The 230,686-nt window shown below is 57.2% G+C and carries 196 protein-coding genes, 4 tRNA genes and 1 other annotated feature (1 of these 201 running past the window's edge); of the genes, 84 read left to right on the top strand and 116 right to left on the bottom strand.

What is annotated here, in order from left to right; genetic code table 11:
• Nucleotides 1–51: 51 nt before the first annotated feature.
• The 3 genes from ivbL (at nt 52) to ilvN (ending at nt 2,271) form a co-directional block, all read left to right on the top strand.
• The gene (gene ivbL, locus SERAS12_RS26150; protein ID WP_208295193.1) at nt 52–168 is read left to right on the top strand and encodes an ilvB operon leader peptide IvbL; all 117 of its coding nucleotides are present in this window, start codon (nt 52–54) and stop codon (nt 166–168) included.
• Between the two features lie 111 nt (nt 169–279).
• On the top strand, nt 280–1,974 hold the full coding sequence (gene ilvB / locus SERAS12_RS03410) for an acetolactate synthase large subunit (protein ID WP_013811477.1): 1,695 nt from the start codon (nt 280–282) through the stop codon (nt 1,972–1,974).
• Nucleotides 1,975–1,977: 3 nt separating this feature from the next.
• Nucleotides 1,978–2,271: an acetolactate synthase small subunit gene (ilvN, locus tag SERAS12_RS03405; protein WP_013811476.1), complete on the top strand. Its 294-nt coding sequence runs from the start codon at nt 1,978–1,980 to the stop codon at nt 2,269–2,271.
• A gap of 146 nt (nt 2,272–2,417) precedes the next feature.
• On the opposite strand, the gene SERAS12_RS03400 is transcribed toward ilvN, so the two are convergent.
• Nucleotides 2,418–3,185, bottom strand: coding sequence for a DedA family protein (locus SERAS12_RS03400; protein WP_013811475.1), 768 nt, complete (start codon nt 3,183–3,185; stop codon nt 2,418–2,420).
• 183 nt (nt 3,186–3,368) lie between these two features.
• Here SERAS12_RS03400 and SERAS12_RS03395 point away from each other — a divergent pair, with 183 nt between their 5' ends.
• From SERAS12_RS03395 to rluA, 3 genes are all read left to right on the top strand, one after another.
• Nucleotides 3,369–5,732: a DNA polymerase II gene (locus SERAS12_RS03395; protein ID WP_013811474.1), complete on the top strand. Its 2,364-nt coding sequence runs from the start codon at nt 3,369–3,371 to the stop codon at nt 5,730–5,732.
• A 269-nt stretch (nt 5,733–6,001) separates the two neighbouring features.
• The gene (gene rapA / locus SERAS12_RS03390) at nt 6,002–8,908 is read left to right on the top strand and encodes an RNA polymerase-associated protein RapA (RefSeq protein ID WP_013811473.1); all 2,907 of its coding nucleotides are present in this window, start codon (nt 6,002–6,004) and stop codon (nt 8,906–8,908) included.
• A 54-nt stretch (nt 8,909–8,962) separates the two neighbouring features.
• Nucleotides 8,963–9,613, top strand: coding sequence for a bifunctional tRNA pseudouridine(32) synthase/23S rRNA pseudouridine(746) synthase RluA (gene rluA, locus SERAS12_RS03385; protein ID WP_013811472.1), 651 nt, complete (start codon nt 8,963–8,965; stop codon nt 9,611–9,613).
• 56 nt (nt 9,614–9,669) lie between these two features.
• Here rluA and djlA read toward each other — a convergent pair whose 3' ends face one another.
• Nucleotides 9,670–10,476 (bottom strand): co-chaperone DjlA, encoded by an 807-nt coding sequence (gene djlA / locus SERAS12_RS03380; RefSeq protein ID WP_004950081.1) that lies wholly within the window; start codon nt 10,474–10,476, stop codon nt 9,670–9,672.
• A 228-nt stretch (nt 10,477–10,704) separates the two neighbouring features.
• Between djlA and lptD the strand changes: the two genes are divergently transcribed.
• The 6 genes from lptD to apaH all read left to right on the top strand — a co-directional run bounded on the left by lptD (nt 10,705) and on the right by apaH (nt 17,466).
• Nucleotides 10,705–13,068: an LPS assembly protein LptD gene (lptD, locus tag SERAS12_RS03375; RefSeq protein WP_013811471.1), complete on the top strand. Its 2,364-nt coding sequence runs from the start codon at nt 10,705–10,707 to the stop codon at nt 13,066–13,068.
• Between the two features lie 65 nt (nt 13,069–13,133).
• Entirely contained in the window at nt 13,134–14,432 is a 1,299-nt protein-coding gene (gene surA / locus SERAS12_RS03370; RefSeq protein WP_013811470.1) for a peptidylprolyl isomerase SurA, read from the top strand.
• Complete coding sequence (gene pdxA / locus SERAS12_RS03365; RefSeq protein ID WP_013811469.1) at nt 14,419–15,411, top strand: 4-hydroxythreonine-4-phosphate dehydrogenase PdxA; 993 nt, start codon at nt 14,419–14,421, stop codon at nt 15,409–15,411. The genes surA and pdxA overlap by 14 nt, the downstream gene beginning before the upstream one ends.
• On the top strand, nt 15,404–16,222 hold the full coding sequence (rsmA, locus tag SERAS12_RS03360; RefSeq protein WP_013811468.1) for a 16S rRNA (adenine(1518)-N(6)/adenine(1519)-N(6))-dimethyltransferase RsmA: 819 nt from the start codon (nt 15,404–15,406) through the stop codon (nt 16,220–16,222). Before pdxA ends, rsmA begins: the two co-directional genes overlap by 8 nt.
• 12 nt (nt 16,223–16,234) lie before the next feature.
• Nucleotides 16,235–16,612: a Co2+/Mg2+ efflux protein ApaG gene (gene apaG, locus SERAS12_RS03355; protein WP_004950071.1), complete on the top strand. Its 378-nt coding sequence runs from the start codon at nt 16,235–16,237 to the stop codon at nt 16,610–16,612.
• A gap of 2 nt (nt 16,613–16,614) precedes the next feature.
• Nucleotides 16,615–17,466 (top strand): bis(5'-nucleosyl)-tetraphosphatase (symmetrical) ApaH, encoded by an 852-nt coding sequence (apaH, locus tag SERAS12_RS03350; RefSeq protein WP_013811467.1) that lies wholly within the window; start codon nt 16,615–16,617, stop codon nt 17,464–17,466.
• Nucleotides 17,467–17,512: 46 nt separating this feature from the next.
• On the opposite strand, the gene SERAS12_RS03345 is transcribed toward apaH, so the two are convergent.
• The 4 genes from SERAS12_RS03345 to SERAS12_RS03330 all read right to left on the bottom strand — a co-directional run bounded on the left by SERAS12_RS03345 (nt 17,513) and on the right by SERAS12_RS03330 (nt 21,469).
• Nucleotides 17,513–19,402: a PhoX family phosphatase gene (locus tag SERAS12_RS03345; protein ID WP_013811466.1), complete on the bottom strand. Its 1,890-nt coding sequence runs from the start codon at nt 19,400–19,402 to the stop codon at nt 17,513–17,515.
• 179 nt (nt 19,403–19,581) lie between these two features.
• Complete coding sequence (gene folA, locus SERAS12_RS03340; protein WP_013811465.1) at nt 19,582–20,064, bottom strand: type 3 dihydrofolate reductase; 483 nt, start codon at nt 20,062–20,064, stop codon at nt 19,582–19,584.
• 143 nt (nt 20,065–20,207) lie between these two features.
• Nucleotides 20,208–20,672 (bottom strand): threonine/serine exporter, encoded by a 465-nt coding sequence (locus tag SERAS12_RS03335; protein WP_013811464.1) that lies wholly within the window; start codon nt 20,670–20,672, stop codon nt 20,208–20,210.
• Complete coding sequence (locus SERAS12_RS03330; protein ID WP_013811463.1) at nt 20,669–21,469, bottom strand: threonine/serine exporter ThrE family protein; 801 nt, start codon at nt 21,467–21,469, stop codon at nt 20,669–20,671. The genes SERAS12_RS03335 and SERAS12_RS03330 overlap by 4 nt, the downstream gene beginning before the upstream one ends.
• Before the next feature lie 130 nt (nt 21,470–21,599).
• On the opposite strand from SERAS12_RS03330, the gene SERAS12_RS03325 reads away from it, so the two are divergent.
• On the top strand, nt 21,600–22,214 hold the full coding sequence (locus tag SERAS12_RS03325; protein WP_013811462.1) for a LysE family translocator: 615 nt from the start codon (nt 21,600–21,602) through the stop codon (nt 22,212–22,214).
• 37 nt (nt 22,215–22,251) lie between these two features.
• Here the strand turns inward: SERAS12_RS03325 and kefC are convergent, their stop codons facing one another.
• The 8 genes from kefC to pvcA all read right to left on the bottom strand — a co-directional run bounded on the left by kefC (nt 22,252) and on the right by pvcA (nt 33,985).
• The gene (gene kefC, locus SERAS12_RS03320; protein WP_013811461.1) at nt 22,252–24,105 is read right to left on the bottom strand and encodes a glutathione-regulated potassium-efflux system protein KefC; all 1,854 of its coding nucleotides are present in this window, start codon (nt 24,103–24,105) and stop codon (nt 22,252–22,254) included.
• Nucleotides 24,098–24,655, bottom strand: a complete 558-nt coding sequence (gene kefF, locus SERAS12_RS03315) for a glutathione-regulated potassium-efflux system oxidoreductase KefF (RefSeq protein WP_013811460.1) — start codon at nt 24,653–24,655, stop codon at nt 24,098–24,100. Before kefF ends, kefC begins: the two co-directional genes overlap by 8 nt.
• Nucleotides 24,656–24,836: 181 nt before the next feature.
• Entirely contained in the window at nt 24,837–28,061 is a 3,225-nt protein-coding gene (gene carB / locus SERAS12_RS03310) for a carbamoyl-phosphate synthase large subunit (protein ID WP_013811459.1), read from the bottom strand.
• 16 nt (nt 28,062–28,077) lie between these two features.
• Nucleotides 28,078–29,226: a glutamine-hydrolyzing carbamoyl-phosphate synthase small subunit gene (gene carA, locus SERAS12_RS03305; RefSeq protein WP_013811458.1), complete on the bottom strand. Its 1,149-nt coding sequence runs from the start codon at nt 29,224–29,226 to the stop codon at nt 28,078–28,080.
• Nucleotides 29,227–29,696: 470 nt separating this feature from the next.
• Complete coding sequence (dapB, locus tag SERAS12_RS03300; RefSeq protein WP_013811457.1) at nt 29,697–30,518, bottom strand: 4-hydroxy-tetrahydrodipicolinate reductase; 822 nt, start codon at nt 30,516–30,518, stop codon at nt 29,697–29,699.
• A gap of 263 nt (nt 30,519–30,781) precedes the next feature.
• Nucleotides 30,782–32,041 carry a glycosyltransferase gene (locus tag SERAS12_RS03295; protein WP_013811456.1) on the bottom strand — a complete coding sequence of 420 codons (1,260 nt, stop codon included), beginning with the start codon at nt 32,039–32,041 and terminating at the stop codon, nt 30,782–30,784.
• A 24-nt stretch (nt 32,042–32,065) separates the two neighbouring features.
• Nucleotides 32,066–32,929 carry a TauD/TfdA family dioxygenase gene (locus SERAS12_RS03290; protein WP_013811455.1) on the bottom strand — a complete coding sequence of 288 codons (864 nt, stop codon included), beginning with the start codon at nt 32,927–32,929 and terminating at the stop codon, nt 32,066–32,068.
• Between the two features lie 90 nt (nt 32,930–33,019).
• A complete protein-coding gene (gene pvcA, locus SERAS12_RS03285; protein ID WP_013811454.1) occupies nt 33,020–33,985 on the bottom strand; it encodes an L-tyrosine isonitrile synthase in 966 nt (321 codons plus the stop codon).
• Between the two features lie 190 nt (nt 33,986–34,175).
• Between pvcA and SERAS12_RS03280 the strand changes: the two genes are divergently transcribed.
• On the top strand, nt 34,176–35,099 hold the full coding sequence (locus tag SERAS12_RS03280; protein ID WP_013811453.1) for a LysR family transcriptional regulator: 924 nt from the start codon (nt 34,176–34,178) through the stop codon (nt 35,097–35,099).
• A 300-nt stretch (nt 35,100–35,399) separates the two neighbouring features.
• On the opposite strand, the gene ispH is transcribed toward SERAS12_RS03280, so the two are convergent.
• From ispH to ribF, 5 genes are read right to left on the bottom strand one after another with little or no spacing between them, the layout of a single operon-like run.
• Nucleotides 35,400–36,353, bottom strand: a complete 954-nt coding sequence (ispH, locus tag SERAS12_RS03275; protein ID WP_013811452.1) for a 4-hydroxy-3-methylbut-2-enyl diphosphate reductase — start codon at nt 36,351–36,353, stop codon at nt 35,400–35,402.
• Entirely contained in the window at nt 36,334–36,804 is a 471-nt protein-coding gene (fkpB, locus tag SERAS12_RS03270) for an FKBP-type peptidyl-prolyl cis-trans isomerase (RefSeq protein WP_013811451.1), read from the bottom strand. Before fkpB ends, ispH begins: the two co-directional genes overlap by 20 nt.
• A gap of 1 nt (nt 36,805) precedes the next feature.
• Nucleotides 36,806–37,315: a signal peptidase II gene (gene lspA / locus SERAS12_RS03265; protein ID WP_004950035.1), complete on the bottom strand. Its 510-nt coding sequence runs from the start codon at nt 37,313–37,315 to the stop codon at nt 36,806–36,808.
• A 13-nt stretch (nt 37,316–37,328) separates the two neighbouring features.
• A complete protein-coding gene (gene ileS, locus SERAS12_RS03260; RefSeq protein ID WP_013811450.1) occupies nt 37,329–40,145 on the bottom strand; it encodes an isoleucine--tRNA ligase in 2,817 nt (938 codons plus the stop codon).
• A 32-nt stretch (nt 40,146–40,177) separates the two neighbouring features.
• Nucleotides 40,178–41,116 carry a bifunctional riboflavin kinase/FAD synthetase gene (gene ribF, locus SERAS12_RS03255; protein ID WP_013811449.1) on the bottom strand — a complete coding sequence of 313 codons (939 nt, stop codon included), beginning with the start codon at nt 41,114–41,116 and terminating at the stop codon, nt 40,178–40,180.
• A gap of 390 nt (nt 41,117–41,506) precedes the next feature.
• Between ribF and rpsT the strand changes: the two genes are divergently transcribed.
• Nucleotides 41,507–41,770 (top strand): 30S ribosomal protein S20, encoded by a 264-nt coding sequence (gene rpsT / locus SERAS12_RS03250; RefSeq protein ID WP_006317535.1) that lies wholly within the window; start codon nt 41,507–41,509, stop codon nt 41,768–41,770.
• A gap of 72 nt (nt 41,771–41,842) precedes the next feature.
• On the opposite strand, the gene nhaR is transcribed toward rpsT, so the two are convergent.
• The 4 genes from nhaR to dnaK form a co-directional block, all read right to left on the bottom strand.
• On the bottom strand, nt 41,843–42,742 hold the full coding sequence (gene nhaR, locus SERAS12_RS03245; protein ID WP_004950031.1) for a transcriptional activator NhaR: 900 nt from the start codon (nt 42,740–42,742) through the stop codon (nt 41,843–41,845).
• A 194-nt stretch (nt 42,743–42,936) separates the two neighbouring features.
• A complete protein-coding gene (gene nhaA, locus SERAS12_RS03240) occupies nt 42,937–44,103 on the bottom strand; it encodes a Na+/H+ antiporter NhaA (RefSeq protein ID WP_013811448.1) in 1,167 nt (388 codons plus the stop codon).
• A 242-nt stretch (nt 44,104–44,345) separates the two neighbouring features.
• Nucleotides 44,346–45,476 carry a molecular chaperone DnaJ gene (gene dnaJ / locus SERAS12_RS03235; protein WP_013811447.1) on the bottom strand — a complete coding sequence of 377 codons (1,131 nt, stop codon included), beginning with the start codon at nt 45,474–45,476 and terminating at the stop codon, nt 44,346–44,348.
• Nucleotides 45,477–45,582: 106 nt separating this feature from the next.
• Complete coding sequence (gene dnaK / locus SERAS12_RS03230) at nt 45,583–47,496, bottom strand: molecular chaperone DnaK (RefSeq protein ID WP_013811446.1); 1,914 nt, start codon at nt 47,494–47,496, stop codon at nt 45,583–45,585.
• A 324-nt stretch (nt 47,497–47,820) separates the two neighbouring features.
• On the opposite strand from dnaK, the gene satP reads away from it, so the two are divergent.
• Complete coding sequence (gene satP / locus SERAS12_RS03225) at nt 47,821–48,420, top strand: acetate uptake transporter (protein ID WP_013811445.1); 600 nt, start codon at nt 47,821–47,823, stop codon at nt 48,418–48,420.
• Nucleotides 48,421–48,466: 46 nt separating this feature from the next.
• Here the strand turns inward: satP and SERAS12_RS03220 are convergent, their stop codons facing one another.
• The 3 genes from SERAS12_RS03220 to tal all read right to left on the bottom strand — a co-directional run bounded on the left by SERAS12_RS03220 (nt 48,467) and on the right by tal (nt 51,578).
• The gene (locus SERAS12_RS03220; protein ID WP_013811444.1) at nt 48,467–49,774 is read right to left on the bottom strand and encodes an MFS transporter; all 1,308 of its coding nucleotides are present in this window, start codon (nt 49,772–49,774) and stop codon (nt 48,467–48,469) included.
• Nucleotides 49,775–49,898: 124 nt separating this feature from the next.
• Nucleotides 49,899–50,486 carry a molybdopterin adenylyltransferase gene (gene mog / locus SERAS12_RS03215; RefSeq protein WP_013811443.1) on the bottom strand — a complete coding sequence of 196 codons (588 nt, stop codon included), beginning with the start codon at nt 50,484–50,486 and terminating at the stop codon, nt 49,899–49,901.
• 138 nt (nt 50,487–50,624) lie between these two features.
• The gene (gene tal, locus SERAS12_RS03210) at nt 50,625–51,578 is read right to left on the bottom strand and encodes a transaldolase (protein WP_013811442.1); all 954 of its coding nucleotides are present in this window, start codon (nt 51,576–51,578) and stop codon (nt 50,625–50,627) included.
• A 367-nt stretch (nt 51,579–51,945) separates the two neighbouring features.
• On the opposite strand from tal, the gene SERAS12_RS03205 reads away from it, so the two are divergent.
• Complete coding sequence (locus tag SERAS12_RS03205; protein WP_013811441.1) at nt 51,946–53,370, top strand: sodium:alanine symporter family protein; 1,425 nt, start codon at nt 51,946–51,948, stop codon at nt 53,368–53,370.
• Between the two features lie 279 nt (nt 53,371–53,649).
• Complete coding sequence (yaaA, locus tag SERAS12_RS03200; RefSeq protein WP_013811440.1) at nt 53,650–54,423, top strand: peroxide stress protein YaaA; 774 nt, start codon at nt 53,650–53,652, stop codon at nt 54,421–54,423.
• 57 nt (nt 54,424–54,480) lie between these two features.
• Here yaaA and thrC read toward each other — a convergent pair whose 3' ends face one another.
• From thrC to SERAS12_RS03180, 5 genes are all read right to left on the bottom strand, one after another.
• The gene (thrC, locus tag SERAS12_RS03195) at nt 54,481–55,770 is read right to left on the bottom strand and encodes a threonine synthase (protein ID WP_013811439.1); all 1,290 of its coding nucleotides are present in this window, start codon (nt 55,768–55,770) and stop codon (nt 54,481–54,483) included.
• 3 nt (nt 55,771–55,773) lie between these two features.
• Nucleotides 55,774–56,703, bottom strand: coding sequence for a homoserine kinase (thrB, locus tag SERAS12_RS03190; RefSeq protein WP_004949998.1), 930 nt, complete (start codon nt 56,701–56,703; stop codon nt 55,774–55,776).
• 1 nt (nt 56,704) lies between these two features.
• The gene (gene thrA, locus SERAS12_RS03185) at nt 56,705–59,164 is read right to left on the bottom strand and encodes a bifunctional aspartate kinase/homoserine dehydrogenase I (protein ID WP_013811438.1); all 2,460 of its coding nucleotides are present in this window, start codon (nt 59,162–59,164) and stop codon (nt 56,705–56,707) included.
• A 25-nt stretch (nt 59,165–59,189) separates the two neighbouring features.
• Nucleotides 59,190–59,308 (bottom strand) — a sequence feature (Thr leader region).
• Complete coding sequence (gene thrL / locus SERAS12_RS25285) at nt 59,247–59,315, bottom strand: thr operon leader peptide (RefSeq protein ID WP_100220745.1); 69 nt, start codon at nt 59,313–59,315, stop codon at nt 59,247–59,249. Its footprint overlaps the feature before it by 62 nt.
• A gap of 212 nt (nt 59,316–59,527) precedes the next feature.
• Nucleotides 59,528–60,214 (bottom strand): tRNA/rRNA methyltransferase, encoded by a 687-nt coding sequence (locus SERAS12_RS03180; RefSeq protein ID WP_013811437.1) that lies wholly within the window; start codon nt 60,212–60,214, stop codon nt 59,528–59,530.
• A 631-nt stretch (nt 60,215–60,845) separates the two neighbouring features.
• On the opposite strand from SERAS12_RS03180, the gene arcA reads away from it, so the two are divergent.
• The gene (gene arcA / locus SERAS12_RS03175) at nt 60,846–61,562 is read left to right on the top strand and encodes a two-component system response regulator ArcA (RefSeq protein WP_004949989.1); all 717 of its coding nucleotides are present in this window, start codon (nt 60,846–60,848) and stop codon (nt 61,560–61,562) included.
• Nucleotides 61,563–61,608: 46 nt separating this feature from the next.
• On the opposite strand, the gene creA is transcribed toward arcA, so the two are convergent.
• Complete coding sequence (gene creA / locus SERAS12_RS03170; protein WP_013811436.1) at nt 61,609–62,088, bottom strand: protein CreA; 480 nt, start codon at nt 62,086–62,088, stop codon at nt 61,609–61,611.
• A 343-nt stretch (nt 62,089–62,431) separates the two neighbouring features.
• Here creA and robA point away from each other — a divergent pair, with 343 nt between their 5' ends.
• Nucleotides 62,432–63,301, top strand: coding sequence for an MDR efflux pump AcrAB transcriptional activator RobA (robA, locus tag SERAS12_RS03165; protein WP_013811435.1), 870 nt, complete (start codon nt 62,432–62,434; stop codon nt 63,299–63,301).
• Here robA and gpmB read toward each other — a convergent pair.
• A complete protein-coding gene (gene gpmB, locus SERAS12_RS03160; protein WP_013811434.1) occupies nt 63,298–63,945 on the bottom strand; it encodes a 2,3-diphosphoglycerate-dependent phosphoglycerate mutase GpmB in 648 nt (215 codons plus the stop codon). The genes robA and gpmB overlap by 4 nt on opposite strands.
• A gap of 111 nt (nt 63,946–64,056) precedes the next feature.
• On the opposite strand from gpmB, the gene yjjX reads away from it, so the two are divergent.
• Entirely contained in the window at nt 64,057–64,596 is a 540-nt protein-coding gene (yjjX, locus tag SERAS12_RS03155; RefSeq protein WP_013811433.1) for an inosine/xanthosine triphosphatase, read from the top strand.
• An 18-nt stretch (nt 64,597–64,614) separates the two neighbouring features.
• Here yjjX and trpR read toward each other — a convergent pair whose 3' ends face one another.
• Both trpR and sltY read right to left on the bottom strand, forming a co-directional pair.
• A complete protein-coding gene (gene trpR, locus SERAS12_RS03150; RefSeq protein WP_004949979.1) occupies nt 64,615–64,944 on the bottom strand; it encodes a trp operon repressor in 330 nt (109 codons plus the stop codon).
• Nucleotides 64,945–64,999: 55 nt separating this feature from the next.
• Nucleotides 65,000–66,928 (bottom strand): murein transglycosylase, encoded by a 1,929-nt coding sequence (gene sltY / locus SERAS12_RS03145; RefSeq protein ID WP_013811432.1) that lies wholly within the window; start codon nt 66,926–66,928, stop codon nt 65,000–65,002.
• 572 nt (nt 66,929–67,500) lie between these two features.
• Between sltY and SERAS12_RS03140 the strand changes: the two genes are divergently transcribed.
• The 4 genes from SERAS12_RS03140 to ettA all read left to right on the top strand — a co-directional run bounded on the left by SERAS12_RS03140 (nt 67,501) and on the right by ettA (nt 71,701).
• Nucleotides 67,501–68,115, top strand: a complete 615-nt coding sequence (locus tag SERAS12_RS03140; protein WP_013811431.1) for a YfiR family protein — start codon at nt 67,501–67,503, stop codon at nt 68,113–68,115.
• A complete protein-coding gene (locus tag SERAS12_RS03135; RefSeq protein WP_013811430.1) occupies nt 68,112–69,359 on the top strand; it encodes a diguanylate cyclase domain-containing protein in 1,248 nt (415 codons plus the stop codon). Before SERAS12_RS03140 ends, SERAS12_RS03135 begins: the two co-directional genes overlap by 4 nt.
• 36 nt (nt 69,360–69,395) lie before the next feature.
• On the top strand, nt 69,396–69,893 hold the full coding sequence (locus SERAS12_RS03130) for an OmpA family protein (protein WP_004949970.1): 498 nt from the start codon (nt 69,396–69,398) through the stop codon (nt 69,891–69,893).
• 140 nt (nt 69,894–70,033) lie between these two features.
• The gene (gene ettA, locus SERAS12_RS03125) at nt 70,034–71,701 is read left to right on the top strand and encodes an energy-dependent translational throttle protein EttA (protein WP_013811429.1); all 1,668 of its coding nucleotides are present in this window, start codon (nt 70,034–70,036) and stop codon (nt 71,699–71,701) included.
• Between the two features lie 50 nt (nt 71,702–71,751).
• Here the strand turns inward: ettA and SERAS12_RS03120 are convergent, their stop codons facing one another.
• On the bottom strand, nt 71,752–72,663 hold the full coding sequence (locus SERAS12_RS03120; protein ID WP_013811428.1) for a LysR family transcriptional regulator: 912 nt from the start codon (nt 72,661–72,663) through the stop codon (nt 71,752–71,754).
• Between the two features lie 98 nt (nt 72,664–72,761).
• Between SERAS12_RS03120 and SERAS12_RS03115 the strand changes: the two genes are divergently transcribed.
• A complete protein-coding gene (locus tag SERAS12_RS03115) occupies nt 72,762–73,763 on the top strand; it encodes a zinc-binding alcohol dehydrogenase family protein (protein ID WP_013811427.1) in 1,002 nt (333 codons plus the stop codon).
• A gap of 33 nt (nt 73,764–73,796) precedes the next feature.
• Here SERAS12_RS03115 and nadR read toward each other — a convergent pair whose 3' ends face one another.
• From nadR to serB, 3 genes are read right to left on the bottom strand one after another with little or no spacing between them, the layout of a single operon-like run.
• The gene (nadR, locus tag SERAS12_RS03110) at nt 73,797–75,056 is read right to left on the bottom strand and encodes a multifunctional transcriptional regulator/nicotinamide-nucleotide adenylyltransferase/ribosylnicotinamide kinase NadR (RefSeq protein ID WP_004949943.1); all 1,260 of its coding nucleotides are present in this window, start codon (nt 75,054–75,056) and stop codon (nt 73,797–73,799) included.
• 56 nt (nt 75,057–75,112) lie between these two features.
• A complete protein-coding gene (gene radA, locus SERAS12_RS03105; protein WP_004949941.1) occupies nt 75,113–76,498 on the bottom strand; it encodes a DNA repair protein RadA in 1,386 nt (461 codons plus the stop codon).
• A 23-nt stretch (nt 76,499–76,521) separates the two neighbouring features.
• The gene (serB, locus tag SERAS12_RS03100) at nt 76,522–77,499 is read right to left on the bottom strand and encodes a phosphoserine phosphatase (protein ID WP_013811426.1); all 978 of its coding nucleotides are present in this window, start codon (nt 77,497–77,499) and stop codon (nt 76,522–76,524) included.
• A gap of 104 nt (nt 77,500–77,603) precedes the next feature.
• Here serB and SERAS12_RS03095 point away from each other — a divergent pair, with 104 nt between their 5' ends.
• Complete coding sequence (locus tag SERAS12_RS03095) at nt 77,604–78,290, top strand: YtjB family periplasmic protein (protein ID WP_006320030.1); 687 nt, start codon at nt 77,604–77,606, stop codon at nt 78,288–78,290.
• 149 nt (nt 78,291–78,439) lie between these two features.
• Here SERAS12_RS03095 and deoD read toward each other — a convergent pair whose 3' ends face one another.
• The 15 genes from deoD to SERAS12_RS03025 form a co-directional block, all read right to left on the bottom strand.
• Nucleotides 78,440–79,171 carry a purine-nucleoside phosphorylase gene (gene deoD, locus SERAS12_RS03090; protein WP_006320026.1) on the bottom strand — a complete coding sequence of 244 codons (732 nt, stop codon included), beginning with the start codon at nt 79,169–79,171 and terminating at the stop codon, nt 78,440–78,442.
• Between the two features lie 99 nt (nt 79,172–79,270).
• Nucleotides 79,271–80,494 (bottom strand): phosphopentomutase, encoded by a 1,224-nt coding sequence (gene deoB, locus SERAS12_RS03085; RefSeq protein ID WP_013811425.1) that lies wholly within the window; start codon nt 80,492–80,494, stop codon nt 79,271–79,273.
• Nucleotides 80,495–80,654: 160 nt separating this feature from the next.
• Nucleotides 80,655–81,977 (bottom strand): thymidine phosphorylase, encoded by a 1,323-nt coding sequence (gene deoA / locus SERAS12_RS03080; RefSeq protein WP_013811424.1) that lies wholly within the window; start codon nt 81,975–81,977, stop codon nt 80,655–80,657.
• Nucleotides 81,978–82,046: 69 nt separating this feature from the next.
• Complete coding sequence (deoC, locus tag SERAS12_RS03075) at nt 82,047–82,826, bottom strand: deoxyribose-phosphate aldolase (protein ID WP_013811423.1); 780 nt, start codon at nt 82,824–82,826, stop codon at nt 82,047–82,049.
• Between the two features lie 373 nt (nt 82,827–83,199).
• Nucleotides 83,200–84,477 carry a NupC/NupG family nucleoside CNT transporter gene (locus SERAS12_RS03070; protein WP_006320018.1) on the bottom strand — a complete coding sequence of 426 codons (1,278 nt, stop codon included), beginning with the start codon at nt 84,475–84,477 and terminating at the stop codon, nt 83,200–83,202.
• A gap of 198 nt (nt 84,478–84,675) precedes the next feature.
• On the bottom strand, nt 84,676–85,452 hold the full coding sequence (locus SERAS12_RS03065; RefSeq protein WP_013811422.1) for a metal-dependent hydrolase: 777 nt from the start codon (nt 85,450–85,452) through the stop codon (nt 84,676–84,678).
• On the bottom strand, nt 85,449–86,570 hold the full coding sequence (locus SERAS12_RS03060; RefSeq protein WP_013811421.1) for a patatin family protein: 1,122 nt from the start codon (nt 86,568–86,570) through the stop codon (nt 85,449–85,451). Before SERAS12_RS03060 ends, SERAS12_RS03065 begins: the two co-directional genes overlap by 4 nt.
• Nucleotides 86,571–86,580: 10 nt before the next feature.
• Nucleotides 86,581–86,766 carry a hypothetical protein gene (locus tag SERAS12_RS03055; protein WP_013811420.1) on the bottom strand — a complete coding sequence of 62 codons (186 nt, stop codon included), beginning with the start codon at nt 86,764–86,766 and terminating at the stop codon, nt 86,581–86,583.
• A gap of 55 nt (nt 86,767–86,821) precedes the next feature.
• A complete protein-coding gene (locus SERAS12_RS25280; RefSeq protein ID WP_004949916.1) occupies nt 86,822–86,983 on the bottom strand; it encodes a DUF1328 domain-containing protein in 162 nt (53 codons plus the stop codon).
• Between the two features lie 113 nt (nt 86,984–87,096).
• Nucleotides 87,097–87,711 carry a molecular chaperone OsmY gene (gene osmY / locus SERAS12_RS03050; RefSeq protein ID WP_004949915.1) on the bottom strand — a complete coding sequence of 205 codons (615 nt, stop codon included), beginning with the start codon at nt 87,709–87,711 and terminating at the stop codon, nt 87,097–87,099.
• A gap of 532 nt (nt 87,712–88,243) precedes the next feature.
• Entirely contained in the window at nt 88,244–89,833 is a 1,590-nt protein-coding gene (gene prfC / locus SERAS12_RS03045; protein ID WP_013811419.1) for a peptide chain release factor 3, read from the bottom strand.
• A 165-nt stretch (nt 89,834–89,998) separates the two neighbouring features.
• Complete coding sequence (locus SERAS12_RS03040; protein WP_013811418.1) at nt 89,999–91,261, bottom strand: type II toxin-antitoxin system HipA family toxin; 1,263 nt, start codon at nt 91,259–91,261, stop codon at nt 89,999–90,001.
• 3 nt (nt 91,262–91,264) lie between these two features.
• A complete protein-coding gene (locus tag SERAS12_RS03035; protein ID WP_006323491.1) occupies nt 91,265–91,570 on the bottom strand; it encodes a helix-turn-helix domain-containing protein in 306 nt (101 codons plus the stop codon).
• A gap of 161 nt (nt 91,571–91,731) precedes the next feature.
• A complete protein-coding gene (gene rimI / locus SERAS12_RS03030; RefSeq protein ID WP_013811417.1) occupies nt 91,732–92,175 on the bottom strand; it encodes a ribosomal protein S18-alanine N-acetyltransferase in 444 nt (147 codons plus the stop codon).
• Nucleotides 92,120–92,557 (bottom strand): DNA polymerase III subunit psi, encoded by a 438-nt coding sequence (locus SERAS12_RS03025; protein ID WP_006323488.1) that lies wholly within the window; start codon nt 92,555–92,557, stop codon nt 92,120–92,122. Before SERAS12_RS03025 ends, rimI begins: the two co-directional genes overlap by 56 nt.
• Nucleotides 92,558–92,713: 156 nt before the next feature.
• On the opposite strand from SERAS12_RS03025, the gene rsmC reads away from it, so the two are divergent.
• Nucleotides 92,714–93,757 carry a 16S rRNA (guanine(1207)-N(2))-methyltransferase RsmC gene (gene rsmC / locus SERAS12_RS03020; RefSeq protein ID WP_013811416.1) on the top strand — a complete coding sequence of 348 codons (1,044 nt, stop codon included), beginning with the start codon at nt 92,714–92,716 and terminating at the stop codon, nt 93,755–93,757.
• Nucleotides 93,758–93,813: 56 nt separating this feature from the next.
• On the opposite strand, the gene SERAS12_RS03015 is transcribed toward rsmC, so the two are convergent.
• On the bottom strand, nt 93,814–94,806 hold the full coding sequence (locus SERAS12_RS03015; RefSeq protein ID WP_013811415.1) for an aldo/keto reductase: 993 nt from the start codon (nt 94,804–94,806) through the stop codon (nt 93,814–93,816).
• 131 nt (nt 94,807–94,937) lie between these two features.
• Between SERAS12_RS03015 and SERAS12_RS03010 the strand changes: the two genes are divergently transcribed.
• The 4 genes from SERAS12_RS03010 to SERAS12_RS02995 all read left to right on the top strand — a co-directional run bounded on the left by SERAS12_RS03010 (nt 94,938) and on the right by SERAS12_RS02995 (nt 96,292).
• On the top strand, nt 94,938–95,882 hold the full coding sequence (locus SERAS12_RS03010) for a LysR family transcriptional regulator (RefSeq protein WP_013811414.1): 945 nt from the start codon (nt 94,938–94,940) through the stop codon (nt 95,880–95,882).
• A 72-nt stretch (nt 95,883–95,954) separates the two neighbouring features.
• Nucleotides 95,955–96,041, top strand: a tRNA-Leu gene (locus tag SERAS12_RS03005).
• A 34-nt stretch (nt 96,042–96,075) separates the two neighbouring features.
• A tRNA-Leu gene (locus tag SERAS12_RS03000) sits at nt 96,076–96,162 on the top strand.
• Between the two features lie 43 nt (nt 96,163–96,205).
• Nucleotides 96,206–96,292, top strand: a tRNA-Leu gene (locus SERAS12_RS02995).
• Nucleotides 96,293–96,375: 83 nt separating this feature from the next.
• On the opposite strand, the gene SERAS12_RS02990 is transcribed toward SERAS12_RS02995, so the two are convergent.
• Nucleotides 96,376–96,660 carry a DUF1435 domain-containing protein gene (locus SERAS12_RS02990; RefSeq protein WP_013811413.1) on the bottom strand — a complete coding sequence of 95 codons (285 nt, stop codon included), beginning with the start codon at nt 96,658–96,660 and terminating at the stop codon, nt 96,376–96,378.
• 262 nt (nt 96,661–96,922) lie between these two features.
• Here SERAS12_RS02990 and SERAS12_RS02985 point away from each other — a divergent pair, with 262 nt between their 5' ends.
• Nucleotides 96,923–97,999, top strand: a complete 1,077-nt coding sequence (locus tag SERAS12_RS02985) for a diguanylate cyclase (RefSeq protein ID WP_013811412.1) — start codon at nt 96,923–96,925, stop codon at nt 97,997–97,999.
• Nucleotides 98,000–98,049: 50 nt separating this feature from the next.
• On the opposite strand, the gene SERAS12_RS02980 is transcribed toward SERAS12_RS02985, so the two are convergent.
• Entirely contained in the window at nt 98,050–98,661 is a 612-nt protein-coding gene (locus SERAS12_RS02980; RefSeq protein WP_013811411.1) for a TetR/AcrR family transcriptional regulator, read from the bottom strand.
• A 134-nt stretch (nt 98,662–98,795) separates the two neighbouring features.
• Between SERAS12_RS02980 and SERAS12_RS02975 the strand changes: the two genes are divergently transcribed.
• Nucleotides 98,796–99,986 carry an MFS transporter gene (locus SERAS12_RS02975; RefSeq protein ID WP_013811410.1) on the top strand — a complete coding sequence of 397 codons (1,191 nt, stop codon included), beginning with the start codon at nt 98,796–98,798 and terminating at the stop codon, nt 99,984–99,986.
• A 20-nt stretch (nt 99,987–100,006) separates the two neighbouring features.
• Here the strand turns inward: SERAS12_RS02975 and SERAS12_RS02970 are convergent, their stop codons facing one another.
• Nucleotides 100,007–100,924 carry a LysR family transcriptional regulator gene (locus SERAS12_RS02970; protein WP_013811409.1) on the bottom strand — a complete coding sequence of 306 codons (918 nt, stop codon included), beginning with the start codon at nt 100,922–100,924 and terminating at the stop codon, nt 100,007–100,009.
• Between the two features lie 124 nt (nt 100,925–101,048).
• Between SERAS12_RS02970 and SERAS12_RS02965 the strand changes: the two genes are divergently transcribed.
• Complete coding sequence (locus tag SERAS12_RS02965; protein ID WP_013811408.1) at nt 101,049–102,242, top strand: MFS transporter; 1,194 nt, start codon at nt 101,049–101,051, stop codon at nt 102,240–102,242.
• A gap of 45 nt (nt 102,243–102,287) precedes the next feature.
• Here the strand turns inward: SERAS12_RS02965 and fucP are convergent, their stop codons facing one another.
• Genes fucP through SERAS12_RS02930 form a run of 7 tightly spaced genes read right to left on the bottom strand, consistent with a single transcriptional unit; the run spans nt 102,288 to nt 108,492 of the window.
• Nucleotides 102,288–103,517: an L-fucose:H+ symporter permease gene (gene fucP, locus SERAS12_RS02960; RefSeq protein ID WP_013811407.1), complete on the bottom strand. Its 1,230-nt coding sequence runs from the start codon at nt 103,515–103,517 to the stop codon at nt 102,288–102,290.
• A 32-nt stretch (nt 103,518–103,549) separates the two neighbouring features.
• Nucleotides 103,550–103,909, bottom strand: a complete 360-nt coding sequence (locus SERAS12_RS02955) for an L-rhamnose mutarotase (RefSeq protein ID WP_013811406.1) — start codon at nt 103,907–103,909, stop codon at nt 103,550–103,552.
• Nucleotides 103,906–104,682 carry an SDR family oxidoreductase gene (locus SERAS12_RS02950; RefSeq protein ID WP_013811405.1) on the bottom strand — a complete coding sequence of 259 codons (777 nt, stop codon included), beginning with the start codon at nt 104,680–104,682 and terminating at the stop codon, nt 103,906–103,908. Before SERAS12_RS02950 ends, SERAS12_RS02955 begins: the two co-directional genes overlap by 4 nt.
• A 23-nt stretch (nt 104,683–104,705) precedes the next feature.
• Nucleotides 104,706–105,545, bottom strand: a complete 840-nt coding sequence (locus tag SERAS12_RS02945; protein WP_013811404.1) for an amidohydrolase — start codon at nt 105,543–105,545, stop codon at nt 104,706–104,708.
• A gap of 14 nt (nt 105,546–105,559) precedes the next feature.
• Nucleotides 105,560–106,837: an L-fuconate dehydratase gene (locus SERAS12_RS02940; protein ID WP_013811403.1), complete on the bottom strand. Its 1,278-nt coding sequence runs from the start codon at nt 106,835–106,837 to the stop codon at nt 105,560–105,562.
• Nucleotides 106,838–106,851: 14 nt separating this feature from the next.
• Nucleotides 106,852–107,697, bottom strand: a complete 846-nt coding sequence (locus SERAS12_RS02935; protein ID WP_013811402.1) for a fumarylacetoacetate hydrolase family protein — start codon at nt 107,695–107,697, stop codon at nt 106,852–106,854.
• Nucleotides 107,698–107,751: 54 nt separating this feature from the next.
• Nucleotides 107,752–108,492: an SDR family oxidoreductase gene (locus SERAS12_RS02930; protein WP_013811401.1), complete on the bottom strand. Its 741-nt coding sequence runs from the start codon at nt 108,490–108,492 to the stop codon at nt 107,752–107,754.
• Nucleotides 108,493–108,726: 234 nt separating this feature from the next.
• Here SERAS12_RS02930 and SERAS12_RS02925 point away from each other — a divergent pair, with 234 nt between their 5' ends.
• Nucleotides 108,727–109,485 (top strand): FadR/GntR family transcriptional regulator, encoded by a 759-nt coding sequence (locus tag SERAS12_RS02925; RefSeq protein WP_004949875.1) that lies wholly within the window; start codon nt 108,727–108,729, stop codon nt 109,483–109,485.
• A gap of 230 nt (nt 109,486–109,715) precedes the next feature.
• On the top strand, nt 109,716–110,858 hold the full coding sequence (gene ampH, locus SERAS12_RS02920) for a D-alanyl-D-alanine-carboxypeptidase/endopeptidase AmpH (protein WP_013811400.1): 1,143 nt from the start codon (nt 109,716–109,718) through the stop codon (nt 110,856–110,858).
• Between the two features lie 46 nt (nt 110,859–110,904).
• Here ampH and hpaC read toward each other — a convergent pair whose 3' ends face one another.
• The 11 genes from hpaC to SERAS12_RS02865 all read right to left on the bottom strand — a co-directional run bounded on the left by hpaC (nt 110,905) and on the right by SERAS12_RS02865 (nt 121,598).
• The gene (gene hpaC / locus SERAS12_RS02915; protein WP_013811399.1) at nt 110,905–111,417 is read right to left on the bottom strand and encodes a 4-hydroxyphenylacetate 3-monooxygenase, reductase component; all 513 of its coding nucleotides are present in this window, start codon (nt 111,415–111,417) and stop codon (nt 110,905–110,907) included.
• A gap of 17 nt (nt 111,418–111,434) precedes the next feature.
• Nucleotides 111,435–112,997 (bottom strand): 4-hydroxyphenylacetate 3-monooxygenase, oxygenase component, encoded by a 1,563-nt coding sequence (gene hpaB, locus SERAS12_RS02910; RefSeq protein WP_004949871.1) that lies wholly within the window; start codon nt 112,995–112,997, stop codon nt 111,435–111,437.
• 179 nt (nt 112,998–113,176) lie between these two features.
• Complete coding sequence (hpaA, locus tag SERAS12_RS02905; RefSeq protein ID WP_013811398.1) at nt 113,177–114,073, bottom strand: 4-hydroxyphenylacetate catabolism regulatory protein HpaA; 897 nt, start codon at nt 114,071–114,073, stop codon at nt 113,177–113,179.
• Between the two features lie 48 nt (nt 114,074–114,121).
• Nucleotides 114,122–115,492 (bottom strand): 4-hydroxyphenylacetate permease, encoded by a 1,371-nt coding sequence (gene hpaX, locus SERAS12_RS02900; protein WP_013811397.1) that lies wholly within the window; start codon nt 115,490–115,492, stop codon nt 114,122–114,124.
• Between the two features lie 87 nt (nt 115,493–115,579).
• The gene (hpaI, locus tag SERAS12_RS02895) at nt 115,580–116,380 is read right to left on the bottom strand and encodes a 4-hydroxy-2-oxoheptanedioate aldolase (RefSeq protein ID WP_013811396.1); all 801 of its coding nucleotides are present in this window, start codon (nt 116,378–116,380) and stop codon (nt 115,580–115,582) included.
• A gap of 9 nt (nt 116,381–116,389) precedes the next feature.
• Nucleotides 116,390–117,193: a 2-oxo-hept-4-ene-1,7-dioate hydratase gene (gene hpaH / locus SERAS12_RS02890; protein ID WP_013811395.1), complete on the bottom strand. Its 804-nt coding sequence runs from the start codon at nt 117,191–117,193 to the stop codon at nt 116,390–116,392.
• Between the two features lie 10 nt (nt 117,194–117,203).
• Entirely contained in the window at nt 117,204–117,590 is a 387-nt protein-coding gene (locus SERAS12_RS02885; RefSeq protein ID WP_013811394.1) for a 5-carboxymethyl-2-hydroxymuconate Delta-isomerase, read from the bottom strand.
• Nucleotides 117,591–117,642: 52 nt separating this feature from the next.
• Nucleotides 117,643–118,716: a 3,4-dihydroxyphenylacetate 2,3-dioxygenase gene (gene hpaD / locus SERAS12_RS02880; RefSeq protein WP_013811393.1), complete on the bottom strand. Its 1,074-nt coding sequence runs from the start codon at nt 118,714–118,716 to the stop codon at nt 117,643–117,645.
• 37 nt (nt 118,717–118,753) lie between these two features.
• Nucleotides 118,754–120,208 (bottom strand): 5-carboxymethyl-2-hydroxymuconate semialdehyde dehydrogenase, encoded by a 1,455-nt coding sequence (gene hpaE / locus SERAS12_RS02875; protein WP_013811392.1) that lies wholly within the window; start codon nt 120,206–120,208, stop codon nt 118,754–118,756.
• The gene (locus tag SERAS12_RS02870) at nt 120,205–120,969 is read right to left on the bottom strand and encodes a fumarylacetoacetate hydrolase family protein (RefSeq protein ID WP_013811391.1); all 765 of its coding nucleotides are present in this window, start codon (nt 120,967–120,969) and stop codon (nt 120,205–120,207) included. Before SERAS12_RS02870 ends, hpaE begins: the two co-directional genes overlap by 4 nt.
• Nucleotides 120,966–121,598, bottom strand: coding sequence for a fumarylacetoacetate hydrolase family protein (locus tag SERAS12_RS02865; protein WP_013811390.1), 633 nt, complete (start codon nt 121,596–121,598; stop codon nt 120,966–120,968). The genes SERAS12_RS02870 and SERAS12_RS02865 overlap by 4 nt, the downstream gene beginning before the upstream one ends.
• Before the next feature lie 357 nt (nt 121,599–121,955).
• Here SERAS12_RS02865 and hpaR point away from each other — a divergent pair, with 357 nt between their 5' ends.
• Nucleotides 121,956–122,408, top strand: a complete 453-nt coding sequence (hpaR, locus tag SERAS12_RS02860) for a homoprotocatechuate degradation operon regulator HpaR (RefSeq protein WP_013811389.1) — start codon at nt 121,956–121,958, stop codon at nt 122,406–122,408.
• A gap of 294 nt (nt 122,409–122,702) precedes the next feature.
• On the opposite strand, the gene SERAS12_RS02855 is transcribed toward hpaR, so the two are convergent.
• Genes SERAS12_RS02855 through SERAS12_RS02835 form a run of 5 tightly spaced genes read right to left on the bottom strand, consistent with a single transcriptional unit; the run spans nt 122,703 to nt 127,133 of the window.
• Nucleotides 122,703–123,491, bottom strand: coding sequence for an SDR family oxidoreductase (locus SERAS12_RS02855; RefSeq protein WP_013811388.1), 789 nt, complete (start codon nt 123,489–123,491; stop codon nt 122,703–122,705).
• 3 nt (nt 123,492–123,494) lie between these two features.
• Nucleotides 123,495–124,292: a MoaF C-terminal domain-containing protein gene (locus SERAS12_RS02850; protein ID WP_013811387.1), complete on the bottom strand. Its 798-nt coding sequence runs from the start codon at nt 124,290–124,292 to the stop codon at nt 123,495–123,497.
• Between the two features lie 10 nt (nt 124,293–124,302).
• The gene (locus SERAS12_RS02845) at nt 124,303–125,085 is read right to left on the bottom strand and encodes an SDR family NAD(P)-dependent oxidoreductase (RefSeq protein WP_013811386.1); all 783 of its coding nucleotides are present in this window, start codon (nt 125,083–125,085) and stop codon (nt 124,303–124,305) included.
• Nucleotides 125,078–125,665 (bottom strand): DUF3156 family protein, encoded by a 588-nt coding sequence (locus SERAS12_RS02840; protein WP_013811385.1) that lies wholly within the window; start codon nt 125,663–125,665, stop codon nt 125,078–125,080. Before SERAS12_RS02840 ends, SERAS12_RS02845 begins: the two co-directional genes overlap by 8 nt.
• Nucleotides 125,640–127,133: an APC family permease gene (locus SERAS12_RS02835; protein WP_013811384.1), complete on the bottom strand. Its 1,494-nt coding sequence runs from the start codon at nt 127,131–127,133 to the stop codon at nt 125,640–125,642. The genes SERAS12_RS02840 and SERAS12_RS02835 overlap by 26 nt, the downstream gene beginning before the upstream one ends.
• A 563-nt stretch (nt 127,134–127,696) precedes the next feature.
• Here SERAS12_RS02835 and SERAS12_RS02830 point away from each other — a divergent pair.
• From SERAS12_RS02830 to SERAS12_RS02815, 4 genes are all read left to right on the top strand, one after another.
• A complete protein-coding gene (locus SERAS12_RS02830; protein ID WP_013811383.1) occupies nt 127,697–128,344 on the top strand; it encodes a LuxR C-terminal-related transcriptional regulator in 648 nt (215 codons plus the stop codon).
• Nucleotides 128,345–128,485: 141 nt separating this feature from the next.
• On the top strand, nt 128,486–129,655 hold the full coding sequence (locus tag SERAS12_RS02825) for an MFS transporter (RefSeq protein WP_013811382.1): 1,170 nt from the start codon (nt 128,486–128,488) through the stop codon (nt 129,653–129,655).
• A 14-nt stretch (nt 129,656–129,669) separates the two neighbouring features.
• Nucleotides 129,670–130,782, top strand: coding sequence for a class II histone deacetylase (locus SERAS12_RS02820; RefSeq protein ID WP_013811381.1), 1,113 nt, complete (start codon nt 129,670–129,672; stop codon nt 130,780–130,782).
• An 89-nt stretch (nt 130,783–130,871) separates the two neighbouring features.
• Nucleotides 130,872–131,678 carry an alpha/beta hydrolase gene (locus tag SERAS12_RS02815; protein WP_013811380.1) on the top strand — a complete coding sequence of 269 codons (807 nt, stop codon included), beginning with the start codon at nt 130,872–130,874 and terminating at the stop codon, nt 131,676–131,678.
• Between the two features lie 41 nt (nt 131,679–131,719).
• On the opposite strand, the gene SERAS12_RS02810 is transcribed toward SERAS12_RS02815, so the two are convergent.
• The 3 genes from SERAS12_RS02810 to SERAS12_RS02800 all read right to left on the bottom strand — a co-directional run bounded on the left by SERAS12_RS02810 (nt 131,720) and on the right by SERAS12_RS02800 (nt 134,267).
• Nucleotides 131,720–132,085: a cupin domain-containing protein gene (locus SERAS12_RS02810; protein WP_004949842.1), complete on the bottom strand. Its 366-nt coding sequence runs from the start codon at nt 132,083–132,085 to the stop codon at nt 131,720–131,722.
• Nucleotides 132,086–132,106: 21 nt separating this feature from the next.
• Nucleotides 132,107–133,408 (bottom strand): FAD-binding oxidoreductase, encoded by a 1,302-nt coding sequence (locus SERAS12_RS02805; RefSeq protein WP_013811379.1) that lies wholly within the window; start codon nt 133,406–133,408, stop codon nt 132,107–132,109.
• A gap of 100 nt (nt 133,409–133,508) precedes the next feature.
• Nucleotides 133,509–134,267 carry a response regulator transcription factor gene (locus tag SERAS12_RS02800; RefSeq protein ID WP_013811378.1) on the bottom strand — a complete coding sequence of 253 codons (759 nt, stop codon included), beginning with the start codon at nt 134,265–134,267 and terminating at the stop codon, nt 133,509–133,511.
• 276 nt (nt 134,268–134,543) lie between these two features.
• On the opposite strand from SERAS12_RS02800, the gene SERAS12_RS02795 reads away from it, so the two are divergent.
• On the top strand, nt 134,544–135,671 hold the full coding sequence (locus SERAS12_RS02795; RefSeq protein ID WP_013811377.1) for an iron-containing alcohol dehydrogenase: 1,128 nt from the start codon (nt 134,544–134,546) through the stop codon (nt 135,669–135,671).
• 258 nt (nt 135,672–135,929) lie between these two features.
• Here SERAS12_RS02795 and SERAS12_RS02790 read toward each other — a convergent pair whose 3' ends face one another.
• Nucleotides 135,930–136,859, bottom strand: coding sequence for a LysR family transcriptional regulator (locus tag SERAS12_RS02790; protein WP_013811375.1), 930 nt, complete (start codon nt 136,857–136,859; stop codon nt 135,930–135,932).
• A 237-nt stretch (nt 136,860–137,096) separates the two neighbouring features.
• Between SERAS12_RS02790 and SERAS12_RS02785 the strand changes: the two genes are divergently transcribed.
• A complete protein-coding gene (locus SERAS12_RS02785; RefSeq protein ID WP_013811374.1) occupies nt 137,097–138,437 on the top strand; it encodes an aspartate aminotransferase family protein in 1,341 nt (446 codons plus the stop codon).
• A 76-nt stretch (nt 138,438–138,513) separates the two neighbouring features.
• On the opposite strand, the gene SERAS12_RS02780 is transcribed toward SERAS12_RS02785, so the two are convergent.
• The 7 genes from SERAS12_RS02780 to SERAS12_RS02750 form a co-directional block, all read right to left on the bottom strand.
• Nucleotides 138,514–139,764, bottom strand: a complete 1,251-nt coding sequence (locus SERAS12_RS02780) for a phospholipase D-like domain-containing protein (RefSeq protein WP_013811373.1) — start codon at nt 139,762–139,764, stop codon at nt 138,514–138,516.
• Nucleotides 139,757–140,407 carry a MotA/TolQ/ExbB proton channel family protein gene (locus tag SERAS12_RS02775; protein ID WP_013811372.1) on the bottom strand — a complete coding sequence of 217 codons (651 nt, stop codon included), beginning with the start codon at nt 140,405–140,407 and terminating at the stop codon, nt 139,757–139,759. The genes SERAS12_RS02780 and SERAS12_RS02775 overlap by 8 nt, the downstream gene beginning before the upstream one ends.
• A gap of 19 nt (nt 140,408–140,426) precedes the next feature.
• A complete protein-coding gene (locus SERAS12_RS02770) occupies nt 140,427–142,670 on the bottom strand; it encodes a TonB-dependent receptor (RefSeq protein WP_013811371.1) in 2,244 nt (747 codons plus the stop codon).
• A gap of 40 nt (nt 142,671–142,710) precedes the next feature.
• Complete coding sequence (locus tag SERAS12_RS02765) at nt 142,711–143,451, bottom strand: energy transducer TonB (protein WP_013811370.1); 741 nt, start codon at nt 143,449–143,451, stop codon at nt 142,711–142,713.
• A gap of 1 nt (nt 143,452) precedes the next feature.
• Nucleotides 143,453–143,860: a biopolymer transporter ExbD gene (locus tag SERAS12_RS02760; RefSeq protein WP_004949818.1), complete on the bottom strand. Its 408-nt coding sequence runs from the start codon at nt 143,858–143,860 to the stop codon at nt 143,453–143,455.
• Nucleotides 143,861–144,219: 359 nt separating this feature from the next.
• Nucleotides 144,220–145,140, bottom strand: a complete 921-nt coding sequence (locus tag SERAS12_RS02755) for a L,D-transpeptidase family protein (protein WP_013811369.1) — start codon at nt 145,138–145,140, stop codon at nt 144,220–144,222.
• Nucleotides 145,141–145,314: 174 nt separating this feature from the next.
• Complete coding sequence (locus SERAS12_RS02750) at nt 145,315–146,193, bottom strand: helix-turn-helix domain-containing protein (RefSeq protein WP_013811368.1); 879 nt, start codon at nt 146,191–146,193, stop codon at nt 145,315–145,317.
• 114 nt (nt 146,194–146,307) lie between these two features.
• On the opposite strand from SERAS12_RS02750, the gene SERAS12_RS02745 reads away from it, so the two are divergent.
• The 11 genes from SERAS12_RS02745 to SERAS12_RS02695 all read left to right on the top strand — a co-directional run bounded on the left by SERAS12_RS02745 (nt 146,308) and on the right by SERAS12_RS02695 (nt 167,708).
• Entirely contained in the window at nt 146,308–147,126 is an 819-nt protein-coding gene (locus SERAS12_RS02745; RefSeq protein WP_013811367.1) for a helix-turn-helix domain-containing protein, read from the top strand.
• Between the two features lie 745 nt (nt 147,127–147,871).
• Nucleotides 147,872–156,067, top strand: coding sequence for a non-ribosomal peptide synthetase (locus tag SERAS12_RS02740; protein WP_311196262.1), 8,196 nt, complete (start codon nt 147,872–147,874; stop codon nt 156,065–156,067).
• Nucleotides 156,068–156,078: 11 nt separating this feature from the next.
• Complete coding sequence (locus SERAS12_RS02735) at nt 156,079–157,800, top strand: thioester reductase domain-containing protein (RefSeq protein WP_013811365.1); 1,722 nt, start codon at nt 156,079–156,081, stop codon at nt 157,798–157,800.
• Nucleotides 157,797–159,551, top strand: coding sequence for a fatty acyl-AMP ligase (locus SERAS12_RS02730; protein ID WP_013811364.1), 1,755 nt, complete (start codon nt 157,797–157,799; stop codon nt 159,549–159,551). Before SERAS12_RS02735 ends, SERAS12_RS02730 begins: the two co-directional genes overlap by 4 nt.
• Nucleotides 159,548–161,290, top strand: coding sequence for an acyl-CoA dehydrogenase family protein (locus SERAS12_RS02725; RefSeq protein ID WP_013811363.1), 1,743 nt, complete (start codon nt 159,548–159,550; stop codon nt 161,288–161,290). The genes SERAS12_RS02730 and SERAS12_RS02725 overlap by 4 nt, the downstream gene beginning before the upstream one ends.
• The gene (locus SERAS12_RS02720; protein WP_013811362.1) at nt 161,280–162,980 is read left to right on the top strand and encodes an acyl-CoA dehydrogenase; all 1,701 of its coding nucleotides are present in this window, start codon (nt 161,280–161,282) and stop codon (nt 162,978–162,980) included. Before SERAS12_RS02725 ends, SERAS12_RS02720 begins: the two co-directional genes overlap by 11 nt.
• Before the next feature lie 4 nt (nt 162,981–162,984).
• A complete protein-coding gene (locus tag SERAS12_RS02715) occupies nt 162,985–163,536 on the top strand; it encodes an NADPH-dependent FMN reductase (protein WP_013811361.1) in 552 nt (183 codons plus the stop codon).
• 46 nt (nt 163,537–163,582) lie between these two features.
• Nucleotides 163,583–163,840, top strand: a complete 258-nt coding sequence (locus SERAS12_RS02710; protein ID WP_013811360.1) for an acyl carrier protein — start codon at nt 163,583–163,585, stop codon at nt 163,838–163,840.
• Nucleotides 163,841–163,854: 14 nt separating this feature from the next.
• Nucleotides 163,855–165,078, top strand: a complete 1,224-nt coding sequence (locus tag SERAS12_RS02705; RefSeq protein WP_013811359.1) for a cytochrome P450 — start codon at nt 163,855–163,857, stop codon at nt 165,076–165,078.
• A 44-nt stretch (nt 165,079–165,122) separates the two neighbouring features.
• A complete protein-coding gene (locus SERAS12_RS02700; protein WP_239440976.1) occupies nt 165,123–166,346 on the top strand; it encodes a Bcr/CflA family efflux MFS transporter in 1,224 nt (407 codons plus the stop codon).
• Between the two features lie 285 nt (nt 166,347–166,631).
• Complete coding sequence (locus tag SERAS12_RS02695) at nt 166,632–167,708, top strand: YncE family protein (RefSeq protein WP_013811357.1); 1,077 nt, start codon at nt 166,632–166,634, stop codon at nt 167,706–167,708.
• 92 nt (nt 167,709–167,800) lie between these two features.
• Here SERAS12_RS02695 and SERAS12_RS02690 read toward each other — a convergent pair whose 3' ends face one another.
• From SERAS12_RS02690 to SERAS12_RS02680, 3 genes are all read right to left on the bottom strand, one after another.
• A complete protein-coding gene (locus SERAS12_RS02690; protein WP_013811356.1) occupies nt 167,801–168,100 on the bottom strand; it encodes a helix-turn-helix domain-containing protein in 300 nt (99 codons plus the stop codon).
• A 3-nt stretch (nt 168,101–168,103) separates the two neighbouring features.
• Complete coding sequence (locus SERAS12_RS02685) at nt 168,104–168,454, bottom strand: type II toxin-antitoxin system RelE/ParE family toxin (RefSeq protein WP_013811355.1); 351 nt, start codon at nt 168,452–168,454, stop codon at nt 168,104–168,106.
• Nucleotides 168,455–168,619: 165 nt separating this feature from the next.
• Nucleotides 168,620–168,934: a hypothetical protein gene (locus SERAS12_RS02680; RefSeq protein ID WP_013811354.1), complete on the bottom strand. Its 315-nt coding sequence runs from the start codon at nt 168,932–168,934 to the stop codon at nt 168,620–168,622.
• A 255-nt stretch (nt 168,935–169,189) separates the two neighbouring features.
• Here SERAS12_RS02680 and SERAS12_RS02675 point away from each other — a divergent pair, with 255 nt between their 5' ends.
• From SERAS12_RS02675 to SERAS12_RS02665, 3 genes are read left to right on the top strand one after another with little or no spacing between them, the layout of a single operon-like run.
• Nucleotides 169,190–170,569: a glutamine synthetase family protein gene (locus tag SERAS12_RS02675; protein ID WP_013811353.1), complete on the top strand. Its 1,380-nt coding sequence runs from the start codon at nt 169,190–169,192 to the stop codon at nt 170,567–170,569.
• Nucleotides 170,570–170,626: 57 nt separating this feature from the next.
• Nucleotides 170,627–171,166 (top strand): GNAT family N-acetyltransferase, encoded by a 540-nt coding sequence (locus SERAS12_RS02670; RefSeq protein WP_013811352.1) that lies wholly within the window; start codon nt 170,627–170,629, stop codon nt 171,164–171,166.
• Nucleotides 171,167–171,180: 14 nt separating this feature from the next.
• Nucleotides 171,181–171,882, top strand: coding sequence for a trehalose-6-phosphate synthase (locus SERAS12_RS02665; protein WP_006323392.1), 702 nt, complete (start codon nt 171,181–171,183; stop codon nt 171,880–171,882).
• Nucleotide 171,883: 1 nt separating this feature from the next.
• Here SERAS12_RS02665 and sfnG read toward each other — a convergent pair whose 3' ends face one another.
• Nucleotides 171,884–172,975, bottom strand: coding sequence for a dimethylsulfone monooxygenase SfnG (sfnG, locus tag SERAS12_RS02660; protein ID WP_004949798.1), 1,092 nt, complete (start codon nt 172,973–172,975; stop codon nt 171,884–171,886).
• Between the two features lie 312 nt (nt 172,976–173,287).
• On the opposite strand from sfnG, the gene SERAS12_RS02655 reads away from it, so the two are divergent.
• The 4 genes from SERAS12_RS02655 to yjiA all read left to right on the top strand — a co-directional run bounded on the left by SERAS12_RS02655 (nt 173,288) and on the right by yjiA (nt 178,325).
• On the top strand, nt 173,288–174,487 hold the full coding sequence (locus tag SERAS12_RS02655) for a serine hydrolase (protein WP_013811351.1): 1,200 nt from the start codon (nt 173,288–173,290) through the stop codon (nt 174,485–174,487).
• 278 nt (nt 174,488–174,765) lie between these two features.
• Nucleotides 174,766–176,946 (top strand): carbon starvation CstA family protein, encoded by a 2,181-nt coding sequence (locus tag SERAS12_RS02650; protein ID WP_013811350.1) that lies wholly within the window; start codon nt 174,766–174,768, stop codon nt 176,944–176,946.
• Nucleotides 176,947–177,136: 190 nt separating this feature from the next.
• On the top strand, nt 177,137–177,340 hold the full coding sequence (locus tag SERAS12_RS02645; protein WP_004953088.1) for a YbdD/YjiX family protein: 204 nt from the start codon (nt 177,137–177,139) through the stop codon (nt 177,338–177,340).
• A 22-nt stretch (nt 177,341–177,362) separates the two neighbouring features.
• Complete coding sequence (gene yjiA, locus SERAS12_RS02640) at nt 177,363–178,325, top strand: GTPase (RefSeq protein ID WP_013811349.1); 963 nt, start codon at nt 177,363–177,365, stop codon at nt 178,323–178,325.
• 264 nt (nt 178,326–178,589) lie between these two features.
• Here yjiA and SERAS12_RS02635 read toward each other — a convergent pair whose 3' ends face one another.
• Entirely contained in the window at nt 178,590–179,612 is a 1,023-nt protein-coding gene (locus tag SERAS12_RS02635) for a LacI family DNA-binding transcriptional regulator (protein ID WP_143760024.1), read from the bottom strand.
• A 288-nt stretch (nt 179,613–179,900) separates the two neighbouring features.
• Here SERAS12_RS02635 and ascF point away from each other — a divergent pair, with 288 nt between their 5' ends.
• Nucleotides 179,901–181,346 carry a PTS cellobiose/arbutin/salicin transporter subunit IIBC gene (gene ascF / locus SERAS12_RS02630; RefSeq protein ID WP_013811347.1) on the top strand — a complete coding sequence of 482 codons (1,446 nt, stop codon included), beginning with the start codon at nt 179,901–179,903 and terminating at the stop codon, nt 181,344–181,346.
• Nucleotides 181,347–181,362: 16 nt separating this feature from the next.
• Nucleotides 181,363–182,793, top strand: a complete 1,431-nt coding sequence (locus tag SERAS12_RS02625) for a 6-phospho-beta-glucosidase (protein ID WP_013811346.1) — start codon at nt 181,363–181,365, stop codon at nt 182,791–182,793.
• Nucleotides 182,794–182,834: 41 nt separating this feature from the next.
• Here SERAS12_RS02625 and SERAS12_RS25275 read toward each other — a convergent pair whose 3' ends face one another.
• On the bottom strand, nt 182,835–183,293 hold the full coding sequence (locus SERAS12_RS25275) for a very short patch repair endonuclease (RefSeq protein ID WP_013811345.1): 459 nt from the start codon (nt 183,291–183,293) through the stop codon (nt 182,835–182,837).
• Between SERAS12_RS25275 and SERAS12_RS02615 the strand changes: the two genes are divergently transcribed.
• A complete protein-coding gene (locus SERAS12_RS02615; RefSeq protein WP_239440975.1) occupies nt 183,276–184,937 on the top strand; it encodes a DNA cytosine methyltransferase in 1,662 nt (553 codons plus the stop codon). The two genes, SERAS12_RS25275 and SERAS12_RS02615, sit on opposite strands and share 18 nt — an antisense overlap.
• Nucleotides 184,938–185,065: 128 nt before the next feature.
• Here the strand turns inward: SERAS12_RS02615 and SERAS12_RS02610 are convergent, their stop codons facing one another.
• The 7 genes from SERAS12_RS02610 to SERAS12_RS02585 form a co-directional block, all read right to left on the bottom strand.
• Nucleotides 185,066–185,815, bottom strand: a complete 750-nt coding sequence (locus tag SERAS12_RS02610; protein WP_013811343.1) for a hypothetical protein — start codon at nt 185,813–185,815, stop codon at nt 185,066–185,068.
• Nucleotides 185,815–186,720 carry a hypothetical protein gene (locus tag SERAS12_RS02605; protein ID WP_013811342.1) on the bottom strand — a complete coding sequence of 302 codons (906 nt, stop codon included), beginning with the start codon at nt 186,718–186,720 and terminating at the stop codon, nt 185,815–185,817. Before SERAS12_RS02605 ends, SERAS12_RS02610 begins: the two co-directional genes overlap by 1 nt.
• The gene (locus SERAS12_RS02600) at nt 186,717–188,561 is read right to left on the bottom strand and encodes a hypothetical protein (RefSeq protein WP_013811341.1); all 1,845 of its coding nucleotides are present in this window, start codon (nt 188,559–188,561) and stop codon (nt 186,717–186,719) included. The genes SERAS12_RS02605 and SERAS12_RS02600 overlap by 4 nt, the downstream gene beginning before the upstream one ends.
• On the bottom strand, nt 188,561–189,559 hold the full coding sequence (locus SERAS12_RS25270; RefSeq protein ID WP_013811340.1) for a PD-(D/E)XK motif protein: 999 nt from the start codon (nt 189,557–189,559) through the stop codon (nt 188,561–188,563). Before SERAS12_RS25270 ends, SERAS12_RS02600 begins: the two co-directional genes overlap by 1 nt.
• Before the next feature lie 5 nt (nt 189,560–189,564).
• Entirely contained in the window at nt 189,565–192,201 is a 2,637-nt protein-coding gene (locus tag SERAS12_RS02595; RefSeq protein WP_013811339.1) for a Z1 domain-containing protein, read from the bottom strand.
• Between the two features lie 684 nt (nt 192,202–192,885).
• Nucleotides 192,886–194,184 carry a type II toxin-antitoxin system HipA family toxin gene (locus tag SERAS12_RS02590; protein WP_013811338.1) on the bottom strand — a complete coding sequence of 433 codons (1,299 nt, stop codon included), beginning with the start codon at nt 194,182–194,184 and terminating at the stop codon, nt 192,886–192,888.
• 2 nt (nt 194,185–194,186) lie between these two features.
• Complete coding sequence (locus SERAS12_RS02585) at nt 194,187–194,435, bottom strand: helix-turn-helix domain-containing protein (protein ID WP_004953056.1); 249 nt, start codon at nt 194,433–194,435, stop codon at nt 194,187–194,189.
• Between the two features lie 408 nt (nt 194,436–194,843).
• On the opposite strand from SERAS12_RS02585, the gene SERAS12_RS02580 reads away from it, so the two are divergent.
• Nucleotides 194,844–195,302: a hypothetical protein gene (locus SERAS12_RS02580; RefSeq protein ID WP_013811337.1), complete on the top strand. Its 459-nt coding sequence runs from the start codon at nt 194,844–194,846 to the stop codon at nt 195,300–195,302.
• A gap of 429 nt (nt 195,303–195,731) precedes the next feature.
• Here SERAS12_RS02580 and SERAS12_RS02575 read toward each other — a convergent pair whose 3' ends face one another.
• Complete coding sequence (locus tag SERAS12_RS02575; protein WP_013811336.1) at nt 195,732–196,367, bottom strand: carbonic anhydrase; 636 nt, start codon at nt 196,365–196,367, stop codon at nt 195,732–195,734.
• Between the two features lie 339 nt (nt 196,368–196,706).
• Between SERAS12_RS02575 and SERAS12_RS02570 the strand changes: the two genes are divergently transcribed.
• Entirely contained in the window at nt 196,707–197,408 is a 702-nt protein-coding gene (locus tag SERAS12_RS02570; RefSeq protein ID WP_013811335.1) for a hypothetical protein, read from the top strand.
• Nucleotides 197,409–197,440: 32 nt separating this feature from the next.
• Here SERAS12_RS02570 and SERAS12_RS02565 read toward each other — a convergent pair whose 3' ends face one another.
• The 4 genes from SERAS12_RS02565 to lptF form a co-directional block, all read right to left on the bottom strand.
• Entirely contained in the window at nt 197,441–197,656 is a 216-nt protein-coding gene (locus tag SERAS12_RS02565) for a hypothetical protein (protein ID WP_013811334.1), read from the bottom strand.
• A 158-nt stretch (nt 197,657–197,814) separates the two neighbouring features.
• A tRNA-Leu gene (locus tag SERAS12_RS02560) sits at nt 197,815–197,899 on the bottom strand.
• Between the two features lie 250 nt (nt 197,900–198,149).
• Nucleotides 198,150–199,220: an LPS export ABC transporter permease LptG gene (gene lptG, locus SERAS12_RS02555; RefSeq protein WP_013811333.1), complete on the bottom strand. Its 1,071-nt coding sequence runs from the start codon at nt 199,218–199,220 to the stop codon at nt 198,150–198,152.
• Nucleotides 199,220–200,314, bottom strand: coding sequence for an LPS export ABC transporter permease LptF (gene lptF / locus SERAS12_RS02550; RefSeq protein WP_013811332.1), 1,095 nt, complete (start codon nt 200,312–200,314; stop codon nt 199,220–199,222). Before lptF ends, lptG begins: the two co-directional genes overlap by 1 nt.
• Before the next feature lie 281 nt (nt 200,315–200,595).
• On the opposite strand from lptF, the gene pepA reads away from it, so the two are divergent.
• From pepA to SERAS12_RS02530, 4 genes are all read left to right on the top strand, one after another.
• Nucleotides 200,596–202,107, top strand: a complete 1,512-nt coding sequence (pepA, locus tag SERAS12_RS02545) for a leucyl aminopeptidase (RefSeq protein ID WP_013811331.1) — start codon at nt 200,596–200,598, stop codon at nt 202,105–202,107.
• Between the two features lie 85 nt (nt 202,108–202,192).
• Nucleotides 202,193–202,642 carry a DNA polymerase III subunit chi gene (locus SERAS12_RS02540; RefSeq protein WP_012005017.1) on the top strand — a complete coding sequence of 150 codons (450 nt, stop codon included), beginning with the start codon at nt 202,193–202,195 and terminating at the stop codon, nt 202,640–202,642.
• Between the two features lie 13 nt (nt 202,643–202,655).
• Complete coding sequence (locus SERAS12_RS02535) at nt 202,656–205,532, top strand: valine--tRNA ligase (RefSeq protein WP_013811330.1); 2,877 nt, start codon at nt 202,656–202,658, stop codon at nt 205,530–205,532.
• A 209-nt stretch (nt 205,533–205,741) separates the two neighbouring features.
• A complete protein-coding gene (locus SERAS12_RS02530; RefSeq protein WP_041415863.1) occupies nt 205,742–206,245 on the top strand; it encodes a GNAT family N-acetyltransferase in 504 nt (167 codons plus the stop codon).
• A gap of 110 nt (nt 206,246–206,355) precedes the next feature.
• Here SERAS12_RS02530 and SERAS12_RS02525 read toward each other — a convergent pair whose 3' ends face one another.
• The gene (locus SERAS12_RS02525; protein ID WP_013811328.1) at nt 206,356–207,381 is read right to left on the bottom strand and encodes an acyltransferase; all 1,026 of its coding nucleotides are present in this window, start codon (nt 207,379–207,381) and stop codon (nt 206,356–206,358) included.
• 403 nt (nt 207,382–207,784) lie between these two features.
• On the opposite strand from SERAS12_RS02525, the gene SERAS12_RS02520 reads away from it, so the two are divergent.
• The gene (locus SERAS12_RS02520) at nt 207,785–209,389 is read left to right on the top strand and encodes a GMC family oxidoreductase (protein ID WP_013811327.1); all 1,605 of its coding nucleotides are present in this window, start codon (nt 207,785–207,787) and stop codon (nt 209,387–209,389) included.
• A gap of 18 nt (nt 209,390–209,407) precedes the next feature.
• Here the strand turns inward: SERAS12_RS02520 and miaE are convergent, their stop codons facing one another.
• Nucleotides 209,408–210,172: a tRNA isopentenyl-2-thiomethyl-A-37 hydroxylase MiaE gene (gene miaE / locus SERAS12_RS02515; RefSeq protein WP_013811326.1), complete on the bottom strand. Its 765-nt coding sequence runs from the start codon at nt 210,170–210,172 to the stop codon at nt 209,408–209,410.
• A 49-nt stretch (nt 210,173–210,221) separates the two neighbouring features.
• Nucleotides 210,222–210,650 (bottom strand): ribonuclease E inhibitor RraB, encoded by a 429-nt coding sequence (rraB, locus tag SERAS12_RS02510; protein ID WP_006323358.1) that lies wholly within the window; start codon nt 210,648–210,650, stop codon nt 210,222–210,224.
• Between the two features lie 163 nt (nt 210,651–210,813).
• Here rraB and argF point away from each other — a divergent pair, with 163 nt between their 5' ends.
• From argF to SERAS12_RS02465, 9 genes are all read left to right on the top strand, one after another.
• Entirely contained in the window at nt 210,814–211,833 is a 1,020-nt protein-coding gene (gene argF / locus SERAS12_RS02505; RefSeq protein WP_013811325.1) for an ornithine carbamoyltransferase, read from the top strand.
• 213 nt (nt 211,834–212,046) lie between these two features.
• Nucleotides 212,047–213,615, top strand: coding sequence for an ABC transporter substrate-binding protein (locus tag SERAS12_RS02500; RefSeq protein ID WP_013811324.1), 1,569 nt, complete (start codon nt 212,047–212,049; stop codon nt 213,613–213,615).
• A gap of 288 nt (nt 213,616–213,903) precedes the next feature.
• Nucleotides 213,904–214,839 (top strand): aspartate carbamoyltransferase, encoded by a 936-nt coding sequence (pyrB, locus tag SERAS12_RS02495; RefSeq protein WP_013811323.1) that lies wholly within the window; start codon nt 213,904–213,906, stop codon nt 214,837–214,839.
• A gap of 12 nt (nt 214,840–214,851) precedes the next feature.
• Nucleotides 214,852–215,316 carry an aspartate carbamoyltransferase regulatory subunit gene (gene pyrI, locus SERAS12_RS02490; RefSeq protein WP_013811322.1) on the top strand — a complete coding sequence of 155 codons (465 nt, stop codon included), beginning with the start codon at nt 214,852–214,854 and terminating at the stop codon, nt 215,314–215,316.
• A gap of 278 nt (nt 215,317–215,594) precedes the next feature.
• Nucleotides 215,595–215,981, top strand: a complete 387-nt coding sequence (ridA, locus tag SERAS12_RS02485) for a 2-iminobutanoate/2-iminopropanoate deaminase (RefSeq protein WP_013811321.1) — start codon at nt 215,595–215,597, stop codon at nt 215,979–215,981.
• Nucleotides 215,982–216,256: 275 nt separating this feature from the next.
• Nucleotides 216,257–217,693 (top strand): circularly permuted type 2 ATP-grasp protein, encoded by a 1,437-nt coding sequence (locus tag SERAS12_RS02480; RefSeq protein WP_006323352.1) that lies wholly within the window; start codon nt 216,257–216,259, stop codon nt 217,691–217,693.
• Nucleotides 217,687–218,616 (top strand): alpha-E domain-containing protein, encoded by a 930-nt coding sequence (locus SERAS12_RS02475; RefSeq protein WP_006323351.1) that lies wholly within the window; start codon nt 217,687–217,689, stop codon nt 218,614–218,616. The genes SERAS12_RS02480 and SERAS12_RS02475 overlap by 7 nt, the downstream gene beginning before the upstream one ends.
• Nucleotides 218,613–219,419, top strand: coding sequence for a transglutaminase family protein (locus SERAS12_RS02470; protein WP_013811320.1), 807 nt, complete (start codon nt 218,613–218,615; stop codon nt 219,417–219,419). Before SERAS12_RS02475 ends, SERAS12_RS02470 begins: the two co-directional genes overlap by 4 nt.
• Before the next feature lie 96 nt (nt 219,420–219,515).
• The gene (locus SERAS12_RS02465; protein WP_013811319.1) at nt 219,516–220,244 is read left to right on the top strand and encodes a proteasome-type protease; all 729 of its coding nucleotides are present in this window, start codon (nt 219,516–219,518) and stop codon (nt 220,242–220,244) included.
• Between the two features lie 36 nt (nt 220,245–220,280).
• Here SERAS12_RS02465 and SERAS12_RS02460 read toward each other — a convergent pair whose 3' ends face one another.
• Both SERAS12_RS02460 and mgtA read right to left on the bottom strand, forming a co-directional pair.
• Nucleotides 220,281–222,674: a beta-N-acetylhexosaminidase gene (locus SERAS12_RS02460; RefSeq protein WP_013811318.1), complete on the bottom strand. Its 2,394-nt coding sequence runs from the start codon at nt 222,672–222,674 to the stop codon at nt 220,281–220,283.
• Between the two features lie 146 nt (nt 222,675–222,820).
• The gene (mgtA, locus tag SERAS12_RS02455; protein WP_013811317.1) at nt 222,821–225,529 is read right to left on the bottom strand and encodes a magnesium-translocating P-type ATPase; all 2,709 of its coding nucleotides are present in this window, start codon (nt 225,527–225,529) and stop codon (nt 222,821–222,823) included.
• A 415-nt stretch (nt 225,530–225,944) separates the two neighbouring features.
• Here mgtA and treR point away from each other — a divergent pair, with 415 nt between their 5' ends.
• Nucleotides 225,945–226,892 (top strand): trehalose operon repressor TreR, encoded by a 948-nt coding sequence (treR, locus tag SERAS12_RS02450; RefSeq protein ID WP_013811316.1) that lies wholly within the window; start codon nt 225,945–225,947, stop codon nt 226,890–226,892.
• A 42-nt stretch (nt 226,893–226,934) separates the two neighbouring features.
• Here the strand turns inward: treR and SERAS12_RS02445 are convergent, their stop codons facing one another.
• Nucleotides 226,935–227,348: an Exc2 family lipoprotein gene (locus SERAS12_RS02445; RefSeq protein ID WP_013811315.1), complete on the bottom strand. Its 414-nt coding sequence runs from the start codon at nt 227,346–227,348 to the stop codon at nt 226,935–226,937.
• A gap of 522 nt (nt 227,349–227,870) precedes the next feature.
• Here SERAS12_RS02445 and treB point away from each other — a divergent pair.
• Nucleotides 227,871–229,286, top strand: a complete 1,416-nt coding sequence (gene treB / locus SERAS12_RS02440) for a PTS trehalose transporter subunit IIBC (protein ID WP_013811314.1) — start codon at nt 227,871–227,873, stop codon at nt 229,284–229,286.
• A gap of 178 nt (nt 229,287–229,464) precedes the next feature.
• A protein-coding gene (gene treC / locus SERAS12_RS02435; protein ID WP_013811313.1) for an alpha,alpha-phosphotrehalase crosses the window boundary here: on the top strand, nt 229,465–230,686 show its 5' portion. 443 nt of this gene lie beyond the right edge of the window; 1,222 of the gene's 1,665 nt are visible here — the first part of the coding sequence; it begins with the start codon at nt 229,465–229,467; its stop codon lies off the right edge, out of view.

Genomic DNA, 230,686 nt, shown 5'->3' with positions numbered 1-230,686 from the left:
TTGTGCGAATTTTTCGCCTGTGGTTTTATAAAAACCTGACTTTTATTATTGATGATAAGGTTCCCTGTGATCGCATCCTCGCTGACTTCGACCCTACTAGTTACCGCGCTACCAGCCGCGGTGATGGTCGTCGTGCGTGTGGTGGTGGTCGTCGGCAATGCGCCGTAGGGTCCGAATCAACGCATCGATTCCCAAACCCCGCCGGCGCAAACCGGGCGGGGTTTCTTGTTTTAGCCCCCTGCCCAGAAAAGCGAACCGGCCCTGAGAAAGGATAGGAACATGGCAATTTCGGGCACGCCACATCAAGGCCAACGCTTCACCGGCGCAGAACTGATCGTTCATTTGCTGGAGCGCCAGGGCATCACCACCGTAGCCGGCATTCCCGGCGGCGCGGCACTGCCGCTGTATGACGCGCTGAGCCAAAGCACCCGCATTCACCACGTGCTGGCTCGCCACGAACAGGGCGCGGGCTTTATGGCGCAGGGCATGGCGCGCGCCAACGGCAAGGCAGCGGTCTGCATCGCCTCCAGCGGGCCGGGGGCGACCAACCTGGTCACCGCCATCGCCGACGCCAAACTCGATTCCATCCCGCTGGTGTGCATCACCGGCCAGGTGCCCTCTTCAATGATTGGCACCGACGCCTTCCAGGAAGTGGATACCTATGGCATCTCGATTCCCATCACCAAACACAACCACCTGGTGCGCGACATCCGCGAACTGCCGCAGGTGATCTGCGACGCATTCCGCATCGCCGAATCCGGTCGCCCCGGCCCGGTATGGATTGACGTGCCGAAAGACGTACAAACGGCGGTGATCAGTCTGGATGAATTGCCGCCCGTCGCGGTGCCTGACGCAGCGCCGGCCTTCGAGGCCGCAGCAGTCGCTCAAGCTGCCGCAATGATCAACCAGGCCAAGCGCCCGGTGCTGTATCTGGGTGGCGGCATTATCTGCGCCAACGCCTACCAACAAGCGATTGAGCTGGCCGAACGCGCCAACCTGCCGACCACCATGACGCTGATGGCGCTGGGCGCCATGCCGGTGCAGCATCCGCTGTCACTGGGCATGCTGGGGATGCATGCAGCCCGCAGCACCAACTTTATTCTGCAGGAAGCCGATCTGCTGATCGTATTGGGCGCACGCTTTGACGATCGGGCGATTGGCAAAACCGAACAGTTCTGCCCTAACGCCAGCATCATCCACGTGGATATCGACCGCGCCGAACTGGGCAAGGTGAAGCAAGCGAATATTGCCATTCATGCCGACGTCGGCCAGGTGCTGCAACAACTGTTGCCGCAGGTTGAAGCGCAGCCGCGCAGCGAGTGGCTGGACACCGTCAACGGCCTGAAACGCGAGTTCCCGTTCAGCATGCCGAACGCCGAAGATCCGCTGAGCCACTATGGGCTGGTGCTGGCCGCCGCGCGCTGCGTGGATGAAAGCGCCATCATCACCACCGACGTGGGCCAGCATCAGATGTGGGTGGCGCAAGCCTATCCACTCAGCCGGCCGCGCCAGTGGCTGACCTCCGGCGGCCTGGGCACCATGGGCTTCGGCCTGCCGGCGGCTATCGGCGCAGCGCTGGCCGAACCGCAGCGCAAGGTGCTGTGCTTCTCCGGCGACGGCAGCCTGATGATGAACATTCAGGAAATGGCTACCGCCGTCGAGCACGATTTGGACGTGAAGATTATCCTGATGAACAATCAGGCGCTGGGGCTGGTGCATCAGCAGCAAACCCTGTTCTACCAGCAGCGCATCTTTGCCGCCGCCTACCCGCAACGCACCGACTTTATCAAGATTGCCGCCGGTTTCGGGCTGGACACCTGCGATCTGAACGCCGCAGAAGATCCGCAGGCCGCGCTGGCCGAGGCGATCCAACGCCCTGGCCCGTGCCTGATCCACGCGCTGATCGATATCAATGAAAAAGTCTTCCCGATGGTGCCGCCGGGCGCCGCCAACATCGACATGATTGGAGAATAAGCCATGTCAGAACAACACAATAATCCACAGGTGATCCTTGAACTGGCGGTCCGCAACCATCCCGGCGTGATGTCGCACGTGTGCGGTCTGTTTGCGCGCCGCGCCTTCAACGTGGAAGGCATTCTGTGCATGCCGCTGAAAGACGGCAAGCAGAGCCGCATCTGGCTATTGGTGGCGGACGATCAACGGCTGGTGCAAATGATCAGCCAGGTAGAAAAACTCGAGGACGTGCTGCAGGTGAAACGCCACAGCGAAGATGTGCGGGTGTTTGAACAGTTGGAAACGTTCTTCCAATAATGATATCCCCGTCGTATTTCAAGCGGCAGCGTTGTTGGCTGCGTCCCTAAACCCCAGTCACTTACCTAAGTAAGCTCCGGGAGTTTAGGTTCTTGCCGCCTAGCTGTCGCATGAAATCCATAGGGGATAAAATTTGCTGTCCGGCATCAGCCGGCCAGCACCTTCCACAGCAGATGCCGATACACCGGCATCAACGGCTGTTGGTATAGGGAGTAAAAGGTACCGAACGCCAGCACCCAACTCAGCACGCAGGCCATCCGCAACCGCACCGGCGACAGCCAGGTGCTCAGCCGATCGGCACTGCGCTTGCCTTCACGCCACCAACGCCAGCTCAACCAGGCGGCCAGCCAAATCAGCACCACCACCGCAAACAGCAACCATTTGAATAACGCACTGTTGGCGCTGGCAGGAATGTCTATCGCCACACCGGCCAAAATACCCGGGAAGAAATAGACCGGCGGCCAGGTGATGCAGCCGATAATGTTAGGCAGGGCGAATTTGTACGGCGGCAGATCGAGCATCCCGGCCACCATCGGCACCAGCGGGCGCGTCGGGCCGACAAAACGACCAATCAGAATGGTCGCCATACTGTGTTGATGCAGCGCGTGCTCGGTCTTGTCCAGCATCGCCTTGTTCTTTTTTAGAAATGACCAGCGGTGCAGTGGCCCCTTGAAAGCACGGCCGATAAAGTACGAGATCCAATCCCCCAGCAGGCAACCGAGGATCCCCGCCCCCCAGGCGTAATAGAAATCCACCTGGCCGCTGCCAATCAGCGCGCCGATGCTGGCCATCATTACCGTTCCCGGCAACAGCAACCCCACCAGTGCCAGCGATTCCAGGAACGCGACAAACATGACGACCATCAGAGTGAAAGCCAATGACTGGGTGATCAAATGCTGCAAATAGGCTTCCATAAACCTCTACTCGTTATCAAAAGCGCGTGGGCGTGGGATTGTCCGGTGCGGCCGGAGGTGAGTCAACCGATGAATTGTATGCGTTTTTAGCGGAACCGCCCGGCAATGGACAAATACTGTATAAAAACCCATACTGTAACTTATGCCTATCCCTTTTCAGTTTAGCTTCTCAGGAACCGCGTGATGTCACTCCAACAGGGTTTTCTGCTCACCCGCCACTGGCGCGATACGCCCGCAGGTACCGAGGTGGAGTTCTGGCTGGCGACCGACCACGGGCCGCAGCAACTTCGCCTGCCTCCGCAAACCTCCGTGGCCTTTATCCCCGCCGAACAGCGCCAGCGCGCTGAGCTGTTGCTGCGTGAAGAGCGGCAACTGGAGCTGAAAACCCTGCCGCTGACCGATTTCCATCACCGCCCGGTGCTGGGGCTGTATTGCCGTCAGCACCGTCAATTGATCAAACTGGAAAAGCTGCTGAAAGACGGCGGCATCACTGTCTACGAAGCCGATATCCGCCCGCCGGAACGCTACCTGATGGAGCGTTTTATCACTGCGCCGGTGTGGTTCAGCGGCCGACCCAACGGCAGCGGCCCCCTGCTCGACGGCCAGATGAAACCGGCGCCGGATTATCGCCCGACGCTGAAAATGGTCTCGCTGGACATTGAAACCACCGCCCACGGCGAGCTGTATTCAATCGCGCTGGAAGGTTGCGGCCAACGCCAGGTGTACATGCTGGGGCCGGTCAACGACGGCAATGAACCGCTGGATTTCGAGCTGGAATACTGCACCAGCCGTCCACAGATGTTGGAACGGCTGAATCAATGGCTGGAACGGCACGATCCGGACGCCATCATCGGCTGGAACCTGGTGCAGTTCGATTTGCGCGTACTGCAAAAACACGCCGAGCGCTATCAAATCCCTCTGCGGCTGGGCCGTGGCGGCAACCTGCTGGAGTGGCGCGAGCACGGCTTCAAGCAAAATCACTTTTTCGCCTCTGCCGCCGGGCGGCTGATTATCGACGGTATAGAAGCGTTGAAATCCGCCACCTGGAACTTCCCTTCCTTCAGCCTGGAATACGTAGCGCAGGCGCTGCTGGGAGAAGGCAAATCCATCGATAACCCCTACCAGCGGATGGCGGAAATCGATCGGCGCTTCGCCGAAGACAAACCGGCGCTGGCACGCTACAACCTGAAGGACTGCGAGTTGGTCACGCGGATTTTCGCCAAAGCCGAGCTGCTGACCTTCTTGCTGGAGCGTGCGACCGTCACCGGGCTGGCGGCGGACCGCAGCGGCGGCTCGGTGGCCGCGTTCAGTAACCTGTATATACCGCGCATGCACCGGCAGGGCTTTGTGGCGCCCAACCTCGGCGAGCAGCCGGAGGAACACAGCCCCGGCGGCTTTGTCATGGATTCCCAACCCGGCCTGTATGATTCGGTGCTGGTGCTGGATTACAAAAGCCTGTATCCGTCGATCATCCGCACCTTCCTGATCGATCCGGTCGGGCTGGTGGAAGGCATGCAGCACCCGGGCGATGCCGATTCGGTGCCCGGTTTTCGCCACGCGCGTTTCTCGCGCGGCAAACACTGCCTGCCGGCGATCGTCGAACAGATCTGGCAAGGACGCGAAGCGGCAAAGCGCCAACAGAACAAGCCGTTATCCCAGGCTTTAAAAATCATCATGAACGCGCTGTACGGCGTGTTGGGATCGAGCGGCTGCCGCTTTTTCGATCCCCGCCTGGCATCGTCGATCACCCTGCGCGGCCATGAGATCATGCGCCAGACGCGCGAACTGATCGAGGCACAGGGCTATCAGGTGATCTACGGCGACACCGATTCCACCTTCGTCTGGCTCAGGCAACCGCACAGCGAACAGCAGGCGGCGCAGATTGGCAGAGCGCTGGTGCAACAGGTTAACCACTGGTGGCAGCAGCACCTTCAGCAGCAATTCGGGCTGGAGAATGCGCTGGAACTGGAGTTTGAAACCCATTACTCGCGCTTCCTGATGCCCACCATCCGCGGCGCCGAGCAGGGCAGCAAAAAGCGCTATGCCGGGCTGATCGTCAAAGCCGACGGCAGCGAAGAAATGGTCTACAAAGGGCTGGAAACGGTGCGTACCGACTGGACACCCCTGGCGCAACAGTTCCAGCAGTTGCTGTACCAGCGCATATTCAAACAGCAGCCGTATCAGGATTTTGTGCGTGAATACGTCAGCAAAACGCTTAACGGCGACTTTGACGATCGGCTGGTCTACCGCAAGCGCCTGCGCAGGAAACTGGAAGAGTATCAGCGCAACGTGCCGCCGCACGTCCGCGCAGCACGTATCGCCGACGACTATAATCGTCAACAGGGGCGACCGCTGCAATACCAGAGCGGCGGCTGGATCAGTTACGTCATGACCGTGGCCGGGCCGGAGCCTTTGGAGACCCAGCAGTCGGCGATTGATTACCAGCATTATCTGGACCGCCAATTGCAACCGGTGGCAGACGCTATACTCCCTTTTCTGCATGACGATTTTACCACGCTGGTCACCGGGCAGATGGGGCTATTCTGACATTGCACCCGCCATGCAGGCTTTGGCGAAGGGTTAAGAAAAATCATCGGGTTTTGCAGGTGACGAACGCGCCGCCTTCCATTACCATAGCGCCCTTCCCAAATTCTGAACCACGCTGCGCCCATGCCGTCTCGCGACGCCCGCATGGCGTGAACAGCTATTGCCCGTCAAATTAAAATAAACCGGGATTAGCAAACGTTTGATACAGGTGCCGCGGCCCTTCCCGCCCGGTAACAAGACTTACTTAAAAAGAATCGAGCCAACAACATATGCCTTTTACACTTGGTCAACGCTGGATCAGCGATACGGAAAGCGAATTAGGTCTGGGAACCGTCGTGGCGCTGGATGTGCGCATGGTTACCCTGCTTTTCCCCGCCACCGGTGAAAACCGCCTCTATGCCAGAAGTGACTCGCCAATCACCCGCGTGATGTTCAATCCGGGCGACACCATCAGTAACCACGAAGGGTGGGAGCTGCAGGTAGAAGAGGTCAAAGAGGATAACGGCCTGCTGACCTATATCGGCACCCGCCTGGACACCCAGGAAAGCGGCGTGGCGATGCGCGAAGTGCTGTTGGACAGCAAACTGACCTTCAGCAAGCCGCAGGACCGTCTGTTTGCCGGCCAGATCGACCGTATGGATCGCTTCGCCCTGCGTTTTCGCGCGCGTAAATACCAGAGCGAGCAGTATCGCCTGCCGTTCGCCGGCCTGCGCGGCATGCGGGCCAGCCTGATCCCCCACCAGTTGCACATCGCTTATGAAGTCGGGCAGCGCCATGCGCCGCGCGTACTGCTGGCGGATGAGGTCGGTCTGGGGAAAACCATCGAAGCCGGGATGATCATCCATCAGCAACTGCTGGCGGGCCGCGCCGAGCGCGTACTGATCGTGGTGCCGGAAACGCTTCAACACCAGTGGCTGGTCGAAATGATGCGCCGCTTCAACCTCTATTTCTCGCTGTTCGACGACAGCCGTTATTCGGAAGCCAAACTCGACAGCAGCAATCCGTTTGAAACCGAACAGTTGGTGATCTGCTCGCTGGACTTCGTGCGCCGCAACAAGCAGCGCCTGGAAGAGCTGGCGGACGCCCAGTGGGATCTGCTGGTGGTCGATGAAGCCCACCACCTGGCCTGGAGCGAAGACGCGCCGAGCCGCGAATACCAGGTCATCGAACAGCTGGCGGAACACATCCCCGGCGTACTGCTGCTGACCGCAACCCCGGAGCAGCTTGGCCAGCAAAGCCACTTCGCCCGTCTGCGCCTGTTGGATCCGAGCCGTTTCCACGATTACCAAGAATTCGTCAGCGAACAGCAAAAATACCGCCCGGTCGCCGATGCCGTCACCCTGTTGCTGAGCGGCGAGCGTCTGGCCGATGACAAGCTGAACATGCTGGGCGAACTGATCGACGAGCAGGACATCGAACCGCTGCTGAAGGCCGCCAATAGCGACGCCGAGGGTGCAGAACAGGCGCGCCAGGAACTGGTCACCATGCTGATGGACCGCCACGGCACCAGCCGCGTGCTGTTCCGCAACACCCGCAACGGCGTTAAAGGCTTCCCGCACCGCAATCTGCACCAGATCAAGCTGCAACTGCCGACCCAGTACCAGACTGCAATCAAAGTGTCCGGCATCATGGGGGCGAAGAAAACGGTTGAAGCACGCGCGCGCGACATGCTGTACCCGGAGCAAATCTACCAGGAGTTCGAAGGCGAGAACGCCACCTGGTGGAACTTTGATCCGCGCGTAGAGTGGCTGCTGGACTACCTGGTCGCCAACCGCGATAAGAAAGTGCTGGTGATCTGCGCCAAGGCCGACACCGCGCTGCAACTGGAACAGGTGCTGCGTGAGCGTGAAGCGATCCGCGCCGCGGTGTTCCACGAAGGGCTGTCGATTATCGAGCGTGACCGCGCCGCCGCCTACTTCGCCTCAGAAGAAGACGGTGCCCAGGTGTTGCTGTGCTCGGAGATCGGTTCCGAAGGCCGTAACTTCCAGTTCGCCAGCCACCTGGTCATGTTCGACCTGCCGTTCAACCCGGATCTGCTGGAGCAGCGTATCGGCCGTCTGGACCGTATCGGCCAGATGCATGAAATTGAAATCATGGTGCCGTACCTGGAAAACACCGCTCAGGCGGTGCTGGTGCGTTGGTTCCATGAAGGGCTGGATGCCTTTGAGCACACCTGCCCGACCGGCCGCACCATTTATGACAGCGGCTACGAGCAGTTGCTTGGCTTCCTGGCTGCGCCGACCGAACATGAAGGGCTGGACGAATTCATTCACGCTTGCCGCCAACAGCACGACCACCTCAAGGCGCAACTGGAGCAGGGCCGCGATCGCCTGCTGGAAATGCACTCCAACGGCGGCGAGAAAGCTCAGGCACTGGCGGAGGCCATCGCCAATCAGGACAACGACGTCAATCTGGTGGGCTTTGCGCTTAACCTGTTCGACATCGTCGGCATCAACCAGGACGATCGCAGCGACAACCTGATTGTGCTGACGCCTTCCGATCACATGCTGGTACCGGACTTCCCTGGCCTGCCGCAAGACGGCTGCACCGTCACCTTCGATCGCGAGCAGGCTCTGTCGCGTGAAGACGCGCAGTTCGTCAGTTGGGAACACCCGATCATCCGTAACGGCCTGGACCTGATCCTGTCCGGCGATACCGGCAGCTGTGCGGTGTCTCTGTTGAAAAACAAGGCGCTGCCGGTCGGCACCTTGCTGGTCGAACTGGTGTACGTGGTGGAGGCGCAGGCGCCGAAACACCTGCAACTGACCCGCTTCCTGCCACCGACACCAATCCGCATGCTGATGGACCGCAAAGGCACCAACCTGGCGGCGCAGGTCGAATTCGAAAGCTTCAACCGCCAATTGAACGCAGTCAACCGCCATACCTCCAGCAAGCTGGTCAACGCCGTACAGCAGGACGTACACGCCATGCTGCAACAGGCGGAAAGCCTGGTTGAAGACCAGGCGCGCGCGCTGATTGAACAGGCGAAACAGGAAGCGGACGACAAGCTGAGCACCGAACTGGCGCGTCTGGAAGCGCTGAAGGCGGTTAACCCGAACATCCGTGATGACGAAGTGGAAGCGCTGGAGTTCAACCGTAAACAGGTGCTGGTCAACCTGAATGAAGCGGGATGGCGTCTGGACGCTATCCGTCTGGTGGTGGTCACTCACCAGTAACCTGCGTTACGGGGAACTCCGGTTCCCCGTACGGTCACTTTCAGCGGAGCCAAGATGGAACCCTACAATCCCCCTCAGGACCCGATGCATATTCTGTATCAGGATGAGCACATTATCGTGGTCAACAAGGCTAGCGGCCTGCTGTCGGTGCCCGGCCGCGCGCCGGAAAACAAAGACAGCCTGATGACGCGCATTCAGGCGGACTTTCCGGCAGCCGAATCGGTGCATCGCCTGGATATGGCAACCAGCGGGGTGATTGTGGTGGCGCTGAACAAGGCCTCAGAGCGTGAGCTCAAACGTCAGTTCCGCGATCGCGAGCCGAAGAAATGCTATATCGCCCGCGTATGGGGCCATCTGGAGCACGATGAAGGGGTGGTGGATTTACCGCTGATTTGCGACTGGCCGAACCGGCCGCTGCAGAAGGTGTGTTTCGAAACCGGCAAAGCGGCACAAACCGAGTATCTGGTGTTGTCGCGCGATGCCGATGGCAGTACGCGGGTAAAACTGACGCCGATCACCGGCCGCTCTCATCAGTTGCGTGTGCATATGCTGGCGCTGGGCCACCCGATCCTCGGCGATGGGTTCTATGCGCACCCCGAAGCCAGGGCAATGGCACCGCGATTGCAACTGCATGCGCAGGAACTGCGCATCACCCATCCGGCATTCCAGACGCCGATGCATTTCCGCGCCGAGCCGGATTTCTGAATCGCATTTAAAACGGGCCCAGCATGCTGGGCCCCTACGCAGTATGACGGGTATCGTTATTTGAAGCCTTTCTCGCGCTTGATCAGGTCATACGCCGCCTGAATCTCCTGCGCTTTCTGCTTGGCCATTTCCATCATTTCCGGCGGCAAACCTTTCGCCACCAGTTTATCCGGATGGTGTTCGCTCATCAGCTTGCGGTAGGCGCGCTTGATGGTGGTGGCATCGTCACTGCTGCTGACGCCCAGCACTTTGCAGGCATCCTCCAGCGTTGGTCCGCGTTGCGCTTGCTGATAGCCGCCCTGCTGGCCGCCGCCAAACTGACGCCCGCCTTCCATCATGCTGAGGAATTGATCGAACTGCGCGCGTGAAATGCCCAGTTCTTCAGCGATCACATACAGCACCTGACGTTCGTTCGGATGCAGCGAGCCGTCGGCAAACGCCGCCTGGATTTGAATTTCCAGAAACATCCGAATCAGGTCAAAACGCCCGAAACAGATGCTGCGGAACTGCTGCAGCGTCTCTCTCAGCGGGAACTGGCTCTGTTTGCCTTCGCGAAACGCCTGCTGCGCCGCCGTACGGGCTTCGCCGTGCAGTTGCAGACGATCCATAAACAGGCTGGCGATCTGAATATCCGCCTCGGTAACGCGCCCTTTTGATTTGGTCAGGTGACCCATCACCTGAAAAGTGGTGCGGAAAAACAGCGTTTGCCGCGTTTGCTGATCGGCGAAAAAGCCCCGGCTGCGCTTGTTGCTGCGCGCAGTGTCGATCATATGACCGACAATCAGCCCCAAAACTACACCCCAGAATCCCGCGCCAGACCAAATGGCAACGATGACCCCGAGCAGTTTTCCCCAATACTGCATATACTCCTCAATTATCATGCCGAAAGCCGCCGGCTCCCTTGTGTCTTAGATAAGGGTTAAGGCGATTTTTCCCAGGATTTGGATTATCATACCTGTCATTTATCTTTGCGCCTAACGACGACGCAAGTAAACGGCAGGATTTAACACTAGCGCAACGCAGATGAGTGATATAGTCTCTGACCGTTTGCCGGACATGACGCCTCTGATGACGGAACACCAAAACCGCGTATGAAAAAAAGTTTCCCAACACTGCTGGCCACAATGATTTGGACGGCACTCTACAGTCAGCACGCGCTGGCTGATCTGGCCGAGCAATGTATGCTTGGCGTCCCTGTTTATGACAAACCGCTGGTCAGCGGCGACCCGAACAGCCTGCCTGTCACTATCCATGCGGATGACTCTAAAGCAGACTATCCGAAAAGCGCCCTGTTCACCGGCAACGTGAATATTGAACAAGGCAACAGCACCCTGACCGCCAAGCAAGTGGAACTGAACCAGACGCAAAATCCGGGGCAGACCGAACCGGTGCGCACCGTGACTGCGACCGGTGACGTGCACTACAGCGACAATCAGATCAAGCTGAAAGGCCCGAAAGCCTGGTCAAACCTGAACAACAAAGATACCGACGTCTATGAAGGCGACTACCAAATGGTAGGCCGTCAGGGGCGTGGCGACGCCGACAAAATGAAGATGCGCGGCGCCAACCGTTACACCATTCTGGAAAACGGCACCTTTACCTCTTGTTTGCCTGGCGACAACAGCTGGAGCGTCGTCGGTTCAGAAGTGATCCACGACCGCGAAGAGCAGGTGGCCGAAGTCTGGAACGCCCGCTTCAAAATCGGTGGCGTACCGGTGTTTTACAGCCCGTACCTGCAATTGCCGGTCGGCGATAAACGCCGCTCCGGTTTCCTGATCCCGAATGCAAAATACGGCAGCAACAATGGCTTTGAGTTCATGTTGCCGTATTACTGGAACATCGCGCCAAACTTCGACGCCACCATCACACCGCACTACATGTCCAAACGTGGCCTGCAGTGGCAGAACGAATTCCGCTATCTGGTGCAGCCCGGCCTGGGCCTGATGGAGTTCGACTGGTTGCCGGACGACAAGGAATACAGCAAGGACAACCCTGACGACAGTACCCGCTGGTTGTTCTACTGGAATCACAACGGCGTGATGGATCAGGTGTGGCGTTTTAACGTTGACTACACCAAAGTCAGCGACTCCAAATACTTTACCGATCTGGACTCGAAATACGGCTCTACCACCGACGGTTACGCAACGCAGAAATTCAGCGTCGGCTATGCCATCGACAACTGGGATGCCACCTTAAGCTCCAAGCAGTTCCAGATCTATGACGGCACCGACCGCAGCCAATCGGATTCGTACAAAGTTCAGCCGCAACTGGACCTGAACTACTATAAAAACGATCTTGGCCCGTTCGATTTGCGTATTTACGGCCAGGCGGCCAAGTTCACCAGCGTTAACCCCTACAGCCCGGATGCGACCCGTTTGCACCTGGAGCCGACGCTCAATCTACCGTTGACCAACGGTTGGGCCAGCCTGAACACTGAAGCCAAACTGCTGGCCACCCATTATCAGCAGGATATTCCTGACGGCTTTGCCAACAACTACAAGAGCCGCACCGGCAATGACGCGCCAGACCTGCAAGACTCGGTCAACCGTGTGCTACCGCAGTTCAAGGTCGACGGCAAGCTGGTGTTCGAGCGCCCGATGATCTGGAACGAAGGCGCTACCCAGACCCTCGAACCACGCTTCCAGTACCTGTACGTGCCTTATCGCGACCAAAGCAACATCTATACCTACGACACCACGCTGCTGCAGACCGACTACTCCGGCCTGTTCCGCGACCGCACTTACAGCGGCCTGGATCGCATCGCCTCGCAGAACCGTGTATCCACCGGTTTAACCACGCGAATTTATGATGACGCGCTGGTTGAACGTTTTAACGCTTCCGTGGGTCAAATCTACTACTTCAGCCGTTCACGTACCGGCGACCAGACGACGAACTACGACAACAACGATAATACCGGCAGCCTGGCTTGGGCTGGCGATACCTATTGGAAGATTGACGATCGTTGGGGACTGCGTGGCGGGCTGCAGTATGATACGCGCCTGAACAGCATCTCATTGGGCAACGGCGTGCTGGAGTACCGCCAGGACGCTGAACGCGTTCTGCAGTTGAACTACCGCTACGCAACGCCGGAATATATCCAGACGGCGCTGAACACCAGGCAGGTTCCAGCCTATCAGGACGGGATCTCTCAGGTGGGCGTAACCGGCAGTTGGCCGATTGTCGATCGCTGGTCAATCGTGGGCGCTTATTACTACGACACCCGCGCGCAACAGTCCGCCGATCAGTTGCTCGGGCTGAAGTACAACACCTGCTGCTGGGCGGTGACCCTGGGCTATGAGCGCAAGATCACCGACTGGAACAACAGCAACCAAAGCAGCGTTTATGACAACAAAGTTTCATTCAATATCGAACTGCGTGGCCTGAGCAGCGATCACAGCCTGGGCTCCGCGGAAATGCTGCGTTCCGGCATTCTGCCTTACCAGCGTGCGTTTTGATACTTTGTAACACTTTGAAAACGACAACTTTCACCCGCATTTGCGGATTACAGAATGGGAAATGTATGAAGAACTGGAGAACGCTTATTCTCGGATTGGTGGTTTGCGCCAATACCGCGTTCGCAGCACCCCAAGAAGTGGATAAAGTCGCCGCCGTCGTGGATAACGGCGTAGTGCTTGAGAGCGACGTTAGCAGCCTGTTGCAGTCGGTGAAGCTCAACGCGCAACAGGCAGGCCAGCAATTGCCGGATGACGCTACGCTGCGTCACCAGATCCTCGAACGTCTGATTATGGATAACATCCAGCTGCAGATGGCCAAGAAAATGGGGATCGCCGTTTCCGATGCCGATCTGGACAAAGCCATCGGCAATATCGCCGCACAGAACAAAATGAGCATCGATCAGATGCGCAGCCGCCTGGCGTACGAAGGGCTGAACTACAACACCTATCGTTCCCAGATCCGCAAGGAAATGCTGATTTCTGAAGTGCGCAACAACGAAGTGCGCCGTCGCGTCACGATCCTGCCTCAGGAAGTCGACGCACTGGCAAAACAGGTTGGTGCCCAGAACGGCAGCGATACCGAGATGAACATCAGCCATATCCTGATCCCGTTGCCGGAAAACCCGTCGCAGCAGCAGGTTGACGAAGCGGAAACCCTGGCCAAAAAGCTGATGGGTGAAATCAACGGCGGCGCCGATTTCGGTAAACTTGCGATCTCCTATTCTGCCGATTCCCAGGCGCTAAAAGGCGGCAACATGGGCTGGGGCAAACTGCAGGAAATCCCTACCCTGTTTGCCGAAAGACTGGCCAGCGCCAAAAAAGGCGACGTGGTCGGCCCGATCCGCTCCGGTGTCGGTTTCCACATTCTGAAAGTGAATGATATCCGCGGTGCCAACCAGTCCGTGTCCGTCACCGAGGTTCATGCACGCCACATTCTGCTGAAACCTTCTGTGGTGCTGACCGACGATCAGGCTCGCGCCAAGCTTCAGGCAGTAGCCGAAGCCATCAAGAGCGGTAACGCCAAGTTTGCTGACGAAGCCAAACAGCTGTCTCAGGATCCGGGTTCTGCGTTGCAGGGCGGCGATCTGGGCTGGGCTTCTCCGGACATTTACGATCCGGCCTTCCGCGATGCGTTGATGAAGCTGAGCAAAGGCGAAGTCAGCAAACCGGTGCACTCCTCCTTCGGCTGGCACCTGATTCAGTTGCTGGATACCCGCCAGGTGGACAAAACCGACGCTGCGCAGAAAGATCGCGCTTACCGCATGCTGTTCAACCGCAAGTTTGCTGAAGAAGCGCAGACCTGGATGCAGGAACAACGTGCTCAGGCTTACGTGAAGATCCTTGACGGTAATGCACAACAATAATCGCATAGTCATCACCCCCGGCGAGCCTGCCGGGGTTGGGCCGGATTTAGTGGCAGCGCTGGCGCAACAGGATTGGCCTGTTGAACTGGTGGTGTGCGCGGATCCGGCCTTGTTGCTTGAGCGCGCCCGGCAGTTGAATCTGCCGTTGCAGCTTCGCGACTATCAGGCGGGCCAACCCGCCCAACCGCAGCGTGCAGGTACGCTAACGGTGCTGCCGGTAGCCACCGCCCATCCGGTTGTCGCGGGCGAGCTGAACGTGGGCAACAGCGCCTATGTGGTGGAAACCCTGGCACGCGCCTGCGACGGCTGCCTGAACGGCGAGTTCGCCGCGCTGATTACCGGCCCGGTGAACAAAGGCGTGATCAACGACGCCGGCGTGCCGTTCATTGGCCATACCGAATTCTTTGCCGATCGCAGCGGTTGCGATCGCGTGGTGATGATGCTGGCAACCGAAGAACTGCGCGTAGCGCTGGCGACCACTCACCTGCCGTTATTGGCGGTGCCGGGCGCCATCACTCGTCAAAGCCTGTTCGAAGTCATCCGCATACTCGACCACGATCTGAAAACCAAATTTGGCATCGCCCAGCCGCAGATTTATGTCTGCGGGCTTAACCCGCACGCCGGGGAAGGCGGCCACATGGGGCGCGAAGAGATTGATACCATCATCCCGGCGCTCGATGCGTTGCGCGATGAGGGCATCGTTCTTATCGGCCCACTGCCGGCGGACACCCTGTTCCAGCCCAAGTATCTGCAACACGCCGATGCGGTGCTGGCGATGTATCACGATCAGGGTCTGCCGGTGCTAAAATACCAAGGGTTCGGCCGGGCGGTAAATATCACCCTCGGTTTGCCTTTTATTCGTACCTCGGTCGACCACGGTACCGCTCTGGAACTGGCCGGCACCGGCACCGCCGATGCGGGCAGTTTCAAAACGGCCTTGAATCTCGCCATTAAAATGATAATTAATTGTAATGAATAATAAAGTCCACCAAGGGCACTTTGCCCGCAAACGCTTTGGACAAAACTTTTTAACCGATCAGTTTGTCATCGATAGCATTGTCTCCGCCATTCACCCACAGCCGGGCGAAGCGGTGGTCGAGATCGGCCCCGGCCTGGGCGCACTGACCGAGCCGGTCGGCGCACGCATGGACCGCATGACGGTGATTGAGCTGGACCGCGATCTGGCGGCCCGCCTGGCAAACCACCCGCAGCTGAAAGACAAGCTGACCATTCACCAGCAAGATGCCATGACGGTGAATTTCGCCGAGATGGCCGAGCAGGCCGGCCAATCGCTGCGCGTGTTTGGCAACCTGCCGTATAACATTTCGACGCCGCTGATGTTCCACCTTTTCAGCTATACTCAGGCCATTCGCGACATGCACTTTATGTTGCAAAAAGAGGTAGTCAACCGCCTGGTTGCAGGCCCGAACAGCAAAGCCTACGGGCGTTTGACCGTGATGGCGCAGTACTACTGCAACGTGATTCCGGTGCTGGAAGTGCCACCTACCTCGTTCACGCCGGCGCCTAAAGTGGATTCCGCCGTGGTACGTCTGGTGCCGCACCAGGTGAACCCAAACCCGGTGGGTGATGTGCGTATGCTTAGCCGCATTACCACTCAGGCATTCAACCAACGCCGGAAAACCGTTCGCAACAGCCTGGGCGATCTGTTCACCCCAGAGCAGTTGACGGAATTAGGTATCGATCCGACGTTAAGAGCAGAGAATATTTCTGTGGCGCAATACTGTAAGCTGGCTAACTGGCTTTCAGCCAACCCCACGCCGCAGCAATAAGGAGTAGTGGTCATGATTGATTCGCCCCGTGTATGTATTCAGGTACAAAGTATCTACGTGGAATCACAGTCGATACCTGAAGAAGAACGTTACGTCTTCGCTTATACCATCACCATCCGCAACCTGGGGCGTTTCAACGTGCAGCTGCTGGGCCGCTATTGGCTAATCACCAACGCCAATGGCCGCCAAACCGAAGTTCAGGGCGAAGGCGTGGTCGGCGAACAGCCGCTCATTCAGCCCGGCGGTGAATTCCAATATACCAGCGGCGCGGTTCTTGAAACGCCGTTGGGTACCATGGAAGGCCATTACGAAATGGTTGATCATCAGGGTCAGCCATTCCGCACTGCCATTCCCGTGTTCCGCTTAGCTATCCCAACACTGATTCACTAACTATGTCGACATATCTTATCGGCGACGTTCATGGCTGTTTTGATGAACTTCAATCGCTATTGGCCCAGGTGGCTTTCGATCCTCAAAGCGACCGACTGTGGCTGACCGGCGATCTTGTCGCCCGCGGTCCCGGCTCGCTGGACGTGTTGCGCTACGTGCGTTCACTTGGCCCTGCGGTGCGTATGGTGTTGGGCAACCACGATCTGCATCTGCTGGCCGTCTATGCCGGTATTAGCCGCAACAAACCCAAAGACCGCATTACCCCGCTGCTGGAAGCCCCGGATGCCGATGAGCTGATCAACTGGCTGCGCCGCCAGCCGGTGCTGCAGGTGGATGAAGAACTCAAACTGGTGATGGCGCATGCCGGCATCACGCCGCAGTGGGATATTGAAACCGCCCAACTGTGCGCCCGCGAAGTCGAAGCGGTACTGAGCAGCGACAGCTATCCGTTGTTCCTGGATGCCATGTACGGCGATATGCCGAACAACTGGACTCCGGAACTGAGTGGGTTGGCGCGCCTGCGTTTCAGCACCAATGCCCTGACGCGCATGCGCTACTGTTTCCCGAATGGCCAGCTCGACATGATCTGCAAAGATGCGCCGGGCACCGCCCCTGCGCCGCTGAAACCCTGGTTTGAATTGCCGCGTTTAGTGGATCCTGAATACACCATTATCTTTGGTCATTGGGCATCGCTGGAAGGTAAGGGCACGCCAGAAGGCATTGTGGGCCTCGATACCGGCTGTTGCTGGGGAGGCGATCTGACCATGTTACGCTGGGAAGACCAACAGTACTTCACTCAACCTTCAAACCGCCGCGATATACTCGACAACGCGAATACCCTGGCAGCGTCATAATAAAACCGGGGCTGTTCGACGCCGCCCCGGCCTTTTCCGTTTAAGCTTAAGCGCCAATCACCCCGCCATCTTCACGCGTAATCATCAAGACTGACGAACGCGGGCGCGGGCTGTTGTTCGGGAAATGAGAGTCGCCGTCTTCACCCGGATGCTGCACGTTGACGAACATCGTCTTGTAATCCGGCGTGAAGGTGATGCCGGTCAGCTCGCACGACTTCGGCCCAACCATAAAGCGGCGGATTTCACCGCTCAGCGGGTCCCCCACCAGCATTTGGTTATTCCCCTGCCCGGCATAATCGCCCTTGTTGCTGTACTTGCCGTCGGTGAGGATCCACAGGCGCCCAGTCTTATCAAAACCCAACCCGTCCGGGCTGTTAAAGGTATTATCTGCGGTGATGTTCGGCGTACCGCGATTGACCCCTTCCGGGTGCGCGATCGGATTGCCGCACAGCGCATAAATATCCCAGGTAAAAGAGGCTGCGGTGGCGTCGCCGCCCTCATCCCAGCGAATAATCTGGCCGTAAACATTGTTCGGCCGCGGGTTGGCGGCGTTCAGCGGCATCCCTTCTTCACCGCGCTTGCTGTTATTGGTCAGCGTGCAATAAGCGCGCCCGTCATGCGGGTTCACGGCGATCCATTCAGGGCGATCCATTTTGGTTGCCCCCACCTGCGCCGCTGCCTTGCGCGCAAAGATCAACACCTCCGCCTCATCACGGAAGCCGTTTTCCGGCGTCAGGCCGTTTTTACCGAATTCCAGCGCAATCCAGCGCCCCGTCCCCTTCAGCGGCGTACCGCCGGCGTCACCGTCAAACTGCGCCACATACAACGTGCCTTCATCCAGCAAGCTGCGGTTATTGGCCGGATTGGCGATATCAACCTGACCTTTCGAGACGTACTTATAGATATGCTCGCCACGCTCGTCGTCACCCATGTAGACCACCAGACGCCCATCTTTAGCAACGGTCACCGCGGCATTTTCATGCTTGAAGCGGCCCAGCGCAGTGTGTTTGATTGGCGTTGACGTAGGGTTCATCGGGTCGATTTCAACGATCCAGCCGTGGCGGTTGAATTCATTCGGGTTCTTCGCCACGTCAAAGCGCTCATCATAGTCCGGCCAGTTGCGCTCAGGTTCGCTGACCTTCAACGTATAGCGCTTCTGTTCTGCCGTAGTTTGATAGTCGGCCTGATGGGTGCCGAAATAGGTATCGAAATTCTCTTCGCAGGTCAGGTAGGTGCCCCAGGGCGTTTTGCCGTTAGCGCAGTTCCCGAAAGTACCCAGTACTTTGCGCCCGGTGGGATCGGCTGCGGTTTGCAGCAGCGGATGGCCGGCGGCCGGGCCGCTGAACTGCATTTCGGTGTTGGCGGTGATACGGCGGTTATAGCGCGAAGGGCGCTCCACCTCCCAGCGTTGGCTATCGCCGGCGCGCCTCACCGCCACGATGGAAACACCATGCGCCGCCTGGGATTTACGTACGTCCTCCAGGCTGGTGGCCTTGCTGCCGCCGTGGGCGAACAGGTACTGCTCATTCACGTATTCGTTGTTGATGGCCATCACGCCGTGATTGTCATCAATCGGGAAGAAGCTCATGCCGTCATTGTTGTCGCCAAACTGCTTTTCCTGATCGGCGGCGCTGTTGTTGCCCTGGGCGTCAAATGCGGCGGCGCCCTCCACCAGCGGCTCCCCCCAGGAGATCAACACCTCGGCGCGATACCCCGGCGCAATCACCACTTCGTCGGCGGTGGAGGCTGCAATGCCTTTAAAGCCCAACAGCTTGTTCGGCGGTAAATCCTCGGCCAGCGCCTCGGCGGAAACCGTCCAGATGCCGCCGCCAAGAAATCCCGCCAGGCCAACAGCGCCTGCGCTGCCGAGCAGCAGTTTACGACGGGTGGGATCGGTCAGGCGGTCGGCGTCCAGTTGCTCAATTTTGCTCGTCATGTGTCTGCTTCCTTTTTAGATGGCGCCACGATCAAGATTCACCAGAGTTGCCGGGCGCTCGAAGTTGAGCTTCATACTAATCAGTAAGTGTGACGAAAATGTTACAACTAAACGGCGCAAAAACGACAAAGGGCACAATCTCTTGCGCCCTTTGGGAGGTGGTAGCTAACGCCCGAAAATCAACGGCGTTCTAAAATCTCAAAGCAGTAGCTGTGGGAGTTCAGTTCGTCAGCATCATGGAATTCGCTGAACGAGGTTTCCCATTCGTCCGGCTCGTAGTCCGGGAAATGGGTGTCGCCACCGACTTCGGCGTCGATATGCGTCAGATACATGCGGTCAGCACGCGCCAGGAACTGGGTGTAGATATGCCCACCGCCCATGACCATGACTTCTTCCACATCACCGGCCGCAGCCAGCGCGTCGTCCAAAGACGTAGCCCAGGTCACCCCGGCTTCACTGCCGGGACGGCTGCTTAAAACGATGTTATGGCGGCCCGGCAGCGGGCGACCAATGGACTCGAACGTTTTACGGCCCATAATGACCGGTTTATTCAGCGTGTTACGTTTAAACCACGCTAAGTCTGCCGGTAAATGCCACGGCATGGCGTTTTCCATACCAATAACGCGATCCGCCGCCAAGGCAGCGATCAGGCTGATAATCATTGTTAAACCCTGTGTAGGCAGCAAAATTGCTCACACTATACGTAAAGGCCTATCTGTCGTCGATAGGCTAATCAAGCAAGATGAATATATAAGATAGCTCTTATCAGTATATCTAATAACCAGCGTTTTACGGCTGCCGGGTTTCATACCCCTGGACGTTTTCGATACAGCCACAACCCCGGCAATGACAACCCTATCGATAGCGCGCCAACGATGAAACTGGCCTTGAGAAAGTTGGTGACCATGGTTTCCATCAAGGCTTCGCTATAGCCCAGATGCGAAATCTCCACCACCGTGATCATCGCGGTATAGGCGGAAATACCGGGGAACATCGGGATCACCGCCGCTACGGTAAAGACCTTCGGGTGTGCCAACAGCCAGCGCGACCAATAGATGCCGATGATGCCGATCAAAATCGCCGCCAGCAGCGACGCCCACTCGATATTCATGCCGACGTGTATCATCAACATGCGCGAACCCCGGCCCACCGCGCCGAGCAGGGCGCAGTAGCGCAGCGCACGCAGCGGCACGTTGAACACCATGGCGAAGCCCAGCGCCGGCACCGCCGCCAGCAGCATTTCCAGCAACAAGGCCCACAACAGACTCATGACCACCCCCGCAAATCCCACAGCGACATCGCCATCACCACCCCGATACAGGTAGCCAAGGTCAGCAGACTGGCCATAGCCCAGCGCGCCAATCCGGTATTCACATGGCCTTTAAACATGTCCGCCACCGCGTTGATCAGCGGGAATCCCGGCACCAGCAGCAGCACGCTGGCGGCCATCGCCACGCTGGAGGTGTCGCTGAACGCGGCTAACCGCAGCAACAGGCCGGAAACCGAGGTAGCGACAAACGCCGTCAGGCAAAAGTTGATCAGCGGATTCATATGGCGGGCGGTGAGCATCTGGCGTACCAGCATCGCCACGCCGCTGGCGATAAAGGTGACCACAAAGGCATCCCCGCCGCCGCCGTTGAGCATGCTGAAACAACCGCACGACAGCCCCACCATCACCACCACCAGCCAGCGAGGGTAGCGCAGCGGGCGAATTTTCTCGAAACGCCGGGCAACATCGCGCGCATCCGCCAGCCGATGTTCCGCCAGAATGACGATATGCTGTACCTCGGTCACCACCTGCATATTGATGCCCCGATCGATGTTCTTGCGCGTGGTGGTCAGGCATTCGCCATGGCTGATGGTCGTCAGCACCACCGCGTTGGCCGAAATGGAGCTTTCCACGCTGTCCATACCCAGCGCTATGCCCAGCCGGGTCGATAATTGTTCCACCACCATGCTTTCAGCGCCGTGCTGCAACAGCAGCAAGGCGCATTGAATGCACAGGCGAGTGATTTCACGCTGTTGCCGGTGCGGCTCCGGCATTTCGATCGTTGTGGTTTGATTCATAATGTCCCGTGGTACGCCCTGAATAAAAGTTCATCATATTGCCTAACAGGGTCCCAATGGGTTGATGCTAATCAGGAGAAGCAGCGTTATTATCAGCGCAATTACGCCTTTTGTGCAGAGACTCAAAACCATGCTTGAAACTTCGCTGTTCGTCGCCGGTATTGTCGCCCTGGGCATGCTGTCGCCCGGCCCAGACTTTTTCCTGGTGATCAAGAATGCCGCTCGCTATCCGCGCCCCGCCGCCATGATGACCGCCCTCGGGGTGATCTGTGGCGTCGCGACCCACATGTCTTACTGCGTTGCCGGGTTGGCGGTGGTGATCACCACTACGCCGTGGCTGTTCAACGTGCTGAAATACGCCGGTGCGGTCTACCTGATCTGGGTGGGCATTCAGGCGCTGCTGTCGCGCGGGGGCAGCAAGATGAACGTCGGTAACCTGCCGCAGCAGCAGGTGAGCCTGAAAAGCGCTTTTGTGCAGGGTTATCTGTGCAATCTGCTCAACCCCAAAGCCACGCTGTTCTTCCTGGCGGTCTTCACGCAGGTGCTGCAGATCGACTCCGGGCTGGGCGAAAAACTGTGGTATGCGGGGATTATCCTGGGCCTGTCCGCCGTCTGGTGGCCAGTATTGGTGTTCTTGTTCCAGAGCGGACCGGTGCGTCGCGGGTTGGAAAAAACGCAGAAGGTGGTCGACAAGCTGCTGGGCGGCATGCTGATCGCGCTGGGTATCAAGGTTGCACTGAGCTGATGCGAAAAGGGCGCAGTGCCGAACTGCGCCCCCGGCGTTAGCCCTTGGCTTCCACCACGTCGTCTTCCGGTGCCTTGCCGTCAATGCTGCCACGCCAGCCGGTTTGCTGCACCCGCGCCAACCGATTCTGATCCTGCTCGATGGCCGCGCTGAGCATTTCCTTAGCCCGCTGCAGGCTGGCGATACGGAACTCGGTATCCTGGTAATTCTCCAGCGTGTTTTCCAGCATCTTCAGGTTGTAGCGCCGGAAGGTATCCGCTTTTTCCCGTGCCTCGTAGGCGTCCAGCCCCAGCAGCTCCAGCGCCTCGCGGCCAATGCGCAGCGAACTTTCGAAGGTTTCGCGTTCCGGGCTTTCCACCCCTAGCTGCCGCAGTTGATACCAGTGATCGACATCGCGCGCGCGTGCCACGATTTTCAGGTGCGGGAAGTGTCGCTTGGCCAGTTCGGTCAGTTGCAGGTTGGCTTCCACGTCGTCGATGGCGTTAATCAGCACCTTGGCATGTGCCGCGCCCGCAGCTTCCAACAGATCGGCACGAGTCGCGTCGCCGTAAAACACTTTGGTACCGAATTTTCTCAGCGTTTCAATATGGTCCGGATCGTGATCCAACACCACGGTGTGGACGCCGTTAGCCAACAGCAAACGGCCGGCGATCTGGCCAAAACGGCCGAAGCCGGCAATGATCACGCTGGCGTTTTCTTCATCAATCACATCCGCCGGACGTTCGTCCTTCGGCGCATTTTTCTCCAGCCTCGCGGCCACCACCAGTAACAGCGGCGTCGCCGCCATCGACAGAGCGACCGCCAGCGTCAGCGATTTAGCCCAGTCTGGCGGCAACACGCCGGCCAACTGGGCGGCGCCGAAGATCACAAAGGCAAACTCACTGCCCTGCCCCAACAAAATAGCGAACATGCCGCGCTGGCGTTTTGGCACGCCCAGCCACGGCCCAATCAGCCACAGCAACGCCGCCTTGATCAACATAAAACCCAATAACAGCGAGGCGATCAGCAACGGATGGTGGAACAGAGTACCGAAGTCGATGGACATGCCGACACCGATAAAGAACAGCCCGAGCAACAGGCCCTTGAACGGTTGAATGTCGCTTTCCAGTGCATGACGATATTCAGAACTCGCCAGCAGCACCCCGGCAAGGAAAGCGCCCATCGCCATCGACAGCCCGGCCATTTCCAGCAGGATGCCAAAACCGAACACCAGGAACAGCGCCACGGCGCTGAACACTTCACGCATGCCCGAACGAGCGACAAAGTGCAGCAGCGGGCGGGTGACATAGCGGCCGAGCAGCACCACGATCGCCAGCGCGCCCACCACCTTCGCCGCCGACAGCGCGAACGCGCCCAGTGTGGTGGTCGCGCCGCTGCTGGCCAACAGAGGGATCATCGCCACCAGCGGGATCGCCGCGATATCCTGGAACAACAGCGCCGCAAACGAGCTGCGGCCAATCGGCGATGGCGTCAGGTTACGCTCGCTCATCGCCTGCATCGCGATGGCGGTAGAAGACAGCGCCAGCGTCAGGCCAATCAGCAGCGCCACCTTCCAGTCCAGCCCGAGGAAATAACAAAAGGCGCTGAGCGCCAGCCCGCAGCCCGTCATCTGGATGCTGCCGCCGCCAAACACCGAGGCACGCAGCGTCCATAGCCGTTTAGGATCCAGCTCCAGCCCAATGATAAACAGCATCAGTACCACGCCAATCTCGGCGAAGGTCAGAATAGACTCGGCGTCGGAGACCAGCTTCAGCCCCCAGGGGCCGATAATGCAGCCGGCGATCAGGTAGCCGAGCACCGAACCCAAGCCGAGACGCACGGCAATCGGCACGAACAGCGCGGCCGATCCGAGATAGATCAGCCCCTCAATCATCATGTTGTGATTATCCATGGCCGACTCCCTGATCCGCAGGCTCACTGTGTTCCATCAGATACTCTACCAAACGCTGGCGGTAGGCCTCGCCGGCGGCAATCAGCGCCGGCTCGTTGCAGGTAAAGGTATTATGCACGGCAAAGTAGGGTTGCCAGTTCATCCCGCAATAGATCGCGGTCGCTTGCAGCGGCTGCCCCAGCGCGGCGAAATTTGGGTAATCGCCCAGCTCGAAATGATGCTCGTCCCCGCCGCTGGTGACCGCCCACAGGCAGTCCTTGCCCACCAGCGCATCGCCGTCATGGCCGTAGGCCCAGCCGTGCTCCAGCACCTTGTCGATCCACAGTTTCAGCAGCGGCGGCAGGCTGTACCACTGCATGGGATGCTGGAACACCACCATATCGGCGCGCTCCAGCGCACGCTGCTCGGCGTTGATATCGATGTTGAAGTCAGGATACAGCTCATAGAGCGCGCGCACTTCCACGTCAGGAATGTCTTTTACCGCCTGCAGCAGACGGTGATTGGCATGCGAATGCCGGGGATAAGGATGGGCGTAAATAATCAGAATCATGGGGGTCGTCGTTCCTTCGTTCCGTGCCAATACATCAAGCATATACCAATCATACAGCGTGACAGTTTGCTGAATGATTGATAGCGGAAATTTCTAATTCAAGGCAACAAATTTGCTGAACAAGATAAAAAAATAAGGGCGCTGCATATGCAGCGCCCTCTGGCATTACGGCATCACTGGATTACTTGGTGATGCGAGCATGCAGCTCCTGCACGGAGGTCACTTGCTCGGTCGGATCCGCTTTCAGCGCCATCGCGGTGGCAAAGCCGCCGTTCAGGGTGGTGTCGTAATGCACCTTGTACTGCAACGCGCTGCGGCGAATCAGCTTGGAGTCCTCAATCGCCTGGCGACCGGCCGTGGTGTTCACGATGTAGGTATACTCGCCATTCTTGATACGGTCCTGAATGTGCGGACGGCCTTCATGCACCTTGTTGACCAGACGCGGGTTAATGCCCGCTTCGCCCAGCACGACCGCAGTACCGTGGGTCGCATCCAGCTCGAAGCCCTGTTTCAGCAGGCTTGCCGCCAGATCCACCACGCGGGCTTTATCGCCTTCACGCACCGACAGCAGCGCACGGCCTTGTTTCTTCATGCCTGATTGGCTGCCGAGCATCGCCTTGGAGAACGCTTCCGCGAAGGTGCGACCCACGCCCATCACTTCCCCGGTAGAACGCATTTCCGGCCCCAGAATCGGGTCGACGCCAGGGAACTTGTTGAACGGCAGCACCACTTCTTTCACTGAGTAGTAAGGCGGGATAACTTCTTCCGTTACGCCCTGCTCGGCCAGCGTCTTGCCCGCCATGACCCGTGCGGCTACCTTGGCCAGCGGCACGCCGGTGGCTTTGGAAACGAACGGCACGGTACGTGCGGCACGCGGGTTGACTTCAATCAGGTAGACTTCGTTGTTCTTCACCGCGAACTGTACGTTCATCAGACCGCGCACCTGCAGTTCGAACGCCAGTTTCTCAACCTGTTGACGCATCACGTCCTGAATGTCTTTGCTCAGGGTGTAAGCAGGCAGTGAACAAGCGGAGTCCCCAGAGTGCACGCCAGCCTGTTCGATGTGTTCCATGATGCCGCCAATCAGCACGCGCTCACCGTCGCAAATGGCATCGACGTCCACTTCTACCGCATCATCCAGGAAGCGGTCCAGCAGCACTGGCGCGTCGTTGGATACGCTGACGGCGTTCTGGAAGTAACGGCGCAGGTCGATTTCGTCGTAGACGATTTCCATCGCACGGCCGCCCAGCACATAGGAAGGACGCACCACCAGCGGGTAACCGATACCGGCCGCTTTCTCTACCGCCTGTTCAATGGTGGAAACGGTGGCGTTGGCCGGCTGTTTCAGGCCCAGACGCTGCACCGCCTGCTGGAAACGCTCGCGGTCTTCGGCACGGTCAATCGCATCCGGGCTGGTACCGATAATCGGTACGCCTGCGGCTTCCAGCTCACGCGCCAGCTTCAGTGGGGTCTGGCCGCCGTACTGCACGATCACACCTTTCGGCTTCTCGATGCGTACGATTTCCAGCACGTCTTCCAGCGTCACCGGCTCGAAATACAGGCGGTCAGAGGTGTCGTAGTCGGTGGAGACGGTTTCCGGGTTACAGTTGACCATAATGGTTTCGTAACCGTCTTCGCGCAGCGCCAGCGAGGCGTGCACACAGCAGTAGTCGAACTCGATGCCCTGGCCGATACGGTTCGGACCGCCGCCCAGCACCATCACTTTCGGACGGTCGTTGGTCGGGTTGGACTCGCACTCTTCTTCATAAGTGGAGTACATGTAGGCGGTGTCGGTGGCGAATTCCGCCGCACAGGTATCCACACGCTTGTAAACCGGGTGCAGGCCATAACCGTGACGCAGCTTGCGGATTTCGCTCTCGGCTACGCCGGCCAGCGTGGCCAGGCGCGCATCGGCGAAACCTTTACGCTTCAGGGTACGCAGGAACTCGTGGGTCAGGCCGTTGATGCCGGATTCGGCAACCTGCTCTTCCAGACGTACCAGCTCTTCAATCTGCACCAGGAACCAGCGGTCAACGTTGGTCAGGTTAAACACGCCGTCTACCGACATGCCGGCACGGAACGCGTCCGCGATGTACCAGATACGGTCGCAGCCGGCATCTTTCAGTTCGCGACGGATTTTGGTCAGCGCTTCCGGATCGTCCAGGCTCACTTTCGGGTCGAAACCGGTGACACCCACTTCCAGACCGCGCAGCGCTTTCTGCAGCGATTCTTGCTGGGTGCGGCCAATCGCCATCACTTCGCCGACGGATTTCATTTGGGTGGTCAGGCGGTCGTTAGCGCCGGCAAATTTCTCGAAGTTAAAGCGAGGAATTTTGGTGACTACGTAGTCGATGGACGGCTCAAAGGACGCCGGAGTACGGCCGCCGGTGATGTCGTTCATCAGTTCGTCGAGGGTGTAACCCACCGCCAGCTTGGCGGCGATTTTGGCAATCGGGAAGCCGGTGGCTTTTGACGCCAGCGCCGAAGAACGGGACACGCGCGGGTTCATTTCGATAACGATCAGGCGACCGTTTTTCGGGTTAACCGAGAACTGCACGTTGGAACCGCCGGTTTCCACGCCGATTTCACGCAGCACCGCCATCGAGGCGTTACGCATGATTTGGTATTCTTTGTCGGTCAGCGTTTGCGCCGGTGCCACGGTGATGGAGTCACCGGTATGGATGCCCATGGCGTCGAAGTTTTCGATAGAGCAGACGATGATGCAGTTATCGTTCTTATCGCGCACCACCTCCATCTCGTACTCTTTCCAGCCGATCAGCGATTCGTCGATCAACAGCTCTTTGGTTGGCGACAGATCCAGGCCGCGCTCGCAGATCTCTTCGAACTCTTCGCGGTTGTAAGCGATGCCGCCACCGGTGCCGCCCATGGTAAAGGAAGGGCGGATGATGCACGGGAAGCCAACATCAGCGGCAACCGCCAGCGCTTCTTCCATATTATGTGCGATGCCGGAACGCGCAGTATCCAGGCCGATTTTCTTCATCGCCACGTCGAAACGGCGGCGGTCTTCGGCTTTATCGATAGCGTCGGCCGTGGCGCCAATCATGGTCACGCCGAACTCGGCCAGCACGCCCTGACGCTCCAGCTCCAGCGCACAGTTCAGCGCGGTCTGGCCCCCCATGGTCGGCAATACCGCATCCGGGCGCTCTTTTTCGATGATTTTACGCACCACTTCCCAGTGGATCGGTTCGATGTAGGTCGCATCGGCCATTTCCGGGTCGGTCATGATGGTGGCCGGGTTGGAGTTCACCAGAATGACCCGGTAACCCTCTTCGCGCAGCGCTTTACACGCCTGAGCACCCGAATAGTCGAACTCACACGCCTGGCCGATAACAATCGGGCCAGCGCCGAGGATCAGGATGCTTTTTATGTCTGTACGTTTTGGCATTTTTTACTGCTCCTGATTATTTGGCGTTAGAACGGTAAGTCTCGATCAGTTCGATAAAGTGGTCGAACAGCGGCGCGGCGTCGTGCGGGCCCGGGCTGGCTTCCGGGTGGCCCTGGAAGCTGAACGCCGCTTTGTCGGTGCGGTGAATGCCCTGCACCGTGTGGTCAAACAGCGATTTGTGCGTTACGCGCAGTTCGGCCGGCAGGTTATTTTCGTCAACCGCAAAACCGTGGTTCTGTGCAGTGATCATCACGCAGTCGTTATCCAGATCTTTCACCGGGTGGTTACCGCCGTGGTGGCCCAGCTTCATCTTCACGGTTTTCGCGCCGCTGGCCAGTGCCAGCAACTGGTGGCCGAGGCAGATGCCGAACACCGGAATGTCGGTTTCCAGGAACTGTTTGATGGCCGTGATGGCGTAATCGCAAGGCTCCGGGTCGCCCGGGCCGTTGGACAGGAAAATGCCGTCCGGATTCATCTTCAATACTTCATCTGCCGGGGTCTGCGCCGGCACCACCGTCAGGCGGCAACCGCGATCCACCAACATGCGCAGGATGTTGCGCTTGGCGCCGTAGTCGTAAGCCACCACGTGGAACGGCAGCTCGGAGGCCGGCTTGGCTTCCGGCAGCTCACCTTCAAGCGTCCAGCTACCCTGCTGCCAGCTGTAGGCTTCTTTGGTGGTCACTTCTTTCGCCAGATCCATGCCTTTCAAACCCGGGAAACCCTGCGCCTTGGCCAGCGCCAGCGCGGCGTCCGGTGAGTCGGCGGCGATGATGCAGCCGTTCTGTGCGCCTTTCTCGCGCAACAGGCGGGTCAGCTTGCGGGTATCGATATCGGCAATCGCCACGATGTTATGACGCTTCAGGTATTCAGACAGGCCTTCTTCGCTGCGGTAGTTGCTGGCAATCAAAGGGAGATCACGAATGACAAGGCCTTGGGCGTGTACCGCGGAGGATTCTTCGTCGGAAGCATTGGTGCCGACATTGCCGATATGAGGATAAGTAAGAGTAACGATCTGGCGAGAGTAGGAAGGATCAGTGAGGATTTCTTGATAGCCGGTCATCGACGTATTGAAGACCACTTCCCCCACTGCCGTACCCTCTGCCCCGATGGCCCGACCGTGGAATTGGGTTCCGTCTTCCAGAACCAATAGCGCTGACTTAATCAAAACACCCTCCGAGGAATAATCAATCACAATATCTGCATATTAATTCAGATATCGCGATCTAAATCAATGCAAAAACCGCCCTCAAGGCCAATTTTTGGCAAATTGGGCGCATTTTAATGATGAGTGCTCCGCTTGTCTACCCAAAGCGCCATTTTTTCTCTTATTTTCGCACTTCTCAACGTTTAATAGGGTCAGCAGCCATAAAAACACAGCTAAACTCGGGTGGGTAAACGGTTGCGAGGAAGAATGACAAAAAATCACCTTTCCAACGGTCTGTTATCGGTTAAAAAGTATCTATCAGGGAGATTACTCGCCATAAAACACAAGTAAACTATAAAAAATAATGATTAACCAACAAAAAACAGACAAACTCTTCATTTTTAATGTTAAAAAAAAGGACAATGAAATTATTGTCCTTTAATCATAGCCTTATGATCAATACAACCACATCACGATGGTATTCAAATCGATTATAACCGGTCCAATCCGAGCACGTCGCGCATATCAAACAAACCTTTATCGTGGCTATTCAACCAAGACGCCGCCCGAACCGCACCGGTGGCAAAAGTCATGCGACTGGAGGCTTTATGGGTGATTTCTACCCGTTCACCGATGTCGGCAAACATGGCGGTATGCTCCCCGACGATATCGCCGGCACGGATGGTGGCGAAGCCTATGCTCTTGGGATCGCGTTCGCCGGTATAACCTTCGCGCGCATAGACGGCGCACTCTTTCAGGTCACGCCCCAGCGCGCCGGCAATCGCCTCGCCCATCGCCAACGCCGTGCCCGAAGGGGCATCCACTTTATGGCGGTGGTGCGCTTCAACAATCTCAATGTCGGTGTAGTCGCCCATCACCTGCGCGGCTTTTTCCAACAGTTTCAGCACCAGGTTGACGCCCACGCTGAAGTTGGCGGCGAACACGATGCCAATCTGCTGGGCAGCCGCGCGGATGGCCTCTTTGCCTGCATCGTCAAAACCGGTGGTGCCGATCACCATCGCCTTGTGATGTTCGACGCAGAAAGCCAGATACGCCAGCGTGCTTTCCGGGCGGGTGAAGTCGATCAGAATATCAAAGTCATCGACGACCTTTTCCAGGCTATCGCTGACGGTAACGCCCAGCCTGCCCACGCCTGCCAGTTCGCCGGCATCGGTGCCGATCAGACTTGAACCCGGGCGCGACACTGCAGCCCCCAACACCACGCCCTGCACCTGATGTACCGCCTGGATCAATTGGCGCCCCATGCGGCCGCCGGAACCCGCAATCGCAATGCGGATTTGTGAATCAGTCATGCTTGCTCTCTTCTTGATTAGACGCCTACTCCATAGGCTATAGGTTTAGGGTAACTGCCCCATCTGATCACCGCCAGAAGATTCATTTCATAATTAGAAAATTATGATATCCCCCGCTTTTCATCAGTAATGTTGTCAATGGGTTAACAACTGGTCAAATAAAAACCGTTTTTTAATTGTACATAATCATGCAAATTTGATGAGAGAAACCTGCATAAAAAAAGGCGCCGCAAAGGGCGCCCAGAAGAACTCGATGACGACTTTCAGCCGGTTAAGGCTGCCACCTCTTCGGCAATCGCCGCCAATGCATCATGACGGGCATAGTCGGCCTGTACCAGCGCCGCGCGCTGCCGATAAACCGGCTGTGACAGGACCTGCTGCACGGCCTGTCGCAGTTGCGCCTCATCCGGCTCGCTGGTATGCAGGTTAATCCCGCAGCCCGCAGCCACCACCCGAGAAGCCGCCTCGAGCTTATCCTCACCGGTACCGGCGACAATCAAGGGCACACCGTGATCCAGCGCGTAGTTGATCGAGCCATAACCGCCATTGGTGATCAACAGCGCCGCCTGCGGCAGCCAGTGCTCGAAAGAGATAAACTCCCGTACTCTGGCGTTGTCCGGCAGTTGCGCCAACACCCCATCAACCGGGCGGCCGCCGGTGGTCGCCAGCACCCGCACCGGTAACCCGGCCAGCGCTTTTAGCGTCGGAACCATCAACTGGTGCAGATCGACATTCGCCAACGTACCCTGCGTCACGATAACCAACGGGCGAGGATCCGTTTCATCCCACTCGCCCCCGCCTTGTTGCGCCGCCACCGCACTGCGCAACGGGCCGATAAATCGCACGCCTGCCGGCAGATCGTCACGCGAATACTCCAGCGCCGGGGTAGCCAGTTGCAAAAAGCGATCGCAGCCGCCTATCAACGCATCCGTGAACGGCCGTTGCAGCGGCCCGCCGCCGGATTGCACCATCGCGGTGTTGAAGCTCTGCTGTACCTCATCGATCAAGGCACGAGTGGCTTCGTCCACCAACTGTTCACGTTGCAGTTCGTGCGGCAACAGCGCCGGGGGAATGCGCGGCCCGTAAAAGATGGAATCTTCGGACGAGAACGACAACGGCGTCACGCCAATACCGATCACCGGCAGGCGCTCGGTGACCTGCAACAGCGGCAATACTCCGTAGAAGCAGTTTTCCACCATCAACAGATCGGTCACCTCGGCGGCTATCGCCGCCCTCAGTTGCCGGTCCAGCAACGGGATCGGCGCGGCGAAGAAATCTTTCAGCGCCAGCGCCATCTGCGCATTGCCCGGTGGTAGCGCGGCGCGTTCGGGAAAATGCTGCTCCAGGTAGCGATAATCGAAATCCACCTGCGCATCGAAAGGCACAAACTGTGCGCCCACCGCTTCGGCGCGTTCGCGGAACAGCGCACCGGTCATCACTCGCACCCGGTGGCCCTGCGCAATCAGGTAACGGGCAATCCCCAGCATCGGGTAAACGTGCCCTGGGGTGGCGACGGCCGCCATCAGTATCCTTGCCATAATGTCCTGTTAAGCCTCTGCGTTGGCCGGCTTCAGCGCCAGGTTGGCGCACACCGGGTTGCTCTGAATATGCACGCGCTGCAGATGACGGGCGGAGCGGGCGGTGAAACCTTCACGGCCGTGCAGCAGCGAGAAGTTATCCGCGACCACCACATCGCCCTGCTGCCACTGGTGGGCGTAATAATGGCGGGGATCGTAAAGATGCTGTTGCAGAGTCTGATGGAAAGCCTCCTGCTCTTCTTGCGGAACGCCATGATATTCAAGCGCATGCTGGTTAAGGAACTTCTTGCCCTCCGTCGGCGGTTCGTTGTAACGCATGATTAACCCGCTGCCGCTCGGATGCGTCACCACCAGCGGCGAACATACCTCGCCGCCATAGTGAACCACTTGCTTGATCCGATAAGAAATGGACACCTTCAGCCACTGGGCCAACAGCGACTCATCGGCATTGGCCAGCAGCCGCGCAGTATCGACAAAGGTGGTGCGCCCGCCCTCATCCTGCGACGGCGCCGCCACGCAGTGGAATAACTGAAACTCCGGAATGGTCGGTTTGTACATGCCATCCCAGTGCAACGGGACGTAGCTGCTGTCGAAAATGTGATCTTTGGCGTCCGGGTGCTCCTTCACGTCCAGCACCGCGCCGAACGGCCACATCATGATCTCTCCCCAACCGCCGGCGTAGCGGGTCAACACCTGAGGATCGGTAAAGCCGGAATCGAAACCGCGCAGCACCAGCAGATGGTGCCTTTGCGCCAGCGCCCGCAGCGCCGCTACCGGCAGCTCGCCGATCTGTTGCCCGGGATGTTGCGGGGTCAGCACTGCACCAAACGGGGTATTCAGTTCAATGCGGCAATTCAGTTGTTGATTGTCCATCGGTGATTCTCCTTGAAGCGAATTTGCTGCTCACACGGCAACCGTGCCGTTAAAACACGCCCGCCAACGCTGCGGGCGTAACGTGGCGTGTTACGCCACCTGAGGCTGTTCGATCAGGTAATAACTTGGCGTGCCGCGGATCGCCACCAGCTCACCCGCCAGCTGCTGCGCGTCTTTGCGCTTCATCAGCACGAACTGGCCGTTGACGTTTGCCGCCACACCGTGCCACGGCGTCAGCCAGTCGTCTTTGGTCGGCATCATATGGATGCCCATTTTCAGGCTGTCGGCGGGTTGCGGGTGGATCGACAGGCGTATCGCCGCCGGGAAATGTTGGGCCAGCAGGTTACCCCAGGCCCAACTGCGCTGTATTACGCCACAGGCGCGCTGTTTGGCGTCTTTCTGCAATGCGGCATTGGAGCCGCTGTAACCCGGCAACTGACTGTCTTCATAAAGAAAACGGGTAATGGCGCGATACAGTTGCAATCCCTGCTCGTCCTGCATCAATTGCTGCTTGATGGCCTCCTCCGGTTCGGCGTAGCCGTCGACCAGCAGTTGACGCAGCAGGTCATAGTCGTCGGTATGTTCCGCCAGCCCTTCGACGTCACCCAGGTTGAACACGCTCAGGTGCGTCGCCCCCACCTCGTGCAACAGATTTTCAATTTCGCGCTGATAATGGTTGATGGCATCGTCGCTGACGCGGATCAAATCACCGAACACATGGCCATCAGAGCAGATCACGATATGCGCCCCCGGCGGGTAATAAAGCTGGATGCGCTGACACAGAGAATTAAGGAATATCAACGATAGTCGTTCCGCCATATCGGGCGTCGCGCCGATCACTTTATTGGTATTGGGTGATTTTGTCGGGAAGGCCGGCAGCACAAATTCGATGCGCTGATTGTTTGCAATGAATGCCCGGATACGCGGCAATTGCACCTGAGAAACGACCTGCTCCTCCTCAGTATTTGAGGTTTCAAGGCCGGGAAAGCGACGCCGATATTGTAATAACTCATGGAGGATTTTTAATGACACGGTTTCAATATGGGCAATATCCACAATTAACTCCTGTTCAGATGTGGCATAAGAATTTTATTCGCAAACGCAATAAGACTTATCAAAAAGAGGAATGACGCGCAGGCAATAAGTCTCACCGTGCGTTTATCTGCTTCAGGCAATATAGAAGAGATAATGCTATATTATTAGCCCTTATAATTTACAATCTTGGTTAAGTTGAACTTAACAAACTATGAGTAATATTCTAAAACGCATGGCTATTTTTTCTAAAGTTGTCGATTGCGGCGCATTCAGCATGGCAGCCAAAGAATTAGGCATTACCACCTCAGCCGTCAGCCAGCATATCCGCCAGCTGGAAAACGAACTGGGCATTCAATTACTTCTGCGCTCTACTCGCTCACTGAGCCTGACAGAAGCCGGACAATGTTTTTATGAGGATTGCGTGTTGATGATCCATGCCGCAGAACGGGGTCAACAGCGTATTGCCGCGCTGCGCGGCGAACTGGCCGGAGAACTGCGCGTCGCCACCTCCACGGAATTCGCCACCCATTATCTGGTACCGGCGTTGCAAAGCTTTCTGGATGACCACCCGCGCATCACGCTGCGGCTGGAAATCCATGACGAGAAAATCGACCTGATAGGCCAACGGATAGATCTGGCGATCCGCGGCGGCGTGCTGGCCGACTCCAGCTACGTCTCCACCCGCCTGGCGCGCTTTCGCGAAGTGTTGTGCGCTTCTCCGGCCTACCTTGACGAGCACGGCGTGCCGGAGTCTCCACAGGCCTTAACCCGCCATCAATGGGTCACCTTCACCCCTTTGGGAAACCCGCAGTTTGTTCGGCTGAACCACGCGAGTGGCGATGAGCACCGGTTGCGCATGACCGGGCGTTTATTTACCAATAACGGCATGGCGATGAAAGAATTGGCGCTGGCCGGCAAGGGGATTATCCGTAATTTCTTTGTCAATGTTGAACGTGAATTACGCAGCGGTGATTTAGTGGAAGTGTTGCCTGAATGGCGATTACCGGAGATTAATTGCTATGCGATTATGCCCCGCCGTGACAGCCAGCCATTAAAAGTTCGCCGTTTGCTGGAACATATGAAAATCCATTTAAAAGAAAAAGAACAACATTCCGTAGACCAGTTACGCACTTAATTAAATAAGAAGTGTCTGTAACACCAATTATTTTAGTTTTTTAACTTTCCAGCCGATTGCTGACCAGCACCAGAGCGTTATTTTTTAGATTGCAGCCTAATGATATTATCCTTAATGACTTTATTTCCGCTAATATAATCATTCTTGCAGAGTTAATTCAAATAGTCAGAACGAATTTGGCTTTAAGTAACAGAAAATTTGAATCAGCTCTTCTCAATTTTGCTATTTCTCCCGCAGCGTATCCCCAAAATGCAAAACGGGGAGCCATAGCTCCCCGCGGTAACACTTTTGCCAAAAAGCTTATTCTACCTGTCTGATATCAACACGCAGCTCTTTCGGCACTTCAAATACGATATTCTCTTCACGGCCGCTGACTTCATGCACATCCACACCGCCCATCGCTCTCAGGCGGCTGATGACATCCTGGACCAGCACGTCCGGCGCCGAAGCGCCGGCAGTCACGCCGATGTTGCGGGCGTTTTTCAGCCAGGCTTCCTGAATATCCGCCGCAGAATCGATCAGGTACGCCGGCTTGCCAACGCGCTGAGCCAGTTCGGCCAGACGGTTGGAGTTGGAAGAGTTTTTCGACCCGACCACAAGCACCACGTCCGCGTCACCGGCCAGATTGCGCACCGCTTCCTGACGGTTGGTGGTGGCGTAGCAGATGTCGTCTTTGCGCGGCCCGATAATGCTCGGGAAACGCTGGCGCAGGGCGTCGATCACTTCTGAGGTGTCATCCACCGACAGCGTGGTCTGCGTCATAAAGCACAGGTTGCTTTCGTCCTTCACCTGCAGTTTCCACACGTCTTCCGGCGACTCCACCAGATACATGCCGCCCTTCGGGTTGCTGTACTGGCCCATGGTGCCTTCCACTTCCGGATGGCCGGCATGGCCAATCAGGATCGCTTCGGTACCCCGGCGGCTGGCTCGCGCCACCTCCATATGCACCTTGGTCACCAACGGGCAGGTCGCGTCAAACAGCATGGTCAGATCACGGGCTTTGGCTTCTGCCCGTACTGCCTGCGAAACCCCGTGCGCCGAGAAGATCAGAATCGACCCGTCCGGCACTTCGGCAATCTCTTCGATGAACACGGCCCCGCGCTCACGCAGGCTGTCCACCACGTAGCGGTTATGCACCACTTCGTGACGCACGTAGATAGGCGCGCCGTAAATTTCCAGCGCGCGCTCAACGATACTGATCGCACGATCAACCCCGGCGCAAAAACCGCGTGGGTTAGCCAGCAATATTTGCATGCGTCTCCTCCTGCTGCGGGTCAATCTCCAGCACTTCGATATCGAAGCTCACCGGATGGCCCGCCAACGGATGGTTGAAATCAACGGTAATCGACTCTTCCGCTACTTCACGCACCACACCCGGCATTTCGCTGCCGTCGATGGCGGTAAACAGCATGATGGTGCCCACGTCCGGCACCCCGGTTTCCGCGAAATCACGGCGTGAGAAGAACTGGACCAGATCCGGATTCTCTGCGCCGAACGCCGCTTCCGGCTGCAGGGTAAAGGCGCATTTATCGCCCGCACGCAGGCCGAGCAGTTGCTCTTCCAGCGGTGCCGACAGGCTGCCGTCACCCAGGCGGAACAACGCCGGTTTGCCGTTACCGCGGGTCGACTCTGCGGTTGAGCCGTCTTCCAGTTTCAGCGTGAAATGAACCAATACGGCGCTGTCACCGTTAACCTGAGCCGTCATATTACTCACCTTTACTCTTTGCGCCTTTGCTCGCCGGCGACAGGAAGCCTTCCAGCACAATCATCGCCGCCCCCACGCAGATAAAGCTATCCGCCAGGTTGAAGGTCGGGTAGTGCCAGTTGCCCACATAAAAATCGATAAAATCGACCACGAAGCCGTGCCAAAGACGATCAAACAGGTTGCCTAGCGCACCGCCGATGATAAAAGCATAGGCGATGTTGTTCAGCTTCTGCTGCGCCTGGCTGCGGTACATCATCACCAGCAGCACCGCCACGATGGCGACAGCGATACCGGCGAAGAACCAGCGTTGCCAACCGCCGTGATCGGCGAGGAAGCTGAACGCGGCACCGTAATTGCGCGCATAGAACAGATTGAACGACGGGATCAACGGCTGGGACTGGCCCAGCACGAAGTTACCGAGGATCCACTGCTTGCTGGCAAAATCCAGCACCAGCACCACTACCATCACCCATAGCCAACGCAGGCCGGTCGAACAGATTGGTTTACTCATCAGGCACTTGTTCTCAGGCGTAGTTACGCTTTTCGCCGTCGCCGGCTACGTTGATCACACAGCGGCCACAGATGTCTGCGTGGTCCGCCACCAGGCCGATGTCAGTGGTGTAATGCCAGCAGCGCGGGCACTTCTCGCCTTCTGCAGTACTGAAGGCAATCTTCAGACCTTTCACCAGTTCTGACGCCTGCGCATCCGCCGGCGCATCGGCCAGAGGCGCAACGCGCGCCGCCGAGGTGAGCAGCACGAAGCGCAGTTCGTCTTGCAGGCTAGTGAGGCGCTCAGCCAGGTCGCTGTCGGCATACAGCGTGACCGCCGCTTCCAGAGAACCGCCAAGGCGTTTATCGGCACGCGCTTGTTCCAGCACCTTGTTCACTTCGCCACGCACTTTCAGCAGTTCAGCCCAGAAGGCATCGTTCATGCTTTCGCCTTCGGCCAGACCGAACAGGCCGTCGTACCACTCTTCAGTGAACACGTACTGCGCGCGCTTGCCCGGCAGGAAGCCCCAGATTTCATCGGCAGTGAACGACATGATCGGCGCCATCCAGCGTACCAGCGCTTCCGCGATGTGGAACAGCGCGGTCTGGCAACTGCGGCGGGCGACGCTGTCGCTCTTCGCGGTGTACTGACGATCCTTGATGATATCCAGATAGAAGGAGCCCATCTCGACCGAACAGAACTGCATCAGACGCTGCACCACTTCATGGAAATCGTAGTTGGCGTAAGCCTGCTCGATATCCTGCTGCGCCGCCAGCGCACGGCCGACCGCCCAGCGGTCCAGCACCACCATCTCTTCCGGTGCCACGCAGTCGGTGCTCGGCTCGAACCCGTTCAGGTTGGCCAGCAGGAAGCGCGCGGTATTGCGGATACGGCGGTAAGAATCGGCGGAGCGTTTCAGGATTTCATCGGAAACCGCAATCTCGCCGGTGTAGTCGGTAGACGCCACCCACAAACGCAGAATGTCGCCACCCAGCTTGTTCATCACGTCCTGCGGACTGACGGTGTTGCCGATCGACTTGGACATCTTGCGGCCCTGACCGTCAACGGTGAAACCGTGAGTCAGCACTTCTTTATAAGGCGCTTTGCCCTTCATGGCGGTAGAAATCATCAGTGATGACATGAACCAGCCGCGATGCTGATCGGAACCTTCCAGATACATGTCGGCGCCGTGGCCGTTGAACTCGGGGCGCACGTCCACGACCGAAGAGTGGGTCGAACCTGAGTCGAACCACACGTCCAGGGTATCGGGCACTTTCATGTAGTCGGCAGCGTCAGCACCGAGGATATCGGCCGCGTCCAAATCCCACCAGGCCTGAATGCCGTCCTGCTCAACGCGTTTCGCCACTTCTTCTATCAGTTCTACGCTGCGCGGGTGCAACTGCTCAGTGTCTTTGTGCACAAACAGCGACATCGGCACGCCCCAGGTACGCTGACGCGAAATGCACCAGTCCGGGCGGTTGGCGACCATGGTTTCGATACGTGCCTGGCCCCATTCAGGGATCCACTGCACGCCTTTGATCTCTTCCAGCGACTGCTGACGCAGGCCTTTCTGATCCATGCTGATGAACCATTGCGGGGTAGCGCGGAAGATGATCGGCGTTTTATGGCGCCAGCAGCATGGATAGCTGTGAACCAGTTTTTCCACGTGCAGCAGTGCGCCTTTCTCACGCAACAGCTCAACGATCAGATCGTTGGCCTTGAACACGAACTTGCCGTCCAGCAGCGGGTAGGTGCCGGTCAGGTAGCAGCCGTTCGGCCCCACCGGGTTGGCCACTTCCAGGCCGTATTTCTGGCCGATCACGAAGTCGTCCGGGCCGTGGCCAGGCGCGGTATGCACCGCACCGGTACCGGCGTCCAGCGTGACGTGATCGCCGAGGATTGCCGGCACGTCGAAGCCCATGAACGGGTGTTCGAAGCGCAACAGCTCCAGATCGGCGCCCTTACAGCTGCCCAGCACGGTCCACGCGCTGATGCCGGCGCGTTTCATCACGCTCTCGACCAGTTCGGCCGCCAGGATCAGGCACTGGCCTTCAACCTGTACCAGCTGATAAGCAAATTCTGGGTGCAGCGAGATAGCGCGGTTAGCCGGCAGCGTCCACGGCGTCGTGGTCCAGATCACCAGAGAAACCGGGCCGTTAAAGTGGGTCACGCCAAATTTGGCCGCTACGGCAGCTGCGTCAACCGCGTGGAAAGCCACATCGATTGACGGCGAGGTTTTGTCGTAATACTCAACTTCCGCTTCCGCCAGCGAAGAGCCGCAGTCGGTACACCAGTGCACCGGCTTCGCGCCTTTCAGCAGGTGACCGTTGCTGATGATTTTGCCCAGCGCGCGGATGATGTTGGCTTCGGTTTTGAAGTCCATGGTCAGGTACGGGTGATCCCAGTCGCCCAGTACACCCAGACGGATGAAGTCTTTCTTCTGACCTTCAACCTGCTCAGCGGCGTACTCGCGGCATTTCTGACGGAATTCCGCCGGCGTAAGTTTCTCGCCCGGCTTACCGTACAGCTGCTCTACTTTCAGTTCGATCGGCAGACCATGACAGTCCCAACCCGGAATATAAGGCGAGTCGAAACCGGACATCCCTTTAGACTTGATAATAATGTCTTTGAGAATCTTGTTAACCGAGTGACCAATGTGAATGCTGCCGTTCGCATACGGAGGGCCGTCATGCAAAATGAAGGATTTTTTGCCCTTTTTGGCAGTACGAATCATCCCGTACAGATCCTGTTCATACCAACGTTGCAGCATGCCAGGTTCACGCTTGGCGAGATCGCCGCGCATCGGGAACCCTGTTTCCGGCAAGTTCAGGGTATTCTTGTAGTCACTCATTAGATTCTCGGTTCCGTTTTCGGCTATAGAGATTAAACCGGTGTCTGTAGCCCGAAGAACTTCCGGGCCGTCACCACATCATTGGCGATTTGCTGCTTCAGCGCATCGAGCGAAGCAAAACGCTGTTCATTGCGCAATTTCGCGCGGAGCACCACGTCAATATGGCGCCCGTAAAGATCCATTGTGACATCCAGCAGGTGGACTTCCAGCTGCTGTCGCACACCGGCAACGGTCGGGCGCGTGCCGATATTGGCCACGCCAGGGAGCGGTTCAGAGCCCAGACCATAAACATCCACTGCATAAACCCCTTTCACCGGCGCAACCAGGCGCTTCAGCGGCAGGTTGGCGGTTGGGAAGCCAATGGTGCGGCCCAGTTCATCGCCGTGCACCACCCGGCCAGAAATGCTGTACGGATGGCCCAACAGCGTTTCCGCCTGCGCCAGGTCATCATCGCGCAGCGCATTGCGAATGGCCGTGCTGCTGATACGCTGATCGCCTTCGCGGAAGGTCGGCGTACTGATCACCTCAAAGCCGTATTCTTCCCCGGCTTTTTGCAATAACGGAAAATCGCCCTGGCGGGCTGCGCCAAAGCGAAAATCATCCCCGACCATCAGGAATTTCACGCCAAGCTTTTCCACCAGCAGTTCGGCGACGAACGCCTGGGCGGTGTTGGCGGCGAAACGCGGATCAAACTTGACGCACAGCAGGTAATCTACCCCCGCCTGTGCCAGGTATTTTGCCTTATCACGCAAACGCGTGAGCCGGGCCGGTGCCTTGTCCGCTGCAAACATTTCCAGCGGCTGCGGCTCAAAGATCATGACCATCACGGGCAGACCCAGACGCTGCCCTTCTTGCTTCAGCTGCTCCAGCAACGCCTGGTGACCGCGGTGTACGCCGTCAAAGTTGCCGATGGTGAGCACGCAACCATGGTGACGTGCCCGGATATTGTGAACGCCGCGAATTAGCTGCATAGCTGGCTCAAAACAGTGGAAATCGCCGGATTATACCTTGTACAGCGGTTAAGGTTAACCCGCGATTGGTGCCTTTATGTAATAGACATACCATACCGGAGATAATCTGCAGGTGAAACGCCCAGACCGCAGTTTATCCGGTGCTATAAACGCGATTACCGACTACAGCCAATGGCTTGCGACCACGGCGGCAAATCATTGGCGAATTTTCTCGCGAAAGACTGTATTCCCATGACCGAAGCTGGTAAAATCCTGCGCCATCACAACGTAGCAAGTGCCGCCCGTACAAACGGCGCTTATTTGCACAAATTCATTGACAAACGCAGGCCAAAAGGGCATATTCCTCGGCCTTCGAATTGTCCTCAATAGAATATATTTGGGAGTTGGACCTTGGCTAATATCAAATCAGCTAAGAAACGCGCCGTACAGTCTGAGAAACGCCGCAAGCATAACGCTAGTGGTCGTTCAATGATGCGTACCTACATCAAGAAAGTAGAAGCGGCAATCGTAGCTGGCGACAAAGAAGTAGCACAAAACGCATTCAACGTAATGCAACCAATCGTGGACCGCAAGGCTGCTAAAGGTCTGATCCACAAAAATAAAGCAGCACGTCATAAGTCAAACTTGTCGGCGCGCATCAACGCAATGCAATAAGCATCGTGTTGTCTGCTTGATAAAAAAAACCGGCTCAGGCCGGTTTTTTTACGTCTGCAATACCCGTTCTATCTAGTAAGCAAACAGCGCCGAGAAATCCTTGTTGCACACCCTTTGTACCGCCGGATGCTGGATCATTCGCTCGGCAAAGATGATGTAGTACTCTTCCTGTACGCTATCAATACGCCCAATCTCCACCACGTCATCATCGTTATAAGTGTCCTGCGCATACAGAGTCGGCGCAACGAAGATCGCGTTGTGGTACATGCCAAATGTCTTCATCAGCGCAGCATCATCAAACTCGCCCAGAATTTCCACCTGAATGCCCTGGGTGTTAAACCAGTTGAGCAGTTTACGCCCCAGCATCGAACGGCGGCCGGGTATCAGCAGCTTGCGCTGCTCCAGACAGGCAGGGAACGGCAGGTCCGGCGCCGGCTGGCGGCAGAAGAAGCTAATGCCGCACTCGCCCAGTTTGAGCGAAAACAACCCTTCCTGCTGGCTGGAATCCACCGGGCAGTCTGACAGGATCATATCCAGTTTGTGCTGGCTGAGCTGTTCCAACAGCATCTCATGCGTTGATTCAAAGCAACGCAGGTGGATTTGCTCGTTGTCCACCACTACCGCCGTTTCCAGAACCTGACTCACCAGACGTTTTGAAAGCGCATCGGCTACCCCCACGTCGAACAGCAGATTCGATTCTTTGCGATAGTTGACGATATCCAGCATTTCCTGGCTGAGCATAAACATCTTGTCAGCATAACGGAAAACCAGCTGCCCCAGCTCTGAAGGCACCAGCCCACGCCCCTGACGCTTGAACAGCTTGCCGTCCAAACGTTCTTCCAGCGCCTTGATCTGGCCGGTAATGGTCTGTGGCGTCAGAAACAACGCTTCGGCGGCACCGACCACCGAACCTTCTTTGCAGACCTGCCAGAAGTAGTAAAGGTGATTAAAGTTGATATGCGACATCCTCACGAGGTGCTCTCCTTAACGTTTCGCATCGGCAAAAGGCCTGCCGTGATGAGCGATTAATGTCCTTGTAATGTTTCAGACAACCTGTTGCTGCATTCGTCCTAAACAGAATGGTCGAAGCTGAACATATTTTATACCGAACAGCTCCGACCAGCTATTGTAGTGTGTCCCCATCAACAAGGGATCCCCTAAAGGAGTTATCTGACTCGAGGTAATGACAGACGCAACAGCCCGTATCCCACTACCGCCGCGGTGGTGGAACCCATCAGGATACCCAGCCGCGAGTAGGTGCTTAATGCAACATCCGCATCGCCAAAAGCCAGCGAAGCGATGAAGATCGACATGGTGAAACCAATACCACAGAGCACAGAAACAGCAAACACCTGTTTGAAACCAATTCCTTCAGGCAGACGGGCAATGCCCAACTTCACTGCGAGCAGGCTAAAAGTGAAGATACCCAATGGCTTACCGATAAACAGCCCCGCGGTAATCCCCATCGGCAACAGCGAGACCAGCCCGCTCAGTGACACGCCCTGCAATGAAACGCCGGCGTTGGCAAAGGCAAACAGCGGCAGTATCAGGAACGCCACCCAGGGGTGCAGCCCATGCTCCAGCGTCTCTGACGGCGATGGCCCCTTTTTCACATGCAGCGGTATCATAAAGCCGACGATCACCCCAGCCAGCGTCGCATGCACCCCGGACTTCAGGATCGCCACCCACAACACCAGGCCGACAAGCATATAGAGCGAGGTTTTCCCCACGCCGCGCCAGTTCATCAACGCCAGCACGGCAATGGAAGCCGCAGCCACGCCCAGCGCCGCCATCGACACTTCATGGGTATAGAACAACGCGATAATCACGATCACGCCCAGATCGTCGATAATTGCCAGCGCCAACAGGAACACCTTCAGGCTGGTGGGAACGCGGTTCCCCAACAGCGCCATAACCCCAAGGGCGAACGCAATGTCGGTTGCCGCCGGGATTGCCCAGCCCTGACGGGTGACCTCATCCGCACCGTTGAACATCAAATAAATCAACGCCGGCGCCAGCATACCGCCCAACGCGGCGATCGCCGGAAATACCGCCTTGTCGCGCCCGGCCAATGAGCCTTCCATCAACTCACGCTTAACTTCCAGCCCGACCACCAGGAAAAAGATCGCCATCAGGCCGTCGTTAATCCACAACAGCAAGGGTTTGCCAATCTCCAGCGAGGAGATTTTCACCATGACCGGTAAATCGAGAAAAGCGTGATAAATCCCCTGAGCTGGGGTATTGGCCATGATCAACGCGATAATCGCGGCCACAATCAGGATAATGCCGCCCGCGGCTTCCTGACGTAAAAACTGACGAATAATGTTGGTCACAATACGTCTCTCCACAGCATTGCGAGGCTTAGGAAAACCGCCCCGCAGACAAAGTAATGGAATGAGTATAGACGCCGTTTTAACTCGATAAAACACGTTTATAAATGCTATAAACATCGTAAAAACCGAGCAATAAAAGAGGTAAGTCACATTTTAATGAAGGGTGTTGAGATCCCGAAAGCAATAAAAAACCCCGGATTCGACGCCGGGGTTTTATGCATTACGCTAACGTAAACAGCAGGTTAACGCGTCAGGTCGTCAAAGAACTTTTTCACGCCGTCGAAGAAGGTCTTCGAGCGCGGGCTGTTTTTGTCGCCGGATGGCCCGCCAAGGCTCTCTTCCAGCTCTTTCAACAACTGCTTCTGCTTGTCGTTCAGGTTAACCGGGGTCTCCACCACCACGCGGCACAGCAGGTCGCCCTGACTGCCGCCACGCACAGATTTGACGCCCTTGCCGCGCATGCGGAACAGTTTGCCCGTCTGGGTTTCCGCAGGCACTTTCAGCTTCACGCGGCCATCCAGCGTCGGCACTTCAATCTCGCCGCCCAATGCTGCCATCGCGAAGTTAATCGGCACTTCACAGTACAGGTTATTGCCTTCACGCTCGAAGATCGGGTGCGCCTTTACCTGAACCTGAACGTACAAATCGCCCGCTGGCGCGCCCTGTTCACCCGCTTCGCCCTCACCCGCCAGGCGGATGCGGTCACCGGTATCTACACCGGCCGGGATTTTCACCGACAGCGTTTTGGCTTTCTCTACCCGGCCGTGGCCGTGGCAGCTGTTGCAAGGATCTTTGATGATCTGACCGCGGCCATGACAGTGCGGACAGGCCTGCTGCACGGTAAAGAAGCCCTGGCGCATTTGCACCTGGCCCTGACCATGACAGGTCGGACAGGTCACCGGCGAGCTGCCGGGCTTCGCGCCGCTGCCGTGACAAACGCCACACTCTTCCAGCGTCGGGATACGGATCTCTTTGGTAACGCCACGAACCGCTTCCTCGAGGGAGAGCTCCATGTTGTAGCGCAGATCGGAACCGCGGCTGGCGCGCTGACGGCGGCCACCACCGAAGATGTCGCCGAATACGTCGCCAAAGATATCGCTGAAGTCGGCGCCGCCGCCACCAAACCCGCCACCGCCACCCATGCCGCCCTGTTCAAAGGCTGCATGGCCGTACTGATCGTAGGCCGCGCGTTTTTGAGCGTCGGTCAGAACCTCGTAGGCTTCCTTGACCTCTTTAAATTGGGCTTCGGCGTCTTTCTCCTGGTTGCGGTCAGGATGGTATTTCATCGCCAGGCGCTTATACGCCTTTTTTATCTCACGCTCTTCCGCCGTCTTGGAGACGCCGAGAATCTCGTAATAGTCTTTCTTCGCCATTATTTCTCTTACCCTTAACATGCGTGCACGGGCGTAGAGTTGCCTCGACGCCCGTGCTGGTTTCCAGTAGCGGCCTGACGGCCGTTACGTGCCCGCTTAAGGGCGATTATTTCTTGTCTTTAACTTCTTCGAACTCAGCGTCAACCACGTCGTCGTCTTTCTGCGCCGCGTTGTCAGCACCGGCATCAGCACCTTGCTGAGCCTGCTGCGCCTGAGCCATTTCCAGCAGCTTGCCGGAAACCTGCACCAGCGCCTGGGTCTTGGCTTCGATCTCGGCTTTGTCTTCGCCTTTAACCGCCACTTCCAGATCTTTCAGCGCCGCTTCGATAGCCGTTTTGTCTTCCGCCGGCAGTTTGTCGCCCGCTTCTTCCAACTGCTTGCGGGTGCCGTGGATCAGGTGATCGGCCTGGTTACGGGTCTGCACCAGCTCTTCGAACTTACGGTCAGCTTCGGCGTTCAGCTCGGCATCACGCACCATTTTCTGGATTTCTTCTTCGTTCAGACCAGAAGAAGCCTTGATGGTGATTTTCTGCTCACGACCGGTATTCTTGTCTTTGGCAGACACGTGCAAAATACCGTCGGCGTCGATGTCGAAGGTGACTTCGATCTGCGCCATACCACGTGGAGCAGCCTGGATGCCGTCCAGGTTGAACTGGCCCAGCGACTTGTTATCGTTAGCGCGTTTACGCTCACCCTGCAGTACATGGATGGTTACCGCAGACTGGTTGTCTTCAGCGGTAGAGAACACCTGGCTGTGCTTGGTCGGGATGGTGGTGTTTTTGGTGATCAGCGGAGTCATCACGCTGCCCATGGTTTCGATACCCAGCGACAGCGGGGTAACGTCCAGCAGCAGAACGTCCTTCACATCACCGGCCAACACGCCGCCCTGTACCGCAGCACCTACCGCAACGGCTTCGTCCGGGTTAACGTCTTTACGCGGTTCTTTACCGAAGAAATCAGCCACTTTCTTCTGAACCATTGGCATACGGGTCTGACCGCCCACCAGGATCACATCCTGAATGTCGGAGACCGACAGGCCTGCGTCAGTCAGCGCAACTTTCAGCGGCTCGATAGAACGCGCAACCAGATCTTCGACCAGCGACTCGAGTTTGGCGCGGGTCACTTTGATGTTCATGTGTTTCGGGCCGCTCGCGTCTGCCGTGATGTACGGCAGGTTGACGTCGGTCTGCTGAGCGGAAGACAGCTCAATCTTCGCTTTCTCTGCGGCTTCTTTCAGACGCTGCATTGCCAGCGGATCTTTACGAAGATCCATACCCTGATCTTTCTTGAACTCTTCAACCAGGTAGTTGATCAGGCGGCTGTCGAAGTCTTCGCCACCCAGGTGGGTGTCACCGTTGGTTGCCAGAACTTCGAAGGTTTTTTCGCCGTCAACGTCGTCGATTTCGATAATGGAAATATCGAAAGTACCGCCGCCCAGGTCATAAACCGCGATGGTGCGGTTGCCGACTTCTTTGTCCAGGCCGTAAGCCAGGGCTGCAGCAGTCGGTTCGTTGATGATGCGTTTTACTTCCAGACCTGCGATACGGCCGGCGTCTTTGGTCGCCTGACGCTGTGCGTCGTTGAAGTAGGCAGGTACGGTGATAACCGCTTCAGTTACCGGTTCGCCCAGGTAATCTTCCGCCGTTTTCTTCATTTTCTTCAGCACTTCAGCAGAAATCTGCGGAGGCGCGATTTTCTGGCCTTTCACTTCGATCCAAGCGTCGCCGTTATCCGCGGCCACGATTTGGTACGGCATGATGTCTTTATCACGCTGTGCTTCTTCGTCCTGGAAACGACGGCCAATCAGGCGCTTGATCGCAAACAGGGTATTTTGTGGGTTAGTCACAGCCTGACGCTTAGCCGGCTGACCAACCAGAATCTCACCGTCTTGGGTATAGGCGATAATAGAAGGAGTTGTGCGGTCGCCCTCGGCGTTTTCCAGCACGCGCGCCTTACCACCATCCATAATTGCTACGCAGGAGTTGGTAGTCCCCAGGTCGATACCAATAATTTTGCCCATCTAAACGTCTCCACTAATAAATTCATAATCGGTCAGGTTGCTAACCTATATGCGGGCGATTTTTTGCTTTTCAACTGCCCGCTATCTCAGTCTTTCCCGCGGTCAGCAACTGCGGTTGCAAATAAGATGGGGCCATCCCACTCAGCATCAAGGGGCAAGGTGAAAAAAATTTCTTTTTTATCGTCACTCAGATCATTGTTTCCTGCTCAGGGGATCATTATGATGCCGCGCGCTCTGATGGAAGTTACGGGTTTTTCGGCCATTCAGACCATTTATGAATTTACTTAGCTGTTTCCGTTAATTTTCTGTTATCGCAGAGGACATATGCACACCAACAAGTTGGCAAATCCCGGCCCTCTCGGCCTGATGGGCTTCGGGATGACCACCGTCTTGCTGAACCTGCACAACGCGGGCTTTTTCCCACTGACTTCCGTCATCATCAGCATGGGGATTTTCTTCGGTGGCCTGGCCCAGATTATGGCCGGCCTGCTGGAATACAAGAAGGGCAACACCTTCGGCATGACCGCCTTTATCTCTTACGGCAGCTTCTGGCTGAGCCTGGTCGGCATTCTGCTGCTGCCACGCCTGGGCCTGGCCGAACCGACCGACGCAACCGTGCTGGGCATCTATCTGGCGCTGTGGGGCGTTTTCACCCTGTTCATGTTCTTCGGCACGCTGTGCGCCAATCGTGCGTTGCAATTCATCTTTGCCAGCCTGACGCTGCTGTTCGCCCTGCTGGCGATTGGCAACATCACCGGCAACCACGAGCTGCTGACCTTTGCCGGTTATGAAGGGGTGATCTGCGGCGCCAGCGCCATTTACCTGGCCATGGCGGAAGTGCTCAACGAGCAGTTTGGCCGTACGGTGCTGCCGATTGGCGAAGTGACTGCCAAACGTGCGGAGCCTGTGCCGGCGACGGCGTAATTGTCTTTGGCCTGAAACAAAAAACCCTGCGTCGCAGGGTTTTTTTTTAGCTGTAGGAACCGGCGCGTTGCACCTTGGTTTCGCTGTTTAAATCGCGGTGCAGGTAGATGCCCAGCAGCAGCCCGATACCGGACAACGCCAGTACGTAGTAAGCGGGGGCTAACGGGGTTAACTTCATGATCAGCGTGACAAATATTGGGGTTAAACCGCCAAAAATGGCGTATGCAACATTGTATGAGAACGAAATCCCGGTAAATCGCACTTCCGCCGGAAAGGCCCGCACCATCACGTAAGGCACCGCGCCCACTACCCCCACGCTGAAGCCTACCAGCGCATAACAAGCGAACAGCATTTCCGGGTGTATCCCCACCGTCTGATAGAACAGCCAGCTGCAACCGGCCAGCAATAGACTGCCGACGATAAAGGTTTTGCTGGCGCCAAAGCGATCCGCCGACAGCCCGGCGGCAATGCAGCCGGCAATCAGCATAATGGTGGCAATGCTGTTGGCCTGCAGCGACAGCGCCGGGGCGATGCCAAACTGTTTTTGCAGGTAGGTTGGCGTCATCAGAATGACCACCACGATACCCGCGGACAGCAACCAGGTGAGCAGCATAGAGACCGCCACTTCCTTGCGATGATTAAGCACCACGGATTTTAGCGGCAGCTCCTTGGCCAGCGCTTTGCGTGCCTGCATCTCGATGAAGATGGGCGTTTCCTGCAGCCAGCGGCGCAAATACATCGCCACCAGCCCGAAGATGCCACCGAGCAGGAACGGGATGCGCCAGCCGCCGTCGAGAATAGTCTGTTGGCTCAGGGTGGTGTTGATCACCGTCGCGACCAGCGACCCCAGCAGGATGCCGACGGTCAGGCCGGCGGTCAGCGTGCCACAGGCGAAGCCGATACGGCGGCGCGGCACATGCTCGGCGACAAATACCCAGGCGCCCGGCACTTCACCGCCAATCGCCGCCCCTTGCAACACGCGCATCAGCAACAGTAACAGCGGTGCGGCAATGCCGATATTGGCGTAAGTGGGCAACAGGCCCATCGCCAGGGTCGGTAACGCCATCAGCAGAATGCTCAGGCTGAACATTTTTTTGCGACCAACCCGATCGCCGAAATGCGCCATCACGATGCCGCCCAGCGGCCGGGCCAGATAACCGGCGGCGAAGATACCGAAGGTCTGCACCTGTCGCAGCCATTCCGGCATGTCCGCCGGGAAAAACAGCTCGCCCATCACCGCGGCAAAAAAGACGAAAATGATGAAGTCATAAAACTCCAGCGCACCGCCGAGGGCAGCCAACGTCAGAGTTTTGTAGTCTTGCCGGTTTAACCGGCGATTATTATCGTGAGGCATAGGGTACCGTCGGAAAAGGCTGTAGAAATAAAAGCCGCAGGCTTTCTGTAAACGAATTCTTACTATAGCGGCAAATTATTTTCACACCAGACGCACTGAAGCTAATCTCACAGATCGCTGAAATTTAGAGGTTTATCTCGCGGCGCGCGTTCTTCGGGCGAAATGCTGCTACCACCGCCGCCTGCGTTTCCACATAAGGCCCTTCGAGCAATTGGATGCAATAAGGCACGCTGGCGAAAATGCCGTGCACCACCGTATTGCCCTGCTCATCCTTCACCCCTTCCAGCGTTTCCTTGATCGACTTCGGCTGCCCCGGCAGGTTGATGATCAACGCCTGTTTGCGGATCGCCCCGACCTGGCGTGAAAGAATTGCCGTTGGCACATAGTGTAGGCTGATTTGCCGCATTTGCTCGCCGAAGCCGGGCATCACGCGATCGGCTATCGCCAGGGTGGCATCAGGCGTCACATCGCGCCGGGCCGGGCCAGTACCGCCGGTGGTCAACACCAGATGGCAACCCATCTCGTCCACCAGCTCGCACAGAGTCTGTTCAATAAGCGTCTGCTCATCGGGGATCAAACGGGTTTCCACTTTAAAGGGTGAGACGAGTGCGGCGGTCAGCCACTCTTCCAATGCCGGAATGCCTTTATCCTGGTAAACACCGCCGGAAGCGCGGTCGGAAACAGAAACCAAACCAATACGTAATATGTCCATGCGTAACCTCTACAGCCTGATGGGTTCACTTCCCATCCTGTTATTAATCCTGAGAGTATAAAGTGTCTGCCCTCCGCCGGGCGCGGCGAGCATAAAAAAAGGCGGCCTAAGCCACCTTTTTCGCGCTGATTGCGGTAATTACAGCAGATCGGCGATCATTTTTTCCAGCTTGCCCTGGTCTACGGCAAACTTGCGGATACCGTCGGTCAGTTTCTCAACCGCCATTGGATCCTGGTTGTGCTGCCAGTAGAACTCAGGCTCGGTCAGCGCTGCAGGGCGCGCTTTTACTTCGCCGGTGTAAGCCAGTTTACGTTCCAGTGCGCCTTCGCTCTCTGCCAGTTCTTTCAGCAGAGCAGGGGCGATGGTCAGACGGTCACAGCCGGCCAGCTCGATGATTTCGCCCACGTTACGGAAGCTGGCGCCCATCACTACGGTTTTGTAACCGTGCTCTTTGTAATACTGGTAGATCTCGGTAACGGAAACCACGCCCGGATCTTCGTTTGGCGCGAACTCTTTCTTGTCGCCATTGGCTTTGTACCAGTCGAGGATACGGCCAACGAACGGAGAAATCAGGAACACGCCGGCTTCAGCGCAGGCACGCGCCTGAGCGAAGGAGAACAGCAGGGTCAGGTTACAGTTGATGCCTTCTTTTTCCAGCTGCTCCGCTGCGCGGATGCCCTGCCAGGTAGAAGCCAGTTTGATCAGGATGCGATCGTTGCTGATGCCGGCATCGTTGTACAGTTTGATCAGGCGCTTGGCCTTGGCAACGCTGGCTACGGTGTCGTAGGACAGACGTGCGTCCACTTCCGTGGAGATGCGGCCCGGAACCAGTTTAAGGATTTCCAGACCAATGTTGACGGCCAGCTTGTCGGCGGCATCGGCGATCTGCTGTTCGCGATCGCTGCTCTGCTCGCGCGCCCAGGCAATGGCTTCGTCAATCAGTTTACGGTATTCAGGAATTTGAGCTGCATTGAGGATCAGCGAAGGATTGGTGGTGGCGTCTTGCGGTTGATACAGCTTCATTGCCGCGATATCGCCCGTGTCCGCAACCACAGTAGTGAGCTGGCGCAGGGAAGTTAATTTATCGGTCATGTTGGCATTATCTCATCGTTTGTGCATGAACTTTTGGCATCGTTCAACCATGCCCTGCCCTGATAATAACATGCGCAAGGCCCGGTGCAAGGCTGGAAAATCACGGCCAGACGGCGTTGATTTTTTCCTTGGGCGAGCAACCGTTTACGCAGATATCTTTCGTCATTCCCGAGCTAATGAAAAGGCAATAACGTGCTATCGATGAAATGAATTATGTTAAATTCGCGCCAAATGAGGCGATGGATCCAGAGCCTTGAGACAAATCTCAATTCATCTGAACCCGGCTGAATTCAGCTAAGCTATTGTAAAAACTGACTCAATGTATTTTCACCCGCGGTGTGCGGTAAATCTCATCAAGGAGGGATCCGTGACGGACCTGATAGATTTTATAAACACTGTTTTGTGGGATGCGGTACTGATTTATTTGCTGCTGGGTACGGGCATTTATTTCACCCTGCGCACCCGCTTTATTCAGGTCCGCCATTTCAGCCACATGTTCTCGGTGCTGAAGCACAGCAACAAAAGCGACAGCGCAGGCATCTCCTCTTTTCAGGCGCTGTGTACCACCCTGGCGGCACGCGCCGGTACCGGTAACCTGACCGGCGTGGCGATAGCCCTCACTGCCGGCGGCCCGGGGGCTATCTTCTGGATGTGGGTTGTGGCGTTTATCGGCATGTCCACCTCGTTCGTTGAAAGCAGTCTCGCCCAGCTCTACAAAACCAAAGACGATCAGGGCAATTACCGCGGCGGCCCGGCCTACTATATGGAAAAGGGCCTGGGCATGCGCTGGATGGGCGTGCTGTTCTCCCTTTTCCTGATCATCGCCTTCGGCTTGGTGTTTAATGCCGTCCAGGCCAACACCATCGCCCAGGCTTCCGCTGTGGCTTTCAACGTGAAGCCGCTGCACGTGGGGATCGGCCTGGTGTTGCTGAGCGGCATCGTGATCTTCGGTGGCATCCGTTCCGTCGCGCGCGTGGCCGAACGGGTGGTGCCGCTGATGGCCGGCGCCTATCTGTTGCTGGCTTTCTGGGTGATTGGCCACAATAGTGAGCAGATGTCGACGATCCTAACGCTGGTGCTCAAGAGTGCCTTCGGGCTGCAGGAAGCGGCGGCCGGTGCCGTCGGCTATGGCATTTCGCAGGCGATGGCCCAAGGCGTTCAGCGCGGTCTGTTCTCCAATGAGGCCGGCATGGGCTCCGCGCCCAATGCGGCGGCCTCCGCGTCACCTTACCCCCCGCATCCCGCCTCGCAGGGCTACGTGCAGATGTTTGGGGTCTTCATCGATACTGTCGTTATCTGCAGCGCCACCGCCGCGATCATTCTCTCGTCCGGGGTGCTGGATCAGCCGGCAGCCAGCGTCAGCGGCATCGATATCACCCAACGGGCGCTGTCCGCCGCCGTCGGCAGTTGGGGAGCTCCGTTTGTCGCCGTTGCCATTTTCTTTTTCGCTTTCACCTCGATCATTGCCAACTATGCCTACGCCGAGAGCAATCTGGTGTTCCTTGAACACAACCACCCGGCCAGGTTGACGATTTTCCGCTGCGCGGCGCTGGGCATGGTGATGTTTGGCGCACTGGCCGAGCTGCCGGTGGTGTGGAAAATGGCCGACACCTCGATGGCGCTGATGGCGATCACCAACCTGACGGCGATCCTGCTGCTGTCGCGCGTGGCGCTGAGGCTGGCCAACGACTACCACCGCCAGCGCAAGCTCGGGCAATTACCCACGTTCGACGCGAAGCGTTTTCCCGAGCTGAAATCCCAGCTTGAACCGGGCGTGTGGGATAAAGATTAATTTTATACGGGCGCGTATCACAGCTCTCTTCCTATACCCTATGAATTTCGAGTTGGCCGCTCAAGCCGCATCCATGCGCTCGCGGCATTTGTACATCCCTGTACGGCACAGCCAGGCGGCAAAGTCGCTTACCCCAGGCGCTTACTTGAGTAAGTAACTGGAGTAAGCGCCTGCGGCCAACAACGCTGCAGCTTGAAAGGCGACGGGTATCAGACCCATTGCCCCTTTTTCTCGCGCTTTTTGCTACAGTATCCGCTCTTGGATAAACAGGATCTGGCCATGCTCGTTATTATTTCACCTGCAAAAACCCTTGATTACGCAAGTCCGCTGGCGACAGAACGCTTCACGCAGCCCGAATTGCTGGACAAGTCGAAGCAACTGATCAAAATCTGCCGCGAACTGACGCCGGCGCAAATCTCCAGCCTGATGGGCATCAGCGATAAACTGGCCGGCCTGAACGCCGCTCGCTTCAGCGACTGGCAGCCTAAATTCACCCCAGACACCGCCCGCCAGGCGTTATTGGCGTTTAAAGGCGATGTGTATACCGGGCTGCAGGCGCAGGACTTCAGTGAAGACGACTTTGATTTCGCCCAGCAGCATCTGCGGATGCTGTCCGGCTTATATGGCGTGCTGCGCCCGCTCGATCTGATGATGCCTTACCGGCTGGAGATGGGCATCAGGCTGGAGAATCCCAAGGGCAAAGACTTGTACAGTTTCTGGGGCGAGCAGATCACCAAAAAGTTGAACGAGGCGCTGGAACAACAGGGCGACGACGTGGTGGTCAATCTGGCTTCCGACGAATACTTCAAATCGGTGAAACCGGCCAAACTGCACGGCACGCTGATCAAACCGGTGTTTCTCGACGAGAAGAACGGCAAATATAAGGTGATCAGTTTCTACGCAAAAAAAGCGCGTGGGCTGATGAGCCGCTTTATCATCAAAAACCGCCTGACGCAGCGCGAACAACTGCTTGGTTTCAATCTGGAAGGCTACGTCTTTGATGAAGCCGACTCCAAAGGCAATGAACTGGTCTTCAAACGCCCCGAACAGTAAAAAGAACGCAAAAAAAAGCCGTCGCAATGACGGCTTTCGTTTTTAGGCTGAGCGGTTTCAGGCCGGCAGAGCCATCAGGAATTTACGCAACTCGGCGAAACCGGCCGGCAGGCTGTGGGACAGCAGCGGCAAATCGGCACGCAGTGCCAGCGCCTTCGGCAGCGGCAGTTCCTGGCCGAGGATCTCTTCTACGCTCTCTTTGAACTTGGCCGGATGCGCGGTGCCGAGGAACAAACCAAACTCCCCTTCCCGCAGTTGATCGCGCAGAGCGCGGTAAGCAATCGCGGCATGCGGTTCTGAAAGATACCCCAATTGCGCCAGCTCCCGCATGGTGTCCCTGGTGGTTTCATCGCTCACCGTAGCGTGGCCCAGATCTTTCAACTGCCAGATTTTACGACGGAACAGCTCTTCCACCCGCGGCCAGTTGTTCGGCTGGCTTACGTCCATCGCATTCGACAGCGTCGCGACCGTAGCCTGCGGCTGCCACTGACCGTTGGTCAGGAAGCGCGGCACGGTATCGTTGGCATTGGTGGCAGCGATAAAACGCTTCACCGGCAGGCCCAGCGACTTGGCCAGCAGACCGGCGGTCAGATCGCCGAAGTTGCCGCTTGGCACCGAGATCACCAGTTGATTGCGCGCTTCCTGCGGCAATTGCGCCACCGCTTCGAAGTAGTAGCAAATCTGCGCCAGCAGGCGGCTGATATTGATGGAGTTTGCCGAGTTCAGGTGCAGCGCCTCTTTCAGCTCCTGATCGTCAAAGGCCTGTTTCACCAGCGCCTGGCAAGCATCGAAGTCACCGTCGATCGCCACGGTGTGGATATTGCCACCCAGGGTGCAGAACAGTTTTTCCTGCAGCGGGCTGATTTTGCCCTGCGGATACAAGATGACCACGCGTACGTTCTTCAGGCCGTAGAAAGCGTGCGCTACAGCGGCGCCGGTATCGCCGGAGGTCGCCGTCAGGATAGTCACCGGCTGATCGCCCGCCACTTCCGCCAGCATCTGTGCCATAAAGCGGCCACCGAAGTCTTTGAACGCCAGCGTCGGGCCGTGGAACAGCTCCAGACAGGCAATGTCGTCTTCTACTTGCGCAACCGGCGCAGGGAATTCAAACGCCGCCGCCACGCGCTTATGCAGCGCCTCTTCCGACACTTCATCGCCGATAAACGCCGACAGGATACGGGTGCTGCGGGTGACAAAGTCCTGCTCCAGCAGGTGATCGATTTCGGTCAGTTCAAACTCCGGCAGCTCCAGCGGGAAAAACAGCCCTTGCTGTTTGCCCAGGCCCTGTTTGATCGCCTGCGCGAAGCTGACCTGCTCGTTGTGATCCTTAAGGTTGTACAGTTTCATGCGTTATCCCAGTAGTCGTGCGCCTGCGGTATCCAGACGGCAAATATGAACAAAACCTTCGTCGTTTTGCAGATAGTGATTGGTCAGCCAGTCGGCCATGCGTTGTGCGGTGGCGCCGTCGTCACAGACGGCGAACAGCGTCGGGCCGGAGCCGGAGATGCCGCAAGCCAGAGCGCCGATGTCCTGCGCGGCCTTGCGCGCGTCGGCAAAGCCCGGCAGCAGGCGGGTGCGGTACGGCTCGGCAATCACGTCCTGCATCAGTTTGGCTGCCAGACGCGGCTGCTGGGTGTGGCAGGCATGGATAAAGCCTGCCAGATAGCGACCATGGCTGATGCAGTCCTGACGGCGGTACTGCGCGGGCAGGATAGCGCGCGCTTCGGCGGTGGACACCTTGATGCCCGGGTAGGCCATCACCCACAACCAATCTTTAAAGCAGGGCACTTCCTGGCTGATGAAACCCTCTTCTTCCAGCATCAGTTGCAGGCCGCCCAGGTAGCATGGCGCCACGTTGTCGTAATGCACGCTGCCGGAAATGCGGCCTTCCAGCTCGCCCATCAGGCCCAACAGCGTCATTTTGTCCAGCGGACGGTTGCAGAATTCATTCATCGCCATCAACCCGGCAACCACCGAACAGGCGCTGGAGCCCAGCCCGGAACCGATCGGCATGTTTTTCTCCAGCCGCATCGCCACCGGGATCTGCCGGCCTATCTCCTGGCAAAAACGCTCCCAGCATTGATAGACGATATTTTCTTTCGGATCGTCAGGCAGTTTGCTGACAAAGCGGCCGGCATTTTGCAGGCTGAACGTTTCGGCGGCTTCCACGCTGACGCAATCGCCCAACAGGGTGCCGTCGATCGGAGACACCGCTGCACCCAGAACGTCGAAGCCGACGCTGACGTTGCCAATTGAGGCCGGTGCATACACCTTAACCATATTAAACTCCCAACTTCCATGACAGTGTGCGCAACAGGTCGGCAAATACCCCCGCCGCCGTCACATCATTACCGGCGCCGTAACCGCGCAGCACCAAGGGTAACGGTTGATAGTAACGGCTGTAGAAGGCCAGGGCGTTCTCACCGTTCTTCACTTTATACAACGGATCGTTGCCGTCTACCGCATCAATGCGCACCTGACAGCGGCCATCTTCGATCACGCCGACGTAGCGCAACACCTTACCCTGCTCGGCGGCGTTAGCCACGTTGCGGGCGTATTCTTTATCCAGCTCCGGCAGGCGCGCCAGGAAGGTCTCCACATCACCGGAAGCGTCAAAGGACGGCGGCAGCACCGACTCGACCTCAATGTCCCCCAGTTCCAGCTTGTAACCCGCCTCACGGGCCAGGATCAGCAGCTTGCGGGCCACGTCCATGCCGGAAAGGTCGTCACGCGGATCCGGCTCGGTGAATCCTTTGGCCTTGGCCTCCAGGGTCGCCGCCGACAGCGACATGCCTTCGTCCAGTTTGCCGAAAATAAACGACAGCGAACCGGACAGGATGCCGGAGAAACGCGTCAACTCATCGCCAGCATTCAGCAGATTCTGCAGGTTCTCGATAACCGGCAAACCCGCGCCAACGTTGGTGTCGTACAGGAACTTGCGGCGTGAGCCGGCAGCGGCGGTGCGCAGCTGTTGATAGTAGTTCATCGACGAGGTGTTGGCCTTCTTGTTCGGCGTCACCACGTGGAAACCATCAGCCAGGAAATCCGCGTATTGGTCGGCAACCGCCTGGCTGGAGGTACAGTCGACAATCACCGGGTTCAGCAGGTGATACTCCTTCACCAGACGGATCAGGCGGCCCAGATTGAACGGTTCTTTAGCTGCGGCCAGTTCCTCGTTCCAACTCTCCAGAGCAATACCGTGCACATTGGTCAGCATGGCTCGGGAATTGGCGATGCCGCAGATGCGCAGATCGATATGCTTTTGCTTCAGCCACGGCTGCTGGCGATAAATCTGTTCGATCAAGGCGCCGCCGACGCCGCCGACGCCGATGACAAACACTTCAATCACCTGATCGGTATTGAACAGCATCTGGTGGCTGACGCGAACGCCGGTGGTAGCGGAATCATTGCTGACTACCACCGAGATGGAACGCTCCGACGAGCCCTGAGCGATAGCGACAATGTTGATATTGGCGCGCGCCAGCGCGGAGAAGAAGCGGGCCGAGATGCCACGCAAGGTGCGCATGCCGTCGCCCACGACAGAGATAATCGCCAGCTTCTCCATCACGTCCAGCGGCTCAAGCAAGCCGTCTTTCAGCTCAAGGTAGAATTCGTCTTCCAGCGCACGGCGCGCACGTTGCAGCTCGCTCTGCGGCACGCAGAAGCTGATGCTGTACTCGGAAGAGGATTGGGTAATCAGCACCACCGAAATACCGGTGCGCGACATCACGGCGAACACCCGCGCGGCCATGCCGACCATGCCCTTCATCCCCGGGCCGGAGACGTTGATCATTGCCATGTTGTTCAGGTTGGTGATGCCCTTCACCGGGGTATCGCTATCCACGCTTTCACCGCCGATCAGCGTGCCGGGAGCCTGCGGATTGGAGGTGTTTTTGATCAGGCAAGGGATTTGGAACTGGGCAATCGGTGTGATGGTACGGGGGTGAAGCACGCTGGCGCCGAAATAAGAAAGCTCCATCGCCTCCTGGTACGACATCGACTTCAACAACCTGGCGTCCGGCACAGTGCGCGGGTCGCAGGTATAAACGCCGTCTACGTCGGTCCAGATCTCGCAGCAGTCTGCGCGCAGACAAGCGGCCAGCACCGCGGCGGAATAATCGGAACCGTTACGGCCCAGTACCACCAGCTCACCCTTGTCATTACCGGCGGTAAAACCGGCCATCAGCACGATGTGATCCGCCGGGATAGCCGCTGCGGCGATGCGCAACGTGGATTCGGCGATATCTACAGTCGACTCCAGATAATGCCCCTGCGCCAGCAGTTTCTCTACCGGGTTGATCACCGTCACCGGGAAACCTTTGGCGCGGAATACGCCTTCCATGATGGCGATGGAGAGCTTCTCGCCACGGCAGATAATCGCCGCGTTCACGCTGTCCGGGCATTGCCCCAGCAGCGCTACGCCGTGCAGCACCTGCTTGAGTTGGGCGAACTCCTGATCGACCAGGGTCTTCAGGCGATCGTATTCGAAACCTGGCAGAGCCTGCGCCAGGCCGCTCAGCAGGTCGGCGAAGATGCGCTCCGCATCGCTCATATTTGGCAGAATGTCTTGCCCGGCCACCGTTTTTTCAATCATCGCCACCAAGTGGTTGGTGATCTTTGCAGGCGCGGACAATACCGTGGCTACTTGTCCCTGACGTGCGTTACTTTCCATGATGTCGGCAACGCGCAGAAAACGTTCTGCATTCGCTACCGAGGTTCCGCCAAATTTCAGCACTCGCATTTCTGATCTCTCCCGAATTTAAGCCGAAAAAAAAGCCCGCACTGGTTAGGTGCGGGCTTTTTTCTTTTGTTTCCTGTACGCGTCAGCCCGCCCCGTTACCTGTGGTTTCGGTGGTGGTAATAATTGTGATATTCAGGCTGATGTTTCGCATTTTTTCTGTCTGTCTCATTAAATACTCTGTCCCCTCTATTGGTTAAAGCAATCGCTTTCCCAAGTCAAATTATTTCTTGTTTTTGCTCCTTTGCCGCCCCGCCTGGTGATTGAGCAATGCGATAGCAGAAAAGCCAAATGACAGAACAAAAAAACAACCTGAAGGCAGTTTTGCAGTGGATCACACTGCATAATGACCAGAGCTTGCAGGTATCACTTTGTGAGCTTTTTTTCGATGTCATGCAGCAACGTGTGCAACATCGCCGTATCCCGTTGTGGCAGAGCGCCCAGCCGCTGATGCAGCCAATCGCGCAATTTTTGGTCATCGCTGACCCCCAACGCGCCCAATAATCCTTCGGCGCGCTGACGCAATGCCCGCAACTGCCCTTCATTGGCCATCGTCTCCTGCGGCGCACTGACGTTCATCAGTTCCGACAGCTGATAGCAATACACCATGACCGCCTGACCGAGATTCAGCGAAGGGTAGTCCGCCTGCATAGGTACGCCGGTCAGCAGATCGGCCAGTTCCAGCTCTTCATTGGTCAGGCCGGAATCTTCGCGACCAAATACCAGAGCAGCCTGATTCACCCATTGGCTGCGCTCGCCCAATTGCCCCAACAGTTGCTGCGGCGTACAGTAATAATGGAAACGCGCACGGCTGCGGGCCGTGGTGGCTACGGTGAAGTCCACGTCCGCTAACGCCTGAGCCAAGGTAGCGAACGTCTGCACGCCATCGAGGATCTCCCCCGCCCCATGAGCGACCCAGCGCGCTGCCGGTTTCAGGTGCGCTTCGCTGTCGACGATGCGCAACGAGGTGAACCCCATGGTTTTCATTGCCCGCGCTGCGGCGCCGACGTTTTCCGGCCGTGCCGGAGCCACTAAAACAATATGAAGCTGCATCAATACTCCACAGAAAAAGGAATCGCGAGTTTTTGACTGTCCGGGATAGTCTGATTATATTTACAACTGCGCAACAAAAATCCCGAAAATTGCTACAGAGATGTATAAATGGGTTCTTAAACGGATAAATAGAGTGGAATAGATATTATTGCCACTTATGTTTTGCTGTTCTTATTAATCAATATGTTAAAACAATACCTTTATCAATAAGCCCATAATTGTAACCCATTAAGCGCAACAATGCTGAATCGTACACAGAATTTGTGGTTCTGTGACTTAAGCTGGCAGTTCTGTAAGTGTTTTTCACAAAACTGTTAACGTGCTACAATTGAATTTGATATATGTCAACAAAGCGTAGTTTTGTTGGGTGATGAATTCGGCACGCACTGTTATATTGCTGTTAATAGGGTTAGGATATCCGCCGTTTTGGCACCTTTGGGGTATAGGGAATAACCGCCCCACCAAGCTAGCGATCTTGTTGACATTAGATGGAAAGTGCATCAAGAACGAGTTTACGTACTTTAGTCATTTGGTAAGAGGGAACGTGAGCGCTATCTCTGCCCTCGTCTAAGAAAGCAAAGACTTCTGTACTTCCTATTTTCTATTTTGTTGGCAATTTTAGGTAGCAAATATGCAGACCCCGCACATTCTGATTGTCGAAGACGAGTTAGTCACTCGTAACACCCTGAAGAGCATTTTCGAGGCGGAAGGCTACGTTGTTCATGAAGCCAATGATGGTGCAGAGATGCACAACATCCTGTCTGAAAATGATATCAATCTGGTTATCATGGACATCAATCTGCCAGGCAAAAACGGCCTGCTGCTGGCGCGTGAACTGCGCGAACAGGCCAGCGTCGCACTGATGTTCCTGACCGGCCGCGATAACGAAGTGGATAAGATCCTCGGATTGGAAATCGGCGCTGATGACTACATCACCAAGCCGTTTAATCCGCGTGAATTGACCATTCGCGCACGCAACCTGCTGTCTCGCACCATGAACCTGGGCAGCGTCGGCGAAGAACGTCGACTGGTAGAAAGCTATAAATTCAACGGTTGGGAGCTGGACATCAATAGCCGCTCACTGATCAGCCCGGCGGGCGAACAGTACAAGCTGCCGCGCAGTGAATTCCGCGCCATGCTGCACTTCTGCGAAAACCCGGGCAAGATCCAATCCCGTGGCGAACTGCTGAAGAAAATGACCGGCCGTGAGCTGAAACCGCACGACCGTACCGTAGACGTAACCATCCGACGCATCCGCAAGCACTTCGAATCAACGCCGGATACGCCGGAAATCATCGCCACCATTCACGGTGAAGGCTACCGTTTCTGCGGCGATCTGGAAGAGTAAACTCTCCCGCGTTAAAAACATCAGGGGTTCATTTGAACCCCTGATTTTATTTCGCCTCACCCCAAGGGATGATAGGCACCGCGCTCAGCGCATTTTTCGGTGAACCATCCACCACACGGTCTGAATAGCTCAGATAAATCAGCGCATTGCGGGTAGCATCGTAGAAACGCACCACCTGCAGCTTTTTGAATACCAGCGACGTCCTTTTCTGGAACACCACCGTCCCTTCCGCCTTGCCGTTTTTGATTTTATCGTTCAGGGTAATCGGCCCCACTTGTTGGCAGGAAATAGCCGCATCCGCCGTATCTTCCGCTAATCCCAGGCCACCTTTGATGCCACCGGTTTTTGCCCGACTGATATAACAAGTTACATTTTTAACATCCGGGTCGTCGAACGCTTCCACCACAATTTTGTGGTCCGGACCAAAGAGTTTAAATACTGTATCGACCGAACCTACTTGTTCAGCCTGCGCACTGCTTACCGTTGCGCAAACTAAACCAAACAAAAATATCCATCCTTTTTTCATTCACTTAACTCCAACGGCTACTGCCTGGAAAAGCAGGCTCAGCGATCAATATTGTTTATGTTTTAGGTCACAGAATCGGGATTTTTCTGGTCCGCACTCATCTTTCTAGCACAGAGCGTGAAAAAAATCTTTGAGAGTCTCGGAGGAAAAAAATTGCTATTATGCTGCGTCGTTATTTCTTTGCGCCCGTTTAAGGTGTGCCCCTGTCCAACTCTTGCGCAACGAGCTGCAAGAAGCAAAGAGTGCTACGCAAAATGGCTCATGGATTGGTCTGATAGCGCAAGCACCTGCGTAATGAATAAACAGTTCGGGTTCCTACCCTAAAGCTCTACGAGGAAGATCTATGGATCAAGCCGGTATCATTCGTGATCTGCTTAGCTGGCTGGAAAGCCATTTGGACCAACCCTTGTCGCTGGACAACGTGGCGGCAAAAGCGGGCTACTCTAAATGGCATCTGCAACGGATGTTCAAAGATATTACCGGTAACGCCATCGGCGCTTATATCCGGGCAAGAAGACTGTCTAAAGCTGCGGTGGCGCTGCGTTTAACCAGCCGGCCGATTTTGGATATCGCCTTGCAGTATCGCTTCGACTCGCAGCAGACCTTCACTCGCGCGTTTAAAAAACAGTTTGCGCAAACACCGGCGTTGTATCGCCGTGCCGAAGACTGGAACGCGTTCGGCATCTGTCCGCCAATCCGCCTGGGTGCCTTCACCCTGCCGCAACCCGAATTCGTCACGTTGCCGGAACAGCACCTGATTGGCCTGACGCAAAGCTATTCTTGCACGTTGGAGCAAATCTCCAACTTCCGTACCGAACTGCGCTCGCAATTCTGGCGCCAATATCTGGGCGAAGCAGAGACGCTACCGCCTGTGCTCTACGGGTTGCACCATTCGCGCCCGAGCCAGGAAAAAGACGACGAACAGGAAGTGCTGTACACCACGGCGCTGGAGCCGCACCACGTGCCGGATAAAGTACAAGAAGGCCAGCCGCTGGTGTTGCAGGGCGGTGAGTATGCGATGTTCAGCTACGAAGGACCGGCTTCTGGCTTGCAGGACTTTATCCTAACGCTGTATGGCACCTGCCTGCCGGCGCTCAAACTGACGCGCCGCAAAGGGCACGACATCGAGCGCTTTTATCCCAAGGGTGACCGTCGACCACCCCAGTCGCCAACCGAGATCAGCTGCGATTACCTGATCCCGATCCGCCGTTAACGTTGTAGTTCGTCCAGCGCGGGCATGTCCAGGTGCGTGACATCGCCCGCCGTTTCCACGATCCAGCCGGAAGCTAACCAGGGGCTCTGTTGATGATCAACACGCGACAACGAACAGTTGCGTAAACGCAGGCGGCGCTCGGCATAGGCCGGCAACCCGAGCACGGTGCTGATCAGGCAGCCCAGGGCAATACCGTGGCTGACAATCAGCGGTTTACTGCCTTCAGGCAACATCAGGCAACTTTCCAGCGAGGCGCGCATCCGTTCGCCCAGCTCGTTCATGGATTCACCTTGAGGGATACGGCCGTCAGCAGTGCCATCGACCATCTGTTTACGCCACTGTTCTTCCTGCGGCGTCAGGCTGTCGATCAGGCGTTCTTCCAGCACCCCCATATGCAGTTCACGCAAACGTGGATCGTTAATCACCTCGCAGCCGCAAGCTTCTGCGATGATTTGCGCGGTGCGACGAGTACGCCCCAAATCGCTGGTGATAACGTGCGTGATGCCCTCTTTGCTGACACGCCGGGCAACCAGATGCGCCTGATGTTCACCCTTGGCGGTTAACGGGCTGTCGGACTGGCCCTGGATACGGCGAGCCGCATTCCATTCCGTTTCGCCGTGGCGAACGAGGTATACCTGTAACATTTTGCTTTTCCGTTATACTGCGTGAAACCTGAGTTTATCTTCGTCAGAAGCGGCTTACGCAAGCCTCTGACGCAGTGAATAGGCTCTTAGCTTAAGGATGCCAAACCCGTTATGTATCATGTTGTCGCTGCAACTACCAACCCGGCAAAGATCAAGGCTATTCAACTGGCCTTTGATGACACCTTTGGCGCGGGCCAATGTCGCATTGAACCTGTCGACGTCGCCAGCGGCGTCTCATTGCAACCGATAGGCAATCACGAGACCCGCACCGGCGCACGCCAGCGCGTAATGGAAGCCCGTCAGGTTCGCCCGGAGGCCGACTTTTGGGTCGGCGTGGAAGCAGGCATCGAAGAGAATATGACCTTCGCCTGGATGACGGTGGAAAGCCCGAATACTCGCGGCGAATCGCGCTCAGCCAGCCTGATGCTGCCGGAGACAATTTTACAGGGAATTCGCGCCGGCCGCGAACTGGGCGCGGAGATGGCGGCCATCACCGGCAATATCGACGTGAAGCGCCAGGGTGGCGCTATCGGCATCTTTACCGATGGGCGATTGAGCCGCACCAGCGTTTATCATCAGGCTCTGCTGCTGGCGCTGGTGCCTTTTCACAATCCTGTCTACCAACAGCACAACGGCACACCGAATAAATAACCTATGCCGGGCGCGGCGCTATTGCGCATCGCCCAGCAACTGTTGCTCCAGCCATTGTTTCAACGCCGGCGTCGCCGCTTTCAGGCTGTTCGAACCGCGAGTAATGGTGGCAATTCCCGCCCCCAGTTCGTTCTTCAGTTCCCGCTGGCTCATCTCACCGCGCATCAGTTCCTGAATAATCCGTACCCGCGTGCCTAAGGCCGTACGCTCATCCGGCGTCAACAACAGTTGCATCAAGGGCTGGTGCAACTCCTGAGCGAACGAATTTTGCAGCAGCGCGACAAAGCGCAGCCAATCCTCATTGCCTTGTTCTGAAAGAGCCGGATCGTTAAGCGATAATTGCGTCATGGCAAGCCACCATACTATTTAACTAGTACAGCAGCATACCATAGCGCCGTCAAAATCAATAACGTCTCTGCCATTCGGCATCGGTCAGCACCTTGGCCGGGCGGTGCATCAAATAGCGGTAAAACGCGTCGTAAGCCAACACGTTCTTCACGTAGGAACGGGTCTCCGAGAACGGGATGCTTTCAACAAACGCCACCGCATCGACGCGCCCTTCGCTGCTCCCCAACCAGGTATTCACCCGCGATGGGCCGGCGTTATAGGCCGCCGACGACAGGATGCGGTTACGGCCAAACTGCTGGTAAACATACTCCAGGTAGCTGGTACCGATAGTAATATTGGTTTGCGGATCGAGCAGTTGGCTCGGGCTTGAGTAGCCGGGAATATTGTACATTTGCACGGTATGTTGCGCGGTCCGCGGCATCACCTGCATCAGGCCGCTGGCCCCCACCGGTGACTGCGCTTTCGGGTTCCAGGCACTTTCCTGACGGGCGATCGCCATGGCGTAGCTCGGCGTGATCCCCTTGTCATCGGTAGCGCTGCGGAACTCTTGCGACCAGGCCACCGGGAAGCGCTCCTCAAGGTGATCCCACAGCTTGCCGACGATGGTTGCCTGCACGCTGAGATCGGCCCATTTCTGCTCGAAGGCGAAACGCGCCAGCGCTTCCTGTTCAGGCCGGCTGCGGCTGGCAACGAACGAACTCCACTCGCTGCGCGCCAGGTTATCCATGTTCCAGTACATCAGCTCACGCACGCGGGCGATTTCCGGCCCGTCCACCAGCGAAGCGCGGGGTTTGGCCGCCACCGCCACCATAACCGGATAAGGCGTATTCAGTTTCTGCGCCGCCACCATAGGGTAGAAGCCACGTTCGTTCATCAGGCTGCGCAGGATCTCTTCACCCTCGCTGCGTTTACCTTCGTCCAGCAAAATGCTCGCACGCCAGTAACGCCATTCATCTTTATTGCGCGATTCTGCCGGCAGGCGCGCAAGCCAGGTCGCCACACCCTGGCGATCGCCGCTGCCCAGCGCCATGCGCACACGACGTTCCAGCAGCGTCGGAGACTGGCTGCGCAGGATCACCTTATCGCGCCACTGGGTCTGCTCGAAGGTCGCATCGCTGCCCATCAGGCGCCACGCCACCGCCTCTTCCAGCCCCAACCGCTCGCTGTCGCTCATTTTCTGCAGGCGGGCGATGCTCGGGATCATCGCGCGGGCGTTTTCCGCATCCTGACGTGCCAGCCGCTCGAAAGCGATGCCGGTCGCCGCCCGGGTAAAGTCAGTCGGGCCAACGCTGCGGGCAAAAGCCTCTACGGTGGCGGGATCGTTCTGCAGGCGCACCAGCGCGTCCCCCATGGTCTGATAGTCGGACGGCAACTGGCGGTAAAGGCTGTTAACCAGGCTGCTGTTGCCCTCTTTTAACGCCAGTTTCATGCGTTCCAGGGTATTCAACGGCGTTTGCTTGCCGGCCCCCTGCCAGACGTTGAACAGTTTGTCACAGGTGCCCGGCAGCGTTTTACCGCTCATCCAGAGATCGTCCGCACCGCTCCAGGCCGCCTGCTGATCGCCGGTGGCCCATTTGGCGTAGTAATAGTTGCAACGTGCGGCTATCGGCTTGGGGGCCTGCGGGCTGAAAGCCAGCAGAGTGCGCCAGTCCTCACGGCGCGCCAATTCATTGACAAAACGAGGCGCCAGCGACTTGGCGGGCGGCAGCGTCGGGTGCTGCTTGATAAAGTCATTCACCTCGGAGAAGCCGGCCTGGCTGAGATCCTGCGTCAATTCGCGGTATTCCAGATAAGGGTAAAGCGGGTAATCACGCAGCGTCGGCATCAATTGCGCCACGACATCCATCTGATTGCTGTCCCACGCCTGCTTGATTTGCAGGTAACGCTGACGCTGTGCGTCGAGAGAGTCCGCCAGTGCCGCGCCCGAGAATGCCGTCAGGCACACCCCCACGGCCAACAGCCGCCATTTGTCTACCTTGACCATACTTACTCTTTCCTCGCTGGTTGTGTTGCCAGAACCCCTCCCCCCTTGCCGCGCTACGCCAACGGTCAAGGCCCGGAGACACCGGTTCTTCGAGTATTTCGCGCCCTGAAGTGGAATACACGCCAGAGCAAAAAAGGTGTGCAGAGCGATAAGCTCAGGCATCTATCATAGACAGCGCAATCGCCTATCCATTCACTACTGTAGAAGAAGAAGTTTATCGTCATGAGGGGCGTCAGGTAAAAAACGTTTACCCTGGCTGACAAATTAACTGCAGGCGTGGCGCAAATCGCCGTACTGCCGACCCCATGCCGTTTTCTTTGCAGAAAACGCCTGGCCAACTCCCCGAGGCGTTTTATACTGTTAAAAAAAGATAGGATAAATCCGAGAAAACGGCACATAAAGCGCGCAACAGAGATATCTTATAATACAATCCGCGCCAATTATGGGTTAGATAGTGTTCATCACACAGTGCGATTGATAGTGCTTAGTATTACGTTTACCCCTTCGGTTGGGTCAGGTTTCTCATTGTTAGATCACCGCTACCGTACTGCGGATGTTGGCAGGAATGGCAGATGAAGATGGCAAAAAATGCCGTGATGTTAGCAGCCAGCGCAAAAAGCTCACTCACGAGCTTCATTTGCGCACGTCTTGACGACGGCCGCCTGCTACCCTTCATTCTGGTCCTGCTGCTGGCGTTTCCGGGGCTGGCTCGCCCCGAGACGGGCAGCCCCTATCAGAGCCGCACACATGCCGTCACCACCGTCGTGGTCGGCATTATCAGCTATGCCCGCTGGCCCAGTGAGCCCAAACCAATCCGCCTGTGCGTAACGGCGCCGACCCAATATGCCGAAGGCCTGTTCGACCCTATTTTGCTGAGCGCTCCCCGGCCGATCAAAACCGAGCGAGTGCCCTTTGACAGCCCTTTGCTGAACACCGGATGTGACGTGATTTATTTGGGTAATATCAACGCCGGCCAGAAACAAAACTTTATACAGCGCATCCAGGGTCATTCCATTCTCAGTATCAGCGAGAACGACGGCGAATGCTCTGCTGGCAGCGCGTTTTGCCTGCAGATTGACGGTGACCAGGCCAGTTTCAAAGTAAATCTGGACGCTCTGGCGCGCAGCGGCGTACGCGTTCATCCTAACGTGCTGCAGTTGGCGCGCAAACAGGCGCCGTCGCTATGATATGGTTGCGCAAGAACCGTTCCGGGCATTCGCGGCCCACGTTGGGCCGGGTGCTGCAACGGGCAAATCTTGGGTTGGCGCTGATTGCCGTCGGCACCGCCGGAATTTTCCTGACGTTGGTAGCGCTGTTCGCGCTGCGCGCTTACGCCAACCACAACCTGCATCTGATTGCGCGCTCCATCAGCTATACCGTCGAGGCCGCCGTGGTGTTTGGGGATCGCCCCTACATTCGAGAGGCGATGGTGCTGATCGCCTCCAAAGAAGAGGTGTCGGAAGCCAAAATTCTGGACAACGGCGGCAACGTGCTGGTCAGTTGGCATCATCCCAAAGACGGTCCGTTGCATGGCCTGGAGCAAATTGTCGCTCGCTGGGCGCTGCCGGAGCCGGTGGTCTTGCCGATCACCCATGAAGGCAAACAGGTCGGCAAGGTCTGGCTCAGCGGCAACGGCGGCAGTCTGCTGCGTTTCCTGCTGCGGGGTATGCTAGGCATGATCGCCTGCCTGGTACTCAGTACCCTGTGCGCGCTGGTGCTCTCCCGCCGCATGCTGGTCGGCATTGTCAGTTCGCTGGACGATATCGCCAAGGTGGCGCACGCGGTGCGCCGCGATCGCACCTTCGGGCTGCGGGTGCCGTCGGCACCGATCGCCGAACTGCATGAACTGAGCAACGACTTCAACGGCCTGCTTGATGAGCTGGAAGAATGGCAGGCGCACCTGAAGCAGGAAAATGATTCACTGACCCACCGGGCGACCCACGACAGCCTGACCGGATTGCCGAACCGCGCCTTTTTTGAAGGCCGGCTGAGCCGCGCGCTGGGCGATATTGAGCCGACAGAAAAACTTGCGGTGTTATTTATCGACGGCGATCGCTTCAAGGAAGTGAATGACAGTTACGGTCACGCGGCCGGTGATGCGGTGCTGACCACCATTGCCGGGCGCATTCGCGCGCAACTGCGCGAAAGTGACCTGGTCGCGCGTTTAGGCGGCGATGAGTTCGCCGTGCTGTTGGCGCCGGTTCACAGTACGGAAGATGTGCTGCAAATTGCCGACAACATTATCGACTGCATGACCCAACCGATAATTTTGCCGAACGACGAGGCGGTGACGACCTCTCTGAGTATCGGTATTGCACTTTACCCTGAACATGCAGCAACGCCTCAGGGTCTTTTGCACGAAGCTGACGATGCGATGTATCAGGCAAAGCATCGTTATAACGGAGGCTGGCGGCTGGCAATACAGAAATAAAGCCCCAGCTATAAAATTAAAACCAGGGATTTGATTATGATACAGCAAACACTAAAAAACCGTTTCTCACTGCTGGCGATGATGTTTGTCGCCCTGCTCGCCCTTGCCGGGTGCCAGAGCAAACCGCAGGGCCTGACGCCCGAGCAGGTCGCGTTGTTACAGTCTCAAGGGTTCAAACTGACGGATAACGGCTGGGAATTCGGCCTCTCCGACAAGGTGTTGTTTGGCAACAACATCGGCAAACTGAATCCGGAAAGCACCGAAACGGTCCAGAAAATGGGCCGTGCGCTGATGAGCGTAGGCATCACCAAGTTCCGTCTGGATGGTCATACGGACAACTACGGCGAAGACAGCTATAACGACCAGCTTTCGCTGCGCCGCGCCAACGCAGTGGCCGATTTGCTGGCCAGCGTAGGCATCCCGCGCGCCAATATCGAAACTCGCGGCATGGGCAAGCGCGATCCCGTCGCCGATAATCGCACCTCCAGCGGCCGCGCGGAAAACCGCCGCGTCGCGATCGTCGTTACACCTTAACCTGTCGATATGCGCCTGTTAAAGGCGCATAAAGGGTTATACTTAGCGATCGCTGATGATGTCTGGGATCCGTGTTCGAAACGGGCTACACTCCGCAGCCAGACATCCTATAAAAACTGATATAGAGAGGCTAGAGCAACGTGGCTCAATACGTCTATACCATGCATCGCGTCGGCAAAGTGGTCCCGCCGAAGCGTCACATCCTGAAAAATATCTCCCTGAGCTTCTTCCCTGGCGCCAAAATTGGCGTGCTGGGCCTGAACGGTTCCGGTAAATCCACCCTGCTGCGCATTATGGCCGGTATCGACACCGATATCGAAGGCGAAGCACGCCCGCAACCGGGGATTAAAATCGGCTACCTGCCGCAGGAACCGCAACTCAACCTGGAACACACCGTTCGCGAATCGGTTGAAGAAGCGATGGCCGAAGTCGTCGGTGCCCTCAAGCGTCTTGACGAAGTGTACGCGCTGTACGCTGAAGAAGGCGCCGATTTCGACAAGCTGGCCGCTGAACAGGGCCGCCTGGAAGAGATCATTCAGGCCCACGATGGTCACAACCTCAACACCCAATTGGAGCGCGCCGCCGATGCGCTGCGCCTGCCGGAATGGGACGCCAAAATCGCCAACCTTTCCGGTGGTGAGCGCCGCCGCGTAGCGCTGTGCCGCCTGCTGCTGGAAAAACCGGACATGCTGTTGCTGGACGAACCGACCAACCACCTGGACGCCGAGTCCGTGGCCTGGCTGGAACGCTTCCTGCACGACTTCGAAGGCACCGTGGTGGCGATCACCCACGACCGTTACTTCCTTGATAACGTGGCTGGCTGGATCCTCGAGCTGGACCGTGGCGAAGGCATTCCGTGGGAAGGCAACTACTCTTCCTGGCTGGAACAGAAAGACGCGCGTCTGGCGCAGGAAGCCTCAACCGAAGCCGCTCGCCGCAAGTCGATCGAGAAAGAGCTGGAGTGGGTACGCCAGGGTGCCAAGGGCCGTCAGTCTAAAGGCAAGGCCCGTCTGGCCCGCTTTGAAGAGCTTAACAGCACCGAATACCAGAAACGTAACGAAACCAACGAGCTGTTTATTCCACCTGGCGCACGCCTGGGCGATAAAGTGGTTGAAGTCAGCAACCTGCGTAAATCCTACGGCGAACGCCTGCTGATCGAAGATCTCACCTTCGCGGTACCTAAGGGAGCCATCGTTGGTATCATCGGCCCGAACGGCGCGGGTAAATCCACGCTGTTCCGCATGATGTCCGGCCAGGAACAACCTGACTCCGGCAGCATCACGCTGGGCGATACCGTCAAGCTGGCTTCAGTCGATCAGTTCCGCGACAGCATGGACAACGCCAAAACCGTGTGGGAAGAAGTGTCCGGCGGCCAGGACATCATGCGCGTGGGCAACACCGAAATGCCAAGCCGTGCCTATGTCGGCCGCTTCAACTTCAAGGGCGTCGATCAGGGCAAACGCGTGGGCGAGCTGTCCGGTGGTGAACGTGGCCGTCTGCATCTGGCCAAGCTGCTGCAGGTTGGCGGCAACGTGCTGCTGCTCGATGAACCGACCAACGACCTGGATATCGAAACCCTGCGCGCGCTGGAAAACGCCCTGCTGGAATTCCCTGGCTGCGCCATGGTGATCTCGCATGACCGTTGGTTCCTTGACCGCATTGCTACCCACATTCTGGACTATCAGGATGAAGGCAAGGTGGAGTTCTTCGAAGGCAACTTTACCGAATACGAAGAGTACAAAAAGCGTACTCTGGGTGCCGATGCACTGGAACCTCGCCGTATCAAGTACAAGAAAGTCACCAAGTAACATCAGGTTGGCTATCTATGCTCTCAAGCCCGCATCTTGCGGGCTTTTTGTTATCCCCAATCCAGTGCCTGCGCATAGTCCACAAATACCGGATGCTGCAACACCACATCGATAAAACAGGCCAGTGCCGGCGAGTTCAGCTTACGGCTTGGGTAAACCAAATACAGTTCATTCCCTTCCGCCCGCCATTCCGGCAGTACCTCCACCAGCTGTTTCTGCGCCACCACCTCGCGGCTGAGAAAGGCCGGCAGCAGAGTGATACCGGCACCGGAAATCGCGCATTCACGCGCGTACAACAGATTGTCAGTGATATGCAGCATCGGCAGTTGCCAGCGGTAATACTCGTCGCCGCGACGCAGGCTCCAGGCAGGCCAGGCGCGGTGTGCAATGCAGCGGTGCTGCTGCAACTGCTGAGGATGAAGGATCGGTGAGTACTGCGCCAGATAGGCCGGCGCCGCCAGCAGATAACGCGGGGCATGCCCCAGACGGCGACCAATCAGCGAGGAGTCCTGCGGTTTGCCGGTACGCAACGCGGCGTCATAGCCCTCTTGCACCAAATCCACCATCGCATCAGACACCGAAACCTCCAGCGTAACGTCCGGGTACTGGCGCTGAAAATCCGCCGCCAACCGCGCCAACAACGTCGCCCCCAGCCCGGCGGGCGTCGAGATGCGCAACCGGCCGCTGGGGTTGTCACGCAGTCGCTGCAGCGCCAGATCGGCCCGTTCGGCGGCGGACAACATCTCCTGACAGTGCACCAGATAGCGTTCGCCGGCGAAGGTCAGATTGAGCTGACGGGTGGTGCGGTTGAGCAGCCGCAAACCCAGCGTTTGTTCCAGTTGGCTGATGCGCTGGCTAACGCTGGATTTAGGCAAACCGGCACGGTTGGCGGCGGCGGTAAAACTACCGCACTCGGCCACCAGCGCGAACAACGCCATATCCTGCAGCTGTTTAAACCTCATTGTTCACCTCAAACGAACACTTAGTTAGCTATTGTCCATCTTATCACTCCCCTCTCAGAGGTCTACACTGAGGGTATTCATTCTAAAGGAGCACAATCATGCCAATTAAAGCCATTGCCGTAGACCCGAAAAACCCCGCCGGTTTCATTGAAATCAGCCCGGAAAAGCCAGCCCCAGGCCAATACGATCTGCTGGTGGAGGTCAAAGCGGTGTCGGTCAATCCGGTGGATACCAAAGTCCACGCCGGCCTGCAAAAAAGCGGCCTGCAACAGCCGCGCATCCTCGGCTGGGACGCCAGCGGCGTGGTGCTTGAGGTAGGCAGCGGCGTCAAAGGTTTCACAGCCGGTGATGAAGTCTGGTACGCCGGTGATATCACTCGGCCGGGCAGCAACAGCACTCAGCAGTTGATTGATTCGCGCATCGTGTCACATAAGCCGAGCAGCCTGAACTGGGCGGAATCCGCCGCCATGCCGTTGACCGCGCTGACGGCCTGGGAAGCGCTGTTCGAGCACCTGAAAATCCAGGACGCGGCGGAAGGGAAAACCCTGCTGATTATCGGCGGTGCCGGTGGCGTGGGTTCGCTGGCGATCCCGTTCGCCGCCCAGTTGAGCAAGGTGAAGGTGATTGCCACCGCCTCACGCCCCGAGTCGGCTGCCTGGTGCCGGGAACGCGGCGCCGATCTGGTGGTGGATTACCGTGACCTTAAAGGGAATCTGGCGCAGCAGGGCATTGAAAACGTCGATTATATTCTTTGCCTGAACGATACCGACGGCCACTGGAAAGCGATCTCGGATCTGATCGCGCCGCTGGGCCACATCTGCACCATCGTGGAAAATCAACAGCCGCTCGATCAGAACGCGTTGAAGCTGAAAAGCGCCGCACTGCATTGGGAATTGATGTTTACCCGCAGCATGTTCACCACGCCGGACATCGCTCAGCAGGGTGAAATCCTCAGGCAGGTGGCGCAGTTGCTGGACGAAGGAAAGTTGAGCACCACGCTGAGCGAAACGCTGCAGGGGCTGACGGTCGAGACCCTGACCGCCGCGCATAAAAAGCTGCTCGACGGGCATATGCAGGGCAAACTGGTGATTGTTTACTGAGGCAAGAGAGGCGCAGCGCGCTGCGCCTCCGGCTTATTCCGTCGTGGCGCCCACCAGTCGGCTGGCATCGGCCGCCAACAGCTGTTTTACCAGTTCGACGCAGCGCAGGAAGCGCTCCTCATAGTCGCTGGATTCCACGTGCGCATACTCGATATTGTTGGCGCGCAGCATCTCTTCCAGCAGGTGCTGGAATGCCTTGCGATCGGTCGGCGCACCGAGGCTGCGCAGGCCATCCGCCACCCACGGGGTGTTATTTTCCAGCAGGATCACCAGATCAAACCGGTACTCGTCGATCAGTGCCTGCACGAAGGGGTGTTCGCGCCCTTCGTACTTTTTGCAGAACGCCTGGGTAGTGACAAAATCGGTATCGATAAATGCCACCTTGTTGGCGTATTTCACTGCAAAGTCAACGTACTGCGCCTGCCCCAACGCAATCTTGTCGTAGTCGGAATACTGCAACGCCATCTCATCGCCGCCCAGGTGCGAGAACACATAGTCGCGGCCATATTCCCAGGCGCTGGTGGTGTTAAAAATGTTCGCCAACTTGTTCACCAGCGTCGATTTGCCGCTCGACTCGCCGCCGAGGATCGCCACGGTGCGCACAAAGAACGGCTTCACTTCGGTCGGAATGTAATCCCAATAGCGGAACGGATCCTGACGGATTTGGCGGCCGCTGATGTTCATGAATGAACGTTCGGGATCGATCAGAATGGTTTCCGTCGCCAGGTGCTCGCGATAACGCGGGGCGTCTTGCGTTTCGCTGGAATAGATAAAACTCGGCACGATGCCCTTCTGTTCCATGAAGGCTTTCATCCCGTCGCTCCAAACGTTCCAGCCGTGCGGATAGGGTTCGATGCCCTGCTCGTCGAACGAATGAATATGAATGTTTTTCTGGTACTTGAAGGTTTGCAGAAGCCAGCGCAGACGGTCGCTGACCGTAGGCTGTTGCGACATCGAACTGTTCTCGAACAGTTCCCGGTCACGCGGTTCGTCGTGACACAAAATCACGTGCAGCTCATCTACCTGGCTGCAAGCGCGCTGGATCAGGTAAATGTGGCCGGTGTGCAGTGGGTAAAATTTACCAAACACCACACCGACTTTTTTCTCGCGACGCGGGAATTCCAGGCCAAGAAAACGGTGTAACGCCTCGAGTTTCTGAGCGCTCGGGCTTTTGATTTTGTCGTTCAACAGCTGGCTAAGGTAGCCTTTGGTCATGCCGCTGGCATCCGCCACCTGCTGCAGGGTACAGTTCTTCTGCTTGATAGATGCTTTCAGGTAATCGAATTGCCGCATAATCCCTCCGTTTAATATGCTAAACAAAATAGCATATTCTGCGCATCACATGGCAATTAATAGAATTGTTCCAGCACGTCCAGCGCGTCCGCCAGTTTCTTCACGCCGAATACCTGCATATTCGCCGGCGGTTTTTTCGGTACGTTGGCATGCGGCACGATAGCGCGCTTGAAGCCGTGCTTCGCCGCCTCGGAAATGCGCTCCTGCCCACTCGGCACCGGACGAATCTCCCCCGCCAACCCCACTTCACCGAACACCACCAGATCGTTCGGCAGCGGGCGATCGCGCAGGCTGGACACCAGCGACATCAGCAACGCCAGATCGGCGCTGGTTTCGCTGACTTTTACCCCGCCGACCACGTTCACAAACACATCCTGATCCGACATCTGCAACCCGCCGTGGCGGTGCAGCACCGCCAACAGGATCGCCAGCCGGTTCTGCTCCAGGCCGACCGCGACCCGGCGCGGGTTAGACATCATCGAATGATCCACCAGCGCCTGGATCTCAACCAGCAGCGGTCGGGTTCCTTCCCAAACCACCATCACCGAACTGCCGGAGGTGACTTCATCGCCACGGCTGAGAAAGATGGCGGACGGGTTGCTGACTTCTCGCAGGCCCTGCTCGGTCATGGCGAACACGCCCAGCTCATTTACCGCACCGAAGCGGTTTTTGTGGCTGCGCAGCGTACGAAAACGCGAATCGGCATCGCCGTCCAGCAGCACCGAACAGTCGATACAGTGTTCCAGCACCTTCGGCCCGGCCAGCGAGCCGTCTTTGGTGACGTGGCCGACCATGACAATCGCCACGCCGCGCGTTTTGGCGAAGCGCGTCAGGTAGGCGGCGGTTTCCCGCACCTGCGCCACGCTGCCCGGCGAAGACTGGATATCCGCCATGTGCATCACCTGAATCGAGTCGATCACCATCAGCTTCGGCTGCTCTTGTTCGGCGATCAGGCAAATCTGCTCGATACTGGTTTCCGACAGCATGTTCAGGTTGCCGGTCGGCAACCCGAGGCGGTGAGCGCGCATCGCCACCTGTTGCAGCGATTCCTCGCCGGTGACGTACAGGGTTTTCATTTGCTCGGACAGCTTGCACAACACCTGCAACAGCAGAGTACTTTTACCGGCGCCGGGGTTGCCGCCGATCAGGATCGCGCTGCCCGGCACCACGCCGCCGCCCAGTACGCGGTCAAACTCAAGAAAGCCGGTGGAAAAACGTGGCAACTCGTCCAGGCTGATGTCCGACAGTTTTTGCACTTTGCTGATGCCGGCATCGCCGGCATAGCCGCTTAAACGCTCGGAGCGAGAAGAAGAGGACACCGCAGCCAGACGAACTTCTGTAATGCTGTTCCAGGCGTGACAAGCGCTGCACTGTCCCTGCCAGCGCGGATAATCTGCGCCGCACTCATTACATACAAACGCCCGTTTTGCTGCTTTTGCCACGTATTACCTCTTACTCGATATGTTTAGCGAACTTCGTGTTTCAGGCTGCCGGTCAGTACGCACAGCACGCCCATCAGGTCCGCATGGCGAATGGACACCTGCGCCTTGTCATACACTTTCGGTTTGGCGTGGTAGGCAATGCCCAACCCGGCCACCTGTATCATTTTCAAATCGTTGGCACCGTCGCCGATAGCCACGGTCTGCTGCGGCGGGATGCCCAGCTTTTCCGCCAGCGCGACCAGCGTATCGGCCTTGAACTGTGCGTCAACCACCGGTCCCAGCACTTCGCCGGTCAGCTTGCCATCGCGGATCCCCAGCTCGTTGGCCGCCACCGCCACCAGCTTCAGTTTGTCGCGCAGGTACTCGGCATAGTATGTGAAGCCGCCGGAAGCGATCGCCACATGCCAGTCCATCGCTTGCAGCTTGCGCACCAGGTTGATCAACCCGGGCATCAGCGGCAGTTCATCGCGTACCTGTTTGAGGATATTGGCATCGGCGCCTTTCAGCTTGCCAACGCGCTGACGCAGGCTGGCGGTAAAATCCAGCTCGCCGCGCATTGCGCGTTCGGTCACTTCCGCCACCTCATCACCCACGCCCGCCAGCTTGGCGATTTCGTCTATGCATTCAATCTCGATCGCGGTGGAGTCCATGTCCATCACCAGCAGCCCAGGGGTGCGTAAATGAGGGATCTTGCCGAGTGGCGCTACGTCCAGTCCGCTCTCCGCCGCCAGTATTTTTGCGCGCGCCGTCAGGGTGCCGGCCAGACGCACGACCTGATAATCCTCTACGCACCAGGCGGTGACGATCACCATCGCCGCGCCCAGCTTGCGCTGGAAATGAGTAATGCGCGTTTTATCCAGTTCTCTGCCATATAATAGCCAACCGGTATGGCCCGCCCGATAATCCAGCGGCATCACTTCGTCGCCGCTCAGCGAAAGGGGCAGACCCGGCCATTGAGAGATCTCTGCCGGGAGATCGCAATAGGTCAGACTATTCGACATCATTAACTCCTGAAAAAACGCTGCATGATAAAACGACGCATCAAGCTATCCTATCGCCATTGGTTCTGGCAACATAAAGTGTCCAAGATGCCCAAGGAACCTGAATGGCTCGCGCTAAACTGAAATTCCGCCTGCACCGCACCGCTATTATCCTGATTTGCCTGGCTTTGCTGGTGCTATTGATGCAGGGCGCGTCCTATTTTAGCCTGAGTCACCAGTTGGCGCGATCCGAACAGGTGGAAGAACTGGCGCAAACGCTGACCAAACAGGTGGCCTCCAGCCTGGCGCCTTTGCTCGATGACGACAGCGACGTCGACAACCAGCGCGTCGACGCCATCCTCAAACAGCTTACCGACCACAGCCGCATTCTGGACGCCAGCGTCTATCAGTTGGACGGCACGCTGGTTTCCCACGCCGGTGAACAGATCAGTATACGCGATCGCCTGTCACTTGACGGCAAACGTGCCGGCAGCTATTTCAATCACCAGTTGGTGGAATCCATTCAGGGCAAAGACGGCCCGATCGGCTTTATCCGCATTACGCTGGACACCCACGTGCTGGCGACCGAATCCAAACAGGTGGATAACACCACCAACCTGCTGCGTCTGATGATCCTGCTGGCGCTGGCCATCGGCATTATTCTGGCGCGTACCCTGCTGCAACATCGCCGCAGCCGCTGGCAGCAATCGCCGTATCTGCTGACCGCCAATACGCCGCTGGAAGAAGGTAATACGGTAGAAGACGACGATGACGACAAGCCACAGGATAAAGAAGAAACGAAACAGCCTTAAGCCAGGCACATAACTTGCTCGACATGAATAGATCGGTGAATAGATTACTGGCGCCAACTACCTGTACGGTAAAGCATTCGAAGAGAATCCTTGCGAAGGATGAATAGATTGGCACAGGGGCGCAGCAGGATGCTGCGCCCGCAGTATTGTTACTCTTTGTCGCCCAGCAGCACGGATTCCAGCGCGATAACGATCATCTCGTTAAAGGTGGTTTGGCGCTCTGCGGCGGTGGTGGCTTCGTGACGCAGAATGTGGTCGGAAACGGTACAGATGGTCAACGCCTTACAGCCGAACTCTTCATACAGCTCAGCCGCCACGCCGTAGATGCCGGCCGCTTCCATTTCTACACCCAGGATGCCGTACTTCTTCATCACCTGGAACATGTCCGGATCCGGCGTGTAGAACAGATCGGCGGAGAAGATGTTGCCCACGCGCGCCGGGATACCTTGCGCCGCCGCAGCGTCTACCGCATTGCGCACCATGTCAAAGTCGGCAATTGCCGCATAGTCATGATCTTTAAAGCGCATGCGGTTCACTTTGGAATCGGTGCAGGCACCCATGCCGATCACTACGTCACGCAGTTTGATATCGTCGCGCACTGCGCCGCAAGAACCCACGCGGATGATTTTCTTCACGCCGAACTCGGCAATCAGTTCACGCGCATAAATGGAGCAGGATGGGATACCCATACCGTGGCCCATTACGGAGATTTTGCGGCCTTTGTAGGTCCCGGTGAAGCCCAGCATGCCACGCACGTTGTTCACCTCCACCGCGCCTTCCAGGAAGGTTTCCGCGATGTATTTTGCACGCAGCGGATCGCCCGGCATCAGTACTACGTCAGCGAAATCACCCATTTCAGCATTAATGTGCGGCGTAGCCATAATTCTCTTCCTTCAAATCATATTAAATAAAAACGTTAAACGTATAAGCCTTTGGATGTCGAGCCGCAGCCAACAACGCTGCGGCTTGAAAGACAAGGCTTAGAACATGGATTTACCGTATTCCATCGGCGACACGCCAAAGTAACTGGCAACGGTCTGGCCGATGTCGGCAAAAGTCTCACGGTGGCCCAGCGAGCCCGGTTTCACTTTCGGGCCGTAAACCAATACCGGAATGTGCTCACGGGTGTGGTCGGTGCCCGGCCAGGTCGGGTCGCAGCCGTGGTCGGCGGTGAAGATAATGATGTCTTCATCTTTCACCAATTTCAGCAGCTCCGGCAGGCGGCGGTCGAACAGCTCCAGTGCGGCGGCATAACCCGCCACGTCGCGGCGGTGGCCATAAGAGGAGTCAAAATCAACAAAGTTGGTGAACACTATGGTGTTGTCGCCGGCTTTTTCCATTTCGATCAGGGTCGCGTCAAACAGCGCGTCGATGCCGGTGGCTTTCACCTTTTTGGTGATGCCGACGTTAGCGTAGATATCGGCGATTTTACCGATCGACACCACTTCACCGCCCTTCTCGTCCACCAGTTTTTTCAGCACGGTAGGTGCCGGTGGCTCTACCGCCAAATCGTGACGGTTGCCGGTACGCTGGAACTCGCCCGGCTTGTCGCCGAGGAACGGACGCGCGATAACGCGGCCAATGTTGTAACCGCCTTCGGTCAATTCTTCACGGGCGATTTCACACAGCTCATACAGACGGTCCAGACCGAAGGTCTCTTCGTGACAGGCAATCTGGAACACCGAGTCGGCGGAGGTATAGAAAATCGGTTTGCCGGTTTTCATGTGCTCTTCGCCGAGTTGATCGAGGATCACGGTGCCGGAGGAGTGACAGTTGCCGAGGTAACCCGGCAGATTGGCGCGCTCGACCAGCTTGTCCAGCAGTTCCTGCGGGAAGCTGTTGTGTTCGTCGCTGAAATAACCCCAATCGAACAATACCGGTACGCCGGCGATTTCCCAGTGGCCTGACGGCGTATCTTTACCGGAAGACAGTTCGCTCGCATAAGCGTAGGCACCGATGATATCCGCATTGCTGTCCAGCCCCTGCGGGAAGGTGCCGGTGGATTCTTCCGCCGCTTTGCCCAGGCCCAGACGGCTCAGGTTAGGCAGGGTCAGCGGGCCCTGACGGCCAACGTTGGCTTCACCGCGCGCGCAAACCTCGGCAATGTGGCCCAGGGTATCGGAACCCTTGTCGCCAAAACGCTCGGCGTCTTCGCTGGCGCCGATGCCGAATGAGTCTAGAACCATAATAAATGTACGTTTCATGCTTATCTCCTGTATACCCGTCGCCTTTCAAGCCGCAGCGTTGTTAGCTTCACGTGTAAACCCCAGCCACTTACTTAAGTAAGCTCCTGGGGATTTACACGCTAGCCGCCTAGCTGCAACTTGAAATTCATAGGGTATATCAATGTTGTAAGGACACAGCCTATTCTGTGATGCGCTTATAGACCACTGGCGTCGCTTCCGGCGCTTTATCGCTCAGCACCATAGCGCTGCGTACCGCTTCGGCCGCCTGCTGCCAACTCTCTTCGTCGTTGGCGTGGATCACCGCCAGCGGTTGCTGGGTATCCACTTTATCGCCCAGGCGCGCCATGCCGGTCAGGCCGACGCTGTAATCGATATTGTCGGTCGCGCGGCGACGACCGCCGCCCAGCGATACCACCGCCATGCCCAGCGCACGGGTATCCATCGCGCTGATAATGCCCTGTTTTTCGGCGTAAACCGGTTTGCTCAGGGTCGCTGCCGGCAGATAGCTGTCGTAGCGCTCAACAAAATCGGTCGGGCCCTGCTGTGCCGCCACCATGCGGCCAAACACTTCTGCCGCTTTGCCGTTGTCCAGCACCGCCTGCAGCTTGGCGCGCGCGTCGGCGTCATCTTTCGCCAGGCCGCCGGAAAGCAGCATTTCCACGCACAGCGCCATCGTCACTTCCAGCAGGCGCGGGTTGCGGTATTCGCCGGTCAGGAAACGCACCGCTTCTCGTACTTCCACCGCATTGCCGGCGCTGGAGGCCAGTACCTGATTCATGTCGGTCAGCAGCGCGGTAGTTTTGCACCCTGCGCCATTGGCCACGCCAACGATCGCCTGCGCCAGATCGGCCGACAGCGCATAGGTCGGCATAAAGGCGCCGGAGCCGACTTTAACGTCCATCACCAGCGCATCCAGCCCTTCCGCCAGCTTCTTCGCCAGAATAGAGGCGGTAATCAGCGGGATAGAATCCACGGTGGCGGTGATGTCGCGGGTGGCGTAGAAACGCTTGTCCGCCGGTGCCAGCGAGCTGGTCTGGCCGATAATCGCCACGCCAACGTCCTGAATAATTTTGCGGAAGGCGCTGTCGTCCGGGAAAATGTTAAAACCCGGTATGGCTTCCAGCTTGTCCAGCGTGCCGCCGGTATGGCCCAGACCGCGGCCGGAAATCATCGGCACGTAGCCGCCGCAGGCGGCCACCATAGGGCCTAGCATCAGCGAAGTGACATCGCCCACGCCGCCGGTGGAGTGCTTGTCGACCAAGGGTCCGTTCAACGACAGGCTTTTCCAATCCAGCACGGTGCCGGAATCACGCATCGCCATGGTGAGCGCCACGCGCTCCGGCATGGTCATATCGTGGAAATAAATGGTCATCGCCAGCGCGGCGATCTGACCTTCTGAAACCACATTGTCACGGATCCCATTGATGAAAAAGCGGATTTCCGCCTCGTTCAACGGCTGACCGTCACGTTTTTTACGAATAATTTCTTGTGCCAGGAACAAAGCATCCCCCTGATTGAGCGAATGTAGGGTGCAGGCAGGCGCTGCATCGCGCCTTGCCGACGTTATCGATCAGTAACCGCTTCCAGACGCTGCGGTGCTGTGGCCCAGCGTCGTCAGCAGGCTGGCTAACAGGCTGGAAGCGCCGAAACGGAAATGACGCGCATCGGCCCAGCCTTCACCCAGAATACGATCGGCAAGTTGCAGATAATGCAGCGCATCTTCTGCCGTGCGCACGCCGCCGGCCGGCTTGAAACCCACCGTTTTGGCGACGCCCAGATCGCGGATCGCCGACATCATCAGCTCTGCGCTTTCCAGCGTGGCGTTGACCGGCACTTTGCCGGTAGAGGTTTTGATAAAATCGGCACCGGCGTTAATGGCAATTTCCGATGCCTTGCGGATCAGATTGGCCTGCTTCAACTCACCGGTTTCAATAATCACTTTCAGCAGCACATTGGCCGCCTGGCAGGCTTGCTTGCATTGCTTCACCAGCTCAAAACCGACCTGCTCATTACCGGCGATCAACGCGCGGTACGGGAACACCACGTCGACTTCGTCGGCACCATAGGCGATAGCCGCACGGGTTTCCGCCAGCGCAATGTCGATATCGTCGTTGCCATGCGGAAAATTGGTGACGGTCGCGATGCGGATGTCCGGCGTCCCTTGCTCACGCAGAGCCTTGCGCGCCACCGGAATAAAGCGCGGATAAATGCAGATGGCCGCCGTATGGCCAGCCGGGCTGTTGGCCTGACGACACAGCGCGATCACTTTCTCATCGGTGTCGTCATCGTTCAGCGTGGTTAAATCCATCAGGGCCAGCGCACGTTGCGCTGCTGCGGTTAATTCGGTCATAAAACTCTCCAACTGCGAACCTGGGTGTTGGCGAGCGGACTTGGTTCCTTGAAGATAGCGCTGGGGAACGGGTTCCCACGGCGGCAACTGAGATCCTTCTCACCGCACTTGGCCCTGCATATCGTGCAGGGTCAGTAATAGCTATTTGAACACGATCGCCCGGGGCAATTCGCGCTCAGAGTCACACTATATGAAATAACACTGTAACAGGCCGGAATTATATGTGAAGAACATCACAAAATAACGCGATATCGTTCACAAATTCGCTAAAGAAACGGACGCAGGCAACGGGCACGGCATCATGTGCCCGTCTTAGAGTATAGGCGGTGTCTCGCAATAGGGCGTGGCGCACTAGTGCAGAACTATGCCAGGCTTACAGCGCCAAAAAGAACCCGGCGATGGTCGCGCTCATCAGGTTGGAGAGCGTGCCGGCCGCGACCGCCTTCAGGCCGAAGCGCGCGATGTCGTGACGACGGTTCGGCGCCATGCTGCCCAAGCCGCCAAGCAGGATCGCCACCGATGACAGGTTGGCAAAGCCGCACAGCGCAAAAGAGATGATCGCCTTGGTATGCGTCGACAGCACCTGCAACCCTTCCGCCGCCACCACGTCGTCCGGGCGCAAATAGGCGCCGAAGTTCATGTAAGCGACAAATTCATTGACGATAATCTTCTGGCCGATAAACGAGCCGGCGGTCATCGCCTCATGCCAAGGTACGCCAATCAGGAAGGCGATCGGCGAGAAGACCCAACCGAGCATCAACTCAAGCGACAGCTGCGGGTAGTCGAACCAACCACCGATACCGCCGAGAATGCCGTTCAGCAAGGCGATCAGCGCGATAAACGCCAGCAACATGGCGCCGACGTTCAACGCCAACTGCATGCCGGATGCCGCGCCGGACGCCGCCGCATCGATCACGTTGGCCGGGCGGTCATCTTCGGCGATCAGTTTCGTCGCATCGTCTTTATCGTGGGTTTTTTCGGTTTCCGGCACCATCAGTTTGGCGAACAACAACCCGCCCGGCGCGGCCATGAACGACGCGGCAATCAGGTATTCCAGCGGTACGCCCATCTGAGCATAGCCGGCCAGCACCGAACCGGCTACCGAGGCCAGGCCACCGCACATGACGGCGAAAAGTTCTGACTGGGTCATGGTGGCAATATACGGACGCACCACCAGCGGGGCTTCGGTCTGGCCGACGAAGATATTGGCGGTCGCCGACAGCGATTCGGTGCGTGAAGTGCCCAGCAGTTTGTGCAAACCGCCGCCCAATACACGGATCACCAATTGCATGATGCCCAGGTAATACAGTACGGCAATCAACGAGGAGAAGAACACGATCACCGGCAGCACGCGCAGAGCGAAGACGAAACCGCCGCCACCGAACACCTCGAACATCTTGTCGGACACCAACCCGCCGAAGATAAACGATATCCCCTGGTTGCCGTAGGCGATCACGTTAGCCACGCCGGCCGACATGCCGCCGAGAATACTGCGGCCCACCGGCACGTACAGCACCAGCGCGCCAATGGCCACCTGAATGATGAATGCCCAGACAACGGTGCGCAATTTGATGGCGCGACGGTTGCTGGAAAGCAGCACGGCTATGGCGATCAGTGCCGCCATTCCTACCAGGCTCATGATGAGTTGCATGCAAAGTATCCCTGTTGCGAAAAAGAAAATGCATCCCTACCCGGTAGATACGAGAGGGTCGCTGGAAAGTGATTTCGGGGTGCGATTATACGGAGCGGGGCAGTCCCCGCCCCGATTTATGTCACAAATACATACAACAGGAAGCAAATGAAAATCTTATAACGTGACACAAGTCACGTTTTTTAACTCATTTATCGTTCAGAAGCGAAACAGGGCGTGGGTGTTGTGTTGCAGGTGGGCGGCAATGTCATCAGGGGATTCCGGGCGCAGTTGGCACAATATCCGGAACACCTCTGCGGCGCGTTCAGGGCGGTTAGGTTGCCCCTGGTAACCAGAAAGCGGCATATCCGGCGCATCGGTTTCCAGCAACAGGGAGGTCAGCGGCAACTGGGCCATCACACTGCGGGTTTTCTGCGCCCGCTCATAACTGATGGTGCCGCCGACGCCAATGTAATAGCCCAGACGAATAAATGCCTGCGCCTGAGACAGACTGCCGGCAAAACCGTGGACCACGCCACGGCGCGGCAACGGCACGCGGCGCAGCGCGGCGGCCAGTTGATCGTGCGTGCGGCGGGAATGCAGGATCACCGGCAGATCATGCTGTTTCGCCAGCTTCAGCTGGGCAATCAACAACCGCTGCTGACGCTCAAACTGCGGGTTTTCCATGTACAGATCGAGACCTATCTCTCCGACCGCCACCAGCTTCGGCGGCCGACTGGCCAGGAACCCGGCCAACTGCTCAAGCTGCGGATCCTGATGCTGGGCTATATACAACGGGTGCAACCCCAGCGCGGCATACAGCGGCTGATGCTCGCGTGCCAGCTTCAACACCCGCGCAAAACGATCGGCGGTCACCGTCGGCACGATAATTCGCTGCACTCCCGCCTGTTCCGCCAGCGCCAGGCTTTCGTGCTCATGGCCGCTGAAGGGCGGAAAATCGAAATGGCAGTGGGTATCGGTAAAACCGTGACTCACAGCGCGCCTCCTTCACCTGGCGGCACGTCGCCCGGCAGGATAATTTTCGGTGCGACCAGGTTGGTCTCCGGTTGCGCGGCAAGGCCATGCGGATGATTGACATCGGTAATGATCGGCGATGGCATTCTGACATTTTCCGGCTGGAGCAGACGCCGCGACAGCGCCTTTTTCACTTTGACGCCGTCCCGTTCTTCCTGTTGCATCAGCCAATGGCCGACGGTCGCCAGGAAGTAGCGCCCGCAGCGGCGGCCCAGATGATAATCCTGATTCAGCGACGTCACGCGACTGCCCAACGCATTGCTGGCCAGCGGTTTGGGCGGGAAAATCTCAAAGATGCGCAGCTTGCCCGGCGGTTTCTCAATAAACTGCTGGATGCGGTGATAGCTTTGCTCATGGTGTTGCAGGATGCGCACCATCTGCTGCAGGCTGCTTTCACTCAGCCAGTGCTCCATGCGTTTCATCCACTGCGGCGTGTAATACATCTGAGAAGGCACGGTGCGGATCACCACAATGGTATCGGCACCGCGGCGGTAGGCCTCTTCGACCGGGATAGCGTCGCTGATGCCGCCGTCCTGATAGCTGACGCCGTCCAACTCTACGCCCATGCGGTAAAAGCCGGGGATGGCGCTGGAGGCTTTGATCGCCGGCAGCCAACTGGCGCGCAGCGCCGGCAGGTAAGTCGGTTCGAAGTCATCGCTGCGGCAGGCGCACATCAGGAATTCACGGCCATCGACCAGGTGCTTTTCGGCCACGTCCATCGCCAGCGGCAATTGCTGAGAAGTCGTGTCGATCAGCCAGTCGAGGTCAATCAGGTGCCCGCCACGCACAAAGCGCAGCGGGTTAAAGAAGTCAGCGGTGGTGGTGTAGCGGGTGATGACCCGCCGTGCGTAACCCATCTGGCCGCAAATAAAGGCCGAGAGGTTCTGCGCGCCGGCAGAAGTGCCGATCATCAGCTCAAAAGGGTTAAAGCGGGCACGCTGAAACTCGTCCAGCACGCCGGCGGTAAAGATGCCGCGCTGCCCGCCCCCTTCACATACCAACGCCATTTTACCGGGCCGGTACGGTTTATACGCCAGCGGTTCTATGTTGCCGAGCGTGATGGGTATTCTGTATCCCAACCCTGTATCCTCAGTGAGACGTTTTTTCCGAGGATACCTCGTCTTGCTCTCTTCCGTAATCCTCTTGCAGTACGCCAGAGAGGCAATCATTGCTTCCCATCAGCCAAATGCAGTCACTGCCGGACCATTCCGCCACGGCCTGACATAGCTGCCCTTTCAGCTGTTTCCAGCGTCCGAGGATGATGTCGCTGTTCATGACGCACCTCCCTACTGCAAGAAAAGGAATCAAGCTTTGTTACACTTTGAGAAAACTAAAGACGTCGGCGGCCGGTAAACAGGCTGACCAGGAACAGGATAATCCCCACGACGAAAACGATTTTCGCGGCCCATGCGGCGGTGCCCGCCAGCGTCCCGAAACCTAACGCCGCAGCAATCAATGCAATGACTAAAAAGATAATGCCCCAACGAAACATAAGCCTCTCCTTACGTAGGGGCGCAATAAGTTGCGCCCGTGATGACCCAATGAATCAATGTGTTCAGCATGCTGAACCCCTACCTGTAGAGCTTGGTTCTACCGTTGCTTCAATTACGGCTTAACGACCAGGTCGTTCTTGACGCTTTTCACGCCGTCGATAGCCTTGGCGATACTCTCTGCACGTTCAGCCTGCGCCTGTGTTTTCACTTCGCCGGAAAGCTGTACCACGCCGTCGGTGGTCTCTACTTTCACGTTGCGCGAAGGCACGATGTCATCAGCCAGCAGTTTGGCTTTCAGTTCGCTGGTGGTCGCGGTGTCACCGGCGTAAGCCTTCACCGACTGTTTGGCTTCATCTTTCACGTGCAGCTTGTCGCTGACGGATTTGACGCCTTCTACTTTGCCGGCCACTTCAACCGCGTGCTCGGCCTGCGCCTGGCTGCCGACAAAACCGCTCAGGGTCACGGTGCCTTTTTCCGTTTTCACGGAGATGTCGGTGCTTTTGATCGTTTTATCGTCGACCAGCGCACTTTTAACTTTAGCCGTTGTTGCGCTGTCATCCATGTAACCGTCGACTTTTTTCATGGAGCTATCGATTTTGGCACCCGCGCTGTCAGCGGCACTTGACGCTTTATTGAGCAGCGTATCTTCAGCCAGCGCGCTGCCACTAACCAGTACGGAACCCAAAACAACAGCCATCAGTGATTGTGCAAATTTGGTATTTTTCATCGATCTCTTCCTTTGGTTGCGGATCCAAATGATTGCGGATCCTTCAGCCGCCATGATGCGGCCCACTCAGTAAATACTTCACGATTTCTATACGATCAAACGTTCACGCTAAAACGATTGCTGTCACACAAGGATTATTGCAACACCTGTGCCAACCTTAAAATACCATTAAAAATCAACTACAAATAAAAAATAGCTCATTGTTTAACCTAAAATATGTCGCCAATCAGCGACAATGGCAACCTGTAAAAACAACACGTTAGCTATCTCACTGATCTTTAACAGATCGACCTGTCTCCAATTGGCAACACTGCCGAATAACTCTCTACCTATAACGTAAAAAGCAGTGAATTACGCTTATTGGATACGCCCTCCCCTGTTAAATATAGACTATAGGGCAAAAAGCGTAGGGAATACCGATGAAATCCTGGCGGCAGCGGGGGAAAGGAAAATGATGAGGGAGATTTATTAATTAGCAGAAGTAGGGTCGGGCAACATAACACAGGGCGCCCTAAGGCGCCCTGCTATTCTATCAATGTTCGCGCGTTTTGCGGAACACCACTTCCGGGTAGCGTTCCTGTGTGATATTCAGGTTAACCATGGTTGGCGCGATGTACGACAGATTGTCGCCGCCGTCCAATGCCAGGTTAAGCTCACACTTACGCTTGAACTCTTCGAATTTTTTCACGTCACTGCACTCAACCCAACGGGCAGTCGAGACGTTGACCGACTCGTACAAGGCTTCCACGTTGTATTCGCTTTTCAAGCGCGCAACGACCACCTCGAACTGCAGCACACCGACCGCGCCAACGATCAGATCGTTGTTGGCTATCGGTCGGAACACCTGCACCGCCCCTTCTTCGGACAGTTGCACCAAGCCTTTCAGCAGCTGTTTTTGCTTCAGCGGATCGCGCAGACGAATGCGGCGGAACAGCTCCGGCGCGAAGTTCGGAATACCGGTGAACTTCATGTCTTCACCCTGTGTGAAGGTATCGCCGATCTGAATGGTGCCGTGGTTGTGCAAACCAATGATATCGCCCGGATAGGCTTCTTCCACGTGCGAACGGTCACCCGCCATAAAGGTCAGGGCGTCGGAGATCACCACGTCTTTACCGGTGCGCACCTGACGCAGCTTCATGCCTTTCTCGTAGCGGCCTGAAACCACACGCATAAAGGCCACGCGGTCACGGTGTTTAGGATCCATGTTGGCCTGGATCTTGAACACGAAGCCGGTGAATTTATCTTCCGCCGCCACCACTTCACGGGTGCTGCTTTTACGCGGCATCGGTGCCGGTGCCCAGGCCACCAGGCCGTCGAGCATGTGGTCCACACCGAAGTTGCCCAAAGCGGTACCGAAGAATACCGGCGTCAAATCACCGCTCATGAAAGCTTCGTGATCGAACTCGTGGGAGGCCCCCTTCACCAGCTCCAGCTCTTCACGCAACTGCGCGGCCAGATCTTCGCCTACCGCGACGTCCAGTTCCGGGTTGTCCAACCCTTTGACGATGCGTACTTCCTGAATGGTGTGGCCTTTGCCGCTCTGGTAAAGGTAGGTTTCATCCTTGTACAGATGATAAACCCCTTTAAACAGCTTGCCGCAGCCGATAGGCCAGGTGATCGGCGAGCAAGCGATTTTCAGCTCACGCTCAACCTCATCCATCACTTCCATCGGATCGCGGATATCACGGTCCAATTTGTTCATAAAGGTCAGGATCGGCGTATCACGCAGACGGGTGACTTCCATCAGCTTGCGGGTACGATCTTCAACGCCTTTCGCGGCATCAATCACCATCAGACAGCAGTCCACGGCGGTCAGGGTACGGTAAGTATCTTCGGAGAAGTCTTCGTGCCCCGGGGTGTCCAGCAGGTTAACCAGACATTCGCGGTACGGGAACTGCATCACCGAGGTGGTGATCGAGATACCACGCTGCTTTTCCATCTCCATCCAGTCGGATTTGGCATGCTGGTTCGAGCCGCGGCCTTTTACCGTACCGGCGGTCTGGATAGCCTGTCCGAACAGCAATACCTTTTCGGTAATGGTGGTTTTACCGGCATCGGGGTGCGAGATGATGGCGAAAGTTCTTCTTTTCGAGACTTCGCGGGCAAATTCACTAGGAGACATGTTTTTCAGATTCTACGGTTAGTCCGCCCTGCGACATCATCAGAACGCGCCGCGCACGGCGCCAGGCAAAGCGGTAAATAAAAGATAATAGCCGGGCATTTTCGCTGATTTGTCAACCGGTGACAATCAATGCTTTTCCCGGCGGGGGAATAACCTTGTTTGTCATTACAAACGGAAGTCGGATGAGAGCGAAGCCCAGTGCTGCCGTAATACGGATTGGTGCTCTGCCACCATGGGCAAGTTATCCAACAAACCTGGCCATAAGGTGCGTGCCTTGTCGATGGCATCCAATAAATGCACCCGAATAGCCGGCCAGGGAATGCCGACGCGCTCCGCCCAACGCTCAAAAGTCTGCATGGAAATCATTGCCCAACGCTTTTCTCTCGCCATATTCAGCGCCACTTCTGACTCACCCGGGATATAAACCCGTGTAGTAACAATGTCATAAGCGGGAGAAAGCCGAACACCGGTTTGGTTGGGGTAGATCATGGACCAGTTTTTTACATGGGCATCGCCATTCGCCAACAAAATATTGGCCAATAAGCGGCGGGCCATCTGTTGCACATCGGCCAAGGGGTCACTGCCCCAGTCATAAAGATATGCCGCTATTTGATCATAGTTTTTTCCACGATATTTATCATGTGCATAGAGTTCAAATATTTGGGCAAAATCTTCCGTATGCACGCGCCCGCTTTCGCTACGATCAAAACGACGAATGGCGTAAGCATAAGGCTCATCAGCCAGGCGAATATCCGGTAAGTTATCCAGTTGCCCCAAAGTAACCAGCTCAATATCAGGAATATCCACACCGATAGCTTGCGCCAATCGCATCGCCGTATATTCATTTTCAGGCACGTTACGATGCACCGTCGATGGCGTTTTAATAATCCAGCTATCAGCCCCCACCTGAGAAGAAATGTTGAAGCGCCCATCTTTACGCAGCGAGGAAAACTTCATCTGCACGCCTGCCAGAGAAAATTTCTGCGTATCCAGCCCGACGTCGATTTGCACCGCTTCCAGCTCGCCGCGAGAGGTTAATGCCCAAGCGGGGATCTCATTAGCGGCAAGCGCTCGTGCCTCAAGCGCCCCCGGCAGGTTGGCGCCAGCCCAGGCCATCAAAGGAAACTCTTCATCAACATGCGTTTTCAGAGATTGGGCCAACCAGCTACGCAATGCCCCTTCAGGCAGTAAATTGGATAAAACGGGAGGAAGACGCTGTGATGACATCAAAGCCTGTTCAAGATAACCCGGGTGGGCCCGCTGTCTTAGGGTGAACAACGGACGACTGGCCTCCGGCAAAGCAAGATATTGCGGATCAAAGGTCAGGATATTCTTGCCACCGCTATAATGCGCCAACACACCAATGCGCACCTGGTGCAGCATCAGTGCCAATGCCTGTACCGATTCAACCTGCCGTTGCCCATTCATCAGCTAGTCCTCGAGATCTTTCAGTTTTTTTTCGAAGCTCTGCAATTCATCGGCTGCAGAAACCTTGTCCGCTTCTTTTTGCAGCAAGCGCTCCACATCACGCACATCGTTTTTCGGCACGATAAGGTATTCCAAATCCATCGCCGCCAATATGCGTAGCAGGGTGCTCACTCGCATATCACTGCCGGATTCAATACGCTGGTATTGCTGTTGGGTCATACCGATTTTCATCAAAAAGTCTTTTTGGTTCCAGCCCAGCTCGGTGCGTTTCTCTTTCAAAAATTTTGCTATCTCTGATGATTTCCGCATCTTTCACCTCAAAACATCTTATTGATTGTACCTACCGCAATAAACAACACATTAGTTGTTACATCAAACAAAAACAACTTATTTGCTGTACCCACGCCTAAAAACAACCCATTAGTTGTAAATAAACAACAGAACAATAAATAAGCTGTTTTTGTTCGAGATCAGGCCAGCGGCAGCGCCATCACTATCGCATCTTCACGCCCGTTGGCGCTCGGGTAGTAATTACGGCGGAGGGTCACTTCGTTAAAACCGAGATCTTCGTACAGCGCAATGGCCGCACGGTTAGAGGCGCGCACTTCAAGCCACAACGTGACGACGCCACGGGCTTCCAACTGCGCAATCAACGCTTCCAGCAGAAAACGGCCGAAACCGCGACGCTGCCAGTCGGGATGAATCGCAATATTGAACAACGTCGCTTCGTCGAGCACGATCTGGGTAATGGCGAAGCCCGCCATCTGCCCTTCGGCGTCCAGTTTCAGGTTAAGGTAACGATCGCCCTGATTGCCGGCAAAGGTGGCTTGCGTCCAGGGAAAGGCGTGACTGGCCTGCTCAATCTTGAATGCCGTGGCCAGATCGGCCGCCGTCAGGGTAGAAATACTGTTCATGATGACAAATCTGCTGCCAGAGTGCGCGCTTGGCACTCGCGTCGAGGGAAAGCTCGGCCAGTGCCGGGCTGTGTAGTTGTGCGCCGGCCACCGCGAGCGGCTCCGCGACGCCCAGCCGCCAACTGTTGCATTCGGTATCCTCAGGCAGCATCGCTACCTGGTCCGGCGTCAGGCCATAGGTTTGCGCCGGGGTCAGCCCCAGGCTGCGCAACACGTCGCAAAACAGCGGATCGTTATGCTCAGGCAGTGGCTGCGCCACCACCAGCAAACGCACATCGGGCGGCAGGCTGACCGCTACTTCGCCCTGCAACACGCCCGGGCGGCGCAATGTCCACTGCGTAATACCCAGTTGTTGTAACAGCCAGTCGCGTTTTGATGCCATGCCGATTCCTGTCAGGAGCTACCCGTTGTGGTGCGCCATGCCTGCCATGCGCCGCGCTATGCTAACAAACCCGCGCGGCCTGCGCCAACAAACCCGTCGAACATATCGCCACAAAGCTCTATAATCCCCAGCTTAATTTCCAGGAGCAAAAAACCGATGTCTGCATTAACCCCCGCCAGTGAAGTCATGCTGCGCCACAGTGATGAGTTTATTGAACGCCGCGTTCTGTTCGCCGGTGACCTGCAGGATACCCTGCCGGCCCAATTCGAAGCCGCGGATGTACGTGTCCATACCCAGCAATACCATCACTGGCAGTTACTTAACCGGGCGATGGGTGACAACGTGCAGTTCGGTCTGACCGTAGATGCCGAGTTTGTCGCCGAATGCGATACGTTGATCTACTACTGGCCGAAGAGCAAACAGGAAGCGCAGTTCCAGCTGTGCAACATCCTGGCGTTGCTGCCGGTGGGCGCAGACGTGTTCGTGGTCGGTGAGAACCGCAGCGGCGTGCGCAGTGCGGAACAGATAATGGAAGACTACGCCACCTTGGTGAAAATCGACAGCGCCCGTCGCTGTGGCCTGTATCACGGTCGCCTGGATGCCCAAACCGAATTTGATTTGAACGACTGGTGGGAAAGCTACCCGTTGCACGATCTGGAAGTGAAAACCCTGCCGGGCGTGTTCAGCCGCGATGGGCTGGACGTAGGCAGCTCACTGCTGCTGTCGACCCTGGAAAAACACATGAAGGGCAAAGTGTTGGATCTGGGCTGTGGTGCCGGCGTGATGGCCTCGGTGCTGTCAAAGCTGTCGCCTAAGGTGAAGCTGACGCTCAGCGACGTCAACGCCGCCGCGGTGGAATCCAGCCGCGCTACGCTGGCCGCCAACGGTATCGAGGGCGAAGTGATCGTCAGTAACGTCTATTCCGACATTACCGGCCGCTTCGACATGATCATCTCCAACCCGCCGTTCCACGATGGCCTGCAAACCAGCCTGACCGCAGCCGAAACCCTGATCCGCGGTGCGTTAAAACACCTGCCGATAGGCGGTCGTCTGCGTATCGTGGCCAACGCCTTCCTGCCGTACCCGGACATTCTGGACGCCACCTTCGGCAGCCACGAAGTGCTGGCGCAGAACGGCCGCTTCAAGGTATATCAAGCCACCGTAGCCCGTGCGCCGCGCGATGCGAAGAAAAAGAAGTAACGACTAGCCACTGAATATCATGGCCAGAGCGCAGCGTTTCCACGCTGCGCTTTTTTTTAGCCGTTGATGTAGGTCATCGACTCGGCGCCATAGCGCGGGCCCGCCGCCGCCTGGTACGGGAACACCGCCTCAATCGCCGCAAGTTCAGCCTCGTTCAGCGTCAGCTCAGCCGCCGCGATATTCTCCTCCAGATAACGGCGACGCTTGGTGCCCGGGATCGGCACAATGTGTTCGCCCTGCGCCAATACCCAGGCCAGCGCCAGCTGTGACGGTGCGACGCCTTTTTGTTTGGCCAGCTCGGCGACCTTTTCCACCAACGCCAGATTGCGGGCAAAGTTCTCGCCCTGGAAGCGCGGGTTACTGAGGCGGAAGTCGTCGGCGTCCAGATCCTCCGGCCGCTGGATCGCTCCGGTCAGGAAACCGCGTCCCAGCGGGCTGTAAGGCACAAAACCGATGCCCAGCCGCGAGCAGGCCGCCAACGTTCCCTGCTCGGCATCACGCGTCCACAGAGAATATTCGGTTTGCAACGCGGTAATCGGATGCACCTTGTGCGCACGCTCCAGCGTGGCGACCGAAGCCTCACTCAGCCCGATATAACGAATTTTACCTTCGCTAATCAGGTCCGCCATGGTGCCCACCACCTCTTCAATCGGCACCTCAGGATCCACACGGTGCTGGTAGTAAAGATCGATCACTTCAACCCCAAGCCGCTGCAGGCTGCCCTCCACCGAGCGGCGAATATATTCCGGCCGGCTGCTGACGCCCCGGGCGGCAGGATCGGTCGGATCGCGCAGAATGCCGAACTTGGTGGCCAGAAAGACCTGATCCCGTTTGCCCTTGATCGCTTTGCCAATCAGTTGCTCATTGGTATGCGGCCCGTACATATCGGCGGTATCCAGCAGGGTTACCCCCAGCTCCAGTGCCCGATGCAAAGTGGCAATGGCTTCTTTTTCATCGGAATCAGTCGAATAAAAGTCACTCATTCCCATGCATCCCAAACCCAGAGCGGAAACGACCGGCCCGTTAAATCCTAATGTGCGCTGTTGCATTGTGCTGCCCTCTTGCTGTTTTTTTAAACCGGAATGGTGTCGCAACAAAGTCTGGTTGTTTACCCTGTAAAGATAAATAATGCAGATTACTCATCACTGTTCAAAAATCGCTAACAATCACGGACGGTAAAATGGATCAGGTTCAGGCCATGCGTATTTTCACCCGTATCGTCGAGCTGGGCAGCTTTAGCCGGGCGGCCGAGCGCTTGCAACTGCCGCGCGCCACGGTCAGCAACGTGCTGAAACGGCTGGAACAGCGCCTCGGCGTACGGCTGCTGATCCGCACCACCCGTCAGGTGCAGGTGACCAGCGAAGGCACGCTCTATTATCAGCGCTGCATACAACTGCTGGGCGCGCTGGAAGAAGCGGATACGCTGTTCAGCAGTCATAAGCTGCAACCTTCCGGTAAGGTACGTATCGATATGCCGCATTCGCTGGCACGTGAAGTCGTTATCCCGGCGCTGGATGATTTTTATCGGCGCTATCCGGACATTACGCTGGCGTTAGGCGCCAATGACACTCACGTGGATCTGCTGCGTGAAGGCGTGGACTGCGTGCTGCGCGCCTGGGAAACCGAAGACGACAGCTTGGTGGCGCGACGCATCGCCATGCTGCCGCAGTTAACCTGCGCCTCTCCCGGTTACCTGGCGGCGTTCGGCGTACCGCAGTCCATTGACGACCTGCAGCAACACCGCGCGGTGGGGTATTTTTCCCTCGCCAACAACCGTGACTACCCGCTGGAATTTTGCCGCAGCGGGAAAGTGGAACGGCGCGAACTGCCCGCAAGGCTGAGCGTCAGCGGCGCCGATGCTTACACCAGCGGCTGTCGCGCCGGTATGGGGTTGATACAGGCGGCGCACTATTCGTTGGCGCCGTGGCTGGAAAACGGGGAGTTGGTGGAAGTGCTGGCGGAAACGCCACCGCCGCCGATGCCGATTTACATCATGTATCCGCCCGGCCGATTTCTCGCGCCACGGGTCAGAGTATTGATTGACTGGCTGATTTGGCTGTTTGAAAACCCTAAAAGCAGCGATATGGCTGTTTTTCCAGCAAACGCCCGCAAACAGGGGAAATAACTATTGACGTACCCGCCAAAATCTCTAGAATTCGCCTCCGTGGTACGTTACTCCGGTAATGTTTCTTGGAATGCGAAGGTGGCGGAATTGGTAGACGCGCTAGCTTCAGGTGTTAGTGTCCTTACGGACGTGAGGGTTCAAGTCCCTCTCTTCGCACCAAATAACCACATGATTTATATTGCACAGCATCAATGCGAAGGTGGCGGAATTGGTAGACGCGCTAGCTTCAGGTGTTAGTGTTCTTACGGACGTGAGGGTTCAAGTCCCTCTCTTCGCACCAAGCTGGTGATATAAATCGAAAGCAAAATAAAGATATCGGCTGTGCGAAGGTGGCGGAATTGGTAGACGCGCTAGCTTCAGGTGTTAGTGTTCTTACGGACGTGAGGGTTCAAGTCCCTCTCTTCGCACCAATCGATAATTCTCTCCGGTAATATTCCCGAAGTCATTCCCAGTAAAACGATAATGAACACGCGAAAGCGTGGTTTTTGCGTTTTCAGCCCAGATTGAAGTTCAGACCGATAGCCGCCAATCCACCGGCCAGCGCCATGCAGGAAGGCAGCAGCAAATAATGACGCCAGCGGCTGTTAAACAGCATCACCAACGTCGCTAACATGGCGATCACGATTAGCGTGCGCAGTTGCATCATATCCAGGTTGATCAACGCCAGTAACGGCATCAAGGCGCAGGGCAGCAGAACGCCCCAGGCGCTGGCCAAACGGTTGCCCAGGCACCAACTGACGCCCCACAACCCACACGCGGCAATCATGGCTGCAATCATGATAACCCTACCCTTCAAGTGATAATGAGAACCAATATCATATACCACTTTTTTTCACTGCGCATCATTTTCACCGCTGCGGCCAAACGCGGATGACAGAACGGCGAAAAAATGATAGTTTGCGATAAGAAAATTCTTAGTCGCCGTAGCGTGCTAATAATTACAATTAAAAACCATGTAATACAGGTGTTTAATTCACGCTGAAAGAATCTTTCTAACCTTAATTTTTCGACAGATCGATATTGTAAAGAGTGAACTCCGTATGAACGCGCGTTCTTATCAGGAACTGCTGACTAGCAAGCACCGCTTATCATTGTTTTTGTTTTTATTGATGAACGCGGCCTCTTCTATATTTACAATATTGGTTCCGTTTCAGGGCAAACCCGCATTTACCCTACCTTTATTAGCCATACCGCTATTTTGTCTGGTTGCATTGTTATTTACCCTGCAATCCATGCGGCAATTCGTCAAAAAGCTTAATCTGTTTTCATGCGTTATTGGCCTGCTGTGGGCAGCGCATATTTACATTAAAAGTCAGTACTATGCGCCGAATAACCAAGGCTTTTTATTACTTAGCCTGTTCAGTATGTTCTTTATCAGCGCTATTGCCTTAACCGATAACTTTATCGCTTTTTGTCTGCATGCCGTTCCGTCCGCGCTGGTCATTCTATTTCTGGATGGTATGCACAATACCGTGCGGATAGTTTTCACCACAGTGCTGCCGATTATCGCTTTCTCAATCCATCACCTCATGCTCAAGCGCAGCGAAGCCTTTACCAAGACGCTGGTGGCTAACCTGTATAACGAACGAGACAGGTTCAGTAATTTAAGCATGATCGATCCGTTAACCGGCCTTTATAATCGGCGTGGCCTGGAGAACAAGATCAATATGTTGCCGGAGTCCCAATCGGGTCGCCATTTTGTTCTGTTGCTCGATATTGACCACTTCAAAGCCTATAACGATAACTATGGCCACACCATGGGCGATCAGGCGCTGGTGCAAGTGGCTATCGCCATCCGCGACTCGGTGCGTTCGCGCGATATTGTGGTACGCTACGGCGGGGAAGAGTTTCTGGTGCTGCTGACCAACGTCAGAGAAGATTACGCCGCGCAACTGGCTGAACGAGTGCGCCAGCGCGTGCAGGAATTGAAAATCCCCCACCGTTTTAACCAGTTAGAGATGACCAACGTCACGCTCAGCGCCGGCATCGCCATGCTGGACAAGCTTGACGTGGCCTCGGCGATCCGCGCGGCCGATGCGGCGCTGTATCTGGCTAAAAACAACGGCCGCAACAATATCCAGCTGGCGGAAAACGTGCAGGCTGCGGTGACCCCATGACAAGCTGACCGCTGCCCCGCGTTATCATTTGCGGGGGAAAGCGAGAAACCTCATGCGCTCGTCGTCGGAGTACGCAAAGGTTTCAACCCGTTCAGCAGCAGTTCCACCCCATCCAGTGCCTGCGCCAACGCTTGCGTGTCCTCAGGGCGATTGGCGATCCAAAAAGCCGCGTCCATCAAGCCGCCATTAATCAGATGCGCCAGCACTTCGGGCGAGGTTGGCGCGATATGTTTTTCTTCCATCAACGTCTTCAGCATGCGGGTCATCGAAGCAACGCATTGCAATTTGCCGGCCTGCAAATACTCCGCGCCAAGTACCGACGGCGAATCGCGCAGCAAAATACGCTGCACTTCCGACGCCATCGTCATCTCAAGATAAGCCCGGCAGCGCCCTTTGAATGCACTCCAGTTATCCGGCGCGTGGGCGGAAATATCGGCCAGGCGCGCGTCCATTTCTGCATCGATTTCCTGCGCCACGGCAAGAAACAACCCTTTTTTATCGCCAAAGTGGTGATACAGCGCGCCGCGCGTCATGCCGGCTTGCGCCGTGAGCTCATCCATCACCGTATCGGCATATCCAACGCGGCCAAATTGCTGACGCGCGGTCGCAACCAACTTTTTGCGCGTTTCCTCAATCATTTCCGTTCGTGCTTTACGTGCCATTTTGACGCTCCGGGCTTAGGGTCATGACGTTATAATTGACATACGTAGCGTATGTCAATTAGGTTTACATACGCCTCGTATGTCAATGAGTGAAATGAGGTCCAATGTTACCCCATCAATACTCTGGAGTTTTTATGGCCAACCCTTACCTCGAACTTTTCAGCACGCCGGGCACCAAAGCATTTTCCCTTGCCGGGCTTATCGCACGCATGCCCCTCTCCATGCTCGGGATCGGCATCATCACCATGCTCGCACAGTTGCGGGGGTCTTATTGGCTGGCCGGAGCCGTAGCGGCGACCTTTGCGTTTTCAATGGCGCTGCTGGCGCCGCAGATCTCACGCGCGGTTGATCGCCTGGGGCAGCGCCGCGTGCTGCCCTGCGTCACCGCCGTCAGCGTAGTTGGCGTGCTGTCATTGCTGCTGTGTACGCATTATCAGGCACCCGACTGGACGCTGTTCGTCTTTGCGGCGGTGTCCGGCTGCATGCCCAGCATGCCGGCCATGGTCAGAGCCCGCTGGACCGAGATCTTGCGTGGCACACCGCGCCTGCACACCGCATTTTCGTTTGAGTCCGTGCTCGATGAAGTCTGTTTTATTATCGGCCCCCCCATTTCAGTTGGCCTCAGCGTCGCGATCTTTCCGGAGGCGGGGCCATTGGCCGCCGCCATTTTGCTGACGATGGGCGTCGCGGCCTTTGTCTGGCAAACAGGCTCGGAACCGCCGGTTTATCCGGACGACGGCGCGGCTCGCGGCTCCGTCGTCAAGCAGGTGCCGATGCAGATACTGGTGCTGGCTTTAGTCGCGTTGGGCACCATTGTCGGCACCGTGGACGTCATCAGCGTCGCCTTTGCCGAACAGCTTGGGCAACCTGCCGCAGCCAGCCTGGTGCTGTCGGTTTACGCCATCGGGTCTTGCCTGGCCGGGTTGATTTTCGGCGCCATGAAAATCCCGGTTCCCCTGCCCCGCCTGTTTTTATACGCCGCTCTGGCCACGGCGATGACCGCATTGCCCTTGCTGCTGGTTGAGGATATTTTCACGCTGGCGGCCACGGTGTTTGTCGCGGGCCTGTTCTTTGCCCCGACCATGATCATTGCGATGGGGTTGGTTGAAAATATCGTTCCGCCCTCCCGGTTAACGGAAGGATTAACCTGGATGATCACCGGGCTGGGGATTGGCGTAGCGCTCGGCGCCGCTCTGGCGGGATGGGTTGTCGATGAAACCGGGGTAAAAGCCGGGTTCATCATTACGATTTCTGCCGGCCTGGTGGTATTGCTGGTCGCCGCCGGCGGTTACCGTCTGCTGCAAAAATCCGTGCATGCACCCTGACGGGAAATGGCCGGCTAGCGTTAGGCCGGTTCCCAAATAGCCTTGCCGCCCCATCGGCTTTCTATCGCCCCCACGAATCGTTTCACTTTGGGCGAAAGATAGCGCCGGGTGGGATAAACGGCGCATATTGGCGCTTCAGCCCGGCAATATCGCTCCAGTACCGGCACCAGCGTGCCGGCCGAGAGTTGTTCGCCAACCAGAAAAGCACCAAGTTGACACAAACCAACACCGGCGAGCGCCGAGTCCCGCAATGCTTCGGTGTTGTTGAAACGCATTCTTCCGCCGACAGGTTCGTCGCGATGTTGTCCATTCACCTGATAGCGCCAGGGAACCGGCATTCCCTGGTGCGAGAACACCAAACGGTGGTGATCAACCAGATCGTCCGGCGTCTGAGGCACGCCATGGTTCTCCAAATAGCCTGGTGAAGCACAGGTTATCAACCGGTGTGGTGCGAGGACTTTGCGTACCAGCCGGCTGTCATCATTACCGCCAATGCGGATAGCCAAATCGATCCCCTCGCGCACCAGATCGCTGTAGTCATCGGAAAACGTCACCTCTACATCCACTTCCGGCCATTGGACCAGGAAATCCCTCAAAATCGGTAAAATATGCAAACGGCCAAAGGCGACGGGAAGATCGATACGCAAGCGTCCTCTGGGCGTTTGATGCCGCTGATTTATCGCCGTCTCCGCTTCATCAACTTCCGCCAGAATCCGCAGCGCATGTTCATAAAACACCAGACCTTCTTCGGTCAGGCTCACGCTGCGCGTCGTCCGGTGCAGAAGCCGGGTGGCCAACCGCTCTTCCAGCCGATTAACGCTTTTCCCCGCCGACGAGCGGGATATGCCGAGTCTCTCGGCCGCCAGAGTAAAACTACGCGCATCAGCGACCCGCACAAACACCAGCAGATCGGACAGGTTATCCAGCGGCATCGCCATTAAATTAGCCACGCTTTGTCCCCAATGTTACTCATTTAGGCCAGTTTATCACCCGATAGTGCGCGTATACACTGTGTTCGTTCCCCCCATGCCCTCTATCAAACCCAGTAAACGAGGAAATTTAATGAGCATATCTCACCGGGCCGCCGGGCAACCGGCAAGCGTCCCAAGGCCCTGGCTGGCGGTATTTTCAATCGGGCTCGCCACATTTTCCGTCGTCACCACCGAAATGTTACCCGTCGGCCTGTTAAATCCCATTGCGGATACGCTAAACGCCACGGTTGGCCGGGCGGGCCTGATGATTTCATTGCCGGCCCTACTGGCCGCCTTTTTTGCTCCACTGGTTGTTCTCGCCTCCGGAGGGATTAACCGCAGGACGATCCTCCGCTGGCTTCTGGTGTTGCTGATTGCGGCTAATATTGCTTCGGCCACGGCAGCCAGCATGAACGGGCTGTTGGCCGCCCGCGTCATCGTCGGTTTCTGCATGGGCGGGATTTGGGCCATTGCCGGGGGCATTGCGGGGCGGTTGGTACCGCAAGCTTCCCTTGGTCTGGCGATGTCGATAATTTTTGGCGGCGTCGCGGCCGCTTCGGTATTAGGCGTGCCCTTAGGGGCATTTATGGGTGATGCATTCGGCTGGCGTACCGCCTTTCTGGCGATGGCTCTTTTAGCTCTGCTGGCGCTAATCTTGCTCATCAGATCGTTCCCATCGGTGCCTGCGGAACAGGCTGTCACTTTAGGGCAATTCGCCGAACAACTGGCAAACCCAAAGCTACTTGCGGGGCTCCTAGTGACAGTCCTGTTGGTCGCCGGCCATTTCACGGCTTTCACCTTTATTCGACCGCTGCTGCAGACGGTATCCCATTTTGACGACAACTGGATTGGCCCGCTGCTGTTCGCCTACGGCCTCGCCGGCATTGCCGGGAATTTTCTTGCCGGCAGCGCAGCGGCAAAACACCTTCGCCCGACGCTGGCGCTGATCGCCCTCGGGCTAACTGCCGCCGTCATCCTGTTTTCCTGGTGGGGAGCAACCGCCGTCGGCGGCGGTCTTATTACCCTGCTGTGGGGGCTTGCCTATGGCGGGGTTTCCGTCTCGCTGATGACCTGGATGATGATCGCCGCCCCCCGGTCAATCGAGGTCGCCACGTCTCTCTATATCGCCACCTTTAATATCGGCATTTCTCTCGGCGCCGTAACAGGAGGGCAACTTGTCGATAAATATGGTCTGGTAACCAACGCCCTGATGGCCGGCGCCACCACAGGTCTGGCATTGCTGGTTATCGCGAGGGTAAAAATCAGGGCTGAACCTACACCCTGATGGCAACCTGCGGCCCGCCGCTGCCCGAGCCGGCGGGCCGTGGGTCTAGCGGCGGCGCTGCTGCATGCCGTAGACAAACACCACGGCAAAGCACAGCAACGGCAGCAGGTACGACAGCGCCGTACTGTACCTGTCCGCCAGCGCCCCCATAAAGTAAGGCATGATGGCGCCGCCGACGATCGCCATGATCATAAAGGAACTGGCGCGCTTGGTGTGTTTACCCATATTTTTCACCCCCAGGGCGAAAATGGTCGGGAACATGATCGACATAAAGAAGAACACGCCAATCAGCGCCACCACCGAGATCCCGTCGATACTGAGCATCACCACGCCGCACAGCAGAATATTGATCAGCGAGTAAAGCATCAGCAGCGTGGCGGGTTTCACTCTGCCCATTAACCAGGTACTGAAGAAGCGCCCGATCATAAAGCAAATCATGGCGATGGAGAGCAGGTAGGAAGCGCTCTGGTTGGAAACGTCGCTCCAGTGTTTGGTGGCGTAGTTAATAAAGAACGCCCCCACGCCGACCTGCGCCGCCACGTAGAAGAACTGGGTTATCACCCCGCCGACAAAGTGTTTGTGCTGCCACAACCCATGCGCGATTTCGCCCTGTTCCGGCTGCTCTTCCTCACGGATATCCGGCAGCCGGGTGCGGCTGAACAGCAAGGCAATCAGCAGCACCAGCGCGGCGATCGCCACATAAGTCACCTTCACCGCGCTCTGGTCACCGCCGCTTGCCCCCTGGGTTGCGGAGAAAAACAGCGTACCGCCGATCATCGGCCCGATGAACTGCCCCAGGCCGTTAAAAGACTGGGCGAGGTTGAGCCGCCGTTCCGCGCCCTGCGTATCGCCCAGCACCGTAGCGTAAGGGTTGGCCGCGGTTTCCAGGCAACCCAGGCCGCAGGCAATGACAAACAGCGCAAACAGGAAGGCGCCGAAGCTGTTGGCGGAGGCCGCCGGTACAAACAACAGCGCCCCCAGCGCATACAGGCACAGCCCCACCAGAATGCCAGCCTTGTAACCTTTCCTATCCATAAAATAGCCGGCGGGCAGCGCCACCAGGAAATAAGCGCCGAAATACGCCGCCTGCAATAACCCCGACTGCGCCTTGGTCACGTGCAGTGTTTCCTGAAAGTGTTTATTCAATACGTCCAACAGGCCATACGACAGCCCCCACATAAAGAACAGGCTGGTGACCAGGATAAAGGCCCAGCGTAAATTGGAGGTCGCCTTGACGCCCAGCTGTGGCGGGGCCGCACTTTTTTCAGCAAGCATTGATATATCCTCGGGTAGGTAATGAGATGTTGTTATTGCTGTTGCAAAGAGAATATCCGCTCCATCGCCACCCATTTTTCGCCCTGCGGCGTCCAGGGGGTAGCCACCTGGTATTTCCACATCAGGGCTTCCCAGCGCTGCACATGGGGACTGCTCAGACCGGCGGCGTCAAACCGCCCGGCATCGAACGCGGTGCTGACCTCGACGATCATGAACAGCCGGGTGCCCAGCCGGTAAATCTCCATATCCAGGATGCCGTGCTCACGCAGATGTTCGGCAATTTCCGGCCAGATGCGTTGGTGGTGGCGCTGATACTCCTCAATCAGCGCCGGTGAATCGACCAGATCGAGCGCCTGACAAAAGCGCCGCGGCAACCCCGCAGAGCCGCTCATGTGAGCGCCCGATCAAGGTGCAGGTAACCGCCGTCCACCGACAGCCACTGCCCGGTGGTGTGCGACGATCGCGACGAGATCAAAAACACCACGGTGTTGGCGATTTCCTGCGGCGTGGTCATCCGCTGTTCGAACGGAATGCGCGCGGTAATTTTCTCAAGCTGCCGCTCCGGCTGTTCGAAGGTATTGATCCAGCGCTGATACTGCGGCGTGATCACTTCCGCTGGTACTGCGGCATTGACTCGCACTCCGTCATGGCGCAGCGACACCGCCCACTCGCGCGTCAACGCCAGTACCGCCCCCTTGGCGGCGGTATAACCGCTGGTGCCACCCTGCCCGCTGAGCGCAGTTTTGGAGGCGATGTTGACGATGGCCCCCGTGCTGCTTTGCAACGCCTGCTGGCACAGGTGCGCCATCAGATAGTAATGAATCAGGTTTTTCTCCAGCGATCCGACAAACGCCTCTCGCCCCGCCTCCAGCCCGACACCGTCGTTCACCCCGGCGTTATTCACCAACCCGTCGAGGCGGCCGAAGGTTGCCAGGGTTTGCTCCACGGCTCGCCGGCAGTCGTTTTCTTCACAGAGATCGGTGATGATCACTTCGCTCTGCGGCTGCAACCGGCGCAGTGCCGTCAGGAAATCCGCCTCCGGGGCCGCGTTGGTGACAATCACCGGAATAGCCCCTTCTTCCGCCAGCAGGCGGGAAATGGCCGCGCCGATGCCGGAACCGCCGCCGGTGACAATCACCACCTTCTCGTTCAGATACAAATCCATCACTCAACTCCGTTAATTCGTCGCTAGCCCATAGCCAGGCTGTACACGCGGCTGGCAGTGCCGCCCCAAATTGCCGCCTGCTGTGCAGGGCTCAGCGTGGCGACAGCCTGTTCGCACAGGTGATAAACCTGGCCGTAATCACCGGCCAGCAAACACACCGGCCAATCGGAGCCGAACATCAGCCGCTGCGGGCCGAACGCCTCCAGCGCCGCCTCAAAAAACGGCAACAGCTGCTGCGCCTGCCAACCGCCGCCGGGCGCTTCGGTAATCAACCCTGACAGCTTGCAGGCTACGTGGGGCAACGCCGCCAACGGTTTGATTTGCTGCGCCCAATGCTGCGCGCCACGGGCAATATCCGGCTTGCCGAGATGATCCAACACCAACCAGTAATCGTCGTGCCGGGCGGCAAACTGCGCCGCAGCCGCCAGATCCCGGTGGGTGACCAGAATGTCGTAGACATAACCGTGCCGCTGCAGCGTCTGCATGCCGCACCGCACCGCCTGCCGCTCCAGCCAGGCCGCCGGTTGTGGCTCATCCTGAACCAGATGACGCAGGCCGCGCAGCAGCGGCTGTTGGCGCAGTTCATCAAGCCGCTGCGGCAGCTGTGGCGAGGCAATGTCCAGCCAGCCCACCACGCCGGATACGCCACGGCTTTGCTGCACCTGCGCCAGCAGCGTCTGGGTTTCCTGCTCGCACTGGCGGGCCTGCACCACCAGCGCGCCGTCGAAACCGTGGCGTTCCAGCAGCGGTTCGAGCTGCGCCGGGCCGTAGTCCTGGCGCAGCACCGCCATCTGTTCGCTAATCCACGGATAACTCCGCGGTCGGTAGCGCCAGTAGTGTTGGTGAGCGTCGATGCGCAGCATGCCGTGCTCCCGCCTCAACCGCGAAACCGGTACTGTTCGATCGACGCAGGGTGCATCTCGATCGAATACCCAGGATGTTGCGGCGGCATGTAGGCTGCACCCCGGATGTCGCAAGGATGAATAAAATGCTCATGCAGGTGGTCAACGTATTCGATCACTCGCCCGTCGTGGGTACCGGCGATGCACAGGTAGTCGATCATCGACAGATGCTGCACGTATTCGCACAACCCCACGCCACCGGCATGCGGGCACACCGGCAGGTTGTATTTCGCCGCCATCAGCATCACCGCCAACACCTCGTTGACCCCGCCAAGGCGGCAGGCGTCGATCTGCACCACGTCAATCGCCCCGCGCATGATGAACTGCTTGAACATAATGCGGTTCTGGCACATCTCGCCGGTGGCGACCTTGACCGGATGGATCCCTTCGCGGATGCGGCGATGCCCCTCAACGTCGTCCGGGCTGGTCGGTTCTTCGATAAACCAGGGTTTGGCGAACGCCAGGTGCTTCACCCACGGAATGGCGTCGTTAACTTCCCACACCTGGTTGGCGTCGATCATCAGTTGGCGCTCGGGGCCGATCACCTCGCGGGCGATACGCACGCGGCGGATATCGTCTTCCAGGTCACGGCCCACTTTCAGCTTCAGGTAGGAGAAACCGGCGTCGACCGCTTCCTGACACAGCCGACGCAGCTTGTCATCCGGGTAACCCAACCAGCCGGCGGAGGTGGTGTAGCACGGATAGCCTTCCTCCAGCAGCCGCGCCAGACGCTGTTCTTTCCCCTCGGCCCGCTGCTTCAGCAGGTTGAGCGCCTCCTGCGGCGTAATGCAGTCGGTGATGTAACGGAAATCGATGCAGCGCACCAGTTCCTCCGGCGTCATCTCCGCCACCAGCCGCCACACCGGTTTGCCCACGGATTTGGCCCACAGATCCCATACCGCATTCACCACCGCCCCGGTCGCCAGGTGAATCGCGCCCTTGTCCGGCCCAATCCAGCGCAGTTGGCTGTCGCCGGTAAAACGCCGCCAAAACGCGCCCATGTCGGCGGTGATATCCTCAAGCCGAACGCCGACAATCTGATGCTCCAGCGCGCGGATCGCCGCGCAGCAGATCTCGTTGCCGCGGCCGATGGTAAAGGTCAGCCCGTGGCCGCGCAGATCGGCGTGGTCGGTCTCCAGGATCACGTACGCCGCCGAATAGTCCGGATCCGGATTCATCGCGTCGGATCCGTCCAGCCCCAGCGACGTGGGGAAACGAATATCTTCAACCCGCAGTGCGGTAATCGTCGTCATGGTGCGGCTCCCCATCAGGCCTGTACGGTTGTTTGACGCTGTTCACCCAATCCCTCGATACCCAGACGCATCGTCTGCCCGGCCTTCAGGTAGATGGGCTGCGGCTTCTGCCCCATGCCCACGCCCGGTGGCGTACCGGTGGAAATCACATCACCCGGCTGCAGGCTCATAAAGCGGCTCAGGTAGCTGATGATGTGCGGAATGCGGAAGATCATGGTGCCGGTGTTGCCGTCCTGATAGCGTTTGCCGTCCACCTCCAGCCACAGGTTCAGGCGGTGAGGGTCGGCAATTTCATCGGCGGTTACCAGCCAGGGGCCGGTGGGGCCGAAGGTGTCGCAGCCTTTGCCCTTGTCCCAGGTGCCGCCGCGTTCAATCTGGAATTCACGCTCGGAAACGTCGTTAATGACGCAATAGCCGGCGACGTGGCGCAGGGCATCCTGCTCACTGATATAACGCCCGCCCTGGCCGATGATCACGCCCAGCTCCACTTCCCAGTCGGTTTTGACCGAATCGCGCGGAATTTGCACGTCGTCGTTTGGCCCCACCACCGCGCTGGTCCATTTGCTGAACACCACAGGTTCGTCGGGGATCGCCGCACCGGTTTCCGCCGCGTGATCGGCGTAATTGAGGCCAATGCAGATAAACTTGCCGATCTGGCCGACGCACGGCCCCAGGCGCGGTTGCCCCTCGACCAGCGGCAGTTGGTTGATATCCAAGGCACGCAGCTTTTCCAGTGACGCCGGCAGCAGCGCCTCACCGCTGACATCGACGATATGCTGCGAAAGGTCGCGGATCTGGCCGTTATTGTCCAACACCCCTGGGCGCTCCTGCCCCGGTGCGCCATAGCGTAAAAGTTTCATAGATTCCTCAATCCTCCGTAGAAGCGCCTTCGGCGAAGCCGCAAAAAATAAAAATCAGTTGCTCCAGCCGCCGTCGATGATCTGCACCGTGCCGGTGGTATAAGAACTGGCGTCCGAGGCCAGATACAGCGCCAACTGGGCGATCTCGGCGGTGGTGCCGATGCGGCCAATCGGCTGGCGGGCGACGAACGCCTGATACACCTCTTCCTCGCTGCGCCCCTGTTCACGCGCCTGCTCGGCAATGCGCTGGCGCAGCGACGGCGACTCCACCGTGCCGGGGCAGATGGCGTTACAGCGAATGCCCTGGGTAACGTAATCCGCCGCCACCGAACGCGTCAGGCCGATCACCGCCGCCTTGGTGGTGCTGTAAGCAAAGCGGTTCGGCACCCCTTTTACGCTCGAGGCGACCGAAGACATATTGATAATCGAGCCGTTTTTACGCGCCAGCATGCCGGGCAGGAAGGCGCGGATCATGCGGAACATCGCCGTCACGTTAAGCTCGTTGGCGAACGCCCACTGCGCTTCACTGCACGCCAGAATCGACCCGCTGTGCACCACGCCCGCGCAGTTAAACAACACGTCGACGGGCCCGAGGGTTTCCGCCGCCGCGGCTATTGCGGCCGGGTCGGTCACGTCGAGCGTCAGCGCCTGAATGCCGGGCAGCCCCTGCAGTTGGCCGGTGTTGATATCGGTGGCGATCACTTCAGCGCCCGCCTCGGCGAACAGCCTGGCGGTGCTGAAGCCGATCCCCTGTCCGGCGGCGGTGATCAGTACGCGTTTCCCGGTTAAATTCATTTTTGCCCCTTGGCCTAAAGGTCCAATGGTCAGGCCATTAAAGGCAGTTAAAGGTCAGGCCTTTAACATGACAAAAGACGCTTTACGCGTTATCGTTTGGTGAGAATGTTATGAGACACAGTTAAAACAGCATTTTGATTAACCAACTTTTTACACTTGATTAACCATTACTCAAGTGGATTGACTAATAACTGTGCGCTGAATCACTTATCGCTAAACAGCTCAAGGTAACCCATGCCCATTACCCGACTGGAAAATCCTCGTATTTACAGGCAGATAGCCGATCAATTAAAGCGGCTCATCGAAAACAACGAATTCCCCCCGGGCAGCCGCCTGCCGTCCGAGCGGGATCTGGCCCAGCAGTTACAGGTTAGCCGCGCTTCGGTACGCGAGGCGCTGATCGCGCTGGAAGTGATTGGCCTGGTCGACGTGAAAGTCGGTAACGGGGTAATCGTTCGGGCGCAGGCGCCGATTTTGGCCTCGCAGGAACCGGTAATGGCGCAGGCCGGGCGCGACCAATGGGCGGAAATCGATGATGAACTGAATATCGAGCTGGATTTTAACGCCGAGTTGCCGCCGTTTTCGCTGCTGCAAACCCGCTTGTTGATCGAACCGGAAACCGCCGCACTGGCGGCGCGCCATGCCACTGACGAAGAGCTGGCGGGCATTCGGGCGGCCTATGAGCAAAACTGCCGCGATAACCGTGCCGGATCGGCCACCCACCCCGGCGACCGGCTGTTCCATATCCGCATTGCCCAGGCCAGCGGCAACCCGGCCTACGCGTTCGTTATCGGCCACCTGCTCGGCCACCGCTACGGCAGCATGTTCCGCGTGCTGCAACGTCACTATACGCCGGACGATATGCCACACCGTTCAGAACAGGAACATAGGGCGATCCTGGAGGCGATCGAGGCGCGTGACGTGCGCGGCGCACGCAAGGCCATGAAAGCGCATCTGGATGAAGTGATCGCCATCTTTACCCGCGCGCAATAGGCCGTTTCGGTACGGCAGGGGCCAGGGTAAAAATTTTTGACGGACCGCTCTTTTTTCCACATGCAGCAGGGGCCAAGGCACATTACACTGGCAGCACATTGCACCCTATGGCTTTCAAGATGCAGCAAGCGCAGGTAACGGCGCTGCAGCTTGAAAGACTACGGGTATAGGCCGTGTTACGCCACGGCCCGGGCCCTCTCCCTGCAGCCTTTTAACATGGATAACGATCGTTGAAGAACTCTTTCCGCGCTTCATTGCTGGCGCTGAGCCTGTGCGCCGCGCCACTGGCCGCTCAAGCCGCCGACCCGCAACTGGCCTCGCAAATCGTCGACCAGTATGCCGAACACATTTTCTTCAACAGCGGCGCCACCGGCATGGCGCTGGTGGTGATTGATAACAATCAGGTGGTTAACCGCAGCTTTGGCGATACCAAGCCGGGCAACGATCTGCGCCCGCGCCCGGATTCGCTGATCCGCATCGCCTCGATCACCAAGCTGATGACCAGCGAAGTGATGGTCAAAATGGCGGCGGAAGGTCGGGTCAAGCTGACCGATCCGCTGCGAAAATACGCCCCGCAGGGCGCCTCCGTGCCGGCCTATAATTCGCGACAGCCCATCACCTTGCTGAGCCTGGCGACTCACACCAGCTCGCTGCCGCGCGAACAACCGGGCCAAAAACCGGCGAAAACGCCGGTGTTCACCTGGCCGACCAAGGCACAGCGCTGGCAGTGGCTCGAACATGCCAACGTCACAGTGCCGCCGGGCGTGCGCGCCGCCTATTCCAACCTGGCCTATGATCTGCTGGCGGATGCTTTGTCGCGGGCGGCAAACAAACCCTACAGCGCCCTGCTGCGCGAAAAAATCACCGCGCCGCTCGGCATGGTCGACACCACCCTCACCCCCAGCGCCGAACAGTGCTCGCGCCTGATGGTGGCGGCCGCCGGGCCAAGCGCCTGCCGCGACACCACCGCAGCAGGCGGCAGCGGCGGGGTTTATTCCACCCCGCGCGACATGCAGCGTTGGATGCAACAGTTCCTCTCTTCCAACACCGCCGGCGCACGCAAATCGACGGCGGCCAGCGAACAAACCATGTACTTCCAGCGCAACGATCTGGTGTCGCTGAAAGGCATGGACGTGCCGGGTGAAGCGAGCGCGTTGGGATTGGGTTGGGTATATATGGCGCCGAAGGACGGCCTGCCGGGCATTATTCAGAAAACCGGCGGCGGCGGCGGCTTTATTACCTATATGGCGATGATCCCGCAGAAAAATATCGGCGTCTTCGTGGTGGTAACCCGTTCAGAACTGACCAAATTCACCAATATGAGCGATCCGGTTAACCGGCTGGTGGGGGATTTGGCCGCCAACAAAAGCTAGCGCCGCCGAGTGAATGTCGGGGCGAGCAGGCTCGCCCCGACAACACTCACGCCAGGGTCATTTCGTGTATCACCGGGTGGAAGTTGCGTTTGAAGTAGATCAGGCCGTTACCGGCGGCGTTCACCAGGATCTGGCGGATCTGCACCAGATACACCTGATGGGTGCCGATGCTCTGGATCTGCGCGATCTCCCCTTCCAGGCTGGCCAGCGTATTGCGCAGGACCGGCTGGCCCAACGGCCCACTTTGCCACTCCTCCAGCCGGAAGCGCTCCTCCATGCTGACGTCGGTCATGCCGGCGAAATGGCGCGCCATCAGCTCCTGTTCATGGTTCAACACGTTGACGCACAGCCGCTGATTCTCCTGGAAGACCGGGTTCATCGCGCTGTTGCGGTTAATGCATACCAGCAGCGTCGGCGGCGTATCGGTCACCGAGCAGACCGCCGTGGCGGTGATGCCGCAGCGCCCCGCCGGGCCGTCGGTAGTCACAATATTCACCGCAGCAGACAGGTTGGCCATGGCGTCGCGAAACCGCAGACGGTGTTCATTTTCCTGAGACATACAACCCTCCTCCTGAATTACTTCAGCAGATTATCCAGCTGATTAATATCGCCATTGTTATGCAGGTGCGGCACTTTCCAGCCGTGCTGATCGTAATCGGACAGGCACTTGTCGACCATCTGCATCATCTGATCCATGGTGCCGGATCCCTGCGCGTGGCGCAGACACTGCAGGCGGATCTCATCCTGACTGCCGGCATAGTTGATCTCATACAGCTCATGACGGCCGCCGAACTCGCTGCCGATCGCATCCCACATCAGCTTGAGGATCTTGATGCGCTCAACGTGATCCATCCCATCGGATCCGCGCACGTAGCGAGCCAGGTATTTGTCGATCTCCGGGTTGTTCATGTCGCGCACGCTGGACGGCAGATAAATCAGCCCGCTGGTGACGTTCTTTTCGATGATGTGCTTCACCTTGGTGTAGGCCATCGGCGCCATCACGCGGTAGGTCTGCAACGCGGCGGAATCCGGCAGATAGGCGCCGTTTTCCCATTTTGTGGACTCCGCGCACATCGCATCGCTCAGCGACCAGAACAGGTTGCGCCAGGCCACCACTTCGCCGAGATCGGCCTGCACGCCGCGGAACTCCAGCACGCCGGTGCAGGACAGGCTCTTTTGCAGCAGCGCGGTGATAAAGTCCATCTTCACCGCCAAACGCACGCAGGCCTGCAGCGGGAACAACCGGGCGAAGCCGCCCTGGGTGCTCCAACGGCGACAACGATCGAAATCGCGGTAGATCAGCACGTTTTCCCAGGGGATCAGCACGTGATCCATAATCAGGATTGCATCGTTCTCGTCAAAACGGCTCGAGAGCGGGTAATCGAACGGCGATCCGGTCGCGCCGGCCACCAGCTCATAGGAGGCGCGGGAGATAAGCTTCACCCCTTCGGCGTCCATCGGCGCCACAAACATCAGCGCAAAATCCGGGTTATCGCCCATCACCTGGGCGGAGCCGAAGCCGATAAAGTTGTAGTGGGTCAGCGCCGAGTTGGTCGCCACCACCTTGGCGCCGCTGACGATAATGCCGGCGTCGGTCTCTTTCTCCACCTGGATGTAAACGTCTTTCACTTCGTTGACCGGTTTGTGGCGGTCAATCGGCGGATTGACGATGGCGTGGTTAAAGTACAGACCGGTTTCCTGAATGCGTTTGTACCAATGGCGGGCATTATCGGCGAACTGCCCGTAAAACTCCGGATAGGCCCCCAAAGCGCAGCCGAAGGCCGCCTTGTAGTCCGGGGTGCGCCCCATCCAGCCGTAGGTCTGGCGCGACCAGTCGGCGATGGCGTCACGCTGTTGGCGCATTTCTTCCGGGCTGCGAGCGTAGCGGAAGAACTTGTGGGTGTAGCCGCCGTTGCCGGTGTCGGTATTCCAGCACAGGCGATCCTGGCTGACCGGATCGTGCAGCGCGTCGTACAATTGGCCGACCGAAGCCGCCGCATTGCGGAACGCCGGGTGGGTGGTGACGTCCTTCACCCGCTCGCCGTAAATATAGATTTCGCGGCCATCCTGCAGGCTTTTCAGGTACTCGGCGCCGGTGAACGGGCGTTTGCTGTCGGCACGAAAGTCTTCTGGTTTCATTTAAGTCTTCCTCGTAATCGGCATTTTTCAGACCCTGGACTCGGTCATTTGTTAAATTCATGTTTCTTTTTGGTTGCTTAATTGAAGCTGCCAACGCCGATTTCGAGAAGAGACTTTTGCGGCAATCGCCGGTACTTTTCAGGCGGATTGGCCGCAATGGCTGCGAATTGTGATCCAGGTTACGAAAGGGGATGTTGTGCGGCGCGGTAGGTCGAAGGCGAGCAGCCTTCCAGACGATTGAAAAAACGGGCGAAATAGGCCGGGTCCTTGAACCCGAGGCTATAAGCGGTCTCATGCACGCTACAGGCGCTGAACAGCAGCATGCGCTTGGCTTCGCGCAGCAACCTGTCGAAGATCAGCCGTTTGGGGGGCTGGTTGGCGAAGCGGCGGCACAGATCGTTTAGCCGTGATTCGGTCACTCCCAACGCCTGCGCATAGTCCGGCACCGGCAGGTGGTCGCGGAAGCGTTCATCCACCATTTTATTGAAACGCTGGAACAATTTCAGTTCGCCGCGCACCCCGCTGGTGGCGGTATCTTCCAACGCGGCATTACGCAACAGCAGGGTAAACACCGCTTGCGCCAGTAGCGCCAGAGTCTGCTCGCGGCCGGCCAGTTGCTGGCCGAATTCACGGCGGATCAGCGCCCAGTAATGGCTCAGCGCCGTCAACTCCTGCGGGGCGTCCGCCATCGACAGACAGATGCCCGGCATATCGAGCGCCAGATTGCTGCCGGGGTACAGCCGCTCCAGCAGCGGCCAAATCAGCTCCTGGCGCACCGTCAGCACGTGGCCGTCACTGATCGGCTCGGTGAAGAACGCATGCGGCACCGAGGGCGGCGTCAGGATAAACAGCGGCGCCTGCACCGAATAGTGCTGGCTGTCCAGCTGCAGCTCAATCTTGCCGGTCTCCAGAAAATGCACCTGGAAGAAACGGTCGTGCCAGTGCACCTGCATGTCGCGGCCAAAAAACGCCGCCAGCCCGGCGAAGGTTTCGTAATGCACCTCATCGGTGGCGTAGCGCGCATCGTACTCTTTGCAGATGTCGATATTGGCGATAAAACCGGTACTTTTCTGCACATCATCCTCCCTCAGCGATGAGATCGGTAAAATAGCCTAATATCAGGCTTATGGCGTGGCCCGCGGACGCGAGCCTTGCATCGGAATGCGCCAGACGATCAACGCCCCGATGACCAACAGCGCCGCCACGAAATAGAGCCCGGCGTTGAAACTGCCGGTCAGATCCTTAAACCAACCGATCAACAGCGGGCTGACCGCCGATCCTATATTGCCGGTGGCGTTGATCACCGCGATCCCGATCGCGCGCGCCTCCAGGCTGATGGATTGATCCGGCGTGGTCCAGAAGATCGCCATCGCGGTGAAAGACCCTACCGAAGCCATGACGATCCCCAGCAGTTGGATCAGGCTGTGATCGGTGGCGGAAGCCAGCAGCCAACCGGCGGCGGCAAACAGGTACGGCAGCGCGGTATGGTGTTTACGCTCCTGCAGGCGATCCGATCGTTTGCTCCACCACACCATGCCGGCGATGGTGCAGATCTGCGGGATCGCCGCCAGAATGCCGATCACGATATTGCTGCTGCCCTGATTGAAGCTCTGCAGGATCTGCGGCGTCCAGATGTTGATGGCGCTCAGGGTGTTGGTCAGGCAAAAATAGGCCAACGTGTACATCAGTACGATCGGGGTGAACACCTCACGCCACAGGCTGCGCTGCTGCATCGCCCGGTGGCTGCGCGGCCCGTTGGGCTGCACCAGTTGCAGCTTGTCGGCGTCCATCATCGCCTTCAGGCTGGCTTTTTCTTCGTCGGTCAACCACCTGGCCTTGGCCGGCGTATCGTCGAGATAGAACCACACCACCACGCCCAGCAACACCGAAGGAATGCCTTCCAGCAGGAACAGCCATTGCCAGCCCTTGAGGTTCATCACCCCGTCCAGCGCCAAAATGTAACCCGATACCAGGGAACCTATAGCCATGGTCACCGGCATGGCGATCATGAACAGCGCGTTGGCGCGGGCGCGGTAAAACGCCGGGAACCAGTAGGTGAGATACACCAGAATGCCGGGCAGGAAACCGGCTTCGGTGATGCCGACGATCATGCGCAGCACGTACAGGCTGGTCGGGCCGGTGGCGAACAACGTGCAGGTCGAAGCGATGCCCCACAGCACCATGATTGTAGCGATCCAGCGCCGCGCGCCGACGATCCCGAGCATGATATTGCTGGGAATGCCGAAGACAACATAGGTGACGTAAAACAGCGTCGCCGCCAGGCCAAACATGGTCGAACTGAGGCCGAGATCCTTGCCCATCGTCAGCCCGGCGAAACCGATGTTGATGCGGTCGAGGAAAGAGAAAACAAACAGCACGAACAGGAAAATAATCAGTCGCCGAAACAGCTTTTTAATCACCGATTGCTCGGCGGCGGTTAACGCTTTATGTTGCTGCGCCGGGTTGACCGGCGGCAGCGAATCGACGTTGCTCATGGTGGCTCCGATAGGGTTGTGTCCGGTAACATAGGCTGTGCCCCTTAATTGCGTGAGCGCCGCTGGCGATCAATTAAGGGATACGGCCTAATAAACGCCCGGGGATGGCGGTGGCGCCGGCGGCAGATCCTGTTTAAAACGGCTCGCCAGGGATTCCGCCGCACGCGCCAGCAAGGTGGTGTCCACCCCAACGGCGACAAACAGCGCGCCGGAGGCCAGGTAATGCTGCGCCAGCTGCGGATTAGCCATCAGAATGCCTGGCGCTTTACCGGCCGCGCTGATGCGCGCGATGGCGTCGTCAATGGTGCGTTGCACGTCGGGGTGCTGCGGATTGCCGGCAAACCCCATGTCGGCGCACAGATCCGCCGGGCCGATAAACACCCCGTCGACGCCTTCCACCTGCAAAATAGCATCCAGATTTTTCACCGCCTCGCGGGTCTCGATCTGCACCAGCACGCACATCTGCGCATCGGCCTGCTGCAGATAATCCGGCACCCGATTCCAGCGAGAAGCCCGCGCCAGCGCACTGCCGACGCCACGTACGCCGTGCGGCGGATAACGGGTGGCTCGCACCGCCTCGCGCGCTTGTTCGGCATTCTGAATCATCGGGATCAGCAGGGTTTGCGCACCGACGTCCAGCAGTTGTTTGATGATCACTGCATCGTTCCACGGCGGGCGCACCACCGGGTGGCTCGGGTAAGGCGCTATCGCCTGCAACTGGCCCAGCACCGTCTGCACGTTGTTGGGCGCGTGTTCGCCGTCGATCAGCAACCAGTCGAAACCGGCGCCGGCCAACAGTTCCGCGCTGTAACTGCTGCACAGACCCAGCCACAGGCCAATCTGCGGGCGCTTTTCCTGCAATGCCCGTTTGAAATGGTTGGTAAACATTGAACCCCCTTAAACGAACCGGCAGCTGATACAGCCCATCGGGCCATAATCGACGTGGAAGGTATCGCCGCGCCGCGCGGGCACCGGCCGGGTAAAGGAACCGCCGAGGATCACCTGGCCGGCCTCCAGCTCTACGTCATACGGGAACAGCTTGTTGGCCAACCAGGCGACGCCGTTGGCCGGGTGGTTGAGCACCGCCGCCGCCACCCCGGACTCTTCGATCACCCCGTTGCGGTACAGCAACGCGCTGATCCAACGCAGGTCCAGCGCGTCCGGTTTGATCGGCCGGCCGCCCATCACCACCCCGGCATTGGCGGCATTATCGGAAATGGTGTCGAACACCTTGCGCGGCCGCTGGGTCTGCGGATCGACGTTATGGCTGCGCGCATCAATGATCTCCAGCGCCGGAATGACGTAATCGGTGGCGTTGTACACGTCGAACAGCGTGCAGTTCGGCCCGCGCAGCGGTTTGGCCAACACGAACGCCAGCTCCACCTCGACGCGCGGCACGATAAAACGATCGACTGGAATGTCGCTGCCGTCGTTGAAGAACATGTCGTCCAGCAGCGCTCCGAAATCCGGTTCGGTGATCTGCGAGCTGACCTGCATGGCGCGCGAGGTCAGGCCGATCTTATGGCCCTTCAGCGTACGGCCTTCGGCGATCTTCAGCGCCACCCACTGCCGCTGAATGGCATAAGCGTCTTCAAGGGTGATCTCGGGATGATCCAGCGACAGCGCGCGGATCTGTTCGCGGCTCTGTTCCGCCTGGTGCAAGCGCTGCACGGTGCGGCTAATCAGCTCTTTATCCAACATTTACGGCCCCTTACTCTTTGCGAAATAGCGCATGGACATTGTTCTGCTTGTAATTCAGCACCGGATCCAGCTCTTCAAGGGTGAAGGACAGCGCCAGATAACGGCTGGCCATCAACGCGGCAAAGTGTTCCTTGATCAGCGCGAACAGCATCTCGCCGACCTGCTCGCGGCTTTCCAGACTGCGGCCATGGCCGATTTTCAACGTCATGTGCACGAAAGCGTAATCCTGCTTGCCGTCGGCCATCTGCCAGGTGTCCAGCCAGAGGGCACGGCTGCGTACCCCGGCCAGCGGGAAGATGCCGGTGTCCGCCAGCGCCTGATTGACCCTGGCGAACAGGGCGGGAAGATCGGCCTCTTCGCGGATGTTGTTGGTGCATTCAGCATAAAAATGCGGCATAGCAATCTCCAAACGGCGAATTTACGCGGGCAAGCCGCCCGCGCGGCGGTGGTTACAGGGTGTTGCCGAGCTTGAAGCCTTTTTCCTTGTCGCCCTCGCGGGTGTAGGAAAAACCATCGGCACCGATGGTGACGGCCATTTCACTTGGCGCACTGCGTTCGATAACCGGCTGCGGCCGGCCGTCGAGATCCAACACTAGCGATCCCTCGGTGTACCAGCTCGGCACCACCGGGTTGCCCCACCAGTCGCGGCGCTGGTTGTCGTGCACATCCCAGGTCACGGTCGGGTTATCAGGATCGCCGGTGTAGTAATCCTGGGTATAGATCTCCACCCGGTGGCCATCGGGATCGCGCAAGTAGAGATAGAAGGCGTTGGAGACGCCGTGGCGGCCGGGGCCGCGTTCGATCAAATCGGATTTACGCAGCGCGCCAAGCTTGTCGCAAATGGCCAGAATGTTGTGCTTTTCATGGGTGGCGAAGGCGATATGGTGCATGCGCGGCCCGGCCCCGCCGGTCATCGCGGTATCATGCACCGTGGCTTTGCGACGCATCCAGGCGGCGTAAACCACGCCGTTTTCATCGCGGATATCTTCCGTCACGCGGAAACCCAGCCCCTGGATGTATTCCACGGCTCGCGGGACGTCGGGCGTAATTTGGTTAAAGTGATCGAGGCGCACCAGCGCGCCCGGCGTGTAGAGATCGTAACGCCAGGCCAGGCGTTCGACGTGCTGCACGTCGTAGAAAAACTCGTACGGAAAGCCGAGCGGATCTTCAACCCGCACCGAATCGCCGATGCCTTTGACGAAGCCCTTCACCCGGCGCTCGGTGCGGCAGCCCAAGGCGTTGAAATAGGCTTCGGCGCGGTCGACGTCTTCCGGCGTGCGCACGCGGAAAGCAAAGGCCGCAACGGCGGCCACCGGGCCTTCGCGCAGCACCAGGTTATGGTGAATAAACTCTTCCATCGAACGCAGGTACAGGGTTTTCTCATCCTCGGCGGTGACCACCAGGCCAAGGATGTCGACGTAGAATTCGCGCGCCGCTTTAAGGTTGGTTACCTGAATTTCCATATAGGCACAGCGCACAACGTCGGGAGCAGGGACAGCATGGGTGGTAAGTTTTGTCGTCATCGTTCTCATCTCTTTCGTTTTTGTTGTGGCCTGAGGCTTAGACGCCCCATTTCGGGATGGGGTGATCACCCATGGAAATACAGACGTTCTTCATCTCGGCGAACACCTCAAAGCTGTATTCCCCACCTTCGCGGCCGGTGCCGGAGGATTTCACGCCACCGAACGGCTGGCGCAAATCGCGTACGTTTTGGGTGTTGACGAAAACCATGCCCGCTTCAATATTGCGGGCCAGACGCAGAACCTTGCTCACATCCTGCGTCCAGATGTAGGACGCCAGGCCGTACTCCACGTCGTTGGCCATGCGCAGGCCGTCTTCTTCCGATTTGAACGGCAGCAGGCAGGCCACCGGCCCGAAAATCTCCTCCTGCGCAATACGCATCCGGTTGTCGACATCCGCCAGCACCGTCGGGCGCAGGAAGTTGCCGTGGCTCAGCCCGGCCGGCTTATCCGGGCCACCCGCCAACAGCGTCGCCCCTTCTTCCAGCCCGAGACGGATATAGCCAGAGACTTTTTCCCAGTGCTGCGGGCTGATCAATGCCCCCACCTGGGTGTTGGGATCCTGCGGATCGCCCACGCGCAGGCGGTTGGCGCGCTCGGCGAAACGTTTGACGAATTCCGGGTAGATGCTCTCCTGAATAAAGATGCGCGAACCGGCGGTGCAGCGTTCACCGTTGATCGAGAAGATGGTGAACAGCGCGGCGTCCAGCGCGCGTTCGATGTCCGCATCCTCAAAAATCAGCACCGGCGATTTGCCGCCCAGCTCCATAGAGAATTTCTTCAACCCGGCGCTTTCAATGATACGGCGGCCGGTGGCGGTACCGCCGGTGAAGGACACGGCGCGTACGTCTTTATGGCGCACCAGCGCGTCGCCGGCGGTAGCGCCGTAGCCCTGCACCACATTGAGCACCCCGGCCGGGATGCCGGCTTCCAGCGCCAGTTCGCCCAGGCGATCGGCGGTCAACGGCGACAGCTCGGACATTTTCAGCACCGCAGTGTTGCCCAGCGCCAGGCAGGGTGCGGTTTTCCAGGTGGCGGTCATAAAGGGCACGTTCCACGGCGACACCAGCGCGCACACGCCAACCGGCTGAATCAGCGTGTAGTTGAGCATCTTGTCGTCCACCGGGTAGGTGCGGCCGTTCATCTGCTGGCAGATTTCGGCGAAAAACTCGAAGTTGTGTGAGGCCCGCGGGATCAGCACGTTTTTGGTCTGGTGGATCGGCAGGCCGGTATCGGCGGTTTCCAGCTCGGCGATCTGCGGCACGTTCTCGTCAATCAGCTCGCCCAGACGGCGCATCAGGCGCGCGCGCTCTTTCATCGGCGTATTGGCCCATTTCGGGAACGCGGCCTTGGCGGCGGCCACCGCCTGCTCGATCTCCAGTTGCCCACCGGACGCCACCTCCGCCAGCACCTCGCCGTTGGCCGGGTTGGTGGTGGTGAAATACTCCTTACTGGCGACGTTCTTGCCGTTGATCCAATGGTTGATGGTTTTCATCGCAGGCTCTCCTCGTAATCTTTTTCACTGATGATGTGGTTAACCAGACGGCCGATGCCCTCGATTTCCACTACCACCTCGTCGCCCGGCTGCACGTCGGCCAGCCCTTTCGGCGTGCCGGTGGCGATCATGTCGCCCGGTTGCAGCGTCATAAATTCGCTCAGGTAGGCGATCAGGAACGGGATATCGAAAATCATGTCGGCGGTGCTGCCGCGCTGGCGCAGCTCGCCGTTGACGTAGGTGCTGAGCGCCAGGCGGTGCGGATCGGCGATATCATCGCGATCGACGATGTACGGCCCGATCGGCGTCAGCGTGTCGCGGCTTTTCACCCGCAGGTTCGGGCGGTAATAATTTTCCAGATAGTCACGGATGGCGTAGTCGTTGCACAGCGTGTAACCCGCCACGTATTCCATAGCCTGTTCGCGGCTGACGTTGCGGGCGGTTTTACCGATCACCGCCACCAGCTCGGCCTCATAGTGCATGTACTCCACGCCGGCCGGGCGTACCGATACCTGGCGGTGGCCGGTCAGGGTGTTCGGCGCTTTCAGGAACACCAGCGGCTCTTCCGGCGCCTTGAATTCCAGCTCGCTGGCATGGTCGGCGTAGTTGAGGCCAAGGGCAAACACCGTGCCCTGCGCCGGTGGCAGCCACTCGGCGTCCCGTTCCTGCAATACAGTGCCGTCCGGCAAGGTAACGCACAGCTGGTCATCCACGCGGGCGTTAACAATCTGGCCATGATGGCGAATACGGGCGTGTCTCATGTTAAGTCTCCTGCCTGCGTCACGCGGTTGGTCAGGGTGGGCAGACCGGCGGCGCGCACCGTCACTTCATCCCCCGGTTTGATCTCCACCCGCTGGTGCGGGGTGCCAATCAGCACCGCGTCGCCCGGTTGCAGGGTAATAAAATCGCTGATAGCGGCGATCAGTTCAGGCACCGAGCGCACCAGATCGGCCGTTGACCAGCGATCCTGCTCCACGCCGTTGATTTCGGTGACGATCTCAAGCTGGCCGGTTGCCGACAGCTGGCCGATATCCCCCAGCGGGCAAAAACCGTCGCGACACTTCGCCTTGATCGCCGGGCGGTAGAAGCTGCTTTCCGGCAGGCTGACGTCGTTGGCCAGCGCATAGCCCGCCAGATAGTCCGCCACCCGCTCGGCCGGTACCTTGCGGGCGGTATCGCCGATCACCACCGCCAGCGTAGCGCCGCTCTGCACCTTCTCACCGGCCGGGAACGGGATCGCCCCGCCGTTGGCGAGGTGGGTATTGCGCGGTTTGATAAACCACACCGGGGTCTTGGGCGGGGTGTTATAGGGCGGCTCATGGAACGCCTGATCCCAGGCGTCAATCTGGCTACGGTGGTTCAACGCGACGGAAAATACAGTGCCTTTCATGCAAACTCCTCTCGTGACAGAACATGACAACCGGCATTCATTAATATATTAACGATTAGTTTTATACGCTGTTTACGATTTACGCAACGCGGTTGGATTGATTTGTGATCCTGATAACAAAATATTCACAACTGCGGAACATTTGCGTTATTACTCAAAGGATTAATCGTTTTTTGGCGTATTTTCACCCGCCAGCCGCTTTTTCGCTTTATACGTTGGGGTAAATCTGGCTATTATTAAGTTATTAATAAATCAGGCCTGGCAGGGGCGTACTCTATTGCGCTCGTGGGCTCAGCATGCTGGGCTCCCAGAATCAGGGCCGACATACCGAACACCTTGACAGTAAAGGCCAAATCTATGCATGAATCCTTAACCATTGCCCTGTTGCAGGCGCGTGAAACCGCCATGGGGTTTTTCCGCCCGATCCTGAAAAGCCACAATCTGACGGAACAGCAGTGGCGCATCATCCGCGTGCTGGCCAACAGCCGTTCGATTGAATTCCACGAACTGGCGGCGGAGACCTGCATCCTGCGCCCCAGCCTGACCGGCATTTTGTCGCGCATGGAGCGCGATAAGCTGATTTTCCGCCTGAAGCCGGTCAACGATCAGCGCAAGCTGTACGTTTCGCTGACCCAGCCGGGCCAGGAGCTGTACGACGTGGCACGCCATCAGGTGGAACAGGGTTACCGCGAAATTGAAGCCGCGTTTTCGCAGCAGAAGATGGATCAACTGATGACGTTGCTGGACGAGCTGATCACCCTGGGCGACAAACTGCCGGCCAACGTGACGGCCCATCCCACCCAGAAATGATTCAATGAATCGGCATCCTCAAATGAATGGGCGTTGCAGCTAAATAGCTGTGTTTAATACCGCTACACCCTAAGCTTGAGGTTGGTGGGAGTCATGACAGGTTTAGCCGACCGTTGAGCGCAGGGATGCGCGATACGAGCCCCCAGGGACGGGTTCACGGCGCGTCGGCGTTCTGCATGACCCCACCTGCAGCACTATTCGGCGCAGCTATTTAGGCGGCCAAGGCGTAAATCCCCAGGAGCTTACTCAAGTAAGTGACTGGGGTGCGCGCCTGCAGCCAACCACGCTGCAGCGTCAAGTAAGAAGAGAATTCGCTTCCGGCAGCAGTGCGCCGCCGTCCACCACCAGCGTCTGGCCGGTGATATAAGCCGCCGCCGGCGAGGCGAGAAACACCATCGCCGCAGCGATGTCTTCCGGCTCCCCCAGCCGCCCGAGCGGGACGGCGGCGGCAATCGCCTGATTGACTGCCGCGCCGCCCAAATTGGCCATCGCCGGCGTGCGGATCATCCCCGGCTCCACGCCGTTAACCCGAATGCCCACCGGTGCCAACTCCAGCGCCGCCGCGCGAATAAACCCGTTCACGCCCGCCTTTGAAGCGGCGTAGTGTGCCAGCCCCGGATAAGCCACCCGCGGCCCGGTCACCGACGAGGTCACCAGCATGCAGCCGCCCAGGCGGCGCATCCACGGCAGCGCCGCCTGGGCCAGAAAGAACGGCGCCATCAGATTAACGCTCAGCGTGCGTTGCAACAGCGGGGCATCAATGTCGGCAAACGGCGTCAGCGGGAAGTAGGCCGCATTGTGGACAACCACGTCCAGCCGCCGATACTGCTCCCCCACAGCCGCGACCCGTTCGGCAATCTGCGCCACGTCGGCCACATCGCAGGCCACGGCCTGCACCCGCCAACCTTGCCGTTGCAAAGTCTCCGCCGCGTCCTGCGCCTTGCGCAGTTGCAGATCGGCCATCACCACCGTTGCGCCCAGGCGGGCAAAGGCGCTGACAATCGCCAGCCCGATACCCTGAGCGCCACCGGTCACCAACACCACCTGGCCGCTGAAGGCATCGGCCGCATAGGTTGCGTTCATCGGCTACCCCCTGGGATGGCGAGTGGTGTTCAGCACCTGCGCATGAGCGCCCACCGCAAAATTGCTCAGTGCGCTGAAGTCGCTGCCCTGATAGCCGAGGATCTTGCCGTCGGTACGCATCGCCTGCAGATCGATCATCACCACGCCCAGCGTCGGCACGATCTTCTCGCGCCACACGAACAGGTAAAGCTGCTCGGCAACTTTCACGTAATGACAACGATCGACGTCCGCCAGCCCTTTCTCTACGCCGTCCAGACACTGCCAGGCGTAAAAATTGTCGTTCAGGTAGATGTGCTCGTAACGTTCGGTCGGGCTGTAGGTGTACATATTGCGCATGCCGATCAATTCGTCGGTGAAATGCGGCAACGCGGCCGCCGCATTATCCAGCGTGCCGAAGCGGAATTCGGCGTTGACCGCCGTGAGCGGCAACCCTTGTTCGACGCGGCTAAAAGCATCCAACCGGGTTTGCCGTTCATCCGGCAATTGGCCGTACACCAGGGTGAAATTGCCCTGATTGCGATCGCACACCAGCGTCATGCTGGCGTTGTCTTGTGAAGGATCGAGAAAATCGATAAACAAAATGCCGGAGCGAATGCTGGTGGCACGATAAGCGATACCTGCGCGCGCCCCCCAGCTCAGCATTTGATCATCGGTAAAATGGCACTTCAGCGTTTCACCCTCGGCAAAACGCAGCGTCAGCGTGCTGCCGCTCAGCCCGAGCTGCCGTTCCAGCGTGTTGCTGTGCGGCGCAAAACCTTCCGCCAGTGCGCCAACCTGAATAAATACCGCCTCTGTACTCATCTGATTCTCCTTAAAGGGAAGTAAAAGCCAACGTCGGCACGTCGACGATGGTGGAGCCGCCATCGGCCACCAGCGCCGCACCGGTAATGATTGACGCCTCGGCCGAGCAGAGAAAACGGCAGATGCCGGCGATCTCTTCCGCGCTGGCCGGGCGACGCAGCGGCACGTCGCGGCACACCATCCGATAAGCCTGCTCCAGCGAGATCTGATGGGCGGCCATCAGCGGCTGCATCTCCTCGTCCGCCATCGGCGTAGTCACCCAACCGGGGCACACCGCATTGGCGCGCACCCCGAGCGGGCCATAATCGCGGGCGATGGAACGCATCAGCCCAATCAGCGCATGCTTGGCGGTGACATAGCCGCACACCTCCGGCCCGGCGGCCAGCGAAGCGATAGAGGCGACAAACAGCAGGTTGCCGCCGGTTTTCACCAGTTCCGGCAGGCAGGCGCGCGCGCTGGCGAAAGCGCTGTTGAGATTGCTGTCCAGCGCGCCTTGCCACTGCGCGTCACTCATGTCGGTAATGCGCCCAAACCCCATACCGCCGGCGCAGCCGATCAGGCAATCGATGCGCCCGCCCTGCTGCAAAATGGCCGGCAGCAGGGTGGTGTTCCAGCTTTCGCCGCTCGACGCGTCGCCCACCAGCGCCACGGCGCCGATTTCCTCTGCCAGCAGCGCCAGCGGTTCGCGGCGGCGGCCGATGATAAACACCCTGTCGCCCTGAGCGGCCAGCCGCCGGGCACAGGCAGCCCCCACGCCGGTGCCGCCACCGGTAATCACCACCACTCTATTCATCCAGTTTCTCCATCAGTTGGCCGATCATCAGCAGGCTGCTCAGCAACAACCGCCGCTGTTCCGGCTCCAGCCGCAGGTAGCGACGGCCGGCCGGCAACCGGCTGACCACTTCCGACGCGGCAAAATGTTCGATATCCAGCCACCAGCGGCCGTCGGCCACCCTCAGTTGGATACTGCGGAAATCGAGCTGCGTCAGCGTCTGGCCAATCTGCGGATAACGCTGCAAGGCGTCGATCACCCGCTGCGCCGTGGCATTGTCGCGGGTGGCGCGATAAACCACGTCCCGCCGCCGCAGCCAACCACCGGTGGTGATGCGTAGCGTCAGCGGCTCTGCCAACGTGCTTGCCCCCTGCAGGCGGAAGCGGTGGCTGACGATATGCGCCATAAACAGCGCGCTAACCCGTTCGCTGACCTCAATCACCGGCCCCTGCGGCAGCGTCAAGCGCAGTTGGCACGGCGCCAGACGTTCGCAGACATAGGGCTGCAGATTTTGCGCCAACCGAGTGAGCGTCACCCCCGGCTGATAACCCGCCGGCTGCCGCCGCCACACGCGATTAAGTGAGGGAAGTAAGCCGATCAAACTGCGCCTCCTCGTTTTCCGTTTTGGCGAAGGCGGTTTCCAGCACCTGTTCGACCGGCACCGGTTTGAACGGGTTGACCTTCTGCACGCACAGCGTCCAGAACAGCGCATAGGCGGCGGTCAAGCCGATCATGATGCTGAAGGGGATATAGACGTCACGCGGGTTCATGCCCGGCGGAGTGATGTAGATAATCGCCAGCACAATGCCGATGCTGGAGACGATTTGCGGCAGCGGGAACCACGGCGATTTATAGGCGCGCGGCAGATCCGGCCGACGGATGCGCAGGATCACCACCGAACAGGTCACCAGCAGATAAGCCACACCCCAGGCGCATACCGCCGCCAGCACCAGCGGGAGAATACGCTCGAGATTGCCCTGAATGACGAAGGCGTGAACGCAGGGGATCAGCACCGCCACCAGAATGCCCACCACCGGGGTTTTAAAGCGCGGGTGCAGATAAGCGAAGATACGCGGCAGCGCGCCGTCCAGCGCCATGCCGTACAGAATGCGCGGCACCGCCGCCATCAGCGTATTAATGGTGGCGGCCCCGGCCAGCAGCAGCCCGATACCGAGCCAATATTTGCCGAACTCGCCCATAACCTGCCCGGCAAAGGCCGGGATCGCCATCGGCGTATCCAGCAAGTGAACGCCGTTGACGGCATCCACCACCACGTTCTCCACCTGATGGCTGAGCGCGGCGCCGTAAAGCGCCATGCAGACCGCCACGCCGCACAGCCCCAGTGACATGGCGCGCGGGATCACGCTGGCGGAGCCTTTGATCTCCGGCGCCATCGGCGTCACCAGTTCGCAGCCGACGAACATAAACATCGCCATACCGATCAGGCTGAACACCGCAAAAGGATCGCTCAGGCTCAGCGTGCTGCCGAACCAGCCTTCCAGCGGCACCGCATGCGGCGACAGCAGCCCGGCGATCCCGAAGATCACCAGCGTGCTCCACATGGAGAAAGTCAGCACGATCTCCGCTTTGCCGAAGGCTTCGATGCCAAACGCATTGAGCAGACCGAACAGGATCACCAACCCGACGCCAATCATCCAGGAGGCGTTGTGGGTTGCCATCAGGGTGTTGAGGTGTTCGAAATTCACCAGCGCCATGATGCCGGAAAGAATGGTTTCGGCGGTGCCGGCAAAGATATGCACGATCAGATAGGCCGACAGCGCGCCGGTAATGGCAAAAAAGCGGCCCATGCCGCAGGCGATATAGTCATACACCGAGCCGGAGGTCGGCAGCATCGCCGCCGCCTCCGAGAAGGTGGTGAGCTGGGCTTGCATCATGATAAAGGCGATCAGCATCGCCAGCGCGAAGGTATCGCCGCCAATACCGAAACCGCTGGTGACGGTGAGGATCACCGGACTGGCCATAATCACCCCGACCGAGCTGGCCAGCGTAGTGGGGAATCCGACCTTGCCCCGTTCAAGGTGGGCATGAAGCCGCGACGACAGGTTCATGGGTAGTTCCTCTTATAGTTTTTGCCCTGGTGTTGTTTGTGCAGGTTTACGCCGCAGGTAGCGGTGATCTCACTATAGAGAGGAAAGGAAAATGCTGGCTATCGTCCTTAAGGACGAGGCCAAACCATAGCTTTTTCCTCTTATCTTTTTAGCCCGGCCAACCGTTATGGTTTGAATCTCGCCGAGGGGATTTTCGAGAGAATGCGGGGAACAGCGCGTCTGTCCATCGTTCTTAGGAACGAGCCTCCGGTTGTCAGCGAAAAGGGGACGTCAATCGGCGGTACGCACAGCGCCGCCCCGCTGGCAGGGGAAATCACTTTAAATTCAGCGGGAAGGATGCGCCTCATTCATTAACATATGAACAAAATATTGGCGTAAGGTCGTCCCATTCCCTGCTAACTCTGGGTCGTTGCCTTGTTATTTATGTATTTTATTGTAATCAGGCTCACGTTGTTAATATGTTCTTATTGTGTTACTGAATTGCTGCAATTATGCTGACATCGTTCATATATTGAACGACGTATTCTCCAGATCGCAGGGTAGGTAAAGGGGGGAAATGAATCATGCACAGCACATCATCCGATGCCTTTATCAACAGCTGTCTGACCACCATTGCGCATTTGATCCCGGTGTCCGCCGGGGTGTTTTACCTGGTCAATCAAGATCTGCGGCCAGACCACTATATTCTGCACGGCATTTCCGATAAGACGCATCAGCAGTATTTGACCCATTTTCAGCAGATTGATCCGCTTAAACCCGCCAATTTCCATCAGCAGGATATCAGCATGGTCGGCATGAGCCCGGCGGCGATCGCCAATAACCGCCATTATTATCATGACTTTATGCTGCCGAATGACATGCGCGATATGACGGAGATTTTTATCCGTCAGCGTAAACGCATTATCGCCGGGGTGTCTTTGATCCGCGATACGCCATTTACCGAGCTGGAGCGTGGCCGCCTGCGGGCGGTACTGCCGCTGATAGAACTGGCGACACGCGATCTGCTGCCCGGCGGCGAAGCCCAGTTGCTGACCGCCAAGGAGCAGGAGATCGTCAATATGGTGCGCGAAGGGGCCAGCAATAAACGCATCGCCCTGAAGCTGGGCATTTCACTTTCGACGGTGAAAACCCATATGCGCAATATCTTTGCCAAAACCGAGGTAGTGAACCGCACCGAATTGGTGGCCAGCAGCTTTATTGCCCTGAGTTAATGAATACAGCCATAACGATGGCTTATAACAGGTAGAAATAAACTCGTTAATTATTCGCCATCCATGGCGCGGTTTCCGCCTGCCCAAAATACGGCATCGCGGCGATATCTGACTCAGGTTTAACCTGCGGGGATAATTATTATGTCCAGTGATTCAGTTTCTGTACCCTCAACCGGGGCGGCTATCCCCTGCCCGCCACGGCTGCTGACCGCCATTATTATTTTTGCCGCCATTGCGCCGGGCATCCTGATGACCGCCCCGGCGATAGCGGCGCAGTTGGCCGGCCAGTGGCAGCTCACCCCAGCGCAAATCGGCCACTTGTTTTCAACCGAATTGGGTGCCATGAGCCTGGCGACCTTGCCCGCCTGGTGGTGGATAAGCCGCGTTAACTGGCGCCGGGTCGCTGCGTTGGCGGCAGCGGTGTTTATCGCCGGCAATCTGGCCTCGGCGCTCATCGGCGATTTCACCCTGCTGCTGGGGCTGCGTTTTATCGCTTCGATGGCGGGCGGCACGTTGATGATCCTGTGCATCACCTGCGCGGGCGGCACCGCCAACCCCAGCCGGGTCTACGCCTTCTGGGTGTTGGGCCAACTGGTGCTGGGTGCGGTCGGGCTACTGGTGCTGCCCCCGCTGTTCGCTCATTTCGGCCTGATGGCGGTGTATCTGATTCTGGCGGCCATCATGCTGTGCTGCCTGCCTCTGATCCGCGCCTTCCCAGCCGGGTTTCACCCGACGCACGCAGCGCTGCGCTCCGCCACCTCTCCCTGGTTCCGCAAAGCTTTCGCCGTGCTGGCGGTACTGAGCTTTTATATCAGCCTGAGCGCGGTCTGGACCTTTATCGGCAGTATCGCCGCCGCGGCCGGCCTTTCGCCGGTCAACAGCGGCCAGGTGCTGGCTGCCGCCACCCTGTTTGGCATCGTCGGTGCCGGCAGTGCCGCGTTTATCAGCGCACGCCGCCGTGGCAACGGACTGATTTGGCTGGGCTACGGCCTGCTGATCGCCGGCATTGCGCTGCTGATCCGTGACCCCTTGCTGCTGCGTTTTGCGGTGGCGGCGGTGCTGTTCAAGTTTACCTGGACCTTTGTCCTGCCGTTTATTCTGGCCCGCGTCGCCGGGCTGGATAATAACGGCAAGCTGATGAATAACATCAATTTGGTGATTGGCGGCGGCATGGCGATTGGCCCAACGCTGGCCGGCTACCTGATTGAATCTTCGGGTGGCTTCGACGCCCTGTTGATCGGCGCGCTGGGTTGCGCGCTGCTGTCGCTGTTATTGATTTTGTTAGCTTCACCGCGCGCGACGCGCCATTGACCAGGAGTAAAAAGGTGAAAAGAAAAACCGGTTTCTTCTTTGATGAACGCTGTTTCTGGCACAGCACCGGCTTACATGCCACTACGCTGCCGGTCGGCGGCTGGGTTCAACCCCCTTCGGGGGCGGGCCATGCGGAATCGCCGGAAACCAAACGGCGGATGAAAAACCTGATGGACGTCTCCGGCCTGTCGCGCCGGCTCAGGCTGCAGAGCGCCGAACTGGCCACTGACGAAGACCTGCTGCGCATTCACCCGGCCGGCTATTTGCAACGTTTCAAACAGTTAAGCGACAACGGCGGCGGCATGCTGGGGGAAGAAGCCCCGCTGGGCCCGGGCAGTTATGAAATAGCGAAACTGTCCGCCGGGCTGGCCTGCGCGGCGGTCGAGGCGGTGCTGCAAGGTGAGCTGGACAACGCCTATGCGCTGTCGCGCCCGCCGGGTCACCACTGCCTGCCTGACCAATCGATGGGTTTCTGCTTTCTGGCCAATATCCCGATTGCCATCGAGCGCGCCAAGGCCCAATACGGCCTGGGCAAGGTGGCGGTGCTCGACTGGGACGTGCATCACGGCAACGGCACCCAGCATATCTACTGGCAGCGAGATGATGTGCTGACGCTGTCGCTGCATCAGGACGGCTGCTTCCCGGCCGGCTATTCCGGCGAGCAGGATCGCGGCGCAGGCGCGGGGGAAGGCTGTAACATCAACATTCCGCTGCTGGCCGGTACCGGCGACGACGGCTACCTCTACGCTCTGCGACAGATAGTGATCCCGGCGCTGGAACAGTTTCAGCCTGAACTGATTATTATTGCCTGCGGTTACGACGCCAACGCCATCGATCCCCTGGCACGCATGCAGTTGCACAGCGACAGCTTTCGCAGCATGACCGCGCTGGTGCAAGACGCCGCCGATCGCCTGTGCGGCGGCAAACTGGTGATGGTTCATGAGGGCGGCTACGCCGAATCCTACGTGCCGTTCTGCGGCCTGGCGGTGATGGAACAGCTCAGCGGCATTCGCACCGAAGTGCAGGATCCGCTGCTGGATTTTATCCGGCAACAGCAACCGCGTGATGCCTTCAACCTGTTTCAACGCGACGCCATCGATCGGTTGGCGCAGCAGTTCAAACTGTAGTTTCCCTCTGGGGCGCCGCAGGTTGTGCCCCTACGCCATTGCCGCTACGCTGAATAGGGCTTCCGTTATCCTGCCGATGAGAAAATACTATGTCTGAACAAAAGATCAGCTTTATCAAAGGTGGCCATGGCGATATTGCCGTGCATGACTGGAGCCGCGATCGGCCGCGCTTTCTGGCGCTGCTGGTACACGGTTACGGCGAGCATCTTGGCCGTTATCAGTATGTGGCGCGTACGCTGGAAGCGCACGGCGCGCGGGTGTTTGGCCCCGACCATCTCGGCCATGGGCTGTCACAGGGCGAGCGCGTATTGATTGAGGATTACGACGCCGTAGTCGACGATGTTCACCGCGTAGTAGAGCATTTTCAGCGGCTACACCCAGACGTGCCGCTGGTGGTCATCGGTCATTCGATGGGCGGTATGATCGCAACTCGTTATACCCAGCGTTATCGCGAAGGTATCCGCGCACTGGTGCTATCCGGCCCGCTGATCGGTGAAAGAACCCTGATCTCCGACTTGCTTGATCTGCCCGCTATCCCGAACGAACCGCTGGATACCGCCATTCTGTCACGCGATCCGGCCGTTGGCGAAGCCTATCAGGCCGATCCGTTGGTGTGGCACGGGCCATTCAAACGCCCGACGTTGCGCGCCATGCAGCAGATCCTGGCAAAAATCAACGCAGGGCCGGGTTTCGGCGCGCTGCCTACGCTGTGGATACACGGCGATGACGATCGGCTGGTGCTGATGGCCGAATCGCAGACCGCCATCGATCGGCTGAAGGGCAGCGATTTCGACGCCATGATCAACCCCGGCGGGCGGCATGAGAGTTTTAACGAAACCAACAAAGATCAGATATTGAAGCGGGTCACCGACTTTATCGAGCGGGTGCTGGGATAGCGGATTTCCCCTCTCCCGGCGGAGAGGGGATAACGGTGAGATCAACCTTCGACGATGGCGAGATAGTGTTTTACAAAACGATCGGAGGTGATTTCCCAGCGCACCGGCGTTCCCTTTTCGACAAACCACGAATCCCCGGCCTGATACTGCACGGACTTCCCGGTGTTCTCATCGGTCAACGTCGCGGTGCCTTCCCACACGGTGGCGTGTTCGGCAAACGGATACTCCATCACAAAGGTGCCGCGCGTACAGCTGAAAACGCCGCAGTTCAGGTTATCGGTCGGCTCACCGAAAAGAGTCGCTACCCCGACGTTGGGTGAACCTGCGATCACTCTGGCACCCAGATTGCTGACGCTGCCAATCTCCAGCAGTTCAGGCAGCGGCTGCTTAAGCAGTAATGGTTTCATGTCTTTCTCCTCTGATAAGAATTAACGGCGGCCTTTCCAGTAGCCGGATGTCTGGTGCCAGGCCTTGCCGGCGGTGGTCATCACCCGGCGCAGTCGATCTTTGCCGAAGATGTTGACGTGCGGGATCGAACTCATCAGATCGTAACGATCGGATCCTTCGCTCATGCCCTCCGCCAGCACCTTGCAGACGATATGGCTTGGCGTCACGCCAAAGCCGGAATAGCCCTGTACGTAGAACACGTTGTCGTGCTGCGGCAAGGTACCGATCTGCGGGAACAGGTTGGCGCTGCAGCACAGCGGCCCGCCCCAGGCCAGATCGATCTTCACGTCATGCAGGTACGGGAACACTTTCAGCATCAGGTTGCGGTTCCAGGCTTTGAGATCCGCCGGGATGTATTCGATCAAGCGGGTGGCGCTGCCGAACAGCAGGCGGTTTTCATTGGTGACACGGTAGTAATCGATCACCGGGCGAATATCGCTGTAAGCGCCGCGGATCGGGCTGATGCGCCGGATCAACTCCTCGGGCAGCGGTTCGGTCGCCAACTGGAAAGCGTAGGTATTGATGGTTTTACTGTGGATGAACGGCTCCATGCCGTTGAGAAAGCCGTTGCACGCCCACAGCATCTTGTTGGCGCGCACCGAGCCCATGGCGGTGCGGACCTTAATGCGCGAACCGTATTCGACGTTAAGCACGCTGCTGTTTTCGAAGATTTTCACGCCGTAGCCGCTCAATGCCTTGGCCTCGCCCAACAGCAGGTTGAGCGAATGCACGTGCCCGCCACCCATGTGCTTCAATGCGCAGCTGTAGGCGTCGGATCCCACCACCTGCTTCACTTCCGCGCCGGTATAAAGTTCGATCTCTTCATTCGGTGATACCGCCTTGAACTCTTTCAGCCAGCTGCGCAGGGTTTTCTCCTGGCGTGCATTGCTGCCAAGGTAGCCGTAACCAAAGCGGAAATCGGCGTCGATAGCGTATTTCTTGATGCGCTCACGGATAATGCCGGCGCCGAGGTTGCTGATTTTGAAGATGGTTTCCAGCCCGGATGGGCCGACGTGGCGTTTGATTTTTTCCAGATCGTGACCGATGCCGGCCATCACCTGCCCGCCGTTACGCCCGGTGCCGCCGTAGCCCAGATGGCGCCCCTCCAGAATGGCGATGTTGGTGATGCCCCGCTCCGCCAACTCCAGAGCGGTATTGATGCCGGAGAAGCCGCCACCGATGATCACCACGTCAACGTCCAGATCGTCTTCCAGCGTCGGGAAGCGCAGATCGTACTTTTTGGTTGCCGCGTAGTAAGTTAACGATTCGATATTATTGTTCACTGCCGCACTCCCGAAGACCCTATGCCCTACAGCGGATTATCGGGAGCGGCCGGCAAAGCCGCCATGTCCCCTTAGGGACATTTGCTACAAAAAATTAACATTATGCGCTGCGGCGGTTCGGCCCGGCCAACAGCAGGTTGAACAGTTCGGCCTGCGAACCGATATCCAGCTTGCCGTAGATGTTCTTGCGATGGTTTTTCACCGTCCCCAGGCTGATGAACAGCCGGTCGGCAATCTGTTGCGAGCCGCAGCCGCTCAGGATCAGATCGACAATTTCGCGTTCGCGCGGGGTCAACAGATAGCGCACCTGTCGGGTTTTGTCTTCCGCCGTATCCGGCGATACCGGCGCGGCGACCACTTCGCCATGCAGACGCGCGATGCTTTTGAGCAGCGTCAACGCGCCCCTTAACTCTGCCAGTTGCGGATAGCGCATCCCCACCGTCTGGCGCGCCGAACCGAAAAACACCCCTAATCCGCGTTCCGGCGTCAGTGGCAGCAGCACGCCGGCCTCGTCGTGCCAGCCGGTTTTACGGTAAAAATTACGGTAATAGTCAGTGTGATAGAAACCGCATGGCGCCAACTGACGCAGCGAAAACACCTCGCCGCTGCCACCGCCGTTCAGCACCTGGTAAAAGGGATCCTGCAGGTAAGCGCCCTGTTGGTAGATTTGGTTGACCGCATCGCTGTTTTCTCGCTCGGTTTTGAGCAGGCAACGCGGCGCACAGCCTCGTTCGAAGGCATAAACAATGGCGTTGTCGAAGGCGAAGAAAGCTTCCATCCAGGCCAGCAGGCTGGGATAAAACCTGGGTGTCGCGACCGCGTCAATCACCGCCGATAACCGTTCGACCTGAATATTCATATCCGCCCTCGCCATCATTAATAAATTAACAATTACCTTGTTTCGGATAAAACCGGCAGCGCCATGGCCCACTTGTTATAAAAAGCATTCAACAGCGCCAAATGCAAGGTTTCGCTTGCTTGCATGTTAAACAAATCACAGCTTCGCCAGATTATGGCACCCCGTCACCCACGGGCCTGGTTAATATGTTAATGAATGGGTTTCCGGCAGTGAAAAGCAGTGGTTCCTCCGACGAGGCTGGCTTATGCTGTGGTTTTACCGCGCCAAGGAGAGAACATGACCACCAGCCTGACGATCGCCAACCGGCATACCTGGTTCGGCCACGGCAGTATTAGCCAACTGATCCCATTACTGGCCGCCGATCCCCAGCCGACATTGCTGTTCAGCTGCCGTTCATTCCTCAATGGCGCGGTATATTCCTCATTGGCAGATGCCCTGACGCCGCTGCTGATCGGCACCGAGATCGTCAGCCACGAAGCCTCGCCGCAGGAGATCGACGCCTGGGTCGCACGCTGGCGCGGCAAGGCATTGCGCGTGGTGGCCATTGGCGGCGGCAGCGTGCTGGATGCCGCCAAGGCGTTTGCTGCCTTGGTGGAGCACCCGCTGCCGACGCTGCGCTATATGGAAAAGATCGGCGACACCAAAATCAGCGGCGCCACCCTGCCGCTGATCGCCATCCCGACCACTGCCGGCACCGGCAGTGAAGTGACCCAGAACGCGGTGATCACCGATACCCGGCTCAGTAAGGTGAAAGCCTCGCTGCGCCATAACAACTTTGTGCCGCATACCGCCATCCTGGATCCGCAACTGCTGCAGGGCACACCGGACAAGGTGCTGGCTTACTGCGCCATCGACGCTTTTACCCACCTGTTCGAAGCCTATCTGTCCAAAACCGCCAGCGCCATGACGCGCGAGATGTCACTGACCGGCATCCGCCATTTCCTGGATGCCTGGCCGGCGCTCAACCGCAGCGATCGCGCCCGTGAAGCCATCATGCAGGCCTCTTACCTGGGCGGGCTGACGCTGAGCGCCGCCGGGCTGGGGGTGATCCACGGCATTGCCGGCGAGATTGGCGCGCTGCACGATTACCACCACGGCCAGGTCTGCGGCCGCCTGCTGTTGCCGTTCCTCGAACTGCTGGCGCAAAGCGAGCAACCGCAACAGCGCGCGCTGATGAGCGATCTGGCCGCACGGCTGTTCCCCGAACAGCAAGACAGCCCGGAACGCTATCTGATCGAGTTTATTACCCGCAACGCCATCGCGCCGTTCTGGCAGGATGACCTGCCGATTTCCGGCGACGAACTGGCGGTGACGCTGGAAAAATCCAACAGCAAGAACTCATTGATCGACTATACCGCCGCGCAACGGCAACTGATGATCGAAGGCGCATTCCGCGTCGAATGATAATATAATGAGATCAAAGCAATAGCGGGAGATCGGAAATGGGTATCATCAGCTGGATTTTCACCGGCATCGCCATTGGCATTCTGGTTGGCGTGCTGCTAAAGATCTTCGGTAAGAAGAAAAAGCAGTAAGCGGATTTTAAAGGCCGGCAGCGCCGAAAGCCTGTTCGAATAAACCGCCTTTACGCAGCAGGTAACGGCGGTTTTGAGCAATTGATAAGCGATTTTTGGCAAGGCGTCGAAGGCCAGGAATAAGCGTTCATCCCCCCTCATGCGCCGCCAGCAGGCAGTCGTGGAATACCTTCACCACCCGTTGCGGGCTGGGTGAACGCCGTACCACACAGGAATATTCACAGTGGTAGCGGAACAACTCCGGTTTGATCGCCCGCATCATATTCTGCGCGACGAAAAACGCCGCATAGTGGTCGGGAAGAAAGCCGACATACTTGCCGGAGAGGATTAAGGTCGCTATCGACTCCTGAGCAAAACCCGTCGCCTTGCGCTGCAAATGCTGCTGCAAACTTAACGCCATATTCGGTGAATGGTAGCCCAATCCTGCAAAGGCATAATGGTGCAACAGATCCCAATTCAGCATGTCGTGATTAGCGGAAAATAACTCATGCTGCGTACCGCAATATAAGAACATCCTCTCATTGAATAAAGAATTATAAGATAAACTTTCCGCATTGCGGTGCATGGGAATAACGCCAATCTGAAACTGCCCGTCAATAACGCCACGCTCAATGGTATTTATCGGCTCCACGTACATTTGCAAAGACACGTCCGGTGCACGCTCGCTGAATAACGCAATTGCCCGGCCGATGTGCGCCTGCGGATTACTGACCGTATGATCAAATATTGCCACGTGCAGCTGGCCGCCCATGCGTCGATGCACGTCATCCACCCCACGGCGAAAAGCCTCGGTGGCCGCCAGCAGGTTGATGGTTTCCTGGTAAATCAACAGCCCTTCGTCGGTGACGGCGAAGCCTTCCCGCCCGCGTTGGCACAGCGTCAGCCCCAACCTTTGCTCCAGATCCTTGATATGTTTGCTGATGGTCGACAGGCTGATATTCAGCTCCAGCTCGGCGGCGCTCATTCCTCCGCAGTCGACCACCGCTTTAAACACCCGCAGCAACCGCAGATCCATATCCGACAACTGCCCTAAAAGCGCGCGTTTTTTTACTTGCATAAAACCTTAAGTAAGTTTCGACATATGATTATTCACATTAGTGAAGAAGCGGAACATAGTCAATTTCACACAAAATTTCATTAACACGTTTATTTATACCCTATAGCTTTTAAGTTGCGGCCAGGCGCTTACTCAAGTAAGTAACTGGGGTGAGCGAGTGAAAATAACAACGCTGTAACTTAAAAGATGACGGGTATATTTAATTAACCGTCCCTATTCTCCTACCCGGAGGGAAAAATGGCTGATTTAAATCCCCGCGAAAATAAACCCGATCGTGAATGGTTAGAAGCACATTGGATGCCATTTACCGGCAACCGTAATTTTAAAGCCAACCCGCGAATGATCAGTCACGCTGAAGGCGCTTATTATACCAGCCAGGATGGGCGTAAAATCTTTGACGGTTTATCCGGCCTATGGTGCTGCGGATTAGGCCACGGCCGCCAGGAAATTGCCGATGCGGCCCACCGTCAACTTTCTCAGCTGGATTATTCCCCGGCGTTTCAATTCGGCCACTCATTGTCTTTCGAACTGGCGAATAAAATTAAGTCCATGACACCGGCCGGGCTGGATTATGTATTTTTCACCGGATCCGGGTCCGAAGCGGCGGACACCTCGTTAAAAATGGCACGCGCCTACTGGCGGGCCAAAGGCCAGGCAGAAAAAACCTGTTTTATCGGCCGTGAAAAGGGCTACCACGGCGTTAACTTTGGCGGTATTTCGGTGGGCGGCATCGCCGGTAACCGCAAGGCTTTTGGCGCAGGGGCGGAAGCGGACCACCTGCCGCATACCCTGCTGGCGGGTAACGCCTTTTCGCGCGGCATGCCCGCGCAGGGCGCCGAACTGGCGGAAGAGCTGAACCGAATTATCGCGCTGCGCGATGCGTCGACCATCGCGGCCGTGATTATCGAGCCCTTCTCCGGCTCCGCCGGGGTGATAGTACCGCCAATCGGTTATCTGCAACGTATCCGTGAAATTTGCAGCCAAAACAACATCCTGCTTATTTTTGACGAAGTGATCACCGCCTTCGGCCGCTGTGGCGCATTGACCGGCGCCGAGGCGTTCGGCGTCACGCCGGACATCATGAATATCGCCAAACAGGTGACCAACGGCGCGCAGCCGATGGGGGCGGTGGTGGTCCAACCGGCGATTTACGATGCCTTCATGCACACCGACGAGCCGGAGTACCTGCTCGAATTCCCGCACGGTTATACCTATTCCGCCCACCCGGTCAGCTGTGCCGTGGGGCTGGCGACGCTGGATATCATTGAGCGCGAACAGATGATCGAACGGGTACAGGCATTGGCTCCCTATTTCGAACAGGCGGTACATGGCTTGCAAGGCTGCAAGCACGTCACCGATATCCGCAACGTTGGCCTGGCGGCAGGCATCACGCTGGCGGCGCGGCCAGGGGAAGCGGCGCGCAGGCCATATGAAGCAGCGATGCACTGCTGGGAAAACGGATTTTACGTCCGCTATGGCGGCGACACCCTCCAACTGGCACCGCCGTTTATCAGCAGCGAGGCGCAGATCGACTCGCTGATCAACGCCCTGGGCGACGCCCTCAACGCAACCGAATAAGGAGCGAATGCCATGCCCATTTCACATTGGATCAACGGCCAGCCCGCCGCCGGCGGCACCCGCAGCCCACGATAAATCAGGACTCGCCACCCGGTTTGGGGGCCGGGTAGTCATAATCGAGCTTGATCGGTTCGGCGTAAACGCTGTCCCACAGCTGGCTGTAGAGTGTGTCCAGCCGCTGGCTCATCGCCGGGCTGTGCAGCACCAGTTCCAGGTTGCGCGAGTTATCCAGATAGCCGCCGGTCCAGTTGCTGGTGCCCACCCAGGCGGTTTCGCCGTCGATAGTCATCAGCTTGCTGTGGATCACCCGCGCGAATGGGATAAACCCGTGGCTTGCCGGCGGAATGGTCACCACCTTTATCTGCACGTTCGGCACCAGCGCCAGGCTTTTCAGCCAGGCGATATCGGGCTTTTTGGTGTTCCAGTTGGCCACCATCAGCTCAATCTGCACGCCACGCGCGGCGGCGCTGCGCAGGGCATTGTCGATGACCGCGTAATAAGGCCGGCTGCGTTCGGGGCCGTAAGACAACGGCGCATAGTCCATCACCTGTACCCGCACCCGTTGTTTGGCGCTCGCCAGCAGGCGCGGCAACTCAACCTGCGAGTCAATCACGCCGGCCGGGTTATAGGCGCGCGGGCTGGCGACCAGATAGTTGCCCTGCGGCGTTGCCGCCGTGGGCTGATACGTCAGCTGCGGCACCGGTTTATCCGCCGTCAGCAGCGCCTGCGCCCGCCAGTCCTGCTCGAAGATCGCCTGAATCTGCCCGACAACCCCGGCATCGCTGATGCGCAGCCCGGTTTCATGAATATGCTCCAGAGCCCGCCAGTCGAAGTTCTGGCTGCCGACAAACGCCTGCTCGCCGTCCACCAGCAGGTATTTGGCATGCAGGATGCCACCGCTCAACCGCCGGTAAGGAATAATCCGCAGCTCCAGATTGGGGATCGCCTTCAGCTGTTCCAGCGTCTCCGGGGTGGAGAGACGAATCCCCTTCTCTTCCATCAGAAAACGGATTTTCACCCCGCGCTCGCCCGCCGCTTTCAGGTGTTGCAGCACGCCGTCCAGCAGCGAACCCTGTTGGTTCGCCACGTAGAACTGACCCAGATCGATGCGGGTTTTCGCCGCATCGAACATCTGCTGCCACACCTCGGCGGTGTTGCGCAGGTCATCCGCCTGCAACGCAGTTTCCACCGGCGCGGTATACACCAGCTCGTAGCCGGGAATATCAAAACGCGCCGCCGCACTCTGGCTCAACATCAACAGACAGCTACCCCATAACGCAGTGTAAAGGCGGCCTAATGGCCGCCGTGGTTGACGGCCATTAGGCATAGCGCGGTGCCTCACTGTCAACCCATTGCTCGCGGCTGCCGTTTTCCGGGCGGCTGGCCGGCGCACCGGCGCGGATCAACAGCACCTTCAGCAGTTCGTTGATGCGTTCCATGCGGCTTTGCAGGTAGTTGTTACCCACCAGGCACAGCAGCGCAATGGCGATCCCCAGCCCGGTGGCGTACAGCGCGGTACCCATGCCGGCGGACACCAGGCTCGGTTCGGACACCCCGGAAGCGGCCAGCGCCTTAAAGGTTTCGATAATCCCCATCACCGTGCCCAGCAGCCCCAGCAGCGGGGCGGCGGTGACGATGGTTTCCAACAGCCAAAGGCCACGCGCCATCAGCGGTTTGCTCAACAGGTACTGCGCGCCGACCAGATCGCCTATCGCTTCGCGGTCACCGGCGCGGTGCTTCTGCTCCAGTACCGGCGCGATCACCGCCAGCGGCAGGCTGTTGCGCTGGGTCAGTTCGTCCGGCAGATCGGCGGCGCGATGCACGTCCGGCGTCAGCGCCTGCTCCAGTCGACTCGCCTGCCGTTGGGTGTAGGCGAAATACAGCGCGCGTTCGATAATGATCACCAGCGCAATCGCCAGCGCGGCGTACATCACGTAGAAAATAATGTCGTGCAATAAATTGGCATTCATAACATACCCCTCAAATTAGTTAAAAGGTGGCTTCCAGCGACACGCTGAAAGTGCGCTCTTCTCCGACGTTGTAATACGGCGTACTGGCTTTCACGCCGCCATAAGGCGCAGCGTTGAAGGTCGTGGTACGTACCGAGGTCAGGTATTCCTTGTCAAACAGGTTGCTGACGCCAAATCGCAGCGCTGCGCTTTTGATGATTTTCTTGTCCACCGGCAAATACACACCTGCCGCCAGATCGAACACCGTGCGGCCGCCAATCTTCTCGTCGTTGGTCAGATCGCCATAGAACGAACTGACGTATTTGCCGCTGACGCTGCCGTAATACAGGCCGTCGTCGTAGCCCAGCGTCATGTTCAGCAGGTTTTTCGGCACGTTCGGTACCTCTTTGCCGGACGTCGGCAGCGGCAGCCCGCCGTTGCTGACGATGTCGTTCTTCTGCTTCGACTGGGTATAGGTGTATGAGGTGTAGTAGTTAAAGTTGTGCGGCAGTTGGCCGCTCCACTCCAGCTCCAGCCCTTTGTTCTCTACGTTGCCGATGTTCATCATCTCGTAGTCGCCGGACGAGTTGGTGGTGGAGACTTGACGGTCGCTGTAGCGCATATAGAACAGCGTGGCGCTCATCAGCATGTCTTCCTGCTGGAAACGCCAGCCCAGCTCGTGGTTCCAGCTCAGCTCCGGCTTGGTGCTGATCGAGTCGCCGACGTTGTACAGCACGTAGTTCGGTGGGGTGCGCATGTTGCGCGTCAGGTTATAGAACACCTGATTTTCCTGGTTCAGCTTGTAGCTGGCACTGAAGTTCGGCAGAAACTCGTGGTAAGTGGCATCGCGCTTCTCCGGTACGTTGTACAGGCTGCCGCGGTTGTCCCCTTTACGTTCCACGTACTGATAGGCCAGCCCGCCGACGAAGGTCCAGTCCGGCGTGGCGTACCAGGTGTCCTGCAGCCACACTTTCTGCGCCGGGGTGATGGTGTATTGGTTACGCCCCTGCACGGTCTTGCCGTTGGCGTCCTGCACCTGATCGGAACCGCCCGGTTTGCCCGAAATCTGCGCCGGGTTGCCGTCGTCCTTGATGCCGATAAACGGCTGGGTCTGCAACTGACGCGCACGTTCATACCAGTAACCGATATCCAGGCTGTGCTGATCGTTGATGTCCCACTTCAGCTTGGTGGTAATGCCGGGGCGCCAGGTCTGGGTCCAGGAAGGACGGTAATAGGTGTTGGACTTCAGATTGCTCAGATCGTACTGCCCGGCCTTGTCCGACGTATTGGACAGCACCGACGCCGTCTGGCCGGTGAAGCTGCCGCCGTTGCCCCAGTAGTAATACGGCTGCAGGGTCAGCGACAGGTTGTCGCGCAACTGCAACTTTTGGGTGAATGACAGCGTGAAGGTATCGAACGGGTTGCGGTTGAGTTTGTAGTACTTGTTCAACTGCCCCTTGCTGTTGTATTCCGGCGTGGTGGCGTAGTCGGTATCGCGCCCGTCGCTTTCGAATTGCGCCTTGCTCAGCGTGTTGTAGTTGACGTTCTGCTGGCGGTTGTACTTCATGATCAGGTTACTGCTGTTGCCGTTGCCGTCTTCGTACAGCGAGTTCATTTCAAACTTGTTGGAATATTCGCGCCCTTCACCGCGCCATTTTTTCGCCTCGGTGTGCGAGTAGGATAACCAGTTGCTGAAACCGTTGTACTCGCCGGTTTCCAAACGGGCAAAGGTTTTACTCAGGTTGTTGCTGCCCAGCGTCTGCTTGACGAAGCCGCCGAAATCTTTTGCCGGCCGGCGCGTCACCATGCCGATATTGCCGCCGCTGGAGCCGATATGCGGGCCGTCCGCCTCGGAGGATCCCTGGGTGACGAACACTTCTTCCAGGTTCTCCGAGTCGCCAAGCAGGTTCGGATAGACGGCATAGTTGCCGGAGTCGTTGATCGGGATACCGTCCATCGACAGACCGATCTGATCCGAGTTCATGCCGCGCATGGTGTAATCGACGCCGCTCAGGCCGCTGGCGTCGTTACTGTTGACGTTCAGGCCCGGCGTGTACTTCAGCTTGTCGATGGCGTTGGCCGCTGCGGGCATTTTGTCCATCGCCTCTTTGGTAACGGTGGAACGCGCCTTGGCGCTGTCGTCCTGCACCATCATGCCGCCACCCAGCGACTGCCCTTTCACGCTGATGGTACCGACGTCGGTGGTGTCCGCCGCCAGCGCCGCGCCCGGCAGCATCGCCGACATCACCGCCAGATAAATCCCAGATCGATTGAAAGACTTCATTGTTTCCATCCCCTAAAAATCAAACTGTTATGCCAGGTCGCTAAGGCGCCTGATAATTGAACGTGGCTGAAAATCGTTTTGTTGTTTGCCCGGCAAAAGCGTCGCTCGGGAACGGCTTCACCTGGCTGATACTTTGTAAACTGCTCATTGCCGCGCGGTTCAGCAGCATGCTGGCAGCCTTGTTGGCGATGCCGGAAGAGAGCACACGGCCGCTGCGATCAACCTCCAGCCAGACCTCGACGTTGCCCTGCGGCCGTTCGAGCGAAGCCTGCCGTCCACTCGGGTAGCGCTTACGCTGTTCCAGTTCGTGGCGCAGTGCCTGCAAATAACCGTTTTCGACAGCCTGGGCGTTGACCTTCGGCGCGGCAGGTGCGGCCGGCGTTGGCGCAGGCTTGCTGACCGGCGCTTTCGGCGCAGGCTGTGCGGATACCGGTTTGGCCTTTTCTACCGGTTTGGCTTTCTCTTTCACCGGTTTGGGCTTGGGTTTTGGCTGCGGTTTGGGAACCGGCTTGGTCTCGATAATCGGCTCTGGGGCCGGCACCACGGGTTCAGGAACGGGTTGCGGCTCCGGTGGCGGGGGTTCGGGTTGCGGCGGCGTTTCCACCGGCGGTTCCGGCTGGGGTTCAGGCTCCGGCTCGACCAGCGCCAGTTCCATGGTGGTGTCGTCGTAGCGTGGCTGGATTTTCAACGCAGCCTGCTGGCTGGCGAACAGCAAACAACCCGCCACGATCAGTGCGGGCATCCAACTGAAAAGGTGACGTGAGCGATAGAGCAGATACATGTCACAGCTTCCGTGTGGCGATAGAGACGGAATAGAATCCGCCCTGGCGCAGGTTATCCATCACCGCCACCAGTCGCTCCACCGCAACGCCCTTGTCGCTGTTGACGATAATGGTGGTGGTCTGGTTTTCCTGCTGCTGCTGTTTGAGCGTGCTGACCAGCGCGTTAAGCGCCACCGGTTGGCCGTCCAGTTGCAATTGTTCTTCCGCCCCCAGCGTGATGATCGCTTTTTTCTGCGGCTTCAGTTGCTGAGCGCTGCCGGCAGAGGGCAACTGGGTTTTCAGCCCCAGCGCCGGGATCACGTTCAGGCTAATCAGCACAAAAAACACCAGCAAAAACATCATCACGTCGATCATGGGGATCAATTCGATGTGCGCCTTGTTCTTTTTCGGTTCGTTCCAGTTACGCATGGCACTCCCTCCCAAAAGCAAAGCAGCCAATATAGGAGGCCTTTGTTTACCTTTCGTTACGCTTTTGTGATCTTATTATCACACAGAGGGTATTTTGCGAGGATTGTTTCAGACAACACCTAACCTAACTGGTTATATAACCAATTAATTAACTGATATTTTTTATGCTTAAATAGCAAGTGCATCTGCAAGGCAGGTAAAAAAGCGGTGGGGTGAATGTGATTAACCTAACAGGCTACAACAAAACCTTCAGGCCGTGTTTTTACGAGAAGAAAACAGCGGCGGCGCGGTACGCAAAATAGCGATTTTCAGCCAAAAAAAAGACGCCCTAAGGCGTCTTTTTCACATCACTGAATCAATCAGTTCACTTTAACCGGCATACCGGAACGGGCTTTGATCGCCGCGTCCACTTCGCTCTGGTTAACGGCAGGATCCATCACCACTTTGCCCACTGGCGCAGAAAGGGTTAACGGCACCGGATCTTTGGACTTCAGCTCTTCTTCGTTAGCGGAAAGTGGGTTATGCACTTCCACGTAACGGGAACCGTCCGGTTCAACGCTGGCTTTCACCGGCTCGTTGATAAACTGCACGCGGGTGCCGACCGGCACGTTGTCGAACAGGTATTTGATGTCGTCAGCACGCAGACGCACACAGCCGTGGCTCACGCGCAGGCCGATACCGAAGTTGGCGTTGGTGCCGTGGATCGCATACAGGCGGCCAACGTACAGCGCATACAGGCCCATCGGGTTGTCCGGACCGGCCGGGAACACCGCCGGCAGGATCTCGCCGTCTGCCGCGTATTCTTCACGCATCTTGGCCGTTGGCGTCCAGGTTGGGCCATCTTTTTTACGCTGTACCGAGGTAATCCAGTTCAGCGGGGTGTCTTTACCCAACTGGCCGATACCGATTGGCAGCACGATCACGGTGTTGGTGCCTTTCGGGTAGTAGTACAGACGCATCTCGGCGCTGTTGATGATGATGCCTTCACGCGGTGCGTCCGGCAGGATCAACTGCTGTGGGATGGTCAGGGTGCTGCCCGCTTTCGGCAGGAACGGATCCACGCCTGGGTTGGCTTCCAGCATATTGCTCAGGCCCATCTGGTATTGAGCGGCAAAGCTCTCCAGCGGCAGCTTGCTGTCTTCGGGTACGGTGACTTGGATGTTTTCACCGACCAGACGGCTGTCTTTGGCAGGCAAAGGGTATACGACGGCGAAGGCAGACTGGCTGAATGCAACCAGCGCCGTACACAGGGTTAATAACGCGCGAATGTTCATTTTCATCTTCGTGTTGGTCGTGGCCACTGGCAGATTATTGATATAGGTTATTTTCGGCCATAAATGACCGGATGCGCATTATATGTGCACATTGACCTAAGTGCGAAACATTCCCTGTGTCATGACGCACTTTTTTGTAACCTGCTGCGGTATGAAGATAACTTACTGTGAAAAACGCCGCTAAAGCGCGACGTCTGGCGGCGTCATCCGGCGTATGGGGATCAGGTATTCACAACGGATCGCCGTGCTTGCTCCGTTGCAAACGCCGCCCGCCGCCGGGTAAAAGCGCTCGATATCCTGCCCCGGTCGCCGCACCGCTTTCATCATCGGGATCGCGGTATCGTACAGGCGGGCGATAAAGTTTTGTAATTCCTCCACCCTGCCCTGATAGACAAAACTGGCGTAGTCGCCTTGCTCGATGAGCACCCTCTCGCCTTCCGCCTGCTCATCCGCCAGCGCCACGGTATAGACAATGCGCTTTCCGCCACGTTGGCGACTGTCCGCCTCCAGGCTGGTGAGGCCGTATACCACCGCCGGCGGCTCGGCTTGCGTGCGCACCATCTGGCGCCAGGCGTGTTGACGCAGCTCGTGTTTCGAATGCGGCAGTTGCCCCAGGGTGCAGTTGCTCCGCTGGGAGCGCCCCACCAGTTGCATGGCCGGCAGGGTAACGATGTCCGCCTGCGGCAACGGCCCTTCGCTCAAACGCAGCGGCGGCTGCATGCCGTGGCTGGCCCAATCCGGACTGCGGCGATAGCCGGCCGGCGGCAAACCGAACTGCTTTTTGAAACAGCGGGTAAAGGTCTGCTGGGAATCAAACTGGTACTTATCGGCAATGCAGGCCACGCTGATGTGGGTGAGCCGCAACTCGCGCGCAGCGGCGCTCAGCCTTCTGCGCCGGGCGTAGGTCCCCAGAACGTGGCCGGTTAACTGCTTGAACAGCCGCTGCAAATGCCATTTGGAATAGCCGGATTTGGCGGCGATATCGTCCAGCGTCAGCGGCTGGTCGAGATTTTGCTCAATCCAGGCCAGCAGTTGAGTGATTACCTGTTGCTGATACATTGCGCCCCCTCAGAGTGCTAAAGCTGGCGCTTACTTTATCGACTACGGCGCTAGACCACATTGCACAATCAGGACATAATGTTTTTCAATCACGCCAAATTGAGAATAATTCTCATGACTGTTATTACCAAACCGCGTTTCGATATCGATCAGGTACCGCGGGCGATTTTTGCCGTACAGGGCTCCACCATCAGCAGCGATTGGGAGATGGCCCATCACCGCCATCGCAAAGCGCAGCTGATTTATACGGTGCGCGGCATGATCCGCTGCGAAGTGGAAAACGGCCTGTGGCTGGTGCCGCCGCAATGCGCGCTTTGGATGCCGAGCAACGTGCTGCATAGCGCCCAGGGGGCCGGCGACACCGAATGCTATTGCCTGTTTGTCGATCAGGATGCTATCGCCGGCTTGCCGACCCATTGCTGCACGCTGGCGGTATCGCCGTTGCTGCGCGAGCTGCTGTTGCAGGCCAGCGGGTTCGATCCGCTCTATGACGAACAGGGCCCGGAAGGACGGCTGACCGCAGTGCTGCTGGATCAGGTGGTTAATGCGCCGATCGAGAATCTGCATTTGCCGGTCTCTCAGGACGCGCGCATTCGCCAACTGACCGAGCGACTGCTGGCCAATCCGGCGGACAAAGCCACCCTGAACCAATGGGCGCAGCGCATCGGCATGAGCGAGCGCTCCCTCAACCGCACCCTGCAACAGCAGATGGGCATGAGCTTCGGCCACTGGCGCCGCCAGTTGCACGTGATGCTGGCGCTGCAACGGCTGACCAAGGGCGACAGCGTGCAGAAGGTGGCGCTGGATCTGGGCTATGAGAGCGCCAGCGGCTTTGTCACCATGTTCCGCAAAGCGGTAGGCAAACCGCCGGCGCGCTTTTTGGCGGAAAGGAACGCCACAGGCCAAACGGCGGGGAGCGGCATCGCCATGTAGCGGGCGGCGGTTAAGCACTAAATTCTAATTGCTGCGGTAAAAATAACTTTATGTTCAGTGGTGAAGATGACGATGTTTATATTCGGCCCAAGAGATACCGTCATATTTTTAGGATTAAACTCATTATTGATGATGAAAAATTGCATTCTGAAAATGCAATTTTTTATATTTACATGCACATCCTAATGATTCCAAAAGAGTTTACTACCACGCCGCATTATTCCGCACTCAATTGATTAGCACGGTAAATGATTTCCTGATAAAACAAAAAATCAAAAACAAAGCCAAAAAACAGCATAAAAATCCAAAATATTTCAAAATTAAAAAATTTAAAGTCACAATAAAAACATAACTCAGCTTAATGGCAATGTTAACATTTTGTAATGTTTTTATCCCTCATCAATTTGATGTAAATTTTCTTTATGTCTATAGTCAATTCCTGACCTTTAATGACCGGTAAATCGCCCTGAGAAAATGATCTTTTATTGATGACTTCATCGGCATTAATTGCCCTTACGCACTCTGACGATGCGTCTGTTGAGTCAATGATTTATTACAGGATCTGTTTTGCTGTGTGAATAGCCTAATGGAAAAAACGCCCTATTTATTGGTGCGGGCGCCGCTACGCCATTTTATTACCTGCCGTGCGCCAGACGTACTGAGCGAGTTTTAAATTATATTTCATTACTATTTATATCGGAGCAGATGCGTTTAATTCATATCGGGCTAAATCGGTAAGAATGTCATGGTCTGTATCCAAACCAACAACATAATTGGAATGACAATGTCATTAAATAAACTTACCCCAGCGCAACGCGCTATTTGGGCCGCCGCCCAAATGGAACCAGAGAATTTCCGCTTTAATGCCTGTTTCTTTCTGAAGCTCGGGAAAAATATCAATCAGGAAGCGTTGCATGACGCTTTGCTGCAACTCAACCAAGAAGCCGAGCTGCAAAGAATTTCCCTTTCGGCAACCGAGGAAGGCCCTGTTCAATTCCCGCATTTTCCAGCGGATGCTTTGATTGCCCACCATTCATTTGCTGATCAACACCAGGCGCAATCCTGGATGGAACGGCAAAACCAGCTCCCTTTCCCCCTGGACGGCTCAGCGCCCTTGCTGCAATGGCATATCATCGCATTGCCCGCCGGGGATCTGCTGCTGTATGGGAAATATCATCATTTGGTGCTCGATGGTTTTGGCCAATCGATGCTGATCGAACGTCTGGCGCAAATTTACACGTCCAGCGTGCAACATGCGACATGCCCCGCAAGCGAGTGGGTCACGCGCGAAGCCTATTTCGAAAGCCTGGACAATTACACCGTCGGCGCGCAGCACCAGCGCGACATGGCATTTTGGACCGCTAAACTGGCCTCGACGGAAGGCGCCACCACGCTGGGCAAAAACCGGTCCAGCATGGCCCGGGGCCTGTTGCAAACTCGCTGTACTCTTGCACAAGACCTTTATCGCCAAATCAACACCTTCGCCTCTGAGCACGGCCTTACGCTGCCGCAATTGTTATTGGCGCTGTTTTCCGCTTACAGCCACCGTTTAACCGGCCAGGATATCGTTCAATTGGGGCTGGCCGTGACTGGCCGCGCCACGCTTGTCGCGTTGAAAAAGCCCGCGATGCAGGCCAATGAAATTCCCCTGACGCTCTCTGTCTCAGGGATTTCAGACCTGTCTCAACTGTTGCGTCTGACCCGGCAGGAATTGGCGTTGGCGATCAAACACCAGCAATGCCGCAATGAGGATATTCATCGCGCCATCGGGCTGGGCGCCCCTGAAGACAAGCTAACCAAGACGCTGATCAATATTATTTCATTTGAACATGATGTTTATTTTGGCCATGAAAAAGCCCTCTGCCACCAATTCACCACCGGGCCGGTGACCGACCTGACTCTGACGCTGTTTATTGGCACCGATCGCATTGAGTTGCTGTGGGACGCCAACCCGGAAAACTATTCCGCCACCTTGCTCGATCATCATGCTCAGAGATTGATGCAGTTTATCGGCTGGTGTTTGACCCACCAGCGAATTGATTGCCCGGCGGAAACGCTGCTGCTGCCCGAAGATCGTCTGGCTATCCGGCAATTCAATGACAATCGGCAAGATTACGATCTTCAGCAAACGCTGCCGGCGCGGATTGACCGCCAGGCGCAATGCAGTCCCGACGCCATTGCGCTGCAATTCGCCGATGAGACGATCACCTATAGCGAACTGGTGCAGCGCAGCGAACGCTGGGCCTGCGGCCTGGTAGCGCAGGGGGTACGCCCCGGAGATGCGGTGGGCGTTTATGGCGAACGTTCCCTGGACATGACCCTCGCACTGCTCGCCATTCAAAAAGTCGGCGCGGCCTTTGTGCCGCTGGACCCTGAGCTGCCTATGGCCCGTTTGCAGTCTCAGATCGCCCAGGCCGGCATCCATACTCTGCTGTATTGGGATACGCCGCCCGATATCGGAACGGCAGTATTTTCATTGCAGACCAGAGAGTTAAACGATGCGGTGCCGTTCACCTTGCCGTCGGTCTCGCCGGACGCCATCGCCTATATCCTCTTTACCTCAGGTTCGACCGGGCAGCCTAAAGGGGTGGCCGTCAGCCATCGCGCCGTAACGAACCGCATTTTATGGATGCAGGCGGCCTACCCGCTTGACGCGGAGGATCGCGTCCTGCAGAAAACGCCGTTTACTTTTGACGTGTCGGTGTGGGAATTTTTCTGGCCGCTGACGGTGGGCGCACGGTTGGTGATCGCGCTTCCGGGCAGCCATAAGGATCCCCGCCAACTGATCGACATCATTCGCACGACGCAGATTACGACGCTGCATTTTGTTCCTCCGATGCTGGATCTGTTTTTAGCCGAGCTGGACGGCCGGCCGTTACCTTCGCTGACGAGAATGTTTTGCAGCGGCGAAGCCTTGAAATTGGCCAGCGTGACGCGCGCCAATCAGTCGTTGCCCGACTGTCGTCTGCATAATTTGTACGGTCCTACCGAAGCGGCCATCGACGTCAGCTATTGGGATTGCCTCCCCGGCGTGGCCTATGCCGGCAGCGTACCGATCGGCTATCCGGTGGCCAACACTCAGCTCTGGGTGCTCGATGCGCAATTGCGCCCCTTGCCCCCCGGCACCGTGGGAGAACTCTATATCGGTGGCGTGCAGGTTGCGCAGGGATACGTCAATCAGCCCGAACTGACTGCGGAGCGCTTTATTCCGCAACCCGATGAGCTTATTCCGCTGGCCGCCGATGGCGGTCGTCTGTACCGAACCGGCGATCTGGTGCGGCTGACCGAGCACCACGGGCTGGAATTTCTTGGCCGCCTCGATCATCAGGTAAAAATCCGCGGACTGCGCATTGAACTGGGGGAAATTGAAGCCCAACTGGTGGCGCTGCCGCAGGTGGAACAGGCACTGGTGTCAACCTATCGCGATCCTCTCGGTCAGGATCGCCTGGTGGGTTATCTGGTCTTGACCGAACGCGACGCGGCCGGCGACTCGCTCCCCGAGATCGAACGGCGGCTCAGGGCGACACTGCCGGAATACATGCTCCCCGCGCAATGGGTGATCCTGTCGGTGCTGCCGTACCTCAGCAACGGCAAAGTGAATCGCAAGGCGTTGCCGAGCCCCAAAGCGGAGCTGGAAAACGGCGGCGGTGAATTGAATGACCAGGAACGCCTGGTCGCCACGGTGTGGCAAAGCGTACTGCAACGGCCGACGTTGTCGCCGGATACGCCCTTCTACAGCCTGGGCGGTGACTCCATGCTGGCCATTCGCGTGCGCAGCGCACTGGAGAAACGCGGCTACGCCCTCGATTTGGCAGCGCTGTTTCGCAACCCGACGCTACGCCAACTCGCAAAGCAGCTGACACCGGTGGCCACAGCAACGACGCCGCCCGCTTCTCCGGCCCCTTTCTCACTGCTCACCCCGCAGGATCGCCAGCGTCTGCCGCAGGGATTGGAAGACGCTTATCCCTTGTCCGCCATGCAGAAGTCCATGGCCTACCAGGCAGAAATTGAACACGAGGCCTCGGTATATCGCGTGGTCACCTCATTGACCGTCGAGTTGCCGTTGACGCTTGCGCTGCTGCAGCGCGCCATAGAGTACACGTTGGCGCGCCATCCTTTGCTGCGCAGCAGCTTTGACCTTTCAAATTACAGCCAGCCGCTGCAGTTGGTTCATCAACGGGTCATCACCCCGCTGGCACAGGCGGAGGATCTCACCTCGCTGGCGCCAGAACAGCAGCGGCAAGCCCTATCGCGCTGGGTGGATCAGGCTAAATATCACCGTTTCACGTTGGCTGAAGCCCCGTGTCTGGCCTTTTTCAGCCACGGTCTGCATCCGCAACGCTTCCAGCTTTCGGTCATCGAGCACCACGTGGTGCTCGATGGCTGGAGCGACTTATTAATGCTGGATGAGATTGTGGATAATTACCGGCAATTGCTCGACGGCCGCGAACCGCAGCGCGCCGAGCTTGCAAGCCACTATCGCGATTTTATCGTTGCCGAACAGCAGATTGCCGCAGACCGCCAGGCGGCGGCTTTCTGGCAATCGCAACTGAACGAGCTGGATCCCGCGCCTTTGCCACGCCCAGACAAATCCGGCCCCACGCGGCACAAGTCCGTGCGCGCCGAACTGCCCGCCACGCTGGCCAACAAGCTCGGGCAGTTAGTGCAAACTTACTCATTGCCGCTCAAAGCGTTACTGGTTGCGGCTCACCTGAAGGTGCAAGCCGTCTTGACCGGCCAGGATCGGGTCGCTACCGGGCTGGTTTTCAACGGCCGCCTCGGGGTACAGGATGCAGATAAAACCATCGGCGTGTTCCTCAACACCCTGCCGCTGGCTCTGTCTATCGAACAGGCGTCATTTATTGAATTGGCGCAGAGGATCGCGCAGTTTGAAGCCGATGCCTATCCTTATGGCCGTTACCCTTTCACCGCAATGCAACGCGATTACGGTCAGGAAATCGTGTTGGACAGCTATATAAACTACATGGATTTCCATCGCAATTGGGGCGATGAAAACTCACCGATTTCGCATGCCTATGGCGTTGCAGACACCAATTTTGCTCTGGCGGTCAATTATCTGAAGGATCCGGTCAGCCAGTCTTTATCTTTGTGGTTTGACTGCAACCTCGCACAGCTGAGCGAGCCGCTGTGCGATCTGCTGCCGGAATATTACCTGCAGGCACTGAGTCAACTGGCGGACGCCCCGCAGCAGCCGGTATTCACCGCCGCGCTGGAGGCCGGGCGTCAACAGGCGCTGATTCGAGAATGGAACCGCACCGATGTGGCCTATGAGGCTGACGCCTGCGCCTATCGGCAGTTCGAGCACCAGGCGGCGCTTAATCCGCAGCGTGAAGCCTTGTGCTGCCGCGACGACAGCCTCAGTTACGCTGAACTTAATCAGTTGGCCAATGCCATGGCGGCGCGCCTGCGCGAAGCCGGCGTAATGCCCGGCTCGCTGGTGGGCATTTGCTTGCGACGCAGCGTGACGCTGGTGGCCAGCCTGTTGGCGATCCATAAAGCCGGGGCGGCTTATGTTCCTCTCGATCCCGACTACCCGGCGGAGCGACTGGACTATATCGTCAAAGACTCGCAGCTTTCCTGTCTGATCACGCAGGCCGACGCGCCCGAACTGGCCGCGGCCACACGCATCGAATGGCCGGAATATCGGGAGTTACTGCGTGAAGAGCATCAAAATCCGCCGCAAGCGTCGTTCGGCAACGATGTCGCCTATGTCATTTACACCTCCGGCTCGACGGGCAAACCGAAGGGCACCCTGATCCTGCAAAAAAACCTGACGAACTTCCTGGTCGGCATGGATGAGGCGGTGGGGTGTCGTCAGGAAGACAGCCTGTTGGCGTTGACCAGCATCTCGTTTGACATCTCCATTCTGGAAATTTTCTGGCCGCTGAGCCGCGGCGCCAACGTGGTGCTGGCCCCGGAACACCAGATCAACAATCTGGCGTGGCACGGCGACAGCCGCGTCGCCCCCCTGGAGTTCAGCCTGTTCTTCTTTGGCGCCGCCGCCAATAACGAACGGCGTCACGAAGGTTATCAACTGGTGCTGGACGCTGCGCGTTATGCCGATAGCCACGGATTCAAAGCCGTCTGGACCCCGGAGCGGCACTTCCATGCCTTCGGCGGCTTGTATCCCAACCCTTCCGTCATGTCCGCCGCGCTGGCGACCATCACGAACCGCGTCGAACTGCGCTGCGGCAGCGTGGTCGCACCGCTGCACGACAGCCTGCGCCTGGCGGAAGAGTGGTCCCTGGTGGACAACCTGTCGTCCGGCCGCGTCGGGCTGGCGTTCGCCTCTGGTTGGAACACCAATGACTTTGCTCTGGCGCCGGACAACTACCCGGCCAGAAAAGCCGTGATGCTGCAAAAACTGCAGGAATTGCGCACGCTTTGGCAGGGCGGATGCCTGCACCGCCTCAACGGTGACGGCAAAGAGGTCAGTCTGACGGCTTACCCTTCCCCGGTTCAGCCTCAGTTGCCGATTTGGTTCACGTCCTCCGGCGACGTCACCACGTTCGAATTGGCGGGGACCTACGGCGTCAATCTGCTGACCCATCTGCTGGGCCAGGATCTCGAACAACTGCAGCAAAAAATCGCCGCCTATCGCCAGGCCTGGCACGCTGCGGGTCATGCGGGTAACGGCCATGTCACCTTGATGATACATACCTTCCTGCTGCCGGACGAACAACGCGCCAAAGCGGTGGCTAAAGGCCCCTTCCGCGACTACCTGCGCACCTCCACCGGGCTGTTGCGCGAGCTGTCCGCCAGCATGGGGCTGGAATTCCAGCAGGATCTGCCGCAGGAAGATCTGGAGTCGCTGCTCGACAGCGCGGTGGAGCGTTACTTTGAACGTTCGGGTCTGTTCGGTTCGCCGGAAAGCGTGCTGCCGCTGTTGACGCAGTTGCAGCAGGCGGGGGTCGATGAGCTCGCCGGGCTGATTGACTTCGGCATCGCCAACGAACAGGTGCTGGAAGGATTGCAGGCGCTGAAACAGCTGCAAACCTTGCATCGGAACGAACTGCACGATGCGCCCTACAACTTTGCCGCGCTGCTGCAACGCCATCGCATCAGCCTGGTGCAAAGTACGCCGTCCTTTATGGCTGCGGTAATGGCGGAGCCCGCAGCGGTAAGCGCGATGGAGCATCTGCGCGCCATTTTGATCGGTGGCGAGCCCTTCCCCGCCGGCCTGGCCCAGCAGTTGTCCCAGCGCCTGGACGCGGCGGTTTACAACATGTACGGCCCGACGGAAACCACCATCTGGTCAAGCGTCCATCGCCTGCCGGGCAAAGGGTCGCAGGCCGCCAATCGTATCGCGATCGGCAAGCCTATCGCCAATACCCAAATGTTGATTCTCGGCCCGGACGGGCACCCAAGCCCGATCGGCGTCGCGGGTGAATTGTGGATTGGCGGCGACGGCGTCTGCCAGGGGTACCTGGGCCGACCGGAATTGACCGCCGAACGTTTCGCGCTGCAACCGGCTGTCGGCCAGGTTTTCTACCGCACCGGCGACCGCGCGTTATGGAATGCCTCCGGCGACATTGAATTTGTCGGCCGTATCGATCGGCAGGTCAAAGTACTGGGTCATCGCATCGAGCTTGATGAAATTGAAAGCGTGATCTCACGGCATCCACTGGTACAAAACGCCGCCGTCATCGCCGTTAAGCAGGAAAACGAACGTTACGAACTGGTGGCTTACGTTGAAATCAATGAAGCCCAGCAACAGGCCGGCGACTCGGCGAACACCCTGATCGCTCACTGGGGGCAACTGTGGAACAACGCCTACGAAGAACGCGCCAGTTATGAAGTGCACCATGAGCAGGATCGTCAATTCGCCGGCTGGTTAAGCAGCTATACCGGTGCGCCTATTCCGCCGAACGAGATGCGCGAATGGTTGAACCATACCCTGATCAAACTGCGTGCCTGCGATCGCAGCCATCTGATCGATGTGGGCGTCGGCATGGGGCAAATCATGCGTCATCTGGCGGCGGACAGCCATTCTTATCATGGGCTGGATCTGTCTCAGGAGGCGCTGAACGTCGCCCGCCAATCACTGCCGCCGGCGCTGCATTCCGCCGCACACATTACCCTGACGCAGGGCGACGCGAAGCGGCTCGAAAACCTGGCCGCGCGGCCAGACACGCTGGTGATCCTGAACTCGGTGATTCAATACTTCCCGGACCTCGGCTATCTGAAAAGCGTGCTGGACGAAGCGCTGCGCATCACCCAGGACGATGGCGTTATCTATCTCGGCGATGTCCGCAGCCTCGACGATCTGAGCGCATTCCATACCGGCGTTCAATTTTATAAGGCAGCGCCTCTGGCCCGCGTGGCGGAAATCCGCCAACAGATCAAAAGAGACAGGGAGGCGGAGAAAGAGTTGTGCCTGTCTCCGCGTTATTTCCAGGCGTTCAACGAGCGCCACGGAACCTCGCGCAAGCTGCAACTGGAGCTCAAGCGCGGGCAAGCCGCCAACGAACTGAATGATTTCCGTTATGACGTGATTGTCAGTGGCCGCAAACCGACCGCCGCACCGCGCTATCTGGACTGGCAAGGGCAACCCCTCGATTCGCACGGGTTGACGGCGTTGACCGCGCAGCTTAGTGACGAAAACCGCGAAAAACATCACATCGTCATTCGCAATCTGCCGAATTGTCGACTGCAACGCGACAGCGACCTGATGACGCTCTTGGCCGAGGCCGATGATGACCAGACCAAATGGGATATCGAGAAACGGTTGTGGGAAATCACCGAACCGAACCCACTGCACCCGGAAGATATCGCCAGTCACTTTGAGGCTCAGGGCTATCAGGTTCGATTGACGCTAACCCCGGAAGAGGGGCTGCGGCTGTTCAACCTCGAACTGACGCTGCACGAAGTTCCGCTTACCGAACGCCGCCAGACCGGCGTTATCGCAGACTCGAAGTGAGTGGCCAAAAAATGGAAAAAAATAACGCAATGAACTCACCCGCCGCACTTTCCAACAACCCGCTGGCGCAGGAACGCAACGCTGAGCTGGCCCGGCAACTGCGCGACTTTGTGCGCGGAGAGTTACCGGAAGCCATGATACCGGCCCACGTTGTGGTGATGCCGGTCTTGCCGAAACTGCCGAATGGGAAAATCGACCGCAAGCAACTGCCGGCCCCGTTAAAGCAAGAGCGCAGTCAGCAGGCATATGTCGCCCCCCGCAACCTGAGCGAGGAAAAAATCGCCCGCATCTGGCAGGAAGTGCTGTCAGTGTCGCAGGTCGGCATTGAAGACAGCTTTTTTGAACTCGGTGGCGATTCGCTGTCGGTGGTGCAGATGGTCTCCAGAGTGCGTCGGGAATTGGATACCGCCGTCAGCCTGCGCTACGTGTTCAAAAACCCGACCATCGCCGCGCTCTCTGCCTATATCAAAGGCAAACACCGCACCGCCTCTGCCGGTCTGCAAAACCTCAGCGACGAAGAGCTCTGCGCCGAAGCCCAACTGCCGGCCGACATTGGCGCCCAGCCTGGGGCCTTGCCCGCCGTCAACAGCGATTTTCGCCATATCCTGCTCACCGGCGGCACCGGGTATACCGGCGCCTTCCTGTTGAGGGAGTTTCTGGATCGTTCACAGGCGATGCTGTGGGTCGTCGTGCGTTCGGCAAACCCGCAGCAAGCGGTGGAACGTATCCTGAACAACTTGCAACAGTACGGCCTGCAACGCCCGGGCGATCGTGCGCGCATCGTCGGCGTACCGGGAGACGTGGGCAAACCTTATCTCGGTGTAGATAAACCCACCTGGCGGCAACTGTGCCAGGACGTCGAGATGATCGTGCATAACGCGGCGATCTCCAGCTACGCCATGCCTTATCGCCAGTTAAAGCCCACCAACGTGCTCGGCACCCTCGAGGTGCTGCGTCTGGCGGGGCAAGTGCGGGTAAAACCGTTACATTACATCTCTTCGCTGTCGGTGTTTCCCGGCCAGCCGGGCGAGCACCATTTCCGCGAGGAACCGCTCATGCACCCCAACGGCCTGGCGGGAGGATACCGTCAAACCAAGTGGGTTTCCGAACGCTTGATCACCCTGGCCGGCGAACGCGGCCTGCCTTGCCACATTTATCGCCCCGGCCAGATCACCGGCGCGCAAACCAACGGCGCCTGTTCGACGGACACCTACCTCAACGCCGCCATCAAAAGCTGCATTCAACTGCAGACGGAGCTGCCGTTTGACGTGATGCTGGACATCTCGCCGGTGGACTTCTGCGCGCAAAGCGTGGCGCATATCGCCCTTTCCGGCGCCGGAGAGCATCGGATTTATCATCTGACGCAGTCAGCGCCGTTACATTGGCGCGATCTCATCGGCATGCTGCGCCAACGGGGCTACAGGATTGATGCGGTGAGCTACCCCGAGTGGTATCAGCGCCTGGCCGCCGCGCTTGAAGCCGGCGAGCAAAACGCCCTCGGCAAATTCTTCTCGCTGTTTGGTGAAGAGGCGCCGTCGAAAGACGCCGGCGACGAAGGCAGTCTGCCGCACTATGACTACCGCAATCTGCTTCAGGCGCTGGAAGGCAGCGGCATTTCCGCCCAGCCGTTGGATCAGAGCCTGTTGAATCGTTATCTCGACTATTTCATCGCGATCGGCTTTATCCCAACGCCGGATATGGCTTACACCACCAGCAAAGGATGCCAGTCATGATGCTGAATCCCCCCCGTTTTCCGACCCTGCAAGCGGCGGTGGATCACCATGCCGCCGTCAACCCCGAAGCGCTGGCGCTGATGATGGTGAATCACCCGCACCATGACGAAAAAAACCGTCAGGTCAATTACCGCCAGTTGCGCCATTCGGCCCTGCATCTGGCGGCGGAACTGCGGGCGACCTATGCGCCGAACAGCCGCATTTTACTGCCGTCCTCGGTCAGCGAGTATTTTGCGATCGGTTTCCTGGCCTGCATGTATGCGCGAATGATCGCCGTGCCTGCGCCGCTGCCAACCCAGTATCAGCATCAGCGTCAACGGCTGACCAATATCATGCATGACGCCGGTATCGTCGCCCTGCTGTATGCCCCCGGCGATGAAGGCGCGATCCGCGACTGGCTGGAACAGGCGGCCATCGCCTGCGATCAGTTGCCGATCGCCCTGCAAAATGAGGCACCTGCATTCGAATCCGACGCGTCTGAGGTCAATCCCGACGATCTGGCGCTGTTGCAATACACTTCCGGCTCCACCGGCAACCCCAAAGGGGTGATGCTGACCCACGCCAACCTGGTGCATAACGTCAACAGTTTCCAGCAAACGCTGGGCTATGCGGATGACACGCGTTTCGGCGGTTGGATCCCGCAATACCACGACATGGGGCTGATGGCGCAACTGCTGCCCGCGCTGTTCCTCGGCAGCAGTTGCTACATGATGACCCCGACCCAGTTCCTGAAAAGGCCGCTGCACTGGCTGCAAATGATTGAGCGTTTCAGTATCAACCATACCTGCGCCCCTAATTTTGCTTTTGAACTCTGTTGCCGACGCATAACCGCCGAACAACGGCCGACGCTGAATCTCTCGTCGCTGCGTTACCTGATCAACGGTTCCGAGCCCGTGCAGGCCAGCACCATTCAGGCGTTTATCGACTGTTTCGCCGCCGCCGGTTTCAACCCCAGCGCCATGCAGCCCTGCTATGGCATGGCGGAATGCACGGTGTTCATTTCCGGCAGTACGCCGCGTCCGCCGCAGACAATCAGCCTGCCGGATCGCCAACAGGCCGGGGGCCCGCAGAAACTGTCGGTCAGTTGCGGTTGCGCGCGCCACTACGACTTGCGGATTATCGATCCGACAACGCTCCAGCCGCTGGCCGAAGGGGAACTCGGTGAAATCTGGCTGCAAGGCGGCAGCGTGGCCAAGGGGTATTGGAACAACCCGCAGGCTACCCGCGACACCTTCGCCGCCTATACCGCTTGCGGCCAGGGCCCTTACCTGCGCACCGGCGACGTGGGCTTTCTGCAACAGGGTGAAATCCACGTCACGGCGCGGATCAAAGAAGTGATTATCACCCACGGAAAAAACCTCTATCCACAGGACATCGAGCACGATCTGCGACGCCATTTCAACGTGCTGGCGGGCCGATACGGCGCGGTGTTCGGCGTAGCGCTGGATACTGCGCAGGAGGCGTTGGTGGTGTGCCACGAATTGCCGGGATCCTTTGAAGATTATGAGCTGGAGCAGCTTTCGGCAGACATTCAGGGCTGGGTGCAGCGCGAATGGGGCGCACCGCTGGCCGGCGTGATCCTGGTGCCGCCCGGCGAAGTCAGCCGCACCACCAGCGGCAAAATACAGCGCACCGCCATGAAACAACGCTTTCTCAGCCAGACATTGCGCACCCGCCATCAATGGCTCGCCGCCGCCGTCCGCGAACGCATTGCCGGCCAGGATGAAGGCCGCGTCGAGAGGGGCGAATGATGGATTTGCTACTGCAAACGCTGCAGGCCACCCGCGATGCGCCGCTGACCGCAGAAGCTTACGCGCATTGGCGCGAACAGGCTGAACGGGCCTTCGAAAGCACGCGACTGATGCAGCACGATCGCGATGCCACCTTCCCTCAGGAGGCCGTGGACTGGTTGAATCAGCAAGGCGCTGCCCTGCTCTACCTGCCCTCTCAACACCGGGGCCGCCTGACGGGGCTGGAACAGATCAGCACGCTGTGGCGAGCCTTGGCGGCGCTGGATCTCACCGTCGCCATCGGCCACGGAAAATCCTTCCTGGGGGCGGTCAGCGTCTGGCTGGCCGGTAACGCACGGCAAGTCGAACAGACTCGTCGCGCATTGCTGGCCGATGAAGCCCTGGCATGGGGCCTGACCGAGCGCGAGCGCGGCGCCGATTTAATGGCAACCCGGACCACGGCGGTCAAGCATGCGCAAGGTTGGCGTCTTCAGGGGGAGAAGTGGCTGATCAATAACGCCACGCGCGGCAATATCATCACCCTGCTGGCCCGGACCGACGAACTCGCCGGCGCACGCGGCATGAGCGTTTTGCTGCTGGACAAGCGCCATCTGCCCGCCACGAGCTGGCGCCATCTGCCCAAGGTCAGCACCTACGGCATTCGCGGCGCGGATATCAGCGGGCAGCAGTGGCAGGATGCCGAGCTGCCCGATGACGCGCTGGTCGGTGAGCCGGGCCAGGGGCTGGAGATCACCCTGCGCGCCCTGCAATTGACCCGCACCGCCTGCTGCGGGTTATCGGTCGGCGCACTCGACGCCGGGCTGCGGCTGACCACCGGGCTGGTTCAACACCACCGCTTATATGGCCGCCGGCTGTCGGAGCTGGATACGGTACAGACGCTGTTGGCGGAATCTCAGGTTGTCTCCTGGATGCTGGAAATCACCGCGTGGACAGCCGCCCGCCACGCCAGTTATCTGCCGCAGGAAATGAGCGTCGTCTCCGCGCTGGCCAAAGCCGCCATCCCGTCATTGGCCGCGCACCAGTTGAGCCTGCTGGAAGAACAGATGGGCGCGCGGGGCTTCGTCAGCGATTTATTTGCCGACGGCGCTTTTCAAAAGTTGATCCGCGACCATCAAATCGTGCCCATTTTCGATGGCAGCACCTTGGTCAGCCGCTCATCCCTGGCGCCGCAGTTGCCGACCCTAATCCGGCAATACCGCCGTGGCGCAAGCGACAGCGTCGTGCTGGACAGGCTGGGAAACCGGCATTCCCCCACGCCGGCTGAGCTGCCGTTGAACGCCCTGACGATTTACTCTCGCAGCGGCTGTTCTCTGGTTCAGGCCTTACCGGCCATGATTGCCCGCGCGCAACAACAGCATGCCGGGCAGGTGGCGGAGCAGGATCTCGCTGCACTGCTGGACACTCTGCTACAGGCAAGCCATCGGGTTATCGATGACCTGGCGTCCGCACCCGTGGTTTACCCGCAGGTGCCTCAGCAAACGCTGCTGGGCCTTCAGCGCTATGAAAGCCTATTTATCGCCGCAAGCTGCCTGCTGTTTTGGCTGAACAACCCGGCGCCATCCGCGCTCCGATGCCGGCACTGGTTGCCGCTGTGCCTGACGCTCGTCGTCCGCCAATGGGGGCTGCCGGAAACCGCAGAGCCGCACGTCGCCTGGCAAGCGCTGAAAGCGTCTTTTGCCGATCGTCCCTTCACGTCAGCCGACGCCATTCTGCAGCAGGAAACTGACCATGAACGCTGAACATCTTCTTACCGTCGACATGCTTGAAAGACAGCTGACGCCAGCCGGTTGCGACGGCTACGCCGCCTGGGCCAATGCGGTACTGGCGGCCGACGCCGCCTGCGCGTTGTGGGCGGAGGGCGAAGCCCGGCTCGACGAGGCCGGATTCAATCGCTGCCTGATCCCGCAAGCGATGGGGGGCCAATGGCGCGGGCTGGACGTGCTGATGGATCTGTTCAGGGTGCTCTATCGCAAGGATCCGTGCCTGGGGTTGGGTTATGCCGGCAGCAGCTTTATCGCGTGCTGCAATATCTGGGCGGTCGGTTCACCCACGCAGCAACGCACCGTCGCCCAGGCGCTGCATCGCAATGAAAAAGTGGCCTGCTCCTACTATGAGCCGGAACACGGTAACGATCTGTCCGCCGTGGAATTTTCCGCCGACAGGCAGGACGGCCGCTGGGTGCTGGAGGGCGAAAAACAGGTCACCTCCAACATTGCCCGCAGCAGCGTTTTCGTGGCCTTCGCCCGCACCTCGCCACAGCCCGGTAGCCGCAGCCATACCCAAATATTGATAGTGAAGTCGCAACTGCCGGACGGCTCCTTGCAGGAACTGCCGCGCCACAGCAGCGTGGGGATGCGCGGCGTACAGTTGGGCGGCGTACGTTTCGATCGTACCCGCTTGCCCGCCGCAGCCGACGACGAATTGCTGCTGGGAACGGAAGGCAAGGCGCTGGAAACCACTCTGCGGTCGTTTCAGGTCACCCGCACGCTGCTCCCCGGCATGTTTGTCGGCGTGCTGGACTCCGGCCTGCGGTTGGCCACGCGTTTCAGCCTGCAACGGCAGTTGTATGGCCGCTGCCTGGCCGATTTCCCCTCGGCGCGCCAGGTATTGAGCCTCGCGTTGCTCGATCTGCTGCTGGCGGACGCATTCAGCAGACTGGGCGCCCGGGCGCTGCATGTTCATCCTGAATTTTGCTGCCTGTATGCGCCGTCGATCAAGATTGTGGTACCCAAACTGCTGATCGGCGCCATGAACCGCCTGGCCGATCATCTGGGTGCCAGTTTTTACCTCACGGAAAGCGAATTCGGCCTGTTCCAAAAGCTGCTCAGAGACATCAAACCTGCCGGATTCGCACACGTAGGCCGCCCGGCCTGCCAGCTCACGCTGCTGCCGTTGCTGTTCATGCTGGCGCGCAAAAACGCCGCCACGCCGGAAGCGGCCCGGCTTTCGCCAATGCTCGCCTCGGACGCGCCGATCGACGAGCCGATAGATTTCAACCGGCTGCAGGTGGCGCCGACGGGGCGCGATCCGCTGCTGGATTCGCTGCTCCACACCGCGCCGCTGCTGGGCGCTGCATTGGCGACGCAGGTACTGGCAGCCAGAGAGCGGCTGCTGGACAAATTGCAAACGCTGGATCCGCGAGACATTTCCGCCACCGCGCCGGCCGGTCACTATCAGCTAAGCACGCTGTACGCCGGTTTGCTCGCCATCGCCGCTTGTCTGCAATGGCATCAGACGGCGGCAGAGAAACTGCCGCTGGCGTTGACGCAATTGATGGTCAAACGCCAACTGGTTCATCTGCAAATCGCCCCGGATGAAGGCCTGGATGAATCGGAAGCCGACTATGTCTGTCAGCGCCTGTTCGACGATTACCGCCGGCGCGTCAGTTTCGACTTAATGCACTACCCGCTACAGGGTTGGGAGGAATAATTTTATGGCACACAAATTTCGTATTTTGGGCATTTCCGGCAGCCTGCGCGCCGCGTCGCTGAACAGCCTGTTTTTACGCGCCATGGCGCAGGTGAGCCCCACCAGCGTGCAATTCGAGATTTACTCGCGCCTGGACGCCATCCCCTTATTCAACGCGGACCATGAAAATCGGGACAATCCGGCCGTCGCCCATTGGCAATCTGCGCTGGCGCAGGCCGATCTGGTGCTGTTGGCCAGCCCGGAATACGCGCATGGCGTGACCGGCGTGGTGAAGAATGCTTTGGACTGGATCGTCGGCAGCGGCGAGCTGGTGGACAAGCCGTTGGCTTTTCCCAACATTTCGGTGCGTGCGGAGCTGGCGCAGGCACAGCTGGCGGAAACGCTGCAGATTATGGGCTGCCGCCTGATTGAAAGTTGCAGCCCCTGCGCCACCCTCGCCGCACCTTATGTCTTGCCGGAAGCGGATGAACAAAGGTTGGTCGACCACCCCGAAATCGGCCCACGTCTGAAAGACCTGTGGCGCAACATTGAACTCGCGCTATCTGAATCGCACTGAAACGACATTGCCGACATCGGCAGAAAAAACACGCAAGGAAAACAAAATGGCCTCAGTACAAAACGAACTTGAACAATGGCTTGTTGAGCGCGTCGCCGCCTACTGCCGCCTCACGCCCGCCGAGATTGAAGACGATAAAAATTTTTCCGATTACGGCATGGATTCCGTGTTCACGCTGACCATGATCGGCGAGATCGAAGATCGCTACGGCCTGGAGCTGGATCCCACCGCCATTTGGGATAATCCCTCGGTCGGGCAGCTACGCGCTTTCCTTGAAACCGAAATCAGTAAAAACGCGGCCTGAGCCGGGGGAATACGATGATGTTATCCAGCGACGCTAACGCCACGCCACACCTTGAATGCCTGCCCACCCGGCGCACCTGCCCGTTCAATCCGCCGGAAGAGTACCGCTTTATCCGCCAGGAATGCCCGGTGGTTCGGGTGAAAACCCCGCGCGGGGATTTCGCCTGGCTGGTGACGCGCCACCAGGATGTCAAAAAGGCTTTGAGCGACAAACGGTTAAGCTCGGACCCGCGTTCCGCCGGCTTCCCGACGTATATCTCCGGCGAAGTGCCGCCACCGCCGGGTTTTTTCCTGCAACTTGATGCACCCGACCATACGCGTTTGCGCAAAGCCGTCACGGAAGAATTTCTCAACGCGCATGTGGAAAAACTCAAGCCGCAAATGACGGCCATCATTCAGCGCCAGCTCGATGAGCTGCTGTCCATGCAGCCGCCGGTAGACTTCGTCAAGGCCTTTGCCATCCCCGCGTCCGCCAAGATCATTTGCGAGCTGCTGGGCACGCCGGTTGAGGATCACCCTTTTGTGCAAAGCAGGACCGATACCGTGCTGGATCGCAGCAGCCCTCCCGAATTGGCCGAACAGGCGGCGATTGAGCTGATGGGTTATTTCGATCGTATCGTGACCGAAAAAGAGCGCGCGCCGGGCGATGATCTGCTCGGCAGGCTGATCCATAAGGCGCAGCAGGCGCACCAACCCAGCCATGAAGAGATTGTCGGCCTGGCCGCGCTGTTGCTGCTGAGCGCTTACGACACCATGGCGTTGGCCATGGGGCTGGGCGTGGTGACCTTACTGAACAATCCCGCCCAGTTGCAGGCGTTTCTCGCCGATATCGATCTGGGCAACGATTTGGTCTATGAGCTGGTGCGCTATCTGACCATCAATCACGCGGGCCTGCCGCGAGCGGCACTGGAGGATACCGAAATTGGCGGCCAGCAGATCAAGGCCGGCGAAGGCGTGCTGATCATGCTGAGCTCCGCCAATCGCGATGAGGAGATATTCGAGCAACCCGATGTCTTCAACCTTCACCGGCGAGAAAAGACCCAGTTAGGCTTCGGCCACGGCATTCACAAATGCCTGGGCATGCATTTCGCCCGCGCCGAACTGACCATTGCCTTCCACGCCATTTTCACCCGCATCCCCAGCCTGGCGATAGCCGTACCGCAAGAGACGCTGACCTACCGCGATGAAATGGTGCTGTATGGCCTGAAAGCGCTGCCGGTGAGCTGGCAACCGGCCTGATGCGCAACGATTCTCCGAAAATTCAACTCAATGATGGGGCTACCATGCAAGGTACCAGGAAAGTTTTGTTTTTAATTTACGCCGCGTTGCTGTCCACTATCGGGCTGTTCGCTTCCGATCTTTACCTGCCGGCACTCGCGAATATTCAGCAGTTTTATCAAACTGATGCAGGCACCGTCGGCTTATCGCTGAGCATCTACATGGCGGGATTCTCAATCGGCCAGCTGTTCTACGGCGCCATCTCCGATCAGCTTGGCCGCAAAGCGCCGCTGTTTATCGGGCTGCTGCTGTTTTTAGTGGGTACCCTGGGCTGCATTTACGCCCGCTCGATCGAATTCTTCCTGTTTTGTCGCCTGCTGCAATCCCTTGGCGTCTGCGCCGCCTATGTCCTGTGGCAACCGATGATCGTCGATTTGTTCGACGGTAACGACGTGCAAAAGCTGTTCACCCTGATGATGGCGCTGGGCGGGCTTTCACCGGCGCTGGCGCCGTTGATCGGCGGCTATGTGACGGCCTACTTCGGCTGGAAGATGGTGTTTGGCCTGCTGCTGGTGCTGACCGTTCTGCTGCTGGCCTGGACGCTGTTCGGCTACCGGGAATCGCTGGCGCCCGCCAACCGCACGGCGTTTTCCACCACCCGGGTTTTGAAGAGTTACGGCTCGTTCCTGTCCAGTCGATTTTTTATCGGGCATGCCTGCGCCATTGCCTGCGGCATCACGCTGTATCTGGTATTTCTGACCATGCTGCCGTTTATCCTGACGGGCATCGGTTATTCAGCGGACGCCATTGGGCTGATGTATCTGCCGATCGCGCTGACCTTTATTGCCGGGACCGAGGTGGCCAAACGCCAGTATGCCAAATTGGGCGACGCGGGCAGCATGAAAGTCGGCATCTGTTTCGGCATGGCCGGCGCGTTGCTGCTGTTCCTCACGCCCTTCTTTTTCTCCGTCTCGGCGGCCTGGAAAATCATCGTTCCCTTCTCGTTGATCACCTTCGGCAACGGCTTTTTGGTGCCGACCGGCTCGGCCTTTTTAATCAAGTGCTTCGCTGACCGAGCCGGCGCTTGCGCCAGTTCGATCGGTTTTATGGTGACCACCATCGCGTTTATCTCCATCAGCGTCGCTTCGCTGCTCGCCGGCCCACTCGGTATGGTGACGGCCATGACGGCGACCATTTTGCTGTTCTCGGCGTTGATGGGGCTGGCATTGCTGTGGGGCCGACATGCGCAAGCCGACAGTCGCGTCTCCTACAGCGCCGACGGTTCTTGAGGTAACATCGCAGTAAAACCGGTGCCTGGCTTCTGGCACCGGTTGTTTATCGCCATCCCGCCCCAGCCGCAGGAAAGCGCAGCGCCCCCTCCACACTGTGATTTCCCCCCCACCCCTGCCGAAATAACTCCCCTTCGCCATGAATAATGATTATTATTCGCAAATACAAGGATCGGCGCGCCACGACGCGACCGGCCGGATTTTCCCTTTATTCAATGTTGAGCGTTCCTGGCTCCAGGGCAACCGCCCTGTGGCGATAGGCTTTTTTAACTCCATGGAGAGGTTATGAATTCTGCAACCACCACCAGCCGCCGCTTTGGCGCACGCGCCACCTTCCCGCTGCTGTTGCTCACGTCAATGCTGTTTTCCGCCCCGTTGCTGGCCCAGAGCGAGCCTGAGCTGCTGCGCAAACCGGTAGGTAAAGGCGCTTACGAGATGGTGTATAGCCAGGGCGAAAACGCGCTGTATCTGGCGACCTCGCAAAGCCGTAAACTGGACAAGGGCGGCGTGGTTTATCGGCTGGATCCCAAGACGCTGGATATCACTCAGGTGATCCACAACGACATCAAACCTTTCGGCGCCGCGATTAACGGCAAGACCGACACGCTGTTCTTCGGCAACACGGTAAACAACGCGGTGACCGCTATCGATGCCAAGAGCGGCGAAGTAAAAGGCCGCCTGGTGCTGGATGCCCGCCAACGCACCGAGACGGTAAAACCGCTGGCGCCGCGTGAGCTGGTGGCCGACGCCGCGACCGACACGCTGTACATTACCGGGCTGGGCGAATCCAGCGTGGTCTGGGTGGTGGACGGTAAAGATCTCACCCTGCGCACCACCATCACCGATACCGGTAAATACGGCACCGGCCTGGCGCTGGACGCCGCAGCCGGCCGCCTGTATGTGACCAACGCCGACGGCGAGCTGGTGACTATCGATACCAAAACCAACAAGGTGCTCACCCGCAAAAAACTGGATGAAGCCAAAGAGCACTTCTTCCTGAACCTCAGCCTGGATCCGGCCACCCACCGCGCGTTTATCACCGACTCCAAACAGGCACAGGTGTTGGTTGTCGATACCCGCGACGGCACTGTCCTGAGCAAAATCGAGGTGCCGGAATCGCTGGCGGTGTTGTTCAACCCGGCGCGCAATGAAGTTTACGTGACCCACCGCAAGGCGGGCGAAGTGAGCGTGATTGACGCCAAAAATTACAAGCTGCTGAACACCTTCAAGACGCCGACCCACCCGAACAGCCTGGCGCTGTCACCGGATGGCCAGACGCTGTACGTCAGCGTCAAACAGGCTTCCAGCCGCGAAAAAGAAGCCACGGCTCCGGATGACGTGATTCGCATAGCATTGAAATAGTCAAGGCCGGGGGGCGCTTCTGCGCCCCTTGAGGTTGATGACAAAGTTGTCTTTGAGCCCGAGATACCCGGGCCTAGCGCCCCTTTTGGCTTTTAAACTCTAAATCCAACGTGCTTGCCGTCCGGCAGTTCGACATCCAGCCGCAACGTTCCGCCCATCGCTTCCACATAGCGCTTCAATGTCGATATCTTCAGCTCATTGCCACGCTGCTCTATCGCCGCGACGGAAGGCTGGGAGATACCCAGATTATTCGCCAGTTCCTGCTGTGAGATATTCAGCGCCTCACGCAATTGGTACAACCGTGCTTCCAGCCACATCTCTTGCGCCATTTCTTCGATTCGTTGCAGACTCTCCGGGGTACGCGAGGCTAGCATGTCTTTTAAAGTACCCATTGGCTACTCCTTAAAATTACACATCAAATGCTGGGTAAACTGCGCATCCGCAATAGGCAGCATGACTTTGTAAAACCGCTTCTCGTTACCAGTCTTATCGCCGGCACACAAAACAATAGCCTGACGTAGTGAGTCAAAGGCAAAAAAAGCGCGAATCGGCCGCCCTTTATGCTGAACCCGCAGTTCTTTCATATTAGGGTGCTGTGACCCTCTCAACGAGTCTACAAAAGGACGTGAGAGGTTGGGGCCACTCCGCTCAAGCAATACTAATGCAGCCAGCACTTTCTCCTGAGTAAGTTCATCCTGCACCGCAAACCACCGATCAAACTCTTCCGTTGTTATTACAGTCCACATGGCATTCCCTTTTTATAGACCACAGTCTATAATTAAATTATAGACTACAACCTATAAATGCAATACCCCGGATTTGAAGCTTTGGCGTCTCAACGGTGAAACAGATCATCACCCAGAAAGTGAACCGCCGCAGTTTTATTGTAAATACAGCCCACTAAGTCACCTCTACGGCTTACCCATAACCCCGTCGGCTTCCTGAACCACCGCCTTTTGGGTCGCCCGCTGGTAGAGGCACAGCTCTTTGCCCGGCTTGTTCTTCATGAACGGCTGCGGGTAACGCCCGCCGATCAACAGCGCCGAGTAACCGACTTCGTCATCATAATGAATGATCGTCCCGGCGGCTTTGGCCGCTTTCAATCCGCTGGCCTTCAGGCAGGCGGCCTGCATCGCTTTATCGCCCTTGGCCCAGGCCGCTTCAGACGAAGCTGCCGCGTTGAAGACGGTGATGGCGGCGGCAAACAGGATAATGATTCTGAGCATGGCTCTCTCCGATTTATTTTGTTTTCCGCAGTATATGCAGCCTTTTATTATTCGGCCATCGGACCGCAGCCTATTATTTACAGCTTTTTTATTCCGGGCGGAAATAAAGTTACGGCGTTTTTACAGACAGTTTTCAGGGCCACGGATAACATCATTACATCGCCGCTATGGCCTCACGAGACGGATGCCTCATGTGTTTATCCCCTGCCTTTTTTATTATTGAACCCGCGTTTTTCATTAAGCTCGGGGGCCGCCATGTATTCTAATATTATTGGTTTTAACCCTCTGCTGGCGGATATTCCCGCCTCGCGGTCGCGCTCGTTTCGCAAAGAAGTCGAACAGTATTTACAGCGCTACCCGCAGACCGAACACGTCGATATTTATCTCAACGATCTGAATGGCCAGTTTCGCGGCAAGCGGCTGCCGGTTGCCGAACTGTTTTCGCTGGATAAGGGCTGCTATTTCCCGTTGTCGATTTACGCCATGGATCTCGGCGGGCGGGTGATCGAAGAAAGCGGACTGGGCCAGCAGGCGGGCGAACCGGATCGCTTGTGCCTGCCGGTGCCCGGCACGCTGCGGCCCTGCGCCCGCGATCCGCAACGCCATGCCCAACTGCTGCTGACGATGCAAAATGCCGATGGTGACGCCTGCGAGCTGGAGCCGCGCGTGGTGCTGCAACAGGTGCTCGGGCGCTTGCATGCCAAAGGCTATTACCCGGTGGTGGCGGCCGAGCTGGAGTTTTATCTGCACGATCCGCAGCAACAGCCCGCCGAGGCCAACCCCTGTCCAACGCAGAGTTTTTCTGTCGATGCCCCGGAGCGCCACCATGCGCTGCTCAATGAGATTGAGCATCAGGCCCGGTTGCAGACGCTGCCGCTGACGGGGATCGTGGCCGAGGCCGCTTCCGGCCAGTATGAGTTGAACCTGCACCACAGTGCGCGGGTGCTGGAAGCCTGCGACCAGGTGCTGGCCCTGAAACGGCTGACGCGCCAGATGGCGGAAAAACACCACCAGCACGCCTGCTTTATGGCCAAGCCCTGCGCGCAGGCCGCCGGCAGCGGTCTGCATTTTCATATCAGCCTGCAGGATGAACAGGGCCACAACCTGTTGGCCGGCACGCCGGGTGAACTGAGCGCCACCATGACGCAGGCGATCGCCGGGATGCTGGCACTGATGCCGGCCTCGATGGCGATATTCGCGCCGAACATCAATGCGTTCCGCCGTTTCCGCCCAGGCATGCACGTGCCGCTGCGTGCCTCCTGGGGCCACAACAACCGCACGGTGGCGCTGCGTCTACCCTGCGCCGACAGCGCCAACCAGCGGATCGAATACCGGCTGGCCGGTGCCGACGCCAACCCTTATCTGGCGGTGGCGGCGATGCTGAGCGGCATGCTGTACGGGCTGGAGCACGCACTGCCGCTGCCCCCGGCGGCCTGCGGCAACGGGTATGAAAACGACGACGCGGCGGCGCTGCCGCTTAACCAGCAAGAAGCGCTAACGCTGTTCCGGCAAAGCCTGCCGCTGCGCGAAACGCTCGGCCCGGCGTTTACCGCGCTGTGGCACACCTGCAAAACCGCCGAATTGCGCCGTTTCGAAGAACAGGTCACCGAGGCGGAAATAAGCTGGATGCTGTAACGCCGTGGTTTCTCCCCGGTGACGACCTTATTTATTGGCAATGCACAGAGGACGACGATGAAGTATCAACCTCGGTCGGTAATAACCGACAAAAATAATCAGCCGAACGCAGTAAATGATGGGCCGCTATTCACCTGGCATAAAGGTGCATTGACGATCAGCACCGATCGCCGGCTATTGGACATCGATTTTATTCATCACTTTCTCCGTCATTCGCACTGGGCGCAGGGGATCGACCGCGCCACGCTGGAGCACGCCATTCGCCACAGTCTGTGCTTCGGCCTGTATCGAAAAAAACGCCAGATCGGTTTTGCCCGGGTGGTGACGGACCACGCCACCTTCGCCTGGTTGAGCGACGTGTTTATCACGGCCGAATACCGCGGCAATGGGCTGGGGCAATGGCTGATGCACAGTTGCCTGGAACATCCGCTCATGAGCGGGCTGCACCGTATCATGCTCTACGCCAGCCAGGCGCCGTGGCTGTACGCCAAGGTGGGCTATGAACCGATCAACCAGCCAGACAGGGTGTGGACCATCACGCAGCCCACGATTGATCACCCCTGCGGCGCACTCAATATCCCCCAGTCTGTGCACTGAGTAAGGAAAACACCATGTCCCGTTTGGTTTTGATTTCGAATAAGCAGTGTGACAGCAAGGATCTGGCCTGCGCCACGCAGGCCCTTTCGCCCGACGGCGCGAATGAGGCGGATCGGGGATTGTGGCTGGGCTGGAACGGCGACGTGCAGAACTTTGGCGAGCGCCCGGTCTGCTATCGGCACAATGCCGGCTATGAACAGGTGACCTTCCCGCTGTCTGTCGACGAGTTTTGCCGCCACTATCAGGGCTACTATCACGATGGCCTGTGGCCGGTGTTCCACAACCAGCCGGAGAAAGCGCATTTCACGCCGGAGAATTACCGGGCTTACCGGCAGCTCAACCTGCACTTCGCCGACATCGCCTGCGAGTATGTTTGCCCAAGCGACATCATCTGCATCGATGATTACCAGTTGCTACCCTGCGGCCAGGCGCTGAAGGAACAGGGATTGCTGAACCCGTGCGCGTTCTTCTTCCACCTGCCGTTCCCGTCGGCGGCGCTGCTCAGGCAGATCCCCGAGCACCGCGGGTTAATCGAGTCGCTGTTTTTTTATGATCTGATCGGCTTTCAGACGCTCGATGACCGCAATAACTTCCTCAGCTATCTGGCCAACGAGTACCCGCTGGAGATGCTGCCCGACGACCAGTTGCAGGTTAACGGGCACATCTTCGCCACCGGCCTCTTCCCGGCCGGGATCAACGCCAGAAAGATTTACTGATTCAGGCTGCCGCCCGCTGACGTTCCAGTTCACGCACCAGCGGGATCACTTCTCTGCCGAAGAACTCCACCTCTTCCTGGAAATGCAGGAACGCCAGCAACATCAGGTTTACCCCGGCGTCTTTCAGCGCGATGATGCGCTCGGCGATCTGCTGCGGGGTGCCGATCAGGTTGGTTTTAAAGCCGTCGTTATACTGCACCAGATCCTCGAAGCTGGATTTGGCCCAGTTGCCTTCGCCCTCCGGCGACGCCGCCCCGGCGTTCTTCACTTCATGCTCGAAGCCTTTTACCGCCGCCGGATTGGCGTTGTCGATGATCTCCTGCAATACCGCCTGCGCCGCCTGCTCGGTATCGCGCGCAATGACAAAACCGTTCACCCCTACCTTCACGCGGTGGTGATTGGCCGTCGCCTTGGTCTGGAGATCGTCCACCTGCTGCTTGATGCCTTCGACGCTGTTGCCGTTGGTGAAATACCAGTCCGACACCCGCGCCGCCATGTCGCGCGCCGCCCGTGAGCTGCCGCCCTGGAAAATCTCCGGCAGCGGATCCAGCGGTTTGGGTTTGAGCGAGTAATCACGGTAGCGATAAAAATCGCCGGCGAAGGTGAAACTGGGTTCGGTCCAGATGCCGCGCAGGCAGCGGATGAACTCTTCCGAACGCAGGTAGCGCTCCTCGTGATCCAGCCAGGGCTCGCCGATGGCCTTGAACTCGCCGCGGAACCAGCCGCTGACGATATTGACCGCAATGCGCGCATCGGACAGGTGGCTGATGGTGGCGATCTGCTTGGCCGCCAGCGTGGGGTTCCACGGCCCCGGCAGCAGCGCGGCGATCACCTTGAGCCTTGAGGTGGAATCCAGCAGCGCCTGCGAGAACGCTACCGATTCATGCTGATTATCCGCCCCGTAACCGGCGGTGAAGCGGATCTGGGTCAGCGCGTAGTCAAAACCGGCGCGCTCGGCGATTTGCGCCAGCTTGCGGTTGTAGCCGATATCCCAGCCGGTACGCTGCGGGATGTTGCTGATCACCAGCCCACCGGACACGTTCGGCACCCAGTAGGCAAACTGGATGGGCTGCTGCTCGTTCGATTTGGACATGCTTCCTCTCCCTTTTCTGAATGTCGGTGCCGTTATGCGGCGTTTATATAACCATTATTAATTTATAGATATTGAATCACGCAATTTGGTTATAAACCGATTAGCAGGATGCATGCCAACCGCCTGATCATTCGATCTAATTGAAAAATAAAAGGTTAGCGAGATAAGTAAAACGGAGCCTGTTGCATTGGCAGCAGCGGCTGTCGGGTGAGTGTTGCCCATGCAGCAGCGAGCGACGCTCTCCACAGCTGTACGAAATATAAGCTATCTTGATTGAACGCCCCTTCCGGCGTGTTGATAGAGGACAGCGCCATGCCAGACCATAGCTATCGCCCGCCGACCACCGACCAACTGGATCAATTGCTCCAACAAGCCAACGCCGCCCAAACCGAGCCTTTCCCCGATGGGGTGGGTATTGCCATCTGTTGGGATGGCGGCGATCTCCCCGGTGCAGGCGGGATTTACCGGTACGGCAATCTGCGCGATTGGGATAACCATTCCATCGCATTCACCGATGACGTGCTGTTTAAAATAGCGTCCTGCAGCAAGACCTTTACCGCCACCGCCTACGCCATGGCGCTGCAAAAAGACATGATTGATGACGACACCACCGTCGGGGATATCGTGCGTCCTTCCACCCTCGGCAGCAATTATCTTGATATTCCCCTGCGCAGCCTGGTGAATTACACCTCGGGTTTTCCGGCCGATAATGTGCCGGGATCCGGCACCCAGCCGACGCCTTTTCCGGTTCCTTATGAAGTTGACGAGATGTTCGGGTTCCTGCGCGGCAATCCCTTTGAACCCGAAGGAACCACGGAGCGTTATACCTACTCGAATCTGGCTTTCTCTTTGCTGGGCTGGTTGCTGGCCGAAAAAATCGGCCATGCCAAATTTGCGCAGCTCATCACCCATTGGATTTTTCATCCATTGGAGATGAACGACTCGCAGTACACCCCACCCTATATCAAGGGTACTTCTTCTACCGAGTCTCAACCGCCCGCTGCACCGAAAATGCTCCCTCGTTGCTATACCTATAGCGCGGGCGACAATGGCAATGACGGCACCTACGAGCTCGCATCGCCCAGTTCCCACAACTTCGACGCCTATTACGGCGGTGGCGGCGTGATGACCTCGCCACGGGATATGCTGCAATGGCTGAGGTTTAATCTGGGCCTGAATAAGAACCTGCCGGATAGCGAAGCCCTGCTGCAAAAACTCCATACGCCCACAACCGGCGTCACCGCCGGTACGTCACAGCTGTGCATGGGATGGTTCATGACCCCGGCATCCGCTCTGTCACCGGCAATGCTCTATAAGGATGGCGACTTGGCGGGCGCCAACAGCTATCTGTTGCTGATAGCCAGCGACGCCCCCGGGCAAATCGCTTCTCCTGCCGGGGTTAGCGTAATGGTGAACGTTAAGGGGTTGACGGTGAATGGCACCACTCTTGCCACCTGGATCGCCAAAAAAGTGATGGCGATAATGAGCGGCGAGGAAACGCCTTCCGTTTGACTCAACCCACTAAACTGCTGCATACGGCATCGGCTGCGCTCGATGCCGTTCACCTCTCACACATCTCCAACCGCTCACCTGCCCATTTCAACCGTTCACCCAGCGCAGGGAACCGCTGACTGAAATTCACATGTCTTCCCCTCTCCAGACCCTTGATGATGAGCTGTTGCCAAACCTACGGCGCCACCGTTATTCGCACCCGGGCCACGCGCCTGAAACATCTTATAAGCGGATTAACTCACTCATTTTTTTGCAGATTAGAATATTAAGGACACCTCATGAACCGAGAGGGGATTTTAAAACACATTCCGTGGATGCTACTGGGGATACTCGGTGCATCCTGCCTGGGCGTGGTTGCGCTGCGCCGTGGCGAAAACATCAGTGCGCTGTGGATCATCGTCGCGTCGGTGGCGGTGTATCTGGTGGCGTACCGGTATTACAGCCTGTATATCGCCACCAAGGTGATGAAGCTGGACGCCTTCCGCGCCACCCCGGCGGTGGTCAACAACGACGGCCTGAACTACGTGCCAACCAACAAGAACGTGCTGTTCGGCCACCACTTCGCCGCCATTGCCGGCGCAGGCCCGCTGGTCGGCCCGGTGCTGGCGGCGCAGGTCGGTTACCTGCCCGGCACGCTGTGGCTGCTGGGCGGCGTGGTGCTGGCGGGGGCGGTGCAGGACTTTATGGTGCTGTTCATCTCCTCGCGCCGCAATGGCGCCTCGCTCGGTGAGATCATCAAAAAGGAAATGGGCCCGGTACCGGGCACCATCGCGCTGTTTGGCTGCTTCCTGATCATGATCATCATCCTGGCGGTGCTGGCCCTGATCGTGGTGAAAGCCCTGGCAGAAAGCCCGTGGGGCGTGTTCACCGTCTGCGCCACCGTGCCGATCGCGCTGTTTATGGGCATTTACATGCGCTTCCTGCGCCCCGGCCGGGTGGGTGAAGTGTCGGTGATTGGCATTGTGCTGCTGGTGGCGTCCATCTGGTTCGGCGGCGTGATCGCCCAGGACCCGTACTGGGGCCCGGCACTGACCTTTAAAGACACCACCATCACCTTCACGCTGATTGGCTATGCGTTCGTCTCCGCCCTGCTGCCGGTGTGGCTGATCCTGGCGCCGCGCGATTATCTGGCCACCTTCCTGAAGATTGGCGTGATTGTCGGGCTGGCGATTGGCATCGTGATCCTCAACCCCGAGCTGAAAATGCCGGCGGTGACGCAGTTTGTCGACGGCACCGGCCCGGTGTGGAAAGGTTCGGTGTTCCCGTTCCTGTTCATCACCATCGCCTGCGGCGCGGTTTCCGGCTTCCATGCGTTGATCGCATCCGGCACCACGCCGAAGTTGCTGGCCAATGAAAAAGACGCGCGCTTTATCGGTTACGGCGCAATGTTGATGGAGTCCTTTGTCGCCATCATGGCGCTGGTGGCGGCCTCGATCATCGAGCCGGGCCTGTACTTCGCCATGAACACCCCACCGGCGGCATTGGGCATCACCATGCCGGACCTGCACCGTTTGGGCACCGAAGACGCGCCGATGATCATGGCGTCGCTCAAAGACGTGACCGCCCACGCGGCGGCGACCGTCAGTTCCTGGGGCTTCGTCATCAGCCCGGAACAGATCCTGCAAACCGCCAAGGACATCGGCGAGCCTTCGGTGCTGAACCGCGCCGGTGGCGCGCCAACGCTGGCGGTGGGCATCGCCCACGTGTTCCACCAGATCATCCCTGGCGCCAATATGGGCTTCTGGTATCACTTCGGCATTCTGTTCGAAGCGCTGTTTATCCTGACCGCGCTGGACGCCGGCACCCGTTCCGGCCGCTTTATGCTGCAGGACTTGCTGGGCAACTTTGCGCCCTTCCTGAAAAAAACCGACTCGCTGGTGGCCGGTATCGTCGGCACCGCCGGTTGCGTGGGGCTGTGGGGCTACCTGCTGTACCAAGGGGTGGTCGATCCGCTCGGCGGCGTGAAGAGTCTGTGGCCGCTGTTCGGCATCTCTAACCAGATGCTGGCGGCCGTGGCGCTGGTGTTGGGCACCGTGGTGCTGATCAAGATGAAGCGTACCCAATACATTTGGGTCACCGTGCTGCCTGCAGTGTGGCTGCTGATCTGCACCACCTATGCGCTGGGCCTGAAGCTGTTTAGCGACAACCCGCAGCTGGAAGGCTTCTTCTTCCAGGCCGGCGAGTACAAACGCAAAATCGCCGAGGGCGGCGCCGAGCTGAGCGCCCAACAGGTGGCGAACATGCAGCATATCGTGGTGAACAACTACACCAACGCCGGGCTGAGCATTCTGTTCCTGCTGGTGGTGTACAGCATCATCTTCTACGGGGTGAAAACCGCGATGGCGGCGTATAAAAACCCGAACCGCAGCGACCAGGAAACGCCATACGTGCCGGTGCCCGAAGAAGCGCCATCCCACGGCGTAACTGAGGGGGACGTCAAAGTTTCGCCGCAGCACTGATGGTGATTTAACGGATACCCTGCATAATGAAAGCTAAGTAGTACCCAATGGATTTCGAGCCGCAGCAAGGCGGCAAATGAGCGAACCCCCAGGAGCTTACACAGGTAAGTGACTGGGGTTCGTGAGTGCAGCCAACACCGCTGCGGCTCGAAAGACGACGGGTACACAGGGTAATTTTTGGGAGAAGGCCATGTTCGGAAATCTCGGCCAGGCGGGGAAATATCTCGGGCAGGCGGCGCGCATGTTGGTGGGCGTGCCTGACTACGATACCTACGTCCAGCACATGAAAGACAACCACCCGGACAAGCCGGTGATGACCTATAAAGAGTTTTTCCGCGAACGCCAGCAGGCCCGCTACGGCGGCGACGGCAAAGGCGGTATGCGCTGCTGCTGATTTGAGTCAATAAGGACCCGACATGAAACCCATCGCCGTCACCATTTTGACCGGCTTTTTGGGCGCAGGCAAAACCACCCTGCTGCGCCATATTCTGAACGCCGACCACGGCTACAAGATTGCGGTTATCGAAAACGAGTTCGGCGAAGTGCCGATCGACAACGCGCTGATTGGCGACCGCGCCAGCCGCATCACCACCCTGAGCAACGGCTGCATCTGTTGCAGCAAAGCCAACGAGCTGGCAGACGCGCTGCTGGACCTGCTGGACGGCGTAGACCAGGGCCAATTGGAATTCGACCGGCTGATCATCGAATGCACCGGCATGGCCGACCCCGGCCCAATCACCCAGACCTTTTTCTCGCACGAGCTCATTTGCGAACGCTTCCTGCTGGACGGCATCATCACGCTGGTGGATGCCGCGCACGCCGACCAGCAACTGAACCAGTTCAGCATCGCGCAGGCACAGGTGGGCTACGCCGACCGCATTCTGCTGACCAAAACCGACGTAGCGCCGGACTGCGAGGCGCTGACCCAACGCCTGCAGCTGATGAACGCCCGCGCGCCGGTTTACACCGTGACGCACGGCGATATCGATCTGAGCCTGCTGTTCGGCATCGAAGGTTTTACGCTCAACGACAGGCTGAACCTGACGCCGCCCGCCCCGCTGTTCCGCCGCATTCCGCAGCCGCAAAACAACATCCGGTCGATCGTGGTGTACCACGACCAGCCGCTGGAACTGATGCAGATTTCCGAAGTGATGGAAGGCCTGCTGCTGGAATACGCCGACAGCCTGCTGCGCTACAAGGGCATTTTGTCGATCAAGGACGAACCGCGCCGGCTGCTGTTCCAGGGCGTGCAACGGCTGTATAACGCCGATTGGGACCGCGAGTGGCTACCTGAGGAAGAACGCCGCAGTACGCTGGTGTTTATCGGCGTGGATTTGCCGGAGGAGGAGATCCGGGGACGGTTTGCGGCGTTGGGTTGAGAGTGAAAAATCGCATTAATGGGGGCAACCTAAAGAACTGCGCCTGATAGTGCTACAGGCGGGAGCCATACAGAACGCCGACACGCCGTGACCCCCTCCCTGGGGGCTCGTATCGCGCATCCCTGCGCTCAAGGGGCGGCTAACCTGCAATGGCGCCCACCTGCCTCAAGCTTAGGGTGTAGCGGTAGTAAACTCAGTTATTTAGAGAGCCATAACGCGTAATAATTAAAACATGCCGACAGCCCAGAGTTCATCAGAGATAACTTACCCCTTCTGCAAATAGGGCCCCGCCGCCACCGAATCGCGCAGGATCAGGCTCGCCGGGAAGGTCGGGCGTTTGCTCAGCTCGCCGCCGTCCAGCATCGACACCAGGCGGTTGATGGTTTCCTTAATCATCTCGGTCACCGGCATTTTCATGCTGGAGAGCGAGGGGATGGTGTAAGGCGCCAGCGGGATATCGTCGAACCCGATCACCGACACGGCGGACGGCACCGGGATTTGGCATTCCGCCAGCCGCTTCATCGCACCAATGGCCATCTCGTCGTTGCTGGCGACAATGGCGCTGAACGCATGGCCGCCGGCCAACAGCGCATCGACCGCCGCCATGCCGCTTTGCGCATTCCACTTCCCTTCGACAATCAACGCGTTGTTGACCGCAATACCCTGTTCCGCCAGCGCGGATTTGTAGCCGGAGAGCCGCTCCAACCCGGTGGGGGAATCCAGCGAGCCGGTGATGAACGCAATATCGCGGTGCCCCAGTTGGATGAGGTGCGCCACCGCCGCTGCGCTGGTCGCTTGCTGATCGCTGAAGATGCAGTAGCTGTCGTTCAGCCTTAAGCGGCGGTTGATGACCAGGATCGGCTGCTTATGCCGAGAAATGATCTCGTCCATTTGCGCGATAGAGAGAAAACGCGGGTAGATGATCACCCCGTCGCAGCGCAGATCCAGCAGGAATTGAATGGCGGCCTTTTCTTCTTCTGCGGTGTGCTTGCCGTCCGCCAGGATCAGCTGACGGCCGTTTTCTTCCATGATGCGGGCGGACTGAGACATCAGCTCGCTGAAGTAGTTACCGCTGTACAGCGTGTTGGTGACCACCAGCCCGATGGTCTGGGTGGTTTTCGTCGCCAGATTGCGTGCCAGCAGGTTGGGCCGATAACCCGTCTCGGCGATGGCTTTATCCACCAGCGCGCGCTTCTCCGGGCTGACATAGCCGCTGCCGGACAACACGCGGGACACCGTCGCCTTAGAAACGCCGGCCTTTTTAGCCACCTCAAGTATTGTTGCCATCTGTGCGCCGTCAAAATCCATTGGATGAGCGCAGTCTACCCAAGACGCCCCCCGTTTGAAATGTTTTCACGCCCGCCGGCGCGAGCGCCCCTGATCTAAAAGTGACCAGCTTCACGAAACGAAAAACCAAAAAATCATAATTCTTGCCAACAACAAAATACACATTCATGATTTTGTGAAACCGGTTTCTTGTGGGCGTTTCATTGAGATGGAACGGCGGATCGCCCAGGCAGTAAAAATTCGCCTTTTGGGCAATTCGCATTCCTATTTGAAGAGACGACAAACCCTATGCCGAAGAACTACACAGAGATCTCGCAGGCAATCGTGAATGCGGTGGGCGGCCTCGGCAACATCGAAGCCGTGACGCACTGCATGACCCGCCTGAGATTCGTTATCAAAGACAAGGCGCTGATCGACACTCCCGCGCTCAAAGCGATTAATGGCGTGCTGGGCGTGGTGCACAGCGGCGAACAGTGCCAGGTGATCATCGGCAACGAGGTATCGAAAGCCTACCAGGCGGTGCTGGCGCTCGGCCTGCCGGGTAACCCCCCCGCCGCCGCGCCCGCAAAACGCAAAATCACCCTGAAGGGCATCGGTGCCGGCATTCTCGACGCGCTGGTGGGCACCATGTCGCCGTTGATCCCCGCCATTATCGGTGGCTCGATGGTGAAACTGCTGGCGATGATGCTGGATATGGCCGGCCTGTTCGAAAAAGGCTCCTCGACCCTGATCATCCTGAACGTGATCGGCGACGGCGCGTTCTTCTTCCTGCCGGTGATGGTCGCAGCTTCAGCGGCGCTGAAGTTCAAAACCAACATGTCGCTGGCGATCGCCATTGCCGGCGTGCTGCTGCACCCCAACTTTATCGATCTGATGGCCAAAGCGGCGCAGGGCCAGGCCGTGGAGTTCGCCTACATCCCGGTGACGGCGGTGAAATACACCTATACGGTGATCCCGGCGCTGGTGATGACCTGGATCCTGTCGTATATCGAACGATGGGTTGACCGCATCACCCCGGCGGTGACCAAGAACTTCCTCAAGCCGATGCTGATTGTGCTGATTGCCGCGCCGATCGCGATTGTGTTGATCGGCCCGCTCGGCATCTGGATCGGCAGCGGTATTTCGGCGCTGGTGTACACCGTGCACGGCTATTTGGGCTGGCTCTCCGTCGCCATTATGGGCGCCATCTGGCCGCTGCTGGTGATGACCGGCATGCACCGCGTGTTCACCCCGACCATTATTCAGACCATCGCCGAAACCGGCAAAGAAGGCATGGTGATGCCTTCGGAGATTGGGGCCAACCTGTCGCTCGGTGGCTCTTCGCTGGCGGTGGCGTTCAAAACCAAAAACCGCGAACTGCGCCAGACCGCGCTGGCCGCTGCCGCCTCCGCCATAGTCGCGGGGATTTCCGAACCGGCGCTGTATGGCGTGGCAGTGCGGCTTAAACGCCCGTTAATCGCCAGCCTGATCAGCGGCTTTGTCTGCGGCGCCGTCGCCGGTATCGGCGGGCTGGCCAGCCATTCGATGGCCTCGCCCGGCCTGTTCACCAGCGTGCAGTTTTTTGACCCGACGAACCCGATGAGCATTGTCTGGGTGGGCGGCGTAATGCTGCTTTCCGTGGTGCTGTCTTTCGTGCTCACGCTGATTTTGGGCTTCGAAGACATTCCGGAAAGCGAAGCGCCCCCAACGGCAGCCACTGCGCCTGCGGCGAATACCGCTAACGCGACCCATTGAGAAAATTGAGGATTGCATGTCTGATTCAACATTCCCGCAAGGATTTTTATGGGGCGGCGCCTTGGCCGCCAACCAGTCTGAAGGGGGTTATCTGGAGGGCGGGAAAGGGCTGACCACGGTCGACATGATCCCGCATGGCGCCAACCGCATGCCGGTGAAGCTGGGCCTGGAGAAGCGCTTTACCCTGCGCGAAGACGAGTTTTACCCGAGCCACGACGCGATCGATTTTTACCATCGCTACCGCGACGACATCGCGCTGATGGCGGAGATGGGCTTTAGCGTATTCCGCACCTCCATCGCCTGGAGCCGGCTTTACCCGAACGGCGACGAGCTGACGCCCAACCCGCAGGGCATTGCCTTCTACCGCAGCTTGTTCGAAGAGTGCCGCAAATACGGCATCGAGCCGCTGGTCACCCTGTGCCATTTCGACGTGCCGATGCACCTGGTGACCGAATACGGCTCCTGGCGCAACCGCAAAATGGTGGAGTTTTTCACCCGCTATGCCCGCACCTGCTTTGAAGCCTTCGACGGCCTGGTGAAATACTGGCTCACCTTCAATGAGATCAACATTCTGCTGCACAGCCCGTTCTCTGGTGCCGGGCTGGTGTTCGAGGCCGACGAAAACCCCGAGCAGGTGAAATACCAGGCCGCGCACCACGAACTGGTGGCCAGCGCACTGGCGACCCGCATCGCGCATGAGGTGAACCCCGCCAACCAGGTGGGCTGCATGCTGGCGGGCGGCAATTTCTATCCGTGGTCCAGCAAGCCGGAAGACGTGTGGGCCGCGCTGGAGAAAGACCGCGAGAACCTGTTCTTTATCGACGTGCAGGCCCGTGGCGCTTACCCCTCTTACTCTGCCCGTGTGTTCCGCGAAAAAGGCGTGAGCATCGCGATGGAGGAAGGCGACACCGAGATCCTGAAGAACACGGTCGATTTCGTCTCCTTCAGCTATTACGCCTCGCGCTGCGCCTCTGCCGATATGAACGACAACAACAGCAGCGCCGCCAACGTGGTGAAATCACTGCCGAACCCGCATGTGCCGCGCAGCGACTGGGGCTGGGGCATCGACCCGCTGGGTTTGCGCATCACCATGAACATGATGTACGACCGCTACCAAAAGCCGCTGTTCCTGGTGGAAAACGGCCTGGGCGCACACGACGAGTTCAATGCCGCAGGCGAGATTGAGGACGATTACCGCATCAGCTACCTGCGGGAGCACATCCGCGCCATGGCCGACGCCATCGCCGACGGCGTGCCGGTGATCGGCTACACCACCTGGGGCTGCATTGACCTGGTGGCTGCCTCGACCGGTGAAATGAGCAAACGCTACGGCTTTGTTTACGTCGACCGCGACGACCAGGGCAACGGCACCCTCGCCCGCACGCGCAAAAAATCCTTCTGGTGGTACAAGAAGGTGATTGCGAGCAATGGGGCAGATTTGGGGTAGGTTGGGACACTGACAAACGACCATGGAAACTTGTCGCCTGGCTATATGTCCCCACTGCAAATATAGTCAGGCCAACTTAATGTCAGAACGTCGCTATTGATAAACTCTGGTAACCAGCTTAAGGAATCACCATCTTTCTTTCTAAGGCCGCACTCCCAGATTTCGAATACTCGCCATCCAGCGTCAAGCAATTGCATCTTGACGCGAATATCGCGTTGTTTATTCGATGCAAGTTTTTTAGTCCAAAACTCTGGGCGAGTAGCTGGAGTGGTAGCATAACGACATCCTTCATGGCGATGCCAAAAACAACCATGCACAAAGATGCACAATTTGTGCTTGGGAAGAACCAGATCGGGTTTTCCGGGTAAATCTGCAACGTGCAGTCTGAATCGAAACGCTTTTGCATGTAAGTACTTACGTACGAGCATTTCCGGCCGCGTATTCTTGTTTTTGATGCCTGACATCATTCTAGAGCGTGTTTTTTGGTCGACGACATCCATGATTGCTTCCCGTTTGTGTCTCTTCCTGGTATCCTGGCTACCTTATTAAAACTACAAAAAGAACTCATGAGTACAACTTCATTACCGATCCCAATAGTAGATCTTTTTGCCGGACCTGGTGGGCTGGGTGAAGGTTTCTCTTCGTTGAAAAACGGGAATGCGTTCCAGATCGCAGTTTCAGCTGAAAAAGATCCTATTGCTCACCAAACTCTCCGTCTCCGAGCCTTCTACCGACTGCTCTGTAGTAGTAGACCAGGCAAACTGGAGGATTACTATCGCTTCTGCAATGGCCAATCCGAAAAGCCGTACAGCGATGAGACAGAAGATCTTTGGCATAAGTCCGGTAAAGAAGCGATGTGCATCGAAATCGGCAGCGTCGATGGAAATGCTACTCTTGATACTTCAATTCACACAGCGCTGGATAAACGCGAGTCAGAACAACAACCATGGGTGCTAATTGGCGGGCCTCCCTGTCAAGCCTATTCATTGGTAGGAAGAGCCAGAAACAAGGGCAAAGCCGACTATAAGGCGGAGGATGATCATCGTCATTTTCTCTACCGCGAATATCTGAGAATCATACAAAACTATCAACCTGATATATTTGTCATGGAGAACGTCAAAGGAATTCTCTCGTCGACTATCAATGGTCAGAAAATATTCCATGAGATCCTGAAAGATCTTGCCAACCCAGATGCTGCATTAGGCGCGACACAAAAAGGACAATGCTATCGCATTGTCTCCTTAGTAAGCGATCAAGTATTTTGTGATGGTGACGATCCAAATAAGCTTGATCTGACCAAGTACATAATTCGGGCGGAAGACTACGGCATACCCCAAGCTCGCCATAGAGTTATTTTGTTAGGCATACGTGAAGATCGCTACAAAGACAAACTACCCAAGTTGTCTCGCCAAGATACAGTATCTGTCAAAGATGCTATTGGGGGTCTTCCCTCTTTAAGAAGTTTGTTAAGTAAAGAGAAGGACTCCAACGCTCGATGGGCAGAACTAGTTAGCAAGGAATTGCAAACACTGGCAGAAGCAGCATCAATATCTGATGATACTGTAAGCAATTTAGCCCCATGCCTACAAAAAATATCTGAAAATATCGGTTTAGTCTTAACAACAGGAAATGTCAGGCTACCTAAAAAGTCCGATAGTATTGGAAAGACAGGGCGTGACTACCTTGATAAATGGCTATTGGATTCTCATTTGAATGTCTGGCTTAACCATGAAACCCGGGGGCATCGCATTGATGATCTTGGCCGTTATGGTTATGCCGCAACCTTCGCTTCTGTTCACAAAAGATCGCCAAAGGGACATAAGGAATTTAATTTGCCAAGACTCGCTCCCGCCCATAAGAACTGGGAGTCAGGAAAGTTTTCAGACAGATTTAGGGTTCAAATTAAAGACAACCCGTCGACAACGATTACAAGCCACATATCTAAAGATGGGCACTATTTCATTCATTATGACCCGATACAGTGCAGAAGTCTGACTGTGCGAGAAGCAGCTCGACTACAGACTTTCCCAGATAACTACTTTTTCCAGGGCGGTCGAACCCAACAGTATCACCAAGTTGGGAATGCGGTACCCCCACTATTAGCAAATCAAATTGCAGATATAGTTGCTAAAATACTGAAATAATAATTTCGTGCTCATTTTGACAATAACTCATCATTAATAGGAAGTTACCGAATTCCTCCTAATGAGCATGGCTATCCATTTATATCTATTCTATAGCAAAATAAATATCACTTTCCATAATTCTTTCGTTAACTACCATTTTCAGTAGTATTCCCAAAAGCAAAATCAAGAATAGAACATAATTCACTAACGGATAGGCTACTGAAACTTCGGACCTCATTCCAGACACGAATCCTAAGTATAGCGCTCCGCATAATTGATTCCATTGAATTTTTCCCGTAATACCTTGCAGCTCGTAGCCAAGCCTCAGCTATAGCGCGACCCAGCCTTGGGTCACCGCCAAGACTTGGTCGTTCAGTTATTTGTACAAGCGCATCTTCCGTAAGCTCTTCTAACAGCTCCCAACGAGCTAAAGAATCTACCCCTCTATCAAGAGTCACTCCTCTTATCCAAAGTCTTTGGAAAGTATTTCTTACCCCACCGATATACCTTTTTCGCGCAGTACCAAACCGCCAATGAACTATATCCGGCGCAAGAACTACCCCTATAAATGACCAAACATCATCTCTGAGAGCTTCCCCACTCGCTAGTATCGTTTGATCAGCAAACCAAGCCGCAGCCTCAGTGTCAAATTTAGAAAAACCTACCCGGCTATCATTACCACCGAATCCGTTTCTTTTAGCAATCTCGTGTATCCCATTACGCATTTCCTCAAGTTGTTTTGATGTTATTTGCACCCCCCCCGTAGCTGCAAACTTAACTGCATTCGGAAGAGTATTTTTATTAAATCCTTTCCATTCTTGATGAGTATTATTGATGAATATTTCCAATTCTTGTTCAGCAGCTGGTAACTGTAAACGTGGTAACAGTGTTATCATTATACTCTCCTTAATTCTGCTAATGTTAAAAATGCAGCACGGAACATACCGGGACGGTTTTCAAGTATTGATTTTATAAATGTAATATCTTTATCAGGCCAAGCACTTTTAAGCCATGCTGATGCTTGCCCGCCAAGTGTACCAGCTTCGGATAAGTGAAAAAGCTCTGTGGCCTCTTGATCCATAACTAACCTCTCACATACCTGTCCCATAACATCAGCCATCAACACTTGTAGTATTTCTGGATCTTCATTTAATATTTTATCAACAAAATCTGTCATTTCATTGTTAAGATATAATTTCATTGCACCGTGGAAATCACGGGCCCAATCGTATGGTGACCAATGTAAATACCATGGTGTGGAAGAACTATTTGTACCTTTGAGCAGAAGTGAAAAATCAGCAATTTCAATAGGGAATCGTGGTTCCTCTCCCTCAATTCGTACGCGAAAACGATCACTCCAAAGTCGATCACCAAAGCGTTGCGGAGACAATATATTTGAAATTGCTGTTGTCGATATTAATATTATCTGTGTAAAAACATCGAGCACAGCAGATAAATCACGCCCAAATACTTCAAACTCGAACTCAGCCTCCCACACTCCATATTCTAAAGTTCTAATTTCTTGGAGGAATACTTTTCTCGGCAATCGACCTTGCCCCGTACCTAAACTAATTACGACGGAAATTTGAAAATCTTTTTCATCTAAATCCAAGTCATTACTAGCGATTTTAGAGTCTAACTTAATCTTTCTACGTAAACGGATTACACTAGATGGGTCCCAATTACGCAAAAATTCACCTATAGGCTCCCATTCGGAATCATTCAACGATAATGTCCATTCAGTAACATCAACGGCAGAATCGGAGAGTGTAAGGAAAGGGAAAGCAACACGTCGGCTCATATTTGCTCCTCCATCAATACATTAGCCTCAACAGTAACAGCACAGTCTTTTGGTACTGTCACGCGAATCTCATAAGTGCCTTCCTCACCTTCGAGCTGAAAAATACTCCCCATTATTTCAACTCTTCTTTCGATAGATGTAATCGAAACAATAGTGGGTTGTATTATTATACCCTCATCTAGCTGGAATGTTTTTACTCCCTCTAAGGCAATAGAAGCCATAACACTCAACTGAGCCCCACGCTTTCTATTATCTTGGCGTACATCTGTTGAAAAAACTGCCACAGTGCCAAGTTTGGTCGCCTCAAGTCGAATAAATAAAGGAGAAGTTGACTTGGCACATATCGGACGTGGATTCCCACCCCCTCCACCACCAGTGCGAATCAATCCAGCCCCCTCACCATTAACCCCTTCTAAAGCACTACCTAGATTACCGGCAAGGCGCGCTAAAGGTGGCCCAGACTGATAAATCGGGCGACCGGTACCTTTTTCTCCTTGAGTAGTAGCATGGAATCTGAGATCTCGAAGCGCAACGTTCACATATGTTTTCGCATGACCCTTAGGAAGATTGTTTGGGACCCAATCATCATGGGCAGGTGGTTCCGAATCAGCAAAAGCACTTTCTACTTCATGCTCGCTGCTAGTGATGAACACACCTGCCCATTCGAGCCTTGTATCAGGCAATCCCGCACCTTCAAGATATTTTACGACAAGTTCAACAGGACGCATAAGTGCTATATGTTGGGAAGTCTTGGGAAAAGGGCTATATTCAGACAATAATGAGCGTCTCTGATTTCTAAGCCCATGTTCAATCGCTAATATACCAAGTTCTTTTATCGGTTTTTTTGATAACATCTTTATTATATTATTTCCACTCTCCGTTCTTGCTGCTCGCATAGCCTTTGTAAATAGATCTAAAGGAGGAAAATCCTCAGGTTCTGGGATTTCTATCGGCAAACCATCTACTTCAAGATAACAATTAAAACGCCGATCTGATGGGGTATCTCTCATCATTCTCGGCCAAAAATTATACAATATTGCTCCTGCAATTTTATTTCCAATAGTTAGTAACTCTTCACCACCGTTATCAAAGTCTAGAATCATTATCGATGTCCCGCTTCGTGTCATATCTCTATCGGGAAAGCCAAGTGCAGAAGCTAATATTTTAGCATCGTTACCAATTAACGGATCAACAACTCCATCTTCTAAATCAGGGACACCCCACCAATGTCTACCAGTAAAACGCTTTTGCATTCCGTTTTCAGGTATATTAAATGAGTGTCCAATATGGCAGCCGATTAATCGGCGATCTTCAGAACTTGAATCGTATGGTTGAGAGTCTATTATCACAAAGCTGCATTTACTTGCCTTGTATAGGGCAACCTTTCCGAATCCATAAGTACCGCCGCCTAGTTTAGTATCCCTTGCGGTACCTATATTTCTAAGAAAATCAATGAAGTCCGTTCTTTTAGTATTAATGGGTATACGGTCCGCTCTAGTAGGCCCACCAAGACCAACTGTATTAAAATCGCAAATTTCCATTACCACGGGTTCTTTCTGAGACAACAATGATGCAAACTCTTTTTTTGATCTAGCCTCGTTAGGTAGATCCTTCAGAACTGTATTAGCTAAAACAGATACTTGTTGTTCAGTTAACTTGCGAATTCTAATATATATATCCGGACCCAAACCTAGTTTAGCGGCATCAGCAATATTCTGAATAGACTCTCTAATCACTGTTTGTAAAGGATCTAATGTTGGAGCACCAAGAAGACGACGGAAATTATCACTGATATTACCAGTAGTTCCATACGGCTCCGAAAACATATGAAGTGGTTTCACTAACAAAGCTCCTCTACTATCCTGCTATATGACTCTGGATTAACGCGATATGGTGTAGCATGAGAAAGATCGATTTTATAAGAAACTCCTGAAACACCAGCTGGTGCATTCCCTAATATAAGCATTGAGGAAGTCAATCGGGGAAATCCAGGAACAATTTTATAAATTATTTCTGATTCAAGTCGAAACGAATGCTGATACCACTGAGGTGCATCAATATCATCACAACCGGCAGAGCAAAAAACCTTTCGAAGACTTTCAGAATCATCAACCTTACTCAAAGCACTATGAGCCAATGACGATACGTTAAGAAGACCATCCTTAACTTCTTCAAGCGTTATTTTGAGAAGATGAAGACTGCCTCCTGCGGGTATCTCTAACTGCTCCAATCCGTTAATATTTATCATTTTATTATCAGAACGAAGCGTTGTTTTTACTTCTAGCGAAGTGTCTGCTTTACGAAAATCATGCCGATCTCCCATCGGTCCACGCCACGCGCGCCAAGAAGAAGGTGAGTGATCCAACAACCTATTTAGGATAAGCAATTCACCAACAAGGCCGACAGACTTATTTACATCCATCCGAGAAACAGAAGAGTTTGCCAAAAGAGAACGAAAGTCTTCAATAGTAGATTTAGCAGCATCTACACAATCAATTTTTGCGCTGGAAACTCTTACCAAGATCTCATTAACAACCTCAATAAATACTGTTTCCAACTCTTTCGATGTGCATACTATATCTAGAAATCGTAAGGCGCGGCCATTATTAGTTAAGGTTGACACACTTACTAATAAAGCACCTCCTGAATCAATTCCTATTGTTCTTTCTCTCCCTTTGAGTGGAAAAAGAACTCTTAACTCTCCGCTTCTACCAAGAGAAAGGCGCACAGCCCCAACTGAAGTAATTACTTCAGTTGGGAAAGTAGGAATATCAAACCCGTCTTGTTCATAAAATGAACCAGACCGCAAAATAGTCCACAAATCTTTTAGGTTACTCATTGTTATTATTCAACTCCTGCGGCCTCAACTTGTGCAGCTTCTTGAGCAGCGATCTCTTCAATTTCATCTGCAGAAAGTGACTTCAAGTCTACAGATACGAAGCTACCACCTTCAGTTTTCGAACCAGGAAAAATAATACCGTAACCTAGAACATCATATTCTGCACTAAGCGAAACACGAACTTTAGATGCTTTTTTAGGTTCTGATTTTCTTTCTATCCCATAGAGGAGTAAAAGAGGTATTTGACCAATGCTGTCAAGTCGTCGGCTCTTCAGTTCATCCCAATCACCATTTTTATCAAAAATATCTAAACAATCAAAAATGATATCATTCTTTGACATTAATGCCTTGATATCAGCGTCCCCATTTCCTTGCAATCTTGCACGGTTGATAAGCCTAACTGCACCTACCTTTCCTAGCGAATCCTCAGAATCTTTACCTCCATCTGCAGATTCTATGATACCGACGTTCCACTTATCTAGGCGCTGATCCGGATTATCAAGGAAAGGCAGTAACATACTGCGTCCTAGATCTGCATGTGTAGCCTGAACAACATAAGATTCGAAGAAACGGCGTATCGAGGACCTTGGCACTCCCCGCCAAAGCTTTTTATTACCAGCTCTATCTGAAGTATCACGAAGACCCAATGCTTCAGCTCGACTTACGAGTTCGGCGGCAGCATTCCAGTTTTGGCGTAATAGATCTCTGTTTTTATGTTCGAAACGGAAAGTCTGCTTATGCGTACCCCAATAGCTAACAGCACACTGCTCTGCAGCCCGCATTTTATTAGCTGCTGTGATAGCCATTCCTGGTATACTACGAATCCGTACAGCGATCTCCATAGGCGTCAGGTCTCGAATACGGTATTGATCAATATCATCACGTATTTCTTGTTCAACAGAAGCAAGAGCACGAAACTGCAACTTGAGCTCCTCAGGCATCCATATACGTGGAAGGTCCTCATATTTTGGTCTATAACCGAACCAACGACCCATTTGTAGCAGGGTATCATACTGATTAGCTGTACGAAGGAAATAGCTGACCATTAGTCCCTCAAGTGTTAAGCCACGAGCTAGAATCGAGCCTCCTACAACTATATAAATTTTAGCTGTATCAGAATTATAATCGACTCTATCATCACTCGCACCATTTTCTACGGGAAACTCTATCGCATCTAAAACCTTTGGCAAGTTAGAAAAAATTTCATCTATCGATATAACGGGAGCTTCTGTGATATTACTTGGTAATCGTCCTAGTTCTTCGTTCCATATTTTCTCTATTCTTTTACCTATAGACGATGTTCTTTGGGTAAGATAATCCCTGTGAATATCTACCCACCCTTCAATTAAAGATGCAACTCGTTCATGTGCAATGACATAAGCAGATGTATGCACAAGCATGGTCATATGCTTATTATAATCTCCACGGGCATGTCTCACAGCACAACATGAAATAAAATAAAGAATTGCATTTTCAAGACTCTCGGTCATTAGAGGCTGAAATAAATCTTTCTCGCTACGACTAGACGGTTGTAATAAAAACTCCTCGTTTGTGGTCACTTCACGAATCATATCCAGCCCCTCATCTTCGGGTAGAATATTTTCAGGGTCTTCTGGAGTTTTACCAAACAATCTTTCTGTTCCGAAATATCGTTCCGACTTCAGCAGTGCAGTGATGAAATGACGAGGATATAAATCATCAAGCTCTTGACCATCAGCTCGGTATGGATTGATCAAAACATTAGCAAAAGGCGTCGCTGTGTATCCTACATAAGTCACTGCTGGTAGAACTGACAAAATCTCCCTAATCCGTTGATTTATTGTTGTCATGTCAAGTTCCCCACGCGCTGAATTGACACTAGCTTGGTCACACTCGTCATCAATAATGAGAACCCGAAGCCTTTTAAGGATTGCGGGAAGTGTTCGATCAATCGCAATCTTTAGCTCAGCAAGAGGTGATACGTTTTTCTTGATAACTGCCAACTGCGCTTTATCAGCATGTGACAGGAACCCTCCCTGAGGTGGGGCCCTAAAATCTTTGTTTTGCTCATTTGATGTAAGAACATGCCAGTGAAGAGGGTTTCTACGAACCAAGTCTTCATAGAATCTAAGTTGTGTCTGATGACGAAGTTTATTCGTTAACCCGGCTAACACAATGACAGTGTTATAGCCAGCATCGAGTGCTTTCGCAATTACTGCCGTCATATTAGCTGTTTTACCAGACTGCACATGTCCTACAACCAGGCCTCGACCTGAAAATTGACCTTGCTTCGGATCTTCAAGAAGTGATACCACTTCATTAGAAGCATCATCGATTCCTCTTACATCATCTTCGAGCCAACCTTTACTATTTACCAAGAAACCTTCCACTGCAGGCCAATGCAGAGAGGCTGGAGTTGGCCCAAAATACCACTGTGGCCGTTTTTTTATGACAGAATGATTATGAAGTATCTGAATTTTCTCAAATTTCTTTTCGACAATTTCTCGAGCTTCTCCGATCTCCTTAGAAAGACTGTCAGAAAGGCCTTTAAACAATGTATCTAGTTCGTCACGGACCAGAACGATAGCGGCCTCCAAGTTCTCAACTTGGGGTAAAGCTTGCAGAATTCTTTGAACTAAACTCTCGACCTGAGGCCCAGGCATACGCACTCCTTTGTGTTACAGTTCATAATCATTAGCCAATTCTATCGTTAATTGACCTCAATAGGCTCATGTTATATGAAGTTTTCATTGCTTTATCACATTTTATTAAACTACCACATCAATAATTGTTAAATAATAAGCCTTGGTAGAAGGCCCATAAAAAACAATTTATAACAACAAAAATCATTATCATGAAAATAATAACAAGAGTAATCATAACATCACTAAATAAAATTCAAGTATAGTATTTTAACTTCACTGAAAAATTTAATATATTCTACTTTTCCAAAGAAATTAAAATCGTAATTTAATTAAAAAATATAAAAAAGAATGAAACACCCACCCATAGCTCCATCCCTATCTTTCGCAACCTCATTGCGGACCAGCAATTCTGCAAACTCAGCGATATCCAATTGTGCGATCTCAGCGCCGTGGCACAGGAATCCGCAGGGTGCAAATCAGCGCCTGGCTCAAAGCCTCCGCACATGTGCTCCCTGCCCTGCTAGAACTTAGCGAACAGGCAAACAACCACTTGTTGCAGATACAGGAAGGTCGCGTTTATCCGGCATAACTGTTTCAGCACCTGCTGTTGATTCGATGACGAAAACCTAAATCGCAGAGATAAAAAAGACACCTAACACAGGTGTCTTGATTTTTACGCCATTCAATAGCAAAACAACCCCCCTACCCCACCAACCTCTCAGCCTGCCGCCGAACCCCAGCAAAAATCGCATCACTCACGAGACGAGGAAACTCATCCGGCAGCATCGCTTCCACATTAGCGATCGCCTGCTCCGTTTGCGCTTTTAGCTCAGCCATCACCTGCAGCGTTTTCTCTTCGGAATACCCCACCGCTCTCGCGGTAGAGATAAAGTGCCGAGGCAAGATCTGGCTCCAACGGTAATGGCGACTTTGCCCCAGCACGGCCATGGCCATTTTTGCTTTCTGCGGCGCGATGCCACGGGCGTTCATGAATGGGTAACCCGAGAGCACATCGTAAAGCGGAGTCATTCGATAGGCCGTTTCCTGCTCAATGAACAGGCTAAAGTTTTTGGCATGCCCATCAATGGCCGCCAGCATCCAGAATACGATTTGGCTTTTAAAGAAAATGTCCCGATCGAGCAAGGGTTGTTGAGAGCCCAATAGCAACTCCATAGCAGCCGCAATACCGGGCCCACCATCAGCCTCATATTTCAGCGCATGAGCAATGCCTAACGCCTGGCAAAAATCCTCCTGCGGCAAACGAATCAGCCAACTGTTATCCCGCGCCCAACGCCGGTCAAAACGCTCAACGATCAGGACCTTCTGCTCGCCAAAATGCGCCAACTCAGCCTGCGCTACCGGCAGGCCAAACTGTTCTGCAATGCGCAAACATAACCACTCGTTCTCACAGCTTTCACTGAGATCCAAATTGTTATGTGCAATATGCCCAATGGGCAGTTTTATGATGTGGCTGGTTGGCGTACTCCCCTGTGGCCGACACCACTGATTGCCGAACCAAAGCAGCGCGGTCTTTTCCTGCGCACCCGCCAGAGAGATCCGGAAATCATCAATACCCGCCTCCATGCCCAGCGGTGCCTCGCGGTACCCCAGCAGAAGTTGCTCTATTTCTTCGTCACTGACAGGCACGGCGTTCACTTGCTTGACCGGGGCCACATCGGCATGTTCAGGGTAAAGCTGGATCGCACCCACGCAGTCGCTGCCAATGCTGGAAAGCAGATCAAAAGGCTGTTTGGTTGCCGTTTTAAAACGCGCCTGTAGGCGGCTGCGAATAAGTTCGCTGTCCGGCAGCAGGTTGTCGAAAAAGTTATACACCACGTCACCGCGAAACGGTTCTGGTTGTAGCGGCAGGGATAACGATATGGCGCGCGCACCGGCTTGTGCCAGCCACTCTTCGTGGTAAACAAACGACATCGCGCCGCCCGCGTGCTTTTCCAGCGTCCCAACAACAGTGCCATTCAGCGCCACACGTAGCTTTTCCATGCTCACCACTCCTGATCCCAGGTTTTGGGATCGACCGGCTTACCGCGCGGAGTCACTTGTAGCTCTAAATCCAGCGCAGCAAGCAGTTTAAACAACGTCTCCAGCCGGGTGCCGTCCGGGTTGTTTTCAAAGGCGGAAACCGTGGCCTGTTTTAATCCGATGCTGTCAGCGGTTTTGCTTTGGCTCTGGTTACGCTTTTTACGCTCATTGCGTAGCGCATGCGCCAACATCTTTGCCGAGGTGATTTTCATTTTATCCTCCCAAGCGGATGAAATGAGTATTATCCCCTATAGAGGATAAAGCAAATATTATCCTCTACAGAGGATAAAAATGACCATATCCTCTATCGCGGATAACTATCTGTAACATATTGAATATAAATAGGGACATGTCGAATTTTAAGAACAAAAACCACCTTGAGACGGATTATTGTTCGTATGATAACTAATGGTCTGCAAATGCTAAATCCCTCTGACCAGCTCTAAGGCTAAAATCGTGATAAAATTTTTTCTTAATGCCAAATTTTTATACTAAAATTCAGACCGTGCTAACAGTTACTGCATCATTGCCATATCGTAAATCAGCACAAAAAAAATAGCTCAGCATTACAATCTAAAGAAATATAAATTAATTTATTTTTAAATATAGGATGGAATCTTATGAAAGGCTACTTAGTAGAGAAAGATATAAATGAGACGTATTATAAAAAAACCATAAGCTATGTTCACGATATATCACTCGCACTATTAGGTACGGGATTGTATTGCGCGTTAAAAAACCAGATAGACTTGAATAATCCAGCAGGATGGGTTGTCGTTACTTTTATATGTATTTCTTTGTTATGGTGGATGGCGTGGGATTTAAAATCATATAAAACAATAGTGTACATAAAACCTAGTAAAAATAGATATAAAAATAATTTTAGCAAATTGGCGGATATTTTAGTCAGGTTTATGATAGGCATAACCTGTGCATCTTTTTATGACTGGATGTTGGCTACTCCGGAAGAGGATTTTCGTTCATCCCTGATTTTTTTTGCGGTATTTGCTTTCTTTCACATAAGTCTGGTGTTATTTGGTTACTATACGGTCAATCTACCTGAAGATGCCACCTCCTGATTTTTATAAAGTTTTAATACCTCCACTGTATAAAACGTGATTACTCACGTTTTATACAGTATGACCGACTAAATAACTTATGCTAGTTCTTGATTGGCCACCCTTGAACTTTACTTTTAGATATATCATCATTGTTAAGTCTCTTCGCCAAAAATATGGATTTTTAATAGTTTATCATTCTCACAATGCTCATAGGTGATGTAAAAAATAGAATATTTCACATACAAGCCCCTTATGTTAATAATTATACTTAATACGGAGGCCTACATATCAGCATACTGGTGACACAATTGACTGGATGGCTAACCAAGTGAGTTAGTGAATATCCAAAGCGAACATTATTAATGACATTCAACTAATGAGACCTATCCATAAAAAAATCCACGCCGGAACGTGGATTCAATTTCATCGCCAAGGCCAGGCATCACGTTATTCGAAGCAAACGTCGGGGTTATCCGCCAGCGAAACGAAATTCTTCGTATTTTTATCCAGCGTGCGGATCTCGCCACTTTCGATGTCGTACACCCAGCCGTGCAGACGCAGGCCGTTGTTGCGCAGACCAACGGCAACGGACGGGTGAGTCTTAATATTATTTAGCTGGGCTATTACGTTCTCTTCAACCATAGCGTTAACTTTGTCGGTTTCGTTATCCCACGTTTTCTTCTCTACCACCGCTTTTGCCGCGTCCGCATAGTGCAGCCAGTGGGCAACGGCAGGCATCGGGTCAAGGCACTGGCAAGAGGCTATCGCCTTCATGGCACCGCAGTTCGAGTGGCCGCAAATCACGATATCCGTGACGCCAAGCGCCACAACCGCGTATTCGATGGTCGCCGACACCCCACCCGGCTCCGGGCCAAAGGAAGGAACGATGTTGCCTGCGTTACGGATAACGAAAAGCTGCCCCGGCTCTTGCTGAGTCACAAGCTCGGGTACCAGGCGGCTGTCAGAACACGAAATAAACAGCGCTTTAGGGTTCTGGCTGGAGGCAAGGCTGCGGAAGAGCTCCTGACGCTGAGGGAAAATCTCTTTCTGGAAGCTGAGGAAACCTTCAATGATATGTTGCATAGCACGCTCTCTGGATCGGTAGTCTCGATAACATGATAAACATCACTTCCCGTTAGTCCAGCATCTCTTGGATGGAAATGAGCGTTCAGGGAACTGCAATGACGAGGGTGCAGCAAGCTCCATCGGTATCTGAGCCCATAACTAAACCTCGCCTGGTAGCAAAATTAATGAAGAAACCAATAAAAGGGATTTAACAGTGGCAATGATCGGTATATGCGCAGACTGAGATAAATTATAAGCTTGAATCTCCAGAACCAATATCCGTCACTATAATTCAGGCAAACACACGAACCTCCTTTCCCCACATCAACATATCTCATTGAAAAGGAAGCACACGGAATGGCTAAAGTGAAGAAATTATGGTTGATTGTCCCCTTTATATTTGGGCTCTCCAGCGCTGAAGCGGGCTTGTTATCCCCTGCAGAGATTGATCGGTCTATTTTCGCCAAAGACAGCGATTTTTCAGATCAGTTTTATTTTAAAGGGCCGGGAAACAAGCAGTTGCAAGCCACATCCTGCGCCGACTTTTACCAAAAATATCAACAGTTCGGGCAGCCGGTTGAGCAAAGCAAGAATGCGATGGATTATAATACGCTCCGGCAATATCTGGGGGCCTGCCTGATCAGTCACGGTTTACGGGCTGGCTCATTCTCTGCTGGTCATAAAGGGTTGGTTATTGGTACACCAGCAAGCTTGCCGGAACGGTTGCCCGCATTGATGTATCAGGCAATAAGTAACGATGACCTCAAGCTTAGAGCTAAGCAAGTTAACGCGGGAAAATCTCTGAAATCCGTCGATGGGTCCATCCATTTTGTGGATAAAAAAGACGGTGTCTTAAATCTGGCCGATAACATTGACGGCAACTATGCGATTGATTTTTTAGGGGCGGGCCGTGCGATGACTAATGGGGAAAAAGTGTACGTCGTGGAACAAAGCTACAGCGTGCAGAATGCAACCTATCGCAGTACACGCTATTTCCTGCTGAAACCTGAAAAAGACGGCCACTACAGTGTCGAAACTGAAGCTATTGTCTTTCCATAAACAGGATCCAGCTCATCCTGAACTTTAAGCACTCAACGAATTTCTGTCTGCTCTGTTTTTAAGCTGGCGATGAAATCGAGCATATCAACATGACTGACCACACGACCTTCATCTACATCAGCAAGACCGGCTAACACCTGTCGATGCCACCGTTTAGAGCTATAGAATTCATTAGTCAGGTCTTCAACCGCAACGGCGAGCCCCACCGGTATCTGAGCACTGATAGTTTGTTTTTCTGATGAGCCCATAACCAAATCTCGCTTAATAGAAGTGAATAACTTTTATAAAGATTGCGTAGTGATGTTTTTCTAATCAGCGTCAGGTTACAACAGAAAGCCACATCAAGCCCTGAATTCCAGGCACAAAAAAACCACCTTTCGGTGGCTTCTTGTTCGCGCTGTACTAATGGTGCCGAAGGCCGGACTCGAACCGGCACGTATCTCTACGGTTGATTTTGAATCAACTGCGTCTACCGATTTCGCCACTTCGGCACTGCAAGTAGTATGCGGAAAACGGGTGAATTATACCTTTCAGCGATCCGCATGCAACACTTATCCGTTGTTCAATGAGTTAAGTGCTGAAAAAATCGTCGCAGGGGTCACATTGTGTCCATTTTGTGGGCGCAGCATGCAGCGCGCCAACGCCTACCCCGCCGTAATCACGCTCCGCGCCCCACCAGGCGCCAGAAACAAAAAAGGCGCAACCCAATGGCCACGCCTTCTTAAACTGCCCGTAATGCCGCTACTTGCGTTTCAGCAGCATATACACGCTGATCAGCAGGAACAGCATGCTCGGCAGCAACGCGCCCAGCACCGGCGGCATGTTGTACACCAGGCTCAGCGGGCCGAAGATCTGGTCCAGCACGTAGAACAGGAACCCGAAGCTGATGCCGGTCACCACGCGCACGCCCATCGGCACGCTGCGCAGCGGCCCGAAGATGAACGACAGCGCCATCAGCATCATCACCGCCACAGAAAGCGGCGAGAACACCTTGCTCCACATGTTCAGCTGGTAGCGGCTGGCTTCCTGGCCGCTCTGCTTCAGGTACTTCACGTAGTTGTGCAGGCCGCTGATGGAGAGTGAGGTTGGGTCCAGCGCCACCACGCCCAGTTTGTCCGGGGTCAGGTTGGTTTTCCATTCGCCGGTCAACGTCTGGGTGCCGGTAACCTGCTTTTCGTTGGTCAGGTCGGAAGTATCCACCTGCGAAAGCTTCCACACGCCGTCTTCAAAGCTGGCGGTGGCGGCATAGCGCACCGTCTCCAGCCTGCGCTGGTCGTTGAAGTGGTAGATGTTTACGCCGGAAAGTTCTTTCTCGCCCGCCACGCGCTCGATGTAGATGAAGTCGTTGCCGTCCTTCGCCCACAGGCCGCTTTTGGTGGAAAGCAGCGAGCCGCCGTACATCTGCTGCGCACGGTAGTTGCGCGCCATCTGGTCGCCCTGCGGCGCCACCCACTCGCCAATCGCCATGGTCAACAGCACCAGCGGGATAGCGGTTTTCATCACCGAGCCGGCGATCTGCATGCGGGTAAAACCGGAAGCCTGCATCACCACCAGTTCACTGCGCGTCGCCAGTTGCCCCAGGCCGAGCAGTGCGCCCAGCAGGGCCGCCATCGGGAAGAAAGTTTCGATGTCCTTTGGCACGCTCAGTAGGGTAAACATCCCCGCGCTCAGCGCCGAGTAGTCGCCCTGGCCCACTTTACGCAGCTGGTCGACGAACTTGATGATGCCGGAAAGCGACACCAGCATGAACAGCGTCATGATGATGGTGTTGAAAATCGTCTTACCGATATATCGGTCTAAAACACCAAACATCAGGCCGCTCCTCTCAGGCGTGCACGCAGCTTACGCATCGGCACCGTATCCCACAGGTTCAGCGCCAGCGCGATAGCGAAGTACGCCGCGTTGACCACCCACAGCCAGATCATCGGGTCCAGCTTGCCTTTGCCGCCGTTGGAGCGCAGCGAGGTCTGCAGCAGGAAGAAAATCAAATACAGCAGGATGGCCGGCAGCATGCTCAGTACGCGGCCCTGACGCGGGTTCACCACGCTGAGCGGCACCACCAGCAGTGCCATAATGGCCACGGAAAGCACCAGCGTCAGACGCCAGTGGAACTCGGCGCGCGCGTCCGGATCGTCCGACTGCCACAGCGCCTGCATCGACATCTGCTCGGCCTGGTTGCCGTCAATGGCGACCGCACGGTGGCCCACCACGGCTTTATAGTCGTTGAAATCGGTAATGCGGAAGTCACGCAGCAACGCGGTGCCCTCAAAGCGGGTGCCCTTATCGAGCGTCACCACCTGCGAGCCGTCTTTCATTTGGTTGATCTTGCCGTGCTCGGCCACCACCACGGAAGGGCGCTGGTTGCCGTTCGGCCGCAGTTGCGCCAGGAATACGTCGTTGAAGGTGCTGCCCTTGACGTTGCCGATAAACAGCACGGCGTTGCCGTCTTGCGACGGTTTGAACTGCCCTTCCGCCAGGCCGGCGATGCTCGGGTTGGCTTTCGCCTCGCTGATCACCACATCCTGATAACGGGAAGCCAGCGGGCCGGCCCAGAACACGTTTACCGCCGCCACGGCGGAGGTAATCAGTGCCAGCACCATCGCGGCGATGATCAGAGTGCGTTTACCCAGCCCGCAGGCGTGCATAACGGTGATTTCGCTGTCGGTATACAACCGCCCAAGCGTCATCAACAAGCCGAGAAACAGGCTTAATGGCAGGATTAGCTGCGCCATCTTCGGCACACCCAATGCAAGCAGAGAAAGGACTAAATTTGTCGGGACATCGCCGTCCACCGCATCGCCTAACACCTTGACCAGGTTCTGACAAAAGAAGATCAGAAGCAGGATGAAAAGGATCGCGATTTGGCTCTTTAGCGTTTCCCGTACCAGATATCTTATGATGATCACGCTTATTACGCCTGTGAAAACTTGTCTTTTTGCAGGAAAATCGATAGTTTCATCGCTAATCCGCCATTTATTCTCATCATATGGCAACCGTCATAGCTAAAATAGTATTACAACATCTAGCATTTGGGTGTCCTATAGGAACTTGCCTATAGTCGCCAAAACAGAGCAATTTACGCCGTTCAGGTTAACATAGTTAGTTAACTCAATGGCGGGAGTTCATTACGGAGTTGGGTCATTCTAGCCGTAGCTTCCGCCTTTGTCTTTAAGATTCAGGAGAGTGCATGGAGTTCAGTGTAAAGAGCGGTAGCCCGGAAAAACAGCGCAGTGCCTGTATTGTAGTCGGCGTTTTCGAGCCGCGCCGCCTGTCCCCTATCGCAGAACAACTCGACAAAATCAGTGATGGTTATATCAGCGCATTACTGCGCCGTGGCGAACTGGAAGGTAAAGTCGGGCAGACATTACTGCTGCACCATGTACCTAACATTCTCTCCGAACGCATCCTGTTAATCGGCTGTGGCAAAGAGCGCGAGCTCGATGAACGCCAGTACAAACAGGTGATTCAAAAAACCATCAATACCCTTAACGATACCGGCTCCATGGAAGCGGTCTGCTTCCTGACCGAGCTGCACGTGAAAGGCCGCAACACTTACTGGAAGGTGCGCCAGGCGGTAGAAACCGCCAAAGAAACGCTCTACACCTTCGATCAGCTGAAAAGCAATAAAGTGGAGCCGCGCCGTCCGCTGCGCAAAATGGTGTTCAACGTGCCGACCCGTCGCGAGCTGACCAGCGGCGAACGCGCTATTCAGCACGGTCTGGCGGTGGCTTCCGGCATTAAAGCGGCGAAAGATCTCGGCAACATGCCGCCGAATATCTGTAACGCCGGTTACCTGGCCTCCCAGGCTCGCCAACTGGCGGACGCCTTCAGCACCAACATCGTTACCCGCGTCATCGGCGAGCAGCAGATGAAAGAGCTGGGGATGAACGCCTATCTGGCGGTCGGCCACGGTTCGCAGAACGAATCATTGATGTCAGTGATGGAATATAAGGGCAACCCGAACCCGGACGCTAAGCCGATCGTGCTGGTGGGCAAAGGGCTGACCTTCGATTCCGGCGGCATCTCGATCAAACCTGCCGAAGGCATGGACGAGATGAAGTACGACATGTGCGGCGCAGCCACCGTGTACGGCGTGATGCGCGTAGTGGCGGAGCTGAACCTGCCGCTGAACGTGATCGGCGTGCTGGCAGGCTGTGAAAACATGCCGGGCGGCAGCGCTTATCGTCCGGGCGACGTGCTGACCACCATGTCCGGCCAGACCGTCGAGGTGCTCAACACCGACGCCGAAGGCCGCCTGGTGCTGTGCGACACCCTGACCTACGTCGAGCGTTTCGATCCGGAGCTGGTGATTGACGTCGCCACCCTGACCGGCGCCTGCGTGATCGCGCTGGGCCACCACATCACCGGCCTGATGTCGAACCACAACCCGCTGGCGCACGAACTGATCGGCGCGTCCGAGCAGGCCGGCGACCGCGCGTGGCGTTTGCCGATGGCCGACGAGTACTACGAGCAGCTGGACTCCAATTTTGCCGATATGGCGAACATTGGCGGCCGTCCGGGGGGTGCCATCACCGCCGCCTGCTTCCTGTCGCGCTTCACCCGCAAGTACAGCTGGGCGCACCTGGACATCGCCGGCACCGCCTGGCGTTCCGGCAAGGCCAAAGGGGCGACCGGTCGTCCGGTAGCGCTGCTGGCGCAGTTTTTACTGAACCGCGCTGGGTTAAACGGCGACGATTAAATCTGAGCGGTAATTCAGGTATAATCCCGAGGGGCACAGCATGCTGTGCCCCTACATTTTTTTATAGGCAGCGGTGAATCAGATGATCAAGCAGGCAACGTTCTATCTTATTGAACACGCGGAACCGGCAGGCGCGCTCAGCGCGCATGAGGCCGTGGCCTGCGCCGTTGCCGCCGAACGTTGGCGTTCCGGCAAGCGGGTGTTGATCGCCTGCGAGAGCCAGGAACAGGCCCAGCGGCTGGATGAAGCGCTGTGGCAGCGCGATCCGCACCAGTTCGTGCCGCACAACCTGGCCGGCGAAGGCCCGCACTACGGCGCGCCGGTAGAGCTGTGCTGGCCCGGCAAGCGCGGCAACTCCCCACGGGATCTGCTGATCGCCCTGCTGCCGCAGTTTGCAGATTTTGCTACTGCTTTCCATGAAGTGGTAGACTTCGTCCCTTACGAAGACACCCTGAAACAGTTGGCGCGCGACCGATATAAAGCCTATCGCAGCGTCGGCTTCCATTTGACCACGGCAACGCCGCCAACTCACTGAACAACGATATAAAATGGAAAAGACAAACAGTCATCTCGATACCGCCTACGACCCGAAAGAGATCGAACAGAAGCTGTACGATCACTGGGAAAACCAGGGTTACTTCAAGCCAAACGGCGATACCAGCCAGGAAAGCTTCTGCATCATGATCCCGCCGCCGAACGTCACCGGCAGCCTGCACATGGGCCACGCCTTCCAGCAGACCATCATGGACACCATGATCCGCTACCAGCGCATGCAGGGGAAAAACACCCTGTGGCAGGCCGGTACCGACCATGCCGGTATCGCGACCCAGATGGTGGTTGAGCGCAAGATCGCCGCAGAAGAAAACAAAACCCGCCATGACTATGGCCGCGACGCGTTCATCGACAAAATCTGGCAGTGGAAAGCGGAATCCGGCGGCACCATTACCCGCCAGATGCGCCGTCTGGGCAACTCCGTCGACTGGGAGCGCGAGCGCTTCACCATGGACGAAGGCCTGTCCAACGCGGTACGCGAAGTGTTTGTTCGTCTGCACAAAGAAGATCTGATCTACCGTGGCAAGCGCCTGGTGAACTGGGATCCGAAACTGCGCACCGCCATCTCCGATCTGGAAGTGGAAAACCGCGAGTCCAAAGGCTCGATGTGGCACCTGCGCTACCCGCTGGCCGACGGCGCGAAAACCGCCGAAGGCAAAGAGTATCTGGTGGTCGCCACCACCCGTCCGGAAACCGTGCTCGGTGATACCGGCGTGGCGGTGAACCCGGAAGATCCGCGCTACAAAGACCTTATCGGCAAAGAAATCATTCTGCCGCTGGTTGGCCGCCGCATCCGCATCGTCGGCGACGAACACGCCGATATGGAAAAAGGCACCGGCTGCGTGAAAATCACCCCGGCGCACGACTTTAACGACTATGAAGTCGGTAAACGTCACGGCCTGCCGATGATCAACATCCTGACTTTCGACGGCGATATCCGCCAGGAAGCGGAAGTGTTCAACACGCTCGGCGAAATCTGCACCGACTACTGCAACGAAATTCCGGCCCAATACCGTGGCCTGGAGCGTTTCGCGGCGCGTAAAGCGGTGGTTGCCGCCTTTGAAGAGCTTGGTTTACTGGAAGAGATCAAACCACACGACCTGACGGTGCCTTACGGCGACCGCGGCGGCGTGGTGATCGAGCCGATGCTGACCGACCAATGGTACGTGCGCACTGCGCCGCTGGCGAAAGTGGCGGTGGAAGCCGTTGAGCAAGGCGAGATTCAGTTCGTGCCTAAGCAGTACGAAAACATGTATTTCAGCTGGATGCGCGACATTCAGGACTGGTGCATCTCCCGTCAGCTGTGGTGGGGCCACCGCATTCCGGCCTGGTACGACGTGAACGGCAAAGTCTACGTTGGCCGCAGCGAAGAAGAAGTGCGCAGCGAAAACAACCTGGGCGCCGACGTGGTGCTGACGCAAGACGAAGACGTGCTGGACACCTGGTTCTCTTCCGGCCTGTGGACCTTCTCTACCCTGGGCTGGCCAGAGCAGACCGACGCGCTGAAAACCTTCCACCCGACCAGCGTGATGGTCAGCGGCTTCGACATCATCTTCTTCTGGATTGCGCGCATGATCATGCTGACCATGCACTTCATGAAGGACGAAAACGGCAAACCGCAGGTCCCGTTCAAGACCGTCTACATGACCGGCCTGATCCGCGACGACGAAGGGCAGAAGATGTCCAAGTCGAAAGGCAACGTGATCGATCCGCTGGACATGGTTGACGGCATCTCGCTGGAAGACCTGCTGGAAAAACGCACCGGCAACATGATGCAGCCGCAGTTGGCGGAAAAAATCCGCAAGCGCACCGAGAAGCAGTTCCCGAACGGCATCGAGCCGCACGGTACCGACGCCCTGCGCTTCACCCTGGCGGCGCTGGCCTCTACCGGCCGTGACATCAACTGGGACATGAAGCGCCTGGAAGGCTACCGCAACTTCTGTAACAAGCTGTGGAACGCCAGCCGCTTTGTGCTGATGAACGCGGAAGATCAAGACTGTGGCTTTAACGGCGGCGAGAAAGTGCTGTCGCTGGCGGACCGCTGGATCCTGGCCGAATTCAACCGTACGGTGAAGGCATACCGCGAAGCGCTGGACACCTATCGCTTCGATCTGGCCGCCAACATTCTGTATGAATTCACCTGGAACCAGTTCTGCGACTGGTATTTGGAGCTGACCAAGCCGGTCGTGATCAACGGCAGCGAAGCGGAACAGCGCGGCACACGCCACACGCTGATCACCGTGCTGGAAGCCCTGCTGCGCCTGGCGCACCCGGTGATCCCGTTCATTACCGAAACCATCTGGCAGCGCGTGAAAACCCTGACCGGCGAAACCGCAGACACCATCATGCTGCAGCCGTTCCCAGAGTACGACGCCGCGCTGGAAGACACGCAGGCGCTGAACGACCTGGAGTGGATCAAACAGGCGATCACCGCGGTGCGTAACATCCGCGCCGAGATGAACATCGCCCCAAGCAAACAGCTGGAAGTACTGCTGCGCAACTGCAACGCCGACGCCCAGCGCCGCGTGCAGGAGAACCAGAGCTTTATCGAGCGTCTGGCGCGCCTGGAGTCTATCGCCCTGCTGCCTGCGGGTGACAAAGGCCCGTTATCGGTCACCAAACTGGTGGACGGTGCCGAGCTGCTGATCCCTATGGCCGGCTTTATCGATAAAGACGCTGAAATCGCGCGTCTGTCGAAAGAGATGGGCAAGCTGGATGCGGAAATCGCCTCGATCGAAGGCAAGCTGTCGAACGAAGGCTTTGTGGCGCGCGCACCGGAAGCAGTCGTCGCTAAAGAGCGTGAGCGTCTGGCGGCCTGCAAAGAAGGCAAAGTGAAACTGCAAGAGCAGCAGGCGACCATCGCCGCGCTGTAATCTGTCGGTTCGCTGCAACAGTTGAAAACAGCGGGGATCTCCCCGCTGTTTTTTTATCGCCGTTGCATCCGGCCCGGTTAAGATGTTATTACAAGGTGAAAGGCAACGTCCCACATGGACGCCGCCAGGGTATAAACCCGGCGCGTTTTTGTCTGCACCAAAAATGATATTCCGGAACTATTCAGGTTCTTTTTATGGCGAGTGTAAACATGACAACAGCAACCCCAGTGCGTCTTCTGGTGCGCCCAATAACGGCTGACGACAATGCCGCTATTGCTAACGTCATTCGCGAAGTCTCCGCCGAGCACGGTTTGACGGCGGATAAAGGCTATACCGTTTCCGATCCCAATCTGGACGTCTTGTATCAGCTCTACAGCCTACCGCGCAGCGCTTATTGGGTGATAGAAGTCGACGGCCAGATTGCCGGCGGCGGCGGCGTTGCCCCGCTGCAGGGCGGTGAAGACGATATTTGCGAATTACAGAAAATGTATTTTCTGCCGGTTTTGCGCGGCAAGGGCCTGGCGAAACGCCTGGCGTTGCAGGCGCTGGAGTTTGCCCGTCAACAGGGCTTCCGCTGTTGTTATTTAGAAACCACCGCCAGCCTGACGCAGGCCATCGGGCTGTATGAGCATCTGGGCTTCGAACACATCGACTGCGCCATGGGCACCACCGGCCACGTCGACTGCGAAGTGACCATGCTGAAAACGCTTTAATCAGAGTTGGTTGTAAGCCCGAGATACTCGGGCCTAGCGCACCGAGGGGCGCTCCGACGGCCAAGGCCGTTACGACCCCTTCGGCACGCTCTCCCTAATAACGGACTTTGTCAGCCTTCTGGCAGATCCCGCCTTGAATCTGTTTTCCCCCCCATCCCCCCGCTTTTGATAGCTAACTCAATCCGGCTCAACACCAGACTGGTGAGATACGACACCAGGATCAACAGCAGCAGCACCAGCGGCGTATAGCGCGGCGCAAAAATCAGTTTCTGGGTGAAGTAATAGCAGTAGAAGCTGTGGGTCAGCCACATGTACATCGAATGTTTGCCCAACTCAACCACCGCCTTGTTCACCCTGCTGCCCAGCCCGTCGGCGGTTTTCATCATCGCGATGATAAACAGCGGCGTCACTACCAGCAGCCCCGGGTTATGGGCGACGATAAACACCGCCACAGTCACCACCAGCAAGATCAACGGATGGGTGCGGCCCAACGTATCAATCAGCTTCGCCAACCACGAGTCCGCCGGGGCACGCTGGGTACGGCCAAACACCATGCCAACACCAAAAGGCAGCAGCCAGGTGCAATACTCGATCAGCGCCTGCGGCGCCCAAGGGAAATACTGTAATCCCCTGCCGCACAGCGCCGCCGCAAACAGCACGCCCAGCAAGGCCGTCGTATTCAGTTTCGACAAAAGCGGCAACGAGAGCACGTACAGAACATAAAGTTTGAAGAACCACCACTCGCTGTTGTAGGTGGATTTGAGGCCAATCAGGTTTTCGATAAACAGCGACGGCGAAAGGGAATATCTTTCACCCGGAAAGAAAATAATGCCGATCGGCACAAAGATAAACAACACTATCCAGTAGCTGATATATAAATTCTTCAGCTTGCCCCAGATATATTTAAAAGAAATGTCTTTTTTAAGTGAAAAACCGTAACCGGACAAGAACAGGAACATCGACACGCAAATCTTGCCGAACAAACCAAGATACATCTCAATATTGATCCCGCTAACGATATAATACACCGGAATATCAGGGCTAATTCGGTCTGGATAGGCGAACAGGTGGTGGACCAACATCAGAATGATGGCAATCCCTTTTAAATAATTAGACTTATTAATTGAAATTTCCATATTTCTTAATATATTATCCGCTAACAAGTGTCGTCATCATATAGCAGCCCCACTTCCCTGACACTTTCTTTCTAATCAGATTAATCCCATATTTAATTTCTCGGTAAAAAACAAAGACGCAGCGATTTTATTAACGCGTTTCTCCCAGGCTCGTTACCGTTTTTTGCTATCCCACGGCGCCAAAACCCTGCCTGAAACCAGGCCACGCATGATCATTAACATGGTCATATTTTGTATTTTTTATATAAAAACAATAAAATCAAAATGATATAATAAAAACTAAAACCAATTATCATATTTTTTGTGATATTCATTAACAAATTAACGATTACAAATTGACCTCTTGCCGCCTTGCGATACTCTGCCCTGACAGGCTTATGCCGCATTCGCACGGAGAACGGTCATGTCGGAAAACGCTTTTGATTACATCATTGTCGGCGCAGGCTCCGCCGGCTGCGTGCTGGCCGCGCAGCTGATCCGCCGCACCCAGGCGCGGGTGCTGCTGCTGGAAGCCGGCGGCGACGACAATAACCTGTTCATCAAGATGCCGGCCGGCGTGGCGAAGATCATCGCCAAAAAAAGCTGGCCGTATGAAACCGAACCGGAACCGCACGCCAACAACCGCCGCATGCAAATTGCCCAGGGCAAGGTGCTGGGCGGCAGCAGCTCGGTCAACGGCATGATCTACATTCGCGGCCAGCGGCAGGATTACGACGAATGGGCCGAACGTTATGGCTGCGTCGGCTGGGGCTATCAGGACGTGCTGCCCTATTTCAAACGCGCCGAGGCCAACGAGAGCCTGTCCGACGCTTATCACGGCGGCGAGGGGCTGCTGCCGGTCAGCGAGAACCGGTACCGCCACCCGCTCAGCATGGCGTTTATCCGCGCCGGCCAGGAGCTGAGCCTGCCTTACCGCAACGATTTCAACGGCGACAGCCAGCACGGCGTGGGGTTTTACCAGACCACCACCCACAACGGCGAACGCGCCAGTACCGCCCGCACCTACCTGAAAGCGGTGCGTAACGAGCAACGGCTGGTGGTGAAACTGAACGCGCTGGTGCATCGGGTGGTGTTCGACGGCAACATCGCCACCGGCGTGGTGTATAGCCAGAACGGCGGCGAAGTCACCGCGCAGGCCGCAAAAGAAGTGATCCTCAGCGCCGGTGCGGTAGGCTCGCCGAAGATCCTGATGTTGTCCGGCATTGGGCCGCGCGAACACCTGCAACAGCTGGGGATCGAGCCGCGCGCGGACTTGCCGGTGGGCAAAAACTTTCACGATCACCTGCATATGTCGATCAACGTCAGCACCCGCGAGCCGATCAGCCTGTTCGGCGCCGATCGCGGCCTGCAGGCGCTGCGCCACGGCACCGAATGGCTGGCGTTCCGCAGCGGCGTGCTCACCTCCAACGTATTGGAAGGCGCCGCCTTCTCCGACAGCCTGGGCGACGGCCGGCCGGACGTGCAGATCCACTTTCTGCCGATGCTGGACAGCTGGGACGACGTGCCCGGCGAGCCGCTGCCGGATATTCACGGCTTCACGCTGAAGGTCGGCTACCTGCAACCGAAGGCCCGCGGCGAAGTGCTGCTGCGCAGCCGCGATCCGCGCGATCCTGTCAAACTGCACGCCAATTACCTCGGCCATCCGGAAGATCTGGCCGGCAGCGTGCGCGCGGTGAAGTTCGGCCTGCGCTTCCTGCAAACCGCCGCCCTCAAGCCGATCGTCAAAGATCTGCTGATGCCGCAGCCGGCATGGCTGAACGATGAGACGCAACTGGAGGAGTTCGTGCGTAACTTCTGCAAAACGATGTATCACCCGGTAGGCAGTTGCCGCATGGGCCCGTCGCCGCAGGACTCGGTGACCGATCTGCAACTGCGGGTACACGGGTTTGAACGGCTGCGGGTGATCGATTGCTCGGTGATGCCGCAGGTGACCAGCGGCAACACCAATGCGCCGACCATCATGCTGGCGGAAAAAGCGGTGGATTTGCTGCTGGGCGCGCCGATGTGAAAACCGGGCGCCCGACGCTCAGGCAGCGGCGGGCACGCCGCTGTGGAAGCGGAACTCGCTGTCCGGGGTCTGGATCAGCGCCGCTTCAATGCGGCCGAAGTGAGCCACGCGCTCGCTGATGTCACCGCCGGCAATCTGTTCGGCCAACGTCAGGTAATCCTGATAATGCCGCGCCTCGGAGCGCAGCAGCGAGACGTAGAAACGGTTTAACTCGTCGTCCAGATGCGGTGCCAGCCGGGCGAAACGTTCGCAGGAGCGCGCTTCGATGTAGGCGCCGCAGATCAGCTTATCGATCAGTGTGGCCGGATCGTGGGTGCGAACCTCGCGGATCATGCCTTTGGCATAGCGGCTGGCGGTGATTTTCTTGTAGGGAATGCGCCGCGCCTGCATGATTTCCAGCACCTGCGAGAAATGGTGCAACTCTTCTTTGATCAGCAGCACCATCTTGTCCGCCAGATCCTGCCCGTAGGCCGACCCGTTTTTCGGCAAGATTTTCCTGGTGAACTGGCCCTGGCGGAACAAGGTTTCCGGCTCGCCCTGCGCTTCATGCAGAAAAGCCTCATAGGGCCTGAGCAGCGCCAGCAAGGCATCGCCGCTCTCTTTGTCCGCCACGTAGCGGCGAATCAGCCACATGCCGGTCTGCGCCGCCTTCAGCTCGCACACCATATGGTCGGTCAGCAACAGCGGCAGGTTTTCCGGACGCCGCGCAGCGTCGATCCAGCCATCGGGCGTTTCGCAGTGCAGGAAGTTTAGAATCGGGGATAACAGGGATTGGTATTTCATCAGCTTAATTATAAGGGCCGGCTTGCGCCGGCTCCTGTACAAAAATTAATCAGTGGCGTTTGCCGTCGTCGTCTTCGTCGATCAATTCACCGTCTTCTTCATCATCCTCACCGTCTTCACCGTTCGGATCTTCATAGTAGGTGCCCCAACCGTCGTAGTTAACGCCGCAACGTTCCGCCAGCGCCAACAACTGCTCTACCTGGGTGTCGATCAGTTCGGCATTCAGGCCGACTTCGCTGATCACGTCGCAGCACATGACCAGCGTGCCGTCTTCCACTTCCAGCTCTTCGGCGTCGGTCACTTCGTAGCCCAGCTTGAAGGCTTCGACAGCGGCCTGCTCCAGCACTTCAAACTTTTCGGCAGAGAGGTGGTGTTCGATGGTGTAGAGCGCATCCGGATCGCTGCCGTCTTCCAGCAGTTCTTCGATGATCAGGCGGGTCTCTTCACGTTGTTCTTCCAGCTGTTCGCGGTTTGCCATGCCTATATCCTCAAGTCAAATGGCCTGTATTCCTTCTATTTTCACACACCGCCGCCATAGCTGCCACGATAAACGTGAAAGATTTCTGCTTCGGGGTTGAAATTGAATATTCATACATATAAAGTGAATTTTAATTCAATTAAAACGATCAGGACATGCGGAAATGAGTACGATGAACCCGTTCTACAAACGTCACTTTCTGAGGTTAATGGATTTCACGCCGACAGAGCTGCTGGCGCTGCTGCGGCTTTCGGCCGAATTGAAGCAGGCCAAAAAGCAGGGTAAGGAAACGCGGCGTTTGCAGGGCAAGAACATCGCGCTCATCTTCGAAAAAGACTCGACCCGCACCCGTTGCTCTTTCGAGGTTGCCGCTTTCGATCAGGGCGCCCAGGTCACTTATCTCGGCCCAAGCGGTAGCCAGATCGGCCATAAGGAATCGATGAAAGACACCGCCCGCGTGCTGGGCCGGATGTATGACGGTATTCAATACCGCGGTTACGGCCAGCACTTGGTGGAAACCCTGGCCACCCATGCCGGCGTGCCGGTGTGGAACGGGCTGACCAATGAATTCCACCCAACCCAGCTGCTGGCGGACCTGCTCACCGTGCAGGAACAGCTGCCGGGCAAACCCTTGAGCGAGGTGAAATTCGCTTACCTCGGCGACACGCGTAACAACATGGGCAACACCTTGCTGGAAGCGGCCGCGTTGGCGGGCATGGATCTGCGCCTGGTGGCCCCTAAAGCCTGTTGGCCGCAGCCGGAGCTGGTCGCCGAGTGTCAGGCGCTGGCGCAACAAACTGGCGCCAAGATCACCCTGACCGAAGACATTGCCGAAGGGGTGAAAGACGCGGATTTCCTGTACACCGACGTGTGGGTGTCGATGGGCGAACCGAAAGAAACCTGGCAGGAGCGGATCGCGCTGCTGAAACCCTATCAGGTCAATATGGCGATGGTGAAACTGACCGGTAACCCGAACGTCAAATTCCTCCATTGCCTGCCGGCGTTTCACGACGACCAAACCACCCTCGGCAAACAGATGGCGGAACAATACGGGCTGCAGGGCGGCATGGAAGTCACCGATGAAGTGTTCGAATCCGCGCACAGCGTGGTGTTCGACCAGGCCGAAAACCGCCTGCACACCATCAAGGCGGTGATGGTCGCCACGCTGAGCGAAACGATGTAAACCCTATTCCGGCGCGCAGGTCTGCAGGCTCGCGTGCCCCACCCCCTTCCCCGCTCTGGCAACCCCCGGCCGGCGCGCCTAATATATTCTTGTCATATCAAATAGCCGATTGACCTTTGCCTGCCTTGGGCAAAGGTTCTACCGTGGTGCGAAAACCAACGATAACAAACACTTCTCAGCGCCATGCGTGGCGCCTTCAGGGGATACACACCGATGAAAGCCAAAGTCCTGCCGCTGTTAATGCTTGCCGCCCTGTCCGCCTCTGCGCTCGCCGCCACCCCGCCCAACACGCTGGTGGTGGTGCAATCGCTGGACGATATCGTCAGCCTGGATCCGGCGGAAGCCAATGAGCTGTCCAGCATCCAGACCGTACCCAGCCTGTATCAGCGGCTGGTGCAGGCGGATCGCGATGATCCGGCGAAAGTGGTGCCGGTGCTGGCGGAAAGCTGGCAGGGCGATGCGGCGGCAAAAACCCTGACCGTCAAACTGCGCCCACAGGCGGCGTTCGCCTCCGGCAACCCGCTGACCGCCGACGACGTGATTTTCTCCTACAGCCGCGCGGTGAAAATGAACAAATCGCCGGCGTTTATCCTCAACGTGCTCGGCTGGCAGCCGGACAACATTGACGCGCACCTGAAGAAAATCGACGAGCACAACCTGCAACTGAGCTGGACGGCGGACGTCAGCCCGGCGGTGGCGCTGAATATTCTCTCCACGCCGATCGCCTCGATCGTCGACAGCAAGGCGGTGCAGCCGAACGCCAAAGACGGCGACTACGGCAACGCCTGGCTGAAGATGCACTCCGCCGGCAGCGGGCCGTTTAAAATACGCGTCTACCAGCCGCATCAGGCGATCGTGCTGGACGCCAATCCAACCTCGCCGGGCAGCAAACCCTTGCTGCACAGCATCATCATTAAAAGCGTGCCGGACCCGGCCACCCGCCGCCTATTGATCCAGCAGGGCGACGCCGATGTGGCGCGTGAGCTTGGCCCGGACCAGACCCTGGCGTTAAAAAATCAACCGGGCGTGAAGGTGTTGGAAATCCCGTCCGCCGAGCAGAACTATTTAGTGTTCAACACCGGCAACGCCGCCAATCCGCTGTTGAAAAACCCGGCCTTCTGGGAGGCGGCGCGCTATCTGATCGATTATCAGGGAATTACTCAGGATCTACTGAAGGGGCAGTATTTTGTGCACCAGAGCTTCCTGCCGGTCGGGCTGCCGGGCGCGCTGGAAGACAACCCGTTCAGCTTCGATCCGGCCAAGGCCAAGGCGATCCTGGCCAAGGCCGGTATCACCAACGCCACCCTGACGCTGGACGTGGAGAATAAGCCGCCGTTTATCACCCTCGCTCAGGCGTTGCAGGCCAGTTTTGCCCAAGGTGGCGTGAAGCTGGATCTGTTGCCGGCCGCCGGCAGCCAGGTGTATTCGCGGGTACGCGCCAAACAGCATCAGGCGGCGATCCGCCTGTGGATCCCGGATTATTTTGATGCACATTCCAACGCCAGCGCTTTCGCCTATAACGACGGTAAAACCAGCACGGTCGCGGGCCTCAACGGCTGGCAGATCCCGCAGTTGAGCAAACAGACGCTGGCGGCGGTAGCCGAAGCCGATCCGGCCAAACGCACCGCGCTGTACACCGCCATGCAACAGGAGCTGCAACGCAGTTCGCCGTATGTGTTTATCGATCAGGCCAAAACCGAAGTGGTGCTGCGCGATAACGTCAAAGGCTACCAGCAGGGCCTGAACGCCGACATGGTCTACTACGATCGCGTCAGCAAATAACCGGCAAGCGGCCATCGCCGGCCAATCGATTGCGAAGCGGCAAAAATCGGTGTTTTAGCGCTTGCAGTGGCGAAAAGCGCGAGTATAATGCGCGACAATTTGCCAGGAGAAAGCATGAAAAACGCCATGTGTTTTGTTAGCCGCAACCGACAAAACCAACCGCCAATCGGCGGCCAACTGCCGTTGTTTCTCCTGTTGCTAAACCGATCGTTTCAAGCCCCTCGTTGAGGGGCTTTTTTTTGCCTTAAAAAGCCCCGCGCCACGGGCACGAGTCGAGGAGAGTGAAAAATGGCCAACCCGCTGTATCACAAACATATCATCTCTATTAACGATCTCAGCCGCGAGGATCTGGAGCTGGTGCTGCGCACCGCCGCCAGCCTGAAAGCCACCCCGCAGCCCGAGTTGCTCAAGCACAAGGTGATCGCCAGCTGCTTCTTCGAAGCCTCGACCCGCACCCGCCTGTCGTTCGAAACCTCGATGCATCGCCTCGGTGCCTCGGTGGTCGGTTTTGCCGACGGCAGCAATACGTCGCTGGGCAAGAAAGGCGAAACGCTGGCCGACACCATCTCGGTCATCGGCACCTACGTAGACGCCATCGTGATGCGTCACCCGCAGGAAGGCGCCGCGCGGCTGGCGACGGAATTTTCCGGCGGTGTCCCGGTGCTCAACGCCGGCGACGGCGCCAACCAGCACCCGACCCAAACGCTGCTCGACCTGTTCACCATCCAGGAAACCCAGGGCCGCCTGAACAACATCAATATCGCCATGGTCGGCGACCTGAAATACGGCCGCACCGTACACTCGCTGGCGCAGGCGCTGGCCAAGTTCGAAGGCAACCGCTTCTACTTTATCGCCCCGGATGCGCTGGCGATGCCGACTTACATCCTGAAAATGCTCGAAGAAAAAGGCATCGAATACAGCCTGCACAGCAGCATTGAAGAAGTGGTGCCGGAGCTGGATATTCTCTACATGACCCGTGTGCAGAAAGAGCGTCTGGATCCTTCGGAATACGCCAACGTGAAGGCGCAGTTTGTGCTGCGCGCGGCGGATCTGGCCGGCGCGCGCGCCAATCTCAAAGTGCTGCACCCGCTGCCGCGCATCGACGAGATCACCACCGACGTGGATACCACGCCGTACGCCTACTACTTCCAGCAGGCAGGCAACGGCATCTTCGCCCGCCAGGCACTGCTGGCGCTGGTATTAAACGCAGATTTGGCTCTTTAAGGGGGAACCGTCATGACTCAGGATAACAAACTGCAGGTTGAAGCGATCAAGTGCGGTACGGTGATTGACCATATTCCGGCGCAGGTGGGCTTTAAGCTGCTGACGCTGTTCAAATTGACCGCCACCGACCAGCGCATCACCATCGGCCTGAACCTGCCCTCCAACGAGCTGGGCCGCAAAGACCTGATCAAAATCGAGAACACCTTCCTGACCGAGCAGCAGGCCAACCAGCTGGCGATGTACGCGCCGAAAGCCACGGTGAACCGCATCGACAACTACGAAGTGGTGCGCAAGCTGACCCTCAGCCTGCCGGACCATATCGACGGCGTGCTGACCTGCCCGAACGGCAACTGCATCAGCCGCAGCGAGCCGGTGGCGTCCAGTTTCGGCGTGAAATCCCGCGATGGCGAAGTGCATCTGAAATGCCGCTACTGCGAGAAAGAGTTCGACCATCAGGTAGTGCTGCAGGCGGATTGAAATATACCCATTTGCCGGGAACGACGCTGTTAATCCGCTCGTCACTCCCTATAATGGAATGCCGTAGGGGGCGAATTTATTCGCCCCCTACGGCGAGCACACGCAGCCGACCACGCTGCAGTTTGAAAGACAAATGGTATACCCAAAATAATTGGAGTTGCGTCAAGGCGGCAAGGGAACTCATCCCGATGAGCTTACTGTAGTAAGTGATTCGGGTGGGTGAGCGCAGCCAACACAGAGGTAGCTTCAAGTATGACGGGTATATATCAGGAGAAAAAATGTCACGTAGCATCAGCACTGAACTCGCCCCGGCAGCCATTGGTCCTTACGTGCAGGGCGTTGATCTGGGCAGCATGATCATCACTTCCGGCCAGATCCCGGTGGATCCGAAAACCGGCGCAGTGGCCGACGACGTATCCGCACAGGCACGCCAGTCGCTGGAAAACGTTAAAGCGATCGTTGAAGCCGCCGGCCTGAAAGTCGCCGACATCGTGAAAACCACGGTGTTCGTGAAAGATCTGAACGATTTCGCCACCGTAAACGCCGCTTACGAAAGCTTCTTCACCGAGCACAACGCGCCGTTCCCGGCCCGTTCCTGCGTCGAAGTGGCCCGTCTGCCGAAAGACGTGAAAATCGAGATCGAAGCCATCGCCGTTCGTCGTTAATTCCACGACCACCGCGCCCAACGGTCAGCCATCGGCTGGCCGTTTTTATTTGTCCCGCCTGAAGCAACGATCCGTTAGGGTGCGCTATCAGGGATCATAGTTAACCCAACGCACCACAATTTCGCCCCATTTTAAGGCAACGCCCGCCGCGCCTGCACCCAAATCGCGCTTTCCCCTGCCCTTTTCCTGCTTTTTACGCCGCTTTTCGCCTCTTTCACATTTTGGCACATTTTATGCTCGATCTTGTTACAGCCTGCAATGTCAACGAGGTGACGATGCTAAATATCGACCTGTCCGCTTCACCGTTTTTTGATGAGATGCTTCTGGCTGAGGGTAAACACCGGGGCCATTACGAAGCTTACTGGCATTGGCTGCAACAGGCCGACCAAAAGGCTATTCAGCGCAAAAGAGAAGAGGCTGCACTGTTGTTTCACCGGGTGGGCATTACCTTTAATGTTTACGGTGAGGATGACGGCGCCGAACGGTTGATCCCGTTCGACAGCGTGCCGCGCATCATCCCCGCCAGCGAATGGGCGATGCTCGATCGCGGCATTCGTCAGCGCGTACAGGCGCTCAACGCCTTTCTGCACGATATCTACCATCAGCAGCATATTCTGAAAGCCGGGATTATTCCGGCCGAGCAGGTGCTGGCTAACGATCAATATCAGCCCTGCATGCAGGGGGTCGATCTGCACCGCAATATTTACGCGCACATCGTCGGCGTGGATATGGTGCGCGGTGGCGACGGCCAGTATTACGTGCTGGAGGACAATCTTCGCACCCCATCCGGCGTGTCCTACATGCTGGAAAACCGCAAGATGATGATGCGCCTGTACCCGGAACTGTTCGCCCAGCAGCGCATCGCCCCGGTGGAGCGCTACCCGTCGCACCTGCTGCAAACCCTGCGCGAAAGCTCGCCGATTAACGATCCCACCGTGGTGGTGCTGACGCCGGGCCGTTTCAACAGCGCCTATTTCGAGCACAGCTTCCTGGCCCAGCAGATGGGCGTGGAGCTGGTTGAAAGCGCCGATCTGTTCGTCAAGGACGGCGCGGTGTTTATGCGCACCACCGCCGGGCCGTGCAAGGTGGATGTGATCTACCGCCGGGTGGACGACGCCTTCCTCGATCCGCTGGCGTTCCGCCCGGACTCGATGCTCGGCGTGCCGGGGCTGCTTTCCGTCTATCGCGCCGGCAACGTGGTGCTGGCGAACGCCATAGGTACCGGCGTGGCCGACGACAAGTCGATCTACCCGTACGTGCCGGACATGGTGCGCTTCTATCTGCAGGAAGAGCCGATCCTCAACAACGTGCCCACCTGGCAGTGCCGCCACAAGAATGAGCTGTCGTACGTGCTGGCGAACCTGGAACAGATGGTGGTGAAAGAGGTTCACGGCGCCGGCGGTTACGGCATGCTGATTGGGCCGGCGGCGACCAAAGACGAAATCGCCCACTTCCGCGCGCTGCTGCTGGCCAAACCGCATAACTACATTGCGCAGAACACGCTGGCGCTGTCGACCTGCCCGACCTTTGTCAACGATGGCCTGGCGCCGCGTCATATCGATCTGCGGCCGTTCGCCCTGAGCGGTGCGGAAATTCGCCTGGTGCCCGGCGGCCTGACGCGCGTAGCGCTGGCGCAAGGCTCACTGGTGGTCAACTCGTCACAAGGCGGGGGAACCAAGGATACCTGGGTGTTGGAGGATGACGCATGCTGAGCCGAACTGCCAGTGAACTCTATTGGATGGCCCGCTATCTGGAGCGGGCGGAAAGCATCGCCCGGGTGCTCGACGTGACCAACAAACTGTCGATGATGCCGATCCGCGACAGCGAAGATCATGATCTGCAGGTGCCGCTCAACCTGACCGGCACCGGGCAACTGTACGCCGCCGCCTATCCCGATCTGACGATGGCCAATCTGGTGAGCTTTTTTGCGCTCGACAGCCGTAACCACAGCAGCATCTACAGCTGCCTGCAAATGGGCTGGAACAACGCCCATGCGGTGCGCGGCAGCCTGTCTTCCGAAGTCTGGGAATGCATTAACGCCACCTGGATCGAAATGAAGCTGATCCGCCGCCAGGGCATAGGTTCTGTGGGCGCCGACGGCTTCTTCGACTGGGTCAAGGAGCGCTCGCACCTGTTTCGTGGCGCGATGTTCGGCACCCTGCTGCGCAGCGACGCGATGTGCTTTATCCGCCTCGGCACCCTGCTGGAGCGGGCAGACAGCACCGCGCGCCTGCTCGGCGTCAAAAACGAGTTGCTGGATAACGACAACGATCCGGTGCGCGAGTATTACCGCATGGACACGCTGCTGCGGGCCGTCAGCGCACGCGAAGCCTATCACAGCATCTACAAGCAGCAGCTCAGCCGGGAAACCATTGCCGAACTGATGATCCTGCGTAACGAAATCCCGCGCTCCCTGCTGGCTTGCGTCGGCGACATGGTGCAACAGTTGGAGCAGATTGGCGGCAACAGTGCCAACGAACCGCGCCGGCTGGCGCACACGCTGCACGCCGAACTGCGTTTCAGCAGCATGAAGGATCTGAACAAGGTGGGGCTGAGCGACTGGCTGGGCTTATTCCTCGGGCAGATCAACGGCATCGCGGAAAGCATCCATCACACTTACCTGGAGGCGCAATGAAACTGAATATTGAGCACAATACCCATTACACCTACGCCCAGCAGGTGAAGCGCAGCACCCAGTATCTGCGTTTGACGCCGCAGGATTCGCAGCACCAGCGCATCATCTCCTGGCAGTTAACGCTGCCGGAAGACGCGGTGTGCACCACCGATGCCTTCGGCAATGTGCTGCACGTGCTGACGCTGGATCACCCGCATCAGGCGATCACCATTCAGGCCCACGGCGTGGTGGAGATTGAAGACGGCGTAGAGGACCCGACGATGGGGCATCTCTCGCCGCTGGTGTTCCTGCGCCACAGCCCGCTGACTCAGCCCGACAGCGCCATCCAGGCCTTTGCGCTGCGCTATTACCAACCGGAAACGCTGCTTGCCGGGCTGGAAAAACTGATGGGCGATCTGTTGCTGAAAATGCCTTACACACCGGGCGCCACCGAGGTGACCGACAGCGCCGCCCAGGCGTTCGCTTCCGGCAACGGCGTCTGCCAGGACCATACCCATGTCTTTCTGGCCTGCTGCCGCAGCCTGAACATTCCGGCGCGCTACGTCAGCGGTTACCTTTACAGCGAAGATTCCACCCACGTCGCCACCCACGCCTGGGCGGAAGCCTGGGTGGACGAACGCTGGCACAGTTTTGACGTTACCAACAACACCCGCCTGCCGAATCAGCACCTTAAGCTGGCGGTGGGGATCGATTACCTGGATGCCTGCCCGGTACGCGGCATCAGGCTCGGCGGCGGCAGCGAGGATATGCAGACTGTGGCGGCAGTGCAGATGATGCCGGCCAGCCAGGCTCAGGGGCAATAACATCCCCTTGCCGAATGCAGCGGTTTGCGGCACGCTGGGTTTTTCCGGCGTGCCGTCATCGAGCACGGTGTTAATTCGCGTTTGAAGGATTTTGGTATGACCTATTGTGTGGCCATGCGCTTGTCATCCGGGCTGGTGTTTGCTTCCGACTCCCGCACCAATGCCGGGGTGGATCATATCTCCACCTTCCGCAAGCTGCACGTGTTCCAGCAGGACGGCGAGCGCACGCTGGTGCTGCAAAGTGCCGGCAACCTGGCGACGACCCAGAGCATCATCAGCCTGCTGCTGCGCCGCAGCAAGGATGCCGATCGCCCCAACCTGCTCAACGTGCCCAATCTGTATGAAGCCGCCACGCTGGTGGGCGAAACGGTGCGCGAAGTGATCCAGCGCGACAGCGAAGCCCAGCAGAGCGGCAGCACCACCGATTTCAGCTGCAGCCTGCTGCTCGGCGGCCAGATTGACGGCGAAGAGATGCGGCTGTTCCATATCTATCCGCAGGGCAACTTTATCGAAGCCACCCGGGATACGCCCTATTTCCAGATTGGCGAAAGCAAATACGGCAAACCGATTATCGATCGGGTGCTGAATTACGATACCCCGCTGGAGCAGGCGATGCAGTGCGCGCTGATTTCTCTCGACTCCACGCTGCGCAGCAACCTGTCGGTCGGCCTGCCGCTCGACGTGATGATCTACCCGCGCGACAGCTTCAGCAGCCAACAGCAGTACCGCATTACCGAAGATCACCCGCACTTCAGCGCCATTCGCAAAGGCTGGGGCGAAGGGCTGGTCAGCATTTTCAAACAGCTGCCGCCGTTGCAGTTGTAAGTTTTAGGGCTCAGCATGTTGAGCCCTAAATCCCCCCTATTCGATCGCGCAGGCGCGCAGCAGTGCCTCCAGCGGGTAGACCGCCGCAATCACCACTTCGTCGCGCACCTGCGCTGCGGCATCCAATTGCTGTTGTATCTGCCCGGCTTCGGTTTTACTCAACGGCTTACCCTGCTGATAGCGCTCCAACAGCATCAACCCCAGCGTAGACAGCGCACCGACGTCCTGCGCCACCGGAGCCAAATCCTGCAATACCCGGTTACCGGCGACAGTCGTTTTCACCGCTGCGGTGTTCAATTGCCAGCGTTGCAAACGCTCGCGGATCGCCTGCGCCGCTGCGCGATCGTTTTTGTCCTTCAGCAACGCCTCAACCTGTCGCCCCATGTCGCGCACCGCGTTGCTTTCCGGCGGCAGCGCGTCGGCAAAACGGTTCAAAGGTTCGAACTGATGATAATTGCCGGCCTTGAATTTCAGGTGCTGGCGAGTGTAGTACTGCCCAGGCTCCACCGCCTCGGCAAGAATTTGCAGCGGCAAAATCTCCACGCTGTTCGCCAGCCGGGTGAATTCGCGGGCAGTTTCGGCATGCTGCTGCAAGCCCACCGACACCACCGACCAGGCATCCACCGCCGCCAACCGTTGGTACATGTTGTTTTCATCGGTCACATCCTGCGCCGACCACAGCCGCTCCGCCACCGCAAAGGCCCGCGGCCACAGCTTGAGATCGAGGATCGGCGCACGGACGTTTTCCGCCCACAGCGCCGCCTCGCCGCCGAGAATATTGGCCCGCTGCTTCGCCCCCGGCACCACCGGCATTTTGCCCGCCGGGATCGCCGCCAGCCTGCTGCCGCTGGTCGGGTAGCGCACGTTGCCGATCAGCGTATAGCCGCTCAGTTGGTCCTGTTGCAGCCTGAATACCGGGCGCGTCTCGCCCATCCAGCTGTCGAGGCGGAAGGTTACCTGCTGCGGAGAACGCCAGACGATATCGTGCAACGCACGGCGGGATTTGCCGTTGAAGTCGATAAAACCACGCCAGCCCTGCTTGCCTTCGATCAAAGTAAAACTGCCTTCTACTGCGCTGCCCTTCAGGCGCGGCATGCTGAACTGCCAGCTCTGTGCCTGCTCAGCGGGCTGTACCTCGGTATCTACCCCCAGCGGCTGGGGTAAAATTTCGTTGCGATAGTGATAGGCGGTGCTCTGCGGTTGGTCGAGGTAGAAACCGGTGGACAGAATGCCCTGGTAGCCGTCCTGCGCACTGGCGCCAAGCGAATCCGGCCCCTGCCAGGACTGGATGACAATGGTGCGCGGCAGCGACGGGTGATAAATCTCATCCCAGCCAACCATGCGCCGCTGGTGCTGTTCGAGGATTTTCTCCAGCTTCTGGTTGAAGTAGGCTTGCAGCGCATGGGTATCCGCCAGCTGATTTTTTTGCATAAACGCCTGAATCGAGGCCGATGCCTTCCACTGGCTGGCGTCGACTTCATCACCGCCGATATGCAGGTAGGGATCGGGGAAAATCGCCGCCAATTCGCCGATGATCGCGTCAACGAACCGATAAACCTCGTCGCGGGTCGGATCGAGCGTCGGCTTGTGCACGCCCCACTCGCGCTCCATCGGATACGGCCCCGGCGCGCTCATTAATTCCGGGTAAGCCACGGCGATGCTGGAGGCATGGCCCGGCAGATCGATTTCCGGCACCACCCGGATGCCGCGCGCCGTGGCGTAGGCCACCACCTGTTGCATCTGTTCGCGGGTATAGAACTGGCCGTCGCTGGCCAGCTGTTGCAGTTTGGGGTAGAGCTCAGAAGCAAAGCGCCAGCCTTGATCGTCGGTCAGATGCCAATGGAAGACATTGAGTTTGGCCGCCGCCATGCCGTCGAGCTGGCGCAGGATATCAGGCAGCGGCAAGAAATGGCGCGCCGAATCCAGCAGCACGCCGCGCCACGGGAAACGCGGCACATCGGCAATCGTCACCAGCGGCAAGAAGGTGTTTTGGCCGTCGGTCTGCACCAGTTGCAACAGGGTTTCCATGCCGTGCAGCGCGCCGAAGCGGGTATTGGCGGTCAGTGTGGCGCCCTGCGGCGTCACCGTCAGCTTGTAGCTTTCATCGCTGCCGAGCAGTGGCTGAGCGGCCACTTTATCTTTGATATTCACCTGAATCGCCGCGCCCTCGGCTTTTGCGGTTTGCGGTGCCAGCGTCCAACCGGTCTGCAGTTCGATGCGTTGCCGCCAGCGCAGCTCCGCCTCTGCCAGATCGTCGCCCTGCACCTTAAACGTGAGGCGGTGATCCAGCACCAGCCTGCCCGCCGGCTGCGTCAGTTCGACCTGCTGTGGCCAGGGCATCAGCGGCAGCGAGCCAGCCGGTTGGGCCAACGCGCCGAGGGAAAGCAATAACGATGAAGCCAGTAGCGTATAACGGAGCGGTCTATGCATCAGAAATTCCTCGAAGGAAAAAAATCAATAAAAACAGCGAAGCTGTCAATAAAGACTGAGCATAGTTCAGATGTCCAACCGCAAAGATGAAAAGCCGGGGTGGATCACAGAGGCCCTCTCTTGCAGCGCAGAGAGGGCTTGAGGGATTACTGCCAGCCGTAGCGGCGCACGAACCAGCCTTTCACGCACTGGGTCAGCACCATATAACCGGCCAGGATCAGCACCAGCCACGGGAAATAACCGAGCGGTAGCGCCTGCAATTGCAGGAAACCCGCCAACGGCGAGAAGGTCAGACCGATGCCGGTGGCGATCACCGCCAACGTCATGATGCACAGCGGCCATGAAGGGCGGCTCTGGATAAACGGTATTTTGCGTGTGCGGATCATATGCACAATCAGCGTTTGCGACAGCAGCCCTTCCACGAACCAGCCGGACTGGAACAGCGTCTGCATTTCCGGCGTATTGGCCTTGAATACCCACCACATCAGGCAGAAGGTCAGCACGTCAAAGATCGAGCTTATTGGCCCAAAAAACACCATAAAGCGCCCCAGATCGCTGGAGTTCCAGCGCTGCGGCTGAGTAATTTGATCCTCGTCGACGTTGTCGAACGGAATGGCGATCTGAGAAATGTCGTACATCAGGTTCTGGATCAGCAGATGCAGCGGCAGCATCGGCAGGAACGGCAAGAAAGCGCTGGCGATCAGCACGCTGAACACGTTGCCGAAGTTGGAGCTGGCAGTCATCTTGATGTACTTCAGCATGTTGGCAAAGGTGCGGCGCCCCTCGATCACCCCCTGCTCCAGCACCATCAGGCTTTTTTCCAGCAGGATGATGTCTGCCGCTTCCTTGGCGATATCCACCGCTGAATCGACGGAAATGCCGATATCCGCCGCCCGCAGCGCCGGGGCGTCGTTGATGCCGTCGCCCATAAAGCCGACCACGTGCCCCTGCTGACGCAACAGCTTGACGATGCGCTCCTTGTGCATCGGCGTCAGTTTGGCGAACACCGTGGTGCGCGCGGCCGCCTGCGCCAACTGCTCGTCCGTCATGTGTTCGATTTCACTGCCGCACAGCACGTGATCTGCCGCCAGCCCGACGTCTTTACAGACCTTGGCCGCCACCAGCTCGTTATCGCCAGTGAGGATCTTCACCGTCACGCCGTTTTTCTTCAACGCCGCCAGCGCCGGTGCGGTGCTCTCCTTTGGCGGATCGAGGAAGGCCACATAGCCTTCGAGGATCAGATCGGATTCGTCGGCCACGCCGTATTCATGCGTCTGCGCCGGCAGGATCTTGTTGGCCACCGCCACCACTCGCAGCCCCTGCTGGTTAAGATCGTCGGTGATGCGCCGAATGCGCGCTAGCAGCGCATCGCTGAGCGGATGAACGTCATCTTCCTGACGCACGTGGCTGCAAATCGCCAGCATTTCCTCCAGCGCGCCCTTGCAGATCAGCTCGTGATATTGCGCGTCTTTGGCGACCACCACCGACATGCGGCGGCGTTCAAAATCAAACGGGATCTCATCCACCTTGCGATAATGCTGTAGTGCATCCGGCTGCTGGTTCTGTTCCGCACAGCTCAGCACCGCCACGTCGAGCAGGTTTTTCAGCCCGGTCTGGTAGAAGCTGTTCAGCCAGGCGTAACGCAGCACCCGGTCGCTGTTGGCACCGAACACGTCGGTGTGGCGTTCCAGTACGATTTTATCCTGGGTCAGGGTACCGGTTTTGTCGGTGCACAGAATGTCCATGGCGCCAAAGTTCTGGATCGCGTCCAGGCGTTTGACGATCACTTTCTGTTGCGACAGCTTCACCGCCCCTCTGGCCAGGGTGGTGGTCACGATCATCGGCAGCATTTCCGGCGTCAGCCCCACCGCCACCGACAGCGCGAACAGCGCCGCTTCCCACCAGTCGCCCTTGGTGTAGCCGTTGATCAACAGCACAATCGGCGTCATCACCAGCATAAAGCGGATCAGCAGCCAGCTGACCTTGCTGATGCCGCTCTGGAAGGCGTTCGGTTGTTCATCCTGGCTGGTGACGCGCTGCGCCAACTGGCCGAAATAGGTGTCGCCGCCGGTGCCGATCACCATCGCCAGCGCGGTGCCGCTCACCACGTTGGTGCCCATAAAGCACAGGTTCTGGCATTCCAGCGGATCCTCCGCCACCCCGTGCGGTTCGGCGATCTTTTCCACCGGCAGAGATTCGCCGGTCAGCGCCGCCTGGCTGATAAACAGATCCTTGGCCGACAGCACGCGCAGATCCGCTGGGATCATGTCCCCCGCCGCCAGCTTGATGATATCGCCCGGCACCAACTGGGCAATCGGCAGTTCAAGGTGTTCGCTTTTACCGGTCAGCGCGTCGCTGCGAATGACCGTGGCGGTATTGCTGACCATCGCTTTCAGCGCGTCCGCCGCCTTATTGGAACGCGCTTCCTGAACGAAATGCAGCAGCGTGGAGATCAGCACCATCAGGCCGATCACCAGCGCGCCGGTCAGGTCTTCGGTGGCGTAGGAGATAAGCCCCAGCACCGTCAACAGCAGATTGAACGGGTTGCGATAGCAGTGCCATAAATGGCGCCACCAGGATTCCACCTGCTGGTTCTCAATCACGTTGGCGCCAAAGCGCTGGCGCAGTTGTTCCGCCTCATGGACGGTAATGCCTTCCGGGTGGCTGTGGAAACGCTCGTAAAGCTGGGTCGCATCGGCGGCGGCGCATTCCAGCCGTTGCTGGGCCATGCCGGCGGGCAGTTCGTGCGCTGTGCCGCTGACGCCTTCCAGCAGAGGATCGCGCCGAATCAGGCGGCGCGGCAAATTACGGCTGAGCAGGCCCAGCAGCTGACGGGGGATATTTTTAAGTTTCATTATTCGCACCTCGTCACCCGCAACCTCACGGCGGCGGGTAAACGCACAATTGCCCGGATGAAGCTTTCGGACACGCCAAAAAGCCTCTGCCGGGGCAGATTCTTGTATTTTTAAAAGCAGCAGGAGCGAACGACAGCGCGCGCGACCGGTTACCGTTTATTTCACCGGTAAAACAGCAGCGCAAAGCGGAGAGGTTTTACCGGTGAGCCGAATGGGTGTCTATTGGGGTCGGATCGGGATCCATACGGGTAATAACCTCCGGTAAATAAAAAGATCGAACGACAAGAGCGGCCGTTCAGCGCAGTACGAAGATCCCCGCATTGCGCCAAGATCCGTACTGGAAAATAGGCTATGCTGACGGGCATTCATCGCAGGCCGCCAGATTACGCCTTTTAACCTAAACGATAAGTAAACCATGCAAAACCGGCTGACCATCAAGGACATCGCCCGCCTGAGCGGCGTGGGGAAATCCACCGTATCGCGCGTATTGAACAACGAAGGCAGCGTGAGCCCGCAAACCCGTGAACGGGTAGAAGCGGTGATCCGCCAGCAGGGGTTTACGCCGTCCAAATCGGCGCGCGCCATGCGCGGGCAGAGCGACAAAGTGGTGGGGATTATCGTTTCCCGCCTCGATTCGCCGTCGGAAAACCAGGCGGTGCGCACCATGCTGCCGCTGCTGTATCAGCAGGGTTATGACCCGATCGTGATGGAAAGCCAGTTTGAAACCCGCCTGGTGGAAGAGCATCTGCACGTGCTGCAACAGCGCAATGTCGACGGGGTGATCCTGTTCGGTTTCACCGGCCTGACGGCGGCCATGCTCAGCCCCTGGCAGGAAAAAATGGTGGTGCTGGCGCGCGAATACGACGGTTTTTCATCGGTTTGCTACGACGACGATGGTGCAGTCCGGCTGCTGATGGAACGCCTGCAACAGCAGGGCCACCGGCATATCAGCTATCTGGGGGTGCAACTTGCCGATGCCACCACCGGCCTGCGCCGCCATCAGGCTTATCTCGACGCCTGCCGCCAGCAGCGGATCACCCCGAGCGTCGCCTTGGGCGAACTGAGCTACCAGAGCGGTTTTCAACTGGCCGCCGAAGTGATTGGCCCGCAAACCACCGCGCTGGTGTGCGCCTCCGACACCATCGCCCTCGGCGCCATCAAATACCTGCAACAGCAGCACATCGCCCCGCTGCAAGTCTGCGGCATCGGCAATACGCCGCTGCTTAACTTCCTGTTCCCCGAGACGTTTTCGGTAGAACTGGGCTACGGCAGTGCCGGGTTGCAGGCCGCCCAACAACTGCTGGGCCAGCTCAGCGGCGAACAGGGCATCCGCCAAATCATCGTGCCCAGCAAACTCGCCTGACGGCGGGGTTTGTTGGCCGCTTATGCGCTGAAATAAAAACGCTCAAGGCCGCCCTTCGTAACCATCCCAGTAGGTGGCAATGGCAGAATCCAGCAGGATCTGCCGTTGTTTTTTCGGGTTATCCGTCGAATATTTGCGATTGATAAATATCCCTTTTTGCCCTACGTCACTAAGGAATTCAGGGCTGCGGAACTCGGCCTCCCTCTGCTGTGCCTGCTGGCGCGTCATGCCATTAGCCCGATCGGTTTTCCCTATCTGATAGAACTGGTCAAAAAACGGAATGGACGATTTTATCGAGTCCGAAATCTGCGTACGGGTATTGGGATCAAAGTGCACCTGAGCCAGTTGATGAATGGCATGCCGGGCGTGACGTTCAGGGCTGGTTTGCTGGCTGGCGCAAGCGCTCAGCAACAGCGCGGAACACAAGATAAGGGTACGGCGGGCTATCAGATTCATTATTCTTCCTTGAAAAGTGTATTGCGATACCGCCACCGGCATCACGTTGAAAAAGCATTGAGTATCGATGTCTGCAACCGACCTCTTGCCCAATAAGGGAAAGGTAACTGAGTTTGATGACAAAGTTGTCTTTGAACCCGAGATACCCGGGCCTAGCGCACCGAGGGGCGCTCCGGCGGCAAGCAGCTACGACCCCTTCGGCACGCTCTCCCTAATAACGGGCTTTGTCAGCAGTCTGCAACCAACCTCTTACCCAATAAGAGAGAGGTAACTCTTTGTTATTCCGGTACAGGATAATACAACCCGCCGGAGTCTGCGGGATGTTTTTGCGGCTTTGCGGGCGCCCCCTCACTCCGAGATTGTTGCCCCCCGGCAGAACGCATAATGCGGTCATTTTTTATCGTTTTGTGATCGTCGCCCCAAACCGGGAACGTTCCCATTCCATAAAAAAAGGGGAATGACTAAGCTTTGATCATTACTCAGCCAACACCTCTGCGCCTTACCCAAAAAAGGTACTTTATAATGAGCAAAGTTAAGCAACAGGATATCGACCGCCTGATTGTGCTGGTGGGCGGACGCGATAACATCGCCACCGTCAGCCATTGCATTACCCGGTTACGTTTCGTCCTTAACGACCCCGCCAAAGCCAGCCCGAAAGAAATAGAAACCTTGCCGATGGTCAAAGGCTGCTTCACCAACGCCGGGCAGTTCCAGGTGGTGATTGGCCCTGAGGTCGGCGATTACTATCAGGCGTTGATCGCCACCACCGGCGTCAACGAAGCGGACAAGGAGCAAGCCAAGGTAGCGGCGCGCCAGAACATGACCTGGAGCGAACGGGCTATCTCCCACTTCGCCGAAATCTTCTTCCCGCTGCTGCCGGCGCTGATCAGCGGCGGTTTGATCCTCGGCTTCCGCAACGTGATCGGCGACATCCCGATGTCCGGCGGCCAGACGCTGGCGCAAATGCACCCAGCGTGGAAAACCATCTACGATTTCCTGTGGCTGCTCGGTGAAGCGATCTTCATGTTCCTGCCGGTGGCTATCTGCTGGTCGACGGTGAAAAAAATGGGCGGTACGCCGGTACTCGGCATCGTGCTGGGCATCACGCTGGTCTCCCCACAGTTGATGAACTCTTACCAACTCGGGCAGCAGGTGCCGGAAGTGTGGAACTTCGGCTGGTTCGCCATTCAGAAAGTCGGCTATCAGGCACAGGTGATCCCTTCCATGCTGGCCGGTATGGCGCTGGGCTGGATTGAAACCCGCTTGAAAAAGATCGTGCCCGATTACCTGTATCTGGTGGTGGTGCCCGTCGTTTCACTGCTGTTGGCGGTATTCCTGGCGCACGCGCTGATCGGGCCGTTTGGCCGCATGATCGGCGACGGCGTGGCCTGGGCGGTGAAAGCCGTCATGACCGGCAGCTTCGCCCCGATTGGCGCCGCGCTGTTCGGCTTCCTGTATGCGCCGCTGGTGATTACCGGTGTGCATCAGACCACGCTGGCTATCGACATGCAGATGATCCAGAGCATGGGCGGCACCCCGGTATGGCCGCTGATTGCGCTGTCCAACATTGCGCAGGCGTCTGCGGTATTGGGCATTATCATCGTCAGCCGCAAGGCCAACGAGCGTGAAATCTCGGTGCCGGCGGCGATTTCCGCTTACCTCGGCGTTACCGAACCGGCGATGTACGGGATCAACCTGAAATACCGCTTCCCGATGCTGTGCGCGATGATCGGCTCCGCCTTCGCCGGCCTGATTTGCGGCCTGGACGGCGTGATGGCCAATGGCATCGGCGTCGGCGGCTTGCCGGGTATTCTGTCCATCAAACCGCAGTTCTGGCTGGTTTACTCGGCGGCGATTGTGGTGGCCGTGGTGATCCCAATGCTGCTGACCATCATGGTCTATAAACGCAAAGCCGCCCGCGGCGAATTGCCGGTCTGATTGAAATGTAGGGGCCGTAAATACCCAATAGCTTTCAGACAGCAGCCAGGCGGCAAGGGCGTAAATCCCCAGGAACTTACTCAGGTAAGTGACTGGGGTGCAACGTCAGCAGCCAACAACGCTGCAGTTTGAAAGATGAAGGGTATCGGGCCCGTTGTCACGATTCAAAGGTATAACTATGAGCAATCCAATCCCCTGGTGGCAGAACGGTGTCATCTACCAAATCTATCCGAAGAGTTTTCAGGACAGCACCGGTAACGGCTACGGCGATCTGGCCGGTGTGACCCAGCGGCTGGACTATCTGCAGGAACTGGGCGTCGACGCCATCTGGCTGACGCCGGTGTATGTCTCCCCGCAGGTGGACAACGGTTATGACGTGGCGGATTACTGCGCCATCGATCCGGCCTACGGCACCATGGAGGATTTCGACAGTCTGATCGCCGCCGCCCACCAGCGCAGCATCCGTATCGTGATGGATATGGTGTTCAACCATACCTCGACCGAACACCCGTGGTTCCAGGCCTCGCAAGACCCTGACAGCCCGTTCCGCCAGTTCTATGTCTGGCGCGATGGCGAAGGCGATGCGTTGCCGAACAACTGGCGTTCCAAGTTCGGCGGCAATGCCTGGCAGTGGCACGCCGACAGCGGCCAGTATTACCTGCACCTGTTCGCCACCGAACAGGCGGACCTCAACTGGGAACACCCACCGGTGCGCGAAGAGCTGAAAAAAGTGTGTCAGTTCTGGGCGGACAAGGGCGTCGACGGCCTGCGTCTCGACGTGATCAACCTGGTCTCCAAACAGCAGGATTTTCCTTCCGATCCTCAGGGCGACGGCCGCCGTTTCTACACCGATGGCCCGCGCATTCACGAATTCCTGCAAGAGATGAGCCGTGACGTGTTCCAGCCGCGCGGCCTGATGACCGTCGGCGAAATGTCCTCCACCACGCTGGAACATTGCCAACAGTATGCGGCGCGCAGCGGCGAAGAGCTGTCGATGACCTTCAACTTCCACCACCTGAAAGTGGACTACGCCGGTGGGGAAAAATGGACGCTGGCGGCGCCGGACTACGTCGAACTGAAGCAGATTTTCCGCCACTGGCAGCAGGGCATGCATAACCGTGCCTGGAATGCGCTGTTCTGGTGTAACCACGATCAGCCCCGCATCGTTTCACGCTTCGGCGATGAGGGCGAACTGCGGGTGCCGGCCGCCAAGATGCTGGCCATGGTGCTGCACGGTATGCAAGGCACGCCGTATATTTATCAGGGCGAAGAGATTGGCATGACCAACCCGGGCTTTAGCGCCATCGGGCAGTATCGCGATGTGGAAAGCCTGAACATGTATGCCGAACTGAGCGCCCAGGGTAAGAGTGACGCCGAGCTGCTGGCGATCCTGGCCAGTA

This window comes from Serratia sp. AS12, from assembly GCF_000214195.1.
Classification (GTDB): Bacteria; Pseudomonadota; Gammaproteobacteria; order Enterobacterales; family Enterobacteriaceae; genus Serratia; species Serratia plymuthica.
The sequence above is the reverse complement of the archived record's forward strand: the minus strand, read 5'-3'. Positions and strand labels throughout refer to the sequence as shown.

Bases quoted from the DNA above. Each gene is read 5' to 3' on its own strand.
- ivbL (WP_208295193.1), top strand. From the start codon at position 52: ATGATAAGGTTCCCTGTGATCGCATCCTCGCTGACTTCGACCCTACTA.
- ilvB (WP_013811477.1), top strand. From the start codon at position 280: ATGGCAATTTCGGGCACGCCACATCAAGGCCAACGCTTCACCGGCGCA.
- ilvN (WP_013811476.1), top strand. From the start codon at position 1,978: ATGTCAGAACAACACAATAATCCACAGGTGATCCTTGAACTGGCGGTC.
- SERAS12_RS03400 (WP_013811475.1), bottom strand. From the start codon at position 3,185: ATGGAAGCCTATTTGCAGCATTTGATCACCCAGTCATTGGCTTTCACT.
- SERAS12_RS03395 (WP_013811474.1), top strand. From the start codon at position 3,369: ATGTCACTCCAACAGGGTTTTCTGCTCACCCGCCACTGGCGCGATACG.
- rapA (WP_013811473.1), top strand. From the start codon at position 6,002: ATGCCTTTTACACTTGGTCAACGCTGGATCAGCGATACGGAAAGCGAA.
- rluA (WP_013811472.1), top strand. From the start codon at position 8,963: ATGGAACCCTACAATCCCCCTCAGGACCCGATGCATATTCTGTATCAG.
- djlA (WP_004950081.1), bottom strand. From the start codon at position 10,476: ATGCAGTATTGGGGAAAACTGCTCGGGGTCATCGTTGCCATTTGGTCT.
- lptD (WP_013811471.1), top strand. From the start codon at position 10,705: ATGAAAAAAAGTTTCCCAACACTGCTGGCCACAATGATTTGGACGGCA.
- surA (WP_013811470.1), top strand. From the start codon at position 13,134: ATGAAGAACTGGAGAACGCTTATTCTCGGATTGGTGGTTTGCGCCAAT.
- pdxA (WP_013811469.1), top strand. From the start codon at position 14,419: ATGCACAACAATAATCGCATAGTCATCACCCCCGGCGAGCCTGCCGGG.
- rsmA (WP_013811468.1), top strand. From the start codon at position 15,404: ATGAATAATAAAGTCCACCAAGGGCACTTTGCCCGCAAACGCTTTGGA.
- apaG (WP_004950071.1), top strand. From the start codon at position 16,235: ATGATTGATTCGCCCCGTGTATGTATTCAGGTACAAAGTATCTACGTG.
- apaH (WP_013811467.1), top strand. From the start codon at position 16,615: ATGTCGACATATCTTATCGGCGACGTTCATGGCTGTTTTGATGAACTT.
- SERAS12_RS03345 (WP_013811466.1), bottom strand. From the start codon at position 19,402: ATGACGAGCAAAATTGAGCAACTGGACGCCGACCGCCTGACCGATCCC.
- folA (WP_013811465.1), bottom strand. From the start codon at position 20,064: ATGATTATCAGCCTGATCGCTGCCTTGGCGGCGGATCGCGTTATTGGT.
- SERAS12_RS03335 (WP_013811464.1), bottom strand. From the start codon at position 20,672: ATGAGTCTGTTGTGGGCCTTGTTGCTGGAAATGCTGCTGGCGGCGGTG.
- SERAS12_RS03330 (WP_013811463.1), bottom strand. From the start codon at position 21,469: ATGAATCAAACCACAACGATCGAAATGCCGGAGCCGCACCGGCAACAG.
- SERAS12_RS03325 (WP_013811462.1), top strand. From the start codon at position 21,600: ATGCTTGAAACTTCGCTGTTCGTCGCCGGTATTGTCGCCCTGGGCATG.
- kefC (WP_013811461.1), bottom strand. From the start codon at position 24,105: ATGGATAATCACAACATGATGATTGAGGGGCTGATCTATCTCGGATCG.
- kefF (WP_013811460.1), bottom strand. From the start codon at position 24,655: ATGATTCTGATTATTTACGCCCATCCTTATCCCCGGCATTCGCATGCC.
- carB (WP_013811459.1), bottom strand. From the start codon at position 28,061: ATGCCAAAACGTACAGACATAAAAAGCATCCTGATCCTCGGCGCTGGC.
- dapB (WP_013811457.1), bottom strand. From the start codon at position 30,518: ATGACTGATTCACAAATCCGCATTGCGATTGCGGGTTCCGGCGGCCGC.
- SERAS12_RS03295 (WP_013811456.1), bottom strand. From the start codon at position 32,041: ATGGCGGCCGTCGCCACCCCAGGGCACGTTTACCCGATGCTGGGGATT.
- SERAS12_RS03290 (WP_013811455.1), bottom strand. From the start codon at position 32,929: ATGGACAATCAACAACTGAATTGCCGCATTGAACTGAATACCCCGTTT.
- SERAS12_RS03280 (WP_013811453.1), top strand. From the start codon at position 34,176: ATGAGTAATATTCTAAAACGCATGGCTATTTTTTCTAAAGTTGTCGAT.
- ispH (WP_013811452.1), bottom strand. From the start codon at position 36,353: ATGCAAATATTGCTGGCTAACCCACGCGGTTTTTGCGCCGGGGTTGAT.
- fkpB (WP_013811451.1), bottom strand. From the start codon at position 36,804: ATGACGGCTCAGGTTAACGGTGACAGCGCCGTATTGGTTCATTTCACG.
- lspA (WP_004950035.1), bottom strand. From the start codon at position 37,315: ATGAGTAAACCAATCTGTTCGACCGGCCTGCGTTGGCTATGGGTGATG.
- ileS (WP_013811450.1), bottom strand. From the start codon at position 40,145: ATGAGTGACTACAAGAATACCCTGAACTTGCCGGAAACAGGGTTCCCG.
- ribF (WP_013811449.1), bottom strand. From the start codon at position 41,116: ATGCAGCTAATTCGCGGCGTTCACAATATCCGGGCACGTCACCATGGT.
- dnaJ (WP_013811447.1), bottom strand. From the start codon at position 45,476: ATGGCGAAGAAAGACTATTACGAGATTCTCGGCGTCTCCAAGACGGCG.
- dnaK (WP_013811446.1), bottom strand. From the start codon at position 47,496: ATGGGCAAAATTATTGGTATCGACCTGGGGACTACCAACTCCTGCGTA.
- satP (WP_013811445.1), top strand. From the start codon at position 47,821: ATGCACACCAACAAGTTGGCAAATCCCGGCCCTCTCGGCCTGATGGGC.
- SERAS12_RS03220 (WP_013811444.1), bottom strand. From the start codon at position 49,774: ATGCCTCACGATAATAATCGCCGGTTAAACCGGCAAGACTACAAAACT.
- mog (WP_013811443.1), bottom strand. From the start codon at position 50,486: ATGGACATATTACGTATTGGTTTGGTTTCTGTTTCCGACCGCGCTTCC.
- tal (WP_013811442.1), bottom strand. From the start codon at position 51,578: ATGACCGATAAATTAACTTCCCTGCGCCAGCTCACTACTGTGGTTGCG.
- yaaA (WP_013811440.1), top strand. From the start codon at position 53,650: ATGCTCGTTATTATTTCACCTGCAAAAACCCTTGATTACGCAAGTCCG.
- thrC (WP_013811439.1), bottom strand. From the start codon at position 55,770: ATGAAACTGTACAACCTTAAGGATCACAACGAGCAGGTCAGCTTCGCG.
- thrB (WP_004949998.1), bottom strand. From the start codon at position 56,703: ATGGTTAAGGTGTATGCACCGGCCTCAATTGGCAACGTCAGCGTCGGC.
- thrA (WP_013811438.1), bottom strand. From the start codon at position 59,164: ATGCGAGTGCTGAAATTTGGCGGAACCTCGGTAGCGAATGCAGAACGT.
- SERAS12_RS03180 (WP_013811437.1), bottom strand. From the start codon at position 60,214: ATGCAGCTTCATATTGTTTTAGTGGCTCCGGCACGGCCGGAAAACGTC.
- arcA (WP_004949989.1), top strand. From the start codon at position 60,846: ATGCAGACCCCGCACATTCTGATTGTCGAAGACGAGTTAGTCACTCGT.
- creA (WP_013811436.1), bottom strand. From the start codon at position 62,088: ATGAAAAAAGGATGGATATTTTTGTTTGGTTTAGTTTGCGCAACGGTA.
- robA (WP_013811435.1), top strand. From the start codon at position 62,432: ATGGATCAAGCCGGTATCATTCGTGATCTGCTTAGCTGGCTGGAAAGC.
- gpmB (WP_013811434.1), bottom strand. From the start codon at position 63,945: ATGTTACAGGTATACCTCGTTCGCCACGGCGAAACGGAATGGAATGCG.
- yjjX (WP_013811433.1), top strand. From the start codon at position 64,057: ATGTATCATGTTGTCGCTGCAACTACCAACCCGGCAAAGATCAAGGCT.
- trpR (WP_004949979.1), bottom strand. From the start codon at position 64,944: ATGACGCAATTATCGCTTAACGATCCGGCTCTTTCAGAACAAGGCAAT.
- sltY (WP_013811432.1), bottom strand. From the start codon at position 66,928: ATGGTCAAGGTAGACAAATGGCGGCTGTTGGCCGTGGGGGTGTGCCTG.
- SERAS12_RS03140 (WP_013811431.1), top strand. From the start codon at position 67,501: ATGAAGATGGCAAAAAATGCCGTGATGTTAGCAGCCAGCGCAAAAAGC.
- SERAS12_RS03135 (WP_013811430.1), top strand. From the start codon at position 68,112: ATGATATGGTTGCGCAAGAACCGTTCCGGGCATTCGCGGCCCACGTTG.
- SERAS12_RS03130 (WP_004949970.1), top strand. From the start codon at position 69,396: ATGATACAGCAAACACTAAAAAACCGTTTCTCACTGCTGGCGATGATG.
- SERAS12_RS03120 (WP_013811428.1), bottom strand. From the start codon at position 72,663: ATGAGGTTTAAACAGCTGCAGGATATGGCGTTGTTCGCGCTGGTGGCC.
- SERAS12_RS03115 (WP_013811427.1), top strand. From the start codon at position 72,762: ATGCCAATTAAAGCCATTGCCGTAGACCCGAAAAACCCCGCCGGTTTC.
- nadR (WP_004949943.1), bottom strand. From the start codon at position 75,056: ATGCGGCAATTCGATTACCTGAAAGCATCTATCAAGCAGAAGAACTGT.
- serB (WP_013811426.1), bottom strand. From the start codon at position 77,499: ATGTCGAATAGTCTGACCTATTGCGATCTCCCGGCAGAGATCTCTCAA.
- SERAS12_RS03095 (WP_006320030.1), top strand. From the start codon at position 77,604: ATGGCTCGCGCTAAACTGAAATTCCGCCTGCACCGCACCGCTATTATC.
- deoD (WP_006320026.1), bottom strand. From the start codon at position 79,171: ATGGCTACGCCGCACATTAATGCTGAAATGGGTGATTTCGCTGACGTA.
- deoB (WP_013811425.1), bottom strand. From the start codon at position 80,494: ATGAAACGTACATTTATTATGGTTCTAGACTCATTCGGCATCGGCGCC.
- deoC (WP_013811423.1), bottom strand. From the start codon at position 82,826: ATGACCGAATTAACCGCAGCAGCGCAACGTGCGCTGGCCCTGATGGAT.
- SERAS12_RS03070 (WP_006320018.1), bottom strand. From the start codon at position 84,477: ATGCAACTCATCATGAGCCTGGTAGGAATGGCGGCACTGATCGCCATA.
- SERAS12_RS03055 (WP_013811420.1), bottom strand. From the start codon at position 86,766: ATGAACAGCGACATCATCCTCGGACGCTGGAAACAGCTGAAAGGGCAG.
- SERAS12_RS25280 (WP_004949916.1), bottom strand. From the start codon at position 86,983: ATGTTTCGTTGGGGCATTATCTTTTTAGTCATTGCATTGATTGCTGCG.
- osmY (WP_004949915.1), bottom strand. From the start codon at position 87,711: ATGAAAAATACCAAATTTGCACAATCACTGATGGCTGTTGTTTTGGGT.
- prfC (WP_013811419.1), bottom strand. From the start codon at position 89,833: ATGTCTCCTAGTGAATTTGCCCGCGAAGTCTCGAAAAGAAGAACTTTC.
- SERAS12_RS03040 (WP_013811418.1), bottom strand. From the start codon at position 91,261: ATGAATGGGCAACGGCAGGTTGAATCGGTACAGGCATTGGCACTGATG.
- SERAS12_RS03035 (WP_006323491.1), bottom strand. From the start codon at position 91,570: ATGCGGAAATCATCAGAGATAGCAAAATTTTTGAAAGAGAAACGCACC.
- rimI (WP_013811417.1), bottom strand. From the start codon at position 92,175: ATGAACAGTATTTCTACCCTGACGGCGGCCGATCTGGCCACGGCATTC.
- SERAS12_RS03025 (WP_006323488.1), bottom strand. From the start codon at position 92,557: ATGGCATCAAAACGCGACTGGCTGTTACAACAACTGGGTATTACGCAG.
- rsmC (WP_013811416.1), top strand. From the start codon at position 92,714: ATGTCTGCATTAACCCCCGCCAGTGAAGTCATGCTGCGCCACAGTGAT.
- SERAS12_RS03015 (WP_013811415.1), bottom strand. From the start codon at position 94,806: ATGCAACAGCGCACATTAGGATTTAACGGGCCGGTCGTTTCCGCTCTG.
- SERAS12_RS03010 (WP_013811414.1), top strand. From the start codon at position 94,938: ATGGATCAGGTTCAGGCCATGCGTATTTTCACCCGTATCGTCGAGCTG.
- SERAS12_RS02990 (WP_013811413.1), bottom strand. From the start codon at position 96,660: ATGATTGCAGCCATGATTGCCGCGTGTGGGTTGTGGGGCGTCAGTTGG.
- SERAS12_RS02985 (WP_013811412.1), top strand. From the start codon at position 96,923: ATGAACGCGCGTTCTTATCAGGAACTGCTGACTAGCAAGCACCGCTTA.
- SERAS12_RS02980 (WP_013811411.1), bottom strand. From the start codon at position 98,661: ATGGCACGTAAAGCACGAACGGAAATGATTGAGGAAACGCGCAAAAAG.
- SERAS12_RS02975 (WP_013811410.1), top strand. From the start codon at position 98,796: ATGGCCAACCCTTACCTCGAACTTTTCAGCACGCCGGGCACCAAAGCA.
- SERAS12_RS02970 (WP_013811409.1), bottom strand. From the start codon at position 100,924: ATGGCGATGCCGCTGGATAACCTGTCCGATCTGCTGGTGTTTGTGCGG.
- SERAS12_RS02965 (WP_013811408.1), top strand. From the start codon at position 101,049: ATGAGCATATCTCACCGGGCCGCCGGGCAACCGGCAAGCGTCCCAAGG.
- fucP (WP_013811407.1), bottom strand. From the start codon at position 103,517: ATGCTTGCTGAAAAAAGTGCGGCCCCGCCACAGCTGGGCGTCAAGGCG.
- SERAS12_RS02955 (WP_013811406.1), bottom strand. From the start codon at position 103,909: ATGAGCGGCTCTGCGGGGTTGCCGCGGCGCTTTTGTCAGGCGCTCGAT.
- SERAS12_RS02950 (WP_013811405.1), bottom strand. From the start codon at position 104,682: ATGGATTTGTATCTGAACGAGAAGGTGGTGATTGTCACCGGCGGCGGT.
- SERAS12_RS02945 (WP_013811404.1), bottom strand. From the start codon at position 105,545: ATGCTGCGCATCGACGCTCACCAACACTACTGGCGCTACCGACCGCGG.
- SERAS12_RS02940 (WP_013811403.1), bottom strand. From the start codon at position 106,837: ATGACGACGATTACCGCACTGCGGGTTGAAGATATTCGTTTCCCCACG.
- SERAS12_RS02935 (WP_013811402.1), bottom strand. From the start codon at position 107,697: ATGAAACTTTTACGCTATGGCGCACCGGGGCAGGAGCGCCCAGGGGTG.
- SERAS12_RS02930 (WP_013811401.1), bottom strand. From the start codon at position 108,492: ATGAATTTAACCGGGAAACGCGTACTGATCACCGCCGCCGGACAGGGG.
- SERAS12_RS02925 (WP_004949875.1), top strand. From the start codon at position 108,727: ATGCCCATTACCCGACTGGAAAATCCTCGTATTTACAGGCAGATAGCC.
- hpaC (WP_013811399.1), bottom strand. From the start codon at position 111,417: ATGTCTCAGGAAAATGAACACCGTCTGCGGTTTCGCGACGCCATGGCC.
- hpaB (WP_004949871.1), bottom strand. From the start codon at position 112,997: ATGAAACCAGAAGACTTTCGTGCCGACAGCAAACGCCCGTTCACCGGC.
- hpaX (WP_013811397.1), bottom strand. From the start codon at position 115,492: ATGAGCAACGTCGATTCGCTGCCGCCGGTCAACCCGGCGCAGCAACAT.
- hpaI (WP_013811396.1), bottom strand. From the start codon at position 116,380: ATGTTTACCAACCATTTCAAACGGGCATTGCAGGAAAAGCGCCCGCAG.
- hpaH (WP_013811395.1), bottom strand. From the start codon at position 117,193: ATGTTGGATAAAGAGCTGATTAGCCGCACCGTGCAGCGCTTGCACCAG.
- SERAS12_RS02885 (WP_013811394.1), bottom strand. From the start codon at position 117,590: ATGCCGCATTTTTATGCTGAATGCACCAACAACATCCGCGAAGAGGCC.
- hpaD (WP_013811393.1), bottom strand. From the start codon at position 118,716: ATGACGACAAAACTTACCACCCATGCTGTCCCTGCTCCCGACGTTGTG.
- hpaE (WP_013811392.1), bottom strand. From the start codon at position 120,208: ATGAAAACCATCAACCATTGGATCAACGGCAAGAACGTCGCCAGTAAG.
- SERAS12_RS02870 (WP_013811391.1), bottom strand. From the start codon at position 120,969: ATGAGACACGCCCGTATTCGCCATCATGGCCAGATTGTTAACGCCCGC.
- SERAS12_RS02865 (WP_013811390.1), bottom strand. From the start codon at position 121,598: ATGAAAGGCACTGTATTTTCCGTCGCGTTGAACCACCGTAGCCAGATT.
- hpaR (WP_013811389.1), top strand. From the start codon at position 121,956: ATGCATGAATCCTTAACCATTGCCCTGTTGCAGGCGCGTGAAACCGCC.
- SERAS12_RS02855 (WP_013811388.1), bottom strand. From the start codon at position 123,491: ATGAACGCAACCTATGCGGCCGATGCCTTCAGCGGCCAGGTGGTGTTG.
- SERAS12_RS02850 (WP_013811387.1), bottom strand. From the start codon at position 124,292: ATGAGTACAGAGGCGGTATTTATTCAGGTTGGCGCACTGGCGGAAGGT.
- SERAS12_RS02845 (WP_013811386.1), bottom strand. From the start codon at position 125,085: ATGAATAGAGTGGTGGTGATTACCGGTGGCGGCACCGGCGTGGGGGCT.
- SERAS12_RS02835 (WP_013811384.1), bottom strand. From the start codon at position 127,133: ATGAACCTGTCGTCGCGGCTTCATGCCCACCTTGAACGGGGCAAGGTC.
- SERAS12_RS02830 (WP_013811383.1), top strand. From the start codon at position 127,697: ATGCACAGCACATCATCCGATGCCTTTATCAACAGCTGTCTGACCACC.
- SERAS12_RS02825 (WP_013811382.1), top strand. From the start codon at position 128,486: ATGTCCAGTGATTCAGTTTCTGTACCCTCAACCGGGGCGGCTATCCCC.
- SERAS12_RS02815 (WP_013811380.1), top strand. From the start codon at position 130,872: ATGTCTGAACAAAAGATCAGCTTTATCAAAGGTGGCCATGGCGATATT.
- SERAS12_RS02810 (WP_004949842.1), bottom strand. From the start codon at position 132,085: ATGAAACCATTACTGCTTAAGCAGCCGCTGCCTGAACTGCTGGAGATT.
- SERAS12_RS02800 (WP_013811378.1), bottom strand. From the start codon at position 134,267: ATGAATATTCAGGTCGAACGGTTATCGGCGGTGATTGACGCGGTCGCG.
- SERAS12_RS02795 (WP_013811377.1), top strand. From the start codon at position 134,544: ATGACCACCAGCCTGACGATCGCCAACCGGCATACCTGGTTCGGCCAC.
- SERAS12_RS02790 (WP_013811375.1), bottom strand. From the start codon at position 136,859: ATGCAAGTAAAAAAACGCGCGCTTTTAGGGCAGTTGTCGGATATGGAT.
- SERAS12_RS02785 (WP_013811374.1), top strand. From the start codon at position 137,097: ATGGCTGATTTAAATCCCCGCGAAAATAAACCCGATCGTGAATGGTTA.
- SERAS12_RS02780 (WP_013811373.1), bottom strand. From the start codon at position 139,764: ATGCCTAATGGCCGTCAACCACGGCGGCCATTAGGCCGCCTTTACACT.
- SERAS12_RS02775 (WP_013811372.1), bottom strand. From the start codon at position 140,407: ATGAATGCCAATTTATTGCACGACATTATTTTCTACGTGATGTACGCC.
- SERAS12_RS02770 (WP_013811371.1), bottom strand. From the start codon at position 142,670: ATGAAGTCTTTCAATCGATCTGGGATTTATCTGGCGGTGATGTCGGCG.
- SERAS12_RS02765 (WP_013811370.1), bottom strand. From the start codon at position 143,451: ATGTATCTGCTCTATCGCTCACGTCACCTTTTCAGTTGGATGCCCGCA.
- SERAS12_RS02760 (WP_004949818.1), bottom strand. From the start codon at position 143,860: ATGCGTAACTGGAACGAACCGAAAAAGAACAAGGCGCACATCGAATTG.
- SERAS12_RS02755 (WP_013811369.1), bottom strand. From the start codon at position 145,140: ATGAAAATGAACATTCGCGCGTTATTAACCCTGTGTACGGCGCTGGTT.
- SERAS12_RS02750 (WP_013811368.1), bottom strand. From the start codon at position 146,193: ATGTATCAGCAACAGGTAATCACTCAACTGCTGGCCTGGATTGAGCAA.
- SERAS12_RS02745 (WP_013811367.1), top strand. From the start codon at position 146,308: ATGACTGTTATTACCAAACCGCGTTTCGATATCGATCAGGTACCGCGG.
- SERAS12_RS02740 (WP_311196262.1), top strand. From the start codon at position 147,872: ATGGTCTGTATCCAAACCAACAACATAATTGGAATGACAATGTCATTA.
- SERAS12_RS02735 (WP_013811365.1), top strand. From the start codon at position 156,079: ATGGAAAAAAATAACGCAATGAACTCACCCGCCGCACTTTCCAACAAC.
- SERAS12_RS02730 (WP_013811364.1), top strand. From the start codon at position 157,797: ATGATGCTGAATCCCCCCCGTTTTCCGACCCTGCAAGCGGCGGTGGAT.
- SERAS12_RS02725 (WP_013811363.1), top strand. From the start codon at position 159,548: ATGATGGATTTGCTACTGCAAACGCTGCAGGCCACCCGCGATGCGCCG.
- SERAS12_RS02720 (WP_013811362.1), top strand. From the start codon at position 161,280: ATGAACGCTGAACATCTTCTTACCGTCGACATGCTTGAAAGACAGCTG.
- SERAS12_RS02715 (WP_013811361.1), top strand. From the start codon at position 162,985: ATGGCACACAAATTTCGTATTTTGGGCATTTCCGGCAGCCTGCGCGCC.
- SERAS12_RS02710 (WP_013811360.1), top strand. From the start codon at position 163,583: ATGGCCTCAGTACAAAACGAACTTGAACAATGGCTTGTTGAGCGCGTC.
- SERAS12_RS02705 (WP_013811359.1), top strand. From the start codon at position 163,855: ATGATGTTATCCAGCGACGCTAACGCCACGCCACACCTTGAATGCCTG.
- SERAS12_RS02700 (WP_239440976.1), top strand. From the start codon at position 165,123: ATGCAAGGTACCAGGAAAGTTTTGTTTTTAATTTACGCCGCGTTGCTG.
- SERAS12_RS02695 (WP_013811357.1), top strand. From the start codon at position 166,632: ATGAATTCTGCAACCACCACCAGCCGCCGCTTTGGCGCACGCGCCACC.
- SERAS12_RS02690 (WP_013811356.1), bottom strand. From the start codon at position 168,100: ATGGGTACTTTAAAAGACATGCTAGCCTCGCGTACCCCGGAGAGTCTG.
- SERAS12_RS02685 (WP_013811355.1), bottom strand. From the start codon at position 168,454: ATGTGGACTGTAATAACAACGGAAGAGTTTGATCGGTGGTTTGCGGTG.
- SERAS12_RS02680 (WP_013811354.1), bottom strand. From the start codon at position 168,934: ATGCTCAGAATCATTATCCTGTTTGCCGCCGCCATCACCGTCTTCAAC.
- SERAS12_RS02675 (WP_013811353.1), top strand. From the start codon at position 169,190: ATGTATTCTAATATTATTGGTTTTAACCCTCTGCTGGCGGATATTCCC.
- SERAS12_RS02670 (WP_013811352.1), top strand. From the start codon at position 170,627: ATGAAGTATCAACCTCGGTCGGTAATAACCGACAAAAATAATCAGCCG.
- SERAS12_RS02665 (WP_006323392.1), top strand. From the start codon at position 171,181: ATGTCCCGTTTGGTTTTGATTTCGAATAAGCAGTGTGACAGCAAGGAT.
- sfnG (WP_004949798.1), bottom strand. From the start codon at position 172,975: ATGTCCAAATCGAACGAGCAGCAGCCCATCCAGTTTGCCTACTGGGTG.
- SERAS12_RS02655 (WP_013811351.1), top strand. From the start codon at position 173,288: ATGCCAGACCATAGCTATCGCCCGCCGACCACCGACCAACTGGATCAA.
- SERAS12_RS02650 (WP_013811350.1), top strand. From the start codon at position 174,766: ATGAACCGAGAGGGGATTTTAAAACACATTCCGTGGATGCTACTGGGG.
- SERAS12_RS02645 (WP_004953088.1), top strand. From the start codon at position 177,137: ATGTTCGGAAATCTCGGCCAGGCGGGGAAATATCTCGGGCAGGCGGCG.
- yjiA (WP_013811349.1), top strand. From the start codon at position 177,363: ATGAAACCCATCGCCGTCACCATTTTGACCGGCTTTTTGGGCGCAGGC.
- SERAS12_RS02635 (WP_143760024.1), bottom strand. From the start codon at position 179,612: ATGGCAACAATACTTGAGGTGGCTAAAAAGGCCGGCGTTTCTAAGGCG.
- ascF (WP_013811347.1), top strand. From the start codon at position 179,901: ATGCCGAAGAACTACACAGAGATCTCGCAGGCAATCGTGAATGCGGTG.
- SERAS12_RS02625 (WP_013811346.1), top strand. From the start codon at position 181,363: ATGTCTGATTCAACATTCCCGCAAGGATTTTTATGGGGCGGCGCCTTG.
- SERAS12_RS25275 (WP_013811345.1), bottom strand. From the start codon at position 183,293: ATGGATGTCGTCGACCAAAAAACACGCTCTAGAATGATGTCAGGCATC.
- SERAS12_RS02610 (WP_013811343.1), bottom strand. From the start codon at position 185,815: ATGATAACACTGTTACCACGTTTACAGTTACCAGCTGCTGAACAAGAA.
- SERAS12_RS02605 (WP_013811342.1), bottom strand. From the start codon at position 186,720: ATGAGCCGACGTGTTGCTTTCCCTTTCCTTACACTCTCCGATTCTGCC.
- SERAS12_RS25270 (WP_013811340.1), bottom strand. From the start codon at position 189,559: ATGAGTAACCTAAAAGATTTGTGGACTATTTTGCGGTCTGGTTCATTT.
- SERAS12_RS02595 (WP_013811339.1), bottom strand. From the start codon at position 192,201: ATGCCTGGGCCTCAGGTCGAGAGTTTAGTTCAAAGAATTCTGCAAGCT.
- SERAS12_RS02590 (WP_013811338.1), bottom strand. From the start codon at position 194,184: ATGGAAAAGCTACGTGTGGCGCTGAATGGCACTGTTGTTGGGACGCTG.
- SERAS12_RS02585 (WP_004953056.1), bottom strand. From the start codon at position 194,435: ATGAAAATCACCTCGGCAAAGATGTTGGCGCATGCGCTACGCAATGAG.
- SERAS12_RS02580 (WP_013811337.1), top strand. From the start codon at position 194,844: ATGAAAGGCTACTTAGTAGAGAAAGATATAAATGAGACGTATTATAAA.
- SERAS12_RS02575 (WP_013811336.1), bottom strand. From the start codon at position 196,367: ATGCAACATATCATTGAAGGTTTCCTCAGCTTCCAGAAAGAGATTTTC.
- SERAS12_RS02570 (WP_013811335.1), top strand. From the start codon at position 196,707: ATGGCTAAAGTGAAGAAATTATGGTTGATTGTCCCCTTTATATTTGGG.
- SERAS12_RS02565 (WP_013811334.1), bottom strand. From the start codon at position 197,656: ATGGGCTCATCAGAAAAACAAACTATCAGTGCTCAGATACCGGTGGGG.
- lptG (WP_013811333.1), bottom strand. From the start codon at position 199,220: ATGTTTGGTGTTTTAGACCGATATATCGGTAAGACGATTTTCAACACC.
- pepA (WP_013811331.1), top strand. From the start codon at position 200,596: ATGGAGTTCAGTGTAAAGAGCGGTAGCCCGGAAAAACAGCGCAGTGCC.
- SERAS12_RS02535 (WP_013811330.1), top strand. From the start codon at position 202,656: ATGGAAAAGACAAACAGTCATCTCGATACCGCCTACGACCCGAAAGAG.
- SERAS12_RS02530 (WP_041415863.1), top strand. From the start codon at position 205,742: ATGACAACAGCAACCCCAGTGCGTCTTCTGGTGCGCCCAATAACGGCT.
- SERAS12_RS02525 (WP_013811328.1), bottom strand. From the start codon at position 207,381: ATGGAAATTTCAATTAATAAGTCTAATTATTTAAAAGGGATTGCCATC.
- SERAS12_RS02520 (WP_013811327.1), top strand. From the start codon at position 207,785: ATGTCGGAAAACGCTTTTGATTACATCATTGTCGGCGCAGGCTCCGCC.
- miaE (WP_013811326.1), bottom strand. From the start codon at position 210,172: ATGAAATACCAATCCCTGTTATCCCCGATTCTAAACTTCCTGCACTGC.
- rraB (WP_006323358.1), bottom strand. From the start codon at position 210,650: ATGGCAAACCGCGAACAGCTGGAAGAACAACGTGAAGAGACCCGCCTG.
- argF (WP_013811325.1), top strand. From the start codon at position 210,814: ATGAGTACGATGAACCCGTTCTACAAACGTCACTTTCTGAGGTTAATG.
- SERAS12_RS02500 (WP_013811324.1), top strand. From the start codon at position 212,047: ATGAAAGCCAAAGTCCTGCCGCTGTTAATGCTTGCCGCCCTGTCCGCC.
- pyrB (WP_013811323.1), top strand. From the start codon at position 213,904: ATGGCCAACCCGCTGTATCACAAACATATCATCTCTATTAACGATCTC.
- pyrI (WP_013811322.1), top strand. From the start codon at position 214,852: ATGACTCAGGATAACAAACTGCAGGTTGAAGCGATCAAGTGCGGTACG.
- ridA (WP_013811321.1), top strand. From the start codon at position 215,595: ATGTCACGTAGCATCAGCACTGAACTCGCCCCGGCAGCCATTGGTCCT.
- SERAS12_RS02480 (WP_006323352.1), top strand. From the start codon at position 216,257: ATGCTAAATATCGACCTGTCCGCTTCACCGTTTTTTGATGAGATGCTT.
- SERAS12_RS02475 (WP_006323351.1), top strand. From the start codon at position 217,687: ATGCTGAGCCGAACTGCCAGTGAACTCTATTGGATGGCCCGCTATCTG.
- SERAS12_RS02470 (WP_013811320.1), top strand. From the start codon at position 218,613: ATGAAACTGAATATTGAGCACAATACCCATTACACCTACGCCCAGCAG.
- SERAS12_RS02465 (WP_013811319.1), top strand. From the start codon at position 219,516: ATGACCTATTGTGTGGCCATGCGCTTGTCATCCGGGCTGGTGTTTGCT.
- SERAS12_RS02460 (WP_013811318.1), bottom strand. From the start codon at position 222,674: ATGCATAGACCGCTCCGTTATACGCTACTGGCTTCATCGTTATTGCTT.
- mgtA (WP_013811317.1), bottom strand. From the start codon at position 225,529: ATGAAACTTAAAAATATCCCCCGTCAGCTGCTGGGCCTGCTCAGCCGT.
- treR (WP_013811316.1), top strand. From the start codon at position 225,945: ATGCAAAACCGGCTGACCATCAAGGACATCGCCCGCCTGAGCGGCGTG.
- SERAS12_RS02445 (WP_013811315.1), bottom strand. From the start codon at position 227,348: ATGAATCTGATAGCCCGCCGTACCCTTATCTTGTGTTCCGCGCTGTTG.
- treB (WP_013811314.1), top strand. From the start codon at position 227,871: ATGAGCAAAGTTAAGCAACAGGATATCGACCGCCTGATTGTGCTGGTG.